This window comes from Marinomonas profundi (genome assembly GCF_020694005.1).
Classification (GTDB): Bacteria; Pseudomonadota; Gammaproteobacteria; order Pseudomonadales; family Marinomonadaceae; genus Marinomonas; species Marinomonas profundi.
In genome coordinates, this window is record NZ_CP073013.1 from 2362680 (window position 1) to 2593365 (window position 230686).

Here is a 230686-nt window from a genome sequence, read left to right on the forward strand (position 1 = left end):
TAGATAATTGGCCAGATAGGCTTGTTCAAAATAGGTGCTGCTTAACGCGCCAGGGCTCAGTACGACGATGCGCGGGGTGTCTGTCCATTGGCTGGCTAACGACGACAGCATGTTTTTAAACGACAAGAAAAAGCCAGCGAGCCTGCGTACCTGGCTATCACGGAAACTGTTTGGAATAACCCGTGACACCACGGTGCGGTTTTCCAGTGCATAGCCTGCACCATTGGGCGCTTGGGTTCTATCGCCAATCACTTGAAAGTGACCGCTAGGGTCCCGTACCAGATCGACCGCATGGAACAATAATTGATGGGCGCCAGGCACGGTAACGCCGTGGCATTGGCGTAGAAAACCTGGGTGACTAAAGATGATTTCAGCAGGAATAATGCCGTTTTTAAGCAGCTCTTGTGGGCCATAAAGATCTTTTAGCATGAGATCAAGCAAGGTCGAACGTTGGGCTAGACCTTGTTCGATAACCTGCCATTCGTCAGTCTGAATAATATTAGGAATAAGGTCCAGCGACCAGACACTGGGCGTGAGTGGGTCGCTGGTTAAATTATAGGTCGCGCCGTCTTCACGTAGGATGCGCTGGGCACGGCGTTGCCGGTCGAGCATTTCCTCATTGGTTAGACTGCCCATGCTGCGCATAATCGATTCCCAGTGGGCGCGCGGTTGGCGATCTTCCGTGAAGGCCTCATCATAAGCATTTATCGGTGTATTGTAGGCGGCAGATAACGTCGGTTTTTCATCGATTACCGACGTTAAAAAAGTACCTGTTTGAAGTTGCATAATGTGCCTGAGCCTAAAAAATTAATTATTAGAGAACATTATACTGCTTCCTTAGATCTAATGTATGAGGATATTCATTCATGGGTTCTTCCGCCGGTGGCGACATGGTACGTGGCTCGTTGCCATTCGGATAAAAAGAACGCAATGCATCGAAAGCCGACGCTGGTGACAGCGTACCTTGAGTGAAACCATGATCCCAAAAACGGTTCACGCGCCGCGCTTCCGCTTCGTTGCTGTTGACCGGTACATTGTCATAGGTGCGCCCGCCAGGGTGAGACACATGATAAGTACAACCGCCGACGGATAAGCCGTTCCAGGTATCAATTAAATCAAATACCAACGGCGCATCAATGCCCAATGTTGGGTGCAACGCAGACGGTGGCGCCCAAGCCTTGTAACGCACGGCTCCAACGTACTCGCCTTTGCGGCCGGTGGCACGGATAGGCACTCGACGACCATTACAGCTCAACACATAGCGGCCGTCTGTTACCCCAGACAATTTTACTTGCAAACGTTCAACGGAAGAGTCCACATAGCGAGCAGTGCCCGAGCCAGTAATTTCTTCTCCTAGCACGTGCCAAGGCTCAATCGCCCAACGCAGTTCAATTTCCATGTCGTCGATTTTTTGACGGCCATAATGCGGGAAACGGAACTCTTCAAATGGCGCCAGCCATTCCAGTTTGAAGGGGAAACCATGGCGTTGCAGATCTTCGACCACTTCTTTGACATCTTGCCAAACAAAATGTGGCAGCATGAATTTGTCGTGCAGACTGGTGCCCCAACGCACCAAAGGTTTTTTGTAGGGTTCTTTCCAGAAACGTGCGACTAAGCAGCGCAACAACAGCATTTGTACCAGAGACATGTGCGGGTGTGGCGGCATTTCAAAGCCACGGAATTCTAATAAGCCCTGACGACCACTGGCGCTGCCAGCGGCGTAAAGCTTATCGATACAGAATTCAGAGCGATGGGTGTTGCCGGTAATGTCGACCAGCAAGTTGCGCATTAAACGATCGACGAGCCAAGGCTCATCGACGAGACCGTCGGGCATGTTTTGGAAGGCAATTTCCATTTCATACAAGGCTTCATCGCGGCCTTCATCTGGACGTGGTGCTTGGCTGGTTGGGCCAATAAACATACCCGAAAAAAGATACGATAAACCGGGATGATGTTGCCAAAACGTGACCAAGCTTTGTAGCAATTCAGGGCGACGTAACAGCGGGCTGTCGGCCGGTGTGCGTCCCCCCAGTGTGACGTGATTCCCCCCACCGGTGCCAGTGTGGCGACCATCCAGCATGAATTTTTCGGCGCCAAGGCGAGACAAGTAGGCTTGGTGGTATAGCGTTTCAGTATTGTGAACCAACTCTTTCCAGCTCGCTGCCGGGTGAATATTTACCTCGATCACCCCTGGGTCTGGCGTAATCAGGAACTTTTGTAGGCGAGGGTCTTTGGGTGGTTCATAGCCTTCGATTACAATCGGTAGATCGAGTTTTTTCGCCACCGTTTCAAGGTGTCCTAGTACGTCTACAAAGTGCTCAAGATGCGTCATCGGCGGCATGAAAACATGCAAACGGCCATCGCGTGGTTCGATACACAGCGTGGTGCGAATGACATTTCTCAGCGTCTTTTCAGGTAAGGTCTTTTCAGCGTTAGGCGCGGTAGGCGCTGGTTTTTTGGCGAAATGCTGTTTGGCGACGCTGTCTAATACCGCGTGGTCTTTTTTGTTTGCCAAAGGCTGACGAGGGTCGAACGGGTCACGTTCAGGGATACGGTCTTCTTCGGCTTGGGCTGGCAAAGCATTTAGCGGCAAACGATAGCCCATTGGGCTGTCGCCGGGAATCAAGGTGATCACGTCGCTGCGCATGGGCCAAAGGGAGCTGTTCCAACGTTTGTTAATATCATCAAATTCCAATGGTAAGACAAACCCCGTTGTTGTACTTAAACCACGACTAAGCAGCTTGGCAAGTCGACGGCGCTCTAAGTCGTCTTTTAAATCGGCTTTGGTGGGGTCGGCATCCACTGGCAGCGATTGCTCCATCCACAAGTAATACAGGGTGTCTTCATAGCTGCTTTGTAGATAGTGTGTGTCCAACGCGAGTTTTTCACACAATAGTTCGCCAAAGGCTTGGGCATCTTTAATGGTGTGTTGGTAGTTTTTGTCGACGCGCGCTAAGTATTTAGGGTCATTCCATAAGGCTTCGCCATCGGTGCGCCAGAAACAGCCCAGCGCCCAACGCGGCACTTCTTCCCCCGGATACCATTTACCTTGTCCGTAATGAAGTAGACCGTTAGCGCCAAATTCTTGCTTCATTTTAATCAATAAGTCTTTGGCAAGTTTGAGCTTTTCGGCGCCTAGTGCGCCGGTGCTCCATTGTTCTGAATCCATGTCATCGATGGAGACGAAGGTCGGTTCACCGCCCATTGTCAGGCGAACATCGCCTTCTTCAAGCTGTTTGTCGACGGCAAAGCCAAGGGCTTTAATCGTATCCCATTCGCCTTCGGCATAGGGTTTGGTGACTCGTGGGTCTTCGTGGATGCGGGTGACGATATTGGTATAACTAAATTCGCATTCACACTCGTCGATGAAGCCGGTAATAGGCGCCGCCGAAGCGGGCTCTGGCGTACAGGCGAGCGGAATATGACCTTCGCCAGCAAACAAGCCAGACGTCGGGTCTAAGCCAACCCAGCCTGCGCCCGGTAAAAAGACTTCACACCATGCGTGCAAGTCGGTGAAGTCTTCTTCTGGGCCGGACGGGCCATCGAGTGCTTTGACGTCTGAGGTGAGCTGAACAAGGTAGCCAGAAGCGAATCGTGCGGCTAAACCAAGACTACGCAGTATTTGCACCAGTAGCCAAGAGGTATCACGACAGGAACCTTTTTTAAGCGTTAGCGTTTCTTCACAGGTTTGAACGCCGGGTTCTAGGCGAATGCCATAACCAATATCGGCCGCTAAACGGCTGTTGATAGCAACTAGGAAGTCATTGGTTGGTGTACTTTTACGGTCAACGGTTGATAGCCATTTATCCAATAGCGGACAGGATTCCGTTACCTTTAGGTAAGGTTCGAGTTCTTTTTTAAGTTCTTCTTTATAGGCAAATGGAAACGCTTCTGCATAGCTTTCCACAAAGAAGTCGAATGGATTAATCACCGTCATGTCGGCGATGACTTCCACATAAAACTCTAGCTTGTTGGTTTTTTCTGGAAACACTAAGCGCGTTTGAAAGTTACCAAACGGGTCTTGCTGAACATTGACGAAGTGGGTTTCCGGCAGCACCTTGAGTGAGTAGGCGTGAATTTTCGTACGAGAATGTGCGGCAGGTTGCAGTCTTAGAACATGGGGTGCCACATTGATAAAACGGTCAAACTCGTAGGTCGTCTTGTGCTGTATTGCAACTCTAATGGTCATGCCGCGTCTCCTTGCCGAAAATGGAACCAGTTTTGGGTGATCTGGTGATTGATGTCGATGATGGCTATTTGCAGATCGTTTAAATGATTGTGAAAATCTTCGTCCAAATCTTCTGAACTGATAAGCGGATAATCGAACTGAAGAATTTTATCGACTTTAGCGGTAATTAATCCGGCTCGTGGCAATTTTGTTGCCGCTTCGCCTATTTGCCCAAAACAATAGGCTAGGGTGCGAGGAAAGCAGGGGTCATTCATTAAAAAGGTCACGGCTTTGGCCCCATTGATGGAGGTTCGGATGGTGCGGCGATAGTCCATGTAGGCGCTTTGTGATTTTAATACTTTTGACCAGGTTACTTGACCAAGTTGAATTCTGGCTTCCGGTTCGGATTCCAACATCAGCGACACCGCCGCATCCAGAATACGTGTGCCCATGTCGGCACGCTCTAAATAACGGCCCATGATGAGGAAGTGCCAGCCACAATCTCGACTCATGGCGCCGGCAAATAGCCCGATGATTTTCTGGCAACCTTCAATAATGGTGTTCAAAAAGAGATGACGTTCTGAACGGTTAATGCCTTGCTTGATGTTTTGTTGTGCGTATAAATCCAGTTCGTTAATCAGTTCCCACGTTTCCTTTGGCACCACATCTCGGGTGGTACGAATGTTTTCGCGGACCATTTTCAAGGACGATAACATAGAGCTGGAGTTGGTGTCGTCGGCTAACAGAAATTTGACCACATTGCGTTCGTCTTTGACTTTATAGCGTTGTTCAAACCCTTCTTCGCCACTTAATATTTCGATGAGGTTGTACCAAGACACTTTAATGTCTTTGGGAAGGTCGAACAGTAAATCGTCATACACACTGACCAAACGGGCGGTGTTTTCAACGCGCTCCAAATACCGGGCGCTCCAATATAAGCGTTCTGCGACTCTAGATAACATAATGACTACCCCTTTGTTTCAACAATCCAAGTGTCTTTACTGCCACCACCTTGTGATGAATTAACCACCAGTGAGCCTTTTTTCATGGCCACGCGAGTGAGGCCGCCAGTGGTGACGTAGGTCTCCTTGGCTTGCAAGATAAAAGGACGAAGGTCTAAATGGCGAGGTTCTAAGACACCTTTGGCAATAAGCGTGGGTGCGGTGGATAACTTTAAGGTTGGTTGCGCAATGTAGTTGCGAGGGTTTTTGGTAATAAGCTCGGCAAACAGTGCTTGTTCTTTTTTGGTTGAATGGGGCCCCACTAACATGCCATAACCGCCGGATTCGTTGGCGGGTTTGACGACCAATTTATCGAGATTTTCTAATACGTAGGCGCGTTGTTCTGGGTCGTCGCACAAGAAGGTTTTGACGTTGTTCAGAATCGGCTCTTCGTTCAAGTAGTAACGAATAATAGCCGGAACATACGCGTACACTACTTTGTCATCGGCGACGCCAGCACCCGGCGCGTTTGCTAAGGCGACATTGCCTTTTCGCCATGCGCGCATGAGTCCAGCCACGCCCAACACAGATTCAGGGTCGAATGCTTCGGGATCAATAAATAAATCATCAATACGCCGATAAATAACATCGACGCGCTCTGAACCGTCGATGGTTTTCATGTAAACGCAGTCGTCATCGCCGACAAATAAGTCGCTGCCTTCGACCAACTCGGCGCCCATTTGTTGTGCCAAGAAGGCGTGTTCAAAATACGCCGAGTTATAAATGCCAGGCGTTAATACGACAATTTCAGGCTTGTCTATGTCTCTTGGGGACAAGGCTGCCAAGGTATCAAACAATTGCGAGGTGTATGAATCGACTGGCAATATGGATTCGTTTTCAAACAATTCCGGCAACACACGCTTGGTAATGGCGCGGTTTTCCAGCATGTAAGACACGCCTGAGGGCACACGTAAGTTGTCTTCTAATACAAAAAAATCGCCATTTTCATCGCGTACCAAGTCGGTGCCACAAATATGCGCCCAAACACCGTAAGCGGGTGAGACACCGACGCATTCCGGTCGGAAGTTTTTGGAGTCTTTAATGATGTGTTCTGGAATGATGCCGTCTTTGATGACGTTTTGATCGTGGTAGAGGTCGTTGATGAAGAGGTTAAGCGCTTTGAGGCGTTGTTTTAAACCTGCTTCTGCGATTTTCCAATCTGATGCTTCTATGGTTCGGGGGACAATGTCGAAGGGCCAGGCTCTGTCTATGTTGCCTTCTTCGGTGTAAATCGTGAAGCTAATGCCCATTTCTTGTATGGTTGCTTCGGCGGTGAGACGCCTTTTTTCGAGTTCGTCTTCTGACAGGCTGTCTAAATACCCCAATAGTTGCGCTGCTGGGGCTCTTGGTGCGCCGTTGTTATCGATTAACTCGTCAAAAAAAATAGATGATTGGTATTGGCTCGTTAATTTTTCCATGTGTACCTCGTTCTCTTTAATTCAAGCCGGAGGTGGGTGCCTTAAATAAGCACATTTTTAGTGTTCTTTTTTAGTGCGCCCGCCCTGTATTGGGGAGACTTCTTCACTATAAGGTTAAACCCAGTGGCGTGGTTGTTTGTCTATTGGGTCACGTTTAGTGTTTTCGCACTACTTGGGAAATAAAGCAAGGATCAAGCCATAGTATTTGAAAAGTAAAGCGCTCTTGTTTATTGGCTGTTTAGCGACACAGATCGGTTTTCTTCGAGCAAAAATTCGTTACTATGTTGCCTTTATCGGTGTCAATAATAGCCGCGTCATGAATAAAAGAGGAAAGGTGAGTGAGTCAGGTAAATCGGGTTGTGATTGCGGGCGCTGGGATTGGCGGCTTGTGTACCGCGCTTGCTTTGGCTAAGCAAGGCATTCAAGTGGTGGTGTGTGAACAAGCCCCGAGCCTTGGCGAAGTCGGGGCGGGTCTGCAGATGAGCCCTAATGCCTTAAAGGTGTTACGCCAACTGGGGTTGGAAGCTGACTTAAGCCACTTTGCTTTTGTGCCCCAACATGCCGCTATCCGAGACTATAAAAGCGGCGAGTATTACCTCAAATCGCCTTTAGGCACGCTGGCTGAGGCGCGTTATGGTGCGCCTTATTGGCATTTGCATCGTGCTGATTTGCATCGAGTTTTAGCGGATTCATGCAAGCGAGCAGGCGTTGAATTGATATTAAAGGCTGCTGTGACGGGGTATCGTGAGGATCCAGAACGCAATCAAGTGTTTTTATGCTTAGACGATGGGCGTGAGTTTGGTGCGGATTTATTAATTGGCGCAGACGGTATTCGTTCAAAAGTACGTGAACAAATGCTGGGGCAAGAACAGCCACGCTTTATGGGGCAGGTGGCGTGGCGCGGCGTGATTCCGGTCAGCGATCTAACGGTGGCGGTTAAGCCCGATGCGTGTGTTTGGGCGGGACCTGGGCGGCATTTTGTCAGTTACTATTTGCGTGGCGGTGATTATGTGAATTTTGTCGCCGTAGAAGAGCGCAGCGATTGGCAATCTGAATCATGGCGTGAAGAGGGCGACGTGGAAGAATTAAAACGTGCTTTTGCTGGTTGGCATCCTGAAGTGAGTGATTTACTTAACGCGGCGAGCAGTGCCTTTTTGTGGGCGTTGAATGGCCGTGATGCACTGCCCACTTGGCATCAAGGTCGAGCGGTTTTATTGGGCGATGCCTGTCACCCGATGTTGCCTTTCATGGCGCAAGGTGCGGCAATGGCGATTGAAGACGCTTATGTTTTGGCTCAGTGTTTATCGCGCTATCCATTGGCCGAGGCGTTAACAAACTATGAACGGGTTCGAAAACCACGAGCCACCCAGATACAGCAGCTGTCGAAAGGCAATGCTGGCTTGTACCATATGCACGGAGGTGTGTTGGGTAAAATGAAATTAAACGCGCTTCAAGCCGCGGCTCGCCTTGCTCCAAGGGTCATTCAGTCTAAGCTAGACGCGGTGTATGGTTACGATGTGATAGCCGAATTCCCTCCTCTGCAGTGATGTGAAACGGTTAAACTAAGGAAAAATTTAGCTTCTTTTGTTATTTTATCGTCTATTCTTTTTCTTTTAGCATGGATCTTTTATCGTTGTCGGCGAGCGGGGCGACTATGCGATAGGGCGTCTCGCTTTTTACTCAAGTATTAAGTTATTAACAATCAAACTATTAAGCATTAAACGAGATAAGGATAGCGTTATATGATCGTTTTATCGGTTCTATTTTTTGTCATGGGTATCGCGTTGCTGCTGGGTGGTGGCTGGCTGGTGTCTCTCGATGGCAGTTATTATTATGCAATAGCGGGGGTGGCATTGATTGCGGTGGCTTTGTTGTTACGAAAACGTAATACAGTAGCCAATGTCATTTATGCTGTTTTGTTGGTCGGTACATTGGTTTGGTCGATTAGCGAGTCCGGTTTAAGCTGGTGGTCTTTGGCGACGCGTATGGGCTTGTTTTTAGTATTAGCCATCCCTTTGTTGTTGTTTGCTTTGAGCAAACAGCGTGGTGGATTAAGTATTTTATTTCCGGCTTGGGTGGTGACAGCGTTAGTCACTCTTTCCCCTTTGTTTATGATATCACCAAGCACGATAGAAGGTGAGTTAACGCGTTCTGTTACTGTGTCGAATGCCGATCTGGGCGACGTTGATCAAGAAGATTGGAATGCTTATGGACGCAGTAATTTAGGACAACGCTTTTCACCTTTGAGCCAAATTACGCCAGATAACGTGAATCAACTTCAGTTGGCATGGCAATATCAGACCGGCGATAAGAAAGGGCCGAAGGATATTGGTGAGACAACCTACGAAGCGACACCATTAAAATTGGGCAATGCGCTTTATGTTTGTACACCACATAATTGGGTTGTGGCGTTAGACGCCGACAGTGGTGAAGAAAAATGGGTATACGATGCCAAAGTGCCTGCAGATAGCCAGCGTCAACATCAGACTTGTCGAGGCGTCTCTTATTTACCGCCGTCCGGTACAGATACGCTTCCGCCCGTTCAAACCGCGTCGGTTCCTGCTGAGAGCTTAAACAGTATGCAGTGTGATGCGCAGTTGTTTTTACCAACGTCTGACGCACGCCTAATTGCCGTGGACCCAACAACCGGGGCGCGTTGTGCTAACTTTGCAGAAAATGGTGTGTTGGATTTAATGCACAATATGCCGTTTAAACAGTCGGGCTATTATTATTCTACTTCGCCACCACTGGTTGCCGGTGGTGTGGTGATTGTCTCTGGGTCTGTTAATGATAACTACGATATCAACTCTCCCTCTGGCGTGATTCGCGCTTATGATGTGAAAACAGGGGCGTTAAAGTGGAATTGGGATTCTGGCAATCCTGATGATACGGCTCCATTGGGGGCAGATGAGGTTTATGCGACAAGCTCACCAAACAGTTGGTCGGTGGCCAGTGCGGATGAAGCGTTGGGATTAGCGTATTTTCCGATGGGAAATCGTACACCGGATCAGCTTGGCATGTACCGTTCTCCAGCGGAAGAGAAGTACGCCACTTCTGTTGTCGCCTTGAGTTTGGATACAGGTGGCGTCGCTTGGGTACAGCAGTTTGTTCATCATGATTTATGGGATATGGACACCCCGGCTCAACCTTCTTTATTAGATTTAGATACGCCATCAGGTAGGCAGCCAGCTTTGGTTGTGCCAACCAAGCAAGGTGATGTCTACGTGTTGAACCGAGCAACCGGTGAGCCTATTTTCCCGATTACCGAAGAGCCAGCACCACAAGGTGCTATTCCTGGAGATTATACGGCGAAAACGCAACCTACCTCGGCGTTGTCCTTTAAACCGGCCGATCTAACCGAAGCGGACATGTGGGGGGCGACGCCATTGGATCAACTACTGTGTCGTATTGAGTTTAAACAATTACGTTATGAGGGACGCTATACGCCGCCATCAGAGCAGGGTTCGATTGTTTATCCTGGCAATTTTGGCGTATTTAACTGGGGAAGTATTGCGGTCGACCCCAAACGTCAACAAATGTTTGGCATGCCCTTGTATTTGGCATTTACCTCTACCTTGGTGGCAAAAGAAGGCTTGGACTTAAGTGAATCTAATAAAGGGGAGCAAGGTGTTAATGCAAATGAAGGGGCCGAGTTTGCCGTTCAGTTGCAACCTTTCTTATCTCCTCTAGGCGTACCTTGTCAGCAACCGCCGTGGGGTTATGTGGCTGGTGTGGACCTTAAAACGGGTAAAACAGCGTGGCAGCATAAAAACGGCACTATCGAAGATATGACGCCCTTTAAATTACCCGTCAGAATAGGCGTGCCAGGTATTGGTGGCCCGATTATTACGGATGGTGGCGTCGTTTTCATGGCGGCATCGGTTGATGATTATCTGCGCGCTTATGATTTATCCAATGGCAAAGAATTATGGAAAGGCCGTTTGCCAGCGGGCGGACAAGCGACGCCAATGACCTACTTAAACAGCAAAGGCGAGCAAATGGTTGTTCAAGTGGCTGGGGGGCATGGCTCTATTGGTACGACCATTGGCGATTATGTCGTGGCTTATAAACTTAAAAAGTAACTTTTTTACAGTTCTTTTTTATCGATTAGCTATTTTATAGAGAGACTGTCTTTAATCTCTTTGGGTTTAATTCCCCGCAGCTTGCTGCGTAAATAGCTAAAATCCAGCGTTGTCATTCCCGCGAAGGCGGGAACCCAGTAAAGTGTCTAAATAAGGTTATTTTCGATGACCGTAAGGGCTTGATTCCCGCCTTCGCGGGAATGACACACTGATACCTCGCCCCTTGGGGCGGAGTTATTCATTAAGTAACAACAAAGCCCAGTATTGAAGTAGTCAGAGAGTTGGCTATTTTAATAACTGGGTTTTTTATCGCTTTAATATTTTATATAGCGATTATGTATAATGGCTTGTCTTATTTTCTATTTTTGTTATAACGTTTCGCGACAAATACATCACTATTAGTTATTGGCTTCGCCAATTGGTTTTTACTATCATTTGCGCCTTTCTTCCTTCGACCACAAGTTGCGGGACTCACTTAACTCTGGAAACCTCAGACGATATGACTTCTAAATCTCCTCTGGCCTTGTTGCCTCTGTTACTTTTTCTTGTGCTTTTTGTCGGTAGTGGCCTTTGGTACCAGTCCGAAGGTGTGGACTTTGCCTTCTATCAAATATCGGCGCCTGTGGCTATTTTGCCCGCGATTGCTTTGGCTATTCTATTAGGCAAAGGCCATTTTAATCAGCGCATTGAGACCTTTATTAAAGGGGTGGGTGATAACACTATTATTACCATGATCCTGATCTATTTGCTGGCTGGCGCCTTTGCGAGCGTGGCAAAAAGTGTGGGCGGTGTGGACGCAACGGTGAATTTTGGCTTGAGCATTGTGCCGCCTTCGTTGCTGTTGCCTGGCTTATTTGTGATTACGGCGTTTGTGGCAACGTCGATGGGAACCTCCATGGGAACCATTGCAGCCATTGCCCCGATTGCGATTGGTGTTGCCGAAGCGGCAGATTTACCTTTATTGCTGACGGTTGGTACTGTGATTGGCGGTGCGATGTTTGGTGATAACTTATCGATCATTTCGGACACCACCATTGCGGCGACTCGCACTCAAGGTTGTGACATGCGAGATAAGTTTCGTATGAACTTCAAAATCGCCTTGCCTGCGGCGTTGGTTACCTTGGTGTGGTTGTTTTTCCAAAGCGGTGATGCGCACATTACGGACATTAAAGATTACGACTTAATTCTTGTGTTGCCTTACGTGGCGGTACTAGGCTTGGCGATCGCGGGTGTTAATGTCATGTTAGTGTTGTTCAGCGGTATTATTTTAGCGGGTGTGATTGGTCTGACCATGCAGGCAGATTATTCGGTCGCTTCTTGGTCTGCTGATATTTATGCTGGTTACACAGGAATGCAGGAGATTTTGATTCTTTCCTTGTTGATTGGCGGTCTTGCTGCCTTGATGAAATCTCAAGGTGGATTGAATTGGATTGTCGCTGCGATTGAACGTATTAGTCGCGCTTTGGGTGCGAAAGCGGGATCAACTCGAGCGGGTGAGCTGAGCATCAGCGCGGCGGTCGCATTAACCAACTTATGTACGGCGAACAACACGGTTTCTATTTTAATTAACGGCTCTGTCGCAAAAAATATTGCTGAACGTTACAATGTTGATCCGAAACGCAGCGCTAGTTTGTTGGACATTTTTTCTTGTGTGGTGCAAGGCGTATTACCTTACGGCGCACAAATATTATTGGCGTCTTCTTTGGCGGCGGTCTCACCCTTTGCTTTGATTGGCTATGTTCAGTACAGCTGGTTATTAGCGGTAGCGGCATTGATTTCGATTGTTATCGCTTGGCCAAAAGGTACGAAATAAGCCTTAACAACGCCAAGAAACTATCTTGAGAGCCTGCGTATCCAGTGGTAAAAGACTGGTCGCAGGCTTTTTTGTTTTTACCGCGAGTTTGTTTTTTAATTGAGCGGTTTTTTGTGCGTCGATTTTTTTAGTGAGCGAGTCTGTTTGGCTTTGTTAACTTGACAGTAAGGATGATGGATTGAAACAAGGTACTCATGTAAAGGCCGAGCTTATTCTGGTGTTGGTAACCATTTTGGCCGGATTTGGTTGGATATTTTCTAAGGAAGCCTTGGCAGGATTGCCACCGCTGTTTTTTATGGGGGTGCGTTTTATCATCGCGGGCTTTGTTTTGTTCTTAGCGGGGCAAAAGTATTTTAAAGGGCTGGATTGGCAAGACGTTAAGCAGGCGAGTTTAGTCGGTGTGGTCATGGGCATTACCATGCTGTTTTGGGTGACGGGGTTAGATCAGGGTTCGAGCCTAGGGGTTGGGGCTTTTATTACTAGTCTTGGAGTGGTGTTGGTACCAGTGGTTGCGCGGTTTATGTTTGGTGCCCGGCCACCGTTAAGTATTTGGCTGGCCTTGCCTATTGCCGTTGTTGGGTTAGGTTTTTTAGCCTTGAATAATGGCTTGAGTTTTGAATTTGCGCATGTGTATTTTTTGGGAACGGCAGTGTGCATGGCGTTTCAGTTGAATTTATTGTCACGCTTTTCAATGCGCATGCATGCCTTGGTATTAACCGCGATACAGTTGAGTATGGCGGGTTGTTTGCTGCTTTTCTTATCGCTGTTAACGGAAACCTTGCCTCATAGTATTAGCATTGAAGTCGCTGGGTGGCTTTTGGCTAGTACCTTGATCGCCACTAGTCTGCGGTTTTTATTGCAGACGTATGGCATGAGTTTAACGCCTGTCAGTCATGCCGCGGTGATTATGAATTTAGAGCCTGTTTGGACGGCTATTTTTGCCATTCTTTGGTTTAGTGAGTCTATGGGGTTGGGTCAAGTGGTTGGCTGTTTGTTGATTTTCATCGCTATGTTGGTGAGTCGCTGGCCACAAATAAAAGCGATTTTCAAACCTTCTCGCTCGTCTTAATCAAACGGTGATGACGACGAGGGTGTGGCGCTAGTAATCGGGCAAAATAGCATCCAATGCTTGGCGATAAATCTGCTGCGTTTCTTGGTTGAAGGGGCGGGTTTGAAAATCCCAGCGCGCCAGCAAGCCTTCAGCGAGCGTCACCAGCATTTCAATGCGCGCAATGGCCTCATTTTTTGTTATGGTCGGATAGCGCGACTGTAAAATGCCGATTGCTCTGTCTTGTAAGCGATAATGTGACTCGATATGGATTTTGGCAACAACAGGGTTGCGTGTGGCTTCGGCTTGAATTTCTGTGTGCATGATCCTCATGTTGTGAGTGTCTTGATTTTCTTCTGAAAAATGTCGTTCCAGCCAGTCTTTTTTGTCCAAAAAAGACGCCATAAACTGTAATCTTGTTTGGGTAAACTGCTCGACCAATGCGCAAATAATGTCGTCTTTGTGAGCAAAGTAACGGTATATTTGTCCCACACTTAAGCCTGCTGATTTAGCAATCTCACTCATGCTTGCCTTGTGGAAGCCTTTGATTAAGACGTGTTGTTCCATGGCATCAATAATGCATTGTTTTCGTTGAGCGCCATTATAGGGTAATTTACGAGTTCTCATTTATTTGCACGTTTTTTGATGTATTAGGTGTAGAGCTTAGATTATAGTGTTAATGAATGATCATTCTCAATATTTGTAAAGGACGTTTCCTCAATGTTGTCTAAATTTAAATATGTTCCAAGTGTGTTGCTGGTTGTGTTGCTGGCAGGGTGCCAAGAGGCGGGCTCCAAGTCTGCTGAAGCGCCTGCTGCACCCAAAACTCAAGTGGGTATTGTAACTATTGAGCCTGAAAAAGTCGATTTGATTACCGAGCTTCCGGGGCGCACAACGTCAAGTTTAGTCGCAGAAATTCGTCCTCAAGTTGGCGGTATAGTAAGAATGCGCTTTTTTGAAGAAGGGCAGGACGTCAAAAAGGGAGACCTACTTTATGAATTGGATGACTCGACTTATGTTTCTTCCTATAAGCAGGCACAAGCCGATTTGGAATCAACTAACGCCAGTTTAAAATCTGCGCAATTAAAATATGAGCGCTACACCCAGTTACGCAAACAGAATAATGTTTCACAGCAAGATCTTGATGACGCACAAGTGGCGTATTTAGAAGCAAGAGCCAGACAAAAAGGCTCTGAGGCGGCATTAGAAAGCGCCAAGATCAATTTAGATTACACCAAAATCAAATCCCCAATTGATGGCCGTATCGGCATTTCACAAGTTACCGTCGGTGCCTTGGTAACCGGCAGCCAAGCGACGGTGATGACGACGGTGCGGTCACTTGATCCCATCTTTGTTGATTTGGCACAAACCAGTTTAGATCAGCTTAAACAACGCACTTTTTTGGCCTTGGAGGATGTTGATAAAGGCTCTAATAAAGTCGCTTTAATATTGGAAGATGGCAGCAAATATCAAGACGAAGGCACCTTGAAAGCCCGTGAGGTAAGTGTGAATGAGTCGACTGGCAGTGTCACGCTTCGAGCAGAATTTCCTAATCCGGATAACTTGTTGCTTCCTGGTATGTTTGTGCGTGGTTTGATTCATGAGTTAACACACAATGCTGCACTTCTGGTGCCACAACAGGGTGTGTCGCGAGATGTTAAAGGCAACCCAATCGCGTATGTTGTTAATGCAGATAATGTGGTGGAAAGCCGAATTCTAACGGTTGAGCGCGCTGTTGATAACCAGTGGTTGGTCACGGACGGTATTAAAATGGGTGATAAAGTTGTGGTAGAAGGTTCTTCGAAAGTGAGAGCGGGAAGTGAAGTGACCACTGTCAATATGAAGCGTGATGATAAAACGGGCGCCATCGTTGCCGATGCAGCTAGTGACTCTTTGGCCCAAGGAAATTAATCTATGTTTGCGCAATTTTTTATTAATCGACCGGTCTTTGCATGGGTTATTTCCATTGCCATTATGCTGGCAGGTCTTGCTTCTATCATGGCTTTGCCAATCTCTCAGTATCCAAACGTAGCACCACCGACCATTAGTATTTCGGCCACCTATTCAGGGGCGTCTGCAGAAACGGTTGAAAACAGTGTGACGCAAATATTGGAACAGCAGCTGACAGGGCTTGATGGTTTGTTGTATTTCTCGTCTTCGAGTAGTTCGACCGGTCGTACCAGTATTAATGTGACCTTTGAGCAAGGCACGGATGCGGACATTGCTCAGGTTCAAGTGCAGAACAAGATTCAGCAAATAACCTCTAATTTACCGACCTCAGTACAGCAAAATGGTGTGATGGTTAGGAAATCAAACTCTGATTTCTTAATGGTCGCGGCGGTTTATGACGAAACAGATAAAGATACTGCGAATGATATTTCTGACTTTTTAGTGTCGAGTATTCAAGACCCTGTTTCTCGTGTCGAGGGTGTCGGTAGTATTCAGGTATTTGGTGCTGAGTATGCGATGCGAATCTGGTTGGATCCGCTGAAATTAGCCTCTTATAAATTGATGCCTTCGGATATTTCCAGTGCCATCAAGGCGCAGAATACTCAGGTCGCTGCGGGCAGTTTAGGCGCTTATCCGGTTGTGCCAGGACAAGAGCTTAATGTCACGGTGACAGCGCAATCTAAACTGCAAACAGCGGAAGAGTTTCGCAATATTATTCTGGCTTACGATGATAGCGGTGCGACGGTTCGGCTAAGTGATGTAGCCAAAGTGGAGCTAGGCAGTGAATCTTATGGCTATATTCCACGTTTAAATGGTCACCCTGCTTCTGGGATGGCAATAATGCTGGCGCCTGGTGCGAATGCATTGTCGACCTCTGAGGCGGTTAAAGGCGTATTAAATGGTTTGTCTGGTAGCTTACCAGATGGTTATAAACTTTCGTTTCCTGTTGATAACACCAGCTTTATTCGGATCTCAATCGAAGAAGTGGTGAAAACGCTGTTTGAAGCCATCGCCTTAGTTATTATCGTGATGTTTATCTTCTTACAGAACTGGCGTGCGACGTTAATTCCTGCCATTGCCGTACCTGTGGTGTTATTGGGTACATTTGGTATTTTGGAGTTGTTTGGTTATTCGATCAATACGCTGACTATGTTTGGGGTTGTGCTGTCGATTGGTTTGCTGGTAGACGATGCGATTGTGGTGGTCGAAAACGTAGAGCGCGTCATGGCGGAAGAAAAATTGTCGCCGAAGGAAGCGACGATCAAATCGATGAAAGAAATTACCAGTGCCTTGATTGGTATTGCGGTCGTTTTGTCGGCGGTGTTTTTGCCCATGGCCTTCTTCAGTGGTTCTACCGGGGTTATTTACCGTCAGTTTTCTATTACTATCGTGGCGGCAATGAGTTTGTCTGTGTTGGTCGCATTAACGTTAACCCCTGCTTTGTGTGCCACTTTCTTGAAGGCAAACCATGAAACCAGCCAAAAAGGTTTGGGAGGCTGGTTTAACCGCAATTTTGATCGCGCAACGAACAAATACTTTGGCGGTATCAGTCGACTGATTAAAAAGCCAGTGCGTTGGATGCTTGTTTACGGTGCGATTGTGGCAGGTTTGGGCGGTTTGATGATGAACTTACCGTCAGGCTTCTTGCCCACAGAGGATCAAGGGCGAGTGATGGTGATGGTGTCTTTGCCGGAAGGGGCTTCGATGTCTCGTACCGATAAAGTCATGCGAGAAGTCGAGCGTTATTTCCTCGAACAAGAAAAAAGCAATGTTGATGCTATTTTTACTATTTCTGGCTTTAACTTTATGGGCAGCGGACAAAATGCCGGTATGGCGTTTGTTGCGCTAAAAGAGTGGGATCAACGTGAAGGGCCTGCGAACAGCGCCAGTGCCATTGTCGGCCGTTCATATGGGGCTTTTGCTGGATTGCGTGATGCTCAGATCTTTTCATTGATTCCGCCGTCTATTCAAGGTTTGGGACAAAGCAGCGGCTTTACTTTCCAGTTACAGGCAACGGGTAACACCGACCGAGCGACGTTATTGGAAATGCGTGATGCCTTATTGGCCAATGCCAACGCTAGCCCATTGTTGACCGGGGTGCGTCTTGGTTCTGATTCTGAAGCGCCGCAGTTGCATATTGATATTGACCAAGAAAAAGCGTCGGCGCTCGGTTTGTCTCAGGCGGACATTGGTGCCACTTTAAGCAGTGCTTGGGCGGGTTCTTACGTCAACGATTTTGTCGATCGTGGTCGAGTGAAAACGGTATACATGCAAGGTGAGGCGCAATATCGCTCTTCTCCGCAAGACTTACAGCATTGGTATGTGCGTGGTAACGATAATACCATGACACCTTTTTCGGCTTTTGCTGAGAGTGAATGGACGTATGGGCCAAAGAGTTTGTCACGATTTAATGGCTTGGCGTCTTACGAAATTCAAGGCGCGGGTGCGGATGGCGTGAGTTCTGGTGAGGCAATGGATGAGCTACAAGGTATTTCCAATGAGCTACCCAGTGGCGTAACAGGGGCATGGAGCGGCTTGTCTTATCAGGAACGCTTGTCCAGTGGGCAAACTCAATTGTTATACGCTATTTCCATTCTTGTGGTGTTTTTGTGTCTTGCGGCCTTGTATGAAAGCTGGACGGTGCCATTTTCGGTGATTTTGGTGATACCGCTTGGGGTCATTGGTTCCGCTGCTGCAGCGCATCTACGTGGTTTAGAAAACGATGTCTACTTCCAAGTCGCTTTGTTAACCACGATTGGTTTGTCGTCGAAAAACGCCATTTTGATTATCGAGTTTGCGGAAGCGGCTTACCGTCGAGGGCTTAACGTGTGGGATGCCGCCGCCCAAGCAGCACGCTTACGTTTACGTCCGATTATCATGACCTCTATGGCGTTCATGGTGGGTACACTGCCGTTGGCATTGTCTTCTGGTGCGGGCGCCAACAGCCGAATCTCGATTGGTTCCGGGATTGTAGGGGGCACATTGACCGCAACGGTACTGGCAATTTTCTTCGTGCCATTGTTCTTTGTGATTGTGCGCCGCATTTTCCCTAAACGCCCTGATGGGTTAGTTGAGCCCCACAATATCGATTGATGTTCTAAAAAACGCAGACAAAAAAAGGAGCCCAAAGCGGGCTCCTTTTTTATTGTCTAAATTACAATGATTTAAATAAGTCGTTTACGGACATTCACCACTAGAATTTCGGCGAGAATCACAATAACGAAAATAGCCAAAAGGGACACGGCCACTCGATCCCATTGAAATAAGTTCATCGAGTCATCCAACACTACACCAATGCCGCCAGCACCGACTAAACCAAGCACGGCGGATTCTCGGACATTAATGTCCCAGCGAAAAAGTACAATGCTAAAAAAGGCCGGTAATACTTGTGGCCAGTAACCTTTTAATAAAATCGATAGCCAAGACGCTCCCGTGGCTTTTAGGGCTTCAATTGATCCCATATTCACTTCTTCTAGTGCTTCTCCCAAAAGCTTGCCAACAAAGCCAATCGAACGAAAGGCGATTGCCAGCACGCCAGCGATAACACCCGGACCAAAAATGGAGACAAAAAGCAGCGCCCAAACCAAAGAGTTGACTGAACGAGAAGACACTAGGAAAAACCGTGAAATCCAATGACACCACACTGAGCTGACAATATTACTGGCATTCATCAGCGCCAAAGGAATAGCAAAAATCAAGGTGATTAATGTTCCCAATGTGGCGATGTTGAGCGTTTCAACCATGGCGTCATGGACAGCGGTTGGGTAGTAGGCAAAATCCATTGGCCACATGCGAGAAAACATATCGGCCATTTGTTCTGGCGCATCCAGTAGGAATTCGGGAATGACCTCAACCGATTGAATCGACTGAACAAAGGCCATAACAATAACCAGATAAACGGCATAACGAGATAGCTTCTGTTTTAAGGTAAAGCGTTGCCAGTGGTGATCTATTGTGTTCATAAAGTAGGCTCCAAACTAGCGAAAAATACGGCGGACAATGTTGGACAGAAACTCGCCAAACATGATCAGTGCGATAATGACGATTAAAATAGCCGCAACAAAGTCATAATCAAAACGTTGGAAAGCAGAAAATAGCGTGCCGCCCAAACCCCCCGCACCGACTATGCCGACCATGGTTGAATTGCGTAAATTCGAGTCGAGTTGATAGGTTGAAAAGCCGATAAAACGGGCAAAGACTTGTGGCATGACGGAAAACAGAATGATGCTGGTAAAGCCTGCGCCCGTTGCTCGAATGGCTTCCACTTGTTTGAGAGAAATCTCTTCAATCGCTTCGGCAAAGAGCTTAGCGATAAAGCCTATTGACGCTACGATGAGGGTGAGAATGCCCGCCAACGCGCCAAAACCGACGCTTTTGACGAACAAAATAGCAATGATGACGGGATGAAAAGTACGACACAAGGCGATCAACGTACGTACTGGTGTACTAACCCAGCCCGGCATCAAATTACGGGCGGCAAATAAACCTAAAAATAGAGAAATGAAAATCCCGCAAATGCTGGAAATCACGGCAATCTCTAGGCTTTCTATGAGGCCGCTTAACAACAAAGACCAGCGGCTAAAGTTGGGTGGCACCATTCGAGCTAATAGATCACTGGCGTGTCCTAAACCGCTGTGAATGCGCCCCCAGCTCAGATCCATGGCATCAAAGGAATACACCACATAACAGACGACAAGCAGCCAAAGTGCGCTGACAAACCAGTTATGTTTGAATGGGTTTTCTCTGTCTTTAGTGGAATGTAAGCGAGTAGAATTTAAGCCAGCCATGATTCACCTCCGTATATTTGTTTGAGATGTTCGTCAGTGATGCCTTCTGGTGGGCCGTCGTAGACGACAACGCCGTCACTCATGCCGATCATACGTTTCGCAAAACGACTGGCGAGTTTTACGTCGTGAATATTAACCAGCGCAGGGATGTTTTTTTCTTGTGAAAAACGCTCTAAAAGCTCCATGATTTCGACCGCGGTTTTTGGGTCAAGAGAGGAGGTCGGTTCATCAGCCAACAGGATTTTAGGGTTTTGCATCACTGCTCTGGCAATACCAACGCGTTGCCGTTGACCGCCAGACAAACTGTCAGCACGCTTGCTAGCATGTTCCGTCAAGCCAACGGCATCGAGTAATTCAAAAGCGGTGTTAATGTCTTGTTGACTGAATTTTCGTCGCCATGCTTGCCAGGCTGACATATAGCCAAGGCGTCCAGTGAGTACGTTTTCAATCACAGTGAGGCGTTCGACAAGATTATACTCTTGGAACACCATGCCGACTTGGCGGCGCAGTTTACGCAGTTGCGCGCCTTTGGCTAAACACAGGTCTGCATTATCAAATAAAATTTGCCCTTCTGTTGGGTCAATTAAACGGTTGATACAGCGTAATAGGGTGCTTTTCCCTGTGCCAGAAGGGCCGATGATGGCCACAATGCCAGGTTCTGTGATGTGAATGTCTATGCCTTTTAGAATAGGGTTTCCTGCGGTGTATTCCTTTTTTAAGTTGCGAATTTCGAGAAAATTTGACGGTTGCGCTGTGGTTTGAGTGACAGACATGATGTTTTCCTACAGGCGAATAGGTCTAACAGCCAGATTATTCTGGCTGTTAGTGTTTTTTTAAATGAGTCTTTTAAGATGAACTAAACGATTAAAATGTGCCGCTTATTGAGCTTTACTGGCGGCTTCTTTTTTGCGTTTATCTGCGGCGGCTTTTGCAGCATCGGCTTCGGCGAGCTGTTTAAGGCCTGTTTTTGTGTAAGCGGTGCCAGAAGCATGGGCGATATCGCGGATAACTTGCCAATCTTCTTTGTAGGTAATGGGGAAGAAACGATCAGCGCCACCAAAGGTTTTTTGCATGTCGGCTGGGAAGCGGAAGGTGAAAAAGGCGTGTTTAATTTTCTCCACCAACTCTGGGTTTAGATCATAAGCATAGCCAAATGACGATGTTGGGAAGCGAGGGCTAGTGTAGATAATACGGAAATCCTCTTTATCGACGCGTTTAGCATCAACCATACGTTTTAGAACGTCTGAAGCAACCGGAGCGGCATCGTAATCTCCTGATAGAACGCCCATCACTGACTGATCGTGCTTGCCTGAGTATTTCACTTCATAGTCTTTGTCCGGCGTGAGTCCTAATGCGGGGAAAATAGCCCGTGGCGCTAGGTTTCCTGAGTTTGACGACGCCGATGTGTGGGCCACGACTTTACCTTTTAGGTCCGTCATTTTCATGATGTTGCTGTCTTTTCGGACGATGGTGACTAAGTTGTAGCCTTGAAACGCTTCTTCTGTGCCTTTTACGGCAATAGGAACCAAGCCACCTAGATTAACGGCGTAGCCTGTTGGACCTGTGGAGAAACCAGCAATGTGCAATCGACCTGAACGCAGCGCTTCGACTTCAGCCGCATTGGAGTGAACTGTGTAATAGACGACTTTTTTACCGGTGACGTCACTCAGGTATTTCTGAAAATCACTGAAGGCATCTTTATACACGGCTGGGTCTTCTACTGGTGTATAAGTAAAGACCAGTGTGCTGGGATCACTCCATTGACTTGAATCTTTTGGCAGATCGGCGACTAGGTCGTAGTTTTCGTCACAGAACTTATCGTCCAATACGCCACGGTAGCGACAATCATCCGCTAAAGCAGCATTGCTACCTATCAGTAATGAACCAGAGAGCACTAAACCAGTCAGTAATTTAATAGACATTATTGTTTTCCTCGAGATGTATTTTTTATTGTTATCACCGGTCGGGAGGTTCCGTTGTCGGAGATGAGTCATCCTGCCAGTTAGTAGGATTGACTTAGATAAAGCAAAGCAAATGCCAAGAATTAAAAGTTTATACAAAACATGTGCTTAGCGTATTTTTTAGTTTGTTCTTTATTTTTCCCCTTGTCTTTGGGACTTTTAGGTCTTATGAAAACAGCAAAATGGGTCATTCTTGTCCATCATCGAATGCTTTAAATTGCTGCTTGTCTAGCTGGTGTTTTTTCATTTTTCGATACAGTGTCTTACGCGACATATCCAGTAGCTCGGCCGCTTCATTTAATTGCCCATTTGTTACCCTGAGTCCTTCTTCTATGATGTGGCGCTCGAACTGCTCCATGCGTTCTTCGTAACTGCCGTTGATATCGTCTTCGCGTTTAATAGAGGCTAGGCTGGTTTCACTGATGCCCAGCACAAAACGGTCGGCGGCGTTTTTGAGTTCGCGCACATTGCCCGGCCATGGGTGTTGTATCAAGTATTCTAAATACCTTGGGGTGATTAACGGCAAGGGTTTGGAGAAATGGGCTGCGGCTTTGCGAGCATAGTGATGGAATAGGGGAAGAATGTCTTCTGGACGATCCCTGAGAGGTGGAATGGTTAAACTTGCCACGTTGAGCCGATAAAATAGATCTTTGCGGAACTTTCCTTCTTCGCCTAATTGGGCAAGATTGTCCTTGCTGGCGGCAATAACAGTCAATTCAACGGGAATAGGCTGAGTGCTACCGACACGCTCAATGGTGCGCTCTTGTAATACTCGCAGTAATTTAATTTGCACTGGCAGTGGCATGGTTTCGATTTCATCGAGAAATAAGGTGCCGCCATTGGCGGCTTCTATTTTGCCTATATGACGTTTATTGGCGCCAGTAAAAGACCCTGCTTCGTGACCAAACAGCTCGCTTTCAATCAGACTTTCGCTAATGCCGCCGCAATTAATGGCGATGAATCGACCTTTATTTCTAAGGCTAAACTGATGTAAGGCTCGAGCAACAACGTCTTTTCCACAGCCGGTTTCGCCATAAATAATGGTGTCGATATTGGCCTGCGCTAAGGAAGAAATATGCTGACGAATGCTTTTTATGGCGGCTGATTCGCCAATAATAAGGGCTTCTAAGCCTGTTTGTTGGGCAATGTTTTGCTTTAGTTTGCGGTTTTCTAATACTAATTGTCTTTTTTCTGCCGCGCGTTGCAGTTGGTTAATCAGTTGCGCGGGCTGCAATGGTTTTTCAAGGAAATCATAAGCGCCTTCTTTCATGGCTTCGATTGCCATAGGAATATCACCATGGCCACTCATAAGGATAACCGGTAGTTCGTTATCTAGCGCACGAAGGCGTGCTAACAGGCTTAATCCATCCATTTTGGGCATTCTGACGTCGCTTAAAATCACGGCGGTGCTGTGATGATCTAATGCCAAAATGGCTTTTTCGGCGCTGAAGTAGCTGGTTATTTGAAAACCTTCAAGCTCTAGCATCTCGGTTAATGCTTCGATAATGGTTTGATCGTCGTCAATAATGACCACTTTTATGATATTTCCCATTTATTTTTCTGCCTTATTTAATGCTAAGGTAAAACGGCTGCCTTTTTCGGGTATCGATGTGACTTTAATGTGACCGCCAAAATCTTGGACTATGTTGTAGCTAATGGATAAGCCCAGCCCAAGACCTTGTCCTACTTCTTTTTGAGTGAAAAAGGGGTCGAATATCTGCTCTATTTGGTCGGATTCTATGCCTGTCCCTGTGTCACTTACTTCGATCATGACTTTATCGCCGTGTTGGTATACCGCAATACCGAGCTGCTTGACTGGAGAGCTGGATAGGGCGTCAACCGCGTTGCTAATGAGGTTGACCATGACTTGTTCTAGGCGAATAGGTTCGGCAAGAACATAAAGTAAGGCGTCACTTGCTTGGTAGTTGAGCGTGCAATGCTGCTCATGGATTTGGCTAGACATCAATTCGATCGCCTCTTCTATGACGCTTGCTAAGCAAACTGGTGTGAGCTCAGTCCCTGCCACACGAGCGAAGGCTTTAAGGTGTTTGGTAATGCGAGTGATTTTTTTAAGCAGTTGGCTGATTTTATCTAGACTGTTGTGCGCTTTGTTTAGTTGGCCTTGTTCCATATGACGTCCAGCGGTATGTAGGTGACTGGCAATGGCGGTTAAAGGCTGGTTTATTTCGTGGGTGATGCCGACGCCAAGTTGCCCTAAGGCGGCGAGTTTACCGGCTTGAACTAGTTCATTCTGTGTGGCTTTGAGTTGTGCTTCTGCCGCGACTCGTTCGTCTATTTCGGCGGCAAGTTTTTGGTTGGTGCGCTCTACTTCAATGGCGGTTTTTTGAAAATAGCACAGGTCTCTTGCCATGCTGGAAACTTCGTCATTACCGACGATGCGAATTGGCGTGTCTAACTGAGAGCTGGCAATGGCGCGCATGTTTTGCTGTAACTCGATAATGCGTTGTAGCACATTGCGACGGACATAAAACCAAGAAATGGCGCAGGCGATGCTTAGGCTAATGAGAGACAGCAGCAAAATATTACGAATGCTGCTGTTGATGGACTTAATGGCGCCTTCTAACGAACCGCGAATACTGGTGTTGGTGTCGTTGGTATATTGATTGATTTGTGCCGCCAACTGTTGAATATGCTGTTGGCTGTTTTCGAGCAGAAAGCTTTGTTGATAAAGCAAATCCAATTCTTCGTTTTTGAGTTGGAAAAGCTCGCCTTGTCGAGAGCTCATACTCAGCAAATTCAGTAGGTTTTGTTGCAATATCGGCGGAATTTGCGCTAGTGAGGTTGGGTATTGAGCGATTTCTCTCCCCAATTTTTCCAAGCGTAAAAAGGTGTAATCTAACTCGTTAAACGAGGCGTCATTGCTGATTTTTTCCATTAAAGCTGAAAAATAATACAGCCGATTGATGACGTGTTCTCGTCCCGCGTTTCGTTCTAATTGCTCTAACTGCTGAATAAGTGTTTCAAACAGAGGGAAGATGAGTAGAGAGGTTTGTGCTAACTCGCGTTTGATGACTTCTCGGCGTTCAACACTTTGATTCAATAGGGTTAAGCTGTTTTGAATTTGAGTAATGAGTTCCAGAAAATAGCGAGTGTAATCTGGCAAATTGCGCATTAAGGCGTCCATCTCACTGATCGCCAAACTGAGCTCGGCCATGGTTTGTTCTCTGGACGTGGCGGCATCGCTAGTAACCAGCAATGGTGCTGTGGCCACAATCAGTCGGCTTTTATCATTTAACCTCGCTGCTGCATCTAAACCGGGAATATCTTGGTACTTTAACAATAACAAACGATCGCTCAATTGCAGATACGTATTGGTTGCCAAGCCGCTTGCCACAATCGTGATAGAAGAAATTAGCACAAAGGCGAGAAAAAGCCGGCCGCCAATACCGATATGGCGAAGCCAGTGAAATGTGGGAATGCCCATTATATATGTCCTATTGTTTTTATTATCAAATAACCTAATGAAAGATTAATGCCAACTTTTATTCCGCTGGTTATGGGGCTTTTGACTTATAATGAGGACATAAATGTCCCATTCGAAAGTGCTGAGGAATTAATCTCATCGAAATATATCATGATACTTATGATTGGGGATGGGGCGTTTGGAAATACTATTGTTTTGATTTTTTTGATTTTGGTAGCGAGTGAAAAATGCTTTCTAAGGGAGAACCGCCTCACTTTGCTCGGCAATGAGGCGGTGACAGATGTTTTGTTAGAGCCTTCTTAGCCCCCACATCAGATAGAGTCCACCGATAATAGAAGCGACCATTCCTGTGGGTATGTCCTGCGGGTAGAGTAGTTGACGCCCCAGCCAATCGGCAAACAACATTAAACTACAGCCGACTAAAATAGCGCCTATGAGGTGTTCTTTGGCTCGGCTAAAGCCTAATAAACGCGCTAAATGGGGGGCCATCAGTCCGACAAAACTGAGAGGGCCGACGACCAAGGTGGCGCTGACGGTTAACCCCGCAACCAGTAAAAGCAACCACATTCGTGATCGAGAAACGTTCATGCCTAAGGCGTGGGCGCTGGCTTCGCCTAAGGGCAAAATATCTAACCAACGATGGCAGACAAAGGCGATTGACAGCCAGACTAGCGTGGCTATTGCCAGAGGAATCAGCGCACTGCTGGTGACGTAATAAGTGGTTCCGGCTAGCCAAGCAAGTAGTTGGTAGCTACGAGGATCGCCCCCTGCCAGCACAATACTTTGTACGGCGCTCATGAGAGCGGTGATCGCGATGCCTGTTAGTAAGACTCTTTCTGGTTGAAAGCCGGTTTTTCGATTCAGTAAGAAAATGATACCAACGGTCGATAACGCGCCGACAAAACCGCCGATGTACATGCCAACTAGGCTAGAGCTTAGCCCAGAGAAGAGCGTCACAATGAGGCCAAGGGCCGTGCCTGAACTGATGCCGATCACTTCTGGGCTGGCCATTGGATTGCCGCTTAAGCGCTGCATGATGGTGCCAGCGGTTGCTAACATGGCGCCAGCTAACAGTGCTGCTATTAAGCGGGGCAAGCGCCATTCGAGTACGGACCAGTTGCCATCACTAACTATCCAGCTCCAACCTTGATTGCCAATCGACACACTAGAGAAAATCAATAGCCCTAGGAATACAGCAACTAACGTTATCCAAATAGTGTGCTTGCTTAGTTGGCGGCTGTGCTCACTGTGGCGCGTTAAGGTGGTTTGAGTTTGGGTTTGACTGTGCAGGGCCAGTTTGGGCAATAGCCATAACATGAGTGGCGCGCCCAATGCCGCCGTGGCGGCGCCGGTTGGGATCATCGCAGACATCAACCCCGGCAGTTGCTGAATAATAAGATCCGTGAGCGTTAAGAGTGCGCCGCCTATCACCATGGAGACAAGAAACTTAGGCAGTAAACGCTTGATACCTATCAAGCGTGTCAGAGCGGGAGCCGCCAAGCCAACAAAGCCAATAATACCCACGGTTGCAACGACTAACGCCGTTAATAGAACGGCCAGCCCTAAGCAAACAATACGCAACTTGGCGAGGGATACCCCCAGACTTTTGGCGCCCGATTCTGACAATTGCAGTAGGGTTAACGGTTTGATGAAAAGAAACGCGATAATGACAACGGCCGCCACTCTTGGGGCGAGATAAATAACATTGCCCCAGCCTGTTTGCACTAAAGAGCCAGCGCCCCAGATCATTAGCCCTTCGAGTTTTTCCTGATTCATGATCAGTAATACGCTACTGAATGCACCAAAGTAGAGGTTGAGTACCATTCCCGAAATAACCACTATGGTGGGAGAGAGTGCTCGTCGCCAAGACAGCGCAAAAACAAGCCCCATGGCGATTAATCCCCCTGCCATGGCGACCAGACTGTAGGAGAGTTCAATTAACCAGGGCGCATAAAGCGTTGCCATCATTAAGCTGAAGCTGGCACCACTGGCTACCCCTAATGTGGTTGGTGAGGCAAGGGGGTTTCTTAATACTTGTTGCATTAATACCCCAGCAACGGCTAACGCTGCGCCACAGAGTAAGGTGGTGAATAAACGAGGCCACCAGGTTAGATGTAACTTTACTGAGGTGTCGGATAGCCAATTAGGTTGTAATAAGCTGTGAATATTGTTTGCTATGGTGCCATGGAGCGACAGCTGCCAGCCCATTAGTAGCGCAATGCAGGCGATTAACATCACAATAAAGCTGGCTGGAAAAACGCGCATTATGGATTCTCCTGCGAATGGGGTTGGGTCAGTAGGGCGGCGCTAAGTTGTTCCGCAAAACGTACGGTAGAAGGGATTGCGCCGAAGCTCCAAGTAGGGTCTAGCATTAAGGCGGGTCGTCCTGTTTTGTTGACCAAATACTGCCAGTATCTATCTTGTTGTAAGTTGTCTGCCACGCCAATGGGCAGTGGTTTAATAATGACAATCTGGCTGTCTAGTCCAATCAACTCGTCGATTCCGACAAGGGAAAACCCCCATGCATTGGTTTCATTTTGCCAAGCGCTTTGTAAGCCCAGTTTATTGGCGGCGATTTTGTAGATACTGTTGGCGCCAAAGACTCTGACGTGGCGGCTGTCCATAAATTGAATCATTAACAGCGGTGGCGTATTTTGGGGTGTTTTGTTCGCTAAGTTATTAAGCTGCTGTTCACTTTTGTGGATAAGGTCTTCAGCGGCTTGTGGCTTATTGACGTCTTGGGCGAGGGTGCGGGTGAAGGTTTTTAATCCGTCCCAAGTGATATTGCCCTGTTTGTAAAGCGTGATTTCAGTGACGGGGGCGATTTTCGAGAGCTTGGGAGTGAGGGGGCGAAACATGGGCGAGATAAAAATCCGCTCGGGTTGTAGCTCTGTTAACCGTTCTAAATTCGGTTGTGAGCGCAAGCCAACGTCTTCGGTTGTATCGGGAATGGCGGGGGCTTTCACCCATGAGTCGTAGCCGGACTTTTGCGCCACGGCGATCGGCTGAATGCCAAGTGCAAGCAGCGTTTCTGTTTGGGTCCAGTCAATCGACATCACTCTAGGCGATGGCTTTTCTGTGGGTAGCGATTGGGTGTGTAGAGACGTAAAAAACGTCGCCATACAGAGCATTAAAAAGCCAATTACACGATATAAGTGGGTAGAAGTCATGAACCTTTGTCTCATTAGTAAGGCATGGCAACAGGATAGCCTGCGGGGTGGCGGGTAATGTGCATGTTAATGCCATAGATTTGTTGTAATTGCTCTGCGGTAAACACATTTTCTACCGAGTTTGAGGCGATCATTTTTCCGCTGTGAAGCGCCACAATATGATCACAAAAACGCGCCGCCATATTGATGTCATGAATAACAATAATGACGCCAAGATTTAACTCTCTGCTGAGTTTTTTAATCAGGGTGAGCATGTCAATTTGATGAGCGATGTCCAGCGCAGAAAGGGGTTCATCGAGTAATAGGTATTGAGTCTTTTGGGCCAGTAACATAGCCAGCCACAAGCGTTGACGCTCGCCACCGGATAAAGTGTCCACTAGGCGATCAGCGTAATCCGTGGTGTCGGTTAGCGCCATTGCTTCGTCAATATACTGCCTATCGTTACTGTTTAAGCGGCCTAATAATCCGTGCCATGGGTAACGGCCAAAACTGACCAGATCTCTGCCCGACAAGCTGTCCGTGGCTGGGGTTTGTTGGGGCAGATAGGCAATTTGCTGAGCAAATTTTTTGTGTGGCCATAGGGTAAGCGGTTTGTTTTTCAGTAGTATGCTGCCGCCTGTGGGCTTTTGTTGCTGGGCAAGTAATTTCAACAGCGTTGATTTACCTGAACCGTTGTGACCGACCAATGCGTAAATTTTGCCTGGTTCAAAGGTCATTGAAAAGTCTGTTAATAGCGCGCTGTTGCCAATACTAAACTGCAGTTTTTTAGACTCTATCATGCTGTCAACCCAATAAAGAGAAGTAGTGCGAGGTTGTTGCGAGATGGCATCACTGATGGACTAGGGTGATGCCTTTTATGTGCAAGAAGCTCGGAGTGTTTGTTGAGCTACTTGTATCAACTCAAGCGGACGTTATTTTATTAGGATTGATAGTATTAATGCAAACTGTTTGCAAAATGAAATGATTTTCATCTATTGGCTTTTGACCGTGTGGAAAAAGCAGAGAAAGAAATTAAAGTGTTGATAAGTCGAATCGTGATTTATTCCTGTGGCATTGATTGTGTATAACGCTAAGATCAGCGAAAATAGCGCCAAACTTAATTACGATTAACATGACGGGGTTGTCAGCAGTAGGCTTTACTTTACTGGTCTTTAATGAATACAACACCCGCGTATAACCTAAAAGAATTTTTCATGACAAATCAACATTTTCTCAATGAAGTAAACGAGCGAAGAACTTTCGCAATCATATCGCATCCGGATGCCGGTAAAACCACCATCACGGAAAAGCTGTTGTTGCTTGGTCAGCTAATCCAAACGGCGGGTTCGGTTAAAGGTCGAAAAGGCGACAAACATGCCACGTCGGACTGGATGGCGATGGAGAAGCAACGGGGTATCTCGATTACCTCTTCGGTCATGCAGTTCCCTTATCGAGACCGTACGGTTAATTTATTGGATACGCCCGGACACGAGGATTTCTCGGAAGATACTTACCGAACACTGACTGCGGTTGACTCTGTCTTGATGATTATTGATGGCGCGAAAGGGGTTGAGGACCGTACCATCAAATTGATGGACGTTTGTCGTTTACGTGATACGCCGATTTTGACTTTTATTAACAAAATGGACCGAGATATTCGTGATCCGATTGACTTGTTAGATGAAGTGGAAGACGTGCTAAAAATCGCTGCGGCGCCTATTACTTGGCCGATAGGCATGAGCACCTTCTTTAAAGGGGTGTATAACCTTTATACTGACACTATCCATGTTTTTGTGCGTGGTCGTGGTCATACCTTGATGGACGATATTCGCATTGAAGGCTTGCAGTCTGATGAAGCAAAAGAATTGCTTGGTGATGATTGGGAAGCCTATGTGGATGAAATTGAACTGGTGCGTGGCGCCAGCCATGAGTTTGATCATGCGGCTTACTTGGCGGGCGAATTGACCCCGGTTTTTTTCGGTACAGCACTGTCTAACTTTGGTGTGCGTGAAATGCTAGATGGTTTTGTCGAGTGGGCGCCGTCGCCGATAGACCGTGAAACCAATGGTCGCAAAGTGTCGGCGGTGGAAGAAAAATTTTCTGGTTTTATCTTTAAAATCCAAGCCAATATGGACCCTAAACACCGTGACCGTATTGCGTTTATGCGAGTGTGTTCAGGAACTTACAGCCGTGGTATGAAAATGCGCCATTGTCGTCTTGGTAAAGACATTAAAGTCACCGATGCGGTGTCTTTTACGGCGGGTGATCGCGAAGGAGTTGAAGAGGCCTTTTCTGGCGATATTATTGGTTTGCATAACCATGGCACGATTCAGATAGGGGATACTTTTACCGAAGGTGAAGATTTAAAATTTACTGGCATTCCGCACTTTGCGCCAGAATTGTTTCGTCGTGTGCGCCTAAAAGATCCGATGAAAATGAAAGCCTTACAGAAAGGCTTGCAGCAGCTTTCAGAAGAAGGCTCTACCCAATTGTTTATGCCGCAACGTAATAACGAACTGATTGTGGGTGCTGTCGGTCAGTTGCAATATGAAGTGGTGGCGTATCGCCTAAAAGACGAATACAAGGTTGAATGTATTTATGAGGCAGTGAACGTCAATACCGCGCGTTGGGTGGATTGTGATGATGCCAAGAAATTTGAAGAATTTAAGAACAAGTGCCGTGATAATCTAGCGATTGATGGCGGCGGCCACCTCACTTATTTGGCGCCAACCCGCGTAAATTTGATGATGGCGGAAGAAAAGTGGCCCCAAGTTCGTTTCCGCTCAACACGAGAACATTGATCAATACTTGACTAAATTACTAGGTTAAGCGGATAATCTGTCCATCGAGAATAGTTATAGTGGTGTCAAAATGAGCATGGTTGAATCGATTGATCCTATCGAGTTTACAGACGCAGCGGCGGCAAAGCTGCAATCTTTGATCGAAGAAGAAGAGAATGATCGGCTCATGTTACGTGTTTATGTGACGGGAGGCGGTTGTTCTGGTTTTCAGTATGGTTTTACTTTTGATGAAGAGCATCAAGAAGACGATACCGAAGTAAAGCGCAATGGAGTGACTTTGGTTGTCGATCCATTGAGTTTTCAATATTTGGTTGGGTCGGAAGTGGATTACAAAGAAAACCTAGAAGGTTCGCGCTTTGTGGTACAAAACCCGAACGCCACGTCGACTTGTGGGTGTGGCGCGAGTTTTAGTATTTAGCCAGCTGTTAATGTTTAAAGTGTTCTAGCGTCTAAAGTGCTTTAGTCGTGGAAGCATCAAGATAAGCCCTTTGCATAGAAGATTGTGTAAAGGGTTTTTTTATGGGCTGTACTTTTGTAAGTGTGTTGTGTCTTTGCAAATGTGCTGTGTCTTTGTAAATGGATTATGCCTTTGTAAATGCACTATGCCTTTGTATAAAGATTACTGGCTTGGCGGGCTTTTTCTTCTGCGCTGATCGGGTTGCCTTCCAGCGGTTGGTAATGGCCGATGAAGAGTAGGCCTATTTGTTTGTCCCCAAGCACAACAGGGGTCAGTGTGTTGTTTTTCGCGCGCCAAATTCTTAAGCCGAATAAGTGAGCTGGGAGAGAGCCTTCGTTTTCTATGCGGCTTTGATTGATGTGAGAGTAAAGTGGCGACAGCTGATCAAGTTCACCGTCTTGATCAAGCAATATGTGGTAGTAGCTTGCTTGTTGTTCTAAAAACTCGGGTGAATATGGCGTGCGCAGTATCGGTAGCCAGCTTTCTTTTGCAAAGGTGTGAAATAAATTAGGCGTTTCTGGTGACCCATTGTGTGGTGAGACTAATAGCGTCATTTCCACTGGGATGCCATAAGATGGTTTGACTGGTATGTGAAAGATAAGTTGCTTTGCCGGTGGGCGCTGATGGATTTCTGGCGCGATGGCGATGTAGTCGTCTGTTTTTTTGTTTTTATCTCTGTTTATGGGTGGGACTTGTAAAAACAGCTTCCATTCTTTTATGTCCAGATTGAGTTCTTCTGGTGAGTGTAGGTGCAGATTGGTGTTGAAGGCGTGGCTCAATACGTGTTCGATAAGGTTGGCAAAAATGCTGGTGGAGGCGGTAAGCGCAGTTTTTGCTTGGCTGTCTAGATGGATTTCTTTTACTTGGTGTGCGACAGGGCTTAAGTCTACGGAGTCTTTGTTGCTAATAATAGGGCGATACTTTGCCTTTGAGATTAGTTTCTTCTCATTGGGTTGCGTGCTGGTTCTGTGCAATGCCTCTATAAATAGCATGGTCGACTCCTTTGTTTGCTGTCAAAGTTATCGGCTGTGTTTGGCAAGAGTTTAGAGAGGGTGGTCTTTTTTGTGCAAAAAAACCACCCTCTGTGTTTGTGCTGTTTAACGCAGTAAGTTCGAAAGCTTTGGGTTGGGCTTTAGTGCGGCACGATAAAAAAGCGCCACTTTGCCAATAGTTTGGACCGTCTCACATTTCATTATCTTGCTGATTTCTGCAATTAATGCGTTGCGAACCTCGCGATCAGTGATGCTGATGCGTATTTTAATTAGCTCGTGATCTTCGAGTGCGCGATCCACTTCTGTTAAGACGGCTTCTGTTAGGCCGTTGCCCGCAATCATAACCACTGGATTAAGGGCGTGGCCGATTAGGCGATATTGCTTTTTTTGGGCGTTTGTAAGACTCATAGTAAAATTTTCTCATATTAGTTGACCCTCTTTATTGGAGGCTGAAGAGGTTAAGCGATATTATAGCGGAATATTGACTGATTTAGGTATGATGAAAACGTGGCAAGATCAAAAAGTAGTAATAATTGGATGAAGGAACATTTTGACGATCCGTATGTCAAACGATCCCAACAAGATGGTTATCGCTCTAGAGCCAGTTATAAATTGTTAGAAATTAATGACAAGGATAAACTGTTTCGTCCCTCTATGCGTATTGTTGATTTAGGTGCTGCTCCGGGAGGTTGGTCTCAAGTGGCGGCGAAATTGGTGGGCGATAACGGTACTGTTGTTGCCTCAGATATTTTAGAAATGATGCCATTGGCTGGGGTGCGTTTTGTTCAGGGGGACTTTACTGAACAAGAAGTGTACGAGGCGATTTTGGCGGAGATTGGCAATGAAAAAGCCGATCTTGTAATTTCTGATATGGCCCCCAATATGAGTGGTAATAGTTCTGCAGATCAGCCACAAGCTATGTATCTTGTAGAGCTTGCCTTAGATATGGTGGCCCAGGTGCTGCGCCCAGGTGGGAATTTTTTGGTTAAGGTGTTTCAGGGAGAGGGGTTTGAAGAGTACCTCAAAACGATGCGGTCTCAGTTTGATTCCGTCGTAACACGTAAACCGGATGCTTCGCGGGCAAGAAGTCGCGAGGTTTATTTATTAGGAAGACAATATAAGGGTTAATGGGGATATGTTCTGGTATCATTACCGGAGATATTAAAAATAACCGTTAAGAGGTGTGCTCTTGAACGATATGCTGAAAAATATACTGTTGTGGTTAGTCATTGCTGCCGTGCTGCTGACTGTGTTTAATAACTTTAATACGCCTGCTGAGACGAATCGGGTTTCATACTCTGCGTTTGTCAAAGAAGTGCAAGATGGTCGTATTGCGAAGGTCATAGTGGATGGTCATACCATCAGTGGTAGTCGCACTAGCGGCGATACGTTTGATACTGTGCGTCCTGCAGCAGCAGACCCAAAAATTATGGATGATTTGTTGAGCAATGGTGTTGTTGTAGAAGGGCGTATGCCTGAGCAGCAAAGCATTTGGACTCAACTGCTAGTAGCCAGTTTTCCTATACTGTTAATACTTGCCATTTTTATGTTCTTTATGCGCCAAATGCAAGGCGGTGCAGGTGGTAAGGGCGGTCCTATGTCTTTTGGTAAATCCAAAGCACGCCTTTTGCCAGAAGATCAAATTAAAACGACCTTTGCCGATGTGGCGGGTTGTGATGAAGCAAAAGAAGACACCGAAGAATTGGTTGATTTTTTGCGCGAGCCGAGCAAGTTTCAACGCCTTGGCGGTAAAATTCCCCGTGGTATTTTGATGTGTGGTCCTCCAGGGACAGGTAAAACCTTGCTGGCTAAAGCCATTGCGGGTGAGGCGAAAGTGCCTTTCTTTACCATCTCGGGTTCAGATTTTGTGGAAATGTTTGTCGGTGTGGGTGCGTCTCGTGTCCGTGATATGTTTGAACAAGCGAAAAAACATGCACCTTGCATCATCTTTATTGATGAGATCGATGCGGTTGGTCGTAATCGTGGTTCCGGTATGGGCGGTGGTAATGATGAGCGCGAACAAACATTGAACCAACTATTGGTTGAAATGGATGGTTTTGAAGGCAATGAGGGAATTATCGTTATTGCCGCGACAAACCGTCCCGATGTATTGGACCCTGCATTGTTGCGTCCCGGTCGTTTTGACCGTCAAGTGCAAGTAGGTTTGCCAGATATTCGTGGTCGCGAGCAGATTTTAAAAGTGCATTTGCGTAAAGTGCCTTGCGATGATGATGTTGAACCAAAAAACATTGCTCGTGGTACGCCTGGTTTCTCTGGTGCGGACTTAGCGAACTTGGTTAACGAGGCGGCATTGTTTGCGGCTCGCTCTAATCGTCGTTTGGTAAACATGGAACAGCTTGAGTTGGCGAAGGACAAAATCCTTATGGGTGCCGAGCGCAAAACCATGGTGATGAGTGACAAAGAGAAGCTTAATACGGCTTATCATGAAGCGGGTCACACTATTATTGGTTATTTGATGCCGGAACATGACCCTGTGTATAAAGTGTCTATTATTCCTCGTGGCCGCGCGTTGGGTGTCACTATGTACTTGCCAGAAGAGGATAAGTACAGCATCAGTAAACGTGGTCTTGAAAGTCAAGTTTGTAGCCTATATGGCGGTCGTATTGCCGAAGAAATGATCCATGGTTTTGATGGGGTTTCGACGGGTGCATCAAATGATATTGAGCGAGCGACGAGTATCGCACGTAACATGGTGACCAAGTGGGGCTTGTCAGAAAAATTGGGCCCATTTGCCTATGAAGAAGACGATAATAGCGGTAGTTTCATTACTGGCCCTACAGGCAGTAAGGCAAACTATTTCTCTCCTGAAACCGGTAAGATTATTGATGCCGAGGTTCAGGGTATTATCAGTCGCTGCTACGCCAAAGCGACACAGATCTTAGAAGAAAATCGACCTAAGCTGGATGTGATGGCGGAAGCCTTGATGCAGTATGAAACGATTGACTCAAAACAGATCAAAGAGATTATGGATGGTAATAAGCCTTCTGCGCCAGAAGGTTGGTCTGATCCTAGTGCTAATGCAGCAAAAGGCGAAGAGACTGATGTGGTTGCTGATACCGCGCCACCGTCTCAGAGTGATGCTGATGATGGTGAGGTTAGCGCCAATCCGACCGCGCCTAAGACGTCAGGTGAATAACCTTTTACTGTTAATTTTTTGATATGGTTTTGTCATGTCGTTGATGTTATTCGGGGACAAGTCGTTAGACTTGTCCCTTCCTCATGTTATGGGGATATTAAATGTAACGCCCGATTCCTTTTCGGATGGTGGGGCGTTTGATTCCTTAGAGGCGGCCTTGCGTCAATCAGAAAAAATGATTGAAGAGGGCGCTAGTATTATCGATGTTGGCGGTGAGTCAACTCGTCCTGGCGCGGCCCCTGTTTCTACTCAGCAAGAAATTGATCGAGTTTTACCCGTCGTTGAAGCGATTAAAAAACGTTTTGATACCATAGTGTCTGTTGATACCAGTACGCCCGAGGTTATTCGAGGTGCGGCGCTTTTGGGCGCTGGCTTGATTAATGATGTTCGTGCGTTGGAACGCGAAGGGGCATTACAAGCGGCGGTTGAAACCTTGCTACCGATTTGTTTGATGCATATGAAAGGTGTGCCGCAGACAATGCAACGTCAGCCGGATTACGCCGCCGTAGTGGACGATGTGATGCAATATCTGCTGTCTCGTGTGGCTGAGTGTAGTGCTGCAGGTATCGATAAGTCGCGTCTTATTCTTGACCCTGGAATTGGGTTTGGAAAAAATCTACCTCATAATTTATCTTTGCTTCATCACACCGAGAAATTCAAGGCGTTAGGTTTTGAGATTCTTATTGGGCTTTCAAGAAAGACCATGATAGGTGATGTGTTAAATTTACCAGTTGAAGAGCGTCTCTATGGCACGATGGGAGCGAATGCTTCTGCTTACGCAAAAGGCGCTCGTATCTTTAGGGTTCATGACGTTAGACCGCATGTTGAAATGCTGGCGCTAATGTCTCGTATTGAGAGAGAAGTTTGATGCGTAAGTATTTTGGTACAGATGGAATTCGTGGCAAGGTTGGAACAACGCCCATTACGCCTGAGTTTATGCTTAAGCTCGGTTGGGCAGCTGGGCAGGTTTTTAAAGAAAATGATAAAAAAATCTTGATTGGTAAAGATACGCGTATTTCTGGTTATATGTTTGAGTCTGCGCTTGAGTCCGGGATTGTTGCGGCGGGTGCTGATGTTCGTCTGGTGGGGCCAATGCCAACACCTGCGATTGCCTATTTGACGCGCACCTTTCGAGCCAGTGCGGGAATCGTTATCAGCGCTTCTCATAATCCTTATACGGATAATGGTATTAAATTCTTTTCGGCAGAAGGCGGTAAGATCTCTGACGAAATAGAAGAGCGCATTGAGTATTTTATGGAGCAACCCATGGTAGTGGTTGAGTCTAGCCTTATTGGTCGCGCTAAGCGTATTGATGATGCTGCTGGGCGTTACATAGAATACTGTAAAGGAACTTTCCCGATTGGTTTGCAGTTAAGTGGCCTGAAAATTGTTGTCGACTGTGCCGATGGCGCTACTTATCACGTTGCTCCTCGCGTCTTTTCTGAGCTGGGTGCAGAGGTTATTGCTATCGGTGTAAACCCAGACGGCTTGAATATTAATGAGTTTAGCGGGGCGACCAAACCTGAATTGTTGCGTAAAAATGTCTTGGCGGAAGGGGCGGATTTAGGTATTGCCCTAGACGGTGATGGCGACCGATTGATCTTGGTGGATCGTCATGGTGTGGTTCGTGATGGGGATGATATTCTTTATATTATTGCGAATCATCTGATGCGTACCGGGCGTTTTAGTGGTGGTGTCGTTGGTACTCTGATGAGTAATTTTGGTTTGGAATTGGCGTTTTCCGAAACGGGCATCGGCTTTAGTCGAGCGGCGGTGGGAGATAGATACGTTAATGAGAAGCTGATGCAGCATGGCTGGGTGCTGGGTGGTGAGCCATCTGGGCATATCGTTTGTCGTTCTATTACCACGACAGGGGATGGTATTATTGCGGCTTTGCAGGTGCTTCGCGCCATGGTTGAAGAAGGGAAGACGCTCGATGAGCTTTTGGTTGGTTTGGTTAAATTTCCGCAAAAACTAAAGAATATTCGCGTCGCTAAGCGCTTTATTCCCAATGAAGAGCCTGCGCTGCAAAAAGCGATTGCTGTTGCAAACGAGCGCCTTAATGGCTTGGGTCGTGTGTTGTTAAGAGCTTCAGGGACTGAGCCTCTAATACGTGTCATGGTGGAAGGCCGAGACGATGATACGGTTGATGAGCTGGTTGATTACCTGGTGGAAGAGGTGAAATCGGTTGTTTCGGCAAAAATGCACTCGTAAAATGAGTTTTATGTGTCCATTAAAAATAAATACTTGAAACCAAAGGGGGCTTTCCATAGAATGGGCGCCTCGAATTTAGGGGTTGGAATATGATTCGTCAAAAAATAGTAGCTGGTAACTGGAAAATGAATGGCTCTAAGGAGTCTATTGTTTCACTGATTAACGGTTTACTAAAGATGGAGCGTTCTAACTCGGAAGTTGTTATTTCCCCTTCTTTTCCTTACTTGTCTCAGGTCTCTGACTTGATTGATGGTACAGGTCTTGTACTGGCGGCTCAAAATGTCAGTCAGCAAGTAAAAGGCGCTTATACAGGTGAGGTTTCGGCTTCTATGTTGGGCGACTTTGGGGTGAAGTACGTATTGCTTGGGCATTCGGAGCGTCGTTCACTTTATGGTGAGACGGATCAGCTTGTCGCGGATAAGGTTAAGGCAATCTTAGATTTTGGCCTGTTTCCTATGTTATGTATCGGTGAAACATTGACTGAGCGGGAATCAGGAAAAACACTTGAAGTTTGTCAACGTCAGCTTCAGGTTGTTGTTGACGCCGTTGGCATCGATGCATTTGAGAAAATAGTGATTGCTTATGAGCCGGTTTGGGCGATAGGTACTGGCCTATCAGCCAGTGCGGAGCAGGCTCAAGATGTGCATCAATCGATTAGGGCTTTTTTGGCTAAAGCGTCAGGGTCTGTGTCTCAGAAAGTACAGATTTTGTATGGTGGTAGTGTGAAGGCATCAACTAGTTCAGCATTGTTTGAAATGGCTGATGTGGATGGTGCTCTTGTTGGTGGTGCATCTCTAGATGCAGAAGAATTTATAGCGATAGTAAAGGCAGCAGGTTAATTAATGGAAACGCTTATTTTAGTTTTGCACGTGCTGGCGGCGATCATAATCATCGCGTTAGTTCTGTTGCAACAAGGTAAAGGTGCGGACGCTGGAGCTTCTTTTGGTGGTGGTGCATCTCAGACTGTATTTGGTAGTCAAGGTGGCGGTAGTTTTTTTGGTAAAATGACGGCGCTTTTCGCATTGGTTTTCTTTTTGACAAGTTTTGGTTTGGCTTATTATGCCAGCGAACAAGCAAAAAGCGTTTCTGGTTCACTTGATTTTGTTCCTTCAGCTCCTCAAGTTGAAGAAACGATTGGATTGCCTGAGCTGGGTGGTAGTACGAAATCATCATCATCGGATTTGCCAGTCACTGAGTAGTGTTTGAGTAATGGCGTTTTTGTTTGAATAATAAAGTTTGTTATTTAAATGATAGTGTTTGTTGTTTAAGTAAAGAGTTTGCGGATGTGGCGGAATTGGTAGACGCGCCATCTTGAGGGGGTGGTGAGCAACGCTCGTGGGGGTTCGATTCCCCCCATCCGCACCAATCTTGAATTGATGTTGTATTTTGTGTATGATATCGCAATGTTAGTGCAGAATGATCTGGCCTGATTGACAGTGTTTTTTTAGGGTCTATTTTCTTAAGAAGATGTTGTTGGAATCGCTTATTTTTAAGCGCTTTTATCGGATTGTTCTTAGAGTTGTCAGGATTGATAATCTTCTTTTAGAAGTATGCTCTCTCGGTTTAATGGAGTTGAGCGCTGAGAACCCCTTTATGGGGTTTTTTCTTATCTGTACTGTCGCTCTGTATTTAAATAAGAATGGGCCTTGAGCCCGTTTTTTGTTTCTGCGTTTTACAAAAATTGGTTTTCGGAGAAAACGATTGTCAGCAAAATTTACGATTTTAGAGGACCTTATTCGACCCGTGGTTGAGGGGTTGGGGTTTGAGTTTTGGGGGATGGAGTATTTGTCTTTAGGCAAGGATTCTGTGCTTCGTATTTTTATTGAAACGGATGCTGAAAAAGGGATTGATGTCGAAGACTGTGCCCGAGTGAGTCGACAAGTTAGTTCCATTTTAGATGTTGAAGATCCTATTACAGGCGAATATAGCCTAGAGGTATCGTCGCCGGGCTTGGATCGGCCGTTATTTAATTTAGCCCAGTATCAGGCATATATCGGTTCTGTTGTTGCTTTGCGTTTGCGAGTGCCTTTTGATGGGCGTCGCAAATTTAAGGGACAACTAATGGGGATCGAGGGTGAAGATGTTGTTATTCGCGTCGATCAAGAAGAATACTTGTTGCCTATTGATTTAATCGATAAAGCAAATGTTGTTCCGCAATTTTAAAAATTAACCTTAAAGAGAGGCTAAAAGGATGAGCAAAGAAATTCTTTTGGTAGTGGAAGCCGTTTCCAATGAAAAAGATGTTTCGAAACAAGTTATTTTCGAAGCCGTTGAAATTGCTTTAGCAAGTGCTGCCAAGCGTCGTTTTGAAGACGATGCGTTAATTCGTGTTTCTATTGACCAACGTACCGGTGACTACAAAACGTATCGCCAATGGAATATTGTTGCCGATGAAGATTATTCTACGCCAGCGTCAGAGTTGACCATAGACGATTCTGAAGAGCAAAGTCTGGGGTTGGGTATTGGCGAGATTTACGAAGAAGAAGTTGAATCAGAAGTGTTCGGACGTATTGCTGCGCAAACGGCAAAACAAGTGATCGTGCAAAAAGTACGTGAAGCTGAACGTGCTAAAATGGTGGCGCTTTATACTGAAAGAGTGGGCAAACTGGTTCACGGTCAAGTGAAAAAAGTGACCCGTGATAGCTTGATTATTGATTTGGGCGAGAATGCTGAAGCATCATTGCCAAAAGATCAGTTGATTGCTCGCGAAAGTTTTAGAATGAACGATCGAATTCGTGCATTACTGCTTGAAATCCGTGAGGACAATCGCGGTGCGCAATTGATTTTATCTCGTAACGCACCTGAGTTTATGATTGAGCTATTCCGTTTGGAAGTGCCAGAAATCGCAGAAGAAATGATCGAAATCCGTGGGGCGGCTCGCGACCCTGGCTTGCGTGCAAAAATTGCCGTTAAGACAAACGACCGTCGTATTGATCCTATCGGTGCGTGTGTCGGTATGCGTGGTGCTCGAGTTCAGGCGGTGTCTAATGAAATGAATGGCGAGCGTGTTGATATTGTGTTGTGGGATGATAACCCGGCGCAGTTGGTGATCAATGCCATGGCGCCAGCCGAAGTAGACTCGATTGTTATCGATGAAGACGCTCATTCTATGGATGTGGCTGTGAAAAGCGATAACTTGGCTCAGGCGATTGGTCGTAATGGTCAGAATGTTCGTTTGGCATCGACTTTAACGGGTTGGTCCTTAAATGTGATGACCAGCGAAGATGCGGAAGCAAAACAGCAGGAAGAATCGCAAAAGCTGATTGACCTTTTTGTTTCTGGGTTAGATATCGATGATGATTTAGCGATTCAAATGGTTGATGAAGGCTTCTCTTCTCTAGAAGAAGTGGCTTATATCCCAATGGAAGAAATGTTAGATATTGATGGATTTGATGAAGATTTAGTAAACGAGTTGCGTGCTAGGGCAAAAGAAGCCCTGTTGAATCAAGCACTTCAAGCCGAAGAACAATTAGATGATGCGAAGCCTGCTGCCGATTTATTGGCAATGGAAGGCATGGATAATCATCTTGCTTTGGTCCTTGCATCGGTTGGCGTTGTAAGTATGGAAGATTTGGCAGAGCAATCTGTCGATGAGTTGCTTGATATTGATGGCATGACGGAAGCGCGTGCAGCGAGTCTTATTTTGACTGCTCGTGCACCTTGGTTTGCTGAATCTGAATGAAAATCTGAGTACATATAGGGGGAACTTAATGACAGTTCAAACCGTAAAGATACTATCCGAGCTGGTAAATACACCAGTCGATAAGCTACTAGCTCAGATGAAAGATGCTGGCTTACCTCAAACGAGTGCAAGCCAAGAAGTCTCTGATGTTGAAAAACAAACACTGTTAAATTATTTGAAACGTCAACACGGCGAAGAAGGTGATGACAGTCAGCGTATTACGTTGCAACGTAAAACAACCAGCACCTTATCTCGTGGTGATGGCGGTAAAGCCGTTAATGTTGCGGTGAAGAAAAAACGTACTTACGTGAAGCGTGATGGCACTGATGATGAAGCTCAAAAACAAGAAGAGCTGGCGAAACGTCTTGCAGAAGAGCAAACTCGTTTAGCGGCAGAAGAACAAGCTCGTTTAGACGCTGAACATAAGATTGAAGAAGAGAAGGCGGTCAAAGCGAAGGCTGAGGCTGAAGAAAAAGCGCGTCAAGAAGCAGCGATGAATGCCGTTGTAGCGGATACTGGCGCGGTCAATGAAACGGAGCAGTATGTTTCCGGTATAGGAGCGGCAGAACCCGTGGAATCTCTCAAGCAGCCAAAAGCGGCAAAAAAAGTATCTCAACCAGCAGCGGACAACAAAAAGCCAGCAGCAGCGCCAAAAGGCAAGAAAAGTCCACCACGATACGAGAGCGACAAAGACAAGCCTCGTGGTCGTGTTAACCCAGATAACAAACGTACGTCTCGCGTCAATGTAAACGACGAAGACGAATTTACCCGTCGCGGTAAGTTGGGACGTAAAGGTAAGAAGCCGACGAAACAAGAGCATGGTTTCCAAAAACCAACGGCTAAAATGATTCATGAAGTTGCCTTGCCGGAAAGTATTTCAGTTGCGGATCTTGCCGAAAAAATGGCAGTGAAAGGCGCGGAAGTAATCAAGATCATGTTTAAAATGGGTGCAATGGCGACCATTAACCAAACGATTGACCGTGATACCGCAACGCTGGTTGTTGAAGAAATGGGCCATACGGTTAAATTCATCGATGAAAACGCCGTTGAAAATGACATGATCGAAGCCATTGATTACCAAGGTGAAGCCATTAAGCGCGCACCTGTAGTCACGGTAATGGGTCATGTTGACCATGGTAAAACATCGTTGCTGGATTATATTCGTACTACTCGTGTTGCGGCAGGAGAGTCTGGTGGTATCACCCAGCACATCGGTGCTTACCATGTAGAAACGCCTCATGGCATGATTAGCTTTTTGGACACACCGGGACACGCGGCGTTTACGTCTATGCGTGCTCGTGGTGCCAAGGCAACAGACATCGTTATTCTGGTCTGTGCAGCGGATGATGGTGTCATGCCTCAGACGATTGAAGCCATTCAGCACGCCCGCGCAGCAGGCGTACCTATGGTGGTTGCGATAACCAAAATAGACAAAGAAGGCGCGGATATCGATCGTGTTAAAAACGAATTGGTAGCGCAAGAAGTTGTGCCTGAAGAATGGGGCGGTGACGTCCAGTTTGTTGGTGTATCGGCGAAGTCTGGTGAAGGTTTTGAAGCGCTTTTAGAAGCCGTCTTGTTGCAATCTGAAGTGCTTGAATTGACAGCCGTTCCAAGTTCGCCAGCAAAAGGTGTGGTGGTTGAAGCTCGTCTGGATCGTGGTCGTGGTTCTGTGGCAACCTTGTTGGTTCAAAACGGGACTCTGAAGAAAGGCGACATCGTATTAGCCGGTCTACAAATGGGACGTGTGCGTGCTTTGTTGGATGAAACTGGCAAGGCAATTGATTCTGCTGGGCCTTCTATTCCGGTTGAGATTTTGGGTCTTGACGGAACGCCAGAAGCCGGCGAAGAGTTCATCGTCGTTGCAGATGAGCGTAAAGCTCGTGAAGTGGCTAACTTCCGTCAAGGCAAATACCGTGAAGTGCGTTTTGCTCGTCAACACTCTGCTAAATTGGAGAACTTGTTCTCTGAAATGGGTAAAGACGAAGTACGTACTTTGAATGTGGTTCTTAAAGCGGATGTTCGTGGTTCTCTTGAAGCCTTGATTAAGTCTTTGACTGACATGAACACAGACGAAGTAAAAGTGAATGTGGTGTCTAGTGGCGTTGGTGGTATCACCGAAACAGATGCGACTTTGGCGCTAGCGTCCGATGCGGTTATCTTTGGTTTCAACGTGCGTGCAGATAACTCTGCGAAGCAGTTTATTGAGCGTGAAAGCATCGATCTTCGTTATTACAGCGTGATCTATAACATCATTGATGATGTTAAATCGGCCTTGTCTGGTATGTTGTCACCGGATCTTCGTGAAGATATCAAGGGTACGGCTGAAGTACGTGATGTGTTCCGTTCGCCTAAGTTTGGCTTGATTGCTGGCTGTATGGTTATTGAAGGAACGGTTTACCGTAATAAGCAGATCCGCGTATTGCGTGATGATGTGGTTATTTACGAAGGTGAACTTGAGTCTCTTCGTCGCTTTAAAGACGCGGTGAGTGAAGTGAGCCGTGGTATGGAATGTGGTATTGGTGTGAAGAACTATAACGATGTCAAAGTAGGCGATAAGATCGAGGTTTTTGAAACCGTCGAAGTAGCGCGTACGCTTTAATAGGACAAGATCATGGCAGGCGAATTTAGTCGTACTAGTCGGATTGGTGACCAGCTCCAAAAGGAGCTGGCGTCCTTGATCCAGTTTGAAGTAAAAGACCCACGTTTAGGGTTGGTTACTGTCAACGAAGTGCGTGTAGCAAAAGATTTAGGCTATGCGGATATTTATTACACCGTGTTAGGTAAAGACGATCAGCCAGAAGTATTGGCTGAGAACCAAGCAGCACTAGACAGTGCCAAAGGGTTCTTACGTCGTCGTTTGGCACAAGAAGTCAAACTTCGTGTTATGCCGCATTTGCGTTTTCATTATGACCAGAGTGTGGTCAATGGTTCGCGTATGTCTGCTCTCATCGACGAAGTCATTCGTGACGATGAGAAGAAAAACGCTAACGAAGACGAGTAATAAGTTCGTATGGTTAAAGCAAAATGGCGTTCAGTAGACGGTATTGTTCTACTGAACAAGCCGATAGGTCTCAGTTCGAACCAAGCGTTGCAGCGTGTCCGTCGCCTCTATCAAGCGGCGAAAGCCGGTCATACTGGCGCGCTTGATCCTTTGGCGACAGGGATGTTGCCATTGTGTCTTGGCGAAGCGACAAAGTTCTCTCAGTATTTATTGGATGCAGATAAGCGCTATTTAACCTGCATTCAGTTGGGGAAAAGAACCACCACAGGCGATCGTGAGGGTGAGGTATTGACAGAAGCTTTGATACCTAACCTTACTGATGAATCGCTTGAGTTGGTGTTAGACGCGTTTCGTGGCGAGATAGAGCAAATACCTCCCATGTACTCTGCTTTGAAGCACGAAGGTAAGCCTTTGTATGAATACGCTCGTCAGGGCATTGTCATCGAAAGGAAACGTCGTCGCGTTACTATTTCAAATCTTACGCTTATTTCAAGAACTGAAAACACGCTAACGCTTGATATTCAGTGTTCTAAAGGGACCTATATTCGAACCATTGGTGAAGATATCGGTGAGGCGTTAGGTTGTGGTGCGCATCTTCATTCTTTGCATCGAATTTCGACGGCGGGCTATTTGCCAGAGAATATGATGACGTTGGAGGAATTTGAGGCGATAGCAGAGCAAGGTTATGCCGCCTTGGATGCTCATTTAATCTCGATGGACACAGCGGTAGAGCATTTTGTAACGGTCAATTTGCCGGAGGCGGATACACTGGATATGATGTTTGGTCGAACCATTCCCAGCCCTGTTTCATTAGCCCATGAAACCGTGGTAAGAATGTACGATCATGGCTCACAGCGGTTCTTAGGTCTTGGGCAAATAAAAGGGGCGTTTATTCGTCCTTATCGATTGGTCAATACCAGTGAGTTCTCTTTATAAATAGCAGTGAGTTCTGTTTAAAAGAGTGGTAAACTTGCTGGCTTAGGATGACTGAAAATATGCTCGGCTATCCTTTACTTTTAATAGCATATTAATTTGGAGATTAAGATTATGGCATTGTCTGCAGAATCAAAAGCAGCGTTGGTTAAAGAGTTTCAAGTAGCGGAAGGCGACACGGGTTCTCCTGAAGTTCAAGTAGCATTGTTGACTAAGAACATCGAAGGTCTTCAAGGTCACTTTAAAGCTCATATCCATGACCATCATTCTCGTCGCGGTCTAATCCGCATGGTAAACCAGCGTCGTAAGTTGTTGGATTACCTTAAGCGTAAAGATGCAGCTCGTTACACTAGTTTGATCAAAAAACTAGGTCTGCGTCGCTAAGACTGAGAAAGGGCCATAAGTTATTATGGCCCTTTTTTTATTGGTCTCCCAAGGGACAGCCTGTACTTCATATGCACTTTTGGTCTTCAGATGAAGGATAAAAAAGAGTCCATATGAGTACTGGCTTAAAAAGAGGTCTTTGGGAGAAGAATTTTTTTTAATAAAAGGAATACGTGTGAGTATTACGACAAAAACTTTCCAGTTCGGTAATGATACCGTAACGCTAGAAACAGGCCGCATTGCGCGTCAAGCAACGGGTGCTGTTCTTTGTACCATTGGCGATGCACAAGTGCTTGCTACGGTTGTAGGGGCTAAATCAGCGAAACCGGGTCAAGACTTTTTCCCATTGTCTGTTTTTTACCAAGAACGTGCTTACGCAGTGGGTAAAATTCCAGGTGGCTTTCTAAAACGTGAAGGCCGTCCTTCTGAAAAAGAAACCCTGACCTCGCGTTTAATCGACCGTCCAATTCGTCCATTGTTCCCGAAAGGTTTCATGAACGAAGTGCAGGTTGTTTGTACCGTTATGTCGACTAACACGAACTTAGACGCAGATATTGCGGCTATGTTGGCAACGTCTGCTGCATTGACTATTTCTGGTATTCCATTCAATGGTCCAATCGGTGCGGCTCGCGTTGGTTTTAACGATGAGTCTGGTTACGTTCTTAACCCAAGCTACTCTGATCTAGATGGTTCTTTGCTAGACATGGTGGTTGCGGGCACGAAAGACGCAGTATTGATGGTTGAGTCTGAAGCGCAAGAGTTGACTGAAGACGAAATGCTAGGTGCGGTTCTTTTTGCTCATAAAGAAATGCAATCTGCGATTACAGCTATCACGGAATTCGCAACTGAGTGCGCTAAGCCTCGTTGGGAATGGCAAGCGGAAACGGCGAATGTCTCTTTGGTTGAAGCACTTCAATCCGGTTATGCTGATCAAATCGAAGAAGCATACGGTATTAGTGAAAAAATGGCGCGTTACGCTCAACTAGGTGTGGTACGTGATGCGGCGGTTGCAGCATTGGTTACTGAAGAGGGCGAGTTCTCTGAAGAGGACGTGACAGGCGCTTTCTCTAAACTAGAAAAACGCATCGTTCGTCGTCGTGTTATCGATGGCAAATCACGTATTGATGGTCGTGATAACAAAACAGTTCGTCCAATCAACGTTGAAGTGGGTCTATTAAGCAAAACTCATGGTTCTGCTTTGTTTACTCGTGGTGAAACGCAGGCGATTGCGACTTGTACACTAGGTACGAGCCGTGATTCACAAATGTCTGATGGTTTGACTGGCGAAAGTAAAGACAGCTTCATGCTTCATTACAACTTCCCTCCATACTCTGTCGGTGAATGTGGTCGCATGGGTGGTGTGGGTCGTCGTGAAATTGGTCACGGTCGTCTAGCACGTCGCGGTGTTCAGGCAGTATTGCCTTCTGAAGATGAATTCCCATACACCATTCGTATCGTGTCTGAGATTACTGAATCTAACGGTTCAAGCTCGATGGCGTCTGTATGTGGTGCGTCTTTGGCGATGATGGACGCTGGTGTACCTCTGAAAGCACCTGTTGCGGGTATCGCAATGGGCCTTATCAAAGAAGACGACGGTTTTGCTGTACTAACGGATATCTTGGGTGATGAAGATCACCTTGGCGACATGGACTTTAAAGTAGCGGGTACGGCAGAAGGTATCACGGCGCTTCAAATGGACATTAAAATTGAAGGCATCAATGAAGAAATTATGGATATCGCCTTAAGCCAAGCGCTTGAAGCTCGTACTCATATTCTTCGTGAAATGGCGAAAGTGATTGGTTACGCGCGTCCAGAAGTGTCTCCAAATGCGCCTTCTATGGCAACGATCAAAATTGATCCAGAAAAAATCCGTGACGTTATCGGTAAAGGTGGTGCGATGATTCGCTCCATTACTGAGCAAACGGGTGCTTCTATCGATCTAGACGACGATGGTACGGTGCGTATTTACGCAGCGGATAAAGCGTCTTCTGATGCGGCTTTGTTGAAGATTCATGAAATCACAGCAGAAGCGGAAATCGATAAACTTTACAAGGGTAAAGTGGTTCGTTTGGCGGAGTTCGGTGCCTTTGTAAATATCTTACCTGGTAAAGATGGCTTGGTGCATATTTCTCAAATCGCTGAAGAACGTATTCGTGCCGTTACGGATTTCCTAGCTGAAGGTCAGGACGTTATTGTTAAAGTGCTCGATGTTGATGCTCGTGGTCGTATCAAATTGTCTATGAAAGATGTGACTGAAGAAGAAAAAGCCGCTTACACTGAATAATTTTTCAATGTGAAAGGTGACAGAAGGTGCTAATTTTTAGCACCTTTTTTTTATTTTTAATTTGATCATTAGACTAGAATAAAGGCATCATAGAAGCATAATTCAGTTATGTTGGGCCGTTCCCGTGTCGCTTATAGAAAGGAAAAAAACATGATGTTTAAAGTAGTAAGTGTGTTAGTGGCGAGTGTTGTGTTAACAGCTTGCAGTAAGGATGTCATCAACACGCCGGTGGCCGCGATTCCTGATTGTGTGTTTGCTGATGGGTCTAATCAAGCCGCACCAGATTGGGTCTGTGGCGCGCCTATTGAGGGTGTTGCTTTATCTGCGGTTGGCTACAGTGAAAAATCGGCGGCAGGCCCCAATTATATGAAGCAAATGGCCGCCACGTCAGCGCGTGTTGAGTTGGCTCAAGTGCTGAGTGTTGATTTGCAAAATATGGTGAAGCAGTACGTTGAGACAACGGGTGCGGGCGATGCTGAAACCGTTGACCGTGTGAATAGTGTGGTGACTAAACAGGTAACAGAGCAGCAATTAATTGGCTCTAAAGTGGTTCGCCAAATGCCAACGCCTTCGGGTGGCTTGGTCGTCTTGGTGGGCTTGGATCCTGCTCAAGCGGAAGACGTGGCTGAAAGTATTTTGCGCTCTTCGATGAGAAATGAAGCGGCGTTATTTCAAAAGTTAGAGGCAGAAAAGAGCTTTGATGAACTGGCCTCTGAAATTGCTAAGCGTCGAATGAATTAAGGCTAAGCTAATGAGTAACCGCTTTTCGCTGTTACTCATTAGCAGATTGCCGAGCAATGGACTAATTGTTTGTCTCTTCATCAAAAATCGGCGTTGGTTTTCTGTTGCTGTCTACGGCGACAAAATTGAAATGCCCTGTCACCGCCTTGGTGCGTTTATCGCTGTCTAACTGCTCAAGAAAAATAGACACTTCTACTTTTAGTGACGTGCGGCCTACATGAACGACGCGCGCAATCAGCTCCACCAAAATACCGGAAGGGATAGGTTGCTTAAAGTCGACTTGTTCGGTTGAAATCGTCATCATGGTTTTTCTGGCAAAGCGAGTGGCGGCAATGTAAGCCACTTCGTCCATCCATTGTAAGGCTATACCGCCAAATAAAGTGTCGTAATGATTGGTCGTGGCGGGGAAAACCATTTTTGCCACACGGGTTTCTGAAATTTCTTCTCGTTTTTGGATGAGTAGCTTATTCATGTTCGTAAAACCTTTTTTTTCTAAAATGCTGTTGGGCGTCATTATACTCCTTGGTGTGGGTAGTTGTGACTCTCGTTTTGACGTTGATGCCGTTTTATCTCAGTACATCATGGACCTGAGCCGCTCTTCGTCGCTGTCGTTTCCCACTGTGGCAATAGCGATGCCAGAAAGCCTGCCATCATCGCGCCATCGAAGGCAGGCTTTGAGTCAGTTTGATATTGGTTTGTTGGATTTTTTGTCTTTGCAGCAGTGCGATGTAGGGATTGTGGCAGGAAAAAAGAACAGTATTCTAGGCAAGGTGATGCCGGACAGTCAGCGCTTTTTGTATGAGTTGGATATTATTCGAGCGATTGAGTCTTGTGATATTCAAAATGACGAGTTGTCGAAAGAGTTACAATATGTCGCCCAGCAAAAGCGTGTTGAATTGCCGATTGCTTTTGGTAATGCCATTTTTAATGGTGTAGAGAGTGAGGCTTTTTTTAGTTTGTCTAATGGTTTTTTGCCGTTGAATTATTCCACGGCGCTGCAGCAAGAGATGCTGAGTGCTTTGAATCGATTGCTTGTTATTGGTGAGAATCTTGCTGCTCTACCCGTGATTGATGCCCATGTCTTTGAAAGCGATCTAAAAATACTGATGGACAGTGAGTACGCGGGTCGATTGTTGTATTCACTAACGCAGATGACAGGTTATTTGAATCAGGTTTCTCGTCAGATTGGGGGGCTGGATGAGGGTGTTTGTGGTGCGCCGATGAGATATCTAAAGCAGCAGTTTGAGGCCAATTATGTGCAAATTATTCAGCCTTATATGGGCAGAGTAAACGCCAGTGCCTATCAGGTTTTGCCGCTTATTAATCGACTCGCGGTCTCAAGTGCGCCGCTCAGTGGAGATATGCAGGGTTTTATGCGGCAATTTTCAGTTGCCGACAGTGTTTGGTTACGTTATCAACAGGCTTCTCAGATGCACGCTAAACACTGGAGTGCCTTGTTTGATGTGTGTTCGATATCGCTTCAAACACGCTAGATACGTGTGTTGATCTGCTGCTCTAGGCTTTCAACCGCATCGTATTGGTAAGCTGGGCCTTCTGCTAGGGGTTCGAAACTTAAGGCTTTAAGTAAGGCGATATTAGCGATTGGGTTTGCGCCAATACTATGGGAAAACTGCATTGGACGTGTCAATGCATGGGGTTGGTGAGCGCTTAATGTGTCGGGTGTGTCGATTAATGAGGGACCGGGTTGGTTAAATAGACTCATTAATAAGGCGAAATGAGCATTCCCCGAAACTGGTTGTCCCGCTTTACTGCTTTGGGTGACCTGTGTTTCAACAATGTCTCTTATGTTCATTGGTTTGCCTATTAAATTGTCTACGATAACGCTATCGGCATAAGACTATTTTTCTTAAAGACTATTTTTCTTTTAAAAAACAGTGAATTAATTAAGGCACGGGTGGTGTGTTAGTCTCATGGTTTGTTGTTATTGTGAGCACAGGCTGGCGGGGTTGATAAATGTGGTTTTTTTGCGCGCTTGGCGATCAAAAATACCTCAATCTATGGCTCAAAGTGTGCAAGCATCGTACTATAATGCATAGAGAACGATTGTTTTAGGATCTGTTGCTTTTATTCAAAAAAGTAAACCGCTTAACCAAGCGCGGTGGGGCATCATACATGCATGATATTAATGAATTGATTGACAACGTAAGACGCAATGAAGAGATTGCACGCAAATTTTTTGAAATAGAGCGTTGTATTCTTTCAATTGGGCGTTGTGATCAGTTTGTTTCAACGTTAACCAAAGAGGTGCAAAAACAGTTTAATGTGCCTTACGTTTGGGTAAATTTGATCAATGAAGCGCCTTTGTCTCATCTGATTGAAAACTTGGAAAAAATGCCGGATCTGCGTGATCGGGTGTTGTTCACAAGGCGCCGCTCGATGATCGACATCATTAAATCCAGTAATAAAACCGTTTTGGTTAATACCAACTTGAGCCGGTGTTGGGAGATTATTCCAGCGGTTTACCGTGATATTATTTCTTCTGTAGCGATTTCCCCGCTCACCATTGATGGCGAATTAGTGGGCTTGTTTTGTCAGGCAGACGCAGACAGTACGCGTTATGATGCCACGACCAAAGACACTTTTTTGCTTGATCAACTGGCTATTAAAATTTCAATTTGTTTGAGCAATGTGACCGCAAGAGAGAAGCTTGAATACTTGGCGACTCGTGATCCGTTAACGGGATTATTGAATCGACGGCAGCTTGAGTTAATGCTGGACCGTGAGTTCGCTCGATCCAAACAGCAAGAGCGCGATTTAACGGTCGTATTTGTCGATTGCGATGCCTTTAAGTCAATCAACGATACGCTAGGGCATAATTGTGGTGATGAAGTGTTAGAATATATCGCCAAGCGCTTGTTAAAATATGTGCATAAGCAGGGCTTGGCGTTTCGCTTCGCTAGTGATGAGTTTGTCTTTGTGATGCCGGGGAAAAGTTATGAGCAGGCCATCATGGTGGCGGAATCTATTCAGGACTACCTTCAATCCAATCCGTTGAGATATAAATCTAATCTTGTCCCAATTACTATTAGTTACGGTGGTGCTAGTGTGATGTCGGATGCGCCGAGTAATTATAAGCATTTGCTCAAAACAGCAGATGAGCGTCTCTATGACTATAAAAATAACCGTAAGCGATCTGTGCCAACTAAAGTCTTTAAGTTTTTAAATAGACTGCGCTAATATTGTAATTTTATTACATTATGCTGGTGGTTTTTTTGGGCTTACGGTATTTTTCACCCAAAATATGTTGTAAAATTTCATAAAAATTAAATAGGGTTCGTTTATGTCCCATGCTTTAATCGCCGATCTTGGTGGAACGAATGCGCGCTTTGCCTTGGTTCCCATTCATCAGTATGAGCCTCTCGAAGTTAGAGTGCTTCCTTGTAAAAATTATGAAGATTTCTTTGCTGCAGCAGCAGATTATATCGAGAATTGCAGTGTTGATATGGAAAATATCGATGCGGTGGTGCTCGCTATAGCGGGCCCTGTCAATCAAGCGGTGATCCGCTTTTCTAATAACCCATGGCATTTTACCCGTGACGAAGTGCAGTCTTATTTTGGTGATGATAAACCCGTTGCCTTGCTGAATGACTTTGATGCGGTTGGTTACAGTTTAGAGGTTCTCTCCACCAAGGATATGGTGGTTTTAGGAGAGCGTTCTACGGTAGACCCAAAAGCGCCTTGCTGGGTGGTGGGAGCGGGTACTGGACTGGGGATTTCCTGCGTTGTTCCCCAAGACAACGGCCCTAACATGGTGTTGCCAGGTGAAGGCGGCCATGTGGACTTATCGGCTTGCAATGACCTTGAAGATGATATTCTGAAGTTCCTACGCACTCGCCATAAGCGCGTTTCGGCAGAACGAGTGCTGTCAGGAATGGGGCTTGAAAACTTATATGAAGCCATAGCGTTGCGGGAAGGAATAGAGCGACGTTTAACGGCACCTGAAATAGGCGAAGCGCTAAAGCAGGGAAATGATCCCATTGCAAACGCCGCATTAGAGCAGTTTTTTGTGTTCTTAGGTCGAGTGATTGGTGATCTTGTTTTATCGGTTGAGTCTCGTGGTGGTGTCTATATTGCGGGGGGGATTGTGCCTCGTTATGTAAATGAAATTCTTGAAAGCGGCTTTCGTGAGGCAATGCAAGATAAAGGTCGCATGAAAGAGTTTGTTTCACCTATTCCGACTTTTATTGTGATGTCTGAATACCCAGGGCTGATGGGGTGTGCTTGTTATGCATCTCATCTTGTGTCGAAAGCCTAAATAGTTGGAGAAAGAATATATGAAGGCCAGTTTAAAAGCCTGTGACGTTGTCATTTTTGGTGGCGGCGGTGATCTTGCGATGCGTAAGTTATTGCCCGCTTTGTACCATTTGGATATGGATGGTTTGCTTGCTCCAACGACGCGCATTATTGGTGCTTCGAGACGGGAAGTGAGTACCGAAGAATATCAAACAAAGATTCGAGCGGCGCTTGATGAGTTTGTTCCTTCTAGTATCGGAGACGAAAAAACATGGCCGCGCTTTAAAGAGCGGTTAAGTTATGTGTCTGTGGATGCTCAGCAAGAAGCCGATTTTTCTCGTCTGAATGATCATGAAGTTGGTGGTGATAATCGCGATGTGGTGTTTTATCTTGCGACTTCGCCTGATTTATTTGGCTCTATTTGTACTTCGTTGGCCGCTCACGGCTTGAATGCCGATCGTATGCGAGTGGTATTAGAAAAACCACTAGGTCGCGATTTGGTGTCATCTCGCGCCATTAACGACGAAGTGATGAAGAACTTTAGTGAACAACAAGCCTTCCGTATTGATCATTACCTTGGTAAAGAAACGGTACAGAATTTATTGGCTATTCGCTTTGGTAATACACTGTTTGAACCCTTATGGGACAGTGCGCATATTGATAATGTGCAGATTACCGTTTCTGAAACGGTTGGTGTAGAAGGGCGCTGGGGTTATTACGATAATGCCGGTGCCATGCGTGACATGGTGCAAAACCATTTGATTCAGTTGTTATGTTTGGTGGCGATGGAGCCGCCTGGTCGAATGGATGCGGATTCCGTACGCGATGAAAAAATTAAAGTATTAAAAGCTTTGCGTCCTATCGCTGGAGCAAACGCTTATACCAAAACCGTGCGTGGTCAATATGCGAAAGGCATGATTAACGGTAAAGAAGTAAAAGGCTATTTCGATGAAGAGGGTAGTAACCCGACTTCAAGAACGGAAACTTTTGTGGCTTTACGAGCGGATATCGACAACTGGCGTTGGGCTGGCGTGCCTTTTTACCTTAGAACGGGCAAGCGTTTAGGTCAGCGTTATTCTGAAATTGTGATTCAGTACAAGGCGGTTCCGCACAGTATCTTTAGTGATGAAAGCAACCGTCAACTACAGCGTAATCAGCTAATTATTCGTCTTCAGCCAGAAGAGAAAATCTCTTTGACGGTGATGAATAAAGTACCTGGTGCAAGCGAAGGAATGAATCTTCAGCCGGTTGATTTGAACTTAAGTCTAACCGAAGCCTTTAATGACAAGCGTAGTCCAGAAGCCTATGAGCGACTGTTGTTGGACGTGATGCGTAATGATGCCACCTTGTTCATGCGCTACGATGAAGTAGAAGCCGCGTGGAAATGGGTGGACGGCATTATGTCCGCTTGGAGCCAAACCAGCGAGCGTCCTAAAGAGTACGCTTCGGGTTCTTGGGGGCCTGCTGCGTCTATGGCGTTGCCGATTAAAGATGGCCGCAATTGGCATGACTATTAAGTCTTAATAAAAGGAAAATAAAATGACTACTTCTTATACTGCTGAGCAGGTAATGACCGCGACGCCTGTCGTGCCTGTTATTGTTGTTGATAGCGTAGAGCAGGCTGTTGCATTGGGCAAAGCGCTGGTTGCTGGTGGCGTGCCTGTTTTGGAGGTGACTTTGCGTACACCGGTCGCCTTAGAAGCGATTACGGCGCTTCGCAAGGAAGTTCCTGGGGCGATTGTGGGAGCTGGGACAGTTTGTTCTCGTGCCCAATATATTCAAGCCATCGAAGCGGGCTCCCAGTTTATTATCAGCCCAGGAATGACCGCTGACTTATTGGCGGTGGGCAAAGAGTACGACGTACCTTACTTGCCCGCCGTGGCAACCATTTCGGATATTTTGTTGGGGATGGAGTACGGTTATGACCGTTTTAAATTTTTCCCTGCTGAAGTGAATGGTGGCGTTAAGGCGTTAAAAGCCTTTGGCGGCCCATTGCCGCAAATCAAATTCTGTCCAACGGGCGGTATTGGTGCGAACAATTTCCGCGAATATTTGGCCTTGCCAAATGTGCTTTGTGTGGGGGGGTCTTGGATTGTGCCAACCGACTTAGTTCGTGCTGAGAAGTGGGCTGAGATTACGGAACTGGCGAAATCTGTGGCTCAGTAAAAGTATTCTTCTGTTGATTTGAAACAAGAAGACTCGGTGTGAAAAAAGGGGAAGGGCGATTGCTCTTCCCCTTTTTAGTGCTTTCTTTTTACTTTTTTTAAGCTGTGTTGCTTATAGGTTTTCTTCGGCAAACTCAGCGAGTCGGCTTCGTTCTATACCGTTGACATGCATAATGCTGGCGTATTTGAAGGATTTGGATTTTTCAACTAGATAGGTCAATCCAGATGTGAGTGGAGTAATGTATTTGTTGTCAATTTGAGCTAGGTTGCCTAATATAATGATTTTTGAGTTGCTGCCGACTCGAGTCACGATGGATTTGAGTTGAAATTGCGTTAGGCCTTGAGCCTCATCAATAATGATTAAGGCATTATTGAAGGAGCGTCCACGCATAAAGTTTAATGACTTAAACTGAATGTTGGCTTTTTGCTTTACGTAATCAATGCTGCTAAAAGAGTGCTCGTCGGCGCCATGTAGGATTTCTAGGTTGTCGTCGAAAGCCGCCAGCCAAGGTGCCATTTTTTCTTCTTCTGTACCGGGTAGGAAGCCAATATCTTCTGCCATCGGAGGGGTTGATCTGGCCACGATGATCTTATTGAAACGTTTTTCTTCCATGGTGACTTGTAAGCCATACGCGAGCGCTAAGAGTGTTTTGCCTGAACCTGCTGGCCCTGTCATTACCATCATGTCTGAATTGTCATGACGCAATAAATAGAAAGCCATGGCTTGCTCTAAATTACGGGGCAAGATCCCCCAGAAGTTTTGATGCATCAAATGCTGTTTATTGATATCGAGTAAATAGACGTGTTCTTCGTCAAGATTGACGACAAAGCCGATGAAGTCCTCGTCGTCGATCACAAACATATTAAAATAGATGTTGGGTAAATGGCTTTTGCTAATGACGTGAACGGTATGGCGTCCATGGGTTTCTGTGTTGACGCTGTCTATAGTCGACCAGAAACTGCCAGAAAACTGAATATAGCCTTTGCTCATTAAGTCTAAATCATCGAGTACCTTGTCTTTTCGGTAGTCTTCTACGCGTTCTAGTCCAGACCCTTTTGCCTTGATGCGCATGTTAATGTCTTTTGTTACTAGGCAAACAGTAGAGCGTGGGTGCGTGGCTTGCAAACTTAAACCGACATTGATAATGCGGTTATCATTAGCATGATCATGGTTGCCATTTAGGAAAGGGATGTTATCGGTGAGGGTGATTTGTTGGTCTGGGAAGATCGCCAGCGTGCCTTCGTTGCGCTTTTTATCGGTGTTGTTGTCATCATCACTGCTGTCCATTACACGGATAGGAACGCCTGCTTGAAGCTCTCTGGGTGAGGCATTACTGACTATTTTGTCAATGGTGTTGATCGCAACGCGTGCTTCGCGGCTAACGTCTTTGTCTCTTCTGTCTTTAATGACATCCAGCTCTTCAAGGACGGTCATAGGAATAACGACTTTGTGTTCGGCAAAAGCATAAATGGCCAATGGGTCGTGCAATAACACGTTGGTGTCAAGAACGTAGATTTTTTCCATAGAGTATTACTCCCACAATAAGTATGTCGTGTGCTTTTGGATGGTGAATAAGCGAGCTTTTAATAGAGCAGAAAATAACAGGGTAAAAAATAACAAGATAGAAAGTAACGGGGTGAAAAGTAACAGATTCGGCATGAGTCGACGAGGTGATGGATAGACCAACGAAGGGGAGATCGGGTTATATTGATTACGGTTATGGCTTTTTGGCAAGTTAAACCTCACTGTCTTTATCCATACTCTAGCTTGAGTGTATGACAGTTTTGTTGCTTATGCTTGTTCTGAAAGGTTTTTTTAGTATTTTTTGGTTATAAAAAAACCGCTGTTTATGGCAGCGGTTTTTAGGTCTACGAATCTTAGTTGTCCAAGCAGCGTTGCTTATCTAAGACACTTTAATCGTTAAAAGACACTTTAGTCGTCCAAGAAGCTTCTTAGATGCTCGGAACGGCTAGGATGGCGTAGTTTACGCAGTGCTTTGGCTTCAATTTGGCGAATACGCTCACGCGTCACGTCAAACTGTTTACCCACTTCTTCAAGCGTATGATCGGTGTTCATATCAATGCCGAAACGCATGCGCAACACTTTGGCTTCACGGGCTGTTAGGCCAGCTAGTACCAGCGTGGTTGACTCGCGCAAACCTTCAATGGTGGCGATATCAATCGGTGACTCAGCGCCATCGTCTTCAATGAAGTCGCCTAGGTGAGAATCTTCGTCGTCACCGATAGGGGTTTCCATTGAGATAGGTTCTTTAGCGATCTTCAATACTTTACGAATCTTGTCTTCAGGCATGTCCATGCGAGCGGCCAATTCTTCTGGCGTTGCTTCGCGCCCCATTTCCTGCAGCATTTGACGAGAGATACGATTCAGTTTGTTAATCGTTTCAATCATGTGCACTGGAATACGGATAGTGCGAGCCTGATCGGCAATCGAACGCGTGATTGCCTGACGAATCCACCAAGTAGCGTAAGTCGAGAACTTATAACCGCGGCGGTATTCAAATTTATCAACCGCTTTCATTAGGCCGATATTGCCTTCTTGAATAAGGTCTAAGAATTGTAAACCACGGTTGGTGTATTTCTTCGCAATAGAGATCACCAAACGTAGGTTGGCTTCGACCATTTCTTTTTTCGCACGACGAGCACGAGTTTCACCAATAGAAATGCGACGATTGATTTCTTTAAGTTCGGCGATCGTTAGCCCTGTTTCTTTTGCAACGGCACGAAGTTTGCGCTGGCTGCGCATAAATTCCGCTTCGTTTTCTTCCAGCGAGGTCGCGTAATCGGCACCAGAAGCAATTTGCTCTTTAAGCCAATCTGGATTGGTTTCATTGCTTGGGAAACGCTTCAAAAACTCGGTTCTTGGCATGCCGGATTTACGCACGCAGACTTGCATAATAAGGCGCTCTTGATCGCGCACTTTTTCCATGCGAGAACGGACGCGGTCGATCAGATCATCAAACAGTTTAGGTACAAGCTTGATCGGTGCGAAGCTAATACTTAATTCTTCCTGCTTACTTTTAACCACAGGATCTTGGCGATCGCGGGTTTCTAGTAATGTGTTCAGTTCGATGTAGATGCGCTTGATGTCATTGAAACGCAATGCGGTTTCTTCAGGGTCAGGGCCGTTATCGGTTTCTTCTTCGGTTGTCTCTGAATCGTCATCGTCGTCGTCATTGTCGGCGGTATCTTCATCGATTACCGGCTCTTCGGTGACGGTTTCCTCAAAAACAGGCTCTTCGCCATCGCCATCGATAAAACCACTAAAAATATCGCTCAGACGACCTTCTTCTTCCTGTACTTTGGTGTAGGCATTAAGCAATACGTCTACGGCACCAGGGAAGTAAGAAATGGCCGCCATGACTTCACGTGTGCCTTCTTCGATGCGCTTTGCAATAGCAATTTCGCCGGCACGAGTCAGTAGCTCAACTGTCCCCATTTCACGCATGTACATGCGCACAGGATCCGTTGTTCTAGTAATGTCCCCTTCTACTGCGGCTAGAGCGGCGGCGGCTTCTTCAGCGGCGGCTTCATCTGTCGCATCGCCTTCTTCCATAAGAAGGCTATCTTTATCGGGTGCAACTTCGGAAACCGTAATGCCCATGTCGTTGATCATGGCAATGATTTCTTCTACTTGCTCCGGGTCTGAAAGGTCATCAGGGAGGTGGTCATTAACTTCAGAAAAAGTTAGGTAACCTTGTTCTTTACCCTTGGTGATCAGCTCTTTGAGACGTGACTGTTGAGTGTCTGGCATTCGACAACCTATCGTTAGAAATTCATTTGGGAGTTTAGCAAGCCGCGGATTATAACAAAATCAATCACTTTTATCCACCGAATCCTTTCTTTTGTGGGCGAAAATTAAGCAATCTTTATGATTTTTTCTGTCGAATTAAATCCATCAGATTCCGTAGTTCTTGCTTGCTGCTGTTATCCTTTATGGATTCGTTTCCTTTGCTTTTCAACCGTGCGATGCTGCTATTTAGACCAAGATTTTTTTCTAATGCCAAGACAGTATCTAGCACTTCCTGCTGTGCGTTGGTTATTTTTTGCTTTGTTATCGCATCTTTGTGATTCAATAATGCGTAAATAGAATCAATAATGATTTTATCTGTCGTTTCGCCCAGCAGGTGTCCGGTGTTTTTGTTTGGGTGTTTTTCGAAATATCGCCATATTTTGCAAAAAACTTGTAGCTCTTCATTGGCTTGATTAATGATGGGGTCGGGTAGCTCTATTTCGTGGGCTATGTGCGGATGCAGTAAAAGGCACAAAGAGGCCTGTTTTATTCGGCTGAGGCTAGGGGCGGCGGGCGGTAAAGCCGGTTCATCGTTGTAAAATTTACCCTTAGAAAAAGGTTTTTTACTAAATGGCTTTTTGAACGAGCCTTGTGTTTTTGGCTGAGTGGCTGGGCCAGCATGATCTGTGTAGTGGTGGAGGTCGTCATAATGGCCGTGGGATGGTTCATAGTCGTAATGACTTAAATCTGGCGTATCGCCATCGTAATGCTGGATCTGTTGCGGTGGTTCTGCTTCATGTCCTTCTGTCGGTGTGTGTTGGCGTCGGGTCTTAAAAACGGTGTTGCCTAGGGTTTCGCTGTCTATGCCGGATTGATCGCTTAGTTGGCGAATTAAGACCGAGCGAAAGGTTAGCTCTTTGGGGATTTGCGTGATCATTTCCATGGCATTGCGGGCAAATTGAGCTTCGCCTTCTTCGTCGCCAAGCGTGACTTGATTTCGGGCATGGTCAAACAATACATGCGATAAAGATGAGGCATCTTCTAGGCGGCGATGAAAGGCGTCTTTGCCTTCTTTTCTGACCAGTGAATCGGGGTCTTCGCCTTCTGGTAAGAATAAAAAACGCACTTGTTTTTCGTCTTGCATAACCGGAAGGGAGGCTTCTAAGCCGCGTATGGCGGCGGCGCGACCGGCCTTGTCGCCATCAAAGCAAAGCACGACCTTGCTAACCAGCTTAAACAGCTTGCGTATGTGTTGGTTGTTGACTGAGGTGCCGAGCGTGGCGACGGCATTGGTGATGCCGTGTTGCGCCAGTACAATCACGTCCATATAGCCTTCGACCACAATGATTTGGTCGAGCACGGGTGTGTTTTGCTTCGCTTCGAATAAGCCATAGAGCTCTTGGCTTTTTTGAAAAACAGGCGTTTCTGGTGAATTTAAGTATTTGGGCTTTTCGTCACCAAATGCGCGTCCGCCAAAGGCAATGACTCGGCCTCGTGAGTCTCGAATGGGGAAAATAATGCGATCACGGAAACGGTCATAATAGTGGCCTGGCTGATCTTTTTTCTCGATTAGCATACCGCCAAGCAAAAGTTGCTCTTGGCTTTCGGCGCGGGTGCCGATTTTTTTGAGGAGATTGTCCCATCCGGGTGGTGCGTAGCCGATGCCAAATACTTTGGCGATTTGGCCGGATAATCCACGGTCTTTGGATAAATAGTCGGTGGCTTTTTTCTTGTCTGGGTGTTGAGTTAACTGTTGCTGATAAAATTGCGAGCTTTCAGACAGGCGTTTTAGTAATTCTGCGTTTTGCTCGTATCTGTCTGGTGCGCCTTGCTCTCTCGGGACTTCCATACCGGCGTCTTTGGCGAGCGCTTCAATCGCGTCGACAAAGTCTAAATGATCATGCTCCATCACAAATGAAATGGCGTTACCGCCAGCGCCGCAGCCAAAGCAGTAATAAAACTGTTTGTTTGGATTTAAACTAAACGACGGGCTTTTTTCATTGTGAAAAGGACAAAGGGCGCTGTAATTTTGTCCGGTTTTTTTCAGGCTAATGCGAGACGCAACCACATCGGTTAGGTCGGTCCGAGCTAAAAGTTCATCAATAAATTGATCAGGAATACGCCCCGCCATGATATTAGCCTAATTGCGCTTTGACTTGTTTGCTGATCACGGCCATGTCGGCACGGCCTTGGACTTGCGGCTTAACAATGGCCATTACGGCTCCCATCTGCTGCATTGAGTTAGCGCCCGTTTCGGCGATGGCGGCTTTGACAATCTCACCGACTTCATCGTCAGTCAAAGGGGTTGGCAAAAATTCGCTCAAAATAAGCATTTCTTCTTGCTCTATTTTGGCCAGGTCTTCACGATCGCCATCGATAAATTGTTGGTACGAATCTTTGCGCTGTTTGGTCATTTTATCCAAAACAGCCAAGACGCGAGCATCATCTAATTCAATGCGTTCGTCAACTTCGATTTTTTTGCATTCAGAAAGGATGGTGCGAATGACGGTAACGCGTTGCTTTTCTTTGGCACGCATTGCGGTTTTTAGTGTGTCTGAGATGTGTTTTTTTAAGTCTGACATAGGGTCCTCTTTACTTTCGGGTAAGCAAAAAAAACGGCTAGTTGTTTAACTAGCCGTTTTTTATAAGCCTAAATGTTAGAAACGTCTAGGCAAGCATTTGTTTTCTAGCAAAGTGCCAAAACGGCAGATTGGCCTAGTACAAACGTTGGAATTTCTTCTGCTCGCGAGAAACTTTCTTAGCGTGGCGTTTAACAGCAGCGGCTGCAGCACGTTTGCGAAGAGTAGTGGGTTTTTCGTAGCATTCACGACGACGAACTTCAGCCAAAACGCCTGCTTTTTCACAAGAGCGTTTGAAACGACGTAGAGCGATGTCAAAGGGTTCGTTATCTTTTACTTTTACAGCTGGCATGTATTTACCTTCAATAATATTTTTTTAACGTTTAAGTATTCACAAAAACGGCGTGAATCATACCCGTATTTAATGGGCTTTCAAAGCGCGCTTTTGTTGAACAGAGTGTGATCCAAGATGAATCGATTTTTCTAGGCTAATAAGGCCTAACCCTGAACAGACTGTTGTCGCGTCTGTAACGGTATTCATTTTTTAAGAGGGTGTTTGGATCGCCATTTTGCTTACATTGGAAGCTATGTGCCAAACGAGAAAAATCACCTGCCTTTTAATTTAAACATTTAAAACGCGCGCATTATAATGCTTTTGCCTTGCTGTGTCTAATGTCATTTGTTTGGTTCTTCAGGAATTGGCGCTTTACTCTGCAATGGCTGCAGTAGATAAGGTACAATGCGCTCAAATTATTGATGAGATTATTCTGATGAAAGTATTGGGATTAGAAACCTCTTGTGACGAGACGGGGATTGCCATTTACGATACCGAGCATGGCCTGTTGGCGCACAAAATTTATTCTCAAATTGCTCAACATGCCGAATACGGCGGTGTGGTGCCAGAACTGGCTTCCCGCGACCATGTTCGCAAAACCTTGCCGCTAATTGATGAAGTGCTGCAAGCCGCGGGCATGAAAAAATCGCAATTGGATGGAATTGCCTATACCAGCGGCCCGGGGTTAGTGGGGGCCTTAATGGCGGGGGCAACGATTGGTCGTTCTCTGGCGTATGCTTTGGGAATTCCGGCGTTGGGCGTGCATCATATGGAGGGGCATCTTTTGGCGCCAATGCTAGAAGAGTCTCAACCTGAAATGCCGTTTATTGCTTTGCTGGTGTCTGGTGGCCATACCCAATTGGTTCGTGTGGATGGTATTGGTGAATATCGTCTGTTAGGTCAATCCCTTGATGATGCAGCGGGCGAGGCCTTTGATAAAGCGGCTAAAATGATTGGTTTGCCTTATCCCGGTGGGCCCTATATTGCGGCGTTAGCAAAACAAGGTAATCCCAAGTCAGGGTTGAAATTTCCTCGACCGATGACAGATCGGCCCGGTTTAGATTTTAGTTTTAGTGGTTTGAAAACGGCGTTTTTGACGGCGGTTCATAATGCGCTAGATGACGATCGCTGTGATGAACAGTTTAAAGCCGATGCGGCGTTGGCATTTGAAACCGCAGTGGTGGATACCTTGGTGATTAAGTGTCGCCGCGCGTTAGAAGCGGAAGGTTTGAAGCGGTTGATTATCGCCGGTGGTGTGAGCGCCAATCAGCGTTTACGTGAACAGCTTGAAAGCCAGTTGAAAAAAATCAGCGCCAGTGTGTTTTATGCGCGACCAGAGTTTTGTACCGATAACGGTGCGATGATTGCCTATGCGGGCGCTCAACGCTTAGTAAATGGCCAATCTTCTGAATTGAGTTTGTCGATCCGTGCCCGTTGGCCCTTGTCTGAGTTGCCACCGTTGAAGGAATCTTAAGATGAAAGACTTAGTGTTTATTGAGGGGCTAAAAACCCAAGCCGTGATTGGGGTTTATGAGTGGGAGAAAAAGATTTGGCAAGACTTGGTGTTTGATTTGGAAATGGAGCACGATAACCGCGTTCCAGCACAGACGGATGATCTTGCCAAAACCCTAGACTATGAAGCGATCTCGAACTATATCTTAGCTTTTTGTGCCGAGCGTCAATTTGAATTAATTGAAACCTTGGCGGAGCATTTGGTGGGGGAGTTGATAGGGCAATTTAAATTGAATGCCGTTACCTTAACCCTGCGTAAGCCTGGCGCAGTGGCAGCAGCTCAGGCGGTTGGAGTGAAAATCCACCGACAATCGGCGGTTACGCATTAATCTCTTAGAGTAAATCCCCGCCGCTTGCTGCGTAAATAACTAAAATCTAGCTATCCAGCTTTGTTATTCCCGCGAAAGCGGGAGCCCAGAGGCGTTGTCTAAATAAGCGTATTTTTGATGACTAAAAGGGTGAACAAATAAGTGGTGATGGCGTGTTATCGAGGGCATCGGCGCGTTTCTTTTTGAGTGCCTGACCAAGCTCAGGGCCAGTTAAGCCTTGCTTTATTAGGCTTGCTGCATTGATGCTGGCAATGGTATCTCGGAGTAACAGCCAGTCTTCACTTGTGCTGTTGGTAAGCCGTGTTAAAACCTCAATCAATAACACAAAGGGTTGTGGTTTTTTGATGGCGTTGACCGATGCTAGCCAGTTTTCCCATTGTGTTGCATGCATTGGAATCTGTTGGTTTTCTAGAAATCCTCGCGCTTGCTCAGCCAGTGTCTTGAATTGTTTTGGGCTGCGTATATGTTGGTGTAGCGATGCGAGCTCAGCCAGTGGCGTATGTTGGCAGAGGATGGCCCAGCGTTGGGCGGGGGTGAGTTCGGCCTGTTTTAGAACGTCTATATTGGCTTGGTTTTCTATCCAAACAAACCCTGGGAAGAGCGTGTTTAAGGCATTGGCTTTTTTTAATGTCGAAAAGAAAACATCCGCATGGCGAGTGTTGAGGGCTTTTTCGAGCTCTTTCCAAATACGTTCTGCGCTTAATGTGGACAGCTCGCCGGAGGCGCTAATGGTTTGCATTAAAGACAAGGTTTCGGGTGCGATGCTGAAGTCAAACTCATGGAAGCGAGCCGCAAAACGAGCCACGCGCAGTACGCGTAACGGATCTTCGACAAAGGCATCCGAGACATGACGAAATACGCGGCTGAGTAAATCTTGTTGACCATGAAAAGGGTCGACAAGACAGCCATTTCCATCTTGTGCAATGGCGTTGATGGTGAGGTCTCGCCGTTCTAAATCTTCTTCTAGGCGAATATCGGGGGAGAAATCACAAATAAACCCAGTGTAGCCTTCACCTTGTTTTTTTTCTTTGCGGGCAAGGGCGTACTCTTCTCTGCTTTTGGGGTGTAGAAAGACGGGAAATTGTTTGCCGACTTGTTGGTAGCCTTGTTGCTCAAGTTGTTCTGGTGTCGCCCCAGTCACGACCCAGTCGTGATCAATGACGGGTAAACCGAGTAGGGCGTCCCTTACCGCTCCGCCCACCAGATAGGTTTGATATGCTGACATGGTGTTATTGGCCTGTTTCGCACTGCTCTGGAAACATGGCGCTCCATTGGCTAAAGCCGCCGTTTAATGAATAGACATAGCTGAAGCCTTGTGACGCAAGGTATTCTGCTGCGCCTTTACTGCTGTTGCCGTGATAGCAGCAAACAATGACAGGTTGGCTTTTTTCTGTGCGATCAATAAAGTCTTGTAGGTTGTCGTTGGTTAGGCGAATGGCATTCGTCATATGGCTGTTCTGAAAGCTAGTTAAGTCGCGAATATCCACAACCACGGCATCATTTTCAATGATTGGTAACGCGTCTGATATGTCAATGCAGGTAAAAGTCATGTCTTCTTCCGGTTAAGTGTGCAAGGTGTACTAAAGCGCTGTTTATCTTCTAAGCGTAAGGCGGTTAGGCTTCCTCCCCAAACGCACCCTGTATCCAGTGCATGGATGCGTGCTTGCTGGGTTTTTCCTTCCAATGCCGCCCAGTGACCAAAAACGATATGGCAATCGTGCGGTACTTTTGTTGGGTAGTTAAACCAAGGGGCGTAGCCTTTTATGGCGGTGTTTACGCCTTCTTTTGACTCCAGGTCTAGCCGACTGTTTTCATCGCAGAATCGCATGCGTGTTAAGTAGTTTGTGATGGTTCGAAGGCGATCTAAGCCCGTTAGCTCGTCGCTCCATTTATCTGGAGTATTACCATACATGGTGGCAAAAAAATCATCAACACGGTCAGACTGAAGGATGTTTTCCACTTCATTCGCCAAGGTTTGTGTCTTGTGCAGGTCCCAGCAAGGCGGAATGCCTGCGTGTGTCATGACGGTATTGAGTGATTCGTCGTAGTGGTAAAGTGGCTGTTTGCGCAGCCAGTCCATTAATTCGTCACGGTCTCTTGCGGTCAAAATTTCGGCCAGCGTGTCGCCGCGTTTTAGCTTGCCAAAGCCATGAGAAACCGCCAAAAGATGCAAGTCATGATTGCCCAGTACTATCTTGACTCTATCGCCTAATGACTTAATAAAACGCAGTGTTTCCAAGGACTCTGTCCCGCGATTGATGAGATCACCAGCAAACCAAAGGGTGTCGTGTTCTGGGTGGTATTGAATTTGTTCTAACAGCTGCACTAAGGGTGAGAGGCAACCTTGTAGGTCGCCAATCGCATACGTTGCCATAAATACCTCAGTGAACCTGATTGGGGACAGAGAGTGTGAAAGGGCGGATCGGCGCGTTGAATTCAGTGCCGTCGTCCGCCAGAAATTGATAACTGCCTTGCATGCTACCAACGACGGTGTCCATCACGGTGCCGCTGCTGTAATGGAAGGATTCTCCAGGCCCTAAATGCGGGTATTCCCCAATAACGCCGCTGCCTTTTACTTCTTGTACTTGCTCGTTGCCATCGGTGATGATCCAGTGGCGGGTTTGAAGTTTGGCAGGTTCTGTTCCGCAGTTGGTGATAGAGATATGGTAAACAAACACATAGCGGGATTCTGCGGGTGTGGATTGCTTTGCTAGATATTCTGTACGAACAGAAACCACGACGTCATACTTTTGCATTTAGCCTTCCTTTTTGAGGACGTAGTTGGTGATTCGAACGAAGTCTTCTACATCCAATCTTTCAGGGCGTAGCGTTGGGTCAATGTCCAAGGCCGCGAAATCATCATTGTCTAATACGCCTTTGTAGTTATTACGTAGGGTTTTTCGACGTTGTTGAAAGCCAATTCTGACCATGTCTTCTAGTTTTTTAATGTCGTCAACAGGATGTGGAAGTGTTTTGTGCGGCGTCATTCTAACAATAGCGGAATCGACTTTCGGTGCCGGATCGAAGGATTCTGGCCCGACGATAAACAAGGATTCAACGGCGCAATAGTATTGCGCCATGACACTTAGACGACCGTATAAGCTGTCACCCGGACGCGCCGCTAATCGATCCACGACTTCTTTTTGCAACATGAAGTGCATGTCTTCAATGGCGCTTGCTTGGCTTAAAAGATGGAAAATAAGGGGCGTCGAAATATTGTAAGGTAGATTGCCCACTACGCGAATGTTTTGTGTTTCTGTGCACAGTGACGTGAAGTCAAACTTCATGGCATCGGCTTCGTGAACTGTCAGCTCAGGAAAACGAAACAGGTTCACTTTTAGAATTGGAATAAGATCACGGTCAAGCTCAACCACGTCCATGCGCTCAGTGACACTGATAATGCCTTCGGTTAAGGCGCCTTTACCTGGACCAATCTCAACAATACGTTGACCTTTTTTGGGGCCAATACAGGCTACGATGCGACGAATAACACCGTGGTCATGAAGGAAATTTTGGCCGAATCTTTTTCTGGCTTTATGGGGTTGTGATTTGCTCATTTAGAAAACTTTTTCGCGTTATTTGCCATATTAATGGCATGTTGAATGGCCACGTTAAGGCTGCCGTTGTTTGCTTTGCCTGAGCCAGCCAAATCGATGGCTGTGCCGTGGTCGACGGATGTTCGAATAATGGGTAAGCCCAAGGTGATATTGACGGCATTACCAAAACCTGAATATTTTAGCACAGGTAAGCCCTGATCGTGATACATGGCTAGGACGCAATCCGCATGGTTTAAATATTTAGGAGTAAACAGTGTATCGGCGGGCAGTGGGCCGATTAAATCTAAACCTTGTTGGCGAAGTTTGTTGAGAGTCGGAATAATAATGTCTATTTCTTCTCGGCCAAGGTGGCCGTCTTCGCCAGCGTGTGGGTTGAGCCCACAGACTAAGATTTTGGGTTGTGCAATGCCAAATTTTTCTTGTAAGTCTTTGTTTAGTGCTTTGGCGACAAGGCTGATGCTTTCTTCGGTAATCGCCGCTGAGATCTCTTTTAATGGCAGATGTGTGGTGACTAATGCCACTTTCATCGCTTCTGTGGCGAGCATCATAACCACATGCGGCGATTGGCATTGGGCTTGGAAAAACTCGGTGTGGCCAGAAAAATGCACGCCTGTTTCACACAGAATGCCTTTGTGGACGGGCGGGGTAACAATGGCGTCGAAGTCGCCACGTAAGCATCCTTCACCGGCTTGTTTTAGGGTTTTTAAGACATAGGGTGCATTGGCAAGATCGAGAACGCCCGCGGTTGTTTTTTTCGCTTGCAGAATAGGGACAACCTGAATAACACCGGCCTGATGAGCCATCGCATCACTTGGCTTTGCAAGGCATGATATCTGGGGTTTTAATCCTAGAATATTGGCCCTGTCTATGAGCAGCTGGGGGTCTGCTAAGACCACTAAACGAGCCGGAAAGACCTGCTCGTTTAGGGCGCTTAAAATAATATCCGGACCGATACCAGCCGGCTCACCGGAGGTGATGGCAATAATGGGAAGGGGTTCTGCCGTCTTATTGGCCATGGTTTTGTCTTACTCTTTAATATCAATGAAGGCGTCAGCGCGTAACTCATCAAGCCAATTGCCAAGCACAACGTCTTGTTTTTGGGCGGTTAAGGCGCGCTCGGCGTTGCTGCGTTTCACTTTATCGCTGATATCGGCTTCCCGACGTCCTTCTACCTGTAAAATGTGCCAGCCAAATTGCGTGCGAAAAGGGGCGCTGATATCACCAACACGGGTCTGATCCATCATGGTTTCGAATTCTGGCACCATGGTACCTGGCGTGACCCAGCCTAAATCCCCGCCTTGGAGTGTTGAGCCTTGGTCTTCACTTTGCTCTTTGGCCAGTTGCGTAAAATCGGCGCCGCTTTGGAGTTTTTTATAAAGGTCGTCGGCCAGTGTTTTTGTTTGTTCTAGGTTACGAATTTCATTGGGACGAACCAGAATGTGTCGTGCTTTGGTTTGTTGTTGCAAGGTGACATTCGGCGAGCGTTTTTCAATCAACCAAAGTAAATGGAAGCCAGCATTGCTTTGTAATGGACCAATAAGTGGGCCTTTGTCAGTTTCAAGGGCGCGAACAAACAGCGGTGGTAGTTGGTTTAGTGGGCGCCAGCCTAAATCTCCGCCTTCGATGGCAAATTGACCGTCGGAGTTTTCGAGTGCTTGCTGGATAAAGTCATCTTCGGTGTTAATTTTTTGTGCGATGGCTTCGATTTTTTTCTCAGCTTGTTCGGCGTTGCTGGCTCGTACCAATATGTGGCGCAGGTGAGCCTGTTCCTTTTCTTTGGTGATGCTGGTGTCAGAACTTAGGTAGTCATTTATTTCTTGATCTGAAATGACGATACGTCTCTTCACGGTTTCTTGCTTGATGTTGTTGATGAGGATTTCTTGCTCAATTTGTTGGCGATAGCGAGCGTAATTGATGCCTTTGCTGGCAAGAATGGTTTTTAAGCCTTGCAGATCCACATTCATGTTTTTTGCCACCCCAAGGATGGCGTTGTCTACGTCTGAACTGGACGCTCTCATGCCGATTTTTTTGGCGTAATTAACCTGTAGCGCTTCTTCAATCATTTGATTGAGTATTTGACGGTGTATATTGTCCGTCATGATGCCGCCCGGCACTCGCTCTTTGACTATTTGAAAGCGATTTTGAATGTCACTTTCTAAAATCGGTTTTGAGTCGACAATGGCTGAAATGCCGTCAATCTTTATTGATTCAGCGTGCAGTGTTTGCAGCGGTAGTGATGCAAATAAAATGAAAGAGAAAAAAGAAAACAACTTCATGATTAATATCCAACTTTTCCTTGGTTCCAATAGCTATCGGCAATGTTGGCTGCGTTACTAGCGCGCCCTGCAGTGCTTAAACTACGTAAAATAAATTGTAAAAAGACGCCCCGATCAAATTCGTTATCGTCGTTTAGCCAATGTTGATAACTTAATGACACCTTGATGCAGCAGTTTTCATAACCGAACCCCGCGATTTCTTTGCTGGCGTCTTCTCTTAAAAAGTCATAAGTATATTGTGTAAACATTGACCAGTTTTGGTTGAGTGGAAAAATGCTACCAATACTGGCTTGTTTCGCATCGTCATCTGGGTCGATATTGTTGATCGAGTACAAATAGCTTAGGTTGATTTTGACGTCATCCACGGGTTCGAGTGTGGTGACTAATTGTGCCAAGTTTACCTCATCGTTATCAAGGTTGTAGTTTACATTACCGGTTAGGCTGTAGCGATTGCCATTGTAGTTGGCGGAGGTGAGTAGGTCACTTCGCTTTGCGTTGTCAATGGCGCTATTGTCGTCAGTGTCGCCACTAATACCAACATAACGGTCTGCTAAATAGAAGACTTGGCCTGCTTTAAAGGCCCATCTTTCATTATTGTTTTCATCATAGAGGCGACTTTCTAGTCCAAAAGAGACTTGTTCCGTGTCGCCGATGCGGTCGTTACCATTGAAGCGTTTATGGCTAAAGGCTTGTGAGTAGGTCATGGTTGAGTGGCTGGCGTCAAAATCTGGAATCGCGTCTTGATCTTCATAAGGTACGTACAGGTAATTTAGACGAGGCTCAAGCGTCTGGCGCCATACGCCCTTATTGATATCCACGCGACGTTCTAATACTAATGATGAGTCAAGGTAACCACTTAGGTTGCCAACCGAAGCTGCGTGATCGGCATCGGTGGTGTAGTCGTGCAGATTATAGTCACGATACTGGGTTAGCACCCCAGGAGTGAGACTTCCCCACGCGTTGCTGAAATTTAAACTGACATCTTGATTTAAGGCAATACGCTGACCGTCGAAGTTGTCTTCCGCTGGGTCATAGAAGTCGGTGTATTGCACATCAATACGATAGTCTAGTAATGAGGTTGCTAAGCGATAGGAGCTGTCGATACGAGGCAGCCATTCGAAGGGTTGGTCGATTGCCCTATCGGGTGTTTGGTAAGTCAAGTATGTGACTTTGTTCAGAAAATTGCCGCTATTAACATTAATATAGACACTGCGTTGATAGTGGTCTTTCTCGCCAATGGAAGTGCTGTTCGCTTCTGGGTATTTGTCGCTAGTGGGGTTGTCTTCCAATAAGAAGCCAGCGCTAACGTACCGATTAAAGGATTGTGCTGTGGTCAATTTGAGCAGGGTTTGTTCACCCTCATCGTTATCGGAAAAGCTCGATTGCTCGTAAATCGTTTCACCATAAGGGCTTAAGTGACGAAATTCGATATCGACACCGGCGCCTTTTTCTTGAATAAACTGTGGTGTGATAGTGGCGTCGTAGTTGGGCGCTATGTTCCAGTAAAATGGCGCGGAAAAACTCAGTCCGTCTGTTCCTGAGTAGCCAAAGCTTGGGAATAAAAAGCCCGTTTGGCGAGTGTTATTGAGCGGGAATCGTAGCCAAGGAAAGTAGAAAACGGGTAGGTCTGCAATGCGAATTTGAACATGTTTTGCCGTACCAAAGCCGCTTTTTGTGTCCAGTTTTATGGCACTGCCATAGAGCTTCCAGCTTTCTTCATTGGGTTCGCAGGTGGTAAAAAAGCCCTCTTCAATAAACACCACGCCATCTTGGCGGCGTGATAGTAATGCGGCTTCGCCCCGTGCGCCGCTTTGATGACTCAGAAATTTAGCCTGGTTGAATTCTGTTGGTGCCGTATCGTTGTTGGCGATGTAGCCATTTGAACTACGAATAAGCTGGTTTTCACTGCGCAGAGTAACGTTGCCCGTCGCGCGGTAGTATTCATTGGGGATGCCTTCTATGCTGTCAGCGGATAGCGTGGACTGGGGTTGTATGACCTCAGCCGCCCCTTGTAAATGAATCACGCCGTTCTTATCCCGTACGATCAGGTCCGCTGCAAGGTTGGTGCTTGTGGCATTGGTTGCCTGCCAGCTACTGACGTAACTTCCCTGACAATATTGATTGAGTTGACTCTGTTGTTCGGATGTCAACGATTCTCTGGGCGCCCAATCCCATTGGTCTACTTGTGCTTGAGCGAATGGCACGATGAAAAGACTGTGAAAAAATAAGGCGTAGGTGCGTAAATGCTTAGCCATGCAGGGTATACTTATTACCAAAAGTTATTGTCCGAAATCGGATTCTGCCCATGAGCGGGTCCATGTTGTGACACAAATGATAATCTAAGCAGGCCTATAGGGGCTACCGATTCTGGAGAAATATCTTTATGTGGAAAATTGTTTGCGCCATTTTGGGTTATATTTTGGCTGGTTTTGTAGGTGGATTACTGGGCTTTTTTGTTGGCGGTGTTATAGACAGAGCGCAGGCTGGCGGCGGCTTTAGCAGTATTGCTGGGCGCGCGAATGTACGATTACAACAGGAGACTTTTTTTCGTACCTTATTTCTTTTAATGGGGCGTTTAGCGAAAGCGGATGGACAGGTAACGGCGGCTGAAATTCAGTTAGCGGAGTCTGTGATGCAGCGCTTAAGATTGTCCCCTGCGGCTCAAGAGCAAGCCAAGCAGCTTTTTAATGAAGGCAAATCTGATAATTTTGACCTTTCAGCGGTGTTGAATAACTTTAAACAAGTGGTTGGTGCGGGCGATTTGACGCGTACTTTGTTGGAAGTGTTACTGGTGTCGGCGTATGCCGATGGCCATTTTAGTCTGGAAGAAAAATCCTTTGTCTCCCAAGTGTGTGCTCATCTTGGTGTGTCGGTAGCGGAATTTGAAGCGCTGCACATTCAAGTTAAACAGCAGGCGCACTTCAGCCAAGGTTATCAATCTTCTTCTAATGGAATGGGCTCGAAAGATTTATTGAAAGCGGCCTATGAAGCGCTTGGCGTTACATCAGACATGTCAGATGCCGATATCAAAAAAGCCTATCGTCGCCTAATGAGTCAGCATCATCCTGATAAATTAAGTTCAAAAGGCTTGCCAGATGAAATGATTGAACTGGCGAAAGAGCGCACGCAAGAAATTCAAGCGGCCTATGAAATGGTAAAAAATGCCCGCAAATAATGTGCTTGCTAGGGTTTACAGGTTAATGGTTGACGGGGCTTTCATAGAAAAGCCCTTTTTTTACCTTAGGCAATGTCTTCTGTTGGTTTACTTGAAGGGTGTTTTGTTTTAAAAAACCGCGCACTCTTTGGATCAGCTGTTGCTTGCTGTCTTTTCCAGTGACGCGATCGGGCATGGCGTCCAGTTGTGTGTAATCGCCGCTTTGTTGTGTTCTTTGATTGGCGGCTTGTTTACGCCACCGCGCAAACTGGTTGCTGCTGGCATTGTGGTTAACATAATAGTCGAGTGTCGGTTGCGTGACGTGGCGAATTTTTTGGGCGAGAGCGTAATGGCTCATCTTGGCGGGTGCTTCTATATTGATCAGAGCCAATGCTGTCCCAGCAGTGGGATTTGCAACAACAAAGCCCAGTGCGTAACTGGCGCCAGTGTTATCGCCGAGCAGCACGAACTGCTCGACATCGTTACTTTGGGCATGGCTCATCGCGGCTTGTATTCGAGCAAAGACCATGGCTTGATTTGGCAACTCAGCGTTTGTTTGGTTGTTTTCTTCAATACTTGCTGTGCTAACGGGCTGGCCGCGTTTGATGATGTCAGGTACTTCAACCGATAAAGTGCACCAACTGTATTGGGGGAGATCGTTGCGGAGTGGCGCGATGGCGTCTGGCCAGTCTGGGTGTTCGTTGTCCCCCGCTAACAGAATGACGCAGCCTTGTGTTGAGCTTGTCATGGACGGTTTGTAAAGGGTAAGGAAAGGCTCGCCATCGGCTTCTAATGTAAGGATTTCATGGTCTAGGCGTCTTATGGCTAAAGAGGTGGTTAGCGCCTCGATACGAGACTCTTGAGGTTTGGGAATAAGGTATTCTTTAGCGTCTTCTGGCCGCGTCGGTTGCGCTGGGGCGGTATTGTTGTTTGGCGTTACTTGCGGCTCTTCTGCCCAGAGAGTGGGATTGGCACTTAATACCAGCAAGGCCATGATAACGTGGGGCAGCGCAGTAAATTTCTTCATTGTTTCAATACTTTTTAAAAAGGCCTTGTTAAAATGCGGTCTACATTTTCACTATGAGACCTTTATTGTGTCACTGCTGGAGTCAGATATGAATGATTTTATCATTGCCCCTTCGATCCTTTCTGCCGATTTTGCTCGTTTAGGCGAAGAGGTTGATAATGTGTTGGCGGCCGGAGCCGATATCATACACTTTGATGTGATGGACAATCATTACGTTCCTAATTTAACGATTGGCCCTATGGTCTGTAAAGCATTGCGCAAACATGGTGTCACAGCTGATATTGATGTGCACCTGATGGTAAAGCCCGTTGATCGTATGATTGGCGATTTTATTGAAGCGGGTGCGTCTATTATTACCTTTCATCCAGAAGCCAGCGAGCACCTTGATCGCTCCTTACAAATGATTCGAGATGGTGGCTGTAAAGCGGGCTTAGTATTCAACCCTGCGACGTCTCTTGAGCATTTAAAATATGTCATGGATAAAATCGACATGGTGTTGCTGATGTCGGTTAACCCAGGTTTTGGCGGGCAATCTTTCATTCCGGGCACATTAGACAAATTGCGCGAAGCGCGAGCTCTGATTGAGGCGAGCGGCTACGATATTCGTCTTGAAGTGGATGGTGGTGTGAGTGAAAAAAATATCGCCGACATCGCCCGCGCTGGTGCGGATACCTTTGTTGCCGGCTCTGCTATTTTCGGTAAAGCAGATTACAAAGCGGTGATTGATGCGATGCGCAAAGCATTGGCGAGTGTACGTTAATGAAAACACCGAGCTATTTTTCAGCGTGGTTTGATGGTTGGCCGGAGCTGGTGTGTTTGGATCTTGATGGGACGCTAGTCGACAGTGTGCCTGATATTGCGGGTGCCGTTGATGCCTTCTTAACCGAGCTTGGCGCGCCATTAGCCGGAGAAGATCGCGTTCGTGGTTGGGTTGGTTTTGGCTCGGCCAAGTTGATTGAGCAAGCCTTAGCGTGGGCGGATATTGATGCGGCTCAGCATGAAGAAGCCTATCGCATTTTTCTGACCCATTATCATCGCCATTTAACCGATGGCACGACACTTTACCCCAATGTGAAGGCCTTGTTAAAAGCCTTTAAGCACCATGGTGTGCCAGTTGCACTGATTACCAATAAGCCAAGCGTGTTTGTGAAACCCATGTTGGATCATTTTGAACTAACGGAACAGTTCGGTTGGTTGCTGGGTGGCGACACTCTAGAAGAGAAAAAACCCTCAGCTATGCCCTTGTTGCATTGCAGTGAGTCGATAGACGCCTTGCCGGAAAAATGCTTGATGATAGGGGATTCCATTACCGATTTTAACGCGGCCAACAACGCAGGATTTAAATGTGCTTTGGTGACGTATGGTTATCATCAAGGTGTCGATTTAACCGCGCTAGGTGCGGATGCGATTATTGATGATTTGGCCGAGTTGCTGATGTAGGTTCGTGAGCAATAAAACAGGAACAGAAAAAGTAAAATGCCAAGTGGATCACTTGGCATTTTTTTGACCTGTTTATTGTGCTGGCGCTTGTGCCGGTTCGGGCGGCATGTCTTTCGCCATGTGAATGGTGTGAGTTGGGAAGGCCACTTCTGCGCCGTGCGACTCAATAATCTGCATGGCTTGAAACAAAACGTCTTGTTTGACGTTGTGAAAGGTTCGCCAATCGACGGTTTTGGTGTAGGCGTAAATAAAGAAATCCAAAGACGAAGGGCCAAATTGGTTGAAGTTCACCATGTAAGTTTGATTGGTATCAAGGTCTTCATGGTTGGCAATCATCTCTTTAATATCGGCCAAAATGGTGGGTAAAAGACTGAAATCACCATAACGAACGCCAATAGTTTCGTTGATGCGGCGGTGCGTCATGCGTGACGGGTTTTCCACCGAAATAAGCGAAAAAGTTGAGTTCGGCACATACAAAGGGCGCTTTTCAAAGGTGCGAATTCTGGTTTGTCGCCAACCTATGTGTTCAACCGTGCCTTCAATATTTTGATCTGGCGAGCGAATCCAATCGCCAATCGCAAAGGGTCTATCTAAATACACCATTAAGCCACCAAAGAAATTGGCCAGTAAGTCTTTTGCGGCAAAGCCGACCGCAATGCCACCAATACCACCAAACGCTAATACGCCAGAAATACTGTAGCCCAAGGTCTGTAAAATGACCAATACGGAGGTGATGATCACCGATGCGCGTAATAATTTGCTGATCGCGCTGGCGGTGGTGTGATCCACATGGGTTTTTAATTTATCTGAGTGGGTTAGGGTTTTTTCACTTTCAGAAATGCAGCGTAAAATAAACCAGGTGAGAATAACGACGACACCGATTTCGCGGATAGACTGAATAAGCGAAGTAAGGCCTGGGTCCATTTCAGTGCCTGATATTTCCGCCGCGACACTTAACCCAATGAGCCATATAGCTACCCCGACGGGTTTTTGAGCCGCATGAATCAGGACATTGTCCCAAGGCGTTTTGGTGCGCTCTAATTGCTTGTCAATACGCGTTATAATACGAGTGGCAACGAAGTTAACCACTAGCGTACTGAGTACAACCAAAAATACCCGAACGACCCAGTGCATTTTTGTGTCCCCAAGGCCCAAATATACTTGCATCGTTTCCCAGGTTATTGTTTCCCAAGTCATTGTGTTTCTCTATCTGTTTATGTTGAGGGTGAATGCCATTTTACTAGGACAGTCGTGACTGTGTCTTGAGCCATAACCTTATAGTAGTAATCTTATAACAGTAATAATGTACCTAATCCCAGAAAGGCGACAAACCCCGCGATATCCGTGACCGTGGTTAAAATAACGGAGCCAGATAACGCCGGATCAATGCGTAATTTATCCAGTATCACAGGGATTAATACACCGGAAAGCGCGGCCATAAAAATGTTAACGATAATCGCCAAGCCTATCACTGCACCCAGCATTGGGCTTTCAAACCACCACAGTGTGACCACGCCAATCACAATCGCCCATAATATGCCGTTTAATCCCCCGACTTTTAACTCTTTGGATAATAACGATTTTAAGTTGCTGCGGGTGATTTGCCCAAGGGCCAGACCGCGAACAATCAAGGTAAGCGTTTGACTGCCGGCAATGCCGCCCATAGAGGCAACAACGGGCATTAATACGGCTAACGCAACCACTTGTTGTAATGTGGCTTCAAATAAACCGATAAACGCCGAGGCTAAAAACGCCGTTAATAAATTGATGCCAAGCCAGATGCCACGAGTCGCTGCACTGCGTTTTACCGGCGCAAACAAGTCTGACTCTTCATTTAAGCCCGCCGTCGACATTTGCTGAGCTTCGTGTTCTAAACGCCAGGTTTCCATGGCCAATCCGGCATGAAAGCGGCCTAATAAAATGTGATTATCATCCACCACTGGGAGCGCAGATAGGGCGGAGCGTTCTAATTGTTCGGCGGCTTTTGTTAGCTCTGTATCGGCGTGAATAAAAGAACATTCTTCATCGATTAAATTCGAAACAGGCTCATGATCTTGGGCTTTAAACAGTTGGTCGAATTTGACGCAACCCACCCAGCGGCCTGTTCTATTGACCAGATACACCATGTCGGTGTAGTCCGGTATGTTCTTTTTAAGCAATCTTAACGCTTCTGATACCCGAATCGATTGCGAGGCAATTAATAGTTCATGATCGATCCAGCGGCCGACAAGGTCGTCATCGTAAACAATACCTTGTTGGTAATATTCACGCTGCTTGTTGTCCATTTGTTTAAGCGCAATGTCGACTAGACGGTCTGGTAGGGAGTCTGTTATTTCAAGCAGGTCTTCCGCGTCGACATCGGCGAACAAGTTTTCAATTTCTGTATCGTCCAGCCCCTTTAAGAGTAACTGACGAGACTCGCCACGCATTTCAACCAAAATATCCAGTCGATTGGCTTGCTTAATATTAGCCCACGCCTGTCTTCGCTGAGCAAGCGGGATGGATTCGAGTGCGAGTGCTACATCATCTGGCGTTAATGCTGATATTGCCTTGTTGATGGATTCGGGTGAATGCTCATCCTGGATGAGGGTTTCAATAAGGTCGGCGACTTGGTTGTGCACGGGATATCCTTAAAACGCGAAAATATGACGATAAAAGTAACATGTTTTCTAGTCTGCGGTAAAAACAAATCCTTTATCAAACAAGGCTTTATTTTTACCTGATACTGTCTCGGCTAACGTTAAAAAATATTTTTTAACGGCGTAGGCGGCTGGACAAAAAAAATTTAGTATTGTCTTCGATAAGGTGGTTGAGAATTGGCCGTCTGACAGCGTGTTTGACACTGAATAATGTGGGGGGAAATAGTATGACACTTGCACTGCTTGCTATTGTGTGTGGTTTTGTTTTGCTGGTTTGGAGTGCGGATAGGTTTGTCGATGGGGCCGCCGCCACGGCGAAGCATTTTGGCATGCCGTCTTTGTTAATAGGCATGGTAGTGGTGGGCTTTGGTACGTCGGCGCCTGAAATGGTGGTCTCAGCCATGGCGGCTATCGATGGGAAGCCGGATTTGGCGATGGGTAATGCCTTAGGCTCTAATATTGTCAATATTGGTTTGATACTGGGGATTACGGCCTTAATTGCGCCTATTACAGTGAATTCCAGTATTGTGCGTAAGGAGCTGCCATTACTGTTGCTGATTTGTTTGCTATTGGGTGGTTTGCTTTGGGATGGGGCTTTTAGCTTTATCGAAGCCATTATTTTGTTGGTTGGTTTTCTGGCCTTGGTTGTATGGAGTGTTTTTTCCGCTCTAAAAGCCAAAGGCGACAATTTAGGCGTGGAAACCGAGCAGGCGCTTGTTGCTCATCAAATGACGGTGGGTAAGGCGGTTTTTTGGCTTGTTGTGGGCTTGATCTTGCTGATTATCAGTTCTCGGATCTTAGTTTGGGGGGCGGTTAGTATTGCCCAAACGCTAGGTATTAGTAATTTGATTATTGGTTTAACCATTATTGCACTGGGTACTTCACTGCCAGAGCTGGCGGCGTCGGTGATCGCGGCGCGTAAAGGCGAGCATGATCTTGCGATTGGCAATATCGTCGGTTCAAATATGTTTAACATTCTCGCCGTGGTTGGGATTGCGGGTATTATTGAACCGATTCGCTCCATGGCGCCGGAAGTATTTAATCGAGATTGGTTAGTGATGCTGGGTATGACCATTATGTTATTTGCAATGGCTTATGGCTTTGGTCGAGAAGGGCGTATTAATCGGCTTGAAGGCGGGGTATTAATCGCGGCTTTTGCGGCTTATAACATCTGGTTAGTCATCTCAGTATTGGGTTAGGTGCTGCTGGGGTCGGAGGTTGATAAGTAACAATAAATCAATTCTGTTTTTTACATGAGCTAAGGCGCGTAGGTTTTGATAGAATCTACCCGCCTTATTTTTTTAGCTGTGCTGATTACTGGCTTCTAAAAAAGGGCGGGTAAAGAGCAATGCTTAAATTTTTCTAAGAAATCAAATGAAATCAATAGATTAAACTCAATATGCTGTTAATGATCGATAAACAGCATTACCATATCTTGTAGTTTCCTTCCGTTCCTGTTTGTTTTACACCCCTTGATCTATATAGGCTTTTTCGTTTCTGTTTGTTTTCTATTGTTTGTGGAAAGCGGGCGGGGGTAGGGGTAATATCGGGGGTAAAGTTAAAACACAGGACGTTACCCCTATATGCTCACTGATTTAAAAATAAAGTCGCTAAAACCAAAGAGTAAACCGTACAAGGTGTTGGATGGTGACCGCTTGTATCTGCAAGTCATGGCAACTGGTAAAAAGTTCTGGAGGATGCGGTATAAAATAAATGGAAAAGACAGTTTCTTTACAATTGGCGAATATCCAATGGTAAGTCTTTACCACGCTCGGCGCGAGCGAGACAAAGCCGCCGAACAGATTTCGCTTGGTTTGGATCCAAACATAGAGAAAAAAGCCGATGAAATGCGAAAAAAGAGCGAGGATTCAAGCACTTTTTACGCTGTGAGCGAACAGTATTATTCAAAGAAAAAAGACGGTTGGAGTGATCACTATGCATGGCAATATGGCTCGGTCATGGAAAACGACGTTTACCCCATTATTGGTGATATGCCAATCTCTCGAATTACCGCCCCGTACCTACTGAAGATAATAGAAAGCATGGAAAAAAGAGGCGCGCCCACCATGGCAATATTGGCGCGTTTGTTTATGGGGCAGGTGTTTCGATATGCTGGTGCCAGGTTAATGGTTGAGGCAGATCCTACCGTATTTTTAGCGGGTGTTATTACTCGGCCAAAAGTCCGGCACGCGCCAGCGCTTGAGAAAGATCAAATTATTACGTTGTTTAAAAACTTGGCCGTTTATAACGGCTTTCCCGCCACCATCATTGCGGTGAAATTGTTGGCGCATACTTTTATGCGGACAAAAGAGCTTAGATGCATGCAATGGTCGTTTATTCAGGGTGATGCCGTGGTATTTCCTGAGCACATTATGAAAAAGCGAGAAAAGCAAATAGTGCCATTAACAGCTAGGTCATTAGAGTTAATCGACGAGCTAAGAAAATACACCGGCGGTCATGAATTGATGTTTCCCAATGTGCGTGACTCGTCACGATCCATGAGTAACACAACAATAAATCGAGTCATTGAGCGGCTAGGCTTTAAAGGGGATTTCAGCGGCCACGGATTTAGAAGCACCGCGTCCACTATGCTAAATGAAATGGGTTATCGAGAAGACGCAATAGAAAGACAGCTTTCACACGTCGAGCGAAAAGGCCAGCGCCGCGCCTACAACCATGGCGAATACATGGCAGAGCGTCGGGAAATGATGGAGTATTGGTCTGGTTTTCTGGTAGGTTTGGGTGTTTGATTAACAACGTTTAGGGAAAAATGATGACGGATGTAGTAAAGCCGAGTGCTGGTGAGGTCTATGTATCGCCTAAAAGGGCTGATATTTATATTCTGGATGTGTTTGAAACTGAATTCGCTATAAGTGCAAACGGTGAAGAGGTGGTTTTAAATTATCAGGTGTTTTTTGTTGATGAAAAAAACAAAGACGCGCCGGAAGATGATGATGACGAGGGATGGGATAAGGAGTCTTGGGAGCGGTGCGTAAGGTTTTACCAATTCGAAAAAAAAGCACCTTGAAGGTGCTTTTTTTGGTAATCACTGCATCATAAGAAGTGATTGCTTAAGTTGTATTGGTGGGTTTATGAAAACTGTTGGGCGTGTGCCAACTGTATTTCGTAATTGATCTTGCTGTTCTGGCGTATGTGACTTCGAAAAGTACTTTTCTATGTATTGATCAACGTGGCATTGCTCTTTTGCTTTCTTGGTGACTGATTTGAAACCATGATCTGTGAAGTGTCCTGCAAGCGCTTCGTTTATTCTTTCCAGCGACTCTTTTGCCGCAAATATTCCTATTTCTAGTTTTGGGTGGTCGTGTTTTTTGCTGAGAGTGATCCGACGATAACCTTGAATTTCCAAGCCATTGCGTTTGCAATAGGATCGAAAATAAGCCCATGCGATTTGCATTTCTTTGATAGTGATTTCTTTTGAATCGGCATCGCGTTTGTTTTTTGCTGTAGTAAACCAACCAAACACCCATTCGCGGTTCGCGTTTTCTGGGCGTAATTCCATTTCTTTTATACGTGCTGCTATCGATTCGCTGTGTTGTGTAGCCATAATATTTACCCCCCTGATTTTAAAGAAATGTCATTAACCTTGCGTTGGCAGATTCGGCCAGCGTTTAACAAGGTCTTTGAAAAGTGCGTCACCGTTTTGGATGGCGTTGTGTGGTTCGCAGTGCAGTGACCAGCGGCCTTTGATGACGGTAATGGCGGCGTCAAAGTTGAGGGCGTCGAGGTGGCAAAACCAAGCCAGCGGCGCGTGCCAGTTGTAGCTATTGTAAGTAGACAGCAAGATTTGCGCGGCCACTTCTGAGGCGCTGCTGTCACTTTGTGCCAACTTCAATAAGCGTAAGATCGCGTCTTTGTACTCGGCTTCACCCGCTTGGCTTTTGCTTGCGGCGGCATCATAGGCCTGTTGTTGTTCTTCAATCGCCGCGCGAAATTCTGGGTTCATGGTTGTGAATTGCTGTTTCATGTTCTTTGCTCCCGTTGTTAAAAGAAAGCCGCCGTGATTGGCGGCTTTTTTGTGTCTGACATTTAGCGTTGTGGAGGGTTGCCCCAGCTTCCGTAACTTTGTGGTTGTGGCGCTTGTTGATGTTGCTGTTGCTGCGGTGCCGGTTGTTGGTTCTGGTTTGGGTTGTCCCAAAACACGGACATTTTGATGGCGCCGTTTGAACCAATCGGCAAAGAGTCTAGCTCAATGCTTACCTGTGGCATTTCCCCTTGTTGCTCGGCTGGCCATAAAGTCGCACGGCCGAGTGGCGCATAACGTGCTTTCATTTTTGGTTTGCCCTGAGCGTCGCGCTCTTGGGTTGGATAGTAATCTGCGGCGTAAACGACGCGGCCTTTGGCTAACGGTTGATTGGTTTGATGTTGAGACATAATCATTTCCTTTTTAGTGGTTTAAATTTGAGGTTCAAGGCCCGCTTGTAAATCAGCATTGTGAAAAACTTGGGTGAGTCGGTCAGGGCCGTATTTTTCTGTTAGTGCTTGAAGTACGTGTTTTGCTAGATCGACCGTGGCCGCTTTCTTGTTGGTGACTTCAAGGTAGCCAACACGGTTACCGGTTTTAGTGTCGCTAAGGACGTATTGCTTTTGGGTTTTTATGATGTCCTTGTGAATGATGAATTCACGGGTGAGCGTGCCCACGGTACTGGTAAACGTTTGGCCTGTGATTTCCGTGGTGTTGGAAGTGTGCACCCCGGTTTTTTGGTCTTTGGTGAATGTCTGAATAGTGATTGTCTTAGTTGCCATGATGGTTCCTATTTGGTCAGTTTAAGAAGCGCGGTTTTTACGCACGCGGGGCAGGTTGCCAGGTATCGGCCTTGCAAATCTGGTGAGAGATTTGCAAAACCGCTTAACGTGGTGCGCTTTATGACGTTATAATCTGCGTTAGACATAATTAATTTCCTTTAGGTTGGTGGTTGGTTTGTCTCGGGCTGGTTGGGAAGTTGCATTTCCTACCGGCCCTTTTTTTTTGCTTTTTTTAGTGAACTTTCTTTCGAGCGGCTTTTGCGGCTTGTTCGGCGGCTTCTTGCACTTGTTCGTCTGTGGCGGGGGTGAGGTCGTTAATCCATTGCTCTATTTCGCGGCGTTTCCAGTAAGAGCCACGACCTACTTTTGACAGGCGTGGAAACTCGCCATTGCCCATAAGCTTGTAAATGGTGTTGCGGGAAAAAGTCGTGATCTCCATGACTTCTTGAATTTTGATGAGTTCGTTTTGTGGTTGTTGTGTTGAGATAGTTTTGTTTGTCATTTGTTGTCCCCTGTTGTCTTTTTCTGTTCGGTAAAGAGAACATTATAGGCGTGAGAGAATCTTGTCAACAAATAAGAACAAAAAATATAGAAAGGATTTTAAAGTTTAAATTTTGCCTCTATTACTACGCCAAGAATTTGGCAGTTTCCATTGATGGGAATTGTTGGGTAAGTGGGGTTGAGAGGTTTTAAAAACTTCATGCCCGCATCAATGACCAGTTTTTTAAACGTTGCTTCGTCTGTGCCATCTAGTTTGGCAACAATCAATTTTCCGTTTTCCGGTGCTATATCGGGATCAATCAAGATAAGCATGCCTTCTGGGATGCTTAGTCCAATGGGTGACGTCATGCTGTCACCAACAACACGAAGCCAAAAAGAGTTATCGCTTGCTCTTGATGGTGCGTCCTCCCATTCGATGTCGTTACCAAGCGCCCTGTAATCAAGGGCTTCTGCCCAATTTCCGGCTTGAACTTGGCTAAGGACGGGAAGTGATTTTGTGTTGTATTGGGCTGGTGCTTCGGCGACGTTAGATGTAAGCGGTGTGTTCGCTGTGTAATCCTTTCCGGTCAATATCCAAGTGGTCGTTGTTTTAAATAGCTTTGCTAAGTTATTTAGGTTTTCACCATTTGGTTTGTTTCTGTCTTGTTCCCACATTGAGATAGTTGCAGGTGATATCCCGCCTAATAGTTTGCATAAGCCTCTTATAGAAAGCTTTTGCTCTTTTCGTTTTCTTAGAATTCTCTCGCCTGGTGTCATGTCTGATGCCTGTTAAATAATAAAAACAATGAACATATCTAGTTTACATATGTTGACATTTTTTTATCGAACGATTACTGTTCTCTAAAGTGAACAAACTAGAGGTAACAAAATGCTTAAACAAACAGTAATTGAATATTTCGGTAGTAGTCAGTCTCGAGTCGCTCGCGAGTTGGGCGTTTCTCGTTCATATGTTTCAGCGTGGCCTGATCGAGTGCCAGAACTTCAAGCCATGAAGCTAGAGCGCCTTACTGATGGCGCTCTTAAATACGATGCTTCTTTGTATATGCCAAAGCATAAGCAAACCGCGTAATTTTAAATACGTTTCATTGACTGGGGAGAAAATGAAGTGAGCCACTTAAACCAAGCAATGCACGACCTTGTTCATAAATCTGAAATGAGCACCACGGAAATATCAAAGGCGTTGGGCATTGGTCGCCAAGTTCTGACCAACAAGGTCAATCCTGAAAATACGTTCAACAAATTAACCGTCCATGAGTTGCACGCTATCCAAGTGCTAACGGGTAACGACGTTGTATTGCGTGCCATGCAAGCCGAATTTGTTCTTAGTGTTTTGAGAGACGCGCCGCCGCCTATTCTGGAAGCCATGATCAACCAAGGTAAAGAAATTGGCGATGTATTCGGCGCGGTTCAAGAAGCATTAGCGGATAACCATTTATCCGAGCGCGAACGTTCAAAGGTATTGAAGGAAATCCGCGAGGCGATCACGTCATTAGAAGTAACCGAGCAAGCCGTTATCGCCCACGGCCGACCATTCGAGGGGTGAGTTATGCATTTCGATTTCACGAAAAAAACAGCAAGGAAAAGACACAACCGCCGTATGGCTGTGGCCGCTGCATCGGCTGTGTTGGTCATCATCGGCAGCGTGGTGGAAATCACCATGTTAATCAAAGTGGGGTTTTTATGATGTCAGCAAAAATAAATCACCAAGCGCGTGAAGCGCAAATACAGCAATTCGAAGCCATCCAGAAAGACGCGGCCATGCCTTATAACTGCATCGATTGTGGTTGGAAGGGAACCAAAAGCCAGTTAGGTGGGTGGATAGGGTTTTCGCTTTGGGTCGGTTTTTCTGAACCAAAACAGTTTTGCCCTGATTGCGGCCATTCTGAATTCTTAGTGAGTGGCGACGAATTAGACGCCATGAATCGCGAGGACGACACATGCACATTATCACACCCCTTGAGCTGTCATACGAACAGCTAAAAGCCATGCTGCGGATCATGCCGCCGCAAGAGGTGCGCCAGAAAATATGGCGTTCGTGGAAAGAAGAAAAGAAAGCATTAGAGGTACTGAAAAATGACAACCCAGCCCACCAAATTGCAACCGCCCCAATCGATTTTATTTTCGTTCACGAGAACGGAGTTAAACGTGTTGCGACTGATCGCGGCGCATTGGCAAAAGATGTTCGTGTGTCATGAGATAGACAGGGGCGAGGCTCCGGGCATGACGTTTTATTGTGTGTGGTCCCCGCTGTTCACTATCGACAAGTTGGAATCTCAGCCAACGTTTAAGACGGATCGTGTGGAAAGTGACACTTACGTCATTGGTGAGATTGGGGCGCAAGTAGGTTTCCCCTTGTGTGTGTGGGAACTGGATATGTTAAGCGCGATGACAAATTACGCGGTGCGCGGTCAGTTAAACCGTTTTTTATTGACTGAAAAGGGCGTGATGGCGGACGTGGTTGGGCAGTATTTGACGCAATCATGGACGTGTAATCAAGCGGCCATTGCGTTGGCGGAAAAGCTGGATTTATTGCGCGGGGTGGCGGGGCTGTTTACTGGGCATAGCGGTTATGAATTGGCGGTTAAAGGTATTCGTCGTATGAACGGGGTGGAAGTAGAGCATGCTTAGTTATTGGAGCCACGAGCAAGAGGACGACGTAATACCGCCCGCGCCAGCGGGTTTTATGTGGCCGTATGAATGTGAAGAGTGGAGGAATAAACAGCTAGAAGGTGTAAGCCCTGAGGACGTGCTTATTCTGCGGGCGCGTCTTGAGGAGTTGGACCAGAGCGGCGGTTACATTGTCGCGAATGCGTGGCTTAGCTCTGTTGTTGAGCGTCACACCCTGCTGAACAAAATATCCATCATGCGTCCTATTGTCGCGAAAGAGGCCGCGCGGTTGGCGGATGAAGACAGCGACGAAGTAGCGATGGCGTGGTTGCGTAAAGTGGTAAAGCGTTTGCATTTTTGTGACAAGGTTATTACTGAGCTGGACGGCGAGGAGCTGCATAAATGGGCGGAAGAAAGACGCTATAAATTTGAATCGAATCTGTACCGCATCTTCATGGAGGAGGGCAGCGACGCTATGCGCCGTTGGATTGAAACGAATTTAAAAGACGTAGGTGTTGATTTTGATTGTTGGGACGATACGGACAAAGTAGCCGCCATGGCGGCACGCATGATCACACCTGAGTGGTGGGTTAGGCAAGCAAAACGCCAGTGGATTGTCGTTGAGCAAGTGTTGCGCGAGTGCGGCCAAGTGGAGCGTTATAAATCACCGTATCTATCAAACTGGGCGCTGAATAAAGCCGAAAAACAGAAAGAGAATAACAAGGCGTTTTTGGAGGGCTGGGAGGCTGTCAACAATTTGGGGCAGTCTTTCACGCTGGCTGAATTGTCAGAAAAAGGCGTATCCAATTCAGATAATCGCTTTGCTGAAATGGTCGTGCGTGCCAAAGGCTTGGAAGAAATATCCGAAGAAGAAGGGCACGACGGTTGGTTTTTAACATTAACCGCCCCGTCTAAATATCATCCTATTTCGAATGGTCGCCGTAACCGTAAATTCTGGCGGGCAGATTGCCCAAGTGTGCGCGAAACCCATTTATACATGCTGAACGTATGGGCCAAATTTCGTTCTTGGTGTAAGCGCAATGAGATTGATTTTTATGGTTTGCGCACGGTAGAGCCGCACCACGACGGCACACCGCACTGGCATTTGATGCTATGGGTTCATCCTGATCATTCACAAGACTTTTTAAGTGCTTTTTCACGTTATGCATTGGAAGAAGATGGAAACGAAAAGGGCGCTCAAAAATACCGCGTAAAAGTCAAAAAGATTGATCCCGCCAAGGGTTCGGCGGTGGGATATATCGTCAAATACATTTCTAAAAACATCCACGGTAAACACGTAGACACAGACCACGAAACAGGGCGCAGCGGAACCGACGCGGCGAACCGTATTGTGGGTTGGGCGCGCATGAATCGCATACGTCAATTTCAATTTTTGGGCGGGGCGTCTGTCACCGTGTGGCGTGAATTGCGACGCCTCGGCAAAGATAAAGCGCCGGCTATTTTTAAAGACATTTACCACGCGGCCAACCGTCCAGATTATGCGGCGTTCGTTAAATTGATGGGCGGCGTATTTGCTGGCCGTAACCAAACACTAAAAACCCATTACAGCGAAGAAGAGCAAAACCAATATGGCGAAATGGTCAAAACTGTTAAAGGCGTGGCGCGAGGAATTGAAGTGGTTATCACCCGAATTTACGAGTGGACGATACAGCGCAAGGGGGCTGGATCTTTAGAGGACGACGAAGTCGTCCCTTGGACTCGTGTCAATAACTGTACGGGGCCGAGTTTCGGCCTAGGAAATCAGCGAACCGGAAGCGGTGGAGGTGGCGCAAATGTCAGTACGGGTTAAATGTCCACGGTGTAAAGGTAAGGCGATAATCACAAACAGTAATGATTTAGCAAAAGACATAAAAGACGTGTTTTACAAAGAACTCTATGTGCAGTGCGTAGAGAAGGACGGATGCGGCGCGCGCGCGGTTTTTGGTATGGAATTTAAACACTACATCAACCCACCGCAAACCGACGTGGTCAGCATGGCCCGCAAAATTCTAGAACAGCAAGAACAACTGAACATCAAAGGGGTGTGACCATGTGCGGGGATCTAGAAAAGGTTTTGTGTCAGGACTGCTTGAAGGTGAAAGATTTCACTGATGAAAGACATAACGGTGAAGAAGCTTGCGAATGTGGCGGTGATTTTTGCGGTTGTGAAGGCTGTATCGAAACCATTAACGACTTGGTGGCGGGGAAGCGAAGCGCGGAAGAGTTGGGAACTCAATGCGACATAGAGCATTGGACCGAGCAAGACGGTATAGCGAAAAAAGAAGGGGTGTGACCATGGCGGCAATGGCGAAGTGGCGAGGACATCGTATTGTTTTTGAAGGTGGTGTTTGGGTTTATGTGGATAGCAAAAAGCCTGTATCGAACGATCCTGAAAGACGGTGTGGTTTCTGTAAAAAGGAAAATAGAAAAGATGATCATGATGCGTGTTTGGGTGTGCTTGATGGGGTTATGAATGCGTGTTGTGGGCACGGTGTTAGTGAAGACGCATACGTACAGCGCAATGATAAAAGCGTGGTGAGAGGTAAAGAAGCCATTTTGTTTATACAGAGCAAAAGGGGTTAAGCCGTGAACGACCAAGCCAAAGCCGACAAGAAGCGCCAGCAGGACAAAGAGCGCCAACGTGCCAAGCGAGCGCGGGACGCTGAAAAAAAATCGGAACTCGGTATTCATGAATACCGAGTTCCATTATCACAAGCTGAGTCCGAAACACTGGCCGAGCTGTGCGCCTATCGCGGCGGTGCCGAGCCATACGACGCGGCGGAATTTATCGCCACACTGATACGCCGCGAAAAACAGCGGGCAGACGAAGAAAAGAAACATCTAGGCACATGCGACTTTTGCGGCGAGCCATTGCCATTGGGTTGTAAAAACGGGCTAGGCATACCAAAGCTAAAAGGCGTCGGCGGCTGTTTCTACACACGAGAAGAAAGAAAACTGAGATTGTAAAACCACAGCGTGACACGTCACGTTTTTAAAAATGAACCAAACGGGGAACACATTATGAAAGCATTAGCGGCTAACGGAAAAAAAGACGTGGTAACAGGGAATGAGGTTAAAGCCATAAATTGGAACCAATTAGCAGAACTGGGTTTGATGGCCCGAATCAATCAAGAAGTATTGCACCCGCTAGGGCTTGCCGTATCTCGTAATCCAGAAACGGGAAGCAGTGATCATATTTTTGTTTCTGATGACGGGGTTTATGAATACTCGGCAGGGACAAAAAGCCAGATTCCAAAGCTAACCAATGAACAGATTGAAGAAAAATTACTTGTCATGATAGGAGGGTCAAGAAAATGATTAATAAACTAGAAACCACACTAGAACACGCCCAAAAAATCACCCTCGGGCAGGTAGACAATGGAACGCTGGCCACGGCGGTAAATTGTGCCGATACGCTGCAAATCGTCCGTCATGGCATCGTAGAGAGCTACGTGGTGCCAAAACACCTGATTGACGACCTGCTTTTGAAGGTGTCCGTCCTAGAATGCGACAACAAGCGCCTGCTAGGCGAGCGCGTCGCGGAGTCTATCACAGTGCCAAAAAGCCACTTTTTTAATCATGATTTTAAGATTGATTGGGATGCAGTAAGAGCGCTAAATGCAAAGTCTGTAAAAGCCGATTTTGAAGCGCAATACCGGCAATCGTTTGAATTGCCGCGTGAACGCGTCACTAATCCAAATTGCCCATATTGCACTAATCCAAATTGTGACGCGGTGCATTGTCTTTACGACAATCTGAGTCAGGCGATCACCGCAAAACATCTATAGATGGATTCAACTATGTGCGATCGTCATAGTTAAAAATATCTATGCTGGCCACCATAGACAAAAACGGCTATGATCGAGCATAGATAAAAATGACTATGTGAGCAGCTAGGGGAAAAGCATGGGGTATTTAGGATCAAAAGCGGCAAGCGGGGCATACCAAGCTATTATTGCCAACATGCCGCCGCATGATACCTATATCGAAACCCACTTGGGCGGCGGGGCCATCATGTTACGCAAACCAAGCGTGGCGCGTTCGATAGGTATCGACATTGACCAAGCTGCCATCGACCTAAACGAATACCACGGCGTTGATTTACATTGTGGTGACGCCGTGGAATTTTTAGACTCGTTCGACTTTGCCAGCGCGGCGCGCGTATTGATCTATTCAGATCCGCCCTATGTTGCCGCTACGCGAACATCTAGGAATCGTTACAAACACGAATACAACGACGACGACCATATAAAATTATTGAACCAGTTAAAACAGTGCCAGCAAAAAGGCGCCATGGTCATGGTGTCCGGTTACCCGTCGGCGCTGTATGAAAATAACCTAGATTGGCGAAACATCGAATTTCAAGTCATGACACGCGGCGGCGTTAGAACCGAGAAGCTATGGTTCAGTTTTGACATCGATAAAGTGAACTGGTCAACCTACGCGGGGGAAAACTTCACAGATCGCCAGCGCATTAAACGCAAAGCGGAAGGGTGGGCGAAAAAATACCAAGCCCTACCAGAAATGGAACGAATCGCCATCTTGAGCGAACTACTAAAATGCGAAGGTACCACATAGACGGATTTAACTATGTGGTACCTGCAGTATAGATAAAACCAACTATGTGCGATCGTACAAAGTAAAACGCCCCAATGATGGGGCGTTTTGGTTTATCTGTGCTTTTCTTGAAACTCTATTAGCTCTTGTTTTTTCTTTGGCCCAATGCCGCGACGTTTTACAAATTCATTCGGGTCAATCTCTAGGCATTTTTCAATGCTGGTGTAGCCTTCGGCGTAGAGTTCCCATGCAGCGGGTAATCCAAGACGTGCCAGTTTTCCGGCGAACCATTCTTGGCCGTGCGTTAATAGCGCGTCTTCGTCCAGCTCGCCGAAATGTTCCTCGGTGAATATAGGGTGTTCATTGAGATAGTCGTCTATAGCCTTAATCATATCTTCATCAGATAAACGTGATTCCACTATTTCGCGGTAGGCAATGAGGTTGTCTAAGAACTCTTCGGCAATGTCGGGTTCGTCGTCTGCAGTAAGCTCTAGCCACTCGGCGCTTTTATCTTTCTTGTATTTAGTTGGTAGTGACTTGTACTCGTCATTTGAAAAGGTCTTGAATGCCATTTTTAAATCATCAAGCGAGGTTTGAGGGCTGATATCTGGAACGTACTGCCAAGTAATGGTTTTGAGTTCAGCTAGATCAACGGCATCAAAAAGTATTTCAGACAGTCTATCAAGCTGCTTTTCGGTTAAGTCGTAATTGTCGGAAAGAGCATCTTGTGCCGCGTCGCAGGATTCAATAAAGGCTTTTACTTCCTCTTTGGTGTTAAGTTCCTTAACCATTTGTCGCGCTTCTGTTTTGGTAGTGGGGGTTGGAACGGTAGCGGCGTTGGTTTTTTTATACGATTTTTGTTCGGTGTAAGGCGTACTGTTCGATGTGCTTTTTACGGACGCCGATTGACCATTAATGCTGATCGGCGCAAAGACAGTGGTTTTGTTTTGTTCGTAAGACGCTGCGTTTTTCTTTTTAAGCCCTTTGTTGTTGTCTATGCCGACATAAACGAATAAAGCAAAAATGACTAAAAAACCGATAGGACCTAAGAAAAGACCGCCAATAATCCCGAAAAAAAGAGACACAAAGAAAATGGCTTTTTTGCTCATGGGCTCTTTGGTTTTTTTATTGGCTTCTTTTACAGAGTTAAGAAAACCTGTTTTTTTCTTGGTCGGTGGTGTGTTGGTTTTTTGTTGATCAAATGATTGCCACGCTGGGGCGTCGCTGTTTTCTGCGAGTTCCATAAGATCAAAGCGAAAGCTCTTTTCTGAATCGGAAGTAAAGCACTTTGCATAGACTTTATAATTATCGACTGCAAGCGGCATGATGGTGCGGCGAGTGCCAGGCGAACTACCACCATGATAAATGATTTCAAACGCTTCCCCCGTTCGTAAATCAACGGCTTCTTTCATTGCTTGGCGTATTTCTCTGTAATCCATAAATCCTCCTTAACGTATTGTTATGGGGAATATACGTTATTTACAAAAGCGTGACACGTCACGTTTTTAAAAACTGACACGTAAGCGCGGGGAAATAATTCAAAATAAATGCAATCTAATGCTTTACTTATGGGCGCGCCCATAATAATATGACTTACATGGAGTGAGGGATTGGCCCCACCCAATCACGAATAGATAGGTGAAGAATATGGACATGCAAAGCATTAAAAATTCAATCGAGGCGGCTTATGAAAATCATGGTTATTGCTTTGGAATTAGAGCAATGACAGGTGTCCAGACTGCCGAAGTTGGATCGATCCTTCCAAACTCTTACCACTGGGAGGACGGAGTAAGCACAGGAAATGAAATTGATGGCACATGCGCAATTGGGTTTGATGTTGAGTTTGGCGAAATTGAAAGTGAACAGCATTTTTTGAAGATGGTTGAACTGGTTAAAAACACATACTCAGGACAAGTAGTAGTAATTTGCGGCTCCCAAAATATTGACGAGCCTCACAACGACCAAGATGAAGTAGTTATAAAGAATGCGAAAGTGATTTCAATAATATAAAACCACTCTCTATTGAGGGTTAACAATGCGCCCACTTGACCACTTAAACCAAATTTCAGCCAAATACCCCAACGCTTGGAAGCAGGTAAACACATTTCGCCAAGGTAAGGGTAAAGACCTGCCCGATTGGCCGTCTTGGTGCTTTCTTCCGATGGCTGCAACCTACGCCATCGTGTCCGAAGGTGGCGCCATGCCGCCAAATCGTATTGGCGATGTTGCGCGATTGTCCGCATTGATTGCGTGGCGATACACGCAAGGCGTTTATCAATTTGAACCGGCTGTTTATGAGGCCATATCCAGCACAACGGCAAAAGGGGAATTGCCCGTTGAAGTTTTGCACCGCCTGCCAGAATGGGGCATGTACATCGAAACGCCAGGGCTAGACGATATTTACGGTTTTTTCGCCCACCTAGAATTCGACATCAACACCAAACGTTCAGAATTGCGCCTATTGATCGACAGCGAGGAATCGCTATACCCCATCATATTGCACATGGGTGAGCACACAGTAACCGAAGCCATAGACCGAGCGATCAGCGAAGGGGCCAAACAGGGCGATATCAATAAATACGACTGGCCATTTGAACAAATGGTGGAACATCAAAGCAAAATCGCACACCACTGCATTAGCCTGTTGCTCTATCTATGCAGTGAAGAGCCAGACATTGCGCGTATAGAGCACGAGTTACCCCAGCGACCAAAAGCCAAAAAAGTAAAAGGCGAATGGAAGCTATTTCCGCCTAAAAAGCCGAAAGTATGGAAAGTGGGCGAGAAAGTCGCTCAACAGCTAAAAGCCATTTACAGCGAACCAACTGGCGAAACAAGAAACGGCCCCGCGCCACACATACGCCGCGCCCATTGGCACGGCTACTGGACAGGCGCAAAAGCAGGGCAAGACAGAAAATTCATTTACAAATGGTTGCCGCCATTATTGATAAACGCGACAACAGGGGAATAAAATGACAGACGATAACACATTAACACCCGCGCAACGTGCAGAGCTAAAGCGGCAAGAGAAGCGTAAGGGAAAGCCAACATTTAGCGCTATTCGTTTTACTGATGGCGAACAGTCAGCTGAAGACAAAAAATCATTTGTTGAAAGCGTGATCGCAAGCCACGGAGGAACCCGCGAAGCCGCACTATTAGCGGCATTCAAAGCGCTTTCTGGATTGACTAATTAATAGATGAATCCAAAGCCCTCCCCGCGAGGGCTTTTTTATAGGTCCGGTATATCATCCACACCAAAATCACTCACCAGCACTGCACTAAGTTCTGGTCCTGCCAATCTGACCAAAAACGGCCTAACGCATGGGTCGTCTATCAAAGCGGAAACCTTGAACGATTTCGCCATGCGCATGTGGGTGTCATACATGTTTTGCACCATGCTGACTTCGTTGCTGATCATGCCTAAAATCGCTGTTAAATTACCGCCTAGCTCGGCGCTGACTCTATCAAGTAAGTCTTCAAAATCCACCTTTTCCATCGTGCCGCCATCGAACGCGGCAATGCCTTGGTCTAGTTCGTTTAGTATACCCGTGGATGCGGCCAGCAAATCATCCGTGGCGCCAGCGGCGGTGCCGGCTATCGTATTGATGTTGTAACAACTTTCTGGCATATCACTGATATAGCTATCAACCGACTTAACCGCGCTCGACACTTGCATATCGTCTAACAGCGAATCAAGCCGCGTTTGTACGTGGGCGTTTAGCGTGTTCGCGCCGGTGCCATAGTTTAATAGGGCGTTTTGGCAGTTCGTTACTTTCGTTTCGTCGGGCAATGTGGGGTCTATAATCACCTCCCCTTCGACGGGTAAATATTTTTCCAGTCGCGTGCGTAGCGTGCCGCATTGGCTGTTCGTGGCCGTGGCTTTGCTCATTGTCGCGCTTTGGAATGCGTTGCTCGATCCGAACACATTAAACAGATTTTTATTAAAATTTAGGCTCATGCTGTGGCGCCTTGTGTTAGCCAACGTGGCTCGTTAAAGCCAATTTTCGCCCGCGTTAGTAACTGGTCGTTTAGTTCCTGCCAAATGGCTTGTTTTGGGATGGTTTCACAGTCGTAATACACCTCACGGACGTTTGTTAGATCGCCATGACCTGCGGCATTGTTTGCCATGATAGACGCCAAGCCAGCGGGCACGCGGTGCATATTCAAAATGTCTTGCTGTGTGATTTCTTTGATCTTGTCGTATTCGTCGCGGTTGCCAAAATCCCCCACGGGGATAACTTGAACGCGGTCTTTGGTGTAGCCCGGTTTGCCTTGTAATGTAGATGCCATGTTTAGGTACAACGAACGATGATTGCCAGGGCCTTTTGAGTGAGAAATCGCGTCTTGTAGGTTATTGGCTTTGTTTTTATCAAGATCAAATGTTACCAAAATATACCCAGTGTGGGCGCCATTTTGATAATACTTGCGACGGAAAAGCGTGGCCGCTTCGCCCAATAAAATGCTGTGAATGCCCGAAAAATAAGTGGGCACGCCGTAAAGACCTTGGCGAATATCACCGCCGTTTAGATGAATAATGTCGGCCGCGTCGTATTCCGTCCAACTTCCATCGCTGTTCAGTAAATAGTAATTGTCTTCCGTGCCCACGCGCATATTGACCGCGGGCAAACGAACATAACGATTAATGCCGCCTAGCCAATTGCGGATCGCCAAGAAGTAGGCATTGTCGAAAACTTCGAAGTCTTTAAACGCGGCGCGGGCTTCGCGGCGGGCTATCATTGGGTTATCTTGCCAGCTCGCCAAAAGCTGATTTTGTTTGAATTCCAAAACACTGGCATGGGTGCCGTTGGCATACATGGTTTTTGCCAGTCCTGCCAAGCTAACGGGCGGCACATACCAATAGCCGTTCGAATCCGCAAACACGCCTAAATAGTCGCTTATCTGACTACCTAGCACCGGTTCAGGGTCGCCGAAACTAAACGCCGTCGGTTGCACTTCTTCCTGCTTTGGCATCAACACACCCGTTGATGTGCTGGTGTATGAGCTGTCTATTCGTTGGCGCGGTTTCTGTGTTGTCATGATTCATTGTCCTGTTTATTGACTCATTGCCATGTGTGTTTCTTTGTCGTTTGCTGTGTCGTCGGCTTTTTTCGATTCGAAGAATTGTTTTTCCGCCTGCATCGCGTGGAATGCTGCCCACGCCAAATCCGCGTGGCCTGTTTCGCCACTGCGTGCCGCGCCGTAGGTGATAGAGCCATTCGGCGTGGTGATTTGGTGAATCATCATCAACGATTGCGAAAGCTCTTTATTGCCCATGTCGTATTCGAATCGTCCGCCGTCAATTAGGCGTTTTGCTCGCGTTACCAAGTCGGTTTTTTCGGAAACGGAATAATAAATGGGCACCACAAAATCTAGGTCCAGATCCAAACAACATTGGAAGGTATCGTGACCAATGCCCGTGGTATCAATGCCACACCATTTAACGTTGAACCGTTTGTATATCTCGGCAATACGCGCGGCTTGGTATTCCGACGTAATGCCTTTGAATTGATGTGTTTCAATAACGCGCCACTTTTGCGCCAGTGTGCGCGGAATTTCCAACACCACCAAGGCCGCGTTGTCTCGAATCCGCGACGGATCGTAACCAATCGCCACGGGGCGAGTGCTGCTTGGTTTATTGCTGTCGAAATCCACGTCTGTCCATTTGCTGTACGCGTCGACCATACATTTTTGTAACGTCGAAAACGGAAATACGCTTTCGTTGTCATCAACAAACTTGCAACCAAATAGGTTTTCGTAGTCGGCCTTGCTGTATTCCGCTTTGAGTTCGTCAATATCAAACAGCGTGCAGCCGGCTTTTTCCGCGTCTTCCACGGTGACCAAGTGGCGCCATATTTTGTCGCCACCAAGCGCGCCTTTTTTAAGCAACTTGTCGGATAAATCAATATCCACTTTACGGGATCGGTTTTTATTGAATTTCGCGCCGCTCCAATGTTCGTAGGCCGGGTGCTGCAAACTGGACGGCGTAGAAAAATAAGTACGCCGCCATTTTTTATGCGCGGCCATCCCGGACGCCAATTTTTGCAACTTGGCGTAGCCATGAATCCAAAACACCTCATCAACATACAAATGACCGTGGTAGCCCTGCGCCGTGCTGGAATTGGTAGAGAGAAAATACAGCGTGGCCCATGATTTGCCGTCTTTCGTTAGCTCGATAGAATCTTGGCCTTTCAATTCAATATCAAACGTATTGCGGGCGAATGCTTGAATGTAGCCTTTGAAAATGCGCGCCTGGTCTTTAGAGGCGGATAGGAATACTTGGTTTTCGCCATTCTTCACCGCGTCTTCGAACGCTTCCCACGCAAAATAGTAAGTCGCGCCAATCTGGCGGCTTTTTAATATAAAACGGTTTCGGCATAGGTCGGGATCGTGCGCCACGGCACGCCACAGCTTTTGGTATTCAAATAGGTTTTCATGAGCCCATTCATCAAACAAGCCAACATCAATACTGCTAATGTCGTTTTTCGCCGTGGCTTTCTTTTTGCTGTTGCTGCGGCGATTGCCGCGAGTGATGGCGCCTTCTACCGCTTCCGGTCTGCCATCGGCAATGGCTTTGGCTTCGGCCATGATCTTTTTGGCCTTGGCTAGATCCTGTTCCATGCTGCCGTAAATTTGGCATAAGGCTCTTAGCTCTTGAATTTCGTCTTTCGTCTTGTTTTCGCGGTTCGTTAGCGTGTTAATGCGGCGGCTGACTTCTATAGAGGGTGTGTCGTAAGCCAGTAATTCTTTCCAATTGAATTTATCAATCCAATTAAAAATAGTCCTTTCACTAACGTTTAGACGTTCGGATATCTCCGACGGTTTGTGCGCGTGGATATAAAGCTTTCGTGCGTATTCAATCGTATCTGTGGAATGTGCCATGCCGCCATATTAGCCGCCCATTAACCAACTAATAACGTCAGTAAATACAATGAGTTGTGATAAATCGTTTATCGCAATTCCTTGGATTTTGACCGCTGGAACCGTCGGGTTTTGGCGCTTATCTTTGCCCTATCGAGTGTTTAAACGAATTAGCGAAATGGGAAAAAGGGCGCGAAATGGCGGATAAATCAAAGTGGTTCAAAGTGGCGACGTCTGGTCCTACTGTCGATGGTCGCGAGATCAAAGAGCAGTGGATTAAAGACATGGCCGAAACTTACGACATGGACGAATACACCGCCAGCATTTTTCAAGACCATTACGGTTGGTATGGCAACTACGGCCAAGTCACCGCTGTAAAAGCAGAGAAAGACAAAAAAGGGCGCCTATGTCTTTTTGTCCAAGTTAAAGCAAACAAAATGCTACTTGCGCTGAATAAAGCGGGTCAAAAACTCTTTACCAGTATTCGCGTGATTGAAGATTTCGCAGCGACGGGTAAAGCTTATTTGATGCACCTAGCCATTACAGACGAGCCAGCCAGCCTTGGAACGGAACAGCTATCCTTTAGCCAAAACGGCGAACACTCCCAAATTTTTGCGAACGAAGACGGCATAGAGCTGGACTTTAACGCACCCCAAACAGACGAAGAATTGGCGGCGGAAGTTACGAAACGCCCTGGTTTTTTACAACGTTTTTTTAGCAAGCAAACCTCCCCAACACAGGATGACGAACCCATGACAGACGCAGAAAAAGCAGCGTTTAAAAAGCTGCAAGACGAATTAGCCGATTTTAAAACCAAGCTCGAAGCACTAACGGCAGAAGATAAGCCAAAAGGCGACGAAGCGCCTCGCGAATTCGCGGCAGAAATCACCGAGCTAACCGAAAAAATCACCGCGCTTGAAAACGAAAAGAAAGCGTTCGCAACACAAGCGGAAACGCTCAAGGCGCTAACGGAAAACTTCGAAACGCTGCAAAACAGCTTTACCGAAGCGATGAAAGACAAAACCGAGCAACCGCAAAAAAGCAAAGGCGAGTCGGAAGCAAGTTTCGAAATCGTTTAGGTCCAGGTCACACGAAAAGCGTCTGGGGAGCCGCTTAAAAAAGAATCTTAGATAGGAAAAGAAGATGGCTACAAAATCGTTATCAGTACAGGGCAGAACACAGCTAAAAGCGTATTTAAATAATGTTTACGCGTCGGTGGGTGCTGCGCTTGGCGAACAATTCGACGTCACGCCGTCTGTGCAGCAACGCTTGTATGAAAAAGCGGTTGAGCATGGCGCGTGGTTCCTCGGCATGATCAATGTTGCAGTGGTTACCGAAATCAAAGGCGAGAAAGTCGGCCTGATGGTGGCGGGCTTAATCACAAAGCGTACCAACACCAATACCACAGATCGTCAAACATCCAGTGTCGTTAGTGAAGATTCAAAAGGTTACGAATGCCAATTCACCGAAACCGATGTGCATATCAACTATGCAAAATTGGATCAGTGGCGCAACCGTACACCACAGCAATACGGTGATTTGTATTCGGCTTTATATCGTAAAGCCATGGTGGATGACCGTGTGCGCATCGGTTGGCACGGCGTGTCTATTGCGACCACAACAAACAAAGCGACATACCCGAACGGTGAAGACGTCAACAAAGGCTGGATTCAGAAAGTACGTGAAGAAGCGCCAGCACAAATTGACGAAGAAGGTTTGACCTTCGGTCATGCCGATGCGGATATGCGCAACTTAGACGTAGTGGTTGAAAGCGCCAAGCAAATGATCCCTGAACATTTGCGCGACGATTCCGAATTGGTCGCGTTCATTTCGTCCGACTTGATGAGCGATTACCGCCTTGAAAGCTTGGCGGCAAATGGTGACAAAGCGACGGAAAAAACACAGGTCAATGATAACCGCGTAACCGGTATTTTTGCTGGTCTAAAAGCGATTACGCCACCGTTTTTCCCGTCTGGAACCGTGATTGTGACCTACCCAGAAAACTTGTCGATCTATCTGCAAGAAGGGTCGTTACGTCGTCATATTAAAGACGAGCCAAAACGTTCACGCGTGGAAGATTACAACTCTGAAAACGTCGATTACATCGTCGAAGAAACCGACGCAATCGGCATTATCAAAGGCATTACGAAATACGTTCCGCCAGTCACGCCTTAAACCGTTGGTTTAACAAATGGCATTCGCTCAATCGCGAGTGCCATTGATTAAACCCATATGAGTGGAAAGAAAGCATGAACCTAATACAGCAGCGCCGCCTTGCCAGATTGGCGAAGCAGAACGCACAAAAAGAAGCGGCCAAACCTGCGGTAAAGCAGGGAGTGAAAAAAACGGTGTCTAAATTTCGTGCCACGTTACAGCAAAATAAAGCGGAAACGGTGGCGCCGGCTAAAAAGTCAGAAAAAATCGACGACTTGGAAAGCCAGGTAGGCGACGTGGAAGGCTCGGTTGATGAGCTAAAAAGCGACGTTGAAAGCCAAGGCGAAAAAACTGATGAATTGGCTGGAACGGTTGACGAACTAAGCAACGACCTAGACAGCGTGAAAAGTGACGTTAGCGATTTGGATTATCGCGTGGATAACGTCGAAAGCGACATTGAAAAAATCAAAGAAAAGCTTGGCGACGAAAACGAATTTATCGGCAATCCAGAGCTTGAAACGCACAAAGCGATTTTAGCGGACAGCATTGACGAAATGCTAAACGTGGAAGACATCGAAGACCGCAAAGCCTACAAAGCCGAAGCCATTGTGAAGCTAATCGACTTTGTTAATGGCTATGTGAGCAGCGCCGCGAAATACCCAAACATCGTGGCCGTGTGGGTCATGATTTGGCTGTTTGACTTGGGCGATATTGCCCGCGCGTTGCCGCTTGCATTGCACCTTGCAAAGCAAAAAATTCACAACATGCCGACGCGTTTTAAATCGGAAATCGAAACCTTTATCTGTGACCAAATGTACGACTGGGCAGCGGCACAGCTAAAAGCGAACAAAAGCGCGGGGCCATATTTAGAGCAAGTAATACATGCGATTGAATCAGACAAATGGCAATTGCCAGATATTGTGCACGGCAAAATGTACGCAATGTATGGCAAGCATTTGGACGCAATCGCAGAAAACGAAGCGGCATTAAAAGCCTACGAAAAGGCCATAGAAATAAACCCGCGTGCGGGTGTGAAAAAAAGCATTGAACGGCTAACGGCAACACTAGCCAAAACAAAAGAATCGTAACGGGCTCCCCGCGAGACATCGCCAGCGGTGGCGGGTTGGCTGCTTGTCAGCTCAACACCAAAACCGCTTGGTCGGTGTTTTTATTAGACAGTATCAGGAGTAAGCAGCGTGAGTTTAAACGGCAAAATAACCGCTAGCACAACAACAGAAACGGTGATCAGAAACACGCGCCCGTTCTTTCCTGATATTGAATTGCAAGCGTTTATCGAAAACTACCGCTTGCCAGGTGAATACAACGAAGCGCCGCTTATTTACGAATTAACGGGCGCCATGCGTCACGTAAACGAAGAATTGACCGACGATGTGTTGATCCTACAAAGCGTGATCGTCGCGGAAACACTGGCCGCGTTCGATGAAGAATTAGTGGCAGTTTACCAAGCTGCAGTCATGCACTGGGCGCGGTCTGGGTTGATCAAGTATTTCGAAACCATCAACCGCAAAGCAGCGGCAGAAATACAGGGCGAACGTAACGAAATCATTGTCACGGAATGGAAAGCCGAGGCGCAAAGCTGCATCGACATGTTAAGCAAGCGCATCCTAAAAGTGGCCGCAGATAACGGCGCGCTAGGCACTGGCCGTCGTGACTATGCCGACGGATTTAGAGCGTCGATCATATGAAAAAGCTTGCCGCACTACGCACGTTTTTAGAAAGCACAGATTACTTTCATAAAAATAAATTTGAAGCGTGGGCAGAAGGGATAGAGCAGGTACTACGCGGAAAAATGGAAGGTAACCGCGTGTTGCTTTGCACGATGAGCTATAGGGCTGTGTATTCGATTGAAGATTACGCCTTTTGTAAATACCCGTTTGAGATCTTGCATGCGCGCTTGATCACGTGGTTAGCGGACAACGATGACCGAAGCGACATGAAAGACAGAGAGCCAAGAATTACTTGCGATGTTATGGATGACGAAGTGGCAGATATTGAAATATCACTGAACTTTGAAGAAGACGTTTACATAACGGAAGACGAAAGCGGCGACATTGAATACTTTGGCAAAAAATGGCGATTAGACACGCCAGAACACGACGTAGCCGAATCATTTGATTTGGTTGATAAGAATGAATAGCGCCAGCGGTGTAAGTGCTTTCTGGCGCGGTGAAACGGCACTGAATGCAGAGTTAAAACTATTCATGTTGCCCAAGGAGAGACGAAAGCGCGCACTTGGGCAAATGGGCAGAGAGATAAAAAAGCAATCCCGTAAAAACGTAAAGCAACAAAGAAGCGTAAACGGTGAAGGCTTTAAAGATCGACGAAAAGCGCGAACCAGAGAAGGCCAAATGTTAAGCGGCTTTGTGAAGGGTTCAAACATTCGACAACGGACACGCGGTTTATCTGTCACGGTTGGTTTTAAAAACAGCGTAATGGGCAGGATGGCAAAAGCGCATCAAGAAGGCCAAACGCAAACCATTAAAGCCAAAAAGATGAGTGAGCAACAAAAGTCGGATTGGCGAAGTGAGCCAGCAACACAAGCGCAGGCAAACGCTATTTTGCGTTTGGGTTGGAGTACATCGAGAAGACGAGACGGAAAGCGAAAAAAGATAAGCCGTCAGTACATCATGGAAAATTTAACCAAGCTGCAAGCGCTTGGCATGTTGTACGAATTGAATAACAAGCGACAAGGGAAACAAAGCTGGCAAGTGAAACTGCCCGCGCGTGAATTCTTCTCCAATGACGCGAAATGGGTCAAACAAATGGCGTTCGACGTCGTGAAAAACGAATTAGGCAAAGGCAGGTAAATAACATGGCATTAGGTAGCGTAAGCGTTAGCAGCACAGACAGCGGACAGGGCGATTTTACGCAAGTAGAAAAGCAATTCTTGTTCATCGGCGCGGCGGGTAAAAACGCCGCAACGATTCAATACATCGACCAAACCACAAACTTGGACGACGTGCTCGGCATCCCGTCCAGCAAGCTAAAAACAGCTATTCAGTGGGCGCGACAAAACGCCGGTACTAACTGGACCTGTATCGCCATGCCGCAAGCGGCGGCGGGTACATGGTCAGCCGCGTTTGATACCGCAATGGCTCAAAACCTAGTGTGTGAAATGGTTGTTGTTACCGACGCGGTCACAACGCAAACCGAGCTAGACGACATGAACGCGGCGGTAACCAGCGCGGAAAATCAGTATGGCCGATATTTGCACATGATCGCAGTAACCGACGTCATTGATAAGACCTTGGAAAGCTGGGCGGATTTCATTGCTGGGTTTGAATTTTTGCAAGATGGCGTTGCCGCGCCGTCTTTGTCATTGATTCCGCAAGTGTTCGATGGCTGGTTGGGGACGTACTGTGGCCGTTTATGCCATGAAGACCAATCCATTGCCGACACACCAATGCGCGTGGAGTCGGGTGCTATTGTCGGCTTATCCACATTACCCGTGGATAAGGACGGTATTACTTTCAACATGAGCCATGCAAAAGCCCTGAACGACGCTCGCGGCACCGTGCCACAGGTCTATGCCGATTACGATGGCATCTATTGCAGCGACGGTATGACGCTCGCGCCAGAAGCCAGTGATTTTGCGGTAATTGAAAACTGTCGTGTGGTCAACGTGTGTAAGCGTGAGATCCGTATTTTAGCCATCAAAAAAGTGGGTGATCGTGGGCTTAACAGCACGCCGGCATCTATTGCCGCGCATGAAACCAACTTTATGCGCCCGCTGATTAATCGCAGTGTCACCACGACTATCAACGGCATTACCAAGCCAGGCGATGTGAAGAAGCCAAAAGACGGTGACGTTGTTATTACGTGGAAAACGCGAACAAATGTGGCCGTGGCTTTATTGATTCGTCCTTACAACTGCCCGAAAGCGATTGAAGCAACCGTGGCCTTAGAACTAAGTAACGGAGTGTAGACCATGAGTACACATCACATTTCAGGAATGGATGTAAACGTGTCATTGGGCACGCAATTGATAAACGTAAAACAATTTACGCTGAACATCGAAGACGGCATGAAAGAAACCACCACGCGCGGCGTGGCAAATGGTTTTGTTAATGGCGTAACAGCGGCAAGCGGTGAAATCACCGTGGATACAGAAAACTTTAATCGAATCATTGAAGAGGCGCGAAAGGTTGGGTCATTCCAGCAGTTGCCCGCATTCGACATTATCGGCTTGGGTCAAACAGTAAACCAAAAGCTGAAAACAGCGGCGTACGGCTGCAAGCTGAGTGTATCTAAATTGCTTGATGCCGCCGGTGATGGCGGCGACAAATTGGAACACACCATCCCGTATAAAGTGACAGATCCGCGTTTCGTTGAAATTAACGGCGTACCGTACTTGGATCAAAACCACATAGCGGCGTTGGGGTTGTAGGCCATGAGCCACTTTAAAACAGCATTGGCCGACGTACTGAAACACGAAGGCGGCTATGTAGACCATAAAAATGATAACGGCGGCGCAACGGCGTTTGGTATTTCGTTGCGTTTCTTATCTATATTGCCAGCGTTGGCAGGTGATGTGAACGGTGACGGCCATGTGAACAAGGACGATGTAAAGGCGCTTTCAAAAGAGGACGCGGCCAAGTTTTACGAAACGTATTTTTGGTTACATTACCGTTTGAATGAAGTGGAGACCGAAAGTATCGCCGTGAAATTGATGAATCTATTCGTCAATATGCGCGGAAAAACAGCGGCTTTAATTGCCCAGCGCGCGGCCAATGATTTGGGCGCGGGATTGGTTGAAGACGGTATTTTAGGGTCAAAAAGCATGGCCGTTCTAAATAGTTTAGAAGCAGAGCCGCTTTTGGTTTGTATCAAATATCAGGCATGGGCTGTTTATAAAGCCATTGTTGAAAACACACCAAGCCAAGCGGTTTTTATTAACGGATGGCAAAAGAGGGCGTTTGCATGAGTGCATTTTTATTACCTTTGTTACGAAATTTAGGAACCGCGTTACTGACCAAAACTTTTGGTATTTGGCTGGCAAAACTGGCGGCGAAATCGACTAAGACCATGGTCGATGACAATGCGGTGCTGTTGCTGGAAGGCGGGCTAAACAACGATGCGGCCAAGATTGAAGCGGCCGCAAAAGCCATTTTGGAAGAGCTTTCTAAAAAAGTTTAGGGGTGGTTATGGAGCTGTCACAAGCGACTTTGACTGTTGCCATGTTTGTGCTGTCAGCGATTACAAGTGGGCTTGTGGCTTTTCTTATATTTTTGTTCCAGCGCACAGCAAGCAACGAACGCGACTTAATGCAGCACAAATTGGATGCGGCAGAAAAGTACGCCCATAAAAATGAAATTAATGAAATAGCGGGTCGACTAGAACGAAAAATGGACGACCTGTTTAAGCAATTTTACGATAGAAAATAGGGGAATGAGTATGTCTAAGGCGTTAGAAGGCCAAGCGATTTTGGTAACCATCGGCACAGTGGATTTTCAATTCAATGTGACAGACAAGGCGTTTAACAAATTTGTAGACGCGTCGTCAAATGGCGGAAAAGTAACGCTTCAAGCGTGGAGTTTTTTGGCTGACACAGTCGAAAACAAACAGCATGCAAAGCTAAAAGGCATGCTAGTTAACGACGCAAACGAGCCGCGCGCGCAACTTGTTATGGACGTGATCAAGATCATTCAAGAGGAATTCGTGAGTGATTTGCCAAAAGTGGTAAAGACGCGAGCGAGTTCTGCAAATTCATCGAAAGAAACGGATTTGAGCAACTCGTAACGTTACGAATGCGCCACCTGCCACACGAAAACGACTCTGCCGAAAATTTGGGTAGGGCGTTGTGGTTAGAAGGGCGCGAACTGGAAAGACAAACCGCCGCGATAGCAAACGGCATAAGCAAGGCATTTTCGAAGTAATCGGATTGGTGGATTGATGGCTGGATCATTTGACAGACTAATGTTGACAGTGGGGCTACTGGATAAAATCACAGGCCCCATGCGCGGTATTCAGCGCACTATCCAGCAAGTCACGAGCAATTCGCGAAAAGCGTTTATGAACACGGCGGCGGGCGTAACGGCACTTATTGCCGCGTCCGCCAGCTTTGCCAACACGGTAAACCCAGCCAACGACATGAACATGGCGCTTGGCGAGGTGCGTTCAATGGACGTGGCCGACGACACGCTAAAACGGCTAAATCAAGCCGGACTTCAGTACTCCATTCAGTTTGGCGAATCGGCCAGCAACTACGTGCGTTCCGCTTATGACATTCAATCCGCAATAGACGGATTAGAAGGCGCTGATTTACCAAAATTCACCACGGCGGCGGGCACGCTAGCAAAAGCCACAAAGGCCAATGTGACCGATATAACCAGCTATTTCGGTTCGATGTACGGGATTTTTAGAGAACAAGCCAACGGAATGGGCAAGGGGAATTGGGTAGAAATGCTCGCGGGGCAAACCGCCACAGCCGTGCAAATGTTCAAAACCACAGGGCCAGAAATGAAATCCGCGTTTGAATCTATCGGCGCGGGCGCCACGGAAATGGGCGTAAAAATTAACGAACAAATGGCCGTGCTTGGCACATTGCAATCCACCATGAGCGGGTCAGAGGCGGGCACGAAGTACGGTGCATTTTTAGAAGGGTTGTCCGGAGCGCAAGCCGAATTTGGCCTGAATTTTAGTGATGCGAATGGCGACTTATTACCCATTGTCGAGATCATGAAAAAGATAAAAGGCGAAATGGGCGGCATGGGCTGGGACCAAAGCCGAGATTTTTTATCGGGTGCGTTTAACGATGAAGCCATCGATTTTATCCAGTTGATGGGTAAAGACATCAATAAGCTGGGCAGCGACATCAATGAGCTGGGTGACATAACAGGCATGGAAAAAGCGGAATGGATGGCCGCGCAAATGCAAAACAACTTTGCTCGTCTTGCTCAGTCGGTGACCGCCGTGTCTATCGCAATTTGGCAAAAAGCCCTGCCGTCTATTGAACCCTATATCAACATGATGACAGATGCCGCCAGCGTGATTGTCGAATGGGCGGATAAGTACCCGCATTTGACCAAAGCCGTTGGTTTGTTGATTACCGGATTTATTGCTCTTGTTGCCGTGGCTGGTGTCGTAACGCTTGCCATTGGTCTTATGCAATACGCCCACGTTGGTTTGATGATGCGCTTTGTTTTGCTTAGACCAATTGTCTGGGCGGCTCGCCTTGTTATGTTGGCATGGTCTGCGGCAATGTGGGTTGCACGAACCGCTTTACTCGCGTTCGTACTTTATGGCCCTGCTATTGCGGCATTTTTTACTGTCATGAAAACCAGTATTTTGACGACATTACCAGCAATTTGGTCGTTTACTGCGGCTTTATTGGCCAATCCAATAACTTGGGTTGTGGTTGGTGTTGTCGCATTGATCGCCGCGTTAGTTGCATTGGTTGTGTATTGGGACGATGTAAGCGCGGCTGTTGGGCGATTCTTTTCAAGCATTGGCGACTTTGTCGACGTGTCTATTTTCGAGCCTATCCAGCAATGGTGGGGCGATTTCCAAGTCTGGTTAAGTGGTGTGTCGCTTATGCCAAGCTGGGATATGGGTAGCGATTTTACGGCAAGTCTGTCTGCTAAATGGGCCGCGTTTGCGGGCTGGATTGGTGGCTTGAGCTTAGCACCCGTTTGGGATCTGGGCAGTGATCTAGTCGAGGGGCTGGCTCAAAAGTGGGGAGATTTTCAAGTTTGGTTAAGCGGTGTGTCGCTTATGCCGAGCTGGAATTTAGGTATTGATGCATTCGACTCTATCAAACAATGGTGGACAGATTTCAAAGGCTGGTTATCGGCTCTTGATCCGTTCGCGTTTCTTGGTGAAAAGGTCGATTGGCTGAAAAACAAACTGTCTTGGTTGCCAGGTATCGATACGAGCACCAGCACAAGCAGCACACAAGAAGTGATCAGCAAGGTCGAAAGCCAAGCCGAAACGGTGAATAAATCGGTGGTGTTGCCCGGTGCGGAATCAAGTCAAAGCGGCAGCGAGTCGGGCGGATTGTTCCAGACCATTAGCAACATGTTCGGCGGAAATAAAAAATCCGTACACGTTGAGAAAATGGAAGTGAATAACAATGGGCAAGCAGTACGCGGTGCGGATTTACTCTATCAATTAGAAATGGAAGCGGGCTAATGCCAAGTATCGATTTGCTCATTCAAGACGATGACATGGTGTTTTCCAGCATTGGCGAACCATTGTTAGTCACTGGTGTTGATTGTGTCGCGCAAGACATACGCCACATGATCCGCGAAAAAGGCTATGCGTGGCGGATGATTGGCGAGCGCAACCAAACCACCATTAATGCGCTGTGCACTGAAATTGAAATAGAAATGGAAAACGACGAGCGAATTTACCCAGGCACGGCCAACGTAACACTAAGCGGTGAAACGCTGATTTGTGAGGCCCAAACCGTAGCGGGCGAGCGATTGGTGGTGACGGTATGAGCGATTTTGAAGACGTATTAAAAGACAACGGCGTCCCGACAACAGAAGCCGAGATCACAGAAAGGTTTAGAGAATCGTTAGTCGAATCGGGTTCGAAAATATCGAACGATTCCAACTATTCACCATTCTGGCGTTTGATCTCAGTTATTGCTACTAAGCCATTTTTGTGGATCGTGCAATTACTGATTAAAAACGTAATGCCACAGTTTTTCCTAAAAACCGTGGGTGAGTCGTTTATTAATCTCTGGGGTGACAGCTACGGCGTAGAGCGTAAGCAGGCCGAAACATTGTTGGGCCGTGTGTTGTTTACGCGTGTCGATACGTCGGCAGAGTTGGTGATACCAGCGGGAACCGTTGTTTATACAGACAGTATTAACAACACGATTTATGAATTATTGACCATTGACGAAGTGGCTATTGATGCTGGTGCCGATGGCGCCATCGTCGCTGTGCAAGCAGCCAAAGCGGGCGCGGCGTACAACTTGGAAACAGGCTATTACAGACATTGCGATATTGACGGGCTAACGGTCACAAACCCAGTGGATTGGATAGACAGCGTTGGCGCAGATTATGAGGACATTGAAGATTATCGCCTGCGTATTCGCAATGCGTTCAATACGCTGAGCCATTACCACACAGACGGCGTGTATCGTTTTTTGATGACGAAATTTGCGGGCGTCGCAACCGATATGATTTGGTTCGAACACGAAGCACCACGGGGACCAGGTACGGCCAATGCGTATGTGTTGTTCGAATTAGACGCGCCGGCAAACAGCTACATAGCAACTATTAATCGCATGATTTCAAGCGAGGGCTACCACGGCCACGGCGACGATTTACAAGTGTTCGCAATGCCAGAAACTACGCATTCAATAACCGCAAATGTCTATTTGCCATCGGATTTATTGAGCACAGAAAAGCAAGCAATTTTGACAGGCGTAGAACAAGCAATACAAGCCGCGTTTCGCTCTAATTCCGCGTACGTGATGACGCAAACCTTGCCATTTTCACGTTTTAGTTTTACGCGCATGGCGAGCGAGATTTATAGATTGTTTCCAGAAATCGAAAGCATTACGTTTGATCAGAGCGACATCATCAGCGAAATGTCTATCCCGCGTTTATCGGCGCTTACTGTGAGCGAGGGCGTGTGATGACAGATCGTTTTGATTTGCCCGTCTGGATCAAAGAAGGCACGGAAGTTCAAAAGCTAGCCAGTGGTTTTGCAAGCTTTTGGGACAAAGCCGAGGGCTGGATAAAAACGCCGCTCAATCAACTGGACGCGGAAACCTGTCACCCCAAAATACTAAAAATGCTAGCGTATCAGCGCGATATGAATTTACTGCCAAACGAGCCGGAAAGTTTGTTTCGTAAGCGAGTAAAACACGCGGTTAAAAACGCCCAAGACGCTGGCAGTTATGCAGGATTTAAAGCAATTTTCGAGCGTTTAGACGTGCCATTGCTGGGGCAAATAGAGCGAGATCCATTAACAGATTGGGACGTGATAACGCTATGGCTGACGGACTCGGCAATAACGCAAGAACCGGAACTAGGTCAATACATTATCAGGACGTATGGCCGTACTTGTCGACGCTATGAATTTTTATTAGTCGACGCATTGCCTGCAGTTAATGTGCATTCGTTTTCGTCCAGTGTGGAGCGCAAACAAGACAAAGCTAACGCGGTAAATGAACATATTTTTTCTGATGATTTGGACGGCTACAAAATAGGAAAAATAGCAGCAAACTGGATGGACAGAAGCCAAGAAATTTTAAATGTGCGTGAACCGTGGATATTTGACGACGCGGTGAGCGGAATGAATGTGACGTTTTTAAGTGCGTCGTTGGAACGAGCCGTCGACAGCGTGAGAGGTAACGAATAATGGCAGAAATAGTAAGCGGAACGGTAACGGACGCGGGCGCGCGGTACATAGCGCGAAAAGTGGCGGCGCTGGAAGACGTGGTGATAACACACTTTGTTTTGGCAAATGTGCCGGGAGCCAGCGAAACAACAACGGCGAATCCAGCAGCGGGCTTGCCAGCGGTGTCTCAAAGAGTTGGCGGAAATATCTCAGTTGGAGCGCCGCGTTATAACAACGACAACGCTGTAACGTATTCGCTCGTTCTCGGGTCAGACGTTGGCGATTTCGATTTTAATTTTTACGGTGCAGTAACAGATACGGGTGTATTGCTCGCATTTCAGTATTTGCCGGTGAACAGAAAGAGAAAGGGAATCGGTCAGGTCATTAATCGAAATTTGGTGGTGCCATTTTCGAACGCCAAGCAAATGACGGGGGCGGATTTGCCAATCGAATCGTGGCAATACGACTACGAAAGCGAAATAGAAGCCATGCAAATGGGTGTCATGCAAAACAGTGTCGCGACTATTTCAGCGCTGAACAGCGCCATTAAAAATCACGAAAGATTACTGAAATTGGAGAACAAAATATGAGCGAGCTAACGCAAGCAACACAAGCGCTAACAAGCGCAACACAGCAAATGCAATCGGCAAAAGAATCGTTTGAAGACATTCGTGAAGACGCAACGAAGGCGATTAATGACGTAAATGCAAATTTCGCTACCAAGGCCGCATCGCTAACGATTACAGCTACGGCAGGCTATCGCAACGCGGTTGAAAAAGCGTCCGGCGGTCGTAATACGATGATTTTGGACGCCCAAGGCAATGAAAATATTATGGTCGTGATTCCTCGTTTTAACTGCGAAGACATCAATGCCGCCGTGTTGGCCGCAACGGGTGTCGACATGCAGTTGGGCGTAGGTACACATCCCGCGTTTCGCACAAATGGCGTGGATCGCGGGGAAATTTTGGTGGGTAAATATCAAGCATCGGCGGGCGTGGGCGGCGGTTGCTCTGTAATCGGCGGTGTTCAGCCGCGTACTAGCGTGAACTACGACACAGCAAAATCAATGTCAGCGAACAAAGGCGCGAACTGGCACATGATGTCAATCCACGAGTGGGCTGCGATAGCGTTGTGGTCGCTAGCAAACGATACAGTGCCGCGTGGTAACACATATTACGGATTAGCTCACGATGCGCGCCACGAAACAGCATTGCGTGCTGACAACGGCATGCCCGGCAGCGTATCGGGTACGCCGAGAACGGATACGGGGTCAGGCCCAGTTACGTGGGCGCATGATCACAGCGCCTACGGCGTGCAAGATTTAGTCGGCAACGTGTGGGAATGGCTCGATCAGATGCGCCTAGAAGATGGCCGAATTATCACAACGCTGGATAACGATCCATCTATCGTTGAGGAAAATTGGCACCGTCACACGGCGTATTTTGATTCGACGTCATCGTCGCAATCTGGCACGGGCGACGTAGGATCATCGATCTTGAGCAGCACAATCACAAATCGAAACGGCCCAGTCGGCAACGACGCACACGATAATCCGTATGTGCATGACGCGTTGTTTTCGACGATTGCGAAAGATCCGAGCTATGCGCCAAACGAAGCCCTTCGTCGCTTGCTGATTGAGTCGGCAGGCGATACGGGTCTAGCAGGTGGTTTGTATGTGCGCAATTATGGCAGCCGATTCCCGCTGCGCGGTGGCAATTGGTACAACGGCTCGGCTGCCGGGTTGGGCGCGCTCAATCTGGGCAATGCTCGTTCGTTTGCGAGCACGAGCATCGGGTTCCGCCCCGCTTTATTTGTGTAGTGAGTTGTGAATCTTTGATGGCTGGGCGATAGCCCAGCGTTTTACTTGTCAGCAGTATGCGATGGAGGTCGTTTTGACAGTATTAGTGATAGACGAAAAATGTAGAGAAATGATGATGTATGGATACAACGCTGTGCAGCAATTCCCAAAGCACGAAAAACACGTTTTGGGCGCTGAAATCAGGCTATCTATGCTGACTGTGCAGCGACTAATCATCACAGCGTACAAACGCTATCACAAGAAAACGACGTTAACTGATTTAGATATCGAACTGTCAATACTACGTCGACGAGTAAGGCTAGCCAAAGATTTGCGTTATATCGATGTGAAAAAATATCAGCTTTGGTCAGAAAAGCTGGTCGAAATAGGAAAAATGGTGGGCGGCTGGATAAAGGCCGCAAACCCACAGAAACAGGCTGTTGCATGATGAATAAGCGGAACCGATTCCCGCTACGCGGTGGCAATTGGAACAACGGCTCGAATGCCGGGTTGGGCGCGCTCAATCTGAACAATGCTCGTTCGAATGCGAACACGAACATCGGGTTCCGCCCCGCTCTTGATAATGCCAGAAACAGTAACGCCAAGGCGTGCTGTCAGTGCGGTCATGAAAAGGATGCAGCATCCTCGCCGATTGGCGGAACACGAATCACCTCGCTCGATGCGTCGAGCGAGTGTTTATACGAACAGATTTATCAGTTTGAAAACATACTGAATGCGGCATATCAGTGTCGGCTCGGTAAAACAACAAACACGGCGGTATTGTCGTTTTTTAACAATCTCGAAGAAAACGTGATCAACATACAGAATGAATTGGTCTGGCAAATGTATCAAATGTCGCTCTATCATCATTTTTATGTGTTTGAGCCAAAGCGCCGGCTAATTAGCGCGCCGCATTTTCGGGACAGGGTTGTGCACAGGGCGATTTATAACATCATCGAACCGCTGTTTGATCGCCAATATATCTATGATTCCTATGCGTGTCGCAAAGGTAAAGGCACGCACAAGGGTGCGGATCGGGCGCAATCGTTCGTGCAGCAAGTCGAGCGCAAACACGGCAAAGCGTATGCGCTAAAAGCAGACATTAGTAAGTATTTTTCGAGCATCGATCACAGCATATTGAAATCGATACTAGATCAAAAATTAAGGTGCCAGCGCACCAAGGCGCTGTTGTTTTACATTATCGACAATAGCCCAAGCGACGCGCCGGGAGTTGGCATCCCGCTGGGAAATTTGACTAGCCAAGTGTTTGCCAACGTGTATTTGCACGAATTGGATTGGTTCGTAAAGCACACGCTAAAAGCGCCAAAATACATGCGCTACATGGACGATTTTACAATCGTGCATCACGACAAAGCGCAATTGCACGCGTGGCGTGAACAGATAGAGCGGTTTCTGTGGTCAAAATTGAGACTGCAAACAAACAGCAAAACGCAAGTATTCCCGATCGCAAAACACAACGGGAGGGCGTTGGATTTCCTCGGCTATCGGATTTACTCAACGCATCGGCTGTTACGCAAATGCAGCGTGAAAAGAATTAAAACCAAGCTGCGTAAATTTCAAAAGAAATACGCCGCGGGAGAGGTCGATCTAATCGACATACAGCAAAACATACAAAGCTGGCTGGGCCATGCGCGCCACGCTAGCACACAGCGATTAACGCAAAAACTACTGAGCATAAAACTCAAGAGAGGCAAAGATGGAACAGACATACATTTTTAACAACGAAAGTCACAAAGATTTCACAGCGGCGTACATGACCGCATTGGGCATGGATCAAGAGCAAATCGATTCAGTCATCGCGCAGCGCGATTTCGAACTATCGCAAAACGTGCAAAAACGAGAGGCCGCGTACAAGCGCGAATCAGATCCGCTTTACATGGAGTGGCAGTACGATCAGACGGAAGAAGCGGGACAGAAATGGCGTGATAAGGTCGCAGAGATCAAAGAGCGCTTTCCGCTGGCTTAAAAGGGGCTGAAATATGCTTGGTATTGATTGGTTGGTGCTGGGTGCGGCGGCGTTAGTGTCGTGGGGTGTAAATACACTACTGGCACCTGAACCGCCACCGCCTCGGCCTATATGCTACGTGATAGAGCCGCATGGCGATGGGCAACTGTCTACGCCAGTGTGGTGTGACGAGGTTGTTAAAAAATGATAATCCTCGTTCTGGATAAAACAAACATCGAGGGCTACGGACACACGGTAAACTGTAAATTCAGTTTGCCGGAATCCGATTTGTCCGGAAAAAGTTCATCGACTGCAGGCGCGGAAGAGGGCGACAAAGCGTGTCGTTTACGTGTCTCTTTGAAAATCAAATACAACACACCGGACTTTCTAAAAAACATCAAGTTGCTAAGTATGGCGAAAGACGAAAACAAAGGCACGCGGAAGGTTTACAACATTGAAAACCAAACCGCCAAAGCCTTTGGCGTCCGTCAGGTTCGTTTCACAGACGAGGTAAGCGCGCAAGAGCTAGACGAAGAACAGGCGTGGTCTGTGTCGTTTACTCTGATAGAGCATTTATCAATCGCTGAAAAAGTCGAAACACAGAAAATCAAAGAAGAAGAACCGAAAGCTGCGCCGGCTGATGAAAAAGTTATATCTGAGGTTTCAGCGGCGGAAAGTGAGCCGGCGGGGTGGTTTGAAAAACTACTGGCGCGGATAGATAAAGGCTTGGCAGAAGAGGAAAAAAAAGGCGATGAAGTATGATTACATGCTTAAAATTAATGGTGAAAGGGCGGGGTTGGTTTCGCATGATGTAGCACTAAATACCATGATGCCAGGTCGAGCAACGTTTGTCGTAGAAAGCGCGGTTTCACTAAGTGGGACCGCGTTTTTTTCGTTTGGGGTTGATGGCCGTCAACAACAAGGGCAATTCTATGGATACATAGAACGATCAACGCCAGCGGGAAAAGGCGTACAAACCATCTTTTGTCGGGAGAAATCCAACATGCTAGAAATGCCGGTTCCATTGGCATTGCGTAACGTCACATTAAAAGAAGTGCTAACCAAGGTTAAGGAAATAACAGGGCTAGGTTTTGATTTGCCCGTTGCTGATTACGCGGCTAAAAAAGTGCCTCACTTCATCAACACGGGCAACGGCTTCCATCTTATCAAAGCCATTGCTGATGTATTCGGCATAAGCGGCTATTTGTGGCAGCAAAGGCGAGACGGTTTAATCTATGTAGGATCGTGGAAAGACGGCCATTGGCCAGACACGCCAATACACATACCGGCGGCGGTGCTCGATAAACAATTGGCAACGCAAAGCGCCGAGATTATGGCAATACCAGGTATACGGCCAAACTATCTATTAAACGATAACCGTCTTACTAGCGTGCGAATGATCGAATCAAAAATGGTGGTTTCATGGAAGCGATAGTTGAACGCGTACTCATGCGCAAATACCCAGAATTAAAAAGCGGTTGGCATTTACCCATGTGGGCCAAAGTAACCGACATACTCACGCCGTTGGCGGGGGAGTTGGCAACGGAAGAAACGCCCGTGTATTCTGTGTCTGTTCAACTGCTAAAAGCCAACGGACAAGAAGATAAAGACATACCAATAATAGAAGATGTCTTATTACCCGTTCCAGCGGGCGGCGAACAGCGCGGCTTTTGGTCAAAGCCAAGCAAAGGCACTATTGTTGAATTGGCTTTTGCTTATGGATCGCCCGCACACCCGTTCATTAGGTCCATATTGCCCCACGGTTTGAAGCTGCCCAACATGGCCGAGACGGATCAACGCTGGCAACAATCAGAAACCGGATACATACAAGTAAACAAAGACAACGAATGGGAAACCAAAGGCAAGAACAGCACAACAGAAATAGAAGAAGACTTACGGTTCAAGGCTGGAAAGCTGCATGAAATGATCGCAGCAAAGCACCACGCTGGTGACGATACGACAAACATTTATAGCCTGCTTCACGACCTAATGAACACCGTGGCAGACCTCGCGAAAATTGCAGGAACGCACAACCACTCATACACATGGAGTGATCCGGGTGGAGCGGGCACAACATCACCACCAATGAACACCGCCAGCTACACACAAAAAGGCGCGGAAGCCACGGAACAAGCGGGTAAGCTGCAACCATTACTTAAGTAACCAGCACACCACACAACAACCAAAGGGCGCATACTGCGCCCTTTTTCATGCCAGCAACCAGCCCGCGCGCCGCTTCCCCGACCCCCAAAAAGCACTCCTCCCCACGCCCGCACGCTTTACGCTTTTTCTTATTCCTGCAATTCTAAAAGCGCAATTAAAAGCCGCCACAGCCCGTATAGCGTGCGTTTCTATAAAAAATGGAATTGCAGCAACATGAAATAAATTGCAGCTTAAAACGGCTGAGAATAGACGCAAAAAACGCTGAAAGCCTTATGGTTTCCGTGCTGCACTGTTTTCGACGTCTAAAACACTGCAAAAAAACGGCACGCATTAAAATGAGCGAAAAAGTAAGAGGTTTGATAGAATTCATACACTGTTTTTTTAGTTATCTCTGTTGTTTTTTCAATTGAACTTACGTAAAGGGGTAATATAGGGGGTAACATATAGCAATGAATTTTTATTTATTGAATAAAATCAAAGGCTTAATTGATTTATGTTATTGATGATCGATAACTATGACTCTTTCACTTATAACCTTGTGCAGTATTTTCGTGAGTTGGGTGCGGATGTTCGGGTGTATCGTAATGACGATATCAGTGTCGAGGAAATAGAGCGTCTTGCGCCTTCACATTTGGTTATCTCGCCGGGGCCTTGTACCCCGAATGAAGCAGGTGTTTCTATGGCGGCGATTGCGGCTTTTGCCGGTAAAATCCCCATCTTGGGTATTTGCTTAGGTCATCAAAGTATTGCTCAGGTCTTTGGTGGCGAGGTAATTCGTGCTAAAAATGTTATGCACGGCAAGACGTCGTTAATTTATCATCAAAATAGCTCGGTGTTTACTGGTTTGCCAAATCCGCAAACGGCGACGCGTTACCATTCTTTGGCGGTCGCGGCGGATACTTTGCCCGATTGTCTTGAAGTGACCGCTTGGACTCAAACCCCAGCGGGAGAGAAAGATGAAATTATGGGGATTCGACATAAAACCCTTGCTGTGGAAGGGGTGCAATTTCACCCTGAGTCGATTCTAACTGAGGCGGGCCATGCTTTATTGGCCAATTTCTTAGCACGACGTTCTTAATACGACGTTCTTAATACGACGATTTAATACGACGATTTAATACGACAGTTTAATACGATAGGAGAGGCTGGTGGATATCCAAAAAGCGATTGCTGCGGTGGTTGAACGCCAAGATTTGAGCGGCGACGAGATGCGAATAGTGATGAATGACATCATGACCGGAAAAACCACGCCAGCACAAATAGGCGGATTTTTAATCGGCTTAAGAATGAAAGGCGAGTCGGTTGAAGAGATTACCGCCGCTGCACAAGTGATGCGAGAGTTGTCTAGCAAGGTGGATTTGCAGCTGGATCATGTGGTGGACACCTGTGGTACCGGTGGTGATGGTGGCAATTTATTTAATGTGTCAACGGCGGCGGCTTTTGTGGTGGCGTCCGCTGGCGGTAAAGTGGCAAAGCATGGAGGCCGATCAGTGTCTTCTAAATCCGGTAGTGCGGATGTATTGGAGCAGGCGGGTATTTATCTTGGTCTGGATGCCGCGCAAGTTTGCCGCTGCGTTGAAGAAATAGGCTTGGGTTTTATGTTTGCGCCGAACCATCATTCTGCGATGAAATACGCGGTGGGGCCTCGAAAAGAGATGGCGACGCGAACTATTTTTAATTTGCTCGGCCCGCTGACTAATCCCGCCAATGCAAAACGTCAAGTCATGGGGGTTTTCCATCAGAAGTGGGTACGTCCTATTGCAGAAGTATTGAAAGCGCTGGGCAGTGAGCATGTGATGGTGGTGCATTCAGAAGACGGCTTGGATGAAATCAGCATTTCGGCGCCAACTTATGTTGCTGAATTAAAAAACGGCGACATTGTCGAATATAAGATTTCTCCTGAGGATTTTGGCATTCCGTTGCAATCGGTTGCGGCCATTCAAGCGACAGACGCGAATGAAAGTTTGGCGTTAATCAAGATGGCCTTAGACGGCAAAGGCAAGGTGAATCCAGCGCGGGATATTGTGGCGTTAAATGCCGGGGCAGCTATTTATGTATCGGGCATTGCAGATACCTTGGCAGAAGGGGTGATTATTGCCGAAGATGTGATTGGCGGTGGCACAGCGAAGGTAAAAATGTCTGAACTTGCCAGCTTTACCCGTTGTTTTATGAGTCCTGACTCACTGTAATAAATAGGAGCAGTAATCTAATGCAAATAGAAACACCGACCATTTTAAAGAATATTGTTGCACGTAAGTATGAAGAAATTAGTGAGCGCAGAGCTCATACGCCATACGGCAATCTAGAGGTCGCCGCATCGGTTGCCAATGTACACAATGCGCCCCGTGGTTTTGCTCACGCTTTGAAGCATCAGATTGCCATTGGTAAAGCCGCGGTGATAGCGGAAGTGAAACAGGCTTCGCCAAGCAAAGGTATTTTACGGAGTCCATTTGCGCCAGCGGACATTGCCAGATCCTATGAGAGAGGCGGCGCGGCTTGTTTGTCGGTATTGACAGATCAGGATTTTTTCCAAGGCCACGAAGACTTTTTAGTCGAAGCACGCGCGGCTTGTAAACTGCCAGTGATTCGTAAGGATTTTATGGTCGATGAGTATCAGGTGCTTGAGGCCAGAGCGATTGGCGCTGACTGTATTTTATTGATTGCGGCGTGCTTAAGTGGCGATAAAATGCGTGAGTTAGATCAAATGGCGCGTGACCTTGGTATGGATGTTTTGGTAGAAGTGCATAATCGTCAAGAGTTAGAATTGGCTTTGGAACATACTCAAAGTGAGTTGCTTGGCATTAATAACCGAGATCTTCATACCTTTGAGTTGAGCTTGGATCACACGTTTGAATTGATGGGTAGCGTGCCGGCAGATCGATTAATTGTCACTGAGAGTGGTATTCACACTCGTGACGATGTGGCTTTAATGCGTCAAAAGGGCATTCATGCGTTTTTAGTTGGCGAGGCTTTTATGCGCGCCGATGATCCGGGTGAAAAATTGGCAGAACTGTTCCAGTCATAGCGACGATCACTTCCGTCATAATAGAATCAAGTAAGGTTGAGTTATGAAGACAAATGTTAGTTGGCAAGAAGATGTGCATTTTACCGCTGAAACAGGCTCGGGTTTTAAGGTTGAAATAGATGGTAATCAGCTCGCTGGGCCAAGACCAATGGAACTTCTGCTGGCTGGCTTAGGGGGCTGCACTTCTTATGACGTGGTTGGGATTTTGAAAAAATCTCGACAAGAGGTGATTTCCTGTGTCGTGCAAATTGATGCCGATCGTGCGGATACGGTGCCGGCTGTGTTTACGGAAATTCGCGTGCATTTTGTGGTGACTGGGCGTAATTTAAAAGAAAGCGTTGTTGCCCGTGCGGTTAAGTTATCGGCAGAAGAGTATTGCTCAGCTTCTCTTATGTTGGCGAGAGGTGGCGTTAACATTGTGCATAGCTTTGAAGTGATTGAAGCAGAATAAAAGTCTTGCTTTACAAAGAATTAAAAAAAGAGCCAAGGCTCTTTTTTTTTGTCTTAAGGCTGTTTGGAATCTGGGTGTTTCTTGAATGGTGTCCCCACCAGGACTCGAACCTGGAATAGCTGCTTAGGAGGCGGCCGGTATATCCTGTTTACCTATGAGGACGTATTCTAAAAAGGGATTTATACATTAATTATAGCTGAAAGACAATTGTAAGCTAAGTATGACGTTGATTTTTATGGTTTTTTAAGCGCGCCCTAAGGTGTGTTTGCTGCTAATGGGGCGAGTTGATCCTCTGGCAGTGTAGACTTTGTTTTTGCTGCTATGGCCTTGAAGAAGTTCGAATAGGTGTTTGTTACGCTTTTGTAGCGTATTTAAAATACGAGCGTTGGTATTGTTTTTGATTTTACACTGTTTTAGCAGTGCTTCGCAATCTTGCATAAGAAGGCGAATGTTGTCCATCGAGCTGTCTTGTGTGTTGAGCCAGTTTTTAAAGGCTTCTTCGGTGGGTTTTTTTCGGTCAACCACATCAAATTTAATGAGTACATTGATTCTTTTCTCATTAAGCTGGTTCATTTCATCAAGTAGGGTTTGTTTCTGTTCGGACAGGTTGATGATGATTTCACTGTCTAGCTTGCCGTACGCCAAGCGTTCTTCATCCAGAAGCGAGGAAAGTTCTTTTAATATTTCTTTGCTTCTGATGAATATCGGGGTAATGGGGATCATAAGGCAAACCGTTTACGCGCCACGCAGAAAGTGCAGCTTAGAATAGTGAATCCATGGAAGCCATGTTACTCGCTAATTTTTGGGTGTCTATTTTGTATTCCCCCGCCGCAATGGCGTTTTTAATTTGCTCTACCTTATCCATATCAACATCCGGTAGGTCATTCATTTTGGATTGTTGATTCTGTAGTACTTGTGCTGTACCGCTTAATTTAACGGTATCTTCCGCTAAGGTACCACCAGATGGTACCGCATTTTGTTTATCCGCCGCATTGCCCACCGCATCATCTTTTTGCGATCGCTCACTTTTATTGACCGTGCTTTGATTCGATAGACCTGTTAAATGTATTGCCATTGGGTTTTCCGCCCTTTCATGATTTGCCTGTCTATATTGTCGGCTTGGTCTACGGAAACTTTAATAAAAAGTCCCAAAAAGATTGAATTAGAAAATGCCGATTAGTTCTTACTCAATAGTTTACAAGAACCTCGCTGTCCGTTACAACTTTGGCGTATACAATTCGTTCCGAACTGGTGTTTTTAACACGTATTTGTTGGCCTTTTATGCCGTTTTCTAAGGCAACACCGTTCATTCTAACTATAATAGTACCGCTGCTTGCGGTAATGAGAACAATATCGCCTTTTTTCACTAAGGTGGGTTGGTTGGTCACGTTGTCGGTAAGAAAGGTGTTGATGCGTAAATTGCGTGAGGCGATTAGACCATAAGGTGGGTTCTCTGTCGTAAAAACGTGCCCCCTTAAACTGGTTAGGTCGACTTCTCCTACGTCGGTATTAGATTGATTGATCACTTGGCCTCGATCAATCGGGGTGATGGTTCTTATGGCTTCAATCATGATGGATTGTGTCACTGGGACGTATGATGTCCAGCTGGGTGAATCGCACGTTATTTCATAGTTGGTTCTTTTAGTGGCGTCAGGTCTTTGGTTGCTGATTTGGACTTTTGCATTGTCACAGTTGGGTAGGTAGTTTAATGCCGCTAGGTTGTTAAGGGCGATGTCGATGCGTGCGTTAGGGTATATTTCGATTAGCCTCGGAATTTCAATGTCATTGATATAATTGGTAATTTGTTGCTCAATAGGGGCCGCTAGCAGCAGCCCAGCTTGGCAACAAATGAAGGCTATCATTAGCCTTATGATTCGCATGATTTGCTCTCTTTGTTTATTATTAGGTTACAGATAAGATAGTTAGTAAAATAGTAGAAATCACTTTATCATTGGATGATGTATTTTAACAATTTTGGGGATAATACCTCAGTATAATGTTTGCTCATTTTGGAGGCGTTTATGGCCGGAGTTCTAGATACAATCAACCAACGTACACAGCTTGTGGGAGAAAACCGACTAGAATTGCTGTTGTTTCGTTTAAATGGTAAGCAAATATACGGCATCAACGTTTTTAAAGTAAAAGAAGTGCTTCAATGTCCAAAACTCACCATGCTGCCTCATAGTTCACCCGTGGTGAGAGGCGTGGCTCATATTCGTGGTGGGACGATACCTATTCTTGATTTAGGGTTGGCGACTGGTGCAAGCCCAATGGAGAATATTAGCCAGTGTTTTGTCATTATTACGGAATACAATCGTCGAATTCAGGGTTTTTTGGTGCGTGGTGTTGAGCGCATTGTGAATATGAATTGGGCTGATATTCAGCCGCCACCTAAAGGCCTGTCGAATGATAACTATCTGACGGCGGTTTGTCAGGTGGATAAAGAAATGGTTGAAATTATTGATGTTGAGCAAATCCTTTCTGAGGTGGCGCCGACCCGCCAAGATATTTCAGATGGTATTGTCAATGCTGGCATAACAGAAAATGCACAAAAGCATCATATACTGATTGTCGATGACTCTTCTGTTGCTCGAAAACAGATTAAGCGTTGTATGGAGCAGGTGGGCTTTGCCACCACGGTTTTATGCGACGGGCGAGAAGCGCTTGATTACCTAAATGCGATGGTGGCAGAAGGTAAAGATGTCACTCAAGAGTTGGCGATGGTCATCTCTGATATTGAAATGCCAGAAATGGACGGCTATACATTAACGACATCGATTCGTAATGACAGCCGTCTACAAGACTTGTTTATCTTGCTTCATACATCGTTAAGTGGCGTGTTTAATGAGTCTATGGTGAAAAAAGTAGGCGCTGATGGATTCTTGGCAAAATTTCAACCGGATGAGCTGGCTAGGCTGGCAATAGAAACAGTACAAATTCAATCTGAGTAGTGCGTTGTCCGATATTAATATCAGGCTGTCTGTATTGAATTTGTTACTTATGGAGTTTTGATGCTCAGTAGCACAAATGCAATTACCCCCAACGGGTATTTAAGGTTCAGAGACTATCTGCAGAAAGCCTGCGGTATTTCTTTGAGTGATAATAAGCAGTATCTAGTCGCCAGTCGTTTAGGGAAGATTCTAGAACGAGAGGGTTTTACGACTATTGAAAAACTTGTTGATGCGTTACAAAAATACGGAAGCTCGAAATTAAAGGAAGAAGTCATCAACGCCATGACGACAAACGAGACGCTGTGGTTTCGGGATGTTCATCCGTTCTCCATTCTAAAAGAAAAAGTGTTGCCTGAAATGACAGTGTCGCCACTAAGAATTTGGTCGGCGGCTTCTTCCACAGGGCAAGAACCTTACTCTATTAGTATGGTAATAGAAGAATTTAAAGCCTCTCGCCCGGGGTTGTTGAAAGCGGGTGAGAAAATCGTAGCAACAGATATTTGCACCAATATTCTTCAGCATGCTAAGCAAGGTGAGTATGACAGCTTAGCCATCGCCAGAGGGCTTGGGCCAGATTTACAACGTCGCTATTTTGATAAAGTGAATGACTCTGCGTGGAAGATTAAGCCTCATTTGAGTGCTCGAGTGGAGTTTAAGTACCTGAACCTTATCGATTCGTTTTCTATGCTAGGCAAGTTCGATGTGATTTTTTGCCGAAATGTACTGATTTATTTCACGGTTGATCTCAAGCTGGATATTTTGAAAAGAATGCACGCCTCTTTAAAGCCTGGTGGGTATTTGTTTCTTGGTGGTTCGGAGGCGTTAAGTGGTTTGTCTGAATATTTTGAGATAGTCCAGTGTCACCCAGGTATTGTTTATAAAGCCAAGTCTCGTTAAATAGGCGTTACCCAACACGCTTATATTAAAAAGCCCATCTTCAAAAATCAGACGGGCTTTTTTGTTTCTTTTGTCCTACCTTTACCTTTGCCGCTTTTTGCCGTCTTTCATTTTTATTTTTTTAAGCAATTGAAAAGTAAAGGTTTTTTGTTTTGGCATCATAATTGCTTTATACATGTCATTCTAATAGATACAGTTTTTTATAGAGGGTTAGATGGCGATATCTTTTGCGAGTGCGTTTGCAGGGCACGACAAAACACTTGAGTTTAGAAGTGCTAGAGCGGCTGTGCTTGCGAACAATATAGCGAACGCTGACACGCCAAACTTTAAGGCGAGAGACATTAGTTTTGACTCGTATTTGAAAAATGAAACGAGTCGTTTTTCACTCGCCAGAACCAATGCTCGGCATATCTCCAGCGAAGGTCAATCAGGGGAATCTGATGGTCTGTTGTATCGAAATGCGAGCCAGCCTTCTCTTGATGGTAATACGGTCGATATGCAAAGAGAGCAAGCAGAATATGCGCAAAACTCATTGCAATTTGACACAAGTTTTATGTTTTTGGATAGAAAAATCAGCGGCATGAAAAAAGCACTGACTGGGAACTGATAACAATGTCTTTAAGTAATATTTTTACCATTTCAGGATCGGCCATGAGTGCTCAAACGGTGCGTTTGAATACCATTGCAAGCAACATGGCTAACGTAGACAGTGCGGCCAGCTCTGCCGATCAGACGTATCGTGCTCGCAAGCCTGTCTTTTCGCAAATGATGAATGACAGTATGCGTGAATATGGTTGGAATGGTGCGAATTTGGATGAAAGTGGTGCTGGCGTAGGTGTAAAAATTGATGGCATAGTGGAATCAGATGCGCCTTTGCAACCTAGGTACGAACCGGATCATCCTATGGCGAATCAAGAAGGTTATGTGTTTTATCCGAATGTAAATCCGATGGAAGAAATGGCCGATATGATGTCGGCGTCTCGATCTTTTCAGACTAACGTAGAAATTATGAACTCGGCAAAAAGTATGATGCAAAAAATGCTCACACTTGGGCAGTCATAGGAGCTGATAGATGGCAAATATATCTGATAGCAAAGGTCTTGGCGGGCTGATTTCCCAATACGGGACAGAGTCCGCAAAAGCCAAGTCCGGCATTGAAAAGCCGGAGGCGCTGAAAAAAGAAGAAGCTGCCGCACTGGCGGATCAGAATGTGTTTTTAAAGTTGTATATTGAGCAGCTTAAAGGGCAGGATCCAACGTCGCCACAAGACACCAACGACATGGTGGCACAAATGTCTCAGTTTAGTTCTTTAGAGCGGCTGACAGGCATTTCTGATCAGCTGGAAAACATGGCAACTTCTTTGACCTCAAATCAAGCGTTGAGTGCTTCTACGCTGGTTGGTAAATCGATTTTGATGGAAGGTGATAAGGCGAAAGTAACCGAAGGCTTGGAATCGGTTCAGCTTAGAACGGTTGTTCCTGAGAACTCCCAGTCCTCTACCTTGAAAATATACGATGAAAATAGTCGTCTTGTTCGAACCGCGACCCTTAGTTCTGGTGACTATAAGTGGGATAAATTAGATGACGACGGAAATCCTTTGCCGCCTGGCGAATATCGCTTTGCCGCTTTTTCGGTGAATGACCAAGGTGAAACGTCGGCTTTAAGTCTTCAGCTGCCTACGCGCATTCAAGGCGTCACCATTAATGGTGAAAATGGTACGGTTTTAAACGTGGAAAACCACGGCAAAATCAAACTTACACGTGAATTAGAAATATTAGGGTGATTGGAGAGTATTATGGGATTCAATACTGCACTATCCGGCATTAAAGCTTCTGCCGATTATTTAAGTGTTACCGGTAATAACATTGCCAACGCCGATACAACAGGTTTCAAGAAATCACGTATTGAGTTTGATGATCTTTATAACACCAGTGTTCTGGGGGCAGGAAGTGGCAACAGCATCGGCTCTGGTGTGAGCGTTAGCAAGGTTTCTCAAGAGTTTGCTGCTGGTAATTTGTCTTACACAGATAACAATTTAGACTTGGCTGTTGATGGCAGTGGCTTTTTTGTTTTGGATGCGGGGATTGCTCAGTCTTATACGCGTGCGGGTAATTTCAAATTAGATGAAAATGGCTTTTTGGTGACCAACACGGGTAGCAACGTCCAAGGTTTTAACGCTGTTGATGGTGTGGTGGGCGGCAATCTAGATGACTTAAAGATACCAACAGATCGTATCCCGCCAGAGCCAACTACTGAAATGGATTTAAAGGTGAACTTAAATTCAAAAACAGATGATGTGCCACCTTTTATCAAGGCAGATTTTGATCCCCTAAACCCAGACACTTACAACTACACACAAACTCAAGGTGTGATAGATGGTAATGGGCAAAGCCATATAGTGACGTATTACTATGCGAAAAGTGATTTGCCTAACACTTACAAAGTGCATGCAACGGTTGATGGTAATTTAACCGACGATGCTGGCGCCAAGTTTTTAGGCGAAACCTACGCCACGTATAATTCTGCAGAAGCAGGCATGGACTTTAATGGTGATGGTGCTGAAGAGCCGCCGTTTGAGCTTTTATATATTGGCGCAACCGAGCCGGGTGTGGCAGACATTGAAGCGGCTATAAAAAATCCACTGGCGGTGGCTGGGACATTAGGTGGCGTGGCTATTGCTTCGGCGCTGGCGCCTGAAGAAGTGCGTAAACCCAGTTCCGTTGCCCGTGAAGCGTTTGATCCATTGAATCCCGAGACTTACTCTTATGGTAATACTCGAACGGTATACGATTCGCTAGGAGAGCCGCATACCATGGGGTATTACTTTACCAAGCAAGGCGAAGATAATACTTATGAATTGCGCGTGACTATGGATGGCGAGGAAAGTTATGTTGATCCTTTGACCGGAGAAGATACGCTGTTTTTGGAAAAAAACACCTCCGTTTCTTTCGATGCTGCTGGTAACTTAATGGGAGCCTATCGTGGTATTCCTCCTTTTGGTGTTGCGCAGCCCATCACATTGGAAATAATGGGGGTAGACCCGACGAATAGAGGTCGTATCACGCCAATGGATTTGACCGGTTCGACGCAGTTTGCTTTGGAAAATACAGACAACTTTGAACAAAACGGCTTCTCTGCTGGTGAGTTACAAGGTGTGTCTTTTGATAGTGACGGCTTCCTCATGGCCAACTATACCAATCAACAAACGGCAACACTTGGCCAGATTGCCCTGGCAAGCTTTGACAGCACAGACGGTCTTATGCCGTCTGGTCATACTTCTTGGTTGGCGAGTAAGGGTTCTGGCCCGGCCGATATTGGTCGTCCGAACAGCGGAACATTAGGCAAAATACAAGGGGGCGCGTTAGAGGAATCTAACGTCGACCTAACCTCTGAACTCGTTGCGCTTATTGAGGCGCAGCGTAATTATCAAGCAAACAGTAAGACTTTAGAGACTGAAAATACGGTAACACAGACGATCATAAATCTACGTTAATTTTCTGGAGAGAGAAGATTTGATGCCGAAGCAGCTCAGTTGCTTCGGCTTTTTTTTGCCTTTTTATTGGTGTTTATTCGCTGCTATTAGACTTGGTACGATTTTTGATAGTAGTTATAAATGGTTATGGGCAGTCGTGATGAAAATCATCTCAATTGTAATGTGAATTCTGTAGGAGTGTCGCGGTGGATAAGGCCTTATATTTGGCAATGAGTGGTGGTGTGCAAACCATGAATGCTCAGACAATACACGCTAATAACTTGGCAAATGTCAGTACGACGGGTTTTCGCTCTGACTTCGAGCAAGCCCGTTCAATGCAGGTATATGGGGATCATCACCCAAGCCGCGTGTATGCCATGACAGAAAATCCAGCGACGCGATACACCCAAGGCGACATGATACAAACCAGTAGAGCATTAGATGTTGCCGTGACGGGGGATGGTTTTATCACGGTTTATGATGACAGTGGTCAAGAGGCTTATACCCGCGCGGGAGACTTACAAATTAATGCCGCAGGGCAATTAGTCACAGGACGAGGTTTGCCGGTTGCGGGTATTGATGGGCCTATTTTTTTGCCGCCACTGGATAACATTAATATTACCGCAGATGGCTCTATTTCTATTGTTCCGCAAGGTGGCGCAGACAATGAGGTGGCGGTGCTGAATCAAATTAAGCTGGTGAATCCAGATCCGCAAAATTTACGCAAAGAGGCAGACGGTCTGATCCACTCTCGTGATGGCCAAGTTTATGAAGCGGATCCCAATGTACAGCTGGCTAGCGGTTTTATTGAGGGGAGTAATGTCAATGCGGTGGAAGAAATGACGCACATTATGAACCTGTCTAGACGTTTTGAAATGAATGTAAAAATGATGGACACGATTCGGGATAACGCCGACTCGTCTGCTCGAATATTACAGCGTTCAGCTTAAAATTATTAATTAGTAAAGAATAACGGAATGTAAAGAGGCGATTATGAATTCAGCATTATGGGTCAGTAAAACCGGTTTAAGTGCCATGGATAAGCAGTTGAACGTGATTGCCAACAACTTGGCAAACGTATCAACCACGGCATTCAAAAAAGATCGCGCTGTCTTTGAAGATCTGATGTACAAAACAGTACGTGCGCCGGGCGGTTTGAGTGCCCAAAATGCCGAGCTGCCGTCAGGTCTGCAGCTGGGTACAGGGGTAAAAGTAGGCGCGACGCAAAAAGACTTTTCCAATGGCGATTATAATATGACGGATAGACAGCTTGATGTCGCGATTCAAGGCAAAGGCTTTTTACAGTTGTTGCAACCCGATGGAACGATCGCGTACACGCGGGATGGCAGCCTTCAGCTTAACAATCAAGGTCAACTTGTCTCTTCTGGTGGTTTGCTGGTCGAGCCCGGTATTCAGATTGATCCCGATGTACTTGAAATTATGATTGCCGAAGATGGTGTTGTGTCGGTACGTCGTAATGGTGAAGCGGATGCTCAGGAAGTTGGAGCGATTAATATTGCTGGTTTTGTTAATCCAACGGGGTTGAACGCGGTTGGGCAAAATATTTTTACGGAAACTAATGCGAGCGGGCCGCCATTGGTTGGTGTGCCTGGGACGGATTCGTTAGGCACCATTGCGCAAGGTATGTTGGAGGCGTCCAACGTTAATTCGATAGAAGAATTGGTGAATATGATTACCACTCAGCGCGCCTATGAAATGAACTCTAAAGTCATTTCTTCCGCCGATGGTATGATGAGTTTTGCAATACAGCAGCTATAGTAACGTGTGGATGATGATGAAGACTAAATGTGTTTTCTTGGTGCTATTAAGTGCGTGTTTGTCTGGTTGCCTCTCTTGGGATGTTAACCAACAAGCGGTTGCTAATGCCGCCGCCGCAGGGGCGGCTGGGGCAGTGGCCGATGCGGTGATTGATGCCGTAGCAGGTGAGGACGACGACGAAGCGCCAGAAGAAGCCGCAGCGGCGCCACGCAAAGGCTATGTGCCAGATCCGAATGATCCCTTAAACGGCCCGCAAATTAGCCAGTCTATTCAGTCTGATGATCCTTACTATACGCCAGTCTACCCTAACGGCATGGCACCTTCTCAAGCGCCTACGGGGGGGATTTATCAAACCGGCATGGGTGATGTGTTTTTTGGTGATCAAAAAGCCAGTAAAGTAGGCGATATCTTAACCATTAATTTGAACGAGAGCACAACCTCAACCAAAGCCAATGCGGCGGCTGTGTCTAAGTCCGCGTCGGCCACCATAGAAAACCCAACCGTGTTGGGGCAAGAGTTGAAAATGGACACCACGCTTCCACAACAAGGCACCGACTTTACGGGGAATGCGTCAGCGAATCAAAATAACAGTTTAAGCGGTACCATCTCTGTGACGGTATTTAGAGCCTTTCCCAATGGCCTGTTGGCGGTGCGAGGCGAAAAGTGGTTACGCTTAAATCAAGGCGATGAATACATTCGTTTCTCGGGTATTGTGCGTAAGCAGGATATTTCTCCAGATAATACGGTAGAATCAGAGCGAGTGGCGGATGCAAGAATTACCTATTCTGGTACGGGTGATGTGGCGGCTGGCAGTGAACAGGGTTGGGTAAGTCGTTTACTAAACTCTAGTGATATGCCTTATTAAACGTAGTGATCAAATAGATAAGAGAGATAACTCTCTTTTTGGTTTTTGTCTCTTATTAAAGGTGATGTGATGAAGCACATAGCGCTAATTCTCTTATATTTTTTGTCTTTTTCTGCTCACGCAGAGCGCTTAAAAGATATTGCCAGTGTTCAAGGGGTTCGTGAAAACCAACTGTTTGGCTATGGCTTGGTGATTGGTTTAAATGGTACGGGTGATAGCACGGCTTTCACCAATCAGAGTTTTGCGAGCATGCTGTCGCGTTTTGGGGTGACCTTGCCCGAAGGGGTTAATGCGACATCGAAAAACGTCGCCGCGGTTTCGCTCACGGCCACGTTACCGGCCTTTTCAAAACCAGGGCAAAAAATAGACGTAACGGCATCGTCGATAGGCAATGCGAGCGCTTTGCGGGGTGGGACGTTACTTCTGTCGACATTGAAAGGTGCAGACGGTGAAGTGTATGCCATCGCGCAAGGTAACTTGATTGTTGGTGGCTTGGGGGCTGATGGGGCGGACGGAGGTCGAAATTCTGTCAATGTTCCTACTGTTGGTCGTATCCCAAATGGCGCGAGTGTAGAGCGCTTGGTGGCAAACAGTTTCAATATGGGCGATACGTTAACGTTTAATTTGAACCGTCCTGACTTTACCACAGCAAAACATGTCGCCGATAAAATCAACGGTTTATTAGGCCCTGGTGTCGCGACAACGCTGGATGCGACATCAATACGTGTCTCCGCTCCGAGAGATTCCAGTCAACGAGTCACTTTTTTATCCATTCTTGAAAATCTCGAGGTGGAAGTCGCCGAAGAGCGTGCGCGCATTGTGGTGAACTCCAGAACGGGGACCATTATTATTGGTCAACATGTTAAAGTGTCACCCGCGGCGATTACTCATGGTAGTTTGACCGTGACGATCCGTGAGGTGCCTCCTGTCGTTGGCGAAGATGGTACGGTGACGGGGGGAGAGACGATCGTCTCGCCGCGTGAGGGAATTGAAATAGCACCCAATAGCGGTCATATGTTCGTGTTCGATCCTGGCGCTTCATTAAACGATATTGTTCGTGCAGTGAATCAAGTGGGCGCCGCGCCTGGCGATGTCATGGCGATCTTGGAGAGCTTAAAACAAGCTGGCGCCTTGAACGCTGATTTAGTGGTGATATAGGTTGATTTGATGAATTCAGTACCACCTAAAGAAGACTTTTTCGCGGATTTTTCCACCTTAACCGCGTTAAAGACCAAGGCTCAAAAAGACCCAGATGGCGCGTTGAAAGATGTCGCCCAGCAGTTTGAATCAATCTTTATTAATATGCTGCTGAAAAATATGCGCAGCACCAATGAAGCCATTGGTGGCGGGCTTTTTTCCAGTGCGCAAACGAAACAATATCAAGAAATGATGGACTCTCAGATGTCTCAGGGCTTGGCGAAATCAGGTGGTATTGGTTTGTCAGAAGCACTGGTGCGTCAATATCAAACTCAGCAGCAAGGAGGTCTACGTTCCTCCGCAGCAAAAGAGCGGGGCGATACGGATTTTCTCAATCAAGTCGCGAAACAGGATTTAGTAAGAATTCAAGCTTTAGCGCATCGAGCTTCTACCGATTTTATCCAGTCGGTTCAGCAGGAAGCTGAGCAAAAGACCGCCGCGGTTTCTGGTGGTGACGCGGTTTCTGCGCCATCAGCCTTGTCTGTCGTGTTTGAATCGCCAGAAGCGTTTGTTGAGCACCTCTGGCCTCACGCTCAGAAAGCGGCGCAAACGCTAGGGGTCAACCCGAAAGCGGTATTGGCCCAAGCTGCATTGGAAACTGGTTGGGGGAAATACCCTATTGCCAAAGAGGATGGAGCGGCCAGCTTTAATGTATTTGGCATTAAAGCCGACAGCCGATGGCAAGGTGATCGAGCGGTGGTAAATACCTTGGAATTTCGTGATGGCGTCGCAAAACGCGAGAAAGCCGCCTTTCGAGCCTATGATTCTTTTTCGCAGAGCTTTGATGATTATGCGAACTTTTTGTCCTCTAGTGAGCGGTATAAAGATGCCCTCCAAGCTGGGGATGACGCGTCAATGTTTGCCGCTTCTTTGCAACAAGGCGGCTATGCCACAGACCCCAAGTATGCAGAAAAAATCGATAACATCCTTTCTAGTCAATGGTTTCAACGTTTGTAACAATAAAACCGCCCAATTCTCAGCATTGGTAAAGTTCTTGCATAAGTAGCCGATAGAGCTAAAGAAAGTGCACGGTTATTTTTGAAAAACGTACTATTTGAAAACGTACTAGGGGTGTGAGCTATGGGCTCAAATTTATATTCGATTGGTTTGTCTGGGTTACATTCCAGTAATGCTCGTATCAATACGACCGGGCAGAATACAGCCAATGTGGATACCGAAGGTTACAGTCGCCAACGAACGGATACTAGCAGTTCTCCCGTGGGCGGCGTTGTGCTTCGTGATACCTCACGCCTTGTTGATAAGTTTGTCAGTGCGCAAGTCAGGGCGGACACGTCGGATTTTTCCTACCATGATGCTTATCATTCTTTGATGTCCATGTCTGACAGCTTGTTGGCAGAAGACAGTGTGTCTTTAACCGGCTATCTTGATAAAGCCTTTAGCGCCTTGCAAGCCGCGAATAATGACCCAACGTCATCTTCCTTAAGGCAGCTTGCTCACTCCAGTTTGAATAACCTTGTTGAACAATACAAAACCTTATCAGGCTTAGTGCAGAATCAAGCCAACTTGGTTGACGAGCAGTTGTCATCGTCTTTGACCGACATTAATGCCATTACAACCAAAATATCGGATTTGAATGGCAAAATTTTGCGCGAAGAAGGTTTGTCTATTTCACCGGCAAATGAGTTGCGCGACCAGCAAGAGTTATTGGCAAAAGACCTTTCTAAGTATTTGGACATCAACGCTCAGTTTAATGATAAAGGGTTGATGACGATTCAGTTAAGGAATGGTCAGCCTTTGGTTATGGATCAAAACCCTACTGAGTTAAAGGTCGTACAAAACCCATTAAGCCCAAAGAAAATCGATCTTGTGGTCAGTTTTGGGGATTACAGTGTTGGTTTAAAAACAGACAGTCTTGGTGGCAGTATTGGCGGGCTGGTGGATTTTCGCTCAGAATTCAGTGAATACGCAGATCGTACCTTAGGGCAACATGCGATCGCCATTGCCGATGCTATGAATACGCAGAATGCGAAGGGCCTAGATGCGAATGGTGACTTCGGCCGAGATCTGTTTTCTTTGGGGAAAATAGAGATTTATTCCAGTAAAGATAATATCCATAAACTGTCGAACCTTTCGGTTAAGGTGTCAACGGGAGAGTCTGCCAAACTCACGACGAATACGTACGAATTTAATAGAACGGACGATGATCGATTTGCGATTACGCAATACGATTTAAATGGTAAAGCTGTGGGGCAATCAACTGTGTTTGATTTGTCTAGTATGACGCCGAATGCTAATGGCTATTATAAAATTGAAGAATTAGGATTGGATATTCGAGTCAGCGACTTGAGCGCCATAGACCAAGATGATGTATTTCGTTTCACACCCAGCGCCGGAGCGGCCGCGGGTCTGAGTTTGCATGCGAAAAATGGCGATGCTTTAGCGTTAAGCTCTCCAGTGGGCACGACGACCCATTCAGAAAATTTATCTGATGCTAAAATGTCGGTATCTTCGGTGACCAACACTCGGTCTGATACATCGGCGTTTGCGTCGGATGGTTCTCTTTACCCAAGTGCTCCCCATAAGATTTATTTTACATCGCCTAGCTCTTATGTGGTTCAGGATGCATCAGGCACCGAAATTGCCTCCGTCAATAATGTGTTGCAGTATACCGATTTACTTGAGCAGGCCGGTTTAGCAAAAGAAGCTGGGTTTGATGTGTCGGTGTCTTCTATGCCTCAGCAAGGTGATGAATTCTCAATTAGCACGGATAATATTGGCCCTTCTGATAACTTTAATGGCTTAGCATTAATCAATTTACAGAATCAGTCACTGGTAGAAGGCAAAGCCAGTTTAACCAAGGCTTTTGCTGGTTTTATTGCTCAGGTCGGTACAAAGACAGCAGAATCGGCAGGCCATGCAAAATCCAGTGAAGTTATTATGAATGACAGTGTGAACCGCCGAGATAGATTGTCCGCGGTCAGTCTTGATGAAGAAGCGGTAAATTTGCTGAAATATCAGCAATCCTACTCCGCTTCTGCTCAAGTGATAACGGCAGCTCGTACAACGTTTGAAACGCTGTTAGGGATCATGAGGTAAGTTTATGCGAGTGACAAATAATTTGATTTATAGTCAGTCGAGTCGGGCGATTGGCCAAGCAAACGAGAAGATCATGAACGCGCAGGAAAAAATTTCAGCGCAAACAGACATCGTTAGACCAAGTGATAACCCGGTTGGTGCGAGCCAGATATTAATGTATGAAGGCAATAATAATCGCCTCAAGCTGTTTGATGAATCGATTAAAATGGCAACAGGTAACCTAGAGTATCAAGAGGTTGCCTTGGATAGCCTAAACGATTCAATGGATGAAGTTCGAGGGCTTTTTATTCAAGCGCAAAATGACATCAATACCCAAGAAGATATTGATGCCATTGCGCAGGAAATAGCCTTGATAACCGAATCCATGGCCGAGTTGATGAATTCAAAAAGTGCAGATGGTAACTATATTTTTGCGGGTACCGATACGCAAGGGCCGCCCTTTGTATTGAATAGTGAAAGTCGTTACCAGTGGGCGGGCAATGAAGAACAAAAATTTGCTCAAATTTCAGAAGACATGAAGATCCCTGTTTCTGATTCTGGCAAAGCTTTGTTCCAAGATATTTGGACCAATCGTAGCTTTTCCTCTCAAGTGTTGGCGGGGGATGTTTCTCTAAAGTCGACAGTGAAAAATCAGGGGGATTTTAATGCGTTTATGGATGAGCATTACGACCCTGAAAGACCTGAGGCGAATGCCTATCGTCTAACCACATCGCCTGTGACGCCAGAAGGGGAAGCTGCCCAAGTCGAGATGAATTATGTCGGCTCAGATACCCGGGCTGATCAAGAAAGACGCCGTGCTTTTGATGGCACTCCTGGAACCTACAGCATAACGAATCATCTTGGTGAAGTTGTGTCTTCTGGCTCTTATACGGCGGGTAAGCCTATTGCGTTTGGCAGCATGTCGTTTCTATTAAAAGGGGCGCCAGGTGCAGAGGTTGATTTTGCGTTAGATAAGCCAAGACGAGATAACGTGCTCAATGAAATAAATGATACGTTAGCGGTGTTGAGGGATAAAACTTCCAGTCATGATGAGCGGCAGGCGGCTTTTTTTGATGCCACGACGAGCATTAATAATGCCCAGCGAAAAGTCAGTGAGGGTCGGTCTTCTGTCGGTTCAAGGTTGAATATTTTGCGGGATCGAGAAGATTTTAGCTCGGCTAACCAGCTATCAAATGCGGTGGCGCAGGATCGTATTGGTGGATTGGATCTCGCCGCAGCGGCAACCGAGTTGTCGATGAAAGAGTCGGCTTTGAATGCGTCGCAAAAAGTCTTTACTCGAATGAGTAATCTTTCTCTTTTTAATAAGATGTAAGTTTAGAGTGGTAGGTCAAAACGATGTCAGCATTTAACATAGAGTCCTGTTTTGGGGCTGATATCAATGTAGGGTATTTTAATATAGAAGAAATACTCGAAATATTGGAAATAAAAGAAAAAGTAGTTGGCAGTAAACGCGTTCAGAGCCTGATCAGAATGCATGGTCGCAAAGACCGAATTGTAGGGATTGCCATGCGTCAAATGGCATTTGATGTGTTGCGTCCAGTACTTGATGCTGAATTTCTTCCTCATGATCCGTATTTTGATAGTGACCAGTTATTAAGCAGTCGCCGAGAAAGGTTGTATGACGCTCAAGAGCGATTTCTTGTCCTTTGCCTGTCCATCGCCAGTGGGCGTTCGGTACGCAGTCTAAAAAAACTTAATCCTGACTTGAACACCAAAGAGCTACGCAGTAAGCATGCTCGAAATAAAAGTCTGTTTCGTTATTTTCGACAAGAATTAAACGAACATACTCGAGAATACATCTTGAGCTATAAAGCTCGTATGGATAAGAATGCCGCCGGGACTGGTGACCCAGTCAAAGACGATTCTAGTGTTCTCGCTGAGGCGGAGCAGAAAAACATAGCCTCCACGGCAATCAAAAAAGTGCCCCTCGAAAACAAGTTTATCCCCACCTCATTTGATGACGAAACCGCTGTTGCGTTTAAGTTGTTTCAAGATGGCCATACTTTGTTATCCAGCCAAGTAGAGTGCTTTAAACGGGGTAATAAGCTAGATATGTTGGCGTTGATGAAGTTTTGCCGTCGACTCATAGAATCTCATACCCGAAATAATTTTTCGTTAATGGCCATACGGCATATAAAAGACGCGTCGTCGTATTTGGAGCAGCATGCCATGGGCATGGCGGTGTTAGGGATTCATTTTGCTAAGGCGATGAAACTATCGAGCGCTTATGTGGAAGTCATTTCGCTGGGGGCGTTATTGTTTGATTTAGGTCGTTTCCGTTTGCCCGCTGCCATGGTGGCTAAAGCCACTAAAATGACCGAGGGCGAATTTGATTTGTTTCGTAAGCATATTCAATTTGGCGAACAAATTTTGCAAAAGTGCGATGGGGTTCCTAAAGCGGTTTATCAAATGTTATCTGACCATCATGAAAAAATGGATGGCTCGGGCTACCCAGCAGGTAAGCAGGGTGACGAAATTTCCGTCTATGGAAAAATCGCGGCCATTATTGATGCTTATGATGCTATGACCTCAGAACAGCCACATAAGCATTCTATGGGGCCAATAAAAGCCTGTTTGCAGATGCGCAAAGAGTCCGGTTTGGCGTTTGATAAGCAGTTGCTTGCCGTATTTCTGAAAAATATTGGTGCAGTTCCTGTGGGGTCTTGTGTGCTCTTGTCTAATGGACGGGTTGGCTTCGTCCTGACACTGAATAAGTCCTTCCAGCCCTCTTTGGTCCGCCAAGTGTACAGCATGACCAATAAAGCCTTTATTGAAGTGACAGACGTTGAGTTAAACAAGCCCGCCAATTTAAGAACTGAAATAGTGATTGAAAAAGAAGTCGATCCTCAAGACTTTGGCTTGCAGTTCATCAATCATATTTCATAATACCGTTCACCGTTCACCGTTCACCGTTCACCGTTCACCGTTCACCGTTCACCGTTCACCGTTCACCGTTCACCGTTCATAGAAAGAAGCATTAGATCTCAATGCTGTTTTCTCCTCTTTGCCTTTAAATTTCTATTGTTTTGACATTATTTTGGCTTTTTCGGCTTTTATTTTTAAAGTTATCAGCCTTGAGTTCGATAACTGTGAGTACCGCTTTTTTTGTGTTTAAAAAATGAATAGAACGTAAAAAAAGTATAAAAAAAAATTAAAGATCAGCGCTGAAGTGTCGATAACTTTAATAAGAGACAAAAACCAAATAACTAATTAAATCAAAAGGTTGTCTCGTCAAAAAATGTTTTTAGGAGAGATAAAATGGCTTTATACGTAAATACAAATGTGTCCTCGCTGAATGCTCAGCGTATGCTAAATAATTCCAGTCGTGAGCTTGATACAAGCTATCAGCGCTTGTCATCAGGTCAACGAATTAACAGTGCGGCAGACGATGCAGCCGGACTTCAAATTTCTGATCGTTTGACTTCTCAGATTAACGGTTTGAACCAATCTGTACGAAATGCAAACGATGGCATTTCCTTAGCGCAAACCGCGGAAGGCGCATTGGACGAAACGACCAGCATGCTACAGCGTATGCGTACTTTGTCCATTCAGGCTGCCAACGGTTCTAACTCAGACAGAGATCGTGTGGCCTTGCAGCAAGAAATGGGGCAGTTGTCCAAAGAAATTAACCGTATTGCCGACACCACGACATTTGGTGGTGCAAACTTACTTGATGGAACCTATCAAGGTATTTTCCAAGTAGGCGCCGATGCGAACCAAACCATCAGTTTTACGTTAGAGTTTGGTGGGGCGAATAATTCTATCGATTATCAGTCGAACAATGGCTTTACTATGTCCGGTTTATCGAATCAGTCTTCCTCTCAAGTGAGTGAGACAACGGCTTCGGTGTCTTCCATGGTAAATGCGCAAAGCATGATAAGCATCATTGACTCCATGATTTCCGCTGTTGACTTTAAGCGGGCGGAGCTGGGTGCGGTACAAAACCGTTTTAGTTCTACGGTGACTAACTTAAGTAACATCTCTGAGAACGTATCGGCAGCACGAGCCCGTGTTCGTGATGCTGACTTCGCTCAAGAAACGGCAAACTTGACCAGTGCACAAATTTTACAGCAAGCGAGTAGTACGATTCTTGCCCAAGCAAATCAGCGTCCTCAGACGGCATTATCTCTACTAGGTAGTTAATGATAAAAATGGCATGACGTGAAGCGGCACTAGATTGCGGCTTCTCCAAAGTATTCGAGTTTATTCTCGGATTATGGGCAACTTCTCTCTCCTAGAGGTGCCTTTTAAGCCGGGTGATTTTTTTCACCTGGCTTTTTTTTGCCTAAATAACGCGATATTGCGTTGTTGTTTGACGGTAATGGGGGGAAGGCTTATGCCATAGCGGATTAATGGGCAAATTGAGCGACGTGAGCGCGCGCTGTTTGTTCCTGATTGGCTTTGAGATGGGCTTTGTTAATGATGACAGCCAGTTAATGAATTTTTCGACAGTGAGGTATTAGGCGACGAAAGTATGTTTAGGCGTTTTTTTATGAGCACAAATGTTTTCAGGCTGTATTGGTTTGAGTCATGTCTATTTGAGTCATGCTATTAGGCCTTGCCTGTTTAGAGCGGCTGCTTAGGGCGTGCCTGTATGGGCGGCATTTGTTTGGATCACATCTAGGTTGTGAGCATTACTTGAACTTCTAAAAAGTAACCGGCGATAGATTTCTATTGTGGTTACTAAGCAGTTTGGGCGTGTGAACGGCGGTGTCTTGTTAGGAAGTTATTTTCTGGCGGTAGGCGTATGGGTGAATGAAAAATACACGGTATAAAACGAGGCTTTATTTTTGTTTGCCATATAACGCGCAAAGGTACTGTTGTGCTCGGTTTTTTGCCTATCTAAGAAATGGCACAGCACAGCTGCGTCTTGTTTTTTGTGTATGGGCTTTTGCTGTTGTATGGCCGCTTGTGTCTTTGTGTCTTTGTGCCTTTGTGCCTTTGTGCCTTTGTGGATATTGGTTTTGTTGGTGATGTTTTGTGGGTGGCAATTTTTTGTCACTTTGTGTCGTTGGTTTGTTTTTGTGGCGCTATTTTGCCACTTGGCTTTTTGCCGTTTTCGAGAGAGCGGGCCTCAGTGTTATTCAGATCAAAGGCTTTTTGTCAGCTCATTGTAGAAATACGAATGTTAAAGGTGTTTTAGGGTGTGTTTTTAGGTTAATTGACGTGAAAACACCGTTTTTTGGAAAAAAGAGTAAAAAAATTTAATTATTATTTACTCTTTTAAAACAACCAGTTAGGCAGTTTTCTGCCTCTTGAAGGGATATTTTTTTCCGCTTTGTGGAAAAAAATATCCGAAATTGACTAAAGGTTTTCAAAGTCTTGTCGAAAACCTTATACGATCTGCTTTTTATTGCAGGATTTAATAAAACCTAGGAGGCTATAATGGCTCTATACGTAAATACGAATACGTCATCTTTAAGCGCACAGCGTCAGTTGATGAGCTCAGCAAAATCTTTGGATACTTCTTTCGAACGTTTGTCTTCTGGTTTGCGGATTAACAGTGCGGCGGATGACTCGGCAGGGTTATTGATCTCTAACCGTTTGACCTCTCAGGTCAATGGTTTAAACCAGTCTGTGCGAAACGCTAATGATGGTATCTCTTTGGCTCAAACCGCTGAGGGTGCATTAGATGAAACATCTAATATGTTGCAACGTATGCGTACCTTGTCTATCCAGGCAGCAAACGGGTCAAACTCAGATAAAGACCGTGCAGCGCTTCAGCAAGAAATGGGTCAACTATCAACCGAAATCAACCGTATCTCTTCGGATACAACATTCGGTGGTGAGAATTTATTGGATGGTACTTACACTGGTATTTTCCAAGTAGGTGCGGACTCTAATCAAACCATTAGTTTTAACTTAACGGATGGTGGTGTTACTAATTCCATTGACTTCGCGGGTAATGCTGGCTTCACTATGTCCGGTTTATCGAGCAGTGCGAGTACAGCACAAGTGAGTGTAACAAGCGCTTCTGTATCGACTATGGCAAATGCGCAAAGCATGATCGATGTATTAGACACCATGATTTCTGCCGTTGACTCAAAGCGTGCCGAATTGGGTGCGATTCAAAACCGTTTTGGCTCTACTATCAGTAACTTAAGTAACGTCACAGAAAACGTATCGTCTGCTCGTTCTCGTGTACGTGATGCTGACTTTGCGGCAGAAACGGCGGAGCTAACAAGCTCTCAGATTCTTCAGCAAGCAAGCTCATCTATTTTGGCTCAAGCGAACCAACGTCCACAAACCGCTTTGTCTCTTCTAGGCTAAGCGTTAGTGGTAGCGGAAAGCTGGGACGTTGTCCCGGCTTTTGTCTATCCGGAGAAACTCTGTTATGTCCATTAATGTCAGTGATTTTTCTAAGCAGGGTATTCCATACTCTTTAAGACCTAACGAACAGCGCGCCGCAGAGGATTTTGCTGCACTGCGTCAGAGTAATGCTAAAGTTGTCCAAAATACCGCCGATAGCAACAAAGCGGATAGGGACAATAACCCGTCTCATTTCTCGAACTTATCGGCACCGGTTGAGCCTAATGATTTAAAGGCAATGAATAAAAAGCTGTCCCAGTTAAATGTGCATTTAACCTTTGAAATGACAGAAGACCGAGCACAAAATATTGTAAAAGTATTGGATCAGTCAACAGGGGATGTAGTTCGTCAAATTCCGACAGAAGAGTTTCTTAAAATGTCTGAGAGAATTGATGCTATTATGAGCCAGTTGAGTGATATCAAGGGAACCTTGGTAAACAGTGAGGTTTAACTAGACATAGATAGAAAGCGTTAGGAGATAAAGTTATGGCGGTAGGCTCTTTAGGGGCGGGATCTGGTATAGACCTAGAGTCTCTAGTAAAGCAAATGGTAAGTGCTCAAAAAGACGTCAAGGTTAAACTTTATCAAGATAAAATTAATGGCTATGAGGCTGAATTTTCTGCTTTAGGCCAAGTCGGTTCTGCTATTGATAACTTTAAAAGCTCAGTGCAGGCACTGAATAATGACGACCTTTTTACTGGGCGCGATGCTAAAATTGCGCAAAAAGAAGGTGAAGAAGTTGTTTCTATTACCACAGATAACACGGCTTCGAATGGCTCTTATGCGATTGATGTCAATCAGTTAGCAAAAGGCAGCCGTATTATGTCTGCGCAAGGATTATTTTCCTCTGCGGATGAGGTCATCACCAAAGAAGACGCACAACTTATTTTTAAGGCTGGCAGCCATGAATTCTCTATCAATGTTGATGCCGGCACGACCCTATCTGAATTACGTAACCAGATTAATACTTCCGAAGACAACTTTGGCGTATCAGCGAATTTGATTGATGACGGCAATGGCAACCTATTTTTTACCGCAACATCCTCTATTCAGGGCGCTGGTAACACGCTCAAAATTAGTAACACGTCTATTGTTAGAGATGAAGATGGCAATATTATCGACAACAGCAAAGACGCCATCGACGTAAAAGATCCTATTGAAGAGCAAGACGCCGTTGAAAAAAGCAACGAGGTAGCGGATGACGCTAAGCCAGTTGACGAGCCTGACGAATTGGATTTGGAAGGCGATGATGTCGACTTTGCCAACGATGGCCCTATCCCTGCTGATGAAGAAAAAGACATTGCAGAAACAGCCAGTGCCGCAGATATTGAGCCTGTCGAGATCGAAACAGACGACACCGATAACACGGAGGTCGCTCCATTCGCAGCTGGACTTACGTTAGACAGTGTTTCCACCGAAGGCATGACGGCTGGTTTGTATGCTCCTCTAGGGGAAGAAGCGCGTGACGCGGTGATTACCGTTGATGGTATTCAAATTCGTAATCAATCAAATACCTTTGATGACGCGGTCGCGGGGTTGTCCATTGAGGCGTTAGCGCCAACGGACAAAACCACCAAGGTTGACATCAGTTTTGACCAGAAAACCGTACAAGAAACCATTGAAGCCTTTGTTGCCTCTTACAATGACATGGTCGGATTCTTACAAGCCAGTACCGACAAAGATGCGGTTTTAAATGGCAACAGTATGATTCGTACACTGCAATCATCCTTGTCTACCCAATTAATGAGCAGTCATGGTGAGGCCGGAACCTTCACGTCTGTTTTTGATTTGGGCATCAAAATGGACAACAAGGGCATGCTAAGTTTTAACAATGCTAAATTCGACGATGCCATGAAGCGGGGCTACAGTGAAATTGCCCCAATGATATCAGGAAAAAATGGTCTGGCTCAGTCACTGGAAAATTTGCTAAGCAGCTATACGGGTTCAGCTGGAATGACAAACACATTAAAGGATTCGCTGACTCGGTCGATAGATAATACAGAAGAGACATTGGAAGCGTATGAAGATCGGATGGTTCGTTATGAAGAATCACTTCGCTCTAAGTTTGCTGGTTTGGATTCTCGCTTGGCCAACATGAATGCGCAAGGCGGCTATCTAAATTCTGTATTAGCGAAAATGTAAACGGTTTTAAACAGTAATACTCGAATTAATGGGGTTGTGTATGTACAAGAGTAAAGGGATCCAAGCTTACAGAAAGGACTCAATTAAGTCCGATTTAGCATCGGCTGATCCTCATCGCGTCATTCAGCTCTTGATGCAAGGGGCGCTTGAGAAGTTAGCCCTAGGAAAGGGCTGTATTGAACGTTCGGACTGGGAAGGTAAAGCCGCCGCGTTAACGCGAGCGAGCGAAATTATCAATGCGCTAAGAGACGCGCTAGATAGAGATGCTAACCCAGAGTTGGTCGATAACCTTGAGTCGCTTTACGAATACATGATGGTTCGAATTACTGAGGCCAGTGTGACCAAAGACACGGCTATTATCGATCAAGTAATGGGGCTTATTTTACAAATCAAAGGCGCTTGGGATCAAATATCCACATTGGATAAGCAAGTCGCTTATGGTGGCCAAACTGAGGCTCGGGTAGGGGTTGTTTAATGTTCGATTTGTCACACTTAACGACGTTGAGTGCTGCACTAGAACAAAGCCTCATCGACAACGACATAGAAAAAATTCAGCAGCTATGTGAAGACAATGATGGCTTTATACACACTATAGAGCCACTGACTGACCCCAAAGCGAATGAACAAATCAGACAGTTTATCATGACACATCAAGCCGCCACGCGACTGATTCGAGATGTGCATGCAGAAATGCAAAAACAACTTTACCGAACGAATAAAACCCGCAAGGGTGTGAATAAATATAAAGGCGTGAAACATGCAAAATGAGGAAGTTTTATCCTCTCTTGATCAGGCAGAAGCGTTTGCTGCTTTGTTTGAAAGAGGTGCAGCTCGCCTCAAAGAGAACGATAGTGAGTTAACTGAGCGATACGTAAGAAACATGACGGTATTTTCTCAAGTCATGCCTCATATTTTTGAATCCTTCCAACATTACCAACCTAAAAAACGCCATATTTATATGGAAGAAGAGGGCGGACTTAACCTTTATCGGGAAGATGTCGGTGTCCCGCTCTTTTCGGCTCAGCCAAGAGCGCAGGCGGCAGAGAAAATTGCCCAAGCCTTAAAAAAACCGAATAAAACCCTACTTAACTTAGAGCGCACGGCGAAGCATCCAAGTCGTCACGTTTTTTACAGCAATAAAATACTCGATCAAATCGAGCAACAATCGCAGGCGTTGCAACCGCAAGAAGGTTGGCCTGAGTTCGTCGGATCCACAATATTGTTTGGTGTTGAGTTTGGTTATCAGCTCGAAATACTGCTGGCACAGCGCTCCATTAAGCATTTGTATTTGTATGAACATGATTTGGACTTCTTTTATTATTCGTTGTTCGCCATTGAGTGGGGCAATATTTTAGACCTATGCAATCGTGATGGACGCACGATTCATTTTTTCCTTGGCGTTAACCCCGAAGAATTTACTGAAAAATACCTCCACCAGTTAGAAGAAAATGGCTTTTTTATGGCGCCAGAAACGTATTTGCATGTTTCTTATAGCAGCCCTGAAAACGACCTAGCGATTGCGTATTTTAAGAAACACTATGCTCGTCAAGTCATGGGGTGGGGATTTTTTGATGATGCTTTAATTGGCATTGCGCAGGGGCTTAAATCGCTCCCTAAAACCAAAATAGCGCATTTTCAAGGCCGCGAAGCGTTGCCTAAATGGGTCGCCAATATTCCGGTTTTTATTTTAGGCAATGGTCCTTCTCTTGATCAGGGGATTGAGTTAGTCAAAGAAATTCGTGATCAGGTGTTGTTGATCTGCTGCGGCTCCACTATTAACACGTTGAAAAAATTAGGTGTGACGCCTGATATTCATGTAGATATTGAGCGCCTGAAACAAACGGTTGATAAGTTTTCATTTTTGGATCAAGACTACCTAGACAAAATCTGGGGGTTGTCTGTCAATGTTATGCACCCCGGCCTGTTTGATTGTTTTAAGCGCTCGGGCATGGCAATGAAACCCGGTGAAGCGATTACGTCACTTATGTTGTCCCAAGCGCGGGCACATGGCGATGATAAAGAATATGTGCAACTGAATTATTGTAATCCGGTCGTGGCAAACTTAGCCTTGTCTTATGTTCACCTGTTTGGTTTTAACACTGTGTATTACCTTGGTGTGGATAATGGTTTCAAAGACAAAGGCAGCCATCACTCGGTGCACAGTGGGTACTATAAAGACGGTAAAGAGTCTGGTTTTCAAACCTTCCAAGAAGCCAAGTTAGTGAAACGAGAAGGGAACTTCGGCGGTACGGTTTACGCGACGGGTATTATGGATACGTCACGAGTTCAGCTGGAGACGTTGACTCGGCAATTAAATAAGCGTCGAAATTTTGCCAGCTATAACTTGTCTGATGGGGCAAAAATCGAAGGCGTAACACCGCTCCTTATTGATGATGTATTGATCATAGACCCGAAAATTGATCACGCCAACGTTATTGATATTTTAGAAAGCGTGTATTTCACCGACCCACCAGCGGCTTTATTGGAGCAATCTGCGCAGACGCTGATTTCTATTGACGACTTTCGTACCATCAGTCGAATGTTGCAACAAGGTTGGGACGAAACGGTTGTCACACGCCAGCAAGTGTGTGATTTGTTGTGGTCTCATCATCGAAAAATCTATTTTTTGAAAGGCAGTATTCACCGTCATATTTACGATTTATTAATTGGTTCTTTTACTTACTCTGCGTTTTTGATTGTGCAGTTTCTATTCAAGTATCAGGACGAGGCCGAAACCGTGGCTCGTGCTCGTCATTTGTTTGAGCCTTGGTGCGAGTTTCTGGAAGAAATGCCTAGCATGTTGCAACAGGCTTCTGAGTATGTTGATCAGGGCAACGATCATCTCATCACTTTTTACAATGGTTGATTTTTATTATGTTCGAGCAAACGCCTTTTATTATTGCTGAGTTATCAGGCAACCATGAGCAAGATTTTGAACTCGCCAAAGCCATGATACACGCCGCGGCAGACGCAGGCGTAGACGCCATAAAGTTACAAACTTACACACCAGACACCATGACGCTCGACGTACGTCATGGTGAATTCATGGTTTCGGAAAGCGATAGTTTATGGCGCGGCAGCAATTTGTATGATCTTTATGCCAAGGCATCGACTCCTTGGGAGTGGCACAAACCCTTATTTGAATTAGCTGAATCCTTGGGATTAGTGGCCTTTAGCTCGCCGTTTGATTTGAGTGCGGTGGCTTTTTTAGAAAGCCTCAACGTACCCTTATACAAGATAGCCTCCTTCGAGATGACCGACATTCCGCTGATTCAAGCTGTCGCGCGAACGGGTAAACCAATCATTATGTCGACCGGCATGGCAAGTGAAGACGAAATCGCGGACGCCGTGGCGACGATTCGAGCGATTGGCGATAACCCATTAACCTTGCTCAAATGCACCAGTACTTACCCGGCGAGAATAGAAGATTCCAACCTGGTTACCATGGCGGATTTAGCCGCGAAAACGGCTTGTCCGGTTGGCTTGTCTGATCATACCCAAGGTCTTGGTGCGGCGGTCGCGGCAACGGCACTGGGCGCGACCGTGATTGAAAAACACTTTGTGTTAGATCGTAGCGCGGGGGGCGTAGACGCGGCGTTCTCTATGGAACCGGAGGAAATGAAAGCCTTGGTAATCGCCTGTCGTGCAGCAAAAGCCGCCCTTGGCTCTGTTACTTACGGTGGCTCAGACGCAGAACAAGCGGCGAAAAAATACCGTCGCTCTATTTATGTGGCGATGGACTTACCCGCCGGGACGGTTCTGACTGCCGCGCATCTTAAAATCATTCGCCCATCGTTTGGTCTTGCGCCTAAGCATTGGGCCGATGTCTTGGGCAAAACCTTGTCTATGGACGTGCAAAAAGGCCAGCCGCTTGCTTGGGATATGATGGCGTGAAAGCCTTGGTGCGAGCCGATGCCTCGGTCGAGATCGGCATGGGGCACAGGGTTCGCTGCCAAGCCTTGATTCACGCCTTTACTCAATTAGGCTGGCAATGCCAGTTCGTCGTGGATCGCCGTTATCAAGCATTTGCCTCGCCAGACGATGTTTTTATTGCCACGGAGGCGCAATTCTGGCGATTAGCCGAACAGGCGGATCTCGTCATATTGGACCATTATGGTTACGCTGCTGATGCCATTACCCAGCTCTATCAACATCAGGCAAACCTTCTGGTGTTGGATGACATGAACGATAGGGGCGAATTTCCCGCCAAGTGGTTATTGAATCCGTTACAGCAAGACTATTCCAAGTTAATTGAATACCCTCTCATTGGCAGTCAATACGCGTTATTAAGACCGGCTTTTCAAGCTTCCCACATTGACCACAGCTCACCGCAACGACTGCTTGTTACCCTAGGGGGAACCGACCCCTTGATGCTGACGCTCCCTATTTTAAATACCTTGTTGGCGTCCGGTTTTCCAACGGAATACATTCAGGTGCTATTGGGCGCGAATGCTAAAAACGCCGCTCAAGTGATCGCGTTTTGTGATGATAATCGCATCGCCTTCGAGCAAGGTTTAGCGGATGTCACGCCATTGATGAAACAGGCCAAAATGGCGATTTCTGCCGCGGGTGGCACCTTGTTTGAGTTAGCTTGTCTGGGCGTGCCGACGGTCTTTGCTCAAGTGGCGGAGAATCAAACGCGCTCTTTAGAGCAGCATGTGCCACTTGATTGGTGTTGTTCGGTGCGCTTTGATACTGTGCCGGAAGCGGCTCGACAACAGCGAGTTGCGCGGTTAGTGGAAGAGGTGAATCGCCGTTGGTTGGACCTTCAATGGCAACAAAACGCCCGCCAAACGGCGCGTCGCTTGGTTGATGGCGCGGGAGCGGAACGTGTTGCTAGAGTGATTAGCGATTTTTTTGAGACACAGTAAAGATTGGAACTGAAATTGGAACTGAAATTAAAGTTCAAAGGTTCAAATCCGCCGCTTGTTTCAATAGCATGATTTGCGTTAAACGCAGCCAATCTTCCTCTGTGTCTAAATCCTGAATTCTATGTCTTGGTAGGAGTAAGGGCTTAGATTGTGGCCCGAATATTTCTTGATCAAACCAGCTTTGCGTGCTTGCCCAATAAAATTGCCCCGCATCGTGGATCGCTTCGACTAGGTCTTGTGAACGCTTGCCAATATGTTCAGGAAACATAGGCGCTAAGTCACCCTTGTCGTTGAGATGAAGCGCTCGCTGAATGGGGAAGGCAAAGGTAGTGGCGGAAAAACAAAATGCGGTGCTGTGATCGAGTTGAGCCAAACCTTGCTGCAAATCTTTAGGGGTGAGCAGCGGGCAAGTCGCGTAAATCAGACAGCCTTCATCGGGCGTTTTGCCTTCTTCACTCAAAAACCGCAAGGCATGTTGCATAACCGGCGTGGTGCCCGTCATGTGATCGGCCAAGTCTGCAGGGCGTAAAAAGGGTGTCTCAGCGCCAAATTGGCGGGCGACGTCGGCAATCTCTGTGTCGTCGGTAGACACAATCACTCGGTCAAACAAACCAGAAGCCATCGCAGTTTCAATAGAATAAGCGATCAAGGGTTTGCCATCTAATAAGCGAATGTTCTTTCTGGGAATGCGTTGAGAGCCACCTCGAGCTGGAATCACCGCGACTCGATAACGTTTAGCTGAATGATCGTTGTCTTGTAGACGACTGCTGTTTTGTGAACAAAAGCTGTCTTGCATGGTTAGGCGCTCATGACACGGTTGGCGATCAAGGCGTGCTTTAAAATCAGCGCGACTCGCTCTTGTTGAGCCAAGGTTAGATCGGCAAAAAGCGGCAAACTGAGCGTGCGAGCGTAGTAATCTTCTGCCATTGGAAAATCGCCTTGCTTGAACCCCAACGCCTGATAATAAGGCTGTAAATGCACAGGAATATAATGCACCTGAGTGCCGACGCCAGCTTGACGCAAACTATCAAACACGCCTTTTCTGGCTGCTCTATTGTGTTCTGGTAATAAAATCGGATACAAATGCAGTGCTGAGTCGCTATCGTCCGCTTGATAAGGCAAGGTGATAGAGAAACCTTTTAATAGTGCCTCGTAATGAGCGAACTGTTGATGACGACCCTCGATGAAATCATCCAAACGCGATAATTGCGACAAACCTAGTGCCGCTTGCAATTCCGTCATGCGGTAGTTAAAGCCCAATGTGTGCTGTTCATAATACCAATCGCCCGGCATCTGAGTGAGTTCATCGGGGGATTTGGTCGTGCCTTGCGAAGCATGAGTGCGCATGTGTTCGGCCAAGTGTTCGTCATTGGTCACCGCCATGCCACCTTCCGCCGAGGTAATGATTTTCACTGGATGAAAGCTAAAAACGCAAATGTCGCTACATTGGCCATTGCCAACGTATTCGCCTTGGTATTTTGCACCAATCGCATGGGAAGCGTCTTCGATGATGCGAAAGCCGTATGCCTTGGATAAGGTGTGAATCGCTGCCATATCGCAAGATTGACCGGCGAAATGTACTGGTATGACGACTTTAGGTAGCGTGCCTGTTAGCTTAGCGGCCTGTAGCTTTTCTGCCAATTTGTCCGCGCACATATTATACGTGCGCGGGTCAATATCGACAAAATCCACCTCAGCACCGCAATAACGTGCGCAATTGGCCGACGCAATAAAGGTATTGGGGGACGTCCACACCCTGTCGCCAGCGCCAACCCCTAATGCTAAGCAAGCGAGATGCAGGGCAGACGTCGCACTGTTCGCTGCCACGCCATAGCGAGCGCCTACTTTTGTGCAAAGGGCGTGCTCAAATTCGCTGACACAAGGGCCTTGGGTTAAAAAGTCAGAGCGCAGCGACTTTACTACCGCCGCGATGTCCTCTTCGCTAATGGATTGACGACCGTAAGGGATAAAATCAGTGTGCATCATCGAAGGTTAGAATCTCTTCAATACTCAAAAAGTGTGGGTTACTGCCAGATTGATATTCGTAACCTGGTTCAACCAATGTACCGATCTCGTCTAAACGGCTGTGCGCAAAATCCATATCGTCCTGATAAAACTTGATGCTGGGTGAAATCACATAGTGATTGTCGAATTCATAGGTGTGGTACGAATCATCGCTCGGACACATGACTTCGTGAAGTTTTTCGCCCGGACGAATACCGACGTCTCTGGTGGAAATATTAGGCGCGTAAGCAGCGGCTAAATCCATGATGCGCACAGACGGGATTTTAGGGATGAAGATTTCACCGCCGTGCATGCGTTGGAAATTTTTTAATACAAAATCCACGCCCATCGGTAAGGTGATCCAAAAGCGTGTCATCTCAGGGTGGGTGATGGGGATAGATTCTGCGCCTTCGGCTACCAGCTTTTGGAAAAAAGGCACCACCGAACCACGAGAGCCAACCACGTTGCCATAACGAACCACAGAAAATCGTGTGCGGCCTTGGCCGACCATGTTGTTTGCGGCGACAAATAGCTTATCCGAAGCGAGCTTGGTGGCGCCATACAGGTTGATCGGCGCGGCGGCTTTGTCGGTGGATAGCGCGATGACTTTTTCCACGTTATTGGCTATCGCTGCGGCAATCACATTCTCGGCGCCGTGAATATTGGTTTTGATGCATTCCATCGGATTGTATTCCGCGGCGGGAACTTGCTTGAGCGCCGCCGCATGAATCACATAATCCACATCGCGCATGGCTTGGGTTAAACGATCTTTGTCGCGCACATCGCCGATGAAATAACGCATGCAAGCGGCGTCAAAATCCTGCTGCATTTCGTATTGCTTTAACTCATCACGGGAATAAATAATCAGTCGTTTCGGTTGGTAATTGGCCAACAGTGTTTTGACATACTGACGGCCAAAAGAACCGGTCCCGCCTGTAATAAGAATGCTTTTGTTGTTAAACATGTATTAGTACCAAACCAAAATGAAAATTATATCAGCCTAGAGAGGGTGGAGATTGAACAAGGCTCATAGACAAAGAATCTTTTTACTGTATCGACCACTTTAAGCGAAACATTAATGAAATCAAGTGACCCCCTCCCAGTTAGCAAGGGGGAAGAGTCTGGCCTTTATTCCCTTCCCTTGTGTCTTTTAAGGGGAGGGCTAGGGTGGGGATGTTGTTTTACGAGCCATACAGTTGGCAATGTGATCATTCACCATGCCGGTGGCTTGCATAAAGGCATAACAGGTCGTGGGGCCAAGAAATTTAAAGCCTCTTTTTTTCAAATCTTTGGCAAAGCGAGTCGACAACTCGGTCACTGCGGGTGCTTCGGTGTGACGGCGAAGCGGGTTGTCTATGACCTTATTGTCGCTAAATGCCCAGTAGTATTGGCTAAATGAGCCAAATTCGTGAGCAATTTTCAGAAAAGCTTTCGCGTTATTAATGGTGGCTTCTATTTTGGCACGGTGACGTACAATGCGTTCATCCAGCAGCAACCTTTCTACATCAAGGTCTGTCATGTTAGCGACTTTAATCGGGTCAAAACCATGAAAAAGTGCGCGATAGCCTTCACGTTTGCGTAAAATAGTAATCCAACTTAGACCTGCTTGCGCGCTTTCGAGTACAATGCATTCAAATAACGCTTGGTCGTCATAAATAGGGGTTCCCCATTCTGTATCGTGATAATGAATGTATTCGGGAGAGCCTAAACACCAAGCACAACGTATGTTTTCCATTTACGACACTCCAAATTGGTAATCATTGCTGACTTAACGACGAATCAATCATAGCAGACCTTATTTGAAAAAGCGGTCTGCTTAGGGCCAGATTATATGAAGTTTCAACCGACCTATAGTAAAAAAGACGTGGACGTTTTAAAAGACGAATGCCTGTACAAAGGCTTTTTCGAAATGCGTAAACTAACCTTAAGGCATAAAAAATTTAACGGTGAATGGAGTCAACCCATGGCCCGTGAAATGATGGTACGCAATGACGCGGTGTGCGTCTTGTTGTTTGACCCTGTGGCCGATAAAGTGTTGTTAATTGAGCAATTTCGTCCCACCGTATTACGCAGCGAATCGCCTTGGTTGCTAGAACTGGTGGCTGGCATGGTCGAAGCAGGCGAAAGTGACGAAGACGTGGCGCGCCGTGAATCCTTAGAAGAGGCCGGAGTGACCGTAAAGCGTCTTGAGTACCTGTTTAAATTTGTACCTTCACCAGGTGGACTAGTGGAATACTTGCGGATGTACGCGGGGGAGTTCGATTCTAGCCTGGTTGATACCAGTCAAGTTCACGGTTTGGATGAAGAAAACGAAGACATTAAATTGCATTTGGTGTCTGCTGATGACGCCATAGCCTTGCTTAAACACGAGGTGGAAAACGCCAGTACGATTATGGGGCTGCAATGGTTTGCCTTAAACAAAAGCGAGCTTGTTTTGCGTTGGAGTGCTTAAATGAGTCATGTCACTAAGATAGGCACAATGAAGAAAATGTCGAAGCAATACGTACCCGATTTGGTCAGTTTGCAGATGCTTGGCGAGTTAAATTACCGTCGCTTAGGTAAGCTTATGCGTGGCCACGAGGAAACGGACGCTTGGCATTTTGCGATTCACAGTGTTGGCGACCAAGAAAGTCGTCTGCGTCTAACGCTTGGCAAAGAAAGCCGCTTCACCTCTGAAATGACGTTAGAGTTTGGCCCAGAAATAGAAAGAAAACTGTTATTCGAAGCGAAACTATCCATGACCGTGCGCTTGTATCATGACGTGGGCATTGCGGAAATCACCGACGGGCACCGCCACTACCAAGGGGCTTACCCTTACCCTAACGACGCCATGTTGCACCGAGACGAAAAGTTTCGTTTAAACCAGCAACTGGCCGACTTATTAGAACTATGTTTGAAGCACGGACATCGACTTAACAACGCCTTGTCTTTTCAATTCGCCTAGTTTTCATTTAATTCGTTTTTATTGTATTAGCGTTTATTTTATTAGCGTTTATTTTATTAGAGAGTCTCTTTGGCCATTTTATTGTATATCCACGGTTTTAATAGCTCAGAGCGTTCTCATAAAGCCACTGTGCTAGGGGATGCCGCTCAAAAAGTAGGCTTGCCTGACGCGGTGATCTCACCACGCTTATCTTGGCAACCAGCACAAGCGATTAAACAGCTAGACGCCATTATCCAAGCCAATCAACAACAAGGCGTTACCTTAATTGGTAGTTCCCTTGGCGGTTTTTACGCGGCCTATCTGGCGGAAAAGTATCGCCTAAAAACCATTTTGGTCAATCCGGCGGTACAGGCGCCGACCTTGTTACAAGACTATCTTGGCCCGCAACACAACCCTTACACGGGCGAAGAGTATGAGCTGACTTCTGCGCACATGGCTGAGCTTGAGCAATTAGTCGTGACTGAGCCAACCGCTGCGTTATATTGGCTGATGATTCAAGAAGGTGATGACGTGTTGGACTATAAAGAAGCGCTGAAGGCTTTTCCCAACCCAGCTCGATTGACGCATGAAGCCAAGGGCGACCACAGCTTTACCGAATTTGAACGGTTTTGCGCAGAAATTCTGCGTTTTGCACAAATTATAACCGAGTAAATCACGGCTTTTGTTGGACTATTTCACACTGCGCAAAACCAGTGATAGACTCTAGCCAATCTAATTTACACTCGCACGCGCTTTAGTATTTTGACACTATGACGCACGATCAACTTGGAAGTAAAAACACGCATGTCTGCAAAAGAATATAACGCCGGATCGATAGAAGTTCTTAGTGGCTTAGAACCTGTACAAAAACGCCCAGGAATGTATACGGACACCTCACGGCCAAACCACCTAGGGCAAGAAGTCATTGATAACTCAGTCGACGAAGCCTTGGCTGGTCATGCAGATCGTATCGAAGTCATTCTCTACAAAGACGGCTCCTTGAGCGTCGAAGACAACGGCCGCGGCATGCCCGTCGATATACACCCAGAAGAGGGCATATCCGGTGTCGAATTGATCCTTACTAAACTTCACGCGGGTGGCAAATTTTCGGGTGACAACTACCAGTTTTCGGGCGGTTTACATGGTGTTGGGGTTTCCGTGGTGAACGCCTTGTCGACGTCGTTGGAAGTTTGGGTAAGACGTAACGGCATTCAGTATCACATCGGTTTTGAAAACGGTTTTAAAACCTCAGAACTGAAAGAAATCGGTACCGTCGGCAAGAAAAACACCGGCACCAAAGTTAAATTTACCGCCGATACTAAATACTTCGACAGCCCTAAAGTTTCTCTATCACGCCTAAAACACTTGCTGAAAGCCAAAGCGGTGCTTTGTTCAGGTCTTCATGTTGTCTTTATTGACCAAAGTGGCAGTGAAGAAGTTCGTGAAGAATGGTTTTATCAGGACGGTTTAAAAGATTACCTAGCGCAGGCCAACGAAGGCTTTACCTTGTTACCGGACGAGCCTTTTATTGGCGGTTTGACAGAAAAAACGCAAGGTGTCGACTGGGCGGTGCAATGGTTGCCAGAAGGCGGCGAATTAGTGACAGAAAGCTATGTCAACTTGATTCCCACCGCACAGGGCGGTACGCACGTTAACGGTCTGAGAACCGGCTTATTAGAAGCCATTCGTGAGTTTTGTGACTTCCATAACCTTTTGCCTCGTGGCGTTAAGCTCACCGCAGAAGACGTATGGGATCGTTGTAGCTACGTCTTGTCCGCAAAAATTCAAGAGCCACAATTCTCCGGCCAAACCAAAGAGCGTTTATCGTCTCGTCAAATCGTGGCCTTTATTTCCGCCACGGTAAAAGACGCCTTTAGTCTATGGCTGAACAAGCATGTAGAAGATGGCAAAAAAATCGCCGACATTGTCATTAACAGCGCACAAAAACGCCTAAAAGACAGTAAAAAAGTGGTGCGTAAACGCATTACCCAAGGTCCAGCCTTACCGGGTAAATTGGCCGACTGTTCTGGACAAGACACGTCACGAAGCGAGCTTTTCTTAGTGGAAGGGGACTCTGCTGGTGGTTCTGCCAAGCAAGCCCGCGAGAAAGACTTCCAAGCTATTTTGCCGCTACGAGGCAAAATATTAAACACTTGGGAAGTGGACTCCAATCAAGTTCTTGCCTCTCAAGAAATTCATGACATGTCGGTAGCGATTGGTGTCGATCCCGGCGACGACGATTTAAGTGGCTTACGTTACGGGAAAATCTGTATTCTGGCCGATGCCGATTCGGATGGTTTGCACATAGCGACACTGATTTGCGCCTTGTTTGTGCGCCATTTCCCTGCCTTAGTTAACGGCGGTCATGTGTTTGTTGCTATGCCGCCCTTGTATCGAATCGACCTTGGCAAAGAAGTCTATTACGCCCTTGATGACGAAGAAAAAGACATCACCTTGCACAAAATCGCCGCCGAAAACAAACGCGGCACGCCAAACGTACAACGCTTCAAAGGCTTGGGTGAAATGAACCCATCGCAACTGCGTGAAACCACCATGGCACCAGATACCCGCCGCTTAATCCAACTCACTATGGAAGACAAACCAGACACCGACGAGCTACTAGACAAACTGCTGTCGAAAAAGCGCGCAGGGGATCGGAAAAGCTGGCTAGAAACCTACGGCAACTTGGCGATAGTGGATTGATCAAGAGCTTATCGCTTTTGCCAAGACAAGCTAAAATATATGTATAGCTCAACTAAATGGAAACGAATAAATGTCTGAAGAAAAAGACGATGATATTATCAGCGAAGAAGTCCTTTACGAAAAAATAGATCACTATTTATTAACGTTTGGGACCGATCGCTCCTTGATGTGCGTGTCAGAGTTAGATGGCTTTTTAACCGCACTGGGTTGTTCTGTGCAAGAGTTAGAGCCAGATGTTTGGTTGAACGCCATTTGGGGCGCAGATGAAGATCAACCCGTGTGGGAATCCACCGAGCAAGAAGATGAGTTTCTGAGTCTGGTGTTGATCATGTACATGGAAACCATGAACAGCTTGTTGTTTGGGGATTTTTATCCGGTGTATTTAGAACAAGAAGTGGATGGCGAATACAGCATATTAGTGGAAGAATGGTGTGTCGGATTTATTCGCGGCGCCAAACTGATTGGCATGGGAATCGGCGGCGATAGAGAATTCTTCGATGAAGCGCTGGCGCCAGTGCGTCTATTTGGCACTGAAGCGGGTTGGGATAAGCTGGAAGTCATGGTGGAAGAAGAAGTGAATTTTTGGCGCGAAATGTTAGAGCCCTCTATTTTACGCTTGGTGCAGCATTACCACCCAGAAATGCAAGCAGGTAAAAAGAACTCCGAGACGCGCGTGCTTCATTAAGTTTTTTTATTTTTAGGCTTTATTGATAGAAAACTCAGGCATAAAAAAACCGTGAATCTAATGCAGATTCACGGTTTTTTGTTTGTTTTTCACCAAGTAACGTAACTAAGTGGATTAACCAACGACCTTAGCAATGCTTTCGCACAGATAATCGATGTTAGTGTCACTCACCCCTGCAATACTCATACGGCCTGTGTCAGCGATGTAAATCGCGTATTCGCTGCGCAATGTGCGTACTTGCTCTAGGGTCAAACCAGAATAAGAGAACATACCGCGCTGATCTTTGATAAAGCTAAAATCTTTGCTCACGCCAGAAGCGGCCAACTTCGCCACCAATTTTTCACGCAAACCGTTAATACGATCACGCATAGCGGTCACTTCTAATTCCCATTCTGCTTTTAGCGCTGGGTCGCTCATAATGGTGTAAACCACCGCAGCGCCATGGGCTGGCGGCATAGAGTAGTTTGCACGAATGGCTTGACCGATAATAGAAAACGCCGCATTGGCTTCGTCGGCAGACGCGGCAATCACACTTAAACCACCACAGCGTTCACGGTAAATGCCAAAATTTTTCGAGAAAGAGTTGGCGATCAACATGTCTTGAACATTGGCTGCCATGTAACGCAAGCCCGCCAAGTCTTCATCCAAACCGTCACCAAAACCTTGGTAAGCCGCATCAACCAAGGCCAACAGACCGCGCTTGTTAACGAAGTCGGTTAATACTTTCCAGTGGTCAAACTGCAAATCGATGCCCGTTGGGTTATGGCAGCAAGCATGAAGCAACAACACATCGCCTTCTTTTACTTCGGCTTCTAACGTCGCCATCATATCGTCAAAGCGTAAGCCATTAGTGGCTGGATCGTAGTAAGGGTAGTTTTTTACTTCCACACCGGCTGAGTCAAAAATAGACTTATGGTTACCCCAAGTTGGATCACTTACCCAAAGGCGCGCGCCTTTTAGATTCGCACTGATAAAGTCCGCCGCTACTTTTAATGCGCCAGTGCCGCCAGGCGTTTGGGTTGAGCGAACACGACCCGAGATAATAAGTGGATTGCCTTCGCCTAAAATCAAATCCTTGATAATGGCTTCAAATTCGGTGGCACCGTAAATGCCTAAATAACTTTTAGAATCTTCTTGTTCAAGCAGAATCGCCTCGGCTTTTTTCACCGTATTTAAAATCGGCGTATGGCCATTGTCGTCTTTATAAACACCCACACCCAAATCAATTTTCTTTGGGTTGGTATCTTGTTTATGGGCCATGATAAGGGCTAAAAGAGGGTCGCCAGAAACAGCTTTAAGATGCTTGAACATAATAATTACGGGGTCCTTATATAGGTCACAGGGAAATCACTGTGGCTAGAATCGTTGCTTAAAATAGCTTCTTCATTTTGCCGTTTTTATGACAAAATACAATGCAACTGCGAGGGAAATTTCCTCAATACTGTAAAGAAAAAAAGACACCGAGTTTTTCCTTCCCTACGAGCCGATTAATGACTACTTTCTCACCTCGTTTTCACGCCCTCGATGCTTGGCTAACAAGGCATACACAGCTTTGGCAATTTGACACCTTTGCGCGGCTTGATACGCCTTGGCGTGATCATTACCCTATGCTGGCGAGCTATCTCGAAAGCCATACAAAGCAGCCAATCGATGACCTGTTTTATGCAGAGGTATTTCGCCTCTGCCCAGAACTTCAGACATTATCTAGCGACCAAACATACGAAAAACTGACGTTAGCGACGAAGCGAATACTTACCAACGATTTACCACATTATGTATCAGCGGGCATAAAAGGCCGTAAATGGTCACAAATTCAAGCCTTTATTGCCCACACACCACACGCCAGCAACTATGTAGAATGGTGCGCAGGCAAAGGCCATTTAGGCAAACTCTTGGCCTTTGAAGACAATCGCTCGGTGCTCAGCCTAGAATGGCAAAAAACACTCTGCGAAGCGGGCGAGCAAGAAGCCAAACGACTAACGCTAGCGCAAACCTTCATCCATGCTGATGTGTTAAAAGGCGAAGGGCACTCAGCGTTAGCAAACGCTCACTGCGCTGTTGCACTCCATGCTTGCGGGGATTTGCACCGTGAACTGATCGAACAAGCTGTTGCCGCTCATACCGCTATCTTGTGTTTTTCCCCTTGCTGCTATCACCTCACCAAAGATAGCCGCTACCGGCCATTGTCACAGACCGCCCAGCAATCCGCACTGACACTGCGCCAAGCCGACCTCAAACTCGCCGTCAAAGAAGTCGCCACCGCAGGTGCGCGTGAACAAAGGCTTAAACAGCTCGAACTCACTTATCGGCTCGGCTTCGACGCATGGCAACGAACCGCCCGCCAGCAAGACGATTACCTGCCTGTTCCGTCCGTGCAAAAAGCCCTTTTAAACCAAGGCTTCGTCGCTTTTTGCCACTGGGCCGCTGAGCAAAAAAGCTTAACGGACTTGATCGCCAAAACCCCATTTGAAGACTTCGAACGCATTGGTCAAACCCGCTATCAACAGGTACAAAAACTCGAAGCCATCAGCCAGCTGTTTCGACCGGCCTTAGAACACTGGCTCGTCCTCGACCGCGCCATGTACCTAGAAGAACACGGCTACCAAGTTGAGATAGGCAAATTCTGCGACAAAAACCTCACCCCAAGGAACTGGATGATCAGGGCAGAACGCTAACATTATTTAGCCTGCAATTGATTGATTTATATTGGTTTTTTGTAGGTCGGCCTTTAGGCCGTCAAAAGCCTGATAACACCAAACCAAAACCCTTGACGCGCTAAAGCACGACCACAAAACCATGTAAGTCGCGCCTTCAGGTCGACAACTTAACTATTCCCTCCCCTTATGTCTTTCAAGGGGAGGGCTAGGGTGGGGTTATTGTTTTGTGACGTCGTGCCTTTAGGCCGTCAAAAGCCCGATAATACCAACCCAAAACCCTTGACGCGCTAAAGCACGACAAGATCGACGGAATTCGTTTAACGACAGCCTCGAAGGCGGGAATCCACGGTGTAAATGACAAACTGATTGATCTGAATACAAAAACACAACAATTGCCATTTGGCTATCATAGAAAACTGCGTTACATTGCTAAACCATTAAATGTAAAGGGATTGTCAGAATGGAAGTGGTGCAGCGTTATTGGATGATAGAGCTACTGGCTTTTTGGGAAGGGCAGATCAACACCAAGCCCTTGATGAAAAGCTTCGGATTAACACGTCAAAGTGTCAGCCCGTTATTTAAGCAATATCAAGAAGCGACGGGCAATGACTTTGTTTATGACAACAAACGCAAAGCCTATCAAATAACCGACCAATTCAAACCACATTACATAGACCAAACCGTCGATGAATATTTTGATTGGCTAAACTACGGCAAAATCCCCACCTTCCCCAATACCGCCATCGAATCCACCCAACATCGGATAGAAGCCTTAGCGCGCTTCGTTTCGCCGCAAGTCATGCGGCCATTATTAAAAGCTGTTAAAGACAAAACCGCCGTAGACTGCGAATACCTATCCGTGTCCAGTAGCGATCCGCAAGGCCGCTTGCTCTATCCCCATAGCTTTGTCAAAACCGCTGGACGCTGGCATGTACGCGCCTATTGTGACATGCGACAACACTATCTAGACTTCGTACTGAGCCGTTTTCAACAGGTTGACTACGACGGCAAAACCAGCGAACACACAGAGCAACAAGACACACTGTGGAGCACCCAAGTGATGTTAGTGCTTGCTCCAGATTCCCGCCTCACCGACAAACAAAAACAGGTATTAGAAAACGACTACGGCATGACCGACGGACAACTGAACATCATCACCCGCGCCGCCCTCGTCAAATACACCCTCGACGACTTACAGATAAAAACCAAAATGCTCGAAGCCAACCCACAAGCCCAACAACTCATCTGTGTTAACTATGCCGACATAAAACAATGGTTATACGACTGATAAGCACCGTTTAACATAGACATAGGGACAGGCAATGAAGCCGTTCTCAGCATCTAGCCAAAAAGATCACAATATGATTATGTTTAATTTTTATCAGATCAAACCAACATTAAGGAGCGATGTTAATGAAAAATGATATGACCCTATTTGAAGATTACCAAATTCGCCGCGTTTATGATGAAGAAGCCGAAATCTGGTGGTTTTCGGTGATTGATATTGTGCAAGTGTTGACACAACAAGTGGACTATAAGGCTGCCAGAAATTATTGGAAAGTGTTGAAAAATCGCTTAGCCAAAGAAGGCAGTCAGTTGGTTACAGATTGTAACCAACTGAAACTACCTGCGGCTGATGGCAAAAATTACCTGACCGATGTTGCCACCGCTGAAACCTTGCTACGCCTAGTGCAATCTGTTCCCAGTCCCAAAGCAGAACCTATCAAGCTTTGGCTGGCTAAGGTGGGCTATGAACGCATGCAGGAAATGGCTGACCCTTCCCGTTCACTTGACCGCGCTAGGGAAACTTGGCAAAAACATGGTCGCAGTGAAAAGTGGATCCAGCAACGTATGACAGGGCAGGAGACTCGTAATAAATTAACCGATTATTGGGCTGATCACGACATCAAACAAGGTGAAGAATTTGCCATTCTCACTAATATTATCCATCAAGAATGGGCAGACACCAGTGTTAAGGCGCATAAAAACCTCAAAGGTCTGAAAAGCCAGAATCTGCGTGATCACATGAGTGAGGCGGAGTTGATTTTTACCGCTCTTGCAGAATTATCCACTAGACATATTGCCGAAACCGAAGAGGCTACAGGGATGGATGAAAACAAAACTGCAGCCCTAGCGGGTGGCTCTATTGCCAAAAATGCCCGCAAGGATCTGGAAGCTAAAACAGGAAAAAAGGTGATTACCTCCGATAGCTACCTGCCTCCTGCAAAAAATAAACGCATTAAGAAAAATGACGGTGACACATAATAATGATCACCTTTGTCAGCCAACCCACAAGCCCAACAACTCATCTGTGTTAACTATGCCGACATAAAACAATGGCTTTATGACTGATAAGCACCGTCAAACACTGATATAGGGCAAAACCTGTCAAATCCCTTTACCTGTGTAAAACGACAGGGTTGTGGGGTGGGGGAAAGCAAGGCACAGTGTAAACAGCCAGATAATAAGAGCGAGAAGGGACAAACAATGGAACAGTTCTCACCATCGGACATGAAAACCATATTGCACTCCAAACGAGCCAATATGTACTACCTCGAATATTGTCGTGTCTTAGTGAAAGACGGACGAGTGGAATATGTGACGGATGAAGGGAAACAATCTCTTTATTGGAATATTCCTATTGCGAACACGACGTGTCTATTGCTAGGAAATGGTACATCCATAACTCAAGCCGCTGTTCGAGAGTTAGCAAAATCAGGGGTGTTGATCGGTTTTTGTGGCGGTGGTGGCGCGCCATTATTTTCGACCAATGAAGTCGATTTTGATGTGTCTTTTTTTAGCCCACAAAGTGAATATCGCCCCGTTGAGTATCTGCAATCTTGGGTGTCGTTTTGGTTTGATGAAGGCAAACGCTTAGAAGCAGCCAAGCAAATTCAAGCCCTACGGATTGAATACACGAGACAGCAATGGACTAATAATTCAGCACTAAAAGATGCCGGTATAGTCATCAGTGTGGCAGATCTAAATAAAGCCTTGGATAGCTTTGAGCAAGCGGTTGCTAAAGTTTCCCATACGCAAGAACTCATGCTAGCTGAAGCAAGACTAACCAAAACCCTTTATAAAATTATTTGTGCCGTCACTGGATATAACGATTTTAAACGCGTGAAACAGGGGGCAGGAGTCGATTTCGCCAATCGCTTTTTGGATCATGGTAATTATCTCGCTTATGGCTTAGGCGCTACGGCCACTTGGGTATTAGGTTTACCTCATGGCTTATCTGTTCTTCATGGGAAAACTCGTCGTGGAGGACTAGTGTTTGATGCGGCCGATTTAATAAAAGATGGCATCATTCTACCGCAGGCTTTTATTAGTGCGATGAATGGCGACAGTGAACAAGAATTCCGCCAAGCCTGTATTACCAATATTCGTCGATGCGAAGCCCTTGATTATATGATCGACAGTCTCAAGCAAATCAGTGAAACGCTTGGGGAAAAGAAATGAACATTCTTTTGGTTTCCCAATGTTCTAAAAAAGCCTTAAAAGAAACTCGCCGCGTGATCGACCAATTTGCAGAGCGAACCGGTGATCGAACTTGGCAAACCGCGATCACGGAACAAGGATTGGCAACGTTACGTAAACTACTCAAAAAAACCGCACGTCGAAATACTTCCGTGGCGTGTCATTGGATTCGGGGTCGTAACCGAACAGAGCTGAAATGGCTGGTGGGTAATCCACGCCGTTTTAACGAATGGGGTAGTGTGCCGACAAACGTAACAGGCCGAGATATCTTGCGTTCTGGCGATGAAAATACATGGCAAACCGCAGAAGACATCCGAGTGCTGGCTGGTATCGCTGCGCTGTTTCATGATTTTGGAAAAGCCAATAAAGCCTTTCAGGACAAACTAAATCCTAATAAGAAGACGCCAAGCTACGAACCGTATCGCCATGAATGGGTGTCGGTGCGACTATTTGAAGCCTTCGTGCTGCATGCGATTGAAGGTGTGGAAAAAAGTAAGCAAGACGCGGCATGGTTAACCTTGTTAAGTGACTTACCGGACGATATTGAAAGCAGCGTCATGACGCGTCTTAAAAAGGATGGGTTAGACGCCAAAGTTTCTTCACCATTTACTGCGCTGCCGCCTGTTGCTAAGGCTGTTGCATGGTTGATCTTGTCTCATCATAAATTGTTAGAACCTTTAGATGACAATACGGATTATGTGAAGTATCCAGAATTGTTGATGGATAGCTATATTAGAGCAGGATGGAATTCACCTCAATGCGACAATAAAGAGTGGCAATCAGCTGAGGTCGAAGCGGTTTGGACTTTCTCCAAAGGCTCGCCATTTTGCAGTAAAGTCTGGCGTGAGCGTATTAGCCGTATTGCTTCGCAAGGCGCTAAACGTACACAGTTACTTACTCAATACTGGCTGAATCAGCCATTTTCTTTGCATCTCGCTCGCCTCAGTTTAATGTTGGGCGATCATTATTATTCCTCACAAAAGTCCATCGGTCTTAAGCATCCGTGGCATGATGACAAAGGTTATAAAAAGGTCTATGCCAACACATGGCGCGAACGAGGTAGCCGAGATAATGGAAACTATAACCAAACCTTAGACGAGCATTTGATTGGTGTGTATCGTCATAGCCATCAAATCGTACGCTCTTTGTCGTCATTAAAAGAATCCTTGCCTGTCATTACCCGACACCCAGAATTGAAGAAGCGTACGTTAGACAGTCGTTTTGCTTGGCAAAATAAAGCCTACGAATTGGCTGTCAGTGTTCGAGATAAAGTAAAACAGCATGGTTTTTTTGGTGTGAATGTCGCGTCCACTGGCAAAGGCAAAACCTTTGCCAACGCGCGCATTATGTATGGTCTTGCCGATGACAGAAAAGGCTGTCGATTCAGTGTGGCACTTGGTTTGCGTACCTTAACCTTGCAAACAGGTGATGCTTTTAAAGAGTTATTACGACTCGACGATGAAGATCTAGCGGTTCTTATCGGTTCTAAAGCCGTGAAAGATTTACATGAGCAAGCGAAAACCAAACAAATTTTAGCCGAGGAAAGTCAGCAGGAAGCCTTGTTGGGGTCAGAATCTGCTAATGATTTCAGTGACCAAGATAGCTATGTTAGCTACGAAGGTATGTTAGGTGATGGGCCATTATCACGTTGGTTAGAAAACTCCCCTAAAAATAATAAGTTAGTTAATGCGCCTGTGTTGGTGAGCACCATCGATCATTTGATACCATCAACTGAAGGCAGTCGAGGCGGTAAACAAATCGCCCCCATGTTGCGTTTGCTCACCTCCGATCTAGTGCTCGATGAACCAGATGATTTTGGTTTAGAAGACTTACCGGCTTTGTGTCGATTAGTTAACTGGGCAGGCATGTTAGGGTCGAACGTATTGCTTTCATCAGCGACGTTACCACCTGATTTGATTAACGCATTATTTGATGCTTATCTTGCTGGTCGCAAGCAATATGAAGCCTCGGTAAAAATAAACCCCAGTCAAACGCCCAATATTGTGTGTGCTTGGTTTGATGAGTTTCGCAGCGATTCCATTCAAGCTAGTGAACGTTCCGCTTTTTCTGAACAGCATCAAAAATTGATGGCAATGCGCGCTGAAAAGCTCCTAGGGCAATCTATCAAGCGGCGTGTCGAGTTAGTTGAGTGTTGTAATAGCGAAGACGATGAGCCTAGTGTTATTCAAGCCGTCGTTCAGCGTGTTCATCAAAGTATCTTAGCACTTCATAATGCGCACCATCATAAACATCCAACCTTGTCGGCCAGAGCCAGTTTTGGCCTAGTGCGTATGGCCAATATTAATCCGTTGGTGGCAGTTGCAAAGGCCTTGATGAATACGCCAAGCCCAGCAGGTATGCAGATACACTATTGTGTGTATCACAGTCAGTTTCTTTTATTGCAGCGCTCATCTATTGAGCAAATGCTGGACACGGTATTGAACCGCAAAGACCCAAATGCCATTTGGCATCATCCAAGTGTACATGTCGCATTAAAGGCCCAGCCAAATGACCAACATATTTTTGTGGTGCTTGGAAGCCCTGTAACAGAGGTGGGCCGAGATCATTCCTATGACTGGGCGGTCGTGGAGCCGTCGTCGATTCGTTCCTTGATTCAACTAGCAGGGCGAGTGTTGCGTCATTCAAGCGCGACAGTGGAAACGGCGAACATTCATTTGCTCGATCAAAATGTGCGAGCCATGAAAAATGAAAAAGCCGCCTACACAAAACCAGGCTTTGAAGGTAATGCGTTTTTGTTAGACAGCCATAAGCTGCAAAACTTATTAGAGCCCAATGAATATCAAACGATTAATGCCTTACCGCGTATTCAAAAACGCGATTTATTGGCCCCCACTAAGCGATTTGTTGATTTGGAACACGCTGCTCTGCATTCTCAATTGTGGGGTAAAGACAAAGAGTTCGGTGAAGCGTTTGCTAGTTTGTGGTGGAACAAGCCCTGTCATTGGACGAATCATCTACAACGCAAATTGCCATTTCGACGTCATACGCCGGATGAATCTTATTGCTTTTATGTAGAGGAAGAATATGACGAACCGACTATGCATCGCTGGCATGATAACGGTGAATTAAAGTCTGATGACAAGCAAAGCTTTCAGCGTGACAAAACTTGCGTATTCGCCATGGGGGTTCATAACTGGATAAAAGATTTTGATTATCAAAGTGCGCTAGTCACCTTGGCGGACAAGCTTGACCTAGAGCTTAGCGATGCATCGATACAATTTGGCTCGATTCGATTGCGAAAGAGTGGCGAAAATGATGTATGGCAACAGAGTAGTGTATTGGGATTCTACAAACCCTCTAAGTAGAAGGTTTGTAGAGCCGCTTGTTCAGCGGTGAAGATATGCGGAGTTTTTTAAATATGCTCCATCATTTTCTGAGCCGTTTGATCAACGGTTTGTGGATTCTATGATAAAAAAGAAAAATAGTCTAACGGATATTATTTTTTAAATATGCTCTATCATGGTTTGATTTTTTTATTAACTATTATGCTCATGTGTTAATCATGAGGGTATGTGTATGTTTGATTTTGAGAGTGAAGATGTCAGTAAAGAAGAGAGTGATAGTAAAACGGGCAATAAGAAAATTGAACGGAAGAAGAGAAAGGTCTTTCGTTTTGGTTTCCAAGATGATTTAACTGGAATGGTTATTTACTCAGCGTTTTTTGTGTTTGGTGGATCTTCACTTGATTGGTTTGATCAGTTAAGAAATACGATTATCTAAATAATTTTCATTTTTTGAGAGCAGGAGGCGAAGTGGCAAATTTATCCGACAAGATCCGCGATTACATCGACAGTCGCAAGCAGGATCGGCTAGATAAGTTCGATAAAGACACGCAAAAAGGCGTGAAAGCGGCGTCGGCAGAAAATGTCGCAGCATATGAAATGGAGCGGGCCGCTTTACGAGTCAGTGAAGAAGACCGCTTTAAACCCGCGAATTGGCTGAGTGATGCGGCAAGTCGAGCTAAGCAGTTGCAGCTCGTTACGCATGCGCTTAAATTTACTCACTCCGATGCCAAAGGGACAAGTTTGTTCGCAAAGGCAAGTGTGTCATCCGCACTGCCGTTTGTGTCTACATCTATCTTAGAAACTCCAAAGATTGATGTGGTGGGCAATGCGGCGGCTTTAGATGTTGGTAAACTGCTTTTGCTTGAACAGGACGATGGCAAATTGCTGGTGAACTTTATTCAGCAAGACGATATGTCTCCTTTTGAGCCGTTGGCAGAATCCAAAGAGCAATTAGTTGACTGGTTAGCGGGATTTAAGTTGGCCGTTACCGCCAAAGATCCAAGTTCTCATAAATTGGCTAAGCAACTTTACTGGCCTATTGACGGTAACTACCATTTGCTTTTGCCTTTGTATGCCACATCGCTTTCTCAAGAAGTGTTTGAACGTGTGCAGCATGCTCGCTTTTCTGAAGAGCAAAAAGAGGCTCGTGCGGCTCGTCGAACTGAAAAAATGTCAGAGCTTGTTACCATCGAATTTCCTGATGTTGCCGTGCAAGCGTTTGGTGGAACTAAGCCACAAAACATTAGCCAATTGAACTCTGGTCGTGGAGGACGTTCTTTCTTACTAAGCAGCGCACCGCCAACCTGGCAAAGCCAAGAAAAACCACCGTTAAAAGTGAAATCCATTTTTCGTGGGCCTTTTTCTCGCAAGGTGTATGGTCACCTTATCGGTTTGAAAAAATTCTTAGTCGCTAATTTGAATAAGCGCAGTGTTTGGGAAATACGTGCCGAAAGAGCGCGTCGTATCGACGACATAGTTGATCAGCTGGTGGCTTATGGGGCGAGTGTTCGGTCTTTTCCGGCGGGTTGGTCTTCCCATCCAGATTGTCATCTGCCACTACATCAAAAGCTTTGGTTAGACCCAAATCGACGCGCCTTTGATAAAGAATTTGAAGACGAATTTGATAAAAAAGAGTGGCAAGGTTTAGTCGCAGCGGATTTTTCTCGTTTCTTAAATGCTGAGCTAGAAAAAAATTCTGACATTGCCACAGGCGATGTTGAATTTGTGCAGTGGAAAGTCCTTACCGCTCAAGAGCTCAGGCTAGTACAAGACGACGTAAAAGGAGCTTTTTAATGGATAAATTACTGGTCATTAGACATATTAAAGTCGAAGGAGCGAATGCCATTGCAGGTTTAACGTGGGGCTTTCCTTCTATGACGAGTTTTTTGGGTTTGACCCATGCTCTGCAAAGAAAGGTGCAAACGAAGGTGTCGGAAAGACTGGCCCTAAATGGTTGTGCGGTGATTTGCCATTCCAGCCAAGTGCAATCTCATAGCAATAACATGAGTCGTGAAAATTATTTCGCATTAACTCGTAACCCATTAACAAAAGACGGTAGCACCGCGCCCTTCAATGAAGAAGGCAAAATGCGTATGGATATATCGCTCTTGATTAAATTGTACGGCCCAACGCCTCCTGAGATAGAAGATACGCTTGTCGAGTTCATTGAAGAGGCTTTATTGGCTTCAAGAGTGGCAGGGGGCGCAGTGCTGAGCATCGATGAAATTGAACTCATAACGGATATCGGTGCCATTAATCGAGAGCGATCTACTCGAAAATCTTTCCTGCGCAAGCTGCTTCCTGGATTCGCTTTAATCAGTCGCGACGATGTGCTGCAAGACCATATTCAGAAAAGTCAAAAAGCGCCTTTGGATGCGTTTTTAGATTTTAGCATTCGTAAAATGTCATCCAAAGGAAAAGGTGACAAAGCGGAATGGACCACGAATCGTCTTGAATACACCGGATGGCTCAAGCCCATTATGGTGGGCTATCAAGGAATATCCGATGTGTACGAAGCAGGCCAAGTGGAACATGTGCGAGATCGTTCTTGCCCAGTGCAATTTGTGGAATCCATTTACTCACTAGGTCAATGGATCAGCCCACATAGAATAGACGATTTGAAACATCTTTTTTGGCATCAAGAATACCAAGCAAGCAACGCACTTTACCTTTGTAAAAACGACTACCAACCCGATACCCCGATTTTATTAAACGACGAAACAAATCAAACCATTGAGGAGAAATAGCATGGCAGCAGTAAAAACCGCATCAGTATTGGCATTCGAACGTAAACTGGCAAACTCAGATGGTTTGCTGTTCTCAGGGAACTGGGCTAAGCCTGATGGAGAATGGAAACCGATAGCTCTGCAAGAGAAATCGGTACGCGGTACGATTTCTAACCGGCAAAAAAATGCCGTTTTGAATGATCCTGCAAAGTTAGACCAAGAAGTAAACAAGGCTAACCTACAAACGGTCGATACCGCCGCTTTGCCGTTTGACTGTGACACATTGAAAGTTGTATACAGCTTGCGAGTATTGGGAGACCTTCCAACACCTTCTGCATGCAATAGTCCTGATTATCAAGAAGTGTTGAGCAGCACGATTCAGTCCTACATTGAAGAGCAATCTTTTGCCGTATTGGCGCATCGTTATGCTTCCAACATCGCCAATGGCCGCTTCTTGTGGCGTAACCGTGTCGGCGCAGAAGAGATCTCTATCCGTGTGACGCAAAAGAACAAAGCAGGCAACACCATCTGGGTTTTTAATGGGTACGATTTATCACTACGTGATTTTGATTACCAAAGCGATGATTTAAAAGCCTTTGCCAATGAAATTCAAACTGGTCTGACCAGCGATACCTTCACCTATTTTCAAATAGAAGCCTTTGTAAAATTGGGAGAAGGACAAGAAGTTTTCCCTTCACAAGAATTAGTATTAGATGGCAACTCTCGCAAGAGTAAGGTGTTGTACGATGTCGATGGAACGGCTGCTTTACACTCGCAAAAAATCGGCAATGCCATTCGCACAGTAGACACTTGGTATCAAGGCTCTGAAGAGATCGGCCCTATTTCTGCCGAACCATTTGGCTCCGTTACCAGCCGTGGTAAAGCTTATCGTAGCAATAAAGACGATTTTTATACCTTATTTGATAAATGGATGGAAAAAGGCCAAGCGCCAGAAACAGAGCAACAGCATTACGTGATCGCAAACTTGATTCGTGGTGGTGTATTTGGCGGAAAGTCTGAGGCTTAAAAAGGAGTGGTTATGGACTACTATCTGGACATTACCATTTTGGAAGACCCTGAATTCACAAAACCTATCTTGATGAATGCTTTATTCAGCAAGCTACATCGTGCGTTAGTGGAAGTGTCTCAAAACGACATCGGCGTGAGTTTTCCAAATGCCAGCAAAAAAAGCTTAGGAGACAAACTCCGCTTGCACAGCTCAAAAGAGCGGCTGGAGCAACTTGAAGCCTTACCATGGCGACGTGGCTTAGGGGATTTCACTGTAGTAACCAAGGTAACTCAAGTGCCAAGTATTAATAAGTTTTGCTTGGTTAAGCGAGTTCATGTGCAAAGCAATGTCGAGCGATTACGTCGTAGAGCAATGAAACGTCATAGCTTCTCTTACCAAGAAGCAGTGGAACGCATCCCCAAAGAAGTTGAAAAGCAATTGGAGCTGCCTTTTGTCAGAATCAAGAGCAAATCAACAGGGGATCAACAGTTTCCATTGTTTATCCAGCAAACCCTGAGTGAAGCCAAGGAAGACACGGTGAGCTTTTCGAAATACGGATTAAGTTCTACTAGCACCTTACCTTGGTTTTGACCCTTTTTTTAAACGTATCGCCAAGCTCTTATAAATAGGGGCTTGGCGTTTCTTGTTTAAAAAAGGGTATTTTTACTAAAAAGACATAAAGCTCTTTAACAATCAGATACTTAATGGTAATTTTCTCTACTTCACCGCCGAATAGGCGGCTTAGAAAGATTCCGAGATACCAAACTTTGACAGGCATTTCTTCACCGCCGAATAGGCGGCTTAGAAAACATAGGTCTTAGTGATCATTTGGTCTAGTGTCTTCACCGCCGAATAGGCGGCTTAGAAAGTGCCAGCCGCTTTCAATTCTTCTTCACTTTTCTTCACCGCCGAATAGGCGGCTTAGAAAAGCTACTAGAGAGGCAATATACTCTGCTTCTGCTTCACCGCCGAATAGGCGGCTTAGAAAAATACACACTAACGGGAAGCATATAGTGGTTCCTTCACCGCCGAATAGGCGGCTTAGAAATTCGCCTTTTACCGTCAGGTCTAGAGCGTTGACTTCACCGCCGAATAGGCGGCTTAGAAAAATCGAGTTGATGAAGCGGAAGTCGCCACGCGCTTCACCGCCGAATAGGCGGCTTAGAAAAGCGCCAATGTAGCAGAGCCGTTATTGTAGGACTTCACCGCCGAATAGGCGGCTTAGAAAATATACCTCGAGAACACCCCAGCATTCAGGATCTTCACCGCCGAATAGGCGGCTTAGAAAAAAGCGGGTAAGGGGGTTGAGAATCAAAACGACTTCACCGCCGAATAGGCGGCTTAGAAAGCAGTGGTTGCAAGAACTTGACCAGCATCATCCTTCACCGCCGAATAGGCGGCTTAGAAACACTTTCTCAGCCAGTACGCGAGCGTGGATGTCTTCACCGCCGAATAGGCGGCTTAGAAAAACTTGAATGTCTAGCGCGCCCACTTTCTCAGCTTCACCGCCGAATAGGCGGCTTAGAAAGCTTGAGCGTAATGTGTTTATTCCTTCGTGGCCTTCACCGCCGAATAGGCGGCTTAGAAATATCGTACCGCTAGTGTTACTTGCGGGCAGCTCTTCACCGCCGAATAGGCGGCTTAGAAACGCTGGCTATGTAGAGGCGCGTTTGATCGATACTTCACCGCCGAATAGGCGGCTTAGAAATAATACCTCCGCATGGGGGAACGCTTCTAAAACTTCACCGCCGAATAGGCGGCTTAGAAATAAAGAGATTGGCAGGTTAGACTTAGATTCTTTCTTCACCGCCGAATAGGCGGCTTAGAAAACCAGTTTACAATGCTGCCCCAAGGCGCAGGTCTTCACCGCCGAATAGGCGGCTTAGAAAACTTAGCGCGTTGCTCGATAGATACGAGCCGACTTCACCGCCGAATAGGCGGCTTAGAAAATCACAGGAATCAGCTAAGCCCGTAACACCTTCTTCACCGCCGAATAGGCGGCTTAGAAAGCGAATGATGCGCACGGCTAATTGGTTTTATTCTTCACCGCCGAATAGGCGGCTTAGAAAAAGAAAGAACACAGAAAGAGACAACGAAATCGCTTCACCGCCGAATAGGCGGCTTAGAAAAGAACCAATACCAGCAACCGTACCTTGTGGTGCTTCACCGCCGAATAGGCGGCTTAGAAATACTGCAGGTACAGACACAAGCCCATCATTAACTTCACCGCCGAATAGGCGGCTTAGAAAAACCCCTAAACCGTTTATTCTCTCATCCATGTCTTCACCGCCGAATAGGCGGCTTAGAAATAACCCCTAAACCGTTTATTCTCTCATCCATGCTTCACCGCCGAATAGGCGGCTTAGAAATCTGGTTAATTTAAAACCCACCGAAGTGGGTTTCTTCACCGCCGAATAGGCGGCTTAGAAATACTGCAACCCAGATAAGCCGCTCATTAACTCCTTCACCGCCGAATAGGCGGCTTAGAAAGAAAAAGGTTAGGGCGCTTCCGATTATCGCAACTTCACCGCCGAATAGGCGGCTTAGAAAAGTAATGCGGGCGGGCGTGATCTAATGAGTGTCTTCACCGCCGAATAGGCGGCTTAGAAATATGCTTTCAAAGTCCGCCACCAGTGCGGCTACTTCACCGCCGAATAGGCGGCTTAGAAATGGCAGGCGCTAAGCAGGCCATGAAGGTCGCGCTTCACCGCCGAATAGGCGGCTTAGAAATACCGTCATCTGTCTGACTTCGCTAGGGGATACTTCACCGCCGAATAGGCGGCTTAGAAAATTTCGCCGGCGCGTTTAAGGCTCATTAAATCCTTCACCGCCGAATAGGCGGCTTAGAAAATTCGCCTGCTTGCCCACCTCAGTGCCGAGTACTTCACCGCCGAATAGGCGGCTTAGAAAGTAAACCGCTAGGCCGTACGCTTCGCGCCAGTCTTCACCGCCGAATAGGCGGCTTAGAAAAGAAGGCCGCAGAGGCAGCAGTAAAGGCAAGACTTCACCGCCGAATAGGCGGCTTAGAAAGCTGAATCGGCTATGTTGCTGAACGGCCAACTCTTCACCGCCGAATAGGCGGCTTAGAAAACGTCGTCGACGGCATAAGAAATAAACTCGGACTTCACCGCCGAATAGGCGGCTTAGAAATTAAACACTTTTTCGCCATCCCACAGGTGAGCCTTCACCGCCGAATAGGCGGCTTAGAAATAAAAGCATTCAGCCTCTCCAGTACCCACAAGCTTCACCGCCGAATAGGCGGCTTAGAAATGTGTCGGTGTTAGGGTTCCTCAATAGCCGGACTTCACCGCCGAATAGGCGGCTTAGAAATGCGTAACCATCGTATTCAACATCGTCACCGTCTTCACCGCCGAATAGGCGGCTTAGAAAACTAGACTAGCGCAAGCTGCTGCCGGCACTGGCTTCACCGCCGAATAGGCGGCTTAGAAAATGAAAACTGTTAAATATTTAAAAACCACACACTTCACCGCCGAATAGGCGGCTTAGAAAGATGTCATTGATTGCTGTATCGTTCATGATACCTTCACCGCCGAATAGGCGGCTTAGAAAATTTAAAATCAAATCCCCACCGGTTACAAATACTTCACCGCCGAATAGGCGGCTTAGAAATGATGATGGGGAATGAGTAATGGCTAAGAAACCTTCACCGCCGAATAGGCGGCTTAGAAAATGGATTTATAGAGGTAGCGGATAGATTAGAGCTTCACCGCCGAATAGGCGGCTTAGAAAATAAGGCTTCCAAGTGTCCTGCGTTGTGATCTCTTCACCGCCGAATAGGCGGCTTAGAAATAAGAAATTCGACGTGTTGATCGACACCGCACCTTCACCGCCGAATAGGCGGCTTAGAAATCAGTGCCGAGTATTTGCGTAAACTTGTCAAGCTTCACCGCCGAATAGGCGGCTTAGAAAAATACGGTTTGGCACGCAGAGGCGCTAAAGTGCTTCACCGCCGAATAGGCGGCTTAGAAAAAAAGAGATCAGTAAATTAGACCTCAGTAACTCTTCACCGCCGAATAGGCGGCTTAGAAATGTCTCTATGCCAGTTGATTAGGTTCTCTTTACTTCACCGCCGAATAGGCGGCTTAGAAATACTAGCCGAGCGGATGACCATCAATCTTGGTCTTCACCGCCGAATAGGCGGCTTAGAAACGAAAAATCTCTCTCCCCGCATCACAAATTTCCTTCACCGCCGAATAGGCGGCTTAGAAATAGACCAGTTATCGCGATTAAAAAGAATAGGGCTTCACCGCCGAATAGGCGGCTTAGAAAGCAATCAGAGGTATGGCGGTCGGACGTACGCTCTTCACCGCCGAATAGGCGGCTTAGAAAGCTACCCAACCAAGGTTCACACGATCCGCTAACTTCACCGCCGAATAGGCGGCTTAGAAAGTTGATCTTTGCCGCACCATCGGTGACTTCTACTTCACCGCCGAATAGGCGGCTTAGAAAGAGAATCGCCACAGCGTTCTTAACGAAGTAGTCTTCACCGCCGAATAGGCGGCTTAGAAAACTCAACACGTGAGGCGTTTCAGCTTCATTAACTTCACCGCCGAATAGGCGGCTTAGAAATATGCTGGTCAATCTTAATCAGGCGCAACGCGCTTCACCGCCGAATAGGCGGCTTAGAAATTGAAAGGCGTGCTGTACGAGCTAGGGAGGAACTTCACCGCCGAATAGGCGGCTTAGAAAGAAGGCACTAAAACGGGTTTAACCTTTGAAGTCTTCACCGCCGAATAGGCGGCTTAGAAAAAAAAAGAAGCGCAAATTCTCGAAGTTGCAACCTTCACCGCCGAATAGGCGGCTTAGAAAGCTTGCGATGCGGAGGCGATGCCCGTCAGCGCCTTCACCGCCGAATAGGCGGCTTAGAAAGCACACGAGTGCCGCATTAAAGGTGCGTACATCTTCACCGCCGAATAGGCGGCTTAGAAAGAATGCGTGGATCTTGTTTGCATGTTCGACGACTTCACCGCCGAATAGGCGGCTTAGAAAAGACCAATGGCGCCACGTAGAGAACGCCATAGCTTCACCGCCGAATAGGCGGCTTAGAAAACAACTTCATCAGTCCGGTATTTAGCGTGGATCTTCACCGCCGAATAGGCGGCTTAGAAATAGAGCAGCTTAGAAACACTCGCATCGAATTACTTCACCGCCGAATAGGCGGCTTAGAAATTGACGTACTGGGTCAGCTCAGAATAGAGGCTTCACCGCCGAATAGGCGGCTTAGAAAGTGTAAACCTTCCAGTTATGTTGAACTTCTCTCTTCACCGCCGAATAGGCGGCTTAGAAATCGGTCAGTTCGACACCGCTCGGAATCGCCACCTTCACCGCCGAATAGGCGGCTTAGAAAGCCAGTTGGTTCGTTATTATTGATTGATGCTACTTCACCGCCGAATAGGCGGCTTAGAAATAATCAGTGGCGCAACGTAGAGAACGGCAGAGCTTCACCGCCGAATAGGCGGCTTAGAAATTTGGGGCGACTAAGTACGCACCGAATCAATGCTTCACCGCCGAATAGGCGGCTTAGAAATTATTCGGGCAGCAGAAAAAGCGAATCAGGGCCTTCACCGCCGAATAGGCGGCTTAGAAAGTCATACAACCTGAACTCACCACTAATATTCTCTTCACCGCCGAATAGGCGGCTTAGAAAATGAAGAACCTTTAAAGTGGCTCGAATCTCTGCTTCACCGCCGAATAGGCGGCTTAGAAAGCCTGTTTTTTTGTCGGCCTTGATGTCCAGCGCTTCACCGCCGAATAGGCGGCTTAGAAAATGCTAGTTCCTCCTATAGAATACCCGCCATTCTTCACCGCCGAATAGGCGGCTTAGAAAGAGAGCGGTAAACATCATCTTGCACACGCTATCTTCACCGCCGAATAGGCGGCTTAGAAATAGGCGCTGCTTTGCTATTGTCTCGCCGATGTCTTCACCGCCGAATAGGCGGCTTAGAAAAGACAAGACCTGTGGATGCGCCTATCTCCATGCTTCACCGCCGAATAGGCGGCTTAGAAATAGCCATGCCCTCCTTAAATCCGAACGTTCTACTTCACCGCCGAATAGGCGGCTTAGAAAATGTTGCCCGCTTGGTTTTCAACTCTCTTACCCTTCACCGCCGAATAGGCGGCTTAGAAACTTTAAGCCAAGTTTTGCAACTTCTTTGAGTACTTCACCGCCGAATAGGCGGCTTAGAAAGTGACGTGGTTCCTCGCGTCCTAGTAGTTTGGCTTCACCGCCGAATAGGCGGCTTAGAAACACATGATCGCTAACAATATCCCCCTCGTAGACTTCACCGCCGAATAGGCGGCTTAGAAATAAATAGTAGCACAAACCAGCCAAATAGGTATCTTCACCGCCGAATAGGCGGCTTAGAAAGTGAGCATTAAAAATTGACGGTCGCGCCTACTCTTCACCGCCGAATAGGCGGCTTAGAAACTGTTATTGCCGCTTATCTTATGTGCGACCAACTTCACCGCCGAATAGGCGGCTTAGAAAAGCTCCGCCACAAGTAATGGTAGATCGTTAAACTTCACCGCCGAATAGGCGGCTTAGAAAATCAACCTAGACATTGCTGCGGCCTGTCGATCCTTCACCGCCGAATAGGCGGCTTAGAAAGGAGGTGATCCACGATAACATGAGGCGGGTTCCTTCACCGCCGAATAGGCGGCTTAGAAAGTAGAGATTGCATTTTTCAAAACACCTGTGTCCTTCACCGCCGAATAGGCGGCTTAGAAACGATAAAACGACGCACCAATTCTACCCAACACCTTCACCGCCGAATAGGCGGCTTAGAAAGGGTATAGAAATGCCAATATCTGGTTTAACTGCTTCACCGCCGAATAGGCGGCTTAGAAATCGTTAAATAGAAATTCGCTCTCTGACTCTCCCTTCACCGCCGAATAGGCGGCTTAGAAAATCAATAGAATCGCTCGGCAGTGGCGCATTCACTTCACCGCCGAATAGGCGGCTTAGAAAGTGCAAATCATGTGGTCTAAGCTTTCAAAAGTCTTCACCGCCGAATAGGCGGCTTAGAAAATTCCGCCACTTGAAACGCTTCGCTTGGGTTTCTTCACCGCCGAATAGGCGGCTTAGAAATGTGGTGGCAGCGTGTCAAGCCGTGACTATCACTTCACCGCCGAATAGGCGGCTTAGAAAATACTCACCTTACATCCAGCTCGTATCATGAACTTCACCGCCGAATAGGCGGCTTAGAAATTGACGACCTTTTAGAAGAAGCTGAGCAAGAACTTCACCGCCGAATAGGCGGCTTAGAAATTGGGCATGAATCGTATTTTATAACGATAACCCTTCACCGCCGAATAGGCGGCTTAGAAATTGGGCATGAATCGTATTTTATAACGATAACCCTTCACCGCCGAATAGGCGGCTTAGAAACTGCAAACCGTAAAGCGGAATTGATGGTAAGGCTTCACCGCCGAATAGGCGGCTTAGAAATTCGCTATTTGCATGGCCTAGCAAGTACGACTCTTCACCGCCGAATAGGCGGCTTAGAAAAAGAACTGACAGCCTTTAACACGTACCATTAACTTCACCGCCGAATAGGCGGCTTAGAAAGTTTCAATACGAGTCGCTTGCAGACTGATAGACTTCACCGCCGAATAGGCGGCTTAGAAATGTGAGAATCTCACCAAAGGCACCGCGAGCCGCTTCACCGCCGAATAGGCGGCTTAGAAATATGAAAGGCACAACAGCTTTAGCAAGGTTATCTTCACCGCCGAATAGGCGGCTTAGAAAACACAGAGGAAACAGGTAGTAAAGAAGAAGAACTTCACCGCCGAATAGGCGGCTTAGAAAATAAGTCACCTTTAAATCGAAAGTAATGTTTCCTTCACCGCCGAATAGGCGGCTTAGAAATTGTTTTGATTGATATTGAGCAACCCCAATTTCTTCACCGCCGAATAGGCGGCTTAGAAAATGCTGGTGCCCTATGAGCTCACATCAATATACTTCACCGCCGAATAGGCGGCTTAGAAATTACCCCGAGCCTTGCCGTTATTACTCTTCAGCTTCACCGCCGAATAGGCGGCTTAGAAATAGCAGCAATATCATTCTCATAATTACACTCTCTTCACCGCCGAATAGGCGGCTTAGAAAATTTATCGTCGTTAGTTGATACGCTTGAACCATCTTCACCGCCGAATAGGCGGCTTAGAAAGACTCAGATAGGAGGATCGAGCTTCACCTACGCTTCACCGCCGAATAGGCGGCTTAGAAACGATCAATAGGTGTCGCGTTAATCGGTAAGAACTTCACCGCCGAATAGGCGGCTTAGAAATGTTGATATTTGAGCGCCTAAAGCCACTCCGTCTTCACCGCCGAATAGGCGGCTTAGAAAAGTGCCGCTAATAGTGCTCAAGAGTCACTTGGCTTCACCGCCGAATAGGCGGCTTAGAAAACTAAGTCTCTTAGGATTGTGGATGGTGAGTTCTTCACCGCCGAATAGGCGGCTTAGAAAAATTGCGTTGCATCTAGACGCCTTGAATATGACTTCACCGCCGAATAGGCGGCTTAGAAACATTCGGTGTTAACCCCCTTCCAATCTCGGTTCTTCACCGCCGAATAGGCGGCTTAGAAAAGTGACTTCAAAAACTCGGCTTGGTCTTTTGGCTTCACCGCCGAATAGGCGGCTTAGAAAGTTGAATGAGTTGAGTGCTTTTACTACTTGTACTTCACCGCCGAATAGGCGGCTTAGAAAGAACGCTGTATCTGTTTTGTTGATTGTATGGCCTTCACCGCCGAATAGGCGGCTTAGAAATGTGGCCCCTGATTTCTTTAACTGATTTTCGTCTTCACCGCCGAATAGGCGGCTTAGAAAGTTGAATGAGTTGAGTGCTTTTACTACTTGTACTTCACCGCCGAATAGGCGGCTTAGAAAGAACGCTGTATCTGTTTTGTTGATTGTATGGCCTTCACCGCCGAATAGGCGGCTTAGAAATGTGGCCCCTGATTTCTTTAACTGATTTTCGTCTTCACCGCCGAATAGGCGGCTTAGAAAAGAGCTGGTCGATGTGTCTGGTTGTGGCACTTCTTCACCGCCGAATAGGCGGCTTAGAAAGACACAGCGGCCAGAACCAGCGCCAACGCAAGCTTCACCGCCGAATAGGCGGCTTAGAAATACCGCGAAAGCGGTTTTTTTGTGCCTGAAAACTTCACCGCCGAATAGGCGGCTTAGAAAGCTGTGCCGCTTTGTGCCGCCCAACCGTCTAACTTCACCGCCGAATAGGCGGCTTAGAAATGCGCGGCACGAGAAGCCGCCGACGAACGGGACTTCACCGCCGAATAGGCGGCTTAGAAACTCTACTAGATCAACGGTTTTGACCTCTCCAACTTCACCGCCGAATAGGCGGCTTAGAAAGCTCACGGGTTCAATTTTAGCCCTGACGTTATCTTCACCGCCGAATAGGCGGCTTAGAAAAAAAATGGCGGTATCGGTCTGTTTTGTAGGTTCTTCACCGCCGAATAGGCGGCTTAGAAAAGCGGGTTTCAGCGAAATGGCTCTACGCCACCCTTCACCGCCGAATAGGCGGCTTAGAAAGTGGTCAACCAAACCTGCTACCATATTTTTTACTTCACCGCCGAATAGGCGGCTTAGAAAAGATCAGATAGGTGCTATCATCGAGCAAGCACCTTCACCGCCGAATAGGCGGCTTAGAAAGTAAGAGCTGGCTAGCTGCTGTAAATCCATTCCTTCACCGCCGAATAGGCGGCTTAGAAAATCTTCACAACAAGCAAGAGCCTTACTGATATCTTCACCGCCGAATAGGCGGCTTAGAAATAATGACCGACTTATCCGGCGGCCTAGATCAGCTTCACCGCCGAATAGGCGGCTTAGAAAAAGATTGGCGCGACCTGATAAAGTGCTTAAAACTTCACCGCCGAATAGGCGGCTTAGAAAATCCAGAGCACGCGCTCGATATGCTGCACATACTTCACCGCCGAATAGGCGGCTTAGAAACCGTACTTGCGACCGCGACGTTTACAAAATACCTTCACCGCCGAATAGGCGGCTTAGAAATCAGCCCGAGCAATTCTTGCAGGGTAGTAAGCCTTCACCGCCGAATAGGCGGCTTAGAAAAGTAGCCACAATTGACAAGGAGACAGAAAAAGCTTCACCGCCGAATAGGCGGCTTAGAAATTCTTAAAATTGAACAATCAAAAGTTCATCACCTTCACCGCCGAATAGGCGGCTTAGAAATATCAGCAGTGATCGTACCGAGTACTTGACAGCTTCACCGCCGAATAGGCGGCTTAGAAATCGTTTTTACGGGCGGTGGCGTCGGTGATTATGCTTCACCGCCGAATAGGCGGCTTAGAAAGAACGTGATAATCCAATAAAAACAGTACAAGACTTCACCGCCGAATAGGCGGCTTAGAAAATGAGCCGCAGACGATGGATGGGCCAACAGAACTTCACCGCCGAATAGGCGGCTTAGAAATAACGCAATGGCACTCTGTCTAACACTGTCAACTTCACCGCCGAATAGGCGGCTTAGAAAGCCGGCCGCTGTTTCGGATGTTAATTTTATCCCTTCACCGCCGAATAGGCGGCTTAGAAATACAAGTGAGCCATTAAACGATTGCCCCAAACCTTCACCGCCGAATAGGCGGCTTAGAAAAAATGACCGATACGCCTAGCTACACGGGTCTACTTCACCGCCGAATAGGCGGCTTAGAAATTGACGAAACAAGCCTAGCGAATATTTCCAGTCTTCACCGCCGAATAGGCGGCTTAGAAATACGGCGGTTGGTTGGGTAAACAATCCCCCGCCTTCACCGCCGAATAGGCGGCTTAGAAATGTTAAGTGTGTGGTTTGGGGTGACGACAATACTTCACCGCCGAATAGGCGGCTTAGAAACATCAACGTAACGTCCGACGGCGATGATGGTATCTTCACCGCCGAATAGGCGGCTTAGAAAATTCAGAACTACGGACACTTGGCGAATTTGCGCTTCACCGCCGAATAGGCGGCTTAGAAACGTACCAGTAGCGTCTCGTCAAAAATCCCCAACTTCACCGCCGAATAGGCGGCTTAGAAATATCAGCGCGCTTATCGACCTGGCTGCCTATCCTTCACCGCCGAATAGGCGGCTTAGAAAGACAACATGAGAGGATTTAACATGACTTTAATTCTTCACCGCCGAATAGGCGGCTTAGAAATATCGCACTTACACGCCTTGAAATATTACTTTCTTCACCGCCGAATAGGCGGCTTAGAAAAGGTTGATAAGCGCGTAGATGGGTCGCCAGGTCTTCACCGCCGAATAGGCGGCTTAGAAATGCATCATCTTGGTTCTGAGATCGTCTTCACCCTTCACCGCCGAATAGGCGGCTTAGAAACAATGCAGCAGGCAACGAGCGCGTGGTGGTCTTCACCGCCGAATAGGCGGCTTAGAAAGTCGATTTGCCGCAATACAAAACCGCAATCCGCTTCACCGCCGAATAGGCGGCTTAGAAATGTGAGCGGTTATGAGCGATCCATGTCTATGCCTTCACCGCCGAATAGGCGGCTTAGAAAAATAATAGTTGTAAAGAATACTATTAGGTTGTCTTCACCGCCGAATAGGCGGCTTAGAAATCAGCCGAAACAGGTGGAGGGCGCGACGGTTACTTCACCGCCGAATAGGCGGCTTAGAAATTTAACCAAGCCTCAGACAGCGCTATACCTAGCTTCACCGCCGAATAGGCGGCTTAGAAAAACAAAAACAAACGATTTTAGTGGGTTATTATCTTCACCGCCGAATAGGCGGCTTAGAAAGCATTGTGATGAATCCACCGTTCAGCGAGGGCCTTCACCGCCGAATAGGCGGCTTAGAAAGTAAAAGTTCTCAATCCCTCGGTAGCTCATCCCTTCACCGCCGAATAGGCGGCTTAGAAAGCTTCTCCTGGGCGGCGCGGCATTTATTTGCGCTTCACCGCCGAATAGGCGGCTTAGAAACGCAACGACGTTTTGACCCTGTACGCCCTGCACTTCACCGCCGAATAGGCGGCTTAGAAATATCAGGCACAGCGCGATTAGCTGGGGAGGTGCTTCACCGCCGAATAGGCGGCTTAGAAAGAGAACTAAAAAGCACAATTTCCACAACAGAGCTTCACCGCCGAATAGGCGGCTTAGAAACTAGTTTTTCCGATGAATTTAGCGATTCTGAACTTCACCGCCGAATAGGCGGCTTAGAAACTCAAAAATGCAACACTCGTCTACTTTTTCGACTTCACCGCCGAATAGGCGGCTTAGAAAAAGAAACGCACGATCTTTTGATTAGTCAGCAACTTCACCGCCGAATAGGCGGCTTAGAAAATGATTGCCGAACCCACATACAGCCCCGCTTTCTTCACCGCCGAATAGGCGGCTTAGAAAGTAACGATTGGGTTGCTAATATCGCCAGCGTTCTTCACCGCCGAATAGGCGGCTTAGAAAGATGATGTTTCTGGTTCTGTCGATTAGTAGGCCTTCACCGCCGAATAGGCGGCTTAGAAATGAGTAAATTCGACTGAGCTGGAAATAAGATTCTTCACCGCCGAATAGGCGGCTTAGAAAAATTTGATAGGATTTTTCATTTATCTCGTGAACTTCACCGCCGAATAGGCGGCTTAGAAATTTGCATTGGTATCCCATATGCCAATAATAGTCTTCACCGCCGAATAGGCGGCTTAGAAATTGTAAAAACGGGTGCTTTTCCATTGCATTCTCTTCACCGCCGAGCACGCGGCTTAGAAATCGATTTGTACGTGTAAGCACTCCGCTTGGAAGTTCGCCGCCGAGCACGCGGCTTAGAAACCTACAAGAGGACTTTCAGGTTAAGGCGGATAGTTCGCCGCCGAGCACGCGGCTTAGAAAAAAATAATCAAAGAAAAAAGGATAACGCTTGCGTTCGCCGCCGAGCACGCGGCTTAGAAATACTGGGGTACATGTATTTTAAACTTATAATAGTTCGCCGCCGAGCACGCGGCTTAGAAATTGCGACATCATCGGCGCGTTAACTTTGCGCTGTTCGCCGCCGAGCACGCGGCTTAGAAATAATCGGTTCTCGTTTGGCTAAACCCATCGAATTCGATGGGTTTTAGGCTGGTCGAATAGGCTGCTGTTGGCAGGTTACGGTCGTGCCTTCCTCATGCTGCCCTACGGTTTAGTGGGAGATAACAAGCAATCGAATTCGATGGTTTTAGGTTGGCCGAATAGGCTGCTGTTGGCAGTTATGCAGCCCTACGGTCGGGTTTAGTTGGGTAGGGGGATGGAGGGGGCGTGTTTGATTCGGTTTAGGACGACGGTGGAGGTTAGGTTGCGGACGCTGGGTAGGGCGGATAGTGATTCGTGTAGAAAGGTGGATAGGGAAGGGAGGTCTTCGCTGATAACGCGTAGCCAGTAGTCTGCTTCGCCGCTGATGGCGTAGCATTCTAGTATTTTGGGGATGGAGGTGATGGCTTGTTGGAAGGTTTGGTCTGAATTTTTGATGCTTTTATCCAGTACAACGCTGACAAAGGCGGTGACTTGGTAGCCAAGTTCGTTGGCGTTTAGTTGTGTAAAGTAGGCTTCTATTAGGTTGCTTTGTTCGAGTCTTTGTAGGCGTCTTGAGCATTGGGAAGGGGATAGGTTGACTTGCTCTGACAAGGCGACATTGGTGAGTCGTGCGTTGGCTTGTAGGGCGCGAAGTAGGCGCCAGTCGTAGCTGTCTAGTTCTATGTGGCTCATTCATGGTTCCTTATCAGTGTCTTTTGCACTGTTTTTTTGTATTGGCTGTTGTTTTAGTCAGGTCATTTAGAATAAGGAGTTTTATAAAGTAAACAAGTTCAAAGCGATTATATTTGCGCTTTTTTAGACATTTTTTTGCATGGTTGGTGGTTTTTGTTGTTTTTAGTGGCGTTGGTTGGCTTTTTTGTGAAGGCTGGTTGTTTTTGTCAAAAAATGCCGCCTATCACGAAGGATGGCGGCATGAGGTGTGTTCGCTTTGCTCAATAAGGTTATTGAGTGGCTGTTTCTGTGGTCGGTAGGTTTTTAGCTAACCAGGTTAGGGCCTCAGGGTAAGGCGCGGGTAGGTTTAGTTCGCTTAGGGCATTTTGTAAGACGCTGTGGTCGTTTGCGCAGAAGTTTAGGTGGCCTACTTTTCTGCCGGGACGGACGTCTTTTTTATACCAGTAGAGTTCTAGTCCTTTGATGGTTAGCCATTGGTAATTCAGGTCTACGCCTATGAGGTTGACCATCATGCTTTGATTTTTCACTTCCATGGGGGCCAGTGGGAGCCCTGCAACCGCGCGTATGTGATTTTCGAACTGGCATACGCTGGCGCCTGCTTGTGTCCAATGGCCGCTGTTGTGCACGCGTGGTGCGAGTTCGTTAATAAGCAGGTCGTCGCCAATCCGAAAGCATTCCATGGCCATTACGCCAACGTAGTCGAGTGCGTCCATTAATGTGCTCAGCATGGTTTCGGCTTTGCTTTGCAGGGCGTTGAGGCGTTTTAGCGGTGCAATGGAGGCGTATAAAATACCGTTGATGTGCAGGTTGAGGGTGAGCGGGTAAAAGTATTTTTCGCCGTTTTTTCCTCGCACTCCCACTAAGGAGACTTCCTCGTCAAAGTTGATGGCTTGCTCTGCAATGGCGTGGCCTTTCCAATCTTCTGGTATGTCGGTGTTGTCCGCTTGTTTTAACCAATATTGGCCTTTGCCATCGTAGCCGCCGCGGCGACGTTTTAGTAATACGCGCGCTCCTAGGGTTTGGTAAGCATGTTGAGCTGTTGAGTCGCTTTCAACGGGAAACCAAGGGGCGGTGGCGAGTTCGAGGCGATCCAGCCATTGTTTTTGGGTGAGTCGATCAGCCAGTTGTGGGAAGGTGGCTAGGTTGACAAAGTTGCTGTGCGTGGCCAGTTGTTTGGTGGCGATGGTTTCTGGCCATTCTTCTCTTTCTGCGGTCACGATGTCGTTTGCACTGAGCGGGAGTGTCGCGGTGGATTCGATGTCCACGGGGCGAACGTCAAGTCCAAGTGGTGTCGCAGCTTGTTTGAGCATGGCGCCAAGTTGGCCTGCTCCTAGTACCCATAGAACCGACATAGATTAAGCCTCTCTAGGATCTGGGTTTGCCAAAACAGTGTCTGTCTGTTTGGTTCTGAATGCGATGATTTTGTTGGCCAGTTCGGTATTGTTTGTGGCTAGAATTTGGCAGGCAAGTAAACCTGCGTTGAATGCGCCAGCATTGCCAATCGCTAGGGTGCCAACCGCAACGCCTTTGGGCATTTGTGCGATGGAAAGTAAGCTGTCCATGCCGTTTAAGGCTTTGCTTTGAACGGGTACGCCAAGTACGGGAAGGTGTGTGTGTGCGGCAACCATACCGGGTAAGTGTGCGGCACCACCTGCGCCTCCGATGATGACTTTGAAGCCTTTTTCGGCGGCACTTTCGGCAAATTCTGCAAGTTTGACAGGGGTTCTGTGGGCTGAAACCACTTCTACGTGATAGCTTACGCCAAGTTCGTCCATGATTTCAGCGGCACTTTCCATGGTGGCCCAGTCACTTTTTGAGCCCATTATTAGGGCAACTTCTGCGTGCAAAATATTTTCTCCTATTGCGTGGTTCAACGTGGTGCTGAGGGGCGTATACGCTGAAGGTCGTCAGTAAAGCAGGTGAACGATTGATGCCGTCTAGAGGATTGATCGTTTACCGTAATTGGCGGCTAATATAGCCGATTTTGATAGAAACAGCGAGCATTGAGCGTGATTGTACGTGGTGATTGTACGTGGTGATTGTCGATGATGGTGAGGGCTTTTTAAGAGGAGGGGCTGTGTGAGTCTATGGGGGTTTACATGTCGTGGCCAAAAGGCGGGTAAGGTGAAAGTGTGGGAATAAAAAGCGAAAGAAAAAAGAGCGACTTAAAGTCGCTCTTGAAGGTATTTTTCATAATCGGGTATTTGCCGCTCAAATTCGCTTTCAAATAAGGGCGACGAGACCAAAAAGTTGGCCGATGAGACGCTACAAGCAATGGGGATGTTCCAAACCGCCGCGACTCTTAGCAGTGCTTTTATATCGGGGTCGTGCGGCATGGGCTCAAAGGGATCCCAAAAAAAGATCAACACATCAATTTTGCCCTCAGCGATGAGACCTCCGAGCTGTTGGTCACCACCGAGAGGGCCGCTAATGAGTGACTGAACCGGAACATTTAGTTGCTTATGCATTAAATTTCCGGTTGTACCTGTCGCCATTAGGTTGTGTTTGATGAGCTTTTCTTTGTGCTTTTCAGCCCACTCGATAAGAGCGGGTTTCATGTTGTCATGAGCCACCAGAGCGACGTTTTTGCGCTCTGGGGTCGTGATGGTTTTTTGCTGTAGCGTTATGCTTTTCACTGTGACTTATTCCTCAACAGCACCGACTTTCACAACTTTCATCATGTTTGTTGTGCCGTAGCTCACTAGGTGATCGCCTTTCGTTACAATCACTAGGTCGCCATCATTGATCAAACCCAGTGCTTTAACGTGTTCAACCAAGCCTGCAACTATGGTGTCGACGTTGAAGTCTTGAGATGAAAATGCTACGGGCGTTACGCCGCGATAAAGGTTGACTTTATTTAGCGTTGCTTGGTTTGGCGACAAGGCATAGATGGGCAAACCTGAGCTGATGCGAGACATAAGAAGTGGCGTGGTGCCAGATTCGGTCAAGCTGATAATCGCTTTTACGCCTTCCAAGTGGTTAGCTGCATACATGGCAGACATGGCGATGGTTTCATCAACGCTAGTGAACGTTACATCGATACGGTGCTTAGAGCGGTTGATTGCCGGTTGCTTTTCAGCGCCCAAGCAAACACGGTTCATGGTTTTGATCACTTCTTCAGGGTACGCGCCCGCGGCTGTTTCAGCAGACAGCATGACGGCATCTGTGCCATCTAGTACGGCGTTGGCTACGTCAAATACTTCAGCGCGAGTTGGCATGGCGCTGGTGATCATGGTTTCCATCATTTGAGTCGCGGTAATCACCGGGCGGTTCAACTGACGGCAACGTTTGATCATGTGTTTTTGCACGCCGATCAGTTCTGCATCGCCAATTTCAACACCTAAGTCACCACGAGCAACCATGACCGCGTCAGACGCAAGAATGATGGCATCCAGTGTTTCGTTGTCGGCAACGGCTTCAGCGCGCTCTACTTTAGAAACGATACCCGCTTTAAGTCCAGCCGCTTCGGCTAGCGCGCGAGCTTCATGAAGATCGTCAGCACAACGAGGGAAAGAGACGGCTAAGTAATCGGCTTTTAACGCCGCCGCTGTTTTAATATCTTCTCTGTCTTTATCGGTAAGGGCGGCCGCTGACAGTCCACCACCTTGGCGGTTGATGCCTTTGTTGTTTGAAAGCGCGCCACCAACGATAACTTTTGTGATGACTTCTTGCCCTTTCACTTCTAGTACTTCAAGAACAACGCGTCCGTCATCAAGCAGTAATATGTTGCCTGCTTGAGAGTCTCTTGCAAGTTGTGGGTAGTCAATACCAACGCGAGTTTCGTCACCGTTATTTTTGTCAAAGCCAACATCCAGAATAAACGTCGCACCGTCTTTTAGTTCAACTTTGGTGTTTTTGAAGCGTGCAATACGAATTTTAGGGCCTTGTAGATCTCCAAGAATCGCCACATGACGGTTGTTCTTTTTCGCCATGGCACGAACCACTTCTGCTCGGTTAATGTGGTCTTCTGGCTGACCATGAGAGAAGTTTAAACGGAAAACGTTAGCGCCAGCCAAAATCAATTTTTCAATCATTTCTGGGGTGCTGGAAGCGGGGCCTAATGTGGCAACAATTTTAGTTCTACGAGTCATTTTATTTACCAAAGATTGAGAGCGTGATATGGAGTATAAGAGACGACGAAGGCCGCGTCAGCAGCCTTCGTGTATTTTGATTATTTCGCGGCCATCAACGCGATGGTATTGTCGAGCATTCGGTTCGAAAATCCCCACTCGTTATCATACCAAGCCATGATTTTGACCAACTTACCTTGAACGCGCGTTTGGGTCGCATCAAAGTTAGAGGTATATGCGCTGTGGTTAAAGTCTGAAGAAACCAACGGCTCATAGTTAATATGTAAAACTTCGGCAAGTGTTGCGTCGGCCTTGATGGCGTCTTCGATGATTTTGTTGACTTCTTCGACGCTGGTTTCACGCGGCGCTAAGAAGGTTAAATCAACCAAGGATACGTTAATGGTCGGTACGCGTACCGCCATGCCATCAAATTTACCCGCAAGCTCAGGAACGACTAAACCTACAGCGGCGGCCGCGCCGGTTTTGCTTGGGATCATGTTTTGTGCAGCAGCACGAGCACGATATAAATCTTCGTGATAAACGTCAGATAGACGTTGATCGTTGGTGTAAGCATGTATTGTTGTCATTAAGCCGCTTTCAATGCCCAATTTGTCGCTAAGTGGTTTGGCGACTGGCGCTAGGCAGTTAGTTGTACAAGACGCATTTGAAATAACCGTCATTGCTGAGGTAAGGACGTTTTGGTTGACGCCATACACAACGGTGGCATCAACGTCTTTTCCAGGAGCAGAGATAATGACTTTTTTAGCGCCAGCAGAAATGTGAGCGCTGGCTTTTTCTTTGGTTGTAAAGAAGCCAGTGCATTCATAAACAACGTCTACACCCAGTTCGGCCCAAGGTAGGTCTGCTGGGTTGCGTTCAGAGAAGGTGCGGATTTTATCTTTGTTGATGTACAAGGCTTCATCGTCAAAGGTGACTTCTTCACTAAAGCGGCCATGAACCGTGTCATATTTTGTTAAATGAGCGTTGGTTTTTGAATCGCCTAGATCATTAATCGCTACAATTTGGATTTGGTCACGCTTACCTGATTCGTATAACGCTCTAAGCGTGTTGCGTCCAATGCGTCCGTATCCGTTGATAGCTACCTTAATTGTCATAATCACCTCTAACTTAGTGCGAAAAATGCTGTGTGTTCAGTTTAGAACATTTAGCGTTCATTATTGCTCTTTGACGTAAAAATACTACATAAGCTATTTTTTAAGCAAGGATTAGTAACAAAATCATTATTGTCTGACTATATTTTGAACAAGTATTGATCGTTAATATAAAGACGCTGTGAATTCTATTACAAGTGTTAGGGGATTTTACCTTAAAAACGAAACTTTTTGAGCATAAATGTAAATAAATTACATAAAAAGGCCTTTTTATGGTTTTTATTCCACTTTAAGGCGTGAATTTAATTCAAAATGTAGTAATATTACATAAAATTTTGGTAGCGGGCTGGCTGTCAAAATAACTGAATGAAAAACGGAGAGAAGCATGAATCCGATTGTTGCTAAGGTAACGAACGACATCATTGAACGAAGCAAAACCTTGCGCGAGCAATATCTTAAAGATATGCGAAAAGCGCAGGAGCAAGGGCCGCATCGTGGAAAGTTATCCTGCGGCAACTTGGCGCATGGCTTCGCGGCATGTCAACCACAAGAAAAGCAAAAACTGACGCTAATGGAAGAAGCGAATATTGGTATTGTGTCTTCTTATAACGACATGCTGTCCGCGCATCAACCTTACGAACATTATCCTGATCAAATTCGTTCTGCCATTCGTGAAATGGGCTCTGTGGCACAATTCGCTGGCGGTGTTCCCGCTATGTGCGATGGTGTTACCCAAGGTCAAGATGGCATGGAACTGAGTTTATTCAGCCGTGACAATATTGCACAAGGTGCGGCGATTGCGCTTTCTCATAATATGTTTGATGCGGCCATTTATTTGGGTATCTGTGACAAAATCGTTCCTGGTTTACTGATTGCGGCATTGCGTTTCGGTCACTTACCCGCCTTGTTTATTCCAGCTGGCCCTATGCGTTCAGGGATTACCAATGCGGCGAAAGCGGCGGTTCGTCAGCGTTATGCCCAAGGTCAAGCGTCCCGTGAAGAATTGCTTGAGGCCGAAGCAGCGTCTTATCACAGTGCCGGTACGTGTACGTTTTATGGTACAGCGAACTCGAATCAGTTGTTGGTCGAAATAATGGGCTTACAACTGCCGGGTTCTTCTTTTGTTAACCCTGATGATCCATTGCGTGGCGCATTAACCAAGTATGCTTCCCAGTTGTCGACTAAGATCACGGCGTTGGGACGAGATTACCGACCTTTGTACGAAATAGTCGATGAACGCAGCATTGTTAACTCGATTGTTGGGTTGTTGGCAACTGGCGGTTCAACGAACCATACGATGCATATTGTGGCTTACGCTCGTGCCGCTGGCATTATTATCACGTGGGATGATTTTTCAGCCCTGTCTAAAGTGGTGCCATCGTTGACTAAAATTTATCCGAATGGCCAAGCGGATATTAACCATTTTCATGCCGCTGGTGGTATGGCGTTTTTGGTGAAGCAGTTGCTGAAAGGCGGCTTGGTGCATGAAGACGTGAATACCATCATGGGCAAAGGTTTGACGCACTATACCAAAGAACCTTTCTTGGAAGGTGATGAGTTGGTATGGCGCGATGGCCAATCTGAAAGCTTGGATATGAGCGTTATTCGACCTATTGATAATCCGTTTAGCAAAGAAGGTGGGCTGTCTTTATTAAAAGGTAATCTTGGCCGTTCGGTGATTAAAGTCTCAGCGGTGAAAGATGAAAATAAGATTATCGAAGCGCCCGCTGTGGTCTTTCATAGCCAAAACGCCTTGGCGGATGCCATTGCAAGTGGCGAATTGAAACGAGACTGTGTGGCGGTTGTGCGTTTTCAAGGGCCTAAAGCGATTGGCATGCCTGAGCTGCATAAGTTAACGCCGTATCTTGGTAATTTGCAGGATCAAGGTTATCGCGTGGCTTTGGTAACGGATGGTCGTATGTCTGGCGCGTCTGGTAAGGTGCCTGCGGCGATTCATTTGACGCCAGAAGCCTTGGCGGGCGGTCTGATTGCTAAGATCCAAGATGGCGACCTGATTCGTTTGGATGCAATCGAAGGGACATTGTCTTTGTTGATTTCAGACGCAGAGCTGAATAAGCGTGAAGCGGCTCAGCAAGATTTAACCGACTCTCATCAAGGTATGGGGCGTGAATTATTTAGCGCTCAACGTATTTTAGTAAGCGGCGCTGAGCAAGGCGCTTGTAGTTTATTTAATGATTAAACCTTTCCTCTGACTACTAACATTCTTGTTAGTAAATGGTGTTTAGGGGCTTGTTTCAAGCCCCATTTTTTTGTCTAAAATTTACCCACTCTTGCACTCTTGCACTCTTGCACTCTTGCACTCTTGCACTCTTGCACTCTTGCACTCTTGCACTCTTGCACTCTTGCACTCTTGCACTCTTGCACTCTTGTATTTTCTTCGGCTCTTAGGTTTTCCTTTGCTGGTTTGCTGGTTTGCTGGTTTGCTGGTTTGCTGGTTTGCTGGTTTGCTGGTTTGCTGGTTTGCTGGTTTGCTGGTTTGCTGGTTTGCTGGTTTGCTGGTTTGCTGCTTTCGTTCGCTATTTGAGTTGGGTGGCGGGAGTGGTGAAAAATCCATGGTGTCTTGTCAAAATGTATAAAAAAGGCCCGAATCGGGGTGGATTCGGGCCTTTTAACCATGAACTCAGTGAGCTTATGGTTTAGTCACTTGGTGACTTGTTTCTTATCGCTTAGCTTTTTATGGCTTAGTCCATAGTCTCTAACGCTTTTTCGTATTCATCAAAAGACTCTGTAACCGATTCTTCTGGTGCGCCAGTGGCTAGGCTGAATACAAAAATGGCGATGGTTGAGAAAACAAAGCCAGGAACAATTTCATATAAATCGAAAATGCCGCCGGTTAACTGTTTCCATACCACTACGGTTACACCACCGACAATGATGCCCGCTAGAGCGCCGTTGCGGTTCATGTTACGCCAGAATAAGCTTAGGAGAATGGCTGGGCCGAACGCCGCGCCAAAACCAGCCCAAGCGTAAGATACCAAGCCAAGCACGGAGCTTTCAGGGTTCAGGGCAAGTATTAATGCAATGATCGAAATCGCCACAACGGCAAAGCGTCCAACATTGACGATTTGTTGTTGGCTGGCTTCTCTGTTAAACAATTGCTTGTAAAAATCTTCTGCAAGCGCGGAGGACGATACTAGTAATTGAGAATCCGCTGTACTCATGATGGCGGCAAGAATAGCGGCCAACAAAATACCGGCGATAACAGGATGGAATACGGCATTAACCAAGATCATAAAGATTTTTTCTGGATCGGCTAGGTTGCCAGCCATATTCATGTCTACGTAGTTCATCCCAACTAGGCCGACAAGCAAAGCGCCTGCCATAGAGATAAAGGTCCAAATAACGGCAATACGACGCGCTGTTTTAATGCCTTTATTGGAACGAGACGCTTTAAAACGGGCCAAGATATGCGGTTGACCAAAGTAACCCAGTCCCCATGCTACCAAAGAAAGGATGGCGATGGCGCTCAGTGGTTCGCCGCTAACGCTGGTCCAGATATTGAGTAACTCAGGGTTTTTTGCGGTTAGCGCACCAGAAAGGTCTGACCAGCCGCCTTCAATTGCAACAAGTGGCACGATCACCAAGGCGGCACTCATCATTAGGCCTTGTATAAGGTCTGTCCAGGCCACAGCGAGGAAGCCGCCAAACAAGGTGTAAGATACAACGCACACAGTGCCAAGAATGACAGCGTAGGTGTAGTCTAAACCAAATACGGTTTCAAACAATTTGCCGCCAGCCACTAAACCTGAACTGGTGTAAAACAAGAAGAATAGCAGGATGAAAACGGCTGAAATAGTTTGAATAAGCTTGGATTTATCATTGAAGCGCTTGGATAGGAAATCTGGAAGCGTCAGTGCATTGTCGGTTTTAATGCTGTAAGTACGTAGACGTTTGGCGCAAATTAGCCAGTTTAGCCAGGTGCCGACAAATAGGCCGCCAGCAATCCAGATGGCTTCCATACCAGCGGCAAACGCATAGCCTGGTAAGCCGAGTAATAACCAACCACTCATGTCTGAGGCGCCTGCCGATATGGCAGTAGGCCAAGGGCCTAAAGAGCGTCCACCCAGAAAATAGTCCTCGGAGCTGGAAGTGCGTCGATAGGCGTATAGCCCAATGCCTAACATAACCACTAGATAGGCTAAGAATGTAAAGCTGATCGCAAGGCTGTTTTCTATCATTGTTATTGTCCCCTCGTTAACATTTTTCGGATGACGTCTTTTTTCTATATTAAGCAATAAACCAAAAAAGTGTTATTTTGGCATTACGATCACTTGCTATCCTTTGCTGATGGAAAACGCTGATCAAAGGCGACATCCGAGACTTGTTATCATTATTGAATTGTCACTGTTGAGTTACCAGTGTAGTAGTCATTGAGTTGTGATGTAAATGAAATCCAATTTTCGTAAAGAAGATGGACACTATTTGACATATTTTCAAGACCTACGCCGATTCTAGGTTGCTGAGAAAGGATATTCTTTCAAAATTCTCTGACAAAGTTACAAAAAAATCGTATTTTGCGATGAGAGGCGCGCTTTTCTCTCTCTTTTTCTGTTTCTATGCTTGGTCTGTTGCGTGACTGTGTTTGTTTTGCTGATGGAAAGAAATGAAAAAGGCGCATGTTATGCGCCTTGTGTTTGCTTTTCTGTCTGGCTTTTTACCAGTGCTGAGAGCAGAAGTGGTTATTTATTTTCGATCTTAGGCAGGCGAGTATCTTGTATGCTTTGTTTGAGCTTTTTAAGATGCGCATTGAATTCAGGGCCGCGTTTTAACAGCACTCCGGTTGCCAGTGCGTCAATCAAGGTTAGATACACAATCCGTGAACTCATTGGCGTATAGATATCGGTATCTTCGGTCTCTTCTATCGGCAATACAATCGAGCAATGTTCGGTAAGGGGCGAATCTGGATTGGTGATGCCAATTACCGAGGCGCCTGTTGCTCTTGCCACTCGTGCGGTTTCGATCAATGGCAAGGTTCGACCTGTATAGGAAATAATCACGATAGCATCACCAGCGTGAGCACCCGCGGCAGCCATACGTTGTACTAGAATGTCGGTGTAGGCAACAACCGGCATGTTCAAACGGAAAAATTTATGGTGTGCGTCTTTGGCGACAGGGCCTGAGGCGCCAAGTCCATAAAACTCAATGCGACGTGCTTGAGCCAATACATCGACTGCTCGGCTGATGAGCGCTTCGGGTAAAATCTCTTGAGCACGAGTTAGGTTGTTTTTCGCGGCTTCAAATATTTTGGCAGTGACGGCGCCTGGGGCATCGTCTGGCTCGACATTAAGGTTCACATAAGGTGTTCCTGTGGCGAGGCTTTGGGCCAGCGATACTTTAAAATCAGGAAAGCCACTGCCGATAAGGCTGCGACAAAAACGGTTTACCGTTGGTTCACTGACTTCCGCTCTGGCGGCAAGTTTCGCAATACTGGAATGAATCGTGGTTTTAGGGTCGGCAAGAATAGCTTCCGCAACTTTACGTTCGGATTTGCTTAATGTGCTCAGTCGTTCTTGTATCTTACGAATAATGTCTTCGTGTTTATTCATTGATCTGCTTCAAGTTGTCTATTGACTCGGATGGTTCGGTTGTTCATTCTGACAGCCACTGACAATTCTGGCAATAAAATGATGCAAAATGACAACACTATCTGAGTATTTCGTTAAAATGGCAGGAATATTGCCTACCCTGGCGGAGATTGAAACTACTTTATTAGAGGACGGCTTTTCAAACAAGGTGTATTTGATCCACTGGCATCAAATTCCTCGCCTTGTGCTTAGAATTCCGAGTTCGGATGCGTCCGCTTTTGGTATAGATAGGTCGAGTGAAAATGCGGTTTTGTTGGCGGCGGTTAGGGCGGGTATTTCACCGCCTGTGCTTTGGCATGATGATCAAGGTGCGTTTGCCTGTCAGTTTGTGTCTCAACCTTCTCTTGATTGGGCGGTTTTTCATCAAGATAAAGAGATTCCACGTCTCGCACAAGCGCTAGTGCAGGTGCACAGTTTACCCATGGGACAGCATCACTATGATGTGTTCGATGTGATTGAACATTATTTGGCTGGCATTTTGTTTCATTGTGGTGATAACGCGTCGTTGCTGGTGGAATACGACTACCTTAGCGCTCTTTTTAGACAATTAACCCCGCCCGACGTGTTTTTAGCGCCCGTGCTTTGCCATAACGATTTAAATCCTAAAAATATCTTAATGGACAGTGAACAATTGTGGCTTATTGACTGGGAATACGCTGGCGTTGGTGATCCGCTATTTGACCTTGCGGTGGTGGTTAAGTCCCACAATTTAGACGCAAGGCAAACGACGTTGTTGTTGCACTCATATCGATCGGACCTTCCTGAGGTGGAATCGTTAAAGGCGATTCAAACGTATGTCAAAGCCTACGGGCTAAGAGAAATGGCTTGGCTGTTGTTAAAGCACTTAGTGACGCCTGAAGAGGCATTGTTGCGACAACATTATGATGAATTTAAAGCAACACCCGGGTTAAATCCTTTTCATGAGAAAGGCTTGGCGCGATTAATAAAGTGAGCGAAGTAATGACATTAACCGGAGATTGGCAAGACTATTTAGCCGATGAATTTGCCCAAGACTACATGCTGGCGTTACAGGCATTCTTGCAATCAGAGCAACAACATAAAACCTTATACCCTGCTGAACCTGAGTATTTTGCGGCGTTAAACGCGACGCCGTTTAGTCAGGTAAAAGTCGTGATTCTGGGGCAAGACCCTTATCACGGCGAAGGTCAAGCCCATGGTTTGTCGTTTTCGGTAAAGCCCAATATTAAAGTGCCGCCGTCTTTGGTGAATATTTATAAAGAGCTTGAAATGGATTTAGGCATTGTTCCGGCGCAACATGGTTTTCTGGGCCAATGGGCGGAGCAGGGTGTGTTGTTGTTAAACAGTGTGTTGACGGTAGAGGCGGGTAAAGCCGGTTCTCATCAAAACAAAGGCTGGGAGATCTTCACTGATAAAATCATCGCGCTGATTAATCAGCACCACCAAGGCGTTGTTTTTATGTTGTGGGGCGCTTATGCGCAGAAAAAAGGTCGCCATATTGATCGTCACCAACATTGCGTGTTGGAAAGCGTTCATCCATCGCCTTTGTCGGCTTATCGTGGCTTTTTGGGGTGCCAGCATTTTTCAAAAGCCAATGACTATTTAACCACGCTTGGCAAAACGCCCATACAATGGGCATTGAAAGGCGTTGACGATAACATGGCTCACGCAGAACAAAAGGCGCAAATACCCTTGTTCTGAGTGAATGCGCTTGTTCCGAATGAGTGCTCTTGTTCTAGGCGAGCGGAGAGGCTTGCGTTATTTTTTTGTGTCTAATTGATAGGGCAATGGAAGTAGGCTAATGACTTGCTTGTCCAGCAGAAGTGATTGAGCATCGCTTGGCTCAATGTTTAAGATGATTTGTGCAAAATAAGTGTCTTCTACGGCACTCACATCAAGAACCTGTCCGATGTTTTTACCTTGCGCATCTAGAATGTCTTCTGCGTTGCTCGGTTGACCTTGCCATGTTGCTAGGGCCAGTTGTTTCTTTGATTTTCCTCGATACTGCATGCGCGCCACAATTTCTTGCCCTGTGTAACAACCTTTGGTGAAGCTGATGCCGCCTGTGCGTTGCATGTTCAGCCATTGAGGCAAGACTTGTTCGCTTTGGTCGAGTGAAATGAGGGGGCGCGCCGACAGTATGCTAAGCCCCGCGAGTGCCGTATTGTGCTCTGCAGTGGCGCTATTTTCCGCGCGATCAATAAGCCATTCGATGGTGAGTGGGTATTGGCATAGGGTCATTTTAACGGTGTCTTTGTCTTGGCTCACTGCGAGATTTTCCGCGAGTGACTCTGGCGCGTGGTCGAGAGCGCTTTGCGTCAGTTTGGCATAAACTTGGTAGTGATCTTTGTCATTAAACAGTTCAGTTTTGAAAAAAACGGCGTATTTTTTCAAATGGGACAAGGTGCTATCGAGCAGGTCTTTGCTCATCAGCATGAGTATGTCTGCGTTATCTTGGAGTAGGTAAAAGTTACTGATAATACGTCCTTTTACGCTGCAAATTGCGCCATATAGACCATTTTCTGCGGTGAGTTTATGAATGTCGCAGGTGATTTGGCCTTGTAAGAACTTTTTGGCATCGACCCCTGTTACTCGCAATACTCCGATGTGGTGTTGCTTAGCGATGACGTGTTCATTTTGTAAGATGGCGTTAACGGTGTTGCTTAGCGAGGTCATAGAGTGATTTCCATTAAAGGTCTTGTGTCATTGGTCGGCATGAATAACTGATCAGTAATGGCTATTTTAGGATTTTCAATAGTCTACTGGTCACCATGCTTATTGTTTGGTTTGTTCTGCGAATTGCGCTTTGATTTGCAGTAGCTTGGGCAATTCTTGCTGCAATAATGGTGGCAATGCTGGGTCAAAGTGCTTGCCGCTTTGCGCCATAATGTAATCAATAGCCTCTTCTGTTGACCAGGATTTTTTGTAGGGGCGCTCGCTGGTTAACGCGTCAAACACATCGGCTAGGGCCACAATACGGCCTTCAATCGGGATGTTTTCGCCTGCTAAACCATTTGGATAGCCTGTGCCGTCCCATTTTTCATGGTGGGTCATGGCAACCGAATGGGCCAGCTCAATCAGGTAGGAGCTAGGGTTGGATAAAATTTCACCGCCTATTTGGGTATGGGTTTTCATGATCTCGTATTCGTCTGCGGTGAGTTTGCCAGGTTTTAAGAGAATGTTGTCTGCAATACCGATTTTTCCGATGTCATGCATGGGAGCGGCCATCATTAAATCGTCAGCGGACTCTTCACAAAAGCCGTAGGCCAAGGCGATGACTTTCGAGTAGCGGCTCATGCGCTGTACATGCATGCCGGTCTCGTTGTCTTTGTATTCGGCGGCGCGGCCAAGTCGCTGTATTAGGTCGATGTGGGTGATGAGCAGTTCGTCGGATCGGATCAAGGATAAATGGGTTTTGACCCTAGCCAATACCACCGCAGGGACGATGGGTTTAATAATGTAATCAACGGCGCCTATTTCAAAGCCCTTGGCTTCATCAATGCTGTCTTTGAGGGCGGTGACAAAAATCACGGGAATATGAGCGGTGGCGGGGTTTTGTTTGAGTCGCTCACAGACTTCTAATCCGGTCATTTGTGGCATCATGATGTCTAGCAATATCAGGTCAACGGATTCTTTTTCGACCAAGGCCAATGCGTCTTGACCTGAGCGAGCGAAAGACAGGCGATAGTGAGCCGTTTGTAGAACTTGCCGCAAGACCCTTAAATTGGTGGGTTCATCATCAACCAATAGAATGCGAGGCGCGGGTTTGTTGCCGATTCTCATTCACTGATCTCCTGTTGAGTCGTTTGTTTTGAGTTGTTTGTTTTGAGTTGATGAGTTAAGTCGTTGAGTTGCTCGATAGCAAGGTTAAAGTTGAAATCTGCAATGGCTTCGCCGATGTCGATTGCTTGTTTTTTCATCTCGCTTGGTACATGCCTAATCAATTGTTGTATTGTTTCATCGTTAATTTCCCCTAAGCTGGCTGAGGTAATGAGTGCGTCGATTAGCGGTGGCAATTCCACCTTGTTGAGTGGTGTCGAGGGCGCCTCGGCTGTTTCGGCGTCGGTGGCATGGGTTTGCATTAAAGTCGCAAGCTCCTCTGAAAAACAATCTAATAAGGGTCGCAGTGCTTGAATATTGGCTTGGCATTGTTCTGCGTCTTCCGCGCTGGCGGCCATTTCTATGGCGGCCATTGTGTTCGATATGGAGAGTAAAGCCAGATTCCCTGAGGTGCCTTTGATCGCGTGGGCCAGTAGTCCGATCTGTTGGTATTCGTGAGTCAATACATGCTTTGTTAAGACATCGACTAGGTTGACATTTGTGGTCAAAAATTTGGCCATTTCAGACAGATAAACCGCCAAGTCACGCCACAATAATAGGCCTTTTTCAAGGTGGATTTGTGTGTGCTTTTGTCGTGACTGAGGCGATTTTAAGCGTGACTGTTTTAAGTGCGACGGCGGTAAACTGTGTAAATCTGGCGTTTCGTCATGTGTTAAGTGATCTTGCGTTAAATGATTTTGAGCAACATTATTCGATGTTTCAGTCAATACTCGAGCCATTTCGGCGGTTAAATTATGCAGATCGATCGGTTTGTTAGCAAAGCCGTCCATGCCCGCTTGTTGGGCGTCGCGCTTGTCTTCTATTAATACGTTAGCGGTGAGGGCGATGATAGGAGTGTGCGACAGTTGCTTTTCTTTTTCATACTGGCGAATGATTTGGGTCGCCATTAAACCGTCCATTTTGGGCATTTGAATGTCCATTAGAATTAAATCAGGCTGTATAGACTTAAATTGCTCAACCGCTTCTAAGCCGTCTTTGGCGACAAAGATGGCATGGCCGTGACGTTTTAATAATAAAGTGAGCAAGGTAAGGTTTTGCTCAATGTCGTCTGCGATGAGTATTTTCTTGGGTTTAATGATCGTCAGTTGTGGCGTTGCAGTGTCAACGGGTAAATCGGATTCGATAAGGGGAAGATCAAAATAAAAATCACTGCCAATGCCGAGCTCACTACTGACCTGAATGTCTCCGCCCATGAGTGTCACCAATTGCTTGGAAATACTGGTTCCCAATCCTGTGCCACCAAAGCGACGGCTCATGGACGCATCGGCTTGGGTAAAGGGGTCGAAGATATGCGTTAGGCGCTCCTCGGCGATGCCGATCCCCGTGTCTTTTACCGCAAAGCGTAAGTGCTCGTTGTCTTGCTTGGTAATGGTGAGAGTCACGCTGCCTTGCTCGGTAAACTTGATGGCGTTGCCCAAAATATTCATTAACACTTGACGAATTCGGTCTTCCGCCCCCCAGTAAGAAGTGGCCACGTTTTGTGCGATGTGAAAATGCAGAGCCAAGCCTTTATTTCTGGCTTGCAGCCATAATGTTGAGATAACAGTATCGACCATGTTGCTGAGCATAAAGGGTTGTATGTCGAGTTCTAGTTTGTTTTTTTCTAATTTGGCGCTGTCTAGTATGTCGTTGAGAAGGTGCAGTAATGAACGTGCAGATTTACTGATGGTGGCTAAATGCTTTTTGTTTTCATCTGTGGTGTCTGATTCTAATAAAATATCAGAAAAGCCAATAATGGCGTTCATTGGGGTGCGTATTTCGTGGCTCATATTGGCTAAAAATGACGCTTTGCTTTCGGCTGATGCCTCGGCTTTGGCTTTGGCTAGGCGCAGTTCATCTTCTATTTTTACGCGTTGCGAGATGTCTAGAATGACCCCGTCAATCCATTCCGGCTCGCCCTGTTCGTTATAAATGACAGAGCCATTTTCGAGCACCCAAACAGAGTGGCCATTTTTGTGTGTTAGGCGATATTCTATCTTGTAGGTGTTGTGCTCTTTGGTGGCTTCCTTGACGGTGTGGGCCGCCTTGTCTTTGTCTTCTGGGTGGATCATTTTGCCAAAAGAAATCCTATTGTTATAGAAGTCTTCAGTGGTCCAACCGGCGACATCGTAAATGGCATCGCTGACAAATAGCGTTGTCCATTCGTCGTCCATTAAACAGCGAAAGGAGGCGCCGGGAATGTTTTTGATCAGCGAGCTGAGTTGTTTTTCGCTGGCTTTGATGGCTTTTTCCATGGTTTTTCTGGCTGAAATATCACTAATAAAGCCAACAAATAATGTCTCACTGCCCGGAATGTCTACCAAACCGACGCCAAGGCGAATCGGGAACACCTTGCCGTTCTTGTTGACTGCTTCAATTTCGTACTCTGCGCCGGAAAAAGTCACTTCGTTGGTGTTACGAAAGTGCGTTAAGGCGGTGTTAAATGCCTCAGCATGATGAGTGGGAAATAACAGGTGAAAAGAGCGGCCAATAATGTCTTTTTCTGACCAGCCAAATAGGGTTTCTGCGGCTTTATTAAACGCCTTGATCATGCCATTGCTGTCAATGCTGATAATGGCGTCAATAGCGGTGTCTAAGGTGGTTTTTAGGCGTATTTCGCTGGCGGTTTTTTCTTGCAGTAGTTGCCTGTAACGCAGTTGAGAGGCGATGTTAGCGGCCAAAATAGACAGTAATAAAGTGATGGTCGCGACCACAAACGAGAAGTAACCATTAGAGCGATCGCCAAGGTCGGCCATGTGGGTATGGCCATCGGAAATAAAGCGCGCTCCCGCCATGCCAGCATAGTGCATTCCTGAAATCGCCATACCCATGATCAACGCGCTGATGCTGTTGATCCATATTTGGCTGAGTCCTAAGGATAATCTTTTGACATAGTAATGGGTCGACAGAGCGATTGAGGCGAGCACCACGGCAATGACGAGAGACAGCACAAACCAGACAGGGTCATAGCGTAAATCAACACTCATTTGCATGGCGGCCATACCAATATAGTGCATAGCGCCAATGCCTGAGCCAACTAACACACCGCCTACCAACAGTTCCCAAAGCGTTAGGTTTGGCTTAATCAGTCGCTTTAGCGTGATGTAAGACGCCACAATGCTGGGCAGCAGAGATAACGCCGTTAACAAGGGGTCATAGGAAATCGCATGACCCATGTTGAATGCCAGCATGCCGACAAAGTGCATACTCCAAATACCGCCCGCCATGATAAAAGAGCCGGACACCAAGGCGATGTTCTTGTATTTTTCGATCACAATGTGCTGTGCGATGGAGGCAAAATGTAAGGCGAAAAAAGACGCGGCGACGGCTAATGACACAGAAAGGGCAACTAATAAAATGTTGTAATGGCCCATTGCAAGATGACTTGGGTCGACTTGTGTAACAAAAAAATGATTAAGCCATTGCATTAATTGTACTTCTACCTTTTCTATGGAGAACCAGCATGGTGTCTTTTATGTAGGCTATGGTAACACCTTCAATTTGTGGCGACATCCTCAGGCGTAAAGCTAACGGTTTTTATGCGTTTTTTATACTAAAAAGGCCTATTTTCAAAAAAATATTGACTCAACTGCTGATTATTTCGACTATGAAACGACAGGGTTTTATTGGCGCCAGTATGCCAAGTGAATAATAACCTCCCACATAATCTTCTGACAAAATGAGCAATAACATGTATCTAGGTCTTGATCTTGGAACCTCTGGTTTAAAAGGTGTGGTAATTGACGACAAGGGCAGCGTGGTGGCGCAAGCGTCTGCTCCGTTAACCGTGAACAGCCCTCAAGCAACGTGGTCCGAGCAAGATCCTGAATCCTGGTGGCAAGCTTGTCTTGAGGTGATTGAGTTGCTACATCAGCGTCTTGATTTGAGCAAAGTCAAAGCCATTGGCCTGTCAGGGCAAATGCACGGCGCGACGTTATTAGATCAAAATGGACAGGTGTTACGTCCCTGTATTCTGTGGAACGATGGTCGAAGCCAAGCCCAGTGTGAAGCCTTGATGACGCAATTTCCTGAGCTTATTGAGCGTTCAGGTAATCTTTTTATGCCGGGATTCACCGCCCCCAAAATACGTTGGGTACAAGACAACGAAGCAGACATTTTTGCTAAGTTGGCGTTTGTGTTGCTGCCTAAAGACTATTTGGCCTATCGACTCACTGGCACCATGTCATCGGATTGCTCCGATGCGGCGGGAACATTGTGGTTAAACCCTCAAACTCGTCAATGGGATGATGCGTTGTTGGCCGCAACAGGGTTAACACAAGCCAATATGCCAACGCTTTACGAAGGGTGTGATCTGGTTGGTGAGTTGTCCCCAGAAGTTGCACAGGCGTTGTCTTTGCCGGTGTTACCCTTAGTGGCAGGCGCGGGTGATAACGCCGCCGGCGCAGTGGGCATGGGCGTTACCAACCCAAATCAAGGGTTTATTTCACTGGGTACCTCGGGTGTGTATTTCACGGTGAGCGAATCTCACAAAGCAAACCCAGAAAATACCGTGCATGCGTTTTGCCATGCGTTGCCGAATCGTTGGCACCAAATGGGCGTGACATTAAGCGCGGCGAACTCTCTTGCTTGGTTTGCTAAATTAGTCGGTCAATCGGTCGCGGAACTCTTAGAGGCGCTCGATGATTGCCCTGATCATACGACGCGGGTGTTGTTTTTGCCTTATTTAAGTGGCGAACGGACGCCTCATAATGACCCTTTGGCAAATGGTCAGTTTGTTGGGTTAAGCAATACGACTCGTGTTGAGGACATGACTTTGGCGGTATTAGAGGGTGTGGCTTTCTCTTTATTGGATTGCCAAAATGCGTTGGATAGCGCGGGAAGCAGGGTGGAAGAGTTGTCTTTGATTGGCGGTGGCGCACGTTCTGCGTTATGGCGTCAAATTATCGCCAATGTGCTAAATAAGCGTCTTATTTACCGTGATGGTGGCGATGTGGGGCCTGGGCTAGGAGCCGCCCGTTTAGCGTTATTGGGCGAACAACAGCGTCAGGGAAAAGCGATTGAGGCTTTAATTGCAGAATATTGCACCATGCCAGATGCCTTGGCGGTTCATCAGCCAGAGGCCGCCACACAAGCTTATTACCAGCACAAATACGCGCTTTATCAATCACTGTATCAGGCGACAAAAGACTTAAACGATAAATTGGCACAGTCGTCTTGGTAGCACTAAAAAACGGCTATTGGATGAGGGCACTAGTGCGCGGTGGTGCCTTCGATATGAATATTGCTTTGTGTCCGAAAATCTCTAGGGGTGACGCCTTTGAGTTCATGGAAGCGGCGGTTAAAGTTAGCCACATTGTTAAAGCCGACTTGAAAGCAGATCGTGGCGATTTGCTGGTCGGTTTCGGTGAGCAAACTGCAGGCTCGGCTAATGCGGACGCGATTCACAAATTCAATAAAACGATTGCCTGTGGCTTTTTTAAAAAAACGTGAAAAGTGGCTATCCGACATGCCAATCAAGCTTGCCACGCTAGAAAGCGTAATGTCTTGGCTGTAGTTCTGTGACACGTAATCGACAACCGTGTTGATTTTGCGCTGTAATGTCTCGTTTGATTTTAAATCAATCTGTACCGTAGACAGCAAACGATAACTTCGGCTTTGGGCCAGCTTTTGCAGTAGCGGAAGTGAAATAATCAACCTTGATAAGCCGCTTGAATCCCGTACTTTTTGGAAAATATCGGCTAGGTATTGATGGTTTAAATCGAAAAACTCAATACCGGATTTTGCTCTAGCAAGCATGGGTAAAATTTCGGCCAATTCTGGAATGATCTTCATACCATTGGAAAAAGACTCGTGGTCAAACCGTATCACCATGTCTCTTAGCGGGATATCTTCTTGATCGTTTTGGCAAATCCAATTATGTGGCAGCCGAGGGCCGGTTAAGATCAATTGACCTGGTGCGTAATTACCAATGTAGTCGCCGACAAACACTTTTCCGGACGTTGCCACGATAAAGTGCAATTCATAGTCGTCGTGGGCATGCCAGCGAATAAGATCGCTTGGATGACCGTGCTCTAAATAACGAATGGTTTCATTGTCTTCGACAATTTCGTATTCGGGGGTGATGCGTTTGACGGTATTTAGCATAATTTTCTCGCTCAAGCCGTATTTTTTGGCGCTTATAATGTCACCATTTTTGCCATGTATTTATTATGGATAACCGCTTCAAGAAGGCAAGGCTTGCCGCCTTGTCTGCTTGAAGCTGATTGTCGCTATCTAAGCATACATACATCTAAACTATCTAAGCATACATATATCTAAGCATACATATATCTAAGCATACATATATCTAAGCATACATATATCTAAGCATACGTTGCCATATTGGTTTGAATGGCGCTCGTGAGCTGTGTCACAAAATCTGGGTATTCTGTTGGCAGATTGCCCCACAAAAAACGATCGGTGACAAAAGCCTGAATCCCCGCATCATCATTACTGAATGCGGCCAGTGAGGCTTTGTTTGGCTCATGATAAGGCGTGCTAAGCTTGCCTTGATCCGATAGCTGTATAAAGGTGAACCAGCTGGCAATGCCTTGAATGGTTTTGCTAGGTGTCCGGCCTTTTTTATAGCAGCCTTCTAAGGTTGGAAACACAAATATTGGGAATTTAGCGTAGCCATCGGTGCAAATCCGTTCGATGGTGTCGCCAATGTTGGCGTTACTAAAGCGTTGTGCGATGACTTCGAAATACGCGGGTAGATCCACCACAGAATCACCGATAGCAGGAATCGAATCTTGCAAGATAAAGTCGGTGAAATACTGCTTTAATGCGTTATCGCGCATGGCTTCATCAAAATAGGTGAGCCCTTTTAACGCCGCTTGGTAGGTAACACAAGTGTGGCCTGCGTTTAGGATGCGAATTTTGGCTTCTTCAAAGGGGTCGACTTTATCGACAAACTGCACGCCAACCAGATCAAGAGCGGGTTTTTGCCCTGCAAAATTGTCTTCTACTACCCATTGAATAAAATCTTCGCCCATCACGGTCATTTCATCATCAATACCAAAGCGAGTGCGCACATCGTCAACGTGTTGTTGGCTGGGTTTTGGTGTGATTCTGTCTACCATTGAGCAAGGAAAAGAAACATGCTGCTCAACCCATTTGATTAAGGCTTCATCTTGCTTGGCGGCCAAAAATTGCAGCAGCCCGGTGTTTAGCAATTCGCCGTTATGGCGCAGGTTGTCACAGCATAAAAGGGTGATTTTTGCATTGGATACTTGGCTGCGCTGCTTTAGACCTGCGTATAAAAAGGCGTAAAGCGTGTTACGACTCCCTTCCACATCCGCTTTAATAGCAGGGTGTTCAAGCATTAAACGACGGTTTTCGTCCAGATAGTAGCCGCCTTCAGTGACCGTTGATGTCACCAGCTGGGTACGTTCATCCGCCATCAGCGCATCGACTGCTTCGGGCGTTTGGGCGCCGTCAATTTGTTGTACGATAGAACGAATGTGCTCGTAGTGCGTTTCGCCATCAGCCGCCATGGTTTTTAGGACGTATTCGCCTTGCTGTTGCATGAAGCGAGTAAAATGCTGGCTATCTTGTGGTCGTATATTGACGCCCGTAATGCCCCAATGACGCTGTGTGTCGTGGCTTAAAAGTCGGTCAAAATACACGGCTTGATGAGCGCGATGAAACGCACCAACACCCAAATGAATGACGCCAGCTTGAATGGTGTTTTTGTTGTAATCCTGTACAGACAGCTGTTCACTGTTTAACGAGGCGTGTAAATAGTTGCTCATGCTAGGCTTCCTCTGGAATAACGGAAATGACACGATCATTCTCGTTGAATAAAATGACTTCGGAAGTATCAATTTGGATGCTGACTTCTTGTCCGTCTTTAAGCTCTGTTCGAGCGGGTGCCTTGATGATAATGGTTTGATCATTAGACAACTGCAGGTGTGCGTAAGCTTCGGAGCCTAAATGCTCGACTAATTCAATCCGACCTGTAAGGTCGCCGCCGTCTTTTACAAGCGTCATGTGTTCAGGGCGAATGCCGACAATAACGGACTCAGGCAATGGGCCTTTTAAGCGATTCGCGGGGAACAAGATGGATTGCCCGAGCAGGTCGATGGCAAAGTTATCTTCTTGGCGAACAATTTTATTGGCCTTAATAAGGTTCATTTTTGGCGTACCAATAAACTCTGCGACAAAGCGGTTATTAGGCTGACGATAAAGCTCTAATGGCGTGCCGACTTGTTCTATTTGACCGGCGTTCAAAATTACCACGCGGTCCGCCAAGGTCATGGCTTCTACTTGATCGTGGGTCACGTAAATCATCGTGGTGCCCAGTTTTTTGTGCAGGCGAGCCAGCTCTAAACGCATCTGTACGCGCAGCGCCGCGTCCAAGTTGGACAGCGGTTCATCGAACAAGAAGACTTTAGGTTGACGCACAATCGCGCGGCCAATGGCGACGCGTTGACGTTGGCCACCGGACAGCTCTTTTGGCTTACGCTCTAATAACTCATCCAGCTGCAAGGAAGCCGAGACGGAACGCACTTTCTCTTTGATCTCTGCATCCGACACCTTCGCAAGGCGCAGCGCAAAAGACAGGTTGTCCGCCACCGTCATGTGTGGATACAAGGCATAAGATTGGAACACCATCGCCAGATCGCGCTTTGACGACGCAAGCTCGGTGATTTCTCTGCCATCTAGGTCAATGCTACCGCCAGTGCTGGATTCAAGCCCGGCAATGGTGCGTAACAAGGTGGATTTACCGCAGCCAGAAGGCCCAACAAACACCACAAATTCCCCTTCGGTAATGGTGAGGTTGATACCGCGAAGGGCGTGATAATTGTCGTAATGTTTTTGTAGATCTGTAATCGTTAAATAAGACATAAAAATTTCCTAATAATTATTTTACGGCGCCGAAAGTCAGGCCTTGTACTAGTTGCTTTTGACAGAACCAACCGAAAATAACGATTGGTGCGCAAGCCAGCGTGGAGGCGGCGGATAATTTTGCCCAGAATAAACCTTCAGGGCTGGAGTAAGAGGCGATCATCGCGGTTAATGGTGCGGCGTCGGAGGCGGTTAGGTTCAATGACCAAAAGGCTTCATTCCAGCACAACACGATAGACAAAAGAGCCGTTGATGAAATGGCGCCAACCGACAGTGGCAGCACGACTTTAACCACTTCGTCCCACGGGGTTGCACCGTCCATTCTGGCGGCTTCGAGGATTTCTTTTGGTAAGTCTTTGAAGTAGGAAAACAGCATCCAGACAATAATAGGCAGATTCATCAGGGTGAAAATGATCACCAATGCCGTTTTGGAATCCAACAGCCCATAATCGCGACATAAAATGTAAATCGGCACCAAGACGCCAACTGCGGGCAACATTTTGGTCGAGAGCATCCACAACAAAATGTCCTTGGTGCGTTTACCAGGGAAAAAGGCCATGGAGTACGCCGCCGGAATGGCAATGATCAAGGCAATAATGGTGGAACCAAATGAGGTCACCACCGAGTTCCAAGCATGATGAAGGTAATCACTGCGTTCTTGAACGACTTTAAAGTTGTCTAAAGTCGGTTCAAAAAACAGCTGTGGCGGCACCGAGATGGCTTGCAGTTCAGTTTTAAAGGAGGTGATAAACATCCAGAAAATAGGAAAAAATAGCACCAATGCCACTGTCCAAGCGAATAAGCCAGTCAGAATGATTTTGAGTTTGCGTTGTTGATTAAGAGTCATCGTATTCACCTCACACCGTTAGGTTTTTGCCAACGGCACGAATTAAGAAAAAGGCCACAATATTGGCGAGTATGACCGCAAATAAACCGCCTGCTGAAGCGACACCAACGTCATATTGGAGAAGCGCTTGGTTGTATATCAGATAGGCTAAGTTGGTACTGTCGTAACCCGGGCCACCACCAGTCGAGACAAAAATCTCTGCGAACACGGCCAATAGAAAGATGGTTTCTATCATGATTACTACGGCAATAGGACGCGCAAGGTGAGGAATGGTTAGATAGCGGAAAATATGCCAACCGGTCGCGCCGTCCATTTGAGCGGCTTCTTTTTGTTCGGTGTCTTGGGATTGCAGTGCGGTGACAAACACCAGAATGGCAAAGGGAAGCCATTGCCAACTGACCATAATGATGACGGACATTAAGGGGTAGCTGGACAGCCAGTCGATGGGCTCCAGTCCTAAGGATTGCGATATCCAAGCGAAAATCCCATAAACCGGGTTCATCATCATGTTTTTCCAGATCAAGGCGTTGACCGTGGGCATGATAAAGAAAGGCGAGATAAGCAACACACGAACGATGCCTTGTCCGAAAAAAGGCTTATCAATTAAGGCGGACAGCATGACGCCTAACACAACGGTGATGATCAACACGGACAGCAGCAGTATGAGCGTATTGGACACCGCAGGGATAAAGCCTGGGTCGGTGATGAAGAACTCAAAATTCATCCAGCCGACGAAGTTATTTTGGCCTGGGTACAGCAGGTTGTACCGTATGGTGGAAAAATAAATGGTCATGGATAACGGAATAATCATCCAAACCAAAAGCATGATGACGGATGGCGCCATTAATAAGCGAGTGATTGAGCGCTTCATGATGTGTTTCTCTTATTATAAGCAGGGTTTTGCTCTTGGTAGAGCGGATCAAAAGTAAGAAATAGGGCGGTTAGCCCTATTTCTTGATCAAGCTTGGGGGTTAGTAATAACCGGCTTGACGCATTTGACGATCTGCTGAAACATTGGCAGATTTCAACGCTTGATCGACGGTCATGGAACCCGCCAATGCCCCTGAAATCATTTGCCCAGTCGTGGTACCAATCGCCTGAAACTCAGGAATAGCAGCGAATTGAACCCCAACATAGGGCGATGGTTTCAGTGTGCTGTCGGTTGGGTCCGCAGAGTTAATGGCTTTTAACTCAGCATCGGCAAAGACAGCGGCTTGTTGAAATTTAGGATTGGCATAAGTGCTGGCTCGTGTTCCAGTGGGTACTGCCGCCCAACCATTATTTTGACCAACCAATTGGATGTATTCTTTAGAGGTTGCCCAACGAACGAATTTTTGCGCTGCTTCTGCGTTTTTCGTTGCTGCTGGTATGCCCAGTGCCCATGCCCAAAGCCAGTTCGCGCCTTTCTCTGTTACAGAGTAAGGAGACTGGGCAAAGCCTACTTGGTCAGCCACTTTACTTTGCTTAGGATCGGTGACAAAAGACGCTGCGATAGTGGCGTCAATCCACATGCCGCATTTGCCTTCGTTAAACAAGGCTAGGTTTTCATTAAAACCATTACTGCTAGCGCCTGGAGGTCCATATTTGCTAAGTAAATCGACGTAGAAGTTCACTGCATTTTTCCACTCAGCTGTTTCCAATTGAGGCTTCCAGCTTTCATCAAACCAGCGAGCGCCAAAAGAGTTTGCCATGGCTGTCATAAAAGCCATGTTGTCACCCCAGCCAGCTTTGCCGCGTAAGCAAATACCGTAAATGCCTTTTTCAGGGTTGTTTACGGCAGCAGCGACATCGCGAATGTGCTCCCAGCTGTCTCTGTCATTGATTTCCATGCCTGCGGCTTTGACTAGGTCTTTGCGGTACATGACCATGGAGCTTTCACCATAAAATGGTGCTGCATACATAGTGCCTTCGTAAGATAGGCCGCCACGAATGGATGGCAAAATATCATTTACATCGAAGTTACCGCTAGTATCGATTGCTTGTAACCAGCCGCGCTCACCCCAGATAGGTGTTTCGTACATGCCGATTGTCATAACGTCATAAAGACCGCTTTTATTAGCGATGTCTTGAGTGACGTTTTGGCGAAGTGTATTCTCTTCGAGGGTAACCCATTTTACTTTTATATCAGGGTTGGCTTTTTCAAATGCGGGTGTGAGTTTTTGCATTTCAATCATGTGGCCGTTGTTTACGGTGGCCACGGTGATTTGAGTTGCTGCGAAGGTGCTAACGGCGGTCATCGCCGCTGTCATGGATACCGCATAAGTTAGGGTATTTTTGGTAAGGCGTTTCATAGGTTTCCCCCAGTTTGGAGTTTCTTTGTTTTTATAGTCGTACCTAATTCTTGATAATCGTTTATCAAGTGATCAATAATATAGGCTATGTCATAATTGACCTGTTAATACATAAATAGCCAATAAATGTACTATTTTGCTTCATTATTCACTTATTGTTAAAATTTGAGTCAATATAATATTCTTTTGAGCTGGCTGTTCGGTCCCTATCTCTTTGTCTATTAAGGTTTTGCATGATAAATGTCATGCTATGAGGCGAAGCCGTTTTCGTGTTTTTTATTTAAATGGTTATAATATCGGCATTCTATTTTAAGGGTAATATCATGATCGAAACCAAAGAATCGCTTAGTTTCAAGCGTCTTAAAATGCAGTGCCGTCGTGGCATGTTGGAGCTTGATGTTCTGCTAGAGCCTTTTTTAGCCGATGTGTATTTAACGTTGGATGAGGAGGACAAGCTGCGTTTCGCTCGTTTACTGACCTGTGAAGACCAAGATCTCTTCCCATGGTTTATGCAAAGAGAAGTGCCGGAAGATCCGAATCATGCGCGTATTGTTGACCTTATAGTGTCTCGTGTTCAGCCTGAAAACTACCGAGCTTAAAGGCTCGCGGATTGGCCTAGCGTTGTGGCTGGTGACGGCCATAGCGTATGCCGCTCTGTTGCGTTTGTACTGGGTGCCGGTTGATTGGCAGGCATTATTTTATGCGCTGGCGTGCGCGAGTGGCGTATGGCTAGTGTGGTTTGTTCGTCGGACGAGTCGGCGTATTGGTATTGATGATCAAGGCGCCTTTTTATTTGAGCGAGGGGCTTATAAAAGGCTGGTTTTTATTCGCGCGAATGATTTTCAGCTAATTGCCCGAGTGGATCAAGGCGACCGTTTTTGGGCGCAATGCTGGCCGGTTTTTCGGGTGATTTATCGTGACAGTGTCGACGCCAACCAATATCAAATATTGCGTTCTTTTGCGGCACAACAGATTGTGTTGCGCCGCAGTGAAAGGCCTAAAAAAACACGCTAGGGCTTGTTTGCATTACGTGCTTATGTCTTTTGTGTGGCTGTTCTTGCGTTCAATAGAATGGGCGTTAAATAGAGTGGGCGTTAATATGGTTGGCGATGTGGCGGCTAACTTGTCTGGGTAGTCTAAGGTAAAGTGCAAGCCACGACTTTCTTTTCGGGACATGGCTGAACGTATGATTAGGTCGGCGACAACGGCAAGGTTGCGCAGCTCTAATAAATCATTGGACACCTTGTAATTGCTATAAAACTCGTGAATTTCGGACAATAACAAGTCGACTCTATGCTTGGCTCTTAGTAGTCGTTTATCGGTTCTAACGATGCCCACATAATCCCACATAAAGCGTCGTAATTCTTGCCAGTTATGGGTAATCACCACGTCTTCATCTGAGTTGGTGACCTTGCTTTCATCCCAATCAGGAATGACGACATCATTGGCTAAAGCATGGTTTTGGGTGATGTGCTGTGCGGCTGAGCGAGCAAATACAATGCATTCCAATAGCGAATTACTGGCTAATCGGTTGGCGCCGTGTAAGCCGGTGTAAGAGGTTTCGCCAATGGCGTAGAGGTTGTCAATATCGGTGGCGCTGTGTTGGTTGACGACCACGCCGCCGCAAGTATAGTGCGCTGCAGGCACCACAGGAATGGGGCCTTTGGTCATGTCATGGCCATATTCTAGGCAACGTTTGTAAATGGTTGGAAAGTGCTCTTTGATAAACTCAGGGTCTTTGTGGGAGATATCGAGCAGCACATGGTGAACACCAAGGCGTTTCATTTCATGGTCGATGGCGCGCGCCACGATGTCCCGTGGGGCTAATTCTTCTCTCTTATCAAATTTGGACATAAAACGGGTGCCATCGGGCAATAAAAGCTTGCCGCCTTCCCCACGCACCGCTTCGGATATTAAAAAGGTTTTGGCTTTGGCGTCGTATAAGCACGTCGGGTGGAATTGATTAAACTCCATGTTGGCCACTCGACAACCGGCTCGCCACGCCATGGCAATACCATCGCCAGACGCTGTGTCTGGATTGCTGGTGTAAAGGTATACCTTGCTGCTGCCACCGCAAGCGAGTGAAATGAAGCGACCATGGAAAACTTCGATCACGTCGTCATCTAGATTCAGGGCGTACACACCGACGGCACGATTGGGGCCAGCGAGGCCGAGCTTTTTCGTGGTGATAACATCTATGGCAACACGATCTGGGTAAAAGTCTATGTTAGGGTGGTTGGTGGCGTTTTTGATTAGGGTTTGTGAGATCGCCAAGCCTGTTGCGTCGGCGCTGTGAATGATGCGTCTGTGGCTGTGTCCGCCTTCTTTGGTTAAGTGGTATTCTTCGCTTTCACCGTAGCGCGTAAAAGGAACGCCTTGGGAAATTAGCCAGTCGATGCTTTCTTTGGAACGTTCAACCGTAAACCTGATGGCATCTGGATCACCCAACTCAGCGCCGGCGTCTATGGTGTCGTTAATATGTGAGTCGATAGTGTCTTTGTCCGACAGCACCGCCGCGACGCCACCTTGGGCGTAAAGTGTCGACCCTTCACGGATGTCCGCCTTGGTTAAAATGGCGACGCGATGATGGTCCGCAAGCTCTAGGGCAAGTGTTAGCCCAGCAGCGCCTGCGCCAATAATAACGATGTCGTGTTTATAGTGTCGGCTCATTGTATTGATCTAATTCGTGTCTAAAGAATTAATGTTACTATTGTTGCCAATAAATAGTGAATACTTTCTGATGCCCCATTTTGAATATTCATCAGATTTCTATTTTATGTTGGGTGTGTTTTCTTCAAATTGATAAGATGATGGGAACTCACCCAGAGGGTTGTTGTCTTCTCTTGTAATAAGCAAGGGCACAGACAAATAAGGTTTAACATGAGGTGCCTATGCAGCACGAAACGTCTTCTGATCAGGCGTTAGTCGAAAGAGTACAGCAAGGTGACAAACGAGCATTTGATCTTTTAGTGATCAAATATCAATACAAAGTCATCGGTTTAATTGGACGTTATGTACAAGATAGAGGTGAAGCACTGGATGTTGCGCAGGAAAGTTTTATTAAGGCGTACCGTGCAATAGGAAGTTTTCGCGGAGACAGCGCGTTTTACACTTGGTTGTATCGTATCGCGGTGAACACGGCGAAGAATTATTTAGTGAGTCGTTCCCGTCGCCCTCCTGAATCAGACGTTGAATTAGATAATGAAGAAGCATCTGGTGTTTATGAGTTATTAACCGACATTGATACTCCAGAAGCAAATTTAAACACAGAGCGTCTTGAGGCCGCGATTAATCATGCCATTCAGCATTTGCCAGAAGAATTACGTGGCGCGCTGACATTACGTGAGTTTGACGGTCTGAGCTATGAAGATATTGCATTGATCATGGAGTGTCCGGTGGGGACGGTTCGATCAAGAATTTTTCGTGCGAGAGAGGCAGTGGAAAAACACATACGTCCTTTGATGGATGGGGGAGAGTAATCATGGCGGCAAAAAATGATAACCTTTATGATCTGCGCGCGAGTTTGTCGGCAATGTTCGATGGCGAAGCAACAGAACACGATATTAACGGCTTGCTAACAGCAGACTCGGCTGAATTGGCTCAACAGTCGCTGAGTTTGCATTTAATCCAGCAGACACTTCATAAAGACTCAGAAGTGTCGATTGGCCTTCAAGACAATTTGCTACAGCGTATACAAGCACAGCTCAGTGCCGATGAGTTGGGCATGCCTGTATCCGGGGAGAAAGCTCATTCCGTTATTAGGCAAGAGCGCTTTGAATCGCGAGACAAGGTTGTATCGTTGAGTTTGCCGGTTTTGTTGGACAAAATGTCTGACGAGACGCCTCGAAGCTCGTGGAAAACGGTGTTTTCTAGTTTGGCGGTGGCGGCCAGCGTGACCTTTGTGGTTATTTTGGGCGGTAATGAGCTGTTTTCTCTTGATGGTAATGTGTCGGCAGAGCAAGTAACCGCAGCAGTGCCGAATGGCATGGTGACGCCTTTAGAGGTTGCGCCGCTGGCGTCTTTAAACAGTGATGCGCTGCAAATAGACAATACTAGGTTGCAGAATTACCTTCGCCAACATGCGGAGCAAGCGACGATGACGGTAGGTCAAGGTATGATCCCTATGGCGAGAGTCGTCAGTTATCCCATGAAAGAGTAAGTTATGAGATTGTTTTTGCGGTTGCGTATTCCCATCATGATATTCAGTCTAGTGCTCTCTAATTTAGTGCTTTCTAGTGCGGTGTTTGCCTCATCGTCGACATTGGATGCGCTGCAATTACTGAGAAGCATGACTCAGTCGTTTTCGACCCTAAGTTATGAGGGGGTGTTTGTTCATTCGGAAGCGACGAATATGAACAGCATGCGAGTTCGTCACGACTTGATGAAGGGCGTGGAATACGAAAGTTTAGTGAATTTAGATGGCGACAAAATTGAGATTTTACGCATTGACGATAAAATTATCTGCGTGTATCCCAATGCTCTGGTTGCGAATATGCGCACGCCATTGGTGCCGCCATTCAAACGTTTTAAAAGTGTGGAAAGCGACTATCTTACCAAGGGGTATGAGATGGTGGTGGACCCTAATACGAGCCGTATTGCTGGGCGTGACGTGGTGTCGGTAAGGCTGATACCAAAAGATAATTACCGCTATGGGCATCAGTTTTGGCTTGATGAAAAAAACCACTTTCTTTTGAAACATGACATGATGAAAGTCGATGGGCAATTATTGGAAAGAATTCAATTCACCTCGGTGAATTTTTCTCCGAACTTGAAATATGAAGACTTTGTCCCAAAAGAAGGAAGTTATTCTGAATCGATAGTCGAAGTGCGGCCAAGGCGTATCAAAAATCTTTGGCAGTTTGATTGGTTACCAGAAGGCTTTTCGCTTGTTTGGCCAGAAGCGCGTTCTCTTAATCATGGCACCAGTATGCTGCTGTTATCGGACGGTATGACGACCATATCGGTGTTTATTGAACCCACTCGACAGGCGAAGCCGATGTCTATTTTGAGCATGGGGGCCACGATCGCTGGAGAGCGCAGTATTAAAGTAAAAGATCAATTGTATTTACTCACCATGGTGGGTGAAGTGCCCGACGTAACCATAGAAAAATTGATGACCGTATTTATGCCAAAGGGTGAATCATGATTGAAGAGTCGGGCAGAGTTTTGTCCATAGAGCAGGGCTTTGCTGACGTTGAAACGATCCGCACCAGCAGCTGCTCTTCTTGTCGTGCGCGCCATGGTTGTGGTCACCACGCGATTGCTCAGGTGTCATCCGCAAATAGAATGCGCATGCGCGCTATTGATCCATTATCGGTCGAGGTGGGGCAGCATGTGGTGGTCGGTATCCCAGAAGATACCTTGTTGCAAGCTTCGGTATGGATGTATCTGATTCCTTTGTTGGGGTTGCTTGGTGGCGCGGTTTTGCCTTCCTTGTGGAATGGCGATTCAGGTGTTGCTGTATTGCTGTCTATTGTCGGTTTTGCTGGTGGTTTATTATTGGCAAGAAATAAGTCTAAAAACGAAATAAATAATCTCGATTATTATCCCAAAATTTTACGAATTGAACACTCTCAGGATGATCACATCCCCGTTATGTTGACATCGTGAAGGTGGCATTGTCTTCACCTGGCACTGTAATGAACTTGGTATGTCTTATAAGGAGACCAAATCAATGAACAGATTGCTTAAACAAGCCAGCATGGTTGTCGTCAGTACCTTTATGATGGCGTCTATGCTTTCCCATGCCGCTGCACTCCCTGACTTTACCGAGTTGGTGGAAGAGGCCTCTCCTGCAGTGGTGAATATCAGTACGGAGCAAAAAATTGTCGCCAAAGCGGCGAATGAAAATCAACCACAGTTAGGTCCTAACAGCGAAGAGTTGAACGAGTTTTTCAAACACTTCTTTGGTCAGCAACCGTTCGGTCAGCAAGCGCCGCCACCACAAGGGCAGCGTAGCTCATTAGGGTCGGGTTTTATTGTTTCTCATGACGGCTATGTGTTGACCAATAATCATGTGATTGATGGCGCGGATGTGATTCACGTGCGCTTAAACGATCGTCGTGAATATGTGGCGACATTGGTTGGAACCGACCCTAGAACCGATCTTGCCTTGCTTAAAATTGAAGCCACTGATCTGCCTATTGTAAAAATGGCGGATTCCGACAAGCTCAAACCGGGTCAGTGGGTATTGGCGATTGGCTCCCCGTTTGGTTTTGACTATACGGTCACCGCGGGCATTGTAAGTGCGACCGGTCGAAACTTACCGTCAGACAATTATGTGCCGTTTATTCAAACGGACGTGGCGATTAACCCGGGTAATTCTGGTGGGCCATTGTTTAATTTAGACGGGGAAGTGGTGGGAATTAACTCACAAATTTATACGCGCTCGGGCGGTTTTATGGGCGTGTCTTTTGCGATTCCCTCTAAAGTGGCTATGTCGGTTGTTGAGCAGCTGAAGAAAGACGGTAAAGTGTCTAGGGCTTGGCTTGGGGTACTCATTCAGGATGTGAATAACGAGCTGGCCGAGTCGTTTGGGTTGGATCGTTCAAATGGTGCGCTGATTAGTCGTGTATTACCCGATTCACCTGCTGAAAAAGCGGGCTTGCAATCAGGCGATATTATTCTTGAGTTTAATGGTCAAAGCATCGCCCATTCCGGTGAATTGCCTTATGTTGTTGGGCAGATGAAAGCGGGTGATAAAGTAGACGCGACCGTGTATCGAGAGGGTAAAGAGCAGAACATTTCGGTGATGTTAGAAGCGCGTCCTAATGACTCGGAAACCTTGGCTCAATCACAGCAAGATCAAAGCCGCTTTGGTATGGTGGTGGGTGACTTACCTGCTGAAATAGCAAAACGTTTTGATATTGAAAGTGGGGTGATTATTGAGCAAATTATCGGTGGTGCCGCGGCACGTAATGGCTTGCAGCAAGGTGATGTGATTACCATGTTGAATGGCAAACCTATTGATAATGTAACGAGCTTTAATGAGGCCGCCAAAGCGGTTCCAAATGGTCGATCAGTGCCAATGCGAGTGATTCGACAAGGCTACCCAATGTTTATTCCTTTTAAAATTGTTGAATGATGCCAGATAGGTCATGAAAGCAAAATAAAACCCGCTGTGGCGGGTTTTATTTTGCTTAAAACTTGAAGATAAAGATTAGACATGTAACTATTTTGAGTCCGTCATACGGCAATGACGCAATATCATCTAGGCTGGACGCTCTATCAATGGGCAAACGAATCAATACAGCTAAGAGCTGTTTGGATAATTTGGATAATAAAGTCCCTAGAAAAACGTCTAGGAAAAAAGCGCCTAGAAGAAAAGATGAAAAGTGCTTAGAGAACGAAATATTCAGACAGCAACGCTAAACAACAATATAGGAAGGAGATTGGGTGGTGACGCAAGCAGTAGAAAAGGGGATTTGTTTTCGACTGGGAGGTGAGCGCTATATTCATCCTCTTTCGAGTGTAAAAGAGGTCCTTAGCTACCAGTCTCCAGCGCCTGTACCGGGTGCGGGTCTTGGGGTTGAGGGAATAATCGACGTGCGTGGTCATATGGTGACGGTATTGTATGGCACCCACCTATTGAATTTAAACCCTGATGAGTGTGAAGAAGAAGGGCATATTATTGTGCTGGATCTACCGGCTGGCTACTTTGGTATTCGAGTCGAAGGCGTGGAACGGGTGATGGATTTACCCGAGAATAACGACGATCATGGGCTAGAATATCGCGATAATGGCTGTATTCAGGGCACTATTCAGCATGATGATGAGCTTTATATTTTAGTGGAATTTAACGATTACTGCTCGGCATTAGATTAACGTTTGGCATTTTTTGTGCCGCTAGCGAGCCACAGAGAAATCTGTTATTGGCTCGCTAGCGGCGTTAAAAATATTTACAGTGACTTTCTAAAGTGACTCTCTAAAGTGACTCTCTAAAGTGACTCTCTAAAGTGACTTTCTAAAGTGACTTTCTAAAGTGATTCTCCAAAGTGACTTTCTAAAGCGACTTTCTAAAGTGATTTTGAAAACTAGAGTGACTTTGAAAATATCTTAGAGTTACGTTGATAGTTATACAGAGCCTGCTTTTTGGTTGGCAAGCTGGCTAGGGTGGTTTCGCTGAAACCTCTTTCAATAAACCAATGAGCGGTGCGTGTGGTCAGTAGAAAGAGAGTCGACAAATGTTGCTGTTTTGCCGACTGTTCAATGCCTTTTAACAGGCGCTCGCCACGGTTTGAGCCTCGATAGTCTGGTGAAACGGCTAAGCAAGCGACTTCTCCTGCGTATTCTTGCTCAAACGGATACAAGGCGGCGCAGGCGACAATCGCGCCGTCTCGTTCGATGACAATAAACCTGTCTATTTCGTTTTCCAGTAGTTCTCTTGAACGTCTGACAAGAATGCCTTTCTCTTCCAGTGGCGACAATAGGGCCATCATGCCGCCGACATCGTCAATGTGAGCGGGGCGCAGTTGCTCATAACTGTCTTCGTCTATCATGGTGCCAGAGCCTTCACGGGTGAAGAGTTCTCGCAATAGACCGCCATTCTCGTTGTATGAAATCAAATGTGCTCTTGGCACGCTCTGGCGAACGGCTTGTACGCAGGCATCTAACGCCGCATGGGTGATGCTTGACAGAGACTTTGCGTTAAGGATGATGTCCGCGTCCTTGGTTAATAACTCCGAGTAAAGTTCGCCATTTTCTTTAAAAATGCCTTCTTCTTCAGAAAAAATAACCAGCTTGTCGGCTTTTAGTTGAACCGCAGCTTGGATCGCGACGTCTTCGCTTTTTAAGTTAAAGACTTCGCCCGTGGGGGAAAAGCCGAGATGCGGTAGCAGCACCATGTTGTCGTCTTCGAGCAAACGAAAAATCGCTTCGGTGTCGATTCGGCGAACCTCACCTGAGTGACCATAATCAACGCCGTCTACCACGCCTAACGGTCTGGCTATGACGTAGTTACCGCTGCAAACCTTTAGTCGTGCACCGTCCATTGGCGTGTTTGAAAGCCCCATAGACAGTTGGGCTTCAAGTTGCACGCGCACCGCCGCTGAGGCTTGAATGACGTCAAGCAGCTGATCTTGTGGGGTAATGCGATAGTTGTCTTCAACACGACTGACAATGTGCTTGCTTTCCAGTATTCGGTTGATTTGTGGTCGCGCGCCTTGTACAAGAACGAGACGAATTCCCAGTGAGTCCAAGAGCGCAAGGTCATGGATAATGCTTGAAAAATGCGCACATTCAACGGCTTCCCCAGGAATGAGAATCACGAAAGTTTTCCCCCTATGAGCATTGATATAGGGAGATGAATGGCGGAACCAGTCCACATATTTTAGTTCTTCAGGCACGCTGATCCTCGTTTCTCTGTACGTTTGTTTGAAGGCAAAAGCGCTCGATTAAGCCGCGTATTACCTGTTGCATAGGTTTAATTTGATCTAATGCCATAAACTCATTGGGCTGGTGGGCCTGATCAATAGACCCAGGGCCAAGTATCAAGGTTTCCATTCCCATTTGATTTAGAAAAGAGCCCTCAGTTGCAAAAGCCACGGTACTGGCTTGGCGTTTCGTTAAGGCTTCACAGGCTTTTATGATATCCGATTCTACCGGAGTATAAAAAGACGGCACATCAGGGAATAAGCTATTTAACTGTATTATAGTGCCGGTTTTTTCTTCTATGGAAGGCAGAATGCCAGCAATCTCCGCCATTAATGCTTGGTTGCTCATGCCTGGCAGGGCTCTTAAATCAAATTCAAGCTCGCAGTGCCCACAAATTCGGTTTGGGTTATCGCCGCCGTGAATGCAACCAAAGTTCATGGTTGGGTAGTCTATGACAAAGCTGGCGTCGCGGTAGTTTTTTTTCAAATCTTGACGAAACAACATAAGCTCAGTCATGACCGCGTGCATGGCATCCAACGCATTGTTGCCCAATGAAGGGTTAGACGAGTGTCCGGCTTGTCCGGTAATTTGAATGCGCTCCATCATAATGCCTTTGTGAGCATAAATGGGCGTCAGTGAGGTGGGTTCACCGATCAGGGCGTATCGGGCCTTGATTTTATTTTGTTCCGCTTTATTTTGTTCCACTAAAGCCCGCGCTCCAGACATGGAGCTTTCTTCGTCCGCGGTCGCGAGAATGATTAACGGCTGCTTTAAATCAGCCAGCTGCATTTGGTGAATGGTGTCGAGCACAATGGCGAAAAACCCTTTCATGTCACAGCTGCCAAGCCCATAGAGCTTTTGCTCTCTTTCTTCTAGTGTGAACGGGTCAGATTTCCAGCGCCCCTTGTCATAAGGCACTGTGTCTGTGTGTCCCGCTAAAACCAAGCCCCCGTCGCCAGTGCCGAGGGTGGCAATCAAGTTGAACTTACCTAGGTGATCCGGTACGGGCATGACCTCACATTGAAAGCCTTGTGAACTCAGCCAGCTTTCGAGCAATTGGATAACGCCTTTATTTGACTGATCCCAGTGGGCTTGACTACAACTGATAGAGGGTGAAGCAATGAGTTGAGTCATCATGTTAATAAGCGAAGGCAGTGTGGGCATAAAGGATGATCCTTGAATCCGAGTTATTGCCTAATATTACTACTGTAAGCTGGGCATCTGGTACACTTGCTTGAATATTATTTTTCTTTGTTGTTGGCCCAGCGGCAAAGGTTTAAGGGATGGGTATATATATTATGGCTATTGAGCTAGAGCTAAAATTAATGCTGCAATCTGAGCATCTGACATCGGCCAGCAATTTTCTCGACAATATTTGTGCATCGTCCAATCACGATGGGCAATCGCGTTTGCCGACTCTGACTCTAATGAATGCGTATTTCGATACGCAAGACGGCGATTTGATGCAAGCGGGTATGGCATTGCGTATTCGTGCGGTGAACGGCCAGTTTATACAGACGGTAAAAACTCGAGGCAGCAATCGTATTGGTATGCATGCTCGTGGCGAATGGGAGTGGCAATTACCCAACGCTAGATTGGATTTAACTTTATTAACACAAGTGCCATTGCCGGAGTCGTTAGCAGACATGGCGTGGGGTGCTCAACTGGTGGAAGTGTATCGTACGGATTTCGAGCGGCAAGTGTGGAACATAGATTGCCATAACACGCAAATGGAAGTGGTGTGTGATCGAGGTTTGGTGACTTCTCCTTATGGCGAAGACGCGATTTGCGAGTTGGAACTGGAACTGAAATCGGGCGATGAAGCCGGGCTCTATGAGTTTGCTTTACAGTTGGCGGAGTGTGTTCCGGTGCAAGTGAGTCTTGTGTCAAAAGCACAAAAGGGCGTTCGGTTAAAAAATCGTCATATTGAATTTCCTGAAAAACTGCACAACACAACAGATGAAATCGCCTTGGCGGCTTACTGGTATGAGGTTTGGTTGGCGTATTGGGAGGCGATGTATTTTATGCAAGACGAGGCGCTTATGCAGCCTGTTCGGCATTCAATGAGCCAATTGAGCGACTGCTTACCTGACGACTTGGCGCTCACTGTGACGCGCTTAGATCAAATGTTAGTCGCGCAGTTAAAAGAAGACGAAACGGCGATATTAAAAACCTTGGCGGGCATGACACAAATAGGTATTGTGATGCTCAACATCGGCAAATGGCTAAATCAACAAACGATTTGATTTTCTGCTAAGTTATTGTTTTTATAGCAAGTGATAGTTCTTGTACCAAGTGATAGTTACAATAAAAAATGCTAAGGAACCTCCTTTGACGCCCCCGAATTTAAACCCAAGCTACCCTGATTTTTGTGCGCAATCGACCACTCGCTTTTTGTTGCTAGAACAAGTGCAAGAAGCCAGAGAAAGACACTCTCTTGCGGAATTAAACACAGAGCAGATCGCCGTTTTGGAACCATTGTGGATACTCAGTCATTATCTGCATCAACAATTTATCCGCTTTCCTCATTGGCTAGACGATGTATGGGGGCTGGATACGCTGCCTGAACGCCCTTCGAAAGAAGCGCTCTTGGCGGGTGAGGTGTTTTTTTCTCATGCCGCGAGTGCGTGCCTTCAAGCCCCTCTGGAAGCCCTAGATGAAGCCAGTTTTATTAAGCGTTTGCGTCTGTATCGTCAGTGGTGGATGGTGCGGCTGATTGCCTTAGATATTCAGCAGAAGCTTTCTTTGACGGCGTTAACGTCTCGCTTGAGTGGTCTGGCCGATGCCTGTGTGAATGCCAGCTTACAATGGTCTGAGCAACATTATTTAGGCTTGTATGGACGAGCTTTAGACAGCGAGGGTTTGCCGCAATCCATGATAGTGATTGGCATGGGGAAACTTGGTGGTAACGAGTTAAATTTGTCTTCTGACATTGATTTGATTTTTGCATTTCGCGAGCACGGTGATACCCAAGGTGGAAAGAAAAGCCTGTCTCACCAAGAGTACTTTACCAAACTGGGTCAAAAGTTGATCCAGCACCTAGATCAGGTCACGGCCGATGGTTTTGTGTTTCGCGTCGACATGCGCTTGCGACCGTTTGGACAGTCAGGTGCCTTGGTGTTAAACATGGATTCGCTCGAAAACTATTATCAAGATCAAGGGCGAGATTGGGAACGATACGCCATGATAAAAGCCCGAGTGATGTCTGGGAACGCCTTGGATGTTCGAGAGTTTGAAGCGTTGCGTAAACCTTTTGTGTATCGAAAATACTTAGACTTTGGCGCCATAGGTGCATTGCGTGACCTCAAGCAAATGATCGCCAAGGAAGTGCGTCGTAAAGGCATAGAGCACAATATTAAACTGGGCGAAGGTGGCATTCGTGAAGTGGAGTTTATCGCGCAAGCGTTGCAGATTTTGCATGGCGGTCGGGACCAAGGCTTGCAAACCCCAGCCTTATTGAAAGTGCTGCCTTATCTTGCTCAGCATGACTACTTGCCGGTCGAAGAAATGGATCAATTACGTGAGGCGTATTTACTTTTGCGTCGCACCGAGCATGCATTACAAGCGGTGAATGACGAGCAAACCCAACTGCTACCCGAAGACGATAACGCGCGCCTACGCATTGCCTTGATCGTTGGATTTTCGTCTTGGCAGGCTTTAGAAGAACGCCTATGGCAAGTGCGTAAAAATGTTCATCGTGCGTTTGTGGCGTTAATTGATGACGGGGAAGAGAACAGCGAAGAAGTAAAAAACCAAGACATGTGGCGCTTATTAATTAAGCACCCAGAAGATACAGACGCCATATTAGATGCGATTGAAAGCATTGCTTGGCAGGACCAAGACGCCAGTGTAAAGCGCATTTCACAGCGTCTTAGTTCTCGCACCGTGGTGTTTATGCAGCCAATTGGGCAAGAGCGTTTGGCGATATTTTTGGCGGCATTGATGGCCAAATTAGAAGACGAAGCGAATCCTGATTTAGTCTTAGAGCGCGTTTTTCCGATTTTAGAAGCGGTATTGCGCCGTACCGCGTATTTGGTTTTATTGTGTGAAAACCAAACGGCACTGACGCACCTTATTCGTTTATGCCGAGAAAGCGTGTGGTTTACCGAGGCGATTTCGACGACGCCGGCGTTGTTGGATGAGTTGTTGGATGCCAACACACTGTTTTTGCCACCCGATAAAGCGATGTTAGTGGAAGAGCTTCAGCAAATCTTGTTACGTTTACCAGAAAACGACGAAGAGGCTCAGATGGACGCCATGCGGCGTTTTAGACTCTCTATTATTTTGCGTATAGCGGCGTGTGACATCACTGAAATTTTGCCTGTGATGAAGGTCAGCGATCATTTAACTTGGCTGGCCGAAGTACTGTTAGAGCAAGTGTTGCAGCAGTCTTGGCAGTATTTGACTAAGAAGCATGGCTTTCCCGTGAGTCAAGGTGAGGTGGCTTATACCCCGCAATTGGCGATTATTGGTTATGGCAAATCCGGTGGTTGGGAATTGGGTTATGACTCAGACTTGGACTTGGTATTTGTCCACGACGCCCAAGCGACGGGCAGTACCGATGGCGAGCGCAGTCTTGATAATTTAACCTTTTACACTCGCCTAGGTCAGCGTTTAATCCACATGATTACCAGCTTCACCGCAGCAGGTCGTTTGTATGAAGTCGATATGCGCCTAAGACCCTCGGGCAACTCTGGCTTATTAGTCTCAAGCTTAGAGTCTTTTAGGGATTATCAGCAGAAAGAGGCTTGGGTATGGGAACATCAAGCGCTAACGCGCTCCCGCGGGTTGGCTGGCGAGCCAACCTTACTGGCCAGATTTGAAGCGTGTCGTAAGGAGATCATTGCGTCGGTGCGAGACCGAGCAGTGCTGAAAGCGGAAGTCATCAAAATGCGCGAAAAAATGCGTGGGCATCTGGATACTGGCGGCAAAGAAAAAGGCTTCGATCTAAAACAGGGCGCTGGTGGTATTATTGATATTGAGTTTATGGTGCAGTATTTGGTGCTTGCCTGGTCTTATAAATACCCAGAGTTAATGCGTTTTTCAGACAATGTACGCCAACTAGAAGCCGCGGCGGCAGTGGCGTTACTGGACGCAGATCAAGCTGGAAAAATGACCGATACCTATACCTTGTACCGTTCGTTGACGCATCGTCTTAGCTTACAGCAGCAAGGCCGCGTGGTTCAAAACGACGCCTTGGTCGAAAACCAGAGCTTGATAAGCCAGTATTGGGAACGCTTTGTTAAGGATGAGCGCCTCTAAATTAAAGTCACTAAGCTAAGGTCACTCAATTAAACGGGCATCGATAGCGTGTTGTCAGTGACGCACGCGGTTACAAAAAGGTGTTCGTAAATTGACCAGTTGGCCGCTATACTTTGCCTATCGATTGGCTTTTTACGAATAATAGGAGGAACAATGCCAAGCATTAATGGTGTCAGTAGTCCTGCAATGGACTACGCCAGCGAAGCTTATAGCGCCAACTTAGCCAAAGCCGCGCAACAACAAAAAGCAGAGCAAGACCTTGCGCTATTGGCAGAAGCCTCAAAAAGCGTCACCCCTGCCGCCAGCAGCGGATCCTACACCACGACGGATAACCTCGGTCAGAATATAAACGTGAACGTTTAATTTAACCGCTTATTCTATTGATTAAAAAATGTTAGAAAACACAAAAAGCCCCGCAGATTCACTACGGGGCTTTTTAGTTTTATGGGGTAGTGACAAGGTGCTTAATAAAAGAGGCCGTTTTTAGGTTATACCATTGAGGGGAGCGTTATACGCGAGTGAATTTTTTCCGGTATTGTGAAGGGGATAGCTCTTTATACTGTTTAAATAGGCGTCGGAATGTTCTATCTGTTTCGAACCCTAATGATTTTATAATGAAGTCGAGTGATGCTTTGCTATTGATCAATTTTTCTGCAGCGAGGTGAATACGCCAACGGTTTAGGTAGTCTATAGGAGGGACGCCAACACACTGTGGAAATCGCTTAGATAACACTGAGCGGGATATATTTGCCTCTACAGCCAGCTCTGGAAGCGTCCAATTATGTTGAGGGGCTTGGTGGATGGCTGTTAAAACTTTTGCAACCGATTTGTTTTTCATACCCTTGAGAACGCCTACTGAACTAATCTCATTTGATAATATGTAGGCTCTTAGTGAACCCATTATAATGAGTTCTGAAAATTGAGTTGCCACCGCAAAATAACCTGGACTGTTGTCATCAATAAAAAACTGAATCGCTGGATGAATCAGCTGTAAAAAATTAGATTCACGTTGTTTTAAAATAAAATATTCAGGAAAAGATGATAACAAAAAATTATTTTGGTGATTCTGGAAAGTAAAAGCTACTCCAAGTAATTGGGTTTCAGGACCACCACCACCCCAGTTAACTTGCATTGCGGAAGAGGGTTGTATCGATGAGCTCAATCCTTGAAATGTATCGCCGTGCCATGGTAGTGCATCAAGGAGGATTGTTTCACTATCAGGACCGGACAAAATTGCAAGGTTTGCACCTCTAGGGGCAATGACTGAGTCGCCTGTTTGCAGTTGAATGGTGGCAGGGGATTTGGTTGATGAGCTGTCTCTTATTTGTACCCAACATTGGCCTGACACAACGCTTAAACAGTAGCCTAGATTAAAGTTGTTCACGTCAACTCCCCAAGGCGCAGACATTGTCCAGCGTGAGATACTAGTCGATTCGACTTTCAATGAAGATAAAACGCTACTCAGTAAGTCCATAAATTCAGGTTTATTTGTCCGATTTTTAATAATTTAAGGTGTATTTAACTTATTTTCACTGAGTTAGCATGATCCAGTCAATGACTAAAATAGGAATAAGAAGGTTAATTATGACTGACATTAAAAACGTATCTTGGGAAAAGGGTAAGCGAGTTGCGATTATCGGAGCGGGTCCTGGTGGGGTGTCGGCCGCTTTAGGTCTGTTGCGGCAGGGTTATGACGTACGCATTTTTGAAAAAAGTGCTGAGCCAAAGCCATTAGGCGGTGCTGTCTTGTTGAGCGTGCCTGTATTGGCAGTATTGCGCTATTACGGTGTCGATTTGAATAATTTTGGTTCTTTTACCGTGACGGAATTTCGTAACCATAAAGGCAAGCTTAGGGCAAAATTACCTTTTAATAAGAAGGTAGAGGAGTCATTCGGCATTAAGGGTTGGCATTATGGAATGTTGCGGGCCAATGCCTTCGAAAAAATGATGAATCTGTTGCCCGAAGGCACCATTGTAGGGAATTCTGATTTCGATCGTTATGAAGAAAGTAGTGATCAAGTCACGGTATATTTTAAAAATGGGGAATTTGTAGAGGCTGATATCGTGGTGGGAGCGGATGGGATTCGATCTGGAGTCTCTAGTCAGGCTTTTGGTGAGCCGGACCTATTTCATGTTGGTTTAAGGGTTTGGTTAGCTTGGTGTAATCCAATAGACGGGATTCCTAAGCAGCAGGGAGTTATCTCGCATTCTCATAAGTATCAAGCCAGTTTTTTTCCAATGATGCATAACGGGAAACCGGGTTATGAGTGGTGGATCGTTGAGCCTGTCAAAGAAAATGAACCGCATCCCAAGGATCCAAAAGCCTACATTACTGATATTTTAAAGGGATGGTTTGATCCTTTACCGCGCTTTCCAGAAGCAACAGATTTCGATAAACAAGTATTTGCTTGGGATATATACAATCGACCTTCAATGAAAAAATGGAGTAAGGGACGAGTCGTTTGTTTAGGTGATGCCGTGCATCCGGTATCTCCTTATGCGGCTTATGGCATGGGCATGGCGATTGAGGACGGTTATTTTTTAGCGACGTTCCTTGGTGGCGTTAATTTAAGCGATGCTGCTGCAGTACAAGAAGGTTTTGTGGGGTTTGAGGGTGAACGTGTTGACTATGTTAACCATCATGTTGAATTTGCAAGAGAGCTAGGGAAACGCTTTCATCATGCGCCTTACCCAGTGGCTAAAGTCCGTGATTTTGTCTTTGACCATACAGCAGTGCTGCAAAAATTAATTGCGAAAGACTATCTTGGCGATGCCGAAAAAATGAGCTTATCTATGACAGAGTTACATGTCTGATTCTAGTCTTCAGGTTTACGGGAGCTTAGGTGACTGTAGACCTATTAAGTGTAGATTTGGCGATTATTCTCAAAATATTAGCATTCGATTTTATCAATAGGTGGGTTTGGTTTTAAGGGCTTGACCAAGGGTTAATTGCTGATAGCTTTATGACTGATAAAAATAATACACAGTTTGTAATGGATGTATCTATGATTAATCGCTTTTATGATAGAGGTGCTAGCACCTTGTTGAAATTCCAAATTCCTCATTTACGTCTTGGCCTTGTTGCCGTTTCTTTGTTAAGCACGTCGGTTGCTATTCAAGCTGAAGCCGTCCCTTCCAGTTCAGAGCGCCCGAATATATTATTGATTATGGCGGATGATTTAGGTTATTCAGACTTGAGTGCTTTTGGCAGTGAAATCAATACTCCCAATATTGACGGTTTAGCAACACAAGGACGAATACTGACGAATTTTCATACGGCTGCTGTGTGTTCGCCTACTCGTGCAAGTTTGATGACAGGGGTTGATCATCATCTAGCGGGCATCGGCAATATGGGCGAAGTGGTTGGACTTAATATTATTCAAAATAAGCCGACTAATGCGCCATGGGGAAAATCCAATACTTACGATTTTGACAGTATTCCAGAAGGTTATCGTGGGCATTTAAGTGAGAAGACAGCAGCGATGCCAGAGCTGTTATCTGATGCCGGATATCACACCTACATGGTCGGTAAGTGGCATTTGGCGTATGACATAAAAGCGCCTGATAAAGACCACAGAGCTTTTTATCGAATTAATAAATCAGCTTTGCCATATGCGAGAGGCTTCGATAAATCTTTTACCTTGGTAAATGGTGGGGCTTCTCACTTCGCTCCTTCGACGCCACCCACACCACTCGACATGGTTATGTATGCTGACAATGATCGTTTGATGCCAGCAGAGGCGTTGCCGACAGACTTCTTTTCTACCACGTTTTATACGGATAAGTTGATCGAATACATTGATTCAAACCATGATGATGGTAAACCTTTCTTTGCTTATGCGGCCTATACCGCTCCCCACTGGCCACTGCAAGCTCCAGAAGCCGACATCGCTGTTCATAAAGGGCGTTATGATGAGGGTTATGGTGCCATTATGGCGCGCCGTATTGAGCGCATGAAGTCGCTTGGTATCGTCCCTGATAATGCTGCACCAGCGGTTGAAATAGGCGGTGATAAAGCTTGGCAGGCGTTGACCCCAGAAGAGCGTAAAAAAGAAGCGAAAACGATGGAGCTTTATGCGGCCATGGTGACTAACCTAGATCATCATGTGGGGCGTTTGGTTTCTCATTTGAAACAGATTGGCGAATACGACAATACTGTTATCATGTTTATGTCAGATAATGGTGCGGAAGGGGCTAGCGCGTTTGCGCCACCAATTCCGGGTACGAAAGTTGATAATGCCTACGATAATATGGGCAAACCGGGTTCAGTTGTTGCCTATGGTGCTAAATGGGCGGAAGTCAGTACGTCTGCGTTCAGTTATTTTAAAGGTTTCACGGGGGCGGAAGGTGGTACCGCATCGCCTTTGATTGTTAAGTTGAATGGCCAAGAGGTGGCGAAGCCAATGTCGGCAGCTCGTCTTCAGGTGACTGATGTACTTCCAACATTGCTAGACATGGCTGGCGCTGCCCTACCAGGCGATACGTTTAAAGGTAAGTCTATTCACGTTCCTCAGGGGGTGTCATTTTTACCAGCATTGAAAAATGATGGTGAGGTGTTTCGAGTACACCCTAAAGGTACCGTTTTTGTTGATGAGTTGATGGGGGCGAGCTACGTTGTTCGTGACAATTGGAAATTAACACAGCAAAATCCGCTAGCTGAAAAGCGTTCGCTTACAAAAGATGTCCCTTTTCGTTTATATGATTTGTCAACAGATCGCAGTGAATCCATCGACGTTGCTGTGCAACACCCAGAAATAGTGGCTGAGCTAAAGGCGGAGCTGCTTAAATACTTCTCTAAAAATAGCGTAGTGGAACACGCGACTTCTTATACAGGAAGATAGTCAGCTTGACCCGAAAATTGCCGCTGTTAAGGAACCTGAAGTGTCCTGTAGGCGGCAACTTTGTTTGTCATGTACTGTCTTTGGCTCTTGTGAATATGAGGTGCAAAAAGTAATGGATCGAATAAACAACTTTGGTGTCATGGCTAAGCCGAGCAGCTCGGTCTGCAATATCGACTGTACTTACTGTTTCTATCTGGAGAAAGAACATCTTTATCCAGATAGAAAAAAACAGTGGCGTATGGACAATACCACGCTAGAAAATTACATACGTGAGCAAATTCAGTCTCAGCAAGGTGAGGTCATTGATTTTGTTTGGCAAGGAGGTGAGCCCACGTTATTAGGAGTGGACTTCTTTCGCCAAGTCATAGTGTTTCAAGAGCAGTATCGCGGTTATAAAACGGTGACTAATGCTTTGCAAACTAATGCGACTTTGCTTGATAAGGAGTGGGCTTTATTTTTCAAAGAACACCATTTTTTAATTGGTGTCTCCATTGATGGTGATCGAATTAGCAACGACACTTATCGTTTATCCCGCAAAGGCAAAAGCACCTTTGATGAAACGCTGAACGGCCTTGCGTTACTCAAAAAACACAAGGTGGACTTTAATACGTTAACAGTAGTGAATGCAGAGAACGTAAAGCGGCCATTAAATGTTTATGCGTTTCTAAAACGTATTGGCAGTCGATATATACAGTTCATCCCCTTAGTTGAGCGTAAAGCCATTGTCCCAGATAGTCATGGCTTAACTTTGATTCAACCGACATTTGCTGGCGAATCCAATCTTGCACAATGGTCTGTCCCAGCTAAAGCGTATGGCAAGTTTTTGAATACGATTTTTGACCATTGGATTCAAAACGATTTGGGCGACGTTTTTGTTATGAATTTTGAGCAAACCATGAGTCAGCTTGTGGGCCGCCCAGGTGCTTGTGTGTTTAGTGAAACCTGCGGCAATGGATTAGTCATGGAGTCTAATGGGGATGTGTATTCCTGTGACCACTATGTTTACCCAGAACATAAACTAGGCAATGTAAATGAAGCATCGTTAATTGATCTAGTAAATCTGCCGCAAAATCTTAAATTTGGCCAGGATAAACTCAGTAATATCAGTGTTAATTGCCATCAATGTGAAGTGCGTTCTGTTTGTCACGGTGGCTGCCCAAAACATCGATTTGAGCCTTCTGATGATGGTGTGTTGAATCGTAATTATCTGTGTGATGGTTTTAAATCTCACTTTTCTCATGTCATACCAAAAATGTCAGAAACCATCGGCATGTTAAGTCACCAGTTGCCAATGAAAAAAGTAAAGCAAGAGATAAAACGAAGGTTTTATTCATAGAGTAAAGCCTTGCTAAAAACGAACCATTTCTAGTTACAGCGATTTATTTCGCCCCCATGTTAGCGGTAGCTTCTTCTAGTCTATTTCGCCGCCAAATAAGATCGTCATCACTTAGGTTTTTCCTCTGGGTTGGAGAGCTCATGTTGAGTTTTTCACCTCTAATGTAAGCGCCCTTAAATCTGCATTCTTGCTGACCTTCTCGTAATATCAGAACCTAACACCTGTTTACTTTAACCATGAACAGGTGTCTTTATGAATACTTTTTCGGATCCTCAATCCCGTGCTGACTTTTGGCGGGCGCAAGTCACAGCTGCTGAGGCAGCGGCCATGTCCAGTGCTCGGTTCTGCAAAGAAAACGATCTCAATTATTCTCAATTCATGTATTGGCGGCAGAAATGTCAGACACCATCAGCCCCAATATCGGAGGACAAGTCGTCCAGTTTTATCAAAGTGGAACCTTCATTGGGCCAGTTAGGGTCAGGCTTGTCGGTGTCTTTGCCAAATGGCATGCAAATCCACGGTATTGATTCGACCAATGTGACCTTGGTTCGTCAGTTGTTGGAGTGGGCGTTATGACACGTTATTTTCGCCCGTCGGTCGACATGCCTAAGATCTATCTTTATCGTCAGCCAGTGGATTTTCGTAAAGCCGCTGTGGGGCTGGCAGCGATTGTGGAGCAGGAGTTGGCGCAGAATCCTTTTGATGGTGCTTTGTATGCGTTTACCAATCGGCACCGGAACAAAATTAAATGTTTATTTTGGGAGGACAATGGTTTTGTGCTGTATTACAAAACCCTTGCCGAGGACAAGTTTCGTTGGCCCAAAAAGGGTGACGAGGTGATCTCTCTTACTGGACAACAGATTAATTGGCTGCTGGATGGCTATGATATAACGGCGATGAA

General features: G+C 46.4%; 216 protein-coding genes, 2 tRNA genes and 1 CRISPR repeat array (2 of these 219 only partly in view). Of the genes, 142 read left to right on the plus strand and 76 right to left on the minus strand.

Features of this window, described 5'->3' with window-relative positions; translation table 11 throughout:
• The 4 genes in view from J8N69_RS11050 to J8N69_RS11065 are tightly spaced (at most 28 nt apart) and all read right to left on the minus strand, a layout consistent with a single transcriptional unit that may run on beyond the window.
• Positions 1 to 786, minus strand: partial view of a circularly permuted type 2 ATP-grasp protein gene (locus J8N69_RS11050; protein ID WP_168824694.1) — the 5' end (the start) only. Its footprint begins 1785 nt before the window's first position; 786 of the gene's 2571 nt are visible here — the first part of the coding sequence; its start codon is at positions 784 to 786; its stop codon lies off the left edge, out of view.
• Between the two features lie 28 nt (positions 787 to 814).
• Positions 815 to 4189, minus strand: coding sequence for a transglutaminase family protein (locus tag J8N69_RS11055; RefSeq protein ID WP_168824692.1), 3375 nt, complete (start codon positions 4187 to 4189; stop codon positions 815 to 817).
• Entirely contained in the window at positions 4186 to 5130 is a 945-nt protein-coding gene (locus tag J8N69_RS11060) for an alpha-E domain-containing protein (RefSeq protein WP_168824690.1), read from the minus strand. The genes J8N69_RS11055 and J8N69_RS11060 overlap by 4 nt, the downstream gene beginning before the upstream one ends.
• A gap of 5 nt (positions 5131 to 5135) precedes the next feature.
• Positions 5136 to 6587 carry a circularly permuted type 2 ATP-grasp protein gene (locus J8N69_RS11065; protein WP_168824688.1) on the minus strand — a complete coding sequence of 484 codons (1452 nt, stop codon included), beginning with the start codon at positions 6585 to 6587 and terminating at the stop codon, positions 5136 to 5138.
• 338 nt (positions 6588 to 6925) lie between these two features.
• Between J8N69_RS11065 and J8N69_RS11070 the strand changes: the two genes are divergently transcribed.
• The 4 genes from J8N69_RS11070 (at position 6926) to J8N69_RS11085 (ending at position 13551) form a co-directional block, all read left to right on the plus strand.
• Complete coding sequence (locus J8N69_RS11070) at positions 6926 to 8134, plus strand: FAD-dependent monooxygenase (protein ID WP_168824686.1); 1209 nt, start codon at positions 6926 to 6928, stop codon at positions 8132 to 8134.
• A gap of 195 nt (positions 8135 to 8329) precedes the next feature.
• On the plus strand, positions 8330 to 10669 hold the full coding sequence (locus J8N69_RS11075) for a glucose/quinate/shikimate family membrane-bound PQQ-dependent dehydrogenase (protein WP_168824683.1): 2340 nt from the start codon (positions 8330 to 8332) through the stop codon (positions 10667 to 10669).
• 499 nt (positions 10670 to 11168) lie between these two features.
• On the plus strand, positions 11169 to 12482 hold the full coding sequence (locus J8N69_RS11080; protein WP_168824681.1) for a Na+/H+ antiporter NhaC family protein: 1314 nt from the start codon (positions 11169 to 11171) through the stop codon (positions 12480 to 12482).
• A 178-nt stretch (positions 12483 to 12660) separates the two neighbouring features.
• Positions 12661 to 13551, plus strand: a complete 891-nt coding sequence (locus J8N69_RS11085; protein WP_168824679.1) for a DMT family transporter — start codon at positions 12661 to 12663, stop codon at positions 13549 to 13551.
• Between the two features lie 30 nt (positions 13552 to 13581).
• Here the strand turns inward: J8N69_RS11085 and J8N69_RS11090 are convergent, their stop codons facing one another.
• A complete protein-coding gene (locus tag J8N69_RS11090; protein ID WP_168824677.1) occupies positions 13582 to 14157 on the minus strand; it encodes a TetR/AcrR family transcriptional regulator in 576 nt (191 codons plus the stop codon).
• Positions 14158 to 14250: 93 nt separating this feature from the next.
• Here J8N69_RS11090 and J8N69_RS11095 point away from each other — a divergent pair, with 93 nt between their 5' ends.
• Entirely contained in the window at positions 14251 to 15441 is a 1191-nt protein-coding gene (locus J8N69_RS11095) for an efflux RND transporter periplasmic adaptor subunit (protein WP_168824675.1), read from the plus strand.
• A 3-nt stretch (positions 15442 to 15444) separates the two neighbouring features.
• Positions 15445 to 18573: an efflux RND transporter permease subunit gene (locus J8N69_RS11100; protein WP_168824673.1), complete on the plus strand. Its 3129-nt coding sequence runs from the start codon at positions 15445 to 15447 to the stop codon at positions 18571 to 18573.
• 71 nt (positions 18574 to 18644) lie between these two features.
• Here the strand turns inward: J8N69_RS11100 and phnE (J8N69_RS11105) are convergent, their stop codons facing one another.
• From phnE (J8N69_RS11105) to J8N69_RS11130, 6 genes are all read right to left on the minus strand, one after another.
• On the minus strand, positions 18645 to 19442 hold the full coding sequence (phnE, locus tag J8N69_RS11105; RefSeq protein WP_168824671.1) for a phosphonate ABC transporter, permease protein PhnE: 798 nt from the start codon (positions 19440 to 19442) through the stop codon (positions 18645 to 18647).
• A gap of 15 nt (positions 19443 to 19457) precedes the next feature.
• Positions 19458 to 20267, minus strand: a complete 810-nt coding sequence (phnE, locus tag J8N69_RS11110; protein WP_168824669.1) for a phosphonate ABC transporter, permease protein PhnE — start codon at positions 20265 to 20267, stop codon at positions 19458 to 19460.
• Entirely contained in the window at positions 20255 to 21040 is a 786-nt protein-coding gene (gene phnC, locus J8N69_RS11115; protein WP_168824667.1) for a phosphonate ABC transporter ATP-binding protein, read from the minus strand. The genes phnE (J8N69_RS11110) and phnC overlap by 13 nt, the downstream gene beginning before the upstream one ends.
• A gap of 105 nt (positions 21041 to 21145) precedes the next feature.
• Positions 21146 to 22189 carry a phosphate/phosphite/phosphonate ABC transporter substrate-binding protein gene (gene phnD, locus J8N69_RS11120; protein WP_168824665.1) on the minus strand — a complete coding sequence of 348 codons (1044 nt, stop codon included), beginning with the start codon at positions 22187 to 22189 and terminating at the stop codon, positions 21146 to 21148.
• A 226-nt stretch (positions 22190 to 22415) separates the two neighbouring features.
• Complete coding sequence (locus tag J8N69_RS11125) at positions 22416 to 23780, minus strand: sigma-54-dependent transcriptional regulator (protein WP_168824663.1); 1365 nt, start codon at positions 23778 to 23780, stop codon at positions 22416 to 22418.
• Positions 23781 to 25673, minus strand: a complete 1893-nt coding sequence (locus J8N69_RS11130; protein WP_168824661.1) for an ATP-binding protein — start codon at positions 25671 to 25673, stop codon at positions 23781 to 23783.
• Positions 25674 to 25721: 48 nt separating this feature from the next.
• Here J8N69_RS11130 and J8N69_RS11135 point away from each other — a divergent pair, with 48 nt between their 5' ends.
• Positions 25722 to 25976, plus strand: coding sequence for a hypothetical protein (locus J8N69_RS11135; protein ID WP_168824659.1), 255 nt, complete (start codon positions 25722 to 25724; stop codon positions 25974 to 25976).
• On the opposite strand, the gene fhuB is transcribed toward J8N69_RS11135, so the two are convergent.
• The 3 genes from fhuB to J8N69_RS11150 are packed head-to-tail and all read right to left on the minus strand — an operon-like array spanning position 25962 to position 29622.
• Positions 25962 to 27938 carry a Fe(3+)-hydroxamate ABC transporter permease FhuB gene (fhuB, locus tag J8N69_RS11140; protein ID WP_168824657.1) on the minus strand — a complete coding sequence of 659 codons (1977 nt, stop codon included), beginning with the start codon at positions 27936 to 27938 and terminating at the stop codon, positions 25962 to 25964. The two genes, J8N69_RS11135 and fhuB, sit on opposite strands and share 15 nt — an antisense overlap.
• Positions 27938 to 28843, minus strand: a complete 906-nt coding sequence (locus tag J8N69_RS11145; protein ID WP_227803876.1) for an iron-siderophore ABC transporter substrate-binding protein — start codon at positions 28841 to 28843, stop codon at positions 27938 to 27940. Before J8N69_RS11145 ends, fhuB begins: the two co-directional genes overlap by 1 nt.
• 14 nt (positions 28844 to 28857) lie before the next feature.
• Positions 28858 to 29622 (minus strand): ABC transporter ATP-binding protein, encoded by a 765-nt coding sequence (locus J8N69_RS11150; protein ID WP_168824655.1) that lies wholly within the window; start codon positions 29620 to 29622, stop codon positions 28858 to 28860.
• A 414-nt stretch (positions 29623 to 30036) separates the two neighbouring features.
• On the opposite strand from J8N69_RS11150, the gene J8N69_RS11155 reads away from it, so the two are divergent.
• Positions 30037 to 31623: a peptide chain release factor 3 gene (locus J8N69_RS11155; RefSeq protein WP_168824653.1), complete on the plus strand. Its 1587-nt coding sequence runs from the start codon at positions 30037 to 30039 to the stop codon at positions 31621 to 31623.
• 70 nt (positions 31624 to 31693) lie between these two features.
• Positions 31694 to 32041 (plus strand): iron-sulfur cluster insertion protein ErpA, encoded by a 348-nt coding sequence (erpA, locus tag J8N69_RS11160; RefSeq protein WP_110575191.1) that lies wholly within the window; start codon positions 31694 to 31696, stop codon positions 32039 to 32041.
• 182 nt (positions 32042 to 32223) lie between these two features.
• Here erpA and J8N69_RS11165 read toward each other — a convergent pair whose 3' ends face one another.
• Positions 32224 to 33072, minus strand: coding sequence for a hypothetical protein (locus tag J8N69_RS11165; RefSeq protein WP_168824651.1), 849 nt, complete (start codon positions 33070 to 33072; stop codon positions 32224 to 32226).
• Positions 33073 to 33177: 105 nt separating this feature from the next.
• Positions 33178 to 33480, minus strand: coding sequence for a YhbY family RNA-binding protein (locus tag J8N69_RS11170; RefSeq protein ID WP_168824650.1), 303 nt, complete (start codon positions 33478 to 33480; stop codon positions 33178 to 33180).
• A gap of 99 nt (positions 33481 to 33579) precedes the next feature.
• Between J8N69_RS11170 and rlmE the strand changes: the two genes are divergently transcribed.
• The 15 genes from rlmE to J8N69_RS11245 all read left to right on the plus strand — a co-directional run bounded on the left by rlmE (position 33580) and on the right by J8N69_RS11245 (position 49468).
• The gene (gene rlmE, locus J8N69_RS11175; RefSeq protein WP_168824648.1) at positions 33580 to 34200 is read left to right on the plus strand and encodes a 23S rRNA (uridine(2552)-2'-O)-methyltransferase RlmE; all 621 of its coding nucleotides are present in this window, start codon (positions 33580 to 33582) and stop codon (positions 34198 to 34200) included.
• A 61-nt stretch (positions 34201 to 34261) separates the two neighbouring features.
• Positions 34262 to 36229: an ATP-dependent zinc metalloprotease FtsH gene (gene ftsH, locus J8N69_RS11180; protein WP_168824646.1), complete on the plus strand. Its 1968-nt coding sequence runs from the start codon at positions 34262 to 34264 to the stop codon at positions 36227 to 36229.
• 34 nt (positions 36230 to 36263) lie between these two features.
• The gene (gene folP, locus J8N69_RS11185) at positions 36264 to 37097 is read left to right on the plus strand and encodes a dihydropteroate synthase (RefSeq protein ID WP_168824644.1); all 834 of its coding nucleotides are present in this window, start codon (positions 36264 to 36266) and stop codon (positions 37095 to 37097) included.
• Positions 37097 to 38443: a phosphoglucosamine mutase gene (glmM, locus tag J8N69_RS11190; protein ID WP_211084969.1), complete on the plus strand. Its 1347-nt coding sequence runs from the start codon at positions 37097 to 37099 to the stop codon at positions 38441 to 38443. The genes folP and glmM overlap by 1 nt, the downstream gene beginning before the upstream one ends.
• An 89-nt stretch (positions 38444 to 38532) precedes the next feature.
• Entirely contained in the window at positions 38533 to 39282 is a 750-nt protein-coding gene (tpiA, locus tag J8N69_RS11195) for a triose-phosphate isomerase (RefSeq protein WP_168824639.1), read from the plus strand.
• A 3-nt stretch (positions 39283 to 39285) separates the two neighbouring features.
• Complete coding sequence (gene secG / locus J8N69_RS11200) at positions 39286 to 39642, plus strand: preprotein translocase subunit SecG (RefSeq protein WP_168824637.1); 357 nt, start codon at positions 39286 to 39288, stop codon at positions 39640 to 39642.
• 80 nt (positions 39643 to 39722) lie between these two features.
• Positions 39723 to 39808: transfer RNA gene (locus J8N69_RS11205), tRNA-Leu, on the plus strand.
• 336 nt (positions 39809 to 40144) lie between these two features.
• A complete protein-coding gene (gene rimP, locus J8N69_RS11210; protein WP_168824636.1) occupies positions 40145 to 40606 on the plus strand; it encodes a ribosome maturation factor RimP in 462 nt (153 codons plus the stop codon).
• Positions 40607 to 40634: 28 nt separating this feature from the next.
• A complete protein-coding gene (gene nusA / locus J8N69_RS11215; protein ID WP_168824634.1) occupies positions 40635 to 42125 on the plus strand; it encodes a transcription termination factor NusA in 1491 nt (496 codons plus the stop codon).
• A gap of 28 nt (positions 42126 to 42153) precedes the next feature.
• Entirely contained in the window at positions 42154 to 44724 is a 2571-nt protein-coding gene (gene infB, locus J8N69_RS11220; protein WP_168824632.1) for a translation initiation factor IF-2, read from the plus strand.
• A gap of 12 nt (positions 44725 to 44736) precedes the next feature.
• On the plus strand, positions 44737 to 45126 hold the full coding sequence (gene rbfA, locus J8N69_RS11225) for a 30S ribosome-binding factor RbfA (protein ID WP_168824630.1): 390 nt from the start codon (positions 44737 to 44739) through the stop codon (positions 45124 to 45126).
• A gap of 9 nt (positions 45127 to 45135) precedes the next feature.
• Positions 45136 to 46062, plus strand: a complete 927-nt coding sequence (truB, locus tag J8N69_RS11230) for a tRNA pseudouridine(55) synthase TruB (RefSeq protein ID WP_168824628.1) — start codon at positions 45136 to 45138, stop codon at positions 46060 to 46062.
• 111 nt (positions 46063 to 46173) lie between these two features.
• Complete coding sequence (gene rpsO, locus J8N69_RS11235) at positions 46174 to 46443, plus strand: 30S ribosomal protein S15 (protein WP_012068748.1); 270 nt, start codon at positions 46174 to 46176, stop codon at positions 46441 to 46443.
• A gap of 175 nt (positions 46444 to 46618) precedes the next feature.
• The gene (pnp, locus tag J8N69_RS11240) at positions 46619 to 48727 is read left to right on the plus strand and encodes a polyribonucleotide nucleotidyltransferase (protein WP_168824626.1); all 2109 of its coding nucleotides are present in this window, start codon (positions 46619 to 46621) and stop codon (positions 48725 to 48727) included.
• Between the two features lie 150 nt (positions 48728 to 48877).
• Positions 48878 to 49468, plus strand: coding sequence for an LPP20 family lipoprotein (locus J8N69_RS11245; protein ID WP_168824624.1), 591 nt, complete (start codon positions 48878 to 48880; stop codon positions 49466 to 49468).
• 61 nt (positions 49469 to 49529) lie between these two features.
• Here J8N69_RS11245 and J8N69_RS11250 read toward each other — a convergent pair whose 3' ends face one another.
• Positions 49530 to 49940 (minus strand): acyl-CoA thioesterase, encoded by a 411-nt coding sequence (locus J8N69_RS11250; protein ID WP_168824623.1) that lies wholly within the window; start codon positions 49938 to 49940, stop codon positions 49530 to 49532.
• Between J8N69_RS11250 and J8N69_RS11255 the strand changes: the two genes are divergently transcribed.
• Complete coding sequence (locus J8N69_RS11255) at positions 49939 to 50961, plus strand: DUF3080 family protein (protein ID WP_168824621.1); 1023 nt, start codon at positions 49939 to 49941, stop codon at positions 50959 to 50961. The two genes, J8N69_RS11250 and J8N69_RS11255, sit on opposite strands and share 2 nt — an antisense overlap.
• Here the strand turns inward: J8N69_RS11255 and J8N69_RS11260 are convergent.
• Positions 50958 to 51281 (minus strand): hypothetical protein, encoded by a 324-nt coding sequence (locus J8N69_RS11260; protein WP_168824619.1) that lies wholly within the window; start codon positions 51279 to 51281, stop codon positions 50958 to 50960. The genes J8N69_RS11255 and J8N69_RS11260 overlap by 4 nt on opposite strands.
• A gap of 320 nt (positions 51282 to 51601) precedes the next feature.
• Between J8N69_RS11260 and J8N69_RS11265 the strand changes: the two genes are divergently transcribed.
• The 4 genes from J8N69_RS11265 (at position 51602) to J8N69_RS11280 (ending at position 55888) form a co-directional block, all read left to right on the plus strand.
• A complete protein-coding gene (locus J8N69_RS11265; protein ID WP_168824617.1) occupies positions 51602 to 52666 on the plus strand; it encodes a sensor domain-containing diguanylate cyclase in 1065 nt (354 codons plus the stop codon).
• A 103-nt stretch (positions 52667 to 52769) separates the two neighbouring features.
• Entirely contained in the window at positions 52770 to 53744 is a 975-nt protein-coding gene (gene glk, locus J8N69_RS11270) for a glucokinase (RefSeq protein WP_168824615.1), read from the plus strand.
• 19 nt (positions 53745 to 53763) lie between these two features.
• Complete coding sequence (zwf, locus tag J8N69_RS11275) at positions 53764 to 55239, plus strand: glucose-6-phosphate dehydrogenase (protein WP_168824612.1); 1476 nt, start codon at positions 53764 to 53766, stop codon at positions 55237 to 55239.
• 22 nt (positions 55240 to 55261) lie between these two features.
• A complete protein-coding gene (locus J8N69_RS11280) occupies positions 55262 to 55888 on the plus strand; it encodes a bifunctional 4-hydroxy-2-oxoglutarate aldolase/2-dehydro-3-deoxy-phosphogluconate aldolase (protein WP_168824610.1) in 627 nt (208 codons plus the stop codon).
• A 111-nt stretch (positions 55889 to 55999) separates the two neighbouring features.
• Here the strand turns inward: J8N69_RS11280 and J8N69_RS11285 are convergent, their stop codons facing one another.
• From J8N69_RS11285 to rpsU, 5 genes are all read right to left on the minus strand, one after another.
• Entirely contained in the window at positions 56000 to 57412 is a 1413-nt protein-coding gene (locus tag J8N69_RS11285) for a PhoH family protein (protein WP_168824608.1), read from the minus strand.
• 408 nt (positions 57413 to 57820) lie between these two features.
• A complete protein-coding gene (rpoD, locus tag J8N69_RS11290; protein ID WP_168824607.1) occupies positions 57821 to 59659 on the minus strand; it encodes an RNA polymerase sigma factor RpoD in 1839 nt (612 codons plus the stop codon).
• 115 nt (positions 59660 to 59774) lie between these two features.
• Positions 59775 to 61769 (minus strand): DNA primase, encoded by a 1995-nt coding sequence (gene dnaG / locus J8N69_RS11295; RefSeq protein ID WP_168824605.1) that lies wholly within the window; start codon positions 61767 to 61769, stop codon positions 59775 to 59777.
• Between the two features lie 4 nt (positions 61770 to 61773).
• On the minus strand, positions 61774 to 62220 hold the full coding sequence (locus tag J8N69_RS11300; RefSeq protein ID WP_168824603.1) for a GatB/YqeY domain-containing protein: 447 nt from the start codon (positions 62218 to 62220) through the stop codon (positions 61774 to 61776).
• A gap of 133 nt (positions 62221 to 62353) precedes the next feature.
• Positions 62354 to 62569 carry a 30S ribosomal protein S21 gene (gene rpsU, locus J8N69_RS11305; protein ID WP_009835737.1) on the minus strand — a complete coding sequence of 72 codons (216 nt, stop codon included), beginning with the start codon at positions 62567 to 62569 and terminating at the stop codon, positions 62354 to 62356.
• 418 nt (positions 62570 to 62987) lie between these two features.
• Here rpsU and tsaD point away from each other — a divergent pair, with 418 nt between their 5' ends.
• Both tsaD and folB read left to right on the plus strand, forming a co-directional pair.
• On the plus strand, positions 62988 to 64025 hold the full coding sequence (gene tsaD, locus J8N69_RS11315; RefSeq protein WP_168824599.1) for a tRNA (adenosine(37)-N6)-threonylcarbamoyltransferase complex transferase subunit TsaD: 1038 nt from the start codon (positions 62988 to 62990) through the stop codon (positions 64023 to 64025).
• 1 nt (position 64026) lies between these two features.
• Positions 64027 to 64392: a dihydroneopterin aldolase gene (folB, locus tag J8N69_RS11320; protein ID WP_168824597.1), complete on the plus strand. Its 366-nt coding sequence runs from the start codon at positions 64027 to 64029 to the stop codon at positions 64390 to 64392.
• 121 nt (positions 64393 to 64513) lie between these two features.
• Here the strand turns inward: folB and J8N69_RS11325 are convergent, their stop codons facing one another.
• From J8N69_RS11325 to J8N69_RS11360, 8 genes are read right to left on the minus strand one after another with little or no spacing between them, the layout of a single operon-like run.
• Complete coding sequence (locus tag J8N69_RS11325) at positions 64514 to 65617, minus strand: tRNA nucleotidyltransferase (RefSeq protein ID WP_168824595.1); 1104 nt, start codon at positions 65615 to 65617, stop codon at positions 64514 to 64516.
• A gap of 4 nt (positions 65618 to 65621) precedes the next feature.
• Positions 65622 to 65942, minus strand: a complete 321-nt coding sequence (gene glpE, locus J8N69_RS11330) for a thiosulfate sulfurtransferase GlpE (protein ID WP_168824593.1) — start codon at positions 65940 to 65942, stop codon at positions 65622 to 65624.
• Positions 65939 to 66766: a symmetrical bis(5'-nucleosyl)-tetraphosphatase gene (locus J8N69_RS11335; protein WP_168824591.1), complete on the minus strand. Its 828-nt coding sequence runs from the start codon at positions 66764 to 66766 to the stop codon at positions 65939 to 65941. The genes glpE and J8N69_RS11335 overlap by 4 nt, the downstream gene beginning before the upstream one ends.
• Positions 66767 to 66773: 7 nt before the next feature.
• Positions 66774 to 67148, minus strand: a complete 375-nt coding sequence (gene apaG, locus J8N69_RS11340) for a Co2+/Mg2+ efflux protein ApaG (RefSeq protein WP_168824589.1) — start codon at positions 67146 to 67148, stop codon at positions 66774 to 66776.
• On the minus strand, positions 67149 to 67949 hold the full coding sequence (rsmA, locus tag J8N69_RS11345) for a 16S rRNA (adenine(1518)-N(6)/adenine(1519)-N(6))-dimethyltransferase RsmA (protein WP_168824588.1): 801 nt from the start codon (positions 67947 to 67949) through the stop codon (positions 67149 to 67151).
• Complete coding sequence (pdxA, locus tag J8N69_RS11350) at positions 67946 to 68965, minus strand: 4-hydroxythreonine-4-phosphate dehydrogenase PdxA (RefSeq protein ID WP_168824587.1); 1020 nt, start codon at positions 68963 to 68965, stop codon at positions 67946 to 67948. The genes rsmA and pdxA overlap by 4 nt, the downstream gene beginning before the upstream one ends.
• Positions 68966 to 68974: 9 nt before the next feature.
• A complete protein-coding gene (locus J8N69_RS11355) occupies positions 68975 to 70225 on the minus strand; it encodes a peptidylprolyl isomerase (RefSeq protein WP_168824586.1) in 1251 nt (416 codons plus the stop codon).
• 2 nt (positions 70226 to 70227) lie between these two features.
• Positions 70228 to 72480 (minus strand): LPS-assembly protein LptD, encoded by a 2253-nt coding sequence (locus tag J8N69_RS11360; protein ID WP_168824585.1) that lies wholly within the window; start codon positions 72478 to 72480, stop codon positions 70228 to 70230.
• 128 nt (positions 72481 to 72608) lie between these two features.
• Here J8N69_RS11360 and djlA point away from each other — a divergent pair, with 128 nt between their 5' ends.
• Positions 72609 to 73400, plus strand: a complete 792-nt coding sequence (gene djlA / locus J8N69_RS11365; RefSeq protein ID WP_168824584.1) for a co-chaperone DjlA — start codon at positions 72609 to 72611, stop codon at positions 73398 to 73400.
• A 22-nt stretch (positions 73401 to 73422) separates the two neighbouring features.
• Here djlA and J8N69_RS11370 read toward each other — a convergent pair whose 3' ends face one another.
• The gene (locus J8N69_RS11370; RefSeq protein ID WP_168824583.1) at positions 73423 to 74406 is read right to left on the minus strand and encodes a DUF3530 family protein; all 984 of its coding nucleotides are present in this window, start codon (positions 74404 to 74406) and stop codon (positions 73423 to 73425) included.
• Between the two features lie 88 nt (positions 74407 to 74494).
• On the opposite strand from J8N69_RS11370, the gene rpe reads away from it, so the two are divergent.
• A complete protein-coding gene (rpe, locus tag J8N69_RS11375; protein WP_168824582.1) occupies positions 74495 to 75166 on the plus strand; it encodes a ribulose-phosphate 3-epimerase in 672 nt (223 codons plus the stop codon).
• Positions 75166 to 75846 (plus strand): phosphoglycolate phosphatase, encoded by a 681-nt coding sequence (locus J8N69_RS11380; RefSeq protein ID WP_168824581.1) that lies wholly within the window; start codon positions 75166 to 75168, stop codon positions 75844 to 75846. The genes rpe and J8N69_RS11380 overlap by 1 nt, the downstream gene beginning before the upstream one ends.
• Positions 75847 to 75918: 72 nt before the next feature.
• On the opposite strand, the gene J8N69_RS11385 is transcribed toward J8N69_RS11380, so the two are convergent.
• Together J8N69_RS11385 and J8N69_RS11390 are read right to left on the minus strand one after the other, a co-directional pair.
• The gene (locus tag J8N69_RS11385; protein WP_227803877.1) at positions 75919 to 76980 is read right to left on the minus strand and encodes a mechanosensitive ion channel family protein; all 1062 of its coding nucleotides are present in this window, start codon (positions 76978 to 76980) and stop codon (positions 75919 to 75921) included.
• Between the two features lie 155 nt (positions 76981 to 77135).
• Positions 77136 to 78467, minus strand: coding sequence for a magnesium transporter (locus J8N69_RS11390; RefSeq protein WP_168824579.1), 1332 nt, complete (start codon positions 78465 to 78467; stop codon positions 77136 to 77138).
• Positions 78468 to 78712: 245 nt separating this feature from the next.
• Between J8N69_RS11390 and J8N69_RS11395 the strand changes: the two genes are divergently transcribed.
• The 3 genes from J8N69_RS11395 (at position 78713) to J8N69_RS11405 (ending at position 81513) form a co-directional block, all read left to right on the plus strand.
• Positions 78713 to 79684 (plus strand): calcium/sodium antiporter, encoded by a 972-nt coding sequence (locus J8N69_RS11395; protein WP_168824578.1) that lies wholly within the window; start codon positions 78713 to 78715, stop codon positions 79682 to 79684.
• 384 nt (positions 79685 to 80068) lie between these two features.
• Positions 80069 to 81235: a tyrosine-type recombinase/integrase gene (locus J8N69_RS11400; protein WP_168824577.1), complete on the plus strand. Its 1167-nt coding sequence runs from the start codon at positions 80069 to 80071 to the stop codon at positions 81233 to 81235.
• Between the two features lie 23 nt (positions 81236 to 81258).
• Positions 81259 to 81513 carry a hypothetical protein gene (locus J8N69_RS11405; protein WP_168824576.1) on the plus strand — a complete coding sequence of 85 codons (255 nt, stop codon included), beginning with the start codon at positions 81259 to 81261 and terminating at the stop codon, positions 81511 to 81513.
• Between the two features lie 18 nt (positions 81514 to 81531).
• Here J8N69_RS11405 and J8N69_RS11410 read toward each other — a convergent pair whose 3' ends face one another.
• The 6 genes from J8N69_RS11410 to J8N69_RS11435 form a co-directional block, all read right to left on the minus strand.
• Positions 81532 to 82050: a hypothetical protein gene (locus J8N69_RS11410; protein ID WP_168824575.1), complete on the minus strand. Its 519-nt coding sequence runs from the start codon at positions 82048 to 82050 to the stop codon at positions 81532 to 81534.
• A 33-nt stretch (positions 82051 to 82083) separates the two neighbouring features.
• Positions 82084 to 82470 carry a DUF7673 family protein gene (locus J8N69_RS11415; protein WP_168824574.1) on the minus strand — a complete coding sequence of 129 codons (387 nt, stop codon included), beginning with the start codon at positions 82468 to 82470 and terminating at the stop codon, positions 82084 to 82086.
• A 62-nt stretch (positions 82471 to 82532) separates the two neighbouring features.
• A complete protein-coding gene (locus tag J8N69_RS11420; RefSeq protein WP_211084965.1) occupies positions 82533 to 82877 on the minus strand; it encodes a hypothetical protein in 345 nt (114 codons plus the stop codon).
• Positions 82878 to 82898: 21 nt separating this feature from the next.
• Positions 82899 to 83249: a hypothetical protein gene (locus tag J8N69_RS11425; protein ID WP_168824573.1), complete on the minus strand. Its 351-nt coding sequence runs from the start codon at positions 83247 to 83249 to the stop codon at positions 82899 to 82901.
• Between the two features lie 232 nt (positions 83250 to 83481).
• Positions 83482 to 83751 (minus strand): helix-turn-helix transcriptional regulator, encoded by a 270-nt coding sequence (locus tag J8N69_RS11430; RefSeq protein ID WP_168824571.1) that lies wholly within the window; start codon positions 83749 to 83751, stop codon positions 83482 to 83484.
• Between the two features lie 98 nt (positions 83752 to 83849).
• Positions 83850 to 84506 (minus strand): LexA family protein, encoded by a 657-nt coding sequence (locus J8N69_RS11435; protein WP_168824569.1) that lies wholly within the window; start codon positions 84504 to 84506, stop codon positions 83850 to 83852.
• A gap of 112 nt (positions 84507 to 84618) precedes the next feature.
• Between J8N69_RS11435 and J8N69_RS11440 the strand changes: the two genes are divergently transcribed.
• The 14 genes from J8N69_RS11440 (at position 84619) to J8N69_RS11505 (ending at position 90935) form a co-directional block, all read left to right on the plus strand.
• The gene (locus tag J8N69_RS11440) at positions 84619 to 84819 is read left to right on the plus strand and encodes a Cro/CI family transcriptional regulator (protein ID WP_168824567.1); all 201 of its coding nucleotides are present in this window, start codon (positions 84619 to 84621) and stop codon (positions 84817 to 84819) included.
• 36 nt (positions 84820 to 84855) lie between these two features.
• Positions 84856 to 85293 (plus strand): phage regulatory CII family protein, encoded by a 438-nt coding sequence (locus J8N69_RS11445; protein ID WP_168824565.1) that lies wholly within the window; start codon positions 84856 to 84858, stop codon positions 85291 to 85293.
• A 3-nt stretch (positions 85294 to 85296) separates the two neighbouring features.
• Positions 85297 to 85434 carry a hypothetical protein gene (locus tag J8N69_RS11450; RefSeq protein WP_168824563.1) on the plus strand — a complete coding sequence of 46 codons (138 nt, stop codon included), beginning with the start codon at positions 85297 to 85299 and terminating at the stop codon, positions 85432 to 85434.
• Entirely contained in the window at positions 85431 to 85730 is a 300-nt protein-coding gene (locus J8N69_RS11455) for a hypothetical protein (RefSeq protein ID WP_168824561.1), read from the plus strand. Before J8N69_RS11450 ends, J8N69_RS11455 begins: the two co-directional genes overlap by 4 nt.
• Positions 85688 to 85945, plus strand: a complete 258-nt coding sequence (locus tag J8N69_RS11460; protein WP_168824559.1) for a hypothetical protein — start codon at positions 85688 to 85690, stop codon at positions 85943 to 85945. Before J8N69_RS11455 ends, J8N69_RS11460 begins: the two co-directional genes overlap by 43 nt.
• A 25-nt stretch (positions 85946 to 85970) precedes the next feature.
• A complete protein-coding gene (locus tag J8N69_RS11465; protein ID WP_168824557.1) occupies positions 85971 to 86378 on the plus strand; it encodes a hypothetical protein in 408 nt (135 codons plus the stop codon).
• Positions 86371 to 88167 carry a replication endonuclease gene (locus J8N69_RS11470; protein ID WP_168824555.1) on the plus strand — a complete coding sequence of 599 codons (1797 nt, stop codon included), beginning with the start codon at positions 86371 to 86373 and terminating at the stop codon, positions 88165 to 88167. The genes J8N69_RS11465 and J8N69_RS11470 overlap by 8 nt, the downstream gene beginning before the upstream one ends.
• Positions 88151 to 88405: an ogr/Delta-like zinc finger family protein gene (locus tag J8N69_RS17130; protein ID WP_100186866.1), complete on the plus strand. Its 255-nt coding sequence runs from the start codon at positions 88151 to 88153 to the stop codon at positions 88403 to 88405. The genes J8N69_RS11470 and J8N69_RS17130 overlap by 17 nt, the downstream gene beginning before the upstream one ends.
• 47 nt (positions 88406 to 88452) lie before the next feature.
• Positions 88453 to 88650 carry a hypothetical protein gene (locus J8N69_RS11480; RefSeq protein WP_168824553.1) on the plus strand — a complete coding sequence of 66 codons (198 nt, stop codon included), beginning with the start codon at positions 88453 to 88455 and terminating at the stop codon, positions 88648 to 88650.
• A 2-nt stretch (positions 88651 to 88652) separates the two neighbouring features.
• Positions 88653 to 88940: a hypothetical protein gene (locus J8N69_RS11485; RefSeq protein WP_168824552.1), complete on the plus strand. Its 288-nt coding sequence runs from the start codon at positions 88653 to 88655 to the stop codon at positions 88938 to 88940.
• A 3-nt stretch (positions 88941 to 88943) separates the two neighbouring features.
• Positions 88944 to 89324, plus strand: coding sequence for a hypothetical protein (locus J8N69_RS11490; protein WP_168824551.1), 381 nt, complete (start codon positions 88944 to 88946; stop codon positions 89322 to 89324).
• Between the two features lie 54 nt (positions 89325 to 89378).
• Positions 89379 to 89675 (plus strand): DUF7415 domain-containing protein, encoded by a 297-nt coding sequence (locus tag J8N69_RS11495; RefSeq protein WP_198432067.1) that lies wholly within the window; start codon positions 89379 to 89381, stop codon positions 89673 to 89675.
• Positions 89672 to 90145 (plus strand): hypothetical protein, encoded by a 474-nt coding sequence (locus J8N69_RS11500; RefSeq protein WP_168824550.1) that lies wholly within the window; start codon positions 89672 to 89674, stop codon positions 90143 to 90145. Before J8N69_RS11495 ends, J8N69_RS11500 begins: the two co-directional genes overlap by 4 nt.
• A 118-nt stretch (positions 90146 to 90263) precedes the next feature.
• The gene (locus tag J8N69_RS11505; RefSeq protein ID WP_168824549.1) at positions 90264 to 90935 is read left to right on the plus strand and encodes a DNA adenine methylase; all 672 of its coding nucleotides are present in this window, start codon (positions 90264 to 90266) and stop codon (positions 90933 to 90935) included.
• Between the two features lie 92 nt (positions 90936 to 91027).
• Here J8N69_RS11505 and J8N69_RS11510 read toward each other — a convergent pair whose 3' ends face one another.
• Complete coding sequence (locus J8N69_RS11510) at positions 91028 to 92353, minus strand: hypothetical protein (RefSeq protein ID WP_168824548.1); 1326 nt, start codon at positions 92351 to 92353, stop codon at positions 91028 to 91030.
• 208 nt (positions 92354 to 92561) lie between these two features.
• Between J8N69_RS11510 and J8N69_RS11515 the strand changes: the two genes are divergently transcribed.
• The 3 genes from J8N69_RS11515 to J8N69_RS11525 are packed head-to-tail and all read left to right on the plus strand — an operon-like array spanning position 92562 to position 94105.
• Positions 92562 to 92924: a hypothetical protein gene (locus J8N69_RS11515; protein ID WP_168824547.1), complete on the plus strand. Its 363-nt coding sequence runs from the start codon at positions 92562 to 92564 to the stop codon at positions 92922 to 92924.
• A gap of 25 nt (positions 92925 to 92949) precedes the next feature.
• Entirely contained in the window at positions 92950 to 93882 is a 933-nt protein-coding gene (locus J8N69_RS11520) for an AcrVA2 family anti-CRISPR protein (protein ID WP_168824546.1), read from the plus strand.
• Position 93883: 1 nt separating this feature from the next.
• The gene (locus tag J8N69_RS11525; RefSeq protein ID WP_168824545.1) at positions 93884 to 94105 is read left to right on the plus strand and encodes a hypothetical protein; all 222 of its coding nucleotides are present in this window, start codon (positions 93884 to 93886) and stop codon (positions 94103 to 94105) included.
• Between the two features lie 35 nt (positions 94106 to 94140).
• On the opposite strand, the gene J8N69_RS11530 is transcribed toward J8N69_RS11525, so the two are convergent.
• Genes J8N69_RS11530 through J8N69_RS11540 form a run of 3 tightly spaced genes read right to left on the minus strand, consistent with a single transcriptional unit; the run spans position 94141 to position 97790 of the window.
• The gene (locus J8N69_RS11530; RefSeq protein WP_168824544.1) at positions 94141 to 94869 is read right to left on the minus strand and encodes a DUF7217 family protein; all 729 of its coding nucleotides are present in this window, start codon (positions 94867 to 94869) and stop codon (positions 94141 to 94143) included.
• Positions 94866 to 95948 carry a phage portal protein gene (locus J8N69_RS11535; protein ID WP_168824542.1) on the minus strand — a complete coding sequence of 361 codons (1083 nt, stop codon included), beginning with the start codon at positions 95946 to 95948 and terminating at the stop codon, positions 94866 to 94868. Before J8N69_RS11535 ends, J8N69_RS11530 begins: the two co-directional genes overlap by 4 nt.
• Positions 95949 to 95963: 15 nt before the next feature.
• Positions 95964 to 97790 carry a terminase large subunit domain-containing protein gene (locus J8N69_RS11540; protein WP_168824540.1) on the minus strand — a complete coding sequence of 609 codons (1827 nt, stop codon included), beginning with the start codon at positions 97788 to 97790 and terminating at the stop codon, positions 95964 to 95966.
• A gap of 176 nt (positions 97791 to 97966) precedes the next feature.
• Here J8N69_RS11540 and J8N69_RS11545 point away from each other — a divergent pair, with 176 nt between their 5' ends.
• The 30 genes from J8N69_RS11545 to J8N69_RS11685 all read left to right on the plus strand — a co-directional run bounded on the left by J8N69_RS11545 (position 97967) and on the right by J8N69_RS11685 (position 119646).
• Positions 97967 to 98848 carry a GPO family capsid scaffolding protein gene (locus J8N69_RS11545; protein WP_168824538.1) on the plus strand — a complete coding sequence of 294 codons (882 nt, stop codon included), beginning with the start codon at positions 97967 to 97969 and terminating at the stop codon, positions 98846 to 98848.
• A 64-nt stretch (positions 98849 to 98912) separates the two neighbouring features.
• On the plus strand, positions 98913 to 99944 hold the full coding sequence (locus J8N69_RS11550; RefSeq protein ID WP_168824536.1) for a phage major capsid protein, P2 family: 1032 nt from the start codon (positions 98913 to 98915) through the stop codon (positions 99942 to 99944).
• 74 nt (positions 99945 to 100018) lie between these two features.
• A complete protein-coding gene (gene gpM / locus J8N69_RS11555) occupies positions 100019 to 101011 on the plus strand; it encodes a phage terminase small subunit (RefSeq protein ID WP_168824534.1) in 993 nt (330 codons plus the stop codon).
• A gap of 108 nt (positions 101012 to 101119) precedes the next feature.
• Positions 101120 to 101629, plus strand: coding sequence for a head completion/stabilization protein (locus J8N69_RS11560; protein ID WP_168824532.1), 510 nt, complete (start codon positions 101120 to 101122; stop codon positions 101627 to 101629).
• Positions 101626 to 102081 carry a phage tail protein gene (locus tag J8N69_RS11565; RefSeq protein ID WP_168824530.1) on the plus strand — a complete coding sequence of 152 codons (456 nt, stop codon included), beginning with the start codon at positions 101626 to 101628 and terminating at the stop codon, positions 102079 to 102081. The genes J8N69_RS11560 and J8N69_RS11565 overlap by 4 nt, the downstream gene beginning before the upstream one ends.
• Entirely contained in the window at positions 102074 to 102751 is a 678-nt protein-coding gene (locus J8N69_RS11570) for a hypothetical protein (RefSeq protein ID WP_168824528.1), read from the plus strand. Before J8N69_RS11565 ends, J8N69_RS11570 begins: the two co-directional genes overlap by 8 nt.
• A 5-nt stretch (positions 102752 to 102756) precedes the next feature.
• Positions 102757 to 103869: a DUF2586 domain-containing protein gene (locus tag J8N69_RS11575; RefSeq protein ID WP_168824526.1), complete on the plus strand. Its 1113-nt coding sequence runs from the start codon at positions 102757 to 102759 to the stop codon at positions 103867 to 103869.
• 3 nt (positions 103870 to 103872) lie between these two features.
• Positions 103873 to 104331 carry a phage protein gene (locus J8N69_RS11580; RefSeq protein WP_168824524.1) on the plus strand — a complete coding sequence of 153 codons (459 nt, stop codon included), beginning with the start codon at positions 103873 to 103875 and terminating at the stop codon, positions 104329 to 104331.
• Positions 104332 to 104334: 3 nt separating this feature from the next.
• Positions 104335 to 104868: a glycoside hydrolase family 108 protein gene (locus tag J8N69_RS11585; protein WP_168824522.1), complete on the plus strand. Its 534-nt coding sequence runs from the start codon at positions 104335 to 104337 to the stop codon at positions 104866 to 104868.
• Positions 104865 to 105080, plus strand: coding sequence for a hypothetical protein (locus tag J8N69_RS11590; RefSeq protein ID WP_168824520.1), 216 nt, complete (start codon positions 104865 to 104867; stop codon positions 105078 to 105080). Before J8N69_RS11585 ends, J8N69_RS11590 begins: the two co-directional genes overlap by 4 nt.
• 8 nt (positions 105081 to 105088) lie before the next feature.
• Positions 105089 to 105328 (plus strand): hypothetical protein, encoded by a 240-nt coding sequence (locus J8N69_RS11595; RefSeq protein WP_168824518.1) that lies wholly within the window; start codon positions 105089 to 105091, stop codon positions 105326 to 105328.
• 10 nt (positions 105329 to 105338) lie between these two features.
• Entirely contained in the window at positions 105339 to 105683 is a 345-nt protein-coding gene (locus tag J8N69_RS11600; RefSeq protein WP_168824517.1) for a putative phage tail assembly chaperone, read from the plus strand.
• A gap of 8 nt (positions 105684 to 105691) precedes the next feature.
• Positions 105692 to 105820: a DUF6890 family protein gene (locus J8N69_RS17205; RefSeq protein WP_408631799.1), complete on the plus strand. Its 129-nt coding sequence runs from the start codon at positions 105692 to 105694 to the stop codon at positions 105818 to 105820.
• Positions 105821 to 105836: 16 nt separating this feature from the next.
• The gene (locus tag J8N69_RS11605; protein ID WP_168824515.1) at positions 105837 to 108074 is read left to right on the plus strand and encodes a phage tail tape measure protein; all 2238 of its coding nucleotides are present in this window, start codon (positions 105837 to 105839) and stop codon (positions 108072 to 108074) included.
• Positions 108074 to 108385, plus strand: a complete 312-nt coding sequence (locus J8N69_RS11610; protein ID WP_168824513.1) for a DUF2590 family protein — start codon at positions 108074 to 108076, stop codon at positions 108383 to 108385. The genes J8N69_RS11605 and J8N69_RS11610 overlap by 1 nt, the downstream gene beginning before the upstream one ends.
• Positions 108382 to 109536 (plus strand): baseplate J/gp47 family protein, encoded by a 1155-nt coding sequence (locus J8N69_RS11615; RefSeq protein ID WP_168824511.1) that lies wholly within the window; start codon positions 108382 to 108384, stop codon positions 109534 to 109536. The genes J8N69_RS11610 and J8N69_RS11615 overlap by 4 nt, the downstream gene beginning before the upstream one ends.
• The gene (locus J8N69_RS11620) at positions 109536 to 110264 is read left to right on the plus strand and encodes a phage tail protein (protein ID WP_168824509.1); all 729 of its coding nucleotides are present in this window, start codon (positions 109536 to 109538) and stop codon (positions 110262 to 110264) included. The genes J8N69_RS11615 and J8N69_RS11620 overlap by 1 nt, the downstream gene beginning before the upstream one ends.
• Positions 110264 to 110833, plus strand: a complete 570-nt coding sequence (locus J8N69_RS11625; protein ID WP_168824507.1) for a phage tail-collar fiber domain-containing protein — start codon at positions 110264 to 110266, stop codon at positions 110831 to 110833. Before J8N69_RS11620 ends, J8N69_RS11625 begins: the two co-directional genes overlap by 1 nt.
• The gene (locus J8N69_RS11630) at positions 110830 to 112062 is read left to right on the plus strand and encodes an SUMF1/EgtB/PvdO family nonheme iron enzyme (protein ID WP_211084964.1); all 1233 of its coding nucleotides are present in this window, start codon (positions 110830 to 110832) and stop codon (positions 112060 to 112062) included. Before J8N69_RS11625 ends, J8N69_RS11630 begins: the two co-directional genes overlap by 4 nt.
• Before the next feature lie 73 nt (positions 112063 to 112135).
• Positions 112136 to 112489 carry a diversity-generating retroelement protein Avd gene (gene avd, locus J8N69_RS11635; RefSeq protein ID WP_168824505.1) on the plus strand — a complete coding sequence of 118 codons (354 nt, stop codon included), beginning with the start codon at positions 112136 to 112138 and terminating at the stop codon, positions 112487 to 112489.
• Positions 112486 to 113781: a reverse transcriptase/maturase family protein gene (locus J8N69_RS11640; RefSeq protein ID WP_211084962.1), complete on the plus strand. Its 1296-nt coding sequence runs from the start codon at positions 112486 to 112488 to the stop codon at positions 113779 to 113781. Before avd ends, J8N69_RS11640 begins: the two co-directional genes overlap by 4 nt.
• Entirely contained in the window at positions 113759 to 114028 is a 270-nt protein-coding gene (locus J8N69_RS11645) for a hypothetical protein (RefSeq protein WP_168824503.1), read from the plus strand. The genes J8N69_RS11640 and J8N69_RS11645 overlap by 23 nt, the downstream gene beginning before the upstream one ends.
• 13 nt (positions 114029 to 114041) lie before the next feature.
• On the plus strand, positions 114042 to 114215 hold the full coding sequence (locus tag J8N69_RS11650; protein WP_168824501.1) for a hypothetical protein: 174 nt from the start codon (positions 114042 to 114044) through the stop codon (positions 114213 to 114215).
• The gene (locus tag J8N69_RS11655) at positions 114212 to 114769 is read left to right on the plus strand and encodes a baseplate complex protein (RefSeq protein WP_168824499.1); all 558 of its coding nucleotides are present in this window, start codon (positions 114212 to 114214) and stop codon (positions 114767 to 114769) included. The genes J8N69_RS11650 and J8N69_RS11655 overlap by 4 nt, the downstream gene beginning before the upstream one ends.
• Positions 114759 to 115442, plus strand: a complete 684-nt coding sequence (locus J8N69_RS11660) for a hypothetical protein (protein ID WP_168824497.1) — start codon at positions 114759 to 114761, stop codon at positions 115440 to 115442. Before J8N69_RS11655 ends, J8N69_RS11660 begins: the two co-directional genes overlap by 11 nt.
• Positions 115430 to 116170, plus strand: coding sequence for a hypothetical protein (locus J8N69_RS11665; RefSeq protein ID WP_168824495.1), 741 nt, complete (start codon positions 115430 to 115432; stop codon positions 116168 to 116170). Before J8N69_RS11660 ends, J8N69_RS11665 begins: the two co-directional genes overlap by 13 nt.
• 493 nt (positions 116171 to 116663) lie before the next feature.
• Positions 116664 to 117248, plus strand: coding sequence for an anthranilate synthase component II (locus J8N69_RS11670; RefSeq protein WP_168824493.1), 585 nt, complete (start codon positions 116664 to 116666; stop codon positions 117246 to 117248).
• A gap of 70 nt (positions 117249 to 117318) precedes the next feature.
• Positions 117319 to 118359: an anthranilate phosphoribosyltransferase gene (trpD, locus tag J8N69_RS11675; protein ID WP_168824491.1), complete on the plus strand. Its 1041-nt coding sequence runs from the start codon at positions 117319 to 117321 to the stop codon at positions 118357 to 118359.
• A 20-nt stretch (positions 118360 to 118379) separates the two neighbouring features.
• A complete protein-coding gene (gene trpC, locus J8N69_RS11680; RefSeq protein ID WP_168824489.1) occupies positions 118380 to 119195 on the plus strand; it encodes an indole-3-glycerol phosphate synthase TrpC in 816 nt (271 codons plus the stop codon).
• A gap of 43 nt (positions 119196 to 119238) precedes the next feature.
• A complete protein-coding gene (locus J8N69_RS11685) occupies positions 119239 to 119646 on the plus strand; it encodes an OsmC family protein (protein ID WP_168824487.1) in 408 nt (135 codons plus the stop codon).
• 86 nt (positions 119647 to 119732) lie between these two features.
• Here the strand turns inward: J8N69_RS11685 and J8N69_RS11690 are convergent.
• The 4 genes from J8N69_RS11690 to flgA all read right to left on the minus strand — a co-directional run bounded on the left by J8N69_RS11690 (position 119733) and on the right by flgA (position 121526).
• Positions 119733 to 119808 (minus strand) — tRNA-Arg (locus J8N69_RS11690).
• Between the two features lie 81 nt (positions 119809 to 119889).
• Positions 119890 to 120369 carry a flagella synthesis protein FlgN gene (locus J8N69_RS11695; RefSeq protein ID WP_168824485.1) on the minus strand — a complete coding sequence of 160 codons (480 nt, stop codon included), beginning with the start codon at positions 120367 to 120369 and terminating at the stop codon, positions 119890 to 119892.
• A 37-nt stretch (positions 120370 to 120406) separates the two neighbouring features.
• Positions 120407 to 120721, minus strand: a complete 315-nt coding sequence (flgM, locus tag J8N69_RS11700) for a flagellar biosynthesis anti-sigma factor FlgM (RefSeq protein WP_168824483.1) — start codon at positions 120719 to 120721, stop codon at positions 120407 to 120409.
• Positions 120722 to 120833: 112 nt separating this feature from the next.
• Positions 120834 to 121526: a flagellar basal body P-ring formation chaperone FlgA gene (gene flgA / locus J8N69_RS11705; protein WP_168824481.1), complete on the minus strand. Its 693-nt coding sequence runs from the start codon at positions 121524 to 121526 to the stop codon at positions 120834 to 120836.
• 141 nt (positions 121527 to 121667) lie between these two features.
• On the opposite strand from flgA, the gene J8N69_RS11710 reads away from it, so the two are divergent.
• The 15 genes from J8N69_RS11710 (at position 121668) to J8N69_RS11780 (ending at position 138007) form a co-directional block, all read left to right on the plus strand.
• On the plus strand, positions 121668 to 122597 hold the full coding sequence (locus tag J8N69_RS11710) for a chemotaxis protein CheV (protein ID WP_168824479.1): 930 nt from the start codon (positions 121668 to 121670) through the stop codon (positions 122595 to 122597).
• 60 nt (positions 122598 to 122657) lie between these two features.
• The gene (locus J8N69_RS11715) at positions 122658 to 123494 is read left to right on the plus strand and encodes a CheR family methyltransferase (RefSeq protein ID WP_168824477.1); all 837 of its coding nucleotides are present in this window, start codon (positions 122658 to 122660) and stop codon (positions 123492 to 123494) included.
• Between the two features lie 214 nt (positions 123495 to 123708).
• Positions 123709 to 124101, plus strand: coding sequence for a flagellar basal body rod protein FlgB (gene flgB, locus J8N69_RS11720; RefSeq protein ID WP_168824476.1), 393 nt, complete (start codon positions 123709 to 123711; stop codon positions 124099 to 124101).
• A gap of 5 nt (positions 124102 to 124106) precedes the next feature.
• Positions 124107 to 124556, plus strand: a complete 450-nt coding sequence (gene flgC, locus J8N69_RS11725; protein ID WP_168824474.1) for a flagellar basal body rod protein FlgC — start codon at positions 124107 to 124109, stop codon at positions 124554 to 124556.
• Positions 124557 to 124566: 10 nt separating this feature from the next.
• On the plus strand, positions 124567 to 125277 hold the full coding sequence (locus J8N69_RS11730; RefSeq protein ID WP_168824472.1) for a flagellar hook assembly protein FlgD: 711 nt from the start codon (positions 124567 to 124569) through the stop codon (positions 125275 to 125277).
• Between the two features lie 12 nt (positions 125278 to 125289).
• Complete coding sequence (locus tag J8N69_RS11735; RefSeq protein ID WP_168824470.1) at positions 125290 to 126987, plus strand: flagellar hook-basal body complex protein; 1698 nt, start codon at positions 125290 to 125292, stop codon at positions 126985 to 126987.
• 185 nt (positions 126988 to 127172) lie between these two features.
• A complete protein-coding gene (gene flgF, locus J8N69_RS11740) occupies positions 127173 to 127916 on the plus strand; it encodes a flagellar basal-body rod protein FlgF (RefSeq protein ID WP_168824468.1) in 744 nt (247 codons plus the stop codon).
• Between the two features lie 43 nt (positions 127917 to 127959).
• Positions 127960 to 128745 carry a flagellar basal-body rod protein FlgG gene (flgG, locus tag J8N69_RS11745; RefSeq protein ID WP_168824466.1) on the plus strand — a complete coding sequence of 262 codons (786 nt, stop codon included), beginning with the start codon at positions 127960 to 127962 and terminating at the stop codon, positions 128743 to 128745.
• 10 nt (positions 128746 to 128755) lie between these two features.
• Positions 128756 to 129610, plus strand: a complete 855-nt coding sequence (locus J8N69_RS11750) for a flagellar basal body L-ring protein FlgH (protein WP_227803878.1) — start codon at positions 128756 to 128758, stop codon at positions 129608 to 129610.
• Between the two features lie 69 nt (positions 129611 to 129679).
• Positions 129680 to 130768 carry a flagellar basal body P-ring protein FlgI gene (locus tag J8N69_RS11755; protein WP_168824462.1) on the plus strand — a complete coding sequence of 363 codons (1089 nt, stop codon included), beginning with the start codon at positions 129680 to 129682 and terminating at the stop codon, positions 130766 to 130768.
• A 9-nt stretch (positions 130769 to 130777) separates the two neighbouring features.
• Positions 130778 to 131764, plus strand: a complete 987-nt coding sequence (gene flgJ / locus J8N69_RS11760) for a flagellar assembly peptidoglycan hydrolase FlgJ (protein WP_168824460.1) — start codon at positions 130778 to 130780, stop codon at positions 131762 to 131764.
• 123 nt (positions 131765 to 131887) lie between these two features.
• On the plus strand, positions 131888 to 133864 hold the full coding sequence (gene flgK, locus J8N69_RS11765) for a flagellar hook-associated protein FlgK (RefSeq protein ID WP_168824457.1): 1977 nt from the start codon (positions 131888 to 131890) through the stop codon (positions 133862 to 133864).
• Positions 133865 to 133868: 4 nt separating this feature from the next.
• Positions 133869 to 135176 (plus strand): flagellar hook-associated protein FlgL, encoded by a 1308-nt coding sequence (gene flgL, locus J8N69_RS11770; protein ID WP_168824455.1) that lies wholly within the window; start codon positions 133869 to 133871, stop codon positions 135174 to 135176.
• Positions 135177 to 135199: 23 nt separating this feature from the next.
• On the plus strand, positions 135200 to 136750 hold the full coding sequence (locus J8N69_RS11775; RefSeq protein ID WP_168824453.1) for an HD-GYP domain-containing protein: 1551 nt from the start codon (positions 135200 to 135202) through the stop codon (positions 136748 to 136750).
• Between the two features lie 372 nt (positions 136751 to 137122).
• Entirely contained in the window at positions 137123 to 138007 is an 885-nt protein-coding gene (locus tag J8N69_RS11780; RefSeq protein ID WP_168826900.1) for a flagellin N-terminal helical domain-containing protein, read from the plus strand.
• 583 nt (positions 138008 to 138590) lie between these two features.
• Here the strand turns inward: J8N69_RS11780 and J8N69_RS11785 are convergent.
• Positions 138591 to 138866 carry a hypothetical protein gene (locus J8N69_RS11785; protein ID WP_168826898.1) on the minus strand — a complete coding sequence of 92 codons (276 nt, stop codon included), beginning with the start codon at positions 138864 to 138866 and terminating at the stop codon, positions 138591 to 138593.
• 383 nt (positions 138867 to 139249) lie between these two features.
• Between J8N69_RS11785 and J8N69_RS11790 the strand changes: the two genes are divergently transcribed.
• The 8 genes from J8N69_RS11790 (at position 139250) to J8N69_RS11825 (ending at position 147186) form a co-directional block, all read left to right on the plus strand.
• Positions 139250 to 140134, plus strand: a complete 885-nt coding sequence (locus tag J8N69_RS11790; RefSeq protein WP_168826896.1) for a flagellin N-terminal helical domain-containing protein — start codon at positions 139250 to 139252, stop codon at positions 140132 to 140134.
• A gap of 64 nt (positions 140135 to 140198) precedes the next feature.
• Positions 140199 to 140624, plus strand: a complete 426-nt coding sequence (locus J8N69_RS11795; protein WP_168826894.1) for a flagellar protein FlaG — start codon at positions 140199 to 140201, stop codon at positions 140622 to 140624.
• Between the two features lie 35 nt (positions 140625 to 140659).
• A complete protein-coding gene (gene fliD / locus J8N69_RS11800; protein ID WP_168826892.1) occupies positions 140660 to 142315 on the plus strand; it encodes a flagellar filament capping protein FliD in 1656 nt (551 codons plus the stop codon).
• Between the two features lie 40 nt (positions 142316 to 142355).
• Positions 142356 to 142790 (plus strand): flagellar export chaperone FliS, encoded by a 435-nt coding sequence (gene fliS, locus J8N69_RS11805; RefSeq protein ID WP_168826890.1) that lies wholly within the window; start codon positions 142356 to 142358, stop codon positions 142788 to 142790.
• Positions 142790 to 143083, plus strand: a complete 294-nt coding sequence (locus J8N69_RS11810) for a hypothetical protein (protein WP_168826889.1) — start codon at positions 142790 to 142792, stop codon at positions 143081 to 143083. The genes fliS and J8N69_RS11810 overlap by 1 nt, the downstream gene beginning before the upstream one ends.
• A complete protein-coding gene (locus J8N69_RS11815; RefSeq protein WP_168826888.1) occupies positions 143073 to 145181 on the plus strand; it encodes a motility associated factor glycosyltransferase family protein in 2109 nt (702 codons plus the stop codon). The genes J8N69_RS11810 and J8N69_RS11815 overlap by 11 nt, the downstream gene beginning before the upstream one ends.
• A gap of 8 nt (positions 145182 to 145189) precedes the next feature.
• Positions 145190 to 146209: a pseudaminic acid synthase gene (gene pseI, locus J8N69_RS11820; protein WP_168826887.1), complete on the plus strand. Its 1020-nt coding sequence runs from the start codon at positions 145190 to 145192 to the stop codon at positions 146207 to 146209.
• On the plus strand, positions 146191 to 147186 hold the full coding sequence (locus J8N69_RS11825) for a PseG/SpsG family protein (protein WP_227803879.1): 996 nt from the start codon (positions 146191 to 146193) through the stop codon (positions 147184 to 147186). The genes pseI and J8N69_RS11825 overlap by 19 nt, the downstream gene beginning before the upstream one ends.
• A 34-nt stretch (positions 147187 to 147220) precedes the next feature.
• Here the strand turns inward: J8N69_RS11825 and pseF are convergent, their stop codons facing one another.
• The 4 genes from pseF to J8N69_RS11845 all read right to left on the minus strand — a co-directional run bounded on the left by pseF (position 147221) and on the right by J8N69_RS11845 (position 150925).
• A complete protein-coding gene (pseF, locus tag J8N69_RS11830; protein WP_168826886.1) occupies positions 147221 to 147982 on the minus strand; it encodes a pseudaminic acid cytidylyltransferase in 762 nt (253 codons plus the stop codon).
• Between the two features lie 2 nt (positions 147983 to 147984).
• Complete coding sequence (gene pseC, locus J8N69_RS11835) at positions 147985 to 149172, minus strand: UDP-4-amino-4,6-dideoxy-N-acetyl-beta-L-altrosamine transaminase (RefSeq protein WP_168826885.1); 1188 nt, start codon at positions 149170 to 149172, stop codon at positions 147985 to 147987.
• The gene (gene pseB, locus J8N69_RS11840) at positions 149159 to 150154 is read right to left on the minus strand and encodes a UDP-N-acetylglucosamine 4,6-dehydratase (inverting) (protein WP_168826875.1); all 996 of its coding nucleotides are present in this window, start codon (positions 150152 to 150154) and stop codon (positions 149159 to 149161) included. Before pseB ends, pseC begins: the two co-directional genes overlap by 14 nt.
• A 198-nt stretch (positions 150155 to 150352) precedes the next feature.
• A complete protein-coding gene (locus J8N69_RS11845) occupies positions 150353 to 150925 on the minus strand; it encodes a DNA-3-methyladenine glycosylase I (protein ID WP_168826867.1) in 573 nt (190 codons plus the stop codon).
• A 96-nt stretch (positions 150926 to 151021) separates the two neighbouring features.
• Between J8N69_RS11845 and J8N69_RS11850 the strand changes: the two genes are divergently transcribed.
• The 5 genes from J8N69_RS11850 to J8N69_RS11870 all read left to right on the plus strand — a co-directional run bounded on the left by J8N69_RS11850 (position 151022) and on the right by J8N69_RS11870 (position 155501).
• Entirely contained in the window at positions 151022 to 151642 is a 621-nt protein-coding gene (locus J8N69_RS11850; protein WP_168826865.1) for an NUDIX domain-containing protein, read from the plus strand.
• Positions 151643 to 152134, plus strand: a complete 492-nt coding sequence (locus J8N69_RS11855; RefSeq protein ID WP_227803880.1) for a DUF1249 domain-containing protein — start codon at positions 151643 to 151645, stop codon at positions 152132 to 152134.
• Between the two features lie 69 nt (positions 152135 to 152203).
• Positions 152204 to 152785, plus strand: a complete 582-nt coding sequence (locus J8N69_RS11860; RefSeq protein ID WP_168826863.1) for a YqiA/YcfP family alpha/beta fold hydrolase — start codon at positions 152204 to 152206, stop codon at positions 152783 to 152785.
• Positions 152786 to 152917: 132 nt separating this feature from the next.
• Positions 152918 to 154816: a DNA topoisomerase IV subunit B gene (parE, locus tag J8N69_RS11865; RefSeq protein ID WP_168826861.1), complete on the plus strand. Its 1899-nt coding sequence runs from the start codon at positions 152918 to 152920 to the stop codon at positions 154814 to 154816.
• A gap of 70 nt (positions 154817 to 154886) precedes the next feature.
• Positions 154887 to 155501, plus strand: a complete 615-nt coding sequence (locus tag J8N69_RS11870) for a UPF0149 family protein (protein ID WP_168826859.1) — start codon at positions 154887 to 154889, stop codon at positions 155499 to 155501.
• 114 nt (positions 155502 to 155615) lie between these two features.
• Here the strand turns inward: J8N69_RS11870 and J8N69_RS11875 are convergent, their stop codons facing one another.
• Positions 155616 to 156812 (minus strand): amino acid aminotransferase, encoded by a 1197-nt coding sequence (locus J8N69_RS11875; protein ID WP_168826857.1) that lies wholly within the window; start codon positions 156810 to 156812, stop codon positions 155616 to 155618.
• 179 nt (positions 156813 to 156991) lie between these two features.
• Here J8N69_RS11875 and J8N69_RS11880 point away from each other — a divergent pair, with 179 nt between their 5' ends.
• From J8N69_RS11880 to cas6f, 10 genes are all read left to right on the plus strand, one after another.
• Positions 156992 to 158176 carry a methyltransferase gene (locus J8N69_RS11880; protein WP_227803881.1) on the plus strand — a complete coding sequence of 395 codons (1185 nt, stop codon included), beginning with the start codon at positions 156992 to 156994 and terminating at the stop codon, positions 158174 to 158176.
• A gap of 442 nt (positions 158177 to 158618) precedes the next feature.
• A complete protein-coding gene (locus J8N69_RS11885; RefSeq protein ID WP_168826853.1) occupies positions 158619 to 159446 on the plus strand; it encodes a WYL domain-containing protein in 828 nt (275 codons plus the stop codon).
• 119 nt (positions 159447 to 159565) lie between these two features.
• Entirely contained in the window at positions 159566 to 160423 is an 858-nt protein-coding gene (locus tag J8N69_RS11890; RefSeq protein ID WP_211085159.1) for a BRO family protein, read from the plus strand.
• A gap of 222 nt (positions 160424 to 160645) precedes the next feature.
• Positions 160646 to 161620, plus strand: a complete 975-nt coding sequence (gene cas1f, locus J8N69_RS11895) for a type I-F CRISPR-associated endonuclease Cas1f (protein WP_168826851.1) — start codon at positions 160646 to 160648, stop codon at positions 161618 to 161620.
• Complete coding sequence (cas3f, locus tag J8N69_RS11900; protein WP_168826849.1) at positions 161617 to 164964, plus strand: type I-F CRISPR-associated helicase Cas3f; 3348 nt, start codon at positions 161617 to 161619, stop codon at positions 164962 to 164964. Before cas1f ends, cas3f begins: the two co-directional genes overlap by 4 nt.
• Positions 164965 to 165175: 211 nt before the next feature.
• Complete coding sequence (locus tag J8N69_RS11905; RefSeq protein ID WP_168826847.1) at positions 165176 to 165379, plus strand: hypothetical protein; 204 nt, start codon at positions 165176 to 165178, stop codon at positions 165377 to 165379.
• A 32-nt stretch (positions 165380 to 165411) separates the two neighbouring features.
• Positions 165412 to 166737, plus strand: a complete 1326-nt coding sequence (csy1, locus tag J8N69_RS11910; RefSeq protein ID WP_168826846.1) for a type I-F CRISPR-associated protein Csy1 — start codon at positions 165412 to 165414, stop codon at positions 166735 to 166737.
• Positions 166737 to 167690, plus strand: a complete 954-nt coding sequence (gene csy2, locus J8N69_RS11915) for a type I-F CRISPR-associated protein Csy2 (RefSeq protein ID WP_168826844.1) — start codon at positions 166737 to 166739, stop codon at positions 167688 to 167690. Before csy1 ends, csy2 begins: the two co-directional genes overlap by 1 nt.
• A gap of 1 nt (position 167691) precedes the next feature.
• Positions 167692 to 168696 (plus strand): type I-F CRISPR-associated protein Csy3, encoded by a 1005-nt coding sequence (csy3, locus tag J8N69_RS11920; protein ID WP_168826842.1) that lies wholly within the window; start codon positions 167692 to 167694, stop codon positions 168694 to 168696.
• A gap of 12 nt (positions 168697 to 168708) precedes the next feature.
• Positions 168709 to 169269, plus strand: coding sequence for a type I-F CRISPR-associated endoribonuclease Cas6/Csy4 (gene cas6f, locus J8N69_RS11925; RefSeq protein WP_168826840.1), 561 nt, complete (start codon positions 168709 to 168711; stop codon positions 169267 to 169269).
• A 129-nt stretch (positions 169270 to 169398) separates the two neighbouring features.
• Positions 169399 to 181728: a CRISPR direct-repeat array (repeat unit 28 nt; unit sequence CTTCACCGCCGAATAGGCGGCTTAGAAA).
• Positions 181729 to 181926: 198 nt separating this feature from the next.
• Here the strand turns inward: cas6f and J8N69_RS11930 are convergent.
• From J8N69_RS11930 to gap, 6 genes are all read right to left on the minus strand, one after another.
• Positions 181927 to 182400, minus strand: coding sequence for an Lrp/AsnC family transcriptional regulator (locus tag J8N69_RS11930; protein ID WP_168826838.1), 474 nt, complete (start codon positions 182398 to 182400; stop codon positions 181927 to 181929).
• A 269-nt stretch (positions 182401 to 182669) separates the two neighbouring features.
• The gene (purK, locus tag J8N69_RS11935) at positions 182670 to 183752 is read right to left on the minus strand and encodes a 5-(carboxyamino)imidazole ribonucleotide synthase (protein WP_168826836.1); all 1083 of its coding nucleotides are present in this window, start codon (positions 183750 to 183752) and stop codon (positions 182670 to 182672) included.
• 3 nt (positions 183753 to 183755) lie between these two features.
• Positions 183756 to 184247 (minus strand): 5-(carboxyamino)imidazole ribonucleotide mutase, encoded by a 492-nt coding sequence (purE, locus tag J8N69_RS11940; RefSeq protein ID WP_168826834.1) that lies wholly within the window; start codon positions 184245 to 184247, stop codon positions 183756 to 183758.
• A gap of 318 nt (positions 184248 to 184565) precedes the next feature.
• Entirely contained in the window at positions 184566 to 185036 is a 471-nt protein-coding gene (locus J8N69_RS11945) for a methylglyoxal synthase (RefSeq protein ID WP_168826832.1), read from the minus strand.
• A gap of 6 nt (positions 185037 to 185042) precedes the next feature.
• Positions 185043 to 186491, minus strand: a complete 1449-nt coding sequence (gene pyk, locus J8N69_RS11950) for a pyruvate kinase (RefSeq protein WP_168826830.1) — start codon at positions 186489 to 186491, stop codon at positions 185043 to 185045.
• A gap of 80 nt (positions 186492 to 186571) precedes the next feature.
• The gene (gap, locus tag J8N69_RS11955) at positions 186572 to 187585 is read right to left on the minus strand and encodes a type I glyceraldehyde-3-phosphate dehydrogenase (protein WP_168826828.1); all 1014 of its coding nucleotides are present in this window, start codon (positions 187583 to 187585) and stop codon (positions 186572 to 186574) included.
• Positions 187586 to 187967: 382 nt separating this feature from the next.
• Here gap and edd point away from each other — a divergent pair, with 382 nt between their 5' ends.
• Positions 187968 to 189782, plus strand: coding sequence for a phosphogluconate dehydratase (edd, locus tag J8N69_RS11960; protein ID WP_168826820.1), 1815 nt, complete (start codon positions 187968 to 187970; stop codon positions 189780 to 189782).
• Between the two features lie 81 nt (positions 189783 to 189863).
• On the opposite strand, the gene J8N69_RS11965 is transcribed toward edd, so the two are convergent.
• From J8N69_RS11965 to hexR, 3 genes are all read right to left on the minus strand, one after another.
• Positions 189864 to 190157: a hypothetical protein gene (locus J8N69_RS11965; protein ID WP_227803882.1), complete on the minus strand. Its 294-nt coding sequence runs from the start codon at positions 190155 to 190157 to the stop codon at positions 189864 to 189866.
• Positions 190158 to 190284: 127 nt separating this feature from the next.
• Complete coding sequence (putP, locus tag J8N69_RS11970; RefSeq protein ID WP_168827216.1) at positions 190285 to 191781, minus strand: sodium/proline symporter PutP; 1497 nt, start codon at positions 191779 to 191781, stop codon at positions 190285 to 190287.
• Positions 191782 to 192282: 501 nt separating this feature from the next.
• Entirely contained in the window at positions 192283 to 193149 is an 867-nt protein-coding gene (hexR, locus tag J8N69_RS11975) for a transcriptional regulator HexR (RefSeq protein ID WP_168827215.1), read from the minus strand.
• 88 nt (positions 193150 to 193237) lie between these two features.
• On the opposite strand from hexR, the gene J8N69_RS11980 reads away from it, so the two are divergent.
• Positions 193238 to 194140, plus strand: coding sequence for a phosphotransferase (locus J8N69_RS11980; protein ID WP_168827213.1), 903 nt, complete (start codon positions 193238 to 193240; stop codon positions 194138 to 194140).
• Positions 194141 to 194148: 8 nt separating this feature from the next.
• Entirely contained in the window at positions 194149 to 194868 is a 720-nt protein-coding gene (gene ung, locus J8N69_RS11985; RefSeq protein WP_168827211.1) for a uracil-DNA glycosylase, read from the plus strand.
• A 57-nt stretch (positions 194869 to 194925) separates the two neighbouring features.
• Here ung and ygfZ read toward each other — a convergent pair whose 3' ends face one another.
• The 3 genes from ygfZ to J8N69_RS12000 all read right to left on the minus strand — a co-directional run bounded on the left by ygfZ (position 194926) and on the right by J8N69_RS12000 (position 200414).
• On the minus strand, positions 194926 to 195843 hold the full coding sequence (gene ygfZ / locus J8N69_RS11990) for a CAF17-like 4Fe-4S cluster assembly/insertion protein YgfZ (protein WP_168827209.1): 918 nt from the start codon (positions 195841 to 195843) through the stop codon (positions 194926 to 194928).
• A 99-nt stretch (positions 195844 to 195942) separates the two neighbouring features.
• Positions 195943 to 196950 (minus strand): response regulator, encoded by a 1008-nt coding sequence (locus J8N69_RS11995; RefSeq protein WP_168827207.1) that lies wholly within the window; start codon positions 196948 to 196950, stop codon positions 195943 to 195945.
• Positions 196947 to 200414 carry an MHYT domain-containing protein gene (locus J8N69_RS12000; RefSeq protein WP_168827205.1) on the minus strand — a complete coding sequence of 1156 codons (3468 nt, stop codon included), beginning with the start codon at positions 200412 to 200414 and terminating at the stop codon, positions 196947 to 196949. Before J8N69_RS12000 ends, J8N69_RS11995 begins: the two co-directional genes overlap by 4 nt.
• Positions 200415 to 200677: 263 nt before the next feature.
• Between J8N69_RS12000 and xylB the strand changes: the two genes are divergently transcribed.
• Entirely contained in the window at positions 200678 to 202168 is a 1491-nt protein-coding gene (xylB, locus tag J8N69_RS12005) for a xylulokinase (RefSeq protein WP_168827203.1), read from the plus strand.
• A gap of 29 nt (positions 202169 to 202197) precedes the next feature.
• Here the strand turns inward: xylB and J8N69_RS12010 are convergent, their stop codons facing one another.
• The 6 genes from J8N69_RS12010 to J8N69_RS12035 form a co-directional block, all read right to left on the minus strand.
• On the minus strand, positions 202198 to 203091 hold the full coding sequence (locus J8N69_RS12010; RefSeq protein WP_168827201.1) for an AraC family transcriptional regulator: 894 nt from the start codon (positions 203089 to 203091) through the stop codon (positions 202198 to 202200).
• A 218-nt stretch (positions 203092 to 203309) separates the two neighbouring features.
• On the minus strand, positions 203310 to 204740 hold the full coding sequence (locus tag J8N69_RS12015; protein WP_168827199.1) for a mannitol dehydrogenase family protein: 1431 nt from the start codon (positions 204738 to 204740) through the stop codon (positions 203310 to 203312).
• A gap of 1 nt (position 204741) precedes the next feature.
• Positions 204742 to 205836 carry an ABC transporter ATP-binding protein gene (locus J8N69_RS12020; RefSeq protein ID WP_168827197.1) on the minus strand — a complete coding sequence of 365 codons (1095 nt, stop codon included), beginning with the start codon at positions 205834 to 205836 and terminating at the stop codon, positions 204742 to 204744.
• Between the two features lie 16 nt (positions 205837 to 205852).
• Positions 205853 to 206683, minus strand: a complete 831-nt coding sequence (locus tag J8N69_RS12025) for a carbohydrate ABC transporter permease (RefSeq protein ID WP_168827195.1) — start codon at positions 206681 to 206683, stop codon at positions 205853 to 205855.
• A 10-nt stretch (positions 206684 to 206693) separates the two neighbouring features.
• A complete protein-coding gene (locus tag J8N69_RS12030) occupies positions 206694 to 207554 on the minus strand; it encodes a carbohydrate ABC transporter permease (protein ID WP_168827193.1) in 861 nt (286 codons plus the stop codon).
• A 100-nt stretch (positions 207555 to 207654) separates the two neighbouring features.
• Positions 207655 to 208974: an ABC transporter substrate-binding protein gene (locus J8N69_RS12035; RefSeq protein WP_168827191.1), complete on the minus strand. Its 1320-nt coding sequence runs from the start codon at positions 208972 to 208974 to the stop codon at positions 207655 to 207657.
• Between the two features lie 323 nt (positions 208975 to 209297).
• On the opposite strand from J8N69_RS12035, the gene J8N69_RS12040 reads away from it, so the two are divergent.
• Both J8N69_RS12040 and J8N69_RS12045 read left to right on the plus strand, forming a co-directional pair.
• Positions 209298 to 209573: an FAD assembly factor SdhE gene (locus tag J8N69_RS12040; protein WP_168827190.1), complete on the plus strand. Its 276-nt coding sequence runs from the start codon at positions 209298 to 209300 to the stop codon at positions 209571 to 209573.
• A complete protein-coding gene (locus J8N69_RS12045) occupies positions 209545 to 209988 on the plus strand; it encodes a hypothetical protein (protein WP_168827188.1) in 444 nt (147 codons plus the stop codon). The genes J8N69_RS12040 and J8N69_RS12045 overlap by 29 nt, the downstream gene beginning before the upstream one ends.
• Before the next feature lie 12 nt (positions 209989 to 210000).
• Here J8N69_RS12045 and nadB read toward each other — a convergent pair whose 3' ends face one another.
• Positions 210001 to 211644 carry an L-aspartate oxidase gene (gene nadB / locus J8N69_RS12050; protein ID WP_168827186.1) on the minus strand — a complete coding sequence of 548 codons (1644 nt, stop codon included), beginning with the start codon at positions 211642 to 211644 and terminating at the stop codon, positions 210001 to 210003.
• A 221-nt stretch (positions 211645 to 211865) separates the two neighbouring features.
• On the opposite strand from nadB, the gene rpoE reads away from it, so the two are divergent.
• The 6 genes from rpoE (at position 211866) to J8N69_RS12080 (ending at position 216798) form a co-directional block, all read left to right on the plus strand.
• Entirely contained in the window at positions 211866 to 212453 is a 588-nt protein-coding gene (gene rpoE / locus J8N69_RS12055) for an RNA polymerase sigma factor RpoE (RefSeq protein WP_168827183.1), read from the plus strand.
• 2 nt (positions 212454 to 212455) lie between these two features.
• A complete protein-coding gene (locus J8N69_RS12060; protein ID WP_168827182.1) occupies positions 212456 to 213133 on the plus strand; it encodes a sigma-E factor negative regulatory protein in 678 nt (225 codons plus the stop codon).
• Positions 213134 to 213136: 3 nt separating this feature from the next.
• A complete protein-coding gene (locus J8N69_RS12065) occupies positions 213137 to 214120 on the plus strand; it encodes a MucB/RseB C-terminal domain-containing protein (RefSeq protein ID WP_168827180.1) in 984 nt (327 codons plus the stop codon).
• Complete coding sequence (locus J8N69_RS12070; RefSeq protein WP_168827179.1) at positions 214117 to 214584, plus strand: SoxR reducing system RseC family protein; 468 nt, start codon at positions 214117 to 214119, stop codon at positions 214582 to 214584. Before J8N69_RS12065 ends, J8N69_RS12070 begins: the two co-directional genes overlap by 4 nt.
• Before the next feature lie 64 nt (positions 214585 to 214648).
• Complete coding sequence (locus tag J8N69_RS12075) at positions 214649 to 216058, plus strand: DegQ family serine endoprotease (protein WP_168827178.1); 1410 nt, start codon at positions 214649 to 214651, stop codon at positions 216056 to 216058.
• Positions 216059 to 216372: 314 nt separating this feature from the next.
• Entirely contained in the window at positions 216373 to 216798 is a 426-nt protein-coding gene (locus tag J8N69_RS12080) for a chemotaxis protein CheW (protein WP_168827177.1), read from the plus strand.
• A gap of 209 nt (positions 216799 to 217007) precedes the next feature.
• Here the strand turns inward: J8N69_RS12080 and argA are convergent, their stop codons facing one another.
• Complete coding sequence (gene argA / locus J8N69_RS12085; RefSeq protein WP_168827176.1) at positions 217008 to 218318, minus strand: amino-acid N-acetyltransferase; 1311 nt, start codon at positions 218316 to 218318, stop codon at positions 217008 to 217010.
• Positions 218311 to 219510 carry an acetylornithine deacetylase gene (argE, locus tag J8N69_RS12090; protein ID WP_168827175.1) on the minus strand — a complete coding sequence of 400 codons (1200 nt, stop codon included), beginning with the start codon at positions 219508 to 219510 and terminating at the stop codon, positions 218311 to 218313. The genes argA and argE overlap by 8 nt, the downstream gene beginning before the upstream one ends.
• 119 nt (positions 219511 to 219629) lie before the next feature.
• On the opposite strand from argE, the gene J8N69_RS12095 reads away from it, so the two are divergent.
• From J8N69_RS12095 to J8N69_RS12105, 3 genes are all read left to right on the plus strand, one after another.
• Complete coding sequence (locus tag J8N69_RS12095; RefSeq protein ID WP_227803883.1) at positions 219630 to 220592, plus strand: CYTH domain-containing protein; 963 nt, start codon at positions 219630 to 219632, stop codon at positions 220590 to 220592.
• Positions 220593 to 220677: 85 nt separating this feature from the next.
• Entirely contained in the window at positions 220678 to 223608 is a 2931-nt protein-coding gene (glnE, locus tag J8N69_RS12100) for a bifunctional [glutamate--ammonia ligase]-adenylyl-L-tyrosine phosphorylase/[glutamate--ammonia-ligase] adenylyltransferase (RefSeq protein WP_168827174.1), read from the plus strand.
• 153 nt (positions 223609 to 223761) lie between these two features.
• Positions 223762 to 223971, plus strand: a complete 210-nt coding sequence (locus tag J8N69_RS12105; protein ID WP_168827173.1) for a hypothetical protein — start codon at positions 223762 to 223764, stop codon at positions 223969 to 223971.
• Between the two features lie 145 nt (positions 223972 to 224116).
• On the opposite strand, the gene J8N69_RS12110 is transcribed toward J8N69_RS12105, so the two are convergent.
• Complete coding sequence (locus tag J8N69_RS12110) at positions 224117 to 225082, minus strand: AraC family transcriptional regulator (RefSeq protein WP_168827172.1); 966 nt, start codon at positions 225080 to 225082, stop codon at positions 224117 to 224119.
• 110 nt (positions 225083 to 225192) lie between these two features.
• Between J8N69_RS12110 and J8N69_RS12115 the strand changes: the two genes are divergently transcribed.
• The 5 genes from J8N69_RS12115 to tnpB form a co-directional block, all read left to right on the plus strand.
• Complete coding sequence (locus J8N69_RS12115; RefSeq protein ID WP_227803884.1) at positions 225193 to 226422, plus strand: FAD-dependent oxidoreductase; 1230 nt, start codon at positions 225193 to 225195, stop codon at positions 226420 to 226422.
• A 191-nt stretch (positions 226423 to 226613) separates the two neighbouring features.
• Positions 226614 to 228449 carry an arylsulfatase gene (locus J8N69_RS12120; protein ID WP_168827170.1) on the plus strand — a complete coding sequence of 612 codons (1836 nt, stop codon included), beginning with the start codon at positions 226614 to 226616 and terminating at the stop codon, positions 228447 to 228449.
• A gap of 112 nt (positions 228450 to 228561) precedes the next feature.
• The gene (locus J8N69_RS12125) at positions 228562 to 229785 is read left to right on the plus strand and encodes an anaerobic sulfatase maturase (RefSeq protein ID WP_168827169.1); all 1224 of its coding nucleotides are present in this window, start codon (positions 228562 to 228564) and stop codon (positions 229783 to 229785) included.
• Between the two features lie 252 nt (positions 229786 to 230037).
• On the plus strand, positions 230038 to 230361 hold the full coding sequence (gene tnpA / locus J8N69_RS12130) for an IS66 family insertion sequence element accessory protein TnpA (RefSeq protein ID WP_168827677.1): 324 nt from the start codon (positions 230038 to 230040) through the stop codon (positions 230359 to 230361).
• Positions 230358 to 230686, plus strand: the 5' portion of a protein-coding gene (tnpB, locus tag J8N69_RS12135; protein ID WP_168827675.1) for an IS66 family insertion sequence element accessory protein TnpB. 37 nt of this gene lie beyond the right edge of the window; the window shows 329 of its 366 coding nt (coding positions 1–329); the start codon lies at positions 230358 to 230360; the stop codon falls past the right edge of the window. Before tnpA ends, tnpB begins: the two co-directional genes overlap by 4 nt.

Excerpts from the sequence above, each read along its gene's own strand:
- tnpA (WP_168827677.1), top strand. The coding sequence starts at position 230,038 with ATGAATACTTTTTCGGATCCTCAATCCCGTGCTGACTTTTGGCGGGCG.
- flgC (WP_168824474.1), top strand. The coding sequence starts at position 124,107 with ATGTCTTTAAGTAATATTTTTACCATTTCAGGATCGGCCATGAGTGCT.
- gpM (WP_168824534.1), top strand. The coding sequence starts at position 100,019 with ATGAACCTAATACAGCAGCGCCGCCTTGCCAGATTGGCGAAGCAGAAC.
- J8N69_RS11875 (WP_168826857.1), bottom strand. The coding sequence starts at position 156,812 with ATGTTCAAGCATCTTAAAGCTGTTTCTGGCGACCCTCTTTTAGCCCTT.
- glpE (WP_168824593.1), bottom strand. The coding sequence starts at position 65,942 with ATGACTTTTACCTGCATTGACATATCAGACGCGTTACCAATCATTGAA.
- J8N69_RS11395 (WP_168824578.1), top strand. The coding sequence starts at position 78,713 with ATGACACTTGCACTGCTTGCTATTGTGTGTGGTTTTGTTTTGCTGGTT.
- glmM (WP_211084969.1), top strand. The coding sequence starts at position 37,097 with ATGCGTAAGTATTTTGGTACAGATGGAATTCGTGGCAAGGTTGGAACA.
- J8N69_RS11370 (WP_168824583.1), bottom strand. The coding sequence starts at position 74,406 with ATGAAGAAATTTACTGCGCTGCCCCACGTTATCATGGCCTTGCTGGTA.
- J8N69_RS12020 (WP_168827197.1), bottom strand. The coding sequence starts at position 205,836 with ATGTCTTATTTAACGATTACAGATCTACAAAAACATTACGACAATTAT.
- J8N69_RS12000 (WP_168827205.1), bottom strand. The coding sequence starts at position 200,414 with ATGCAATGGCTTAATCATTTTTTTGTTACACAAGTCGACCCAAGTCAT.
- J8N69_RS11790 (WP_168826896.1), top strand. The coding sequence starts at position 139,250 with ATGGCTCTATACGTAAATACGAATACGTCATCTTTAAGCGCACAGCGT.
- J8N69_RS11735 (WP_168824470.1), top strand. The coding sequence starts at position 125,290 with ATGGGATTCAATACTGCACTATCCGGCATTAAAGCTTCTGCCGATTAT.
- J8N69_RS11260 (WP_168824619.1), bottom strand. The coding sequence starts at position 51,281 with ATGAACATAAGAGACATTGTTGAAACACAGGTCACCCAAAGCAGTAAA.
- J8N69_RS11695 (WP_168824485.1), bottom strand. The coding sequence starts at position 120,369 with ATGATCCCCATTACCCCGATATTCATCAGAAGCAAAGAAATATTAAAA.
- J8N69_RS12010 (WP_168827201.1), bottom strand. The coding sequence starts at position 203,091 with ATGCTAAATACCGTCAAACGCATCACCCCCGAATACGAAATTGTCGAA.
- tsaD (WP_168824599.1), top strand. The coding sequence starts at position 62,988 with ATGAAAGTATTGGGATTAGAAACCTCTTGTGACGAGACGGGGATTGCC.
- J8N69_RS11325 (WP_168824595.1), bottom strand. The coding sequence starts at position 65,617 with ATGTCAGCATATCAAACCTATCTGGTGGGCGGAGCGGTAAGGGACGCC.
- J8N69_RS11380 (WP_168824581.1), top strand. The coding sequence starts at position 75,166 with ATGAAAACACCGAGCTATTTTTCAGCGTGGTTTGATGGTTGGCCGGAG.
- pdxA (WP_168824587.1), bottom strand. The coding sequence starts at position 68,965 with ATGGCCAATAAGACGGCAGAACCCCTTCCCATTATTGCCATCACCTCC.
- nusA (WP_168824634.1), top strand. The coding sequence starts at position 40,635 with ATGAGCAAAGAAATTCTTTTGGTAGTGGAAGCCGTTTCCAATGAAAAA.
- J8N69_RS11505 (WP_168824549.1), top strand. The coding sequence starts at position 90,264 with ATGGGGTATTTAGGATCAAAAGCGGCAAGCGGGGCATACCAAGCTATT.
- J8N69_RS11570 (WP_168824528.1), top strand. The coding sequence starts at position 102,074 with ATGAATAGCGCCAGCGGTGTAAGTGCTTTCTGGCGCGGTGAAACGGCA.
- J8N69_RS11455 (WP_168824561.1), top strand. The coding sequence starts at position 85,431 with ATGATGTCAGCAAAAATAAATCACCAAGCGCGTGAAGCGCAAATACAG.
- nadB (WP_168827186.1), bottom strand. The coding sequence starts at position 211,644 with ATGAGCCGACACTATAAACACGACATCGTTATTATTGGCGCAGGCGCT.
- rpoD (WP_168824607.1), bottom strand. The coding sequence starts at position 59,659 with ATGCCAGACACTCAACAGTCACGTCTCAAAGAGCTGATCACCAAGGGT.
- J8N69_RS12025 (WP_168827195.1), bottom strand. The coding sequence starts at position 206,683 with ATGACTCTTAATCAACAACGCAAACTCAAAATCATTCTGACTGGCTTA.
- J8N69_RS12015 (WP_168827199.1), bottom strand. The coding sequence starts at position 204,740 with ATGAGCAACTATTTACACGCCTCGTTAAACAGTGAACAGCTGTCTGTA.
- J8N69_RS17130 (WP_100186866.1), top strand. The coding sequence starts at position 88,151 with ATGTCAGTACGGGTTAAATGTCCACGGTGTAAAGGTAAGGCGATAATC.
- J8N69_RS11890 (WP_211085159.1), top strand. The coding sequence starts at position 159,566 with ATGTTAATGAAAAATGATATGACCCTATTTGAAGATTACCAAATTCGC.
- J8N69_RS11150 (WP_168824655.1), bottom strand. The coding sequence starts at position 29,622 with ATGATAGAGTCTAAAAAACTGCAGTTTAGTATTGGCAACAGCGCGCTA.
- J8N69_RS11385 (WP_227803877.1), bottom strand. The coding sequence starts at position 76,980 with ATGCACTGGGTCGTTCGGGTATTTTTGGTTGTACTCAGTACGCTAGTG.
- J8N69_RS11615 (WP_168824511.1), top strand. The coding sequence starts at position 108,382 with ATGAGCGATTTTGAAGACGTATTAAAAGACAACGGCGTCCCGACAACA.
- J8N69_RS11780 (WP_168826900.1), top strand. The coding sequence starts at position 137,123 with ATGGCTTTATACGTAAATACAAATGTGTCCTCGCTGAATGCTCAGCGT.
- J8N69_RS11965 (WP_227803882.1), bottom strand. The coding sequence starts at position 190,157 with ATGGATTTTTCACCACTCCCGCCACCCAACTCAAATAGCGAACGAAAG.
- J8N69_RS11850 (WP_168826865.1), top strand. The coding sequence starts at position 151,022 with ATGAAGTTTCAACCGACCTATAGTAAAAAAGACGTGGACGTTTTAAAA.
- J8N69_RS12070 (WP_168827179.1), top strand. The coding sequence starts at position 214,117 with ATGATTGAAGAGTCGGGCAGAGTTTTGTCCATAGAGCAGGGCTTTGCT.
- J8N69_RS11855 (WP_227803880.1), top strand. The coding sequence starts at position 151,643 with ATGAGTCATGTCACTAAGATAGGCACAATGAAGAAAATGTCGAAGCAA.
- pseC (WP_168826885.1), bottom strand. The coding sequence starts at position 149,172 with ATGATGCACACTGATTTTATCCCTTACGGTCGTCAATCCATTAGCGAA.
- J8N69_RS11660 (WP_168824497.1), top strand. The coding sequence starts at position 114,759 with ATGAAGTATGATTACATGCTTAAAATTAATGGTGAAAGGGCGGGGTTG.
- J8N69_RS11075 (WP_168824683.1), top strand. The coding sequence starts at position 8,330 with ATGATCGTTTTATCGGTTCTATTTTTTGTCATGGGTATCGCGTTGCTG.
- phnE (WP_168824669.1), bottom strand. The coding sequence starts at position 20,267 with ATGGCTGGCTTAAATTCTACTCGCTTACATTCCACTAAAGACAGAGAA.
- J8N69_RS11280 (WP_168824610.1), top strand. The coding sequence starts at position 55,262 with ATGACTACTTCTTATACTGCTGAGCAGGTAATGACCGCGACGCCTGTC.
- infB (WP_168824632.1), top strand. The coding sequence starts at position 42,154 with ATGACAGTTCAAACCGTAAAGATACTATCCGAGCTGGTAAATACACCA.
- J8N69_RS11575 (WP_168824526.1), top strand. The coding sequence starts at position 102,757 with ATGGCATTAGGTAGCGTAAGCGTTAGCAGCACAGACAGCGGACAGGGC.
- J8N69_RS11565 (WP_168824530.1), top strand. The coding sequence starts at position 101,626 with ATGAAAAAGCTTGCCGCACTACGCACGTTTTTAGAAAGCACAGATTAC.
- J8N69_RS11930 (WP_168826838.1), bottom strand. The coding sequence starts at position 182,400 with ATGAGCCACATAGAACTAGACAGCTACGACTGGCGCCTACTTCGCGCC.
- J8N69_RS11520 (WP_168824546.1), top strand. The coding sequence starts at position 92,950 with ATGCGCCCACTTGACCACTTAAACCAAATTTCAGCCAAATACCCCAAC.
- J8N69_RS11795 (WP_168826894.1), top strand. The coding sequence starts at position 140,199 with ATGTCCATTAATGTCAGTGATTTTTCTAAGCAGGGTATTCCATACTCT.
- J8N69_RS11500 (WP_168824550.1), top strand. The coding sequence starts at position 89,672 with ATGATTAATAAACTAGAAACCACACTAGAACACGCCCAAAAAATCACC.
- rbfA (WP_168824630.1), top strand. The coding sequence starts at position 44,737 with ATGGCAGGCGAATTTAGTCGTACTAGTCGGATTGGTGACCAGCTCCAA.
- J8N69_RS11425 (WP_168824573.1), bottom strand. The coding sequence starts at position 83,249 with ATGGCAACTAAGACAATCACTATTCAGACATTCACCAAAGACCAAAAA.
- J8N69_RS11885 (WP_168826853.1), top strand. The coding sequence starts at position 158,619 with ATGGAAGTGGTGCAGCGTTATTGGATGATAGAGCTACTGGCTTTTTGG.
- csy3 (WP_168826842.1), top strand. The coding sequence starts at position 167,692 with ATGGCAGCAGTAAAAACCGCATCAGTATTGGCATTCGAACGTAAACTG.
- J8N69_RS11155 (WP_168824653.1), top strand. The coding sequence starts at position 30,037 with ATGACAAATCAACATTTTCTCAATGAAGTAAACGAGCGAAGAACTTTC.
- parE (WP_168826861.1), top strand. The coding sequence starts at position 152,918 with ATGTCTGCAAAAGAATATAACGCCGGATCGATAGAAGTTCTTAGTGGC.
- J8N69_RS12040 (WP_168827190.1), top strand. The coding sequence starts at position 209,298 with ATGATCGAAACCAAAGAATCGCTTAGTTTCAAGCGTCTTAAAATGCAG.
- cas6f (WP_168826840.1), top strand. The coding sequence starts at position 168,709 with ATGGACTACTATCTGGACATTACCATTTTGGAAGACCCTGAATTCACA.
- flgA (WP_168824481.1), bottom strand. The coding sequence starts at position 121,526 with ATGCGAATCATAAGGCTAATGATAGCCTTCATTTGTTGCCAAGCTGGG.
- J8N69_RS11415 (WP_168824574.1), bottom strand. The coding sequence starts at position 82,470 with ATGAAACAGCAATTCACAACCATGAACCCAGAATTTCGCGCGGCGATT.
- J8N69_RS11435 (WP_168824569.1), bottom strand. The coding sequence starts at position 84,506 with ATGACACCAGGCGAGAGAATTCTAAGAAAACGAAAAGAGCAAAAGCTT.
- flgB (WP_168824476.1), top strand. The coding sequence starts at position 123,709 with ATGGCGATATCTTTTGCGAGTGCGTTTGCAGGGCACGACAAAACACTT.
- J8N69_RS11440 (WP_168824567.1), top strand. The coding sequence starts at position 84,619 with ATGCTTAAACAAACAGTAATTGAATATTTCGGTAGTAGTCAGTCTCGA.
- tpiA (WP_168824639.1), top strand. The coding sequence starts at position 38,533 with ATGATTCGTCAAAAAATAGTAGCTGGTAACTGGAAAATGAATGGCTCT.
- J8N69_RS11060 (WP_168824690.1), bottom strand. The coding sequence starts at position 5,130 with ATGTTATCTAGAGTCGCAGAACGCTTATATTGGAGCGCCCGGTATTTG.
- ung (WP_168827211.1), top strand. The coding sequence starts at position 194,149 with ATGACATTAACCGGAGATTGGCAAGACTATTTAGCCGATGAATTTGCC.
- J8N69_RS11465 (WP_168824557.1), top strand. The coding sequence starts at position 85,971 with ATGACGTTTTATTGTGTGTGGTCCCCGCTGTTCACTATCGACAAGTTG.
- J8N69_RS11245 (WP_168824624.1), top strand. The coding sequence starts at position 48,878 with ATGATGTTTAAAGTAGTAAGTGTGTTAGTGGCGAGTGTTGTGTTAACA.
- J8N69_RS11545 (WP_168824538.1), top strand. The coding sequence starts at position 97,967 with ATGGCGGATAAATCAAAGTGGTTCAAAGTGGCGACGTCTGGTCCTACT.
- J8N69_RS11620 (WP_168824509.1), top strand. The coding sequence starts at position 109,536 with ATGACAGATCGTTTTGATTTGCCCGTCTGGATCAAAGAAGGCACGGAA.
- J8N69_RS11905 (WP_168826847.1), top strand. The coding sequence starts at position 165,176 with ATGTTTGATTTTGAGAGTGAAGATGTCAGTAAAGAAGAGAGTGATAGT.
- J8N69_RS11125 (WP_168824663.1), bottom strand. The coding sequence starts at position 23,780 with ATGGGAAATATCATAAAAGTGGTCATTATTGACGACGATCAAACCATT.
- J8N69_RS11540 (WP_168824540.1), bottom strand. The coding sequence starts at position 97,790 with ATGGCACATTCCACAGATACGATTGAATACGCACGAAAGCTTTATATC.
- J8N69_RS11130 (WP_168824661.1), bottom strand. The coding sequence starts at position 25,673 with ATGGGCATTCCCACATTTCACTGGCTTCGCCATATCGGTATTGGCGGC.
- J8N69_RS11980 (WP_168827213.1), top strand. The coding sequence starts at position 193,238 with ATGACAACACTATCTGAGTATTTCGTTAAAATGGCAGGAATATTGCCT.
- J8N69_RS11055 (WP_168824692.1), bottom strand. The coding sequence starts at position 4,189 with ATGACCATTAGAGTTGCAATACAGCACAAGACGACCTACGAGTTTGAC.
- J8N69_RS11510 (WP_168824548.1), bottom strand. The coding sequence starts at position 92,353 with ATGGATTACAGAGAAATACGCCAAGCAATGAAAGAAGCCGTTGATTTA.
- J8N69_RS11880 (WP_227803881.1), top strand. The coding sequence starts at position 156,992 with ATGACTACTTTCTCACCTCGTTTTCACGCCCTCGATGCTTGGCTAACA.
- J8N69_RS11065 (WP_168824688.1), bottom strand. The coding sequence starts at position 6,587 with ATGGAAAAATTAACGAGCCAATACCAATCATCTATTTTTTTTGACGAG.
- J8N69_RS12115 (WP_227803884.1), top strand. The coding sequence starts at position 225,193 with ATGACTGACATTAAAAACGTATCTTGGGAAAAGGGTAAGCGAGTTGCG.
- J8N69_RS11750 (WP_227803878.1), top strand. The coding sequence starts at position 128,756 with ATGATGATGAAGACTAAATGTGTTTTCTTGGTGCTATTAAGTGCGTGT.
- J8N69_RS11730 (WP_168824472.1), top strand. The coding sequence starts at position 124,567 with ATGGCAAATATATCTGATAGCAAAGGTCTTGGCGGGCTGATTTCCCAA.
- J8N69_RS11665 (WP_168824495.1), top strand. The coding sequence starts at position 115,430 with ATGGAAGCGATAGTTGAACGCGTACTCATGCGCAAATACCCAGAATTA.
- J8N69_RS11640 (WP_211084962.1), top strand. The coding sequence starts at position 112,486 with ATGATGAATAAGCGGAACCGATTCCCGCTACGCGGTGGCAATTGGAAC.
- putP (WP_168827216.1), bottom strand. The coding sequence starts at position 191,781 with ATGATAGAAAACAGCCTTGCGATCAGCTTTACATTCTTAGCCTATCTA.
- folP (WP_168824644.1), top strand. The coding sequence starts at position 36,264 with ATGTCGTTGATGTTATTCGGGGACAAGTCGTTAGACTTGTCCCTTCCT.
- J8N69_RS11610 (WP_168824513.1), top strand. The coding sequence starts at position 108,074 with ATGCCAAGTATCGATTTGCTCATTCAAGACGATGACATGGTGTTTTCC.
- J8N69_RS11530 (WP_168824544.1), bottom strand. The coding sequence starts at position 94,869 with ATGAGCCTAAATTTTAATAAAAATCTGTTTAATGTGTTCGGATCGAGC.
- fliD (WP_168826892.1), top strand. The coding sequence starts at position 140,660 with ATGGCGGTAGGCTCTTTAGGGGCGGGATCTGGTATAGACCTAGAGTCT.
- J8N69_RS12120 (WP_168827170.1), top strand. The coding sequence starts at position 226,614 with ATGATTAATCGCTTTTATGATAGAGGTGCTAGCACCTTGTTGAAATTC.
- J8N69_RS11670 (WP_168824493.1), top strand. The coding sequence starts at position 116,664 with ATGTTATTGATGATCGATAACTATGACTCTTTCACTTATAACCTTGTG.
- erpA (WP_110575191.1), top strand. The coding sequence starts at position 31,694 with ATGAGCATGGTTGAATCGATTGATCCTATCGAGTTTACAGACGCAGCG.
- J8N69_RS11845 (WP_168826867.1), bottom strand. The coding sequence starts at position 150,925 with ATGGAAAACATACGTTGTGCTTGGTGTTTAGGCTCTCCCGAATACATT.
- J8N69_RS11815 (WP_168826888.1), top strand. The coding sequence starts at position 143,073 with ATGCAAAATGAGGAAGTTTTATCCTCTCTTGATCAGGCAGAAGCGTTT.
- J8N69_RS11655 (WP_168824499.1), top strand. The coding sequence starts at position 114,212 with ATGATAATCCTCGTTCTGGATAAAACAAACATCGAGGGCTACGGACAC.
- cas1f (WP_168826851.1), top strand. The coding sequence starts at position 160,646 with ATGGAACAGTTCTCACCATCGGACATGAAAACCATATTGCACTCCAAA.
- J8N69_RS11650 (WP_168824501.1), top strand. The coding sequence starts at position 114,042 with ATGCTTGGTATTGATTGGTTGGTGCTGGGTGCGGCGGCGTTAGTGTCG.
- J8N69_RS11265 (WP_168824617.1), top strand. The coding sequence starts at position 51,602 with ATGCATGATATTAATGAATTGATTGACAACGTAAGACGCAATGAAGAG.
- secG (WP_168824637.1), top strand. The coding sequence starts at position 39,286 with ATGGAAACGCTTATTTTAGTTTTGCACGTGCTGGCGGCGATCATAATC.
- J8N69_RS11630 (WP_211084964.1), top strand. The coding sequence starts at position 110,830 with ATGAGCGAGCTAACGCAAGCAACACAAGCGCTAACAAGCGCAACACAG.
- J8N69_RS12095 (WP_227803883.1), top strand. The coding sequence starts at position 219,630 with ATGGGTATATATATTATGGCTATTGAGCTAGAGCTAAAATTAATGCTG.
- flgM (WP_168824483.1), bottom strand. The coding sequence starts at position 120,721 with ATGGCAATACATTTAACAGGTCTATCGAATCAAAGCACGGTCAATAAA.
- J8N69_RS11080 (WP_168824681.1), top strand. The coding sequence starts at position 11,169 with ATGACTTCTAAATCTCCTCTGGCCTTGTTGCCTCTGTTACTTTTTCTT.
- J8N69_RS11470 (WP_168824555.1), top strand. The coding sequence starts at position 86,371 with ATGCTTAGTTATTGGAGCCACGAGCAAGAGGACGACGTAATACCGCCC.
- purK (WP_168826836.1), bottom strand. The coding sequence starts at position 183,752 with ATGTCGGTTCTATGGGTACTAGGAGCAGGCCAACTTGGCGCCATGCTC.
- J8N69_RS11360 (WP_168824585.1), bottom strand. The coding sequence starts at position 72,480 with ATGGCTAAGCATTTACGCACCTACGCCTTATTTTTTCACAGTCTTTTC.
- J8N69_RS11995 (WP_168827207.1), bottom strand. The coding sequence starts at position 196,950 with ATGAGAATCGGCAACAAACCCGCGCCTCGCATTCTATTGGTTGATGAT.
- pseB (WP_168826875.1), bottom strand. The coding sequence starts at position 150,154 with ATGTTTAACAACAAAAGCATTCTTATTACAGGCGGGACCGGTTCTTTT.
- J8N69_RS11550 (WP_168824536.1), top strand. The coding sequence starts at position 98,913 with ATGGCTACAAAATCGTTATCAGTACAGGGCAGAACACAGCTAAAAGCG.
- J8N69_RS11595 (WP_168824518.1), top strand. The coding sequence starts at position 105,089 with ATGGAGCTGTCACAAGCGACTTTGACTGTTGCCATGTTTGTGCTGTCA.
- flgL (WP_168824455.1), top strand. The coding sequence starts at position 133,869 with ATGCGAGTGACAAATAATTTGATTTATAGTCAGTCGAGTCGGGCGATT.
- phnE (WP_168824671.1), bottom strand. The coding sequence starts at position 19,442 with ATGAACACAATAGATCACCACTGGCAACGCTTTACCTTAAAACAGAAG.
- gap (WP_168826828.1), bottom strand. The coding sequence starts at position 187,585 with ATGACAATTAAGGTAGCTATCAACGGATACGGACGCATTGGACGCAAC.
- xylB (WP_168827203.1), top strand. The coding sequence starts at position 200,678 with ATGTATCTAGGTCTTGATCTTGGAACCTCTGGTTTAAAAGGTGTGGTA.
- ygfZ (WP_168827209.1), bottom strand. The coding sequence starts at position 195,843 with ATGACCTCGCTAAGCAACACCGTTAACGCCATCTTACAAAATGAACAC.
- apaG (WP_168824589.1), bottom strand. The coding sequence starts at position 67,148 with ATGCAAAAGTATGACGTCGTGGTTTCTGTTCGTACAGAATATCTAGCA.
- J8N69_RS12110 (WP_168827172.1), bottom strand. The coding sequence starts at position 225,082 with ATGGACTTACTGAGTAGCGTTTTATCTTCATTGAAAGTCGAATCGACT.
- J8N69_RS11410 (WP_168824575.1), bottom strand. The coding sequence starts at position 82,050 with ATGGCTACACAACACAGCGAATCGATAGCAGCACGTATAAAAGAAATG.
- J8N69_RS11590 (WP_168824520.1), top strand. The coding sequence starts at position 104,865 with ATGAGTGCATTTTTATTACCTTTGTTACGAAATTTAGGAACCGCGTTA.
- pyk (WP_168826830.1), bottom strand. The coding sequence starts at position 186,491 with ATGACTCGTAGAACTAAAATTGTTGCCACATTAGGCCCCGCTTCCAGC.
- J8N69_RS11710 (WP_168824479.1), top strand. The coding sequence starts at position 121,668 with ATGGCCGGAGTTCTAGATACAATCAACCAACGTACACAGCTTGTGGGA.
- J8N69_RS11485 (WP_168824552.1), top strand. The coding sequence starts at position 88,653 with ATGGCGGCAATGGCGAAGTGGCGAGGACATCGTATTGTTTTTGAAGGT.
- zwf (WP_168824612.1), top strand. The coding sequence starts at position 53,764 with ATGAAGGCCAGTTTAAAAGCCTGTGACGTTGTCATTTTTGGTGGCGGC.
- flgJ (WP_168824460.1), top strand. The coding sequence starts at position 130,778 with ATGAATTCAGTACCACCTAAAGAAGACTTTTTCGCGGATTTTTCCACC.
- fliS (WP_168826890.1), top strand. The coding sequence starts at position 142,356 with ATGTACAAGAGTAAAGGGATCCAAGCTTACAGAAAGGACTCAATTAAG.
- J8N69_RS11145 (WP_227803876.1), bottom strand. The coding sequence starts at position 28,843 with ATGACTTCTACCCACTTATATCGTGTAATTGGCTTTTTAATGCTCTGT.
- J8N69_RS11355 (WP_168824586.1), bottom strand. The coding sequence starts at position 70,225 with ATGAAGTTGTTTTCTTTTTTCTCTTTCATTTTATTTGCATCACTACCG.
- J8N69_RS11430 (WP_168824571.1), bottom strand. The coding sequence starts at position 83,751 with ATGACAAACAAAACTATCTCAACACAACAACCACAAAACGAACTCATC.
- pseF (WP_168826886.1), bottom strand. The coding sequence starts at position 147,982 with ATGCAAGACAGCTTTTGTTCACAAAACAGCAGTCGTCTACAAGACAAC.
- J8N69_RS12035 (WP_168827191.1), bottom strand. The coding sequence starts at position 208,974 with ATGAAACGCCTTACCAAAAATACCCTAACTTATGCGGTATCCATGACA.
- J8N69_RS11605 (WP_168824515.1), top strand. The coding sequence starts at position 105,837 with ATGGCTGGATCATTTGACAGACTAATGTTGACAGTGGGGCTACTGGAT.
- fhuB (WP_168824657.1), bottom strand. The coding sequence starts at position 27,938 with ATGCGCGTTTTTCCAGCCAGCTTTATTGTGATGTTAATCGCCTGCATT.
- J8N69_RS11250 (WP_168824623.1), bottom strand. The coding sequence starts at position 49,940 with ATGAATAAGCTACTCATCCAAAAACGAGAAGAAATTTCAGAAACCCGT.
- rpsU (WP_009835737.1), bottom strand. The coding sequence starts at position 62,569 with ATGCCAGCTGTAAAAGTAAAAGATAACGAACCCTTTGACATCGCTCTA.
- edd (WP_168826820.1), top strand. The coding sequence starts at position 187,968 with ATGAATCCGATTGTTGCTAAGGTAACGAACGACATCATTGAACGAAGC.
- J8N69_RS12065 (WP_168827180.1), top strand. The coding sequence starts at position 213,137 with ATGAGATTGTTTTTGCGGTTGCGTATTCCCATCATGATATTCAGTCTA.
- J8N69_RS11515 (WP_168824547.1), top strand. The coding sequence starts at position 92,562 with ATGGACATGCAAAGCATTAAAAATTCAATCGAGGCGGCTTATGAAAAT.
- J8N69_RS11755 (WP_168824462.1), top strand. The coding sequence starts at position 129,680 with ATGAAGCACATAGCGCTAATTCTCTTATATTTTTTGTCTTTTTCTGCT.
- rpsO (WP_012068748.1), top strand. The coding sequence starts at position 46,174 with ATGGCATTGTCTGCAGAATCAAAAGCAGCGTTGGTTAAAGAGTTTCAA.
- trpC (WP_168824489.1), top strand. The coding sequence starts at position 118,380 with ATGCAAATAGAAACACCGACCATTTTAAAGAATATTGTTGCACGTAAG.
- truB (WP_168824628.1), top strand. The coding sequence starts at position 45,136 with ATGGTTAAAGCAAAATGGCGTTCAGTAGACGGTATTGTTCTACTGAAC.
- J8N69_RS12105 (WP_168827173.1), top strand. The coding sequence starts at position 223,762 with ATGCCAAGCATTAATGGTGTCAGTAGTCCTGCAATGGACTACGCCAGC.
- J8N69_RS17205 (WP_408631799.1), top strand. The coding sequence starts at position 105,692 with ATGCGCCACCTGCCACACGAAAACGACTCTGCCGAAAATTTGGGTAGG.
- J8N69_RS11420 (WP_211084965.1), bottom strand. The coding sequence starts at position 82,877 with ATGTCTCAACATCAAACCAATCAACCGTTAGCCAAAGGCCGCGTCGTT.
- J8N69_RS12075 (WP_168827178.1), top strand. The coding sequence starts at position 214,649 with ATGAACAGATTGCTTAAACAAGCCAGCATGGTTGTCGTCAGTACCTTT.
- J8N69_RS11600 (WP_168824517.1), top strand. The coding sequence starts at position 105,339 with ATGTCTAAGGCGTTAGAAGGCCAAGCGATTTTGGTAACCATCGGCACA.
- phnD (WP_168824665.1), bottom strand. The coding sequence starts at position 22,189 with ATGTCTATTAAATTACTGACTGGTTTAGTGCTCTCTGGTTCATTACTG.
- J8N69_RS12060 (WP_168827182.1), top strand. The coding sequence starts at position 212,456 with ATGGCGGCAAAAAATGATAACCTTTATGATCTGCGCGCGAGTTTGTCG.
- glk (WP_168824615.1), top strand. The coding sequence starts at position 52,770 with ATGTCCCATGCTTTAATCGCCGATCTTGGTGGAACGAATGCGCGCTTT.
- pseI (WP_168826887.1), top strand. The coding sequence starts at position 145,190 with ATGTTCGAGCAAACGCCTTTTATTATTGCTGAGTTATCAGGCAACCAT.
- J8N69_RS11580 (WP_168824524.1), top strand. The coding sequence starts at position 103,873 with ATGAGTACACATCACATTTCAGGAATGGATGTAAACGTGTCATTGGGC.
- J8N69_RS11135 (WP_168824659.1), top strand. The coding sequence starts at position 25,722 with ATGCCAACTTTTATTCCGCTGGTTATGGGGCTTTTGACTTATAATGAG.
- flgG (WP_168824466.1), top strand. The coding sequence starts at position 127,960 with ATGAATTCAGCATTATGGGTCAGTAAAACCGGTTTAAGTGCCATGGAT.
- J8N69_RS11170 (WP_168824650.1), bottom strand. The coding sequence starts at position 33,480 with ATGAGTCTTACAAACGCCCAAAAAAAGCAATATCGCCTAATCGGCCAC.
- rpoE (WP_168827183.1), top strand. The coding sequence starts at position 211,866 with ATGCAGCACGAAACGTCTTCTGATCAGGCGTTAGTCGAAAGAGTACAG.
- J8N69_RS11625 (WP_168824507.1), top strand. The coding sequence starts at position 110,264 with ATGGCAGAAATAGTAAGCGGAACGGTAACGGACGCGGGCGCGCGGTAC.
- rpe (WP_168824582.1), top strand. The coding sequence starts at position 74,495 with ATGAATGATTTTATCATTGCCCCTTCGATCCTTTCTGCCGATTTTGCT.
- J8N69_RS11870 (WP_168826859.1), top strand. The coding sequence starts at position 154,887 with ATGTCTGAAGAAAAAGACGATGATATTATCAGCGAAGAAGTCCTTTAC.
- csy2 (WP_168826844.1), top strand. The coding sequence starts at position 166,737 with ATGGATAAATTACTGGTCATTAGACATATTAAAGTCGAAGGAGCGAAT.
- J8N69_RS11100 (WP_168824673.1), top strand. The coding sequence starts at position 15,445 with ATGTTTGCGCAATTTTTTATTAATCGACCGGTCTTTGCATGGGTTATT.
- J8N69_RS11460 (WP_168824559.1), top strand. The coding sequence starts at position 85,688 with ATGCACATTATCACACCCCTTGAGCTGTCATACGAACAGCTAAAAGCC.
- J8N69_RS11165 (WP_168824651.1), bottom strand. The coding sequence starts at position 33,072 with ATGCTATTTATAGAGGCATTGCACAGAACCAGCACGCAACCCAATGAG.
- J8N69_RS11335 (WP_168824591.1), bottom strand. The coding sequence starts at position 66,766 with ATGGCAACGTATGCGATTGGCGACCTACAAGGTTGCCTCTCACCCTTA.
- rsmA (WP_168824588.1), bottom strand. The coding sequence starts at position 67,949 with ATGAGCAAATCACAACCCCATAAAGCCAGAAAAAGATTCGGCCAAAAT.
- J8N69_RS11400 (WP_168824577.1), top strand. The coding sequence starts at position 80,069 with ATGCTCACTGATTTAAAAATAAAGTCGCTAAAACCAAAGAGTAAACCG.
- argE (WP_168827175.1), bottom strand. The coding sequence starts at position 219,510 with ATGCCCACACTGCCTTCGCTTATTAACATGATGACTCAACTCATTGCT.
- J8N69_RS11095 (WP_168824675.1), top strand. The coding sequence starts at position 14,251 with ATGTTGTCTAAATTTAAATATGTTCCAAGTGTGTTGCTGGTTGTGTTG.
- J8N69_RS11255 (WP_168824621.1), top strand. The coding sequence starts at position 49,939 with ATGTTCGTAAAACCTTTTTTTTCTAAAATGCTGTTGGGCGTCATTATA.
- J8N69_RS11300 (WP_168824603.1), bottom strand. The coding sequence starts at position 62,220 with ATGTCAGACTTAAAAAAACACATCTCAGACACACTAAAAACCGCAATG.
- hexR (WP_168827215.1), bottom strand. The coding sequence starts at position 193,149 with ATGAATAAACACGAAGACATTATTCGTAAGATACAAGAACGACTGAGC.
- flgK (WP_168824457.1), top strand. The coding sequence starts at position 131,888 with ATGGGCTCAAATTTATATTCGATTGGTTTGTCTGGGTTACATTCCAGT.
- cas3f (WP_168826849.1), top strand. The coding sequence starts at position 161,617 with ATGAACATTCTTTTGGTTTCCCAATGTTCTAAAAAAGCCTTAAAAGAA.
- J8N69_RS11775 (WP_168824453.1), top strand. The coding sequence starts at position 135,200 with ATGTCAGCATTTAACATAGAGTCCTGTTTTGGGGCTGATATCAATGTA.
- djlA (WP_168824584.1), top strand. The coding sequence starts at position 72,609 with ATGTGGAAAATTGTTTGCGCCATTTTGGGTTATATTTTGGCTGGTTTT.
- J8N69_RS11585 (WP_168824522.1), top strand. The coding sequence starts at position 104,335 with ATGAGCCACTTTAAAACAGCATTGGCCGACGTACTGAAACACGAAGGC.
- J8N69_RS11535 (WP_168824542.1), bottom strand. The coding sequence starts at position 95,948 with ATGACAACACAGAAACCGCGCCAACGAATAGACAGCTCATACACCAGC.
- J8N69_RS11405 (WP_168824576.1), top strand. The coding sequence starts at position 81,259 with ATGACGGATGTAGTAAAGCCGAGTGCTGGTGAGGTCTATGTATCGCCT.
- J8N69_RS11715 (WP_168824477.1), top strand. The coding sequence starts at position 122,658 with ATGCTCAGTAGCACAAATGCAATTACCCCCAACGGGTATTTAAGGTTC.
- J8N69_RS11525 (WP_168824545.1), top strand. The coding sequence starts at position 93,884 with ATGACAGACGATAACACATTAACACCCGCGCAACGTGCAGAGCTAAAG.
- phnC (WP_168824667.1), bottom strand. The coding sequence starts at position 21,040 with ATGTCTGTCACTCAAACCACAGCGCAACCGTCAAATTTTCTCGAAATT.
- J8N69_RS11090 (WP_168824677.1), bottom strand. The coding sequence starts at position 14,157 with ATGAGAACTCGTAAATTACCCTATAATGGCGCTCAACGAAAACAATGC.
- J8N69_RS11495 (WP_198432067.1), top strand. The coding sequence starts at position 89,379 with ATGAAAGCATTAGCGGCTAACGGAAAAAAAGACGTGGTAACAGGGAAT.
- J8N69_RS11685 (WP_168824487.1), top strand. The coding sequence starts at position 119,239 with ATGAAGACAAATGTTAGTTGGCAAGAAGATGTGCATTTTACCGCTGAA.
- dnaG (WP_168824605.1), bottom strand. The coding sequence starts at position 61,769 with ATGGCGGGGCGTATTCCTGATCAATTTATTGATGAACTTTTAGCTCGG.
- folB (WP_168824597.1), top strand. The coding sequence starts at position 64,027 with ATGAAAGACTTAGTGTTTATTGAGGGGCTAAAAACCCAAGCCGTGATT.
- J8N69_RS11810 (WP_168826889.1), top strand. The coding sequence starts at position 142,790 with ATGTTCGATTTGTCACACTTAACGACGTTGAGTGCTGCACTAGAACAA.
- J8N69_RS11450 (WP_168824563.1), top strand. The coding sequence starts at position 85,297 with ATGCATTTCGATTTCACGAAAAAAACAGCAAGGAAAAGACACAACCGC.
- J8N69_RS11285 (WP_168824608.1), bottom strand. The coding sequence starts at position 57,412 with ATGGAAAAAATCTACGTTCTTGACACCAACGTGTTATTGCACGACCCA.
- J8N69_RS12030 (WP_168827193.1), bottom strand. The coding sequence starts at position 207,554 with ATGAAGCGCTCAATCACTCGCTTATTAATGGCGCCATCCGTCATCATG.
- J8N69_RS12125 (WP_168827169.1), top strand. The coding sequence starts at position 228,562 with ATGGATCGAATAAACAACTTTGGTGTCATGGCTAAGCCGAGCAGCTCG.
- J8N69_RS11645 (WP_168824503.1), top strand. The coding sequence starts at position 113,759 with ATGGAACAGACATACATTTTTAACAACGAAAGTCACAAAGATTTCACA.